This is a genomic window from Tolypothrix campylonemoides VB511288_2, assembly GCF_045999855.1.
GTDB classification, from domain to species: Bacteria; Cyanobacteriota; Cyanobacteriia; order Cyanobacteriales; family Nostocaceae; genus Scytonema; species Scytonema bouteillei_A.
On sequence record NZ_JBFPMW010000001.1, the window covers coordinates 692,057 to 922,742 of the forward strand.

Genomic DNA, 230,686 nt, shown 5'->3' on the forward strand with positions numbered 1-230,686 from the left:
CCGCCGCCATAATTTGGCTTTTTGGGTAGCAGATTGTCCTGCAGCATTGGCTTGCTCTGCACACAATTGGGCTAGTTGTTCTACCCGTTGAGATCTTTGCAGCAATTCTTGGAATTGGCGATCGAACACAGCTTGCTCATCACCTAGTTGCTGTTGGCGTAACTCTGCTGCCCGCAAGAACTCCCCGGCTTGTGCGTAAAGTGCGATCGCCCGCTCGGTTTCTCCCAACTGTTCATACAGGGATGCCGCCATAAAAAAGTCACCGCCTTCTTCTAGCAACTGTGCCTTTCTTCCGATATCAACTGCTTCCGGGGAAGCAGATTCTAGGGCAACTAAAGCTTGTCCAAATGCACTAGCTTTTTCAAATAACACAGAAGCAGCAAAATAATCTTGGGCTTTCTCAGCTTGCGATGCAGCTTCGAGATAGTTTCCCGCCGCCTCTTCCAGAAGACTCCAGCGTTTAAACAGGTCTGTGGTAGACTGTCCCGCACAGCCTGACAACTCAGCCGTTAAGGCAGCACGAGCGGTTCTGACTGCTTCTGATAAAAGACGTTGTGTCCGTTCAGCTTCAGGTACTTGAGATTTTTCCTGCCATGCTGTGGCTACAGACTTTAACAACTGCACAGCCGCTAAAAATTCCTGATGTTCGATGTGTAACCTAACTGTGTTCTCTAATAATTCTCGAATTGACTGCACCCACTCAGGGGTAATACTGGGACGGTATTGAATAGCTAGCCCTAATTTTCCAAGTTTCTGGTGACAATCGCTGACCCGTTCTAGATTACCTGCAGGTTGAAAATGTGTGATGGCTGTGGTGTAGTCCCCATCTTGCCAAAAAATCTCTGCTACTTTCTCATGCGCTTGAGCGATCGCTCTCTCATCTCCTAACCGATTAGCCAAATTCAACTGCCGCAAAGCATGTTCCTGACCAGCTAGAGGCATGAGGTAATGCACAGCACTGCGGTAATCTTGAGCAGTTTCCGCCAAATCCGCAGCTTCAATATAGCGATCGACAAGAGCGTAAACTTGATGTATTTTGGGAAGTTCATCTGGCTGCAACTGTGCAAAAAATGACTTCCAAGGAGCGGCCAGTTGAAAAGTGTGATTTTCTAAAAAAATATTGACAACTTCCAAAAGTTGTGATTTATCTAAAGTACCTTCCTGACGCCGCTTGAGTAACTTAGCTAACAGCAGGTTGCTATCACCAATTCTTGCTGCTTGCAAACATATCTGTTGCTGGATTTCCTGTATCGATGAAGGTTCGGGCAATCGTTGCGATAGTCGCCATGCAGCGTCCAGATTTTGAGCGGTTTGAGGTTTTGCTTCTAGCAGAAAAGAGAGTGCTTGTCCGATCGCCAAGCTAGGACTCGGAGTTTGTTCGCCTAAAAGCGGATCGAATTTAAGAATGACTTGAGTGAGTTCCTGGCGATCGCTGCATTTCCTGGCCAGAAATAAAGCTTGTGTATAAGTCTGCCAAGCTTTGTCCCTGTCTTGGGTCGTCTCTAATTGTCTTTGTAACTTTTCGCAAGTCTTGGCTAGCCGTTGACGAGAATTTTTCAATCCCTGTAGCGTTCTTAGCAGATTGACTAGAGGTCTGCATAAAGCTTGAAATAACCTCTTTAAGTGCAAGTGCCAATTAGACATTTTTCTTTTAGGAAACATAAATATATTTAAGGCAGACGCGTCAAAGGTTTTTTAATATTCATGTTGTCATCAATTGTCTGTAACATATCACATGGTGGATTGAATAATGCATCATGCTATATGCTATTTCCATAGTTTTAACAAAGTCATCCCACGGGATACACGGGGATTAGCTGAAATATCAATAAATGAAGTTCTGTAAAGAAAATCTTTTTCAAAAATTTATACGAACTGCACTGTGTAAATTTACTTCACAGACCATTAAGTGAAAGTGTCTGTACAGAAATTTTAAAGTCAGGAAGTTGCATGCAATCTTAGATAGCGAAATTATGTGATTTCTCTAACTCCCTAAGGGATTTGGGAGTTGGTTTAGGGATAAGGGCTGTTTGCTGATTTCATCTCATTTTCATTTCTCAGTGACAAACTGAAAGGTGCATGCACATTTTGTATTCTTTCTTCCCAGTAGTAAAAATTTATTAAAGCACCATGCCCAAGTCTTTGCCTCAGTTGTTTAAAGTAGTTCCTTGCATTTCCAGTGCAGCCCTAAGCTTTATGTTACTATCCAGCCCCACAGCCGTTTTAGCGCATGCCGGACACGGAAATGAATTTCAAGGTGGTGAAACCACTAGCGGTACCGCCTCGATTCAAGTGGAAACTGAAACTGCTAAACGCATGGGAATTCAAGTTGAGCCAGTGAAGCGTCAGCGATTAGCTGTTGGCATTAAAACTATCGGACAAATTGAAACTTTACCCAATCGACAAGTGGAAGTTACGACTCCAATTTCTGGGGCAAAAGTGGTTGAACTGTTGGTGGAACCTGGTGCATTGGTTCGCAAAGGTCAACCTGTTGCGGTTTTAACTAGTCCCGATTTGGTGACACTGCGCGTTGAGTCCCAAGAAAAACTTGCTCAAGGACAAGCCGATTTGCAACAAGCGATCGCAGACTTAAAGCTTGCCCAGCAAAACTACGAGAAATATCAGCAGATTGCAGCAGCAGAGATAGCAGAAGCACAAAGCGTGGTTGCTTTTTCTCGAGAAAAATACGAAAAAGACCAACAATTGACAGACTCTGGTGCCTTACCACGCCGCACCGCTTTGGAATCTCAAACCCAGCTAGCACGAGCAAAAGCAGAACTCACCAAAGCAAACAGCCGCCGCGATGTGATTGAGGCTGAAAATCAACTCAAACGCGCTCAAGCAGCCGTTGAAGTGGCAAAATCGCGTATTAAACTTAGCAATGCTGCTTATGAAACTCGGCTGCAACAACTGGGAAATCGAGCAAACGTAAAAGGATTGGTAACGGTAACTGCGCCAATATTCGGTAAAATTGCTGATAGGGAAGCAACTCTCGGTCAATCTTTTGAAGATGCCGGTGGTAAGCTCATGACCATTGTCAACGATCGCCGAGTTTTTGCAACAGCAAGTATTTATGAAAAGGATTTAAGTAAAGTTAGGACAGGTCAACAGGTCAACGTTAAAGTGACTTCTGTTCCCAATCTCACTTTCAACGGACGTATTGCTGTCGTTGGATCTGTGGTGGAAGGCGATACACGAGTTGTTTCTGTAAAAGCAGAAATAGATAATACAAGTGGAGTTCTCAAACCGGGAATGTTTGCAGAACTTGAAATTCTCACTAATGAAGCATTGTCAGAGAGCTTGGTAATTCCCAGTTCTGCCATAGTTGAGGCAAATGGCAAGAAACAAGTTTACGTGCAAAGCGGTAATACTTACCAACCTGTTGAGGTTACCTTAGGTCAAACTTCTGGAGATCTGGTTGAGGTCAAGACTGGTTTATTTCAAGGAGACGAGATCGTCACACAACGCGTACCTCAGCTTTATGCTCAATCCTTAAGAAGCAGTTCTCACAAAGGAAAAGAAATCCAACAAACTTCTTCCCATTCCCCTACTTCCCCATCCCCAACTCCTCTGTTTTGGCTGCTAGCAGCAGGGGGAGGAACTGCGATCGCAATTGTCGCTTTCATCGCTGGTGCTTTCTGGTCTGGTCGTCAAACCAACTCTCAACCACCGATAAAGTCCATCACTTTACCAGAAGAAACTCACACAGAAAAACCAGAATGGAGTGATGGCATTGCCCGATAAAGGTCAAAAATTTTACAAGTAATCTATCAAATATGCTAAGTAGTATTATTAAGTGGGCGATCGCACGTCGTTGGCTCGTCATTTTGGGAACAATTATTCTAACTCTGTGGATATTTCGTACAATTATCCAAATGCCCTTAGATGTGTTTCCCACCTTCGCACCTCCACAAGTCGAAATTCAAACAGAAGCACCGGGGCTAGCCCCTGAAGAAGTAGAATCCCTAGTCACTTTACCTATTGAAAGTTCTATCAACGGGACTCCAGGAATTACAGCAGTCCGTTCTGCAAGTGCGTCAGGGCTTTCCGTTGTTAAAATCATTTTTAATTGGGGAACAGATATCTATCAAGCCCGCCAATTAGTTACAGAACGGTTGCAACAAGCTCAAAGCAAACTTCCAGAAGGAGTAGAAACACCACAGATATCTCCCACCAGTTCTCCCATTGGAACAGTGTTGCAGTATGCCTTTTATATTGGGGACAAGGGAGACAAGGAAGAAAATTCTACCGTGTCTACCCCCTATCCCCCCTCTCCCGTGTCTCCCACTTCCTTGATGGAACTGCGACGTATAGTAGATTGGCTAGTCACCAATCGTCTATTAGCTGTCCCTGGGGTGAGTCAGGTTGTTGCTTATGGAGGAGATGTTCGTCAATATCAAGTTTTAGTCGAGCCAGAAAAGTTAAAAGCTTATAATGTTACCTTAGAAGACGTAGTAGAAGCTACATCTGCTGCTAATATCAATGCCCCTGGCGGTTATTTAATCACTTCGGATCGCGAAAAGTTAATTCGGGGTATCGGGCGCATTGAATCTCTTGAAGAATTACAGCAATCTGCGATTACGGCTCGCAATGGTACGCCTGTAAGAATATCCGATGTTGCTGACGTGCAAATTGGAGCAGCTATTAAGCGGGGAGATGGGAGTTTTAACGGTCAAAAGGCAATCATTGTGATGATTAACAAACAGCCTCAAGCCGATACTCCTACTGTAACTCGTGCTATTGAAGAAGCCATGAAAGAAGTTATGGCTAGCTTGCCAAAGAATGTGAAAGTACAAGCAACATTTCGGCAAGAAAGTTATATTGATTCTTCAATTGAAAATGTCAGAGAGGCTTTAGTTGAAGGTGCTATTATTGTCGCCATTATTTTAATACCCTTTCTTATGAATTGGCGCAATTTAGCTATTTGTTTAACAGCCCTTCCGTTATCTTTATTGGTAGGAGTGTTGTTACTCAATTGGATGGGACAGGGTTTAAATACAATGACGTTGGGTGGGTTAGCAGTTGCTATTGGTTCGGCTGTTGATGATGCAATTGTAGATGCAGAAAATGTTTATCGCTGTTTGAGAGAAAATAAACATTCTCCCAACCCATGTCCTGTTTTGGATGTTGTTTTTGAGGGCTGTCAGGAAGTCCGAGACTCGGTCTTTGGCGCTACCATCATTACTATAGTTGTTTTCTCTCCAGTTTTTGCTTTAACTGGTGTAGAGGGTAGTATTTTTATTCCTATGGGTTTGGGTTATATGGCAGCAGTAATTGCTTCGAGTATCACCGCCCTAACTGTCACTCCTGCTTTATGTGCAATTCTTTTACCTAACGGTTATTTACCAGAACGAGAGCCTTGGGTTGCCAGATGTTTTAAGCAACTTTATTATCCCTTATTGACGTTTTCTCTCCGACGTTCTGGAATTGTTTTAGCTATAGCAACTGCTAGTTTGCTAGCAGCAACTATTATTTTTCCTTCTTTTGGCAGAGTGTTTTTGCCAGAATTTCAGGAGCAAACTTTAGTCAATACCCTAACTCTTTATCCTGGAGTTTCTTTAGAAGCAACAAATGCTGCAGGTGAAGCAATTCAAGCAGCACTGAAAGGCGATCCGAGATTTCCTTACGTGCAATTGCGTTCTGGACGCGCTCCTGGTGATGCTGATGCGGCGGGTGTGAATTCAGCACACCTAGACATTGAATTGAGCCCCAAAGCTATGGAAGATAGGGAGGGAGCTATTGCTAAGTTGCGGGAAGAATTTGATAAGTTACCGGGAGTTGCACCAAATATTGGCGGTTTTATCTCTCACCGTATGGATGAGGTTTTATCAGGGGTAAGAAGTGCGATCGCAGTGAAAATTTTTGGTTCGGACTTAGAACAACTTCGCAATCTCGGAAGTCAAGTCAATGAGGTTATGAAAACGGTTGAGGGTATTGTTGATTTGCAACTAGAACCTCAAGTTCCTATAGAACAAGTACAAATTAAGTTTAATCGCCCTGCTGCTTCAAGATATGGATTGACCATCGGAAAGCTTTCTGAAACAATTGAAACTGCTTTAAATGGAAAAGTTGTATCACAAATTTTAGAGCAACAACAAACTTTTGATTTGGTGGTTTGGTTAAAAGCAGAAGCACGTCAAAATACAGAAACGATTCGCAATTTATTAGTTGATACTCCTAGTGGAAATAAAATTCCCCTCGCACAAGTAGCAACAATTGATAGTGGAACTGGACCAAACACGATTAACCGTGAAAATGTCTCCCGTCTCATTGTTGTTTCTGCTAATGCTAGCGGTAGAGATTTACGCTCCATTGTGAATGAAATTCGTAACAAAGTCAATCAACAGGTACATCCACCTTCTGGGTATTACATTGAATATGCAGGTCAATTTGAGGCACAAGAAAGAGCCAGTCAAAATATTTTAATTTTTAGTGCGATCGCTTTTATCATTATTACCATCATCATGTATCTTTCCGTCAAATCAATCTCTTCCACCGCCATGATTATGATTAACTTGCCTTTGGCATTGGTAGGAGGAGTTTTTTCAGTCGCTTTAACAGGTGGTGTAATTTCCATTGCTTCTTTAGTTGGTTTTATCACCCTGTTTGGAGTAGCAACACGCAATGGATTGTTATTAGTCGATAATTACAATACAAAATTGAAAGAAGGAATGCCTTTGAGAGAAGTTCTAATCGAAGGCTCGATGGAACGTCTCAATGCTATTTTGATGACAGCTTTTACCTCAGCTTTGGGATTAGCACCACTGGTTGTAGAAAGTGGTGCGGGTAAGGAAATTTTGCAACCACTTTCGATAGTCGTTTTAGGTGGCTTAGTCACTTCTACAGCTTTAACATTGGTAGTCTTACCTGCTTTATATGCTAAGTTTGGTAGATTTTTGGTATCTAAGCGATCGGTTGTAGAAAATAGGAAACCTATTTCCCCCCTTTTTAAGGGGGGTTAGGGGGGATCGAAACCGCTTTTAATGCACTTTAGAAGACTAGTGTGTACACCGTAAGATGCATTGGGGAGGGAATTGGATTTTCCATTTCCCCCCTTTCATGCGTGGGGATTAAGGGGGGTATAAGTTCTATTTTAAAGTCAGGAACGCCTTATTATTTTCAAGGCAGAACTGTACTGATTAACCCAAAATAAAGTCTGCACCAATAATAACGTTCTGAGTATTCTCGACATAGGCAATCAAATCACCTTTATAAAGGATATCTACTCCATTACCAAAGTTGCTGAGTGAGTAATCACTCAAACTTCCAGTGACTTGAATTTTGTCACCTTCTGCCCAATTAAAGTCTTTTATAGTGTCAAATCCCAATCCATTATCATAGACAGTTCCCCATTCACCCAGAATAAAAGTATCTGCGCCTGCACCCCCAGTTAAGGTATCGTAGCCATAGCCGCCAGTAAGCTTGTCATTACCAGCTTCACCATACAGCTTGTCATCGCCGCTACCGCCAGAAAGCTCGTCATTGCCAGCACCACCATAGAGGAGATCGTCACCGTATCCACCATAGAGTTTGTCATTACCAGAGTATGTTGGATTCAGACCGCCATAGAGAGTATCATTTCCGTCTCCACCGTAAAGGGTGTCATCTTCATTGCCACCATACAAGGTATCATTACCACCAAAGCCAAATAAAGTATCGTAGCCATCGTAATCATCGTAACCAGAGCCGTAACCAGAAGCGGGATACCCATAGATAACATCGTTACCTTCAGTACCGTAAAGTGTGTCGCTGAGGTAAGTTCCATTGATAGACATATTTAAGTTCCTTGTTTGTGTACTAAGGTTGTGTAAAACTGCGTTTTAGGTGCAGTTATAAAAGTTATCTGGGTTAAACCGAGAATTTACGCAACTCATTGATAAAATATTTTCCAAATTTTGAAGGTAAAACATCAGTTTTTTTAATAAAAAATAGAAGGGTGGTATTACCCACCCTTTACCTTCTATTGAGTTATCCAATCCACCTGTTGCGCTTCGATAATATTGGGAACTTCCAAACGGCTCCTCATTCGGTAAAGCACTTTTTCAGGTACCATGGCGTCGCGATTGCGATTTCTGTGCAACAACTCATCCCAAGGAACTTCCAAATAAACAATGCGAATCCTGGCTTGATAGCTGGAAAACAGGCGAATCAACATCCCGCGTAACTGACGGCTCAGGTTCGTTGCATTCCAAACAAACGATTGTCCCGATCGCAAATATTCTTTAGCCATCGCTTTTGCTTGATTGGTGACAACTCCTTGGTCATCATCTGGGTCAACACCCATTGTCTTTCGCAATTCATCTAAAGAAATAACTTCCCAGTCTGCCAGATTTTCCTGAATCCAGGTATCCTTACCAGAACCAGGCAATCCCGACATGAGAACAACCTGAAAGCGAGTGTCATCATAAGCATCATAATCTGGGTAGCTATTCTCTTTTTGAAAATAAACAAACCGACTGTGAGCCGATGGAAACAATCGCGGGTACTCCAAGCACATATTTTCCTGACAAAATTCGCGGAAAAACTCAATCCGCTCAAACAACTGGGCTTGGTCATTGCAATAACGCCCCCGAACATCAGCTTCAGCAAGCATTGCCAGCATATCGCAACGTATAATTTGGCTAGCTCTAATAACAGACTGTTCTGGATTGGGCTTATCCCAAAACCACAAAGGCAAACTGCCAAATTTTACCAAAGCAACAATTGCTTCCCGTTCTCTCAAAGGAACATCCAAATCCCAGAGAATCTCTTGTGCCATTTTTGCTCCTTGTAGGACATGACCTTTAGAGGAGATAGCGCCATCTTCTTCTATTTGAGTGGCGGCTGGTTTTGCAACATCGTGTAGCAAAGCAGCAGCAAATAAAACAGAACGCTCCTTTGGAGGTAGCGATCGCCATTGAGGTAAAGCAACCAATGCCTCGCATACCAAACGCGTGTGTATCAGAACATCACCCTCAGCATGGTAGCGGGGGTCTTGAGGACAGTCAGCCAAAGCACTGAGCCAGTCAAACTCAGATTCTAACGCCGACCAATCGAGCGACCAGTTCGTTTCGTCAGGACAGTGAGGAAACGACCAAGATATTGAAGAAACAGAAGTATTCATGGTTGGAACAAATCGACATCAGGACGCAGAATATTGGGTATGATGGGGCGGTTGAGCCAATGCCCATCTGATTGCTTGATAGTTGTTAAAAAGCTCGAACGAACGTACTTGTAGCGTGCAGTTACCGTATCTCCCACTTCAATCTTGATATACAAACCTTCCATAAGATTTGTTTGGTCGGTTTGCTTGAGAGAACGTTCTACATCCAGTCCCCGTTCCTGGCAAAGTTCCTGAAAGCGTTCTAAATGTTGGGGAGTTTGGTAATGGGAATTGCCCAGCAATCCTATCAGTTGTTTGTGAGATAGGAGTTCCCCAGCAAACAGCACGGGTACGGAAACCAATGGTAACCCCCCTAATAACTGCTTGCGGCTAGACGTACTCAGAAATTGTTGCTTTTCCAAATCCAGCACATCGTACTCAAGAAAGTAATGAGGTAAAGCGTCGTAAAACACAGTGTGCTTGGCGTAAAGCCATTCACCAAACAAAATATAACGAGTTCCCAACACCTGCCAAAAAGCAACAGCGTGGGTATTTGCCCACTGTTTGAACAGATTAAAATGCTTTTCCCTCTGTCCTCCCGTGAGATAGTGTCCCCGACTTTGCAATTGGAGTTGACCATCAACACCGAAACTAATAGCAGCATTTGCTCCATCTACTTTTTCTTCGACGACTGCATATTGCTGTTGTATGCTGCTAAAGGGAACGCTATCAAGATCTTCATCCCCAGGTTGCAGTCGCGAACCCTCAATATGATGGGTACGCGGATATTTGTATATTTGTGTTTCCATTGTTTTACCTTGGCAACTGCGATGCGATTTCACAGCGAACGGAAGCGAACTTGCACGGAGAAAGCCACTCGATTTCATTCGAGAAGTGCTGCCATTCGCCCATGAGGTGACTTGAAGTGAGATGTGAGATTACATACGCCGTAACCGTTGGTTTTCAAGAGTAAATATTTTTATATTGTCTACTTCACTAGCCCTGGGGAGTTTTTCTGATTTTAATACAATTATTTTGGGGCGGGCAAGATAGCCCACCCCACAAGATGCATTACTTCCCGTATTTATTTCAACATTCGTAACAATTAAACACTCACAACCCCTGCATCAACTGCAAGTTCTAACAGGTGAAAAGGTGGTTGGTCGGGAAGCGTTTTCTTCAGAAGCGGCATGGATACGTTATACACCGGAATGTTACTTATGGTTCGCCCCTCTATATGACCGTTATGAGCGTGACCGTGAAAAGCAGCAGTCACCGAATATCGGGTGAGTGGTTCCTCAAGACGACTCGACCCGAGAAATGGAAAAATTTCTGGCGGTTCACCCTCGACGGTAGCCTGGATTGGGGAATAGTGAAGTACAGCAATGCGCTGAGAAGTTTCCAATCTCGCTAATGCAGATTCTAGTTTTAAGGCTTCATTCACTGCCTCATGGACAAAATGCTTGATGGCTTCTTCACCCCAAGCTCCTAACGCCTTAGAACCAAAGCCGCCAGCAAATCCCTTCACCCCAGCAAAACCAATACCCTTAATCTCACAAGCATCCCCATCAAGCACCCGCACACCTGCTTCGGTAAGAATTTGTTTGACCTCATCTTGCTTTCCAGATTCATAATCGTGATTGCCAAACACAGCGATAGTTGGAATTTTGGCAGATGCTAGCTCTTTGACAAGAACTTGGGCTTCCTCAGGCTGCCCGTAGTCTGTTAAATCGCCGCATAGCAACAGTACGTCGGCAAGCTCGCTCGCTTGCTCAAACACGGGTTGTAAGGTTCCCTGAGATGTCTTGGTACAATGGATATCTCCTACTGCTGCTATACGCACTACATCCTTCGTTGTCGCCATCAGTTTTTCCCCATTCAACTTAACTCAATCATGGCGCAGTTACTGGGTAGATTTTCATGCATCAATAGGAGCATTTGTTTTTAAGATATATCAGTATTTTTACAGAGTACGGCTTCGCTCTCTGGATTGAAGATTTATTTTGAGTTTTCAAGGACGATCGAGTTCTTACGCAGTTACGCATTTGTCTCCCTCATTTTTAGGTAAAAGCCTGAAAACGAGGGTTTAAAAGGATCTGGGAAGTCAAATATAAAGAATATGCAAACTGAGATAATTACTCAAATTGAACTCGAACCGCAAACTCGCGCTTTCTACTGTCAAGCACTCCAACTCCTAAATGAGTCTAAAGTGCCATTTCTGGTTGCAGGAGCATTTGCTTTTGAGCGCCACACGGGTATTGCACGTCCGACAAAGGATTTGGATATTTTCGTTCGCCCAGAAGATAAAGAGCGAATTATGGAAGTTCTATCTGCGGCGAGTTGTCATACTGAAGTGCATTCACAACACTGGTTAGCGAAAGCCTTCTGTGGTGAAAACTTTGTTGATATTATCTTTAACTCTGCTAATGGTATTACTGAAGTTGATAATGGCTGGTTTCAGCGTGCTGTCAGCGTGGAAGTGCTGGGTATTCCCGTCCGAATTTGTTCGCCTGAAGACCTATTGTGGTCAAAGTCCTTCATCATGGCTCGCGATCGCTATGACGGAGCAGATGTTGCTCACGTAATTCTCACTTGTGCTGAACATTTAGATTGGTCATACCTGCTTCATTGCTTTGGCTCAGACTGGCGAGTCCTCTTCAGCCATTTAATTCTTTTTGGCTTTATCTACCCAGCAGAGCGATCGCGCATACCAAACTGGGTAATGCAAGAATTATCCAAGCGGTTGCAAGATGAAATCAACAATCCCCCCCCAAAGGAAAAACTCTGTCAGGGAACGCTACTCTCACCATTACAGTATCTTATTGATGTAGAAAAGTGGGGATATAAGGATGGAAGGCTTCAGCCTGCAGGGAATTTGACAGTAGAAGAAGTTTCTCAATGGACAACAACACTGACTGAAGAAATCAAAAGTAAATCTGATTGAGAAGGAAGACATTTGCGAACTACCCCGCCGCTCCCTGCGGACGGGGCTTCTGTACTCATAGGCGAGTGCCGTAAGAGCGATCGCTCACCTGCTTGCCATTAACTCAATTACGACAGCAAATTTGTAGCCATCTTATCGCTAAGAATACACCTTTTTTTTATCTGTACAGTACCCTACCTAACGCACCCACCCCTATGTTTCTAGCTAGGAGCAATAAGGCTTATTAGCTACTTCTCCTCCGATTGGAGAAAATTTCCCATCTCTGTCTTAAGAAGGTAAGCTGGGTTATACTACTTGTCCTATGATAATTTTATCTAAATCTAGAGAGTGATGACCCGATCGCTTGGCGAACCTGGGAAAGCTTTGTTGAAGAAATATTTCCCAGAGGAGAAATTGGATGTCTGAAACAGTTCCTTCTGTAAGTTTAGACGATATTTTGATGACAGCAGCGTTAGCTGAGCGATCGCCTAGAACCCCTAACTTACAGGCTGAAATTCAATCTCTTCACTTGCTGACTCGGCAACTGGCAGAGCAACCTCAAATGATGCTCCAAGCCTTAGTCTCTGCTGCGAAGGAGCTTTGTCTGGCGGGAACCGCTGGAGTGAGCTTACTGGAAGTGACTCATGATGGGGAAGAAATCTTTCGCTGGAGTGCGCTTGCTGGAGCGTTAGCAAGCTATGAGGGAGAGACAACCCCCAAAAACTTTAGTCCCTGCGGCATCTGTCTGGACCGCCAAGCTCCTCAACTTTATTCCTATCCCGAGCGGTACTTCCCCTACCTTAAGATAGCAAAACCTATCATTGTTGAAGGTTTAGTGATTCCGTTGATGAATGCTAATCAACCGTTGGGTACGATCTGGATTGTGTCCCATGACGAAGCACGGCGGTTTGATGCTGAAGACGTGCGGATTATGACCAGCCTTGCTGACTTTACCTCTGCTGCCCTACAGAGTATTCATCTGCGTCAAACGGCTATTGTTGCCTTGCAGCGCGAGCAAGTTGCCCGTGCTGAAGCTGAGGCAACCCGTCAAGCCTTGGATGAATCGGCGCAACGAGCCATTGATATTCTTGAAAGTATTACAGATGCCTTCGTGTGTGTCGATCGGGAATGGCGAATTACCTATGTCAATCAGGAAGCTGCCCGATTAACGAAACTGCAACCGGAGGAAATGACTGCTAAGACGTGGCAAGAAATGCAACCCTGGGCGATTGGTACAGTCATGGAGCAAACTTATCGTCGGATTGTGGCAGAACCGGGTGCAGCACATTTTGAGGTGTTCGATGAACCTTCTTCCATGTGGCTAGAAATTCATGCCTATCCCTGTAAGGCTGGTTTCAGTATTTATTTTCGAGACATTACCGGGCGCAAACAGGACAAAGCCAAACGCCAGCAAGCAGAATCCGCCTTGCGCGAAAGTGAATCCCGTTTTCGTCTAATTGTTGAAAGTGCGAAAGATTATGCCATCTTTACGCTCGACCTTAATGGACACATCACCAGTTGGAATTCTGGAGCCGAGCGGTTGTTAGGCTACAAAGAGGCAGAAATTATCGGTCATGACAGTCGCATTATCTTTACACCGGAGGATAAAGAAACCGGACAAGCCGAGCAGGAACTTCAGACCGTTCTGACCCAGGGACGGGCAGAAGATGAACGCTGGCACCTTCGTAAAGATGGCAGCCGTTTCTTTGCCAGTGGCTTGATGATGCAACTGCACAATGAAGCAGGCGACGTTCAGGGACTGGTCAAGATTTTGCGAGATAGAACGCGATCGCACCAGGCAGAGGAACGCGAGCGTTTTCTGGCAGATGCCAGTCAAGTTTTGGCAAAATCGATCGATTACAAAACCACAGTGTTTAATATTGCGCGGATCTCCGTGCCGTTTCTAGCTGACTTTTGTTTCTTCGATCTCCTCAATTCCAATCACCAGATCGAACGAGTTGGCTGGCATCACCGCGATCCGACAATGCTCAATTGGTTTGAGCAGTTACAGCGTTATGTGCCGCCGCAAGACTATGAAAGCCATCCCGTTATGAACGTCCTTGCCAGTGGCAAAGCTAACTTTGTGCCTTATGTCACTGAGGCATGGATGCAAACAGCAGCCACCAGTGCTGACCATCTGCAATTCATGCGAGACTGCCAGATGCGATCGCTAATCGCCGTCCCTCTGATTGCTCATGGTCGAAAACTCGGAGTATTAACCATTTGCTTAAGCGCAAACTCCAAGCGCTACTACCAAAAGTCAGATGTGGCAGTGGCAGAAGAATTAGGACATCGGGCAGCATTGGCGTTAGACAACGCCCGTCTTTACCAGCAGGCGCAGGAAGTCAACCGAATGAAAGACGAGTTTTTGGCAGTGCTATCGCACGAGTTGCGATCGCCCCTTAATCCAATTTTGGGTTGGCTTCAGATGATTAAAAGAGGCAATCTAGATAAAGCCCAAACAGCGAAAGCCTGGGCAACCATTGAGCGAAATGCCAGATTGCTTGCCCAACTGATTGAGGATTTGCTGGATATCTCCCACATTCTACGCGGTAAGCTCAGTCTAAATGTGGGGCAAGTTAATCTGGCGGCAACCATTCAAGCAGCCATTGAAACTGTACAGTTGGCAGCCCAAGCCAAATCGATTGAGATAGAGACAACGCTCGCTCCTCAAATTCCATCTATTTTGGGAGATGCCACCCGATTACAGCAAGTCGTTTGGAATCTCCTCTCCAATGCGGTTAAGTTCACACCGTCAGGAGGGCGGCTCGAAGTGTGTTTGTCAATGTCATCACTTAAAGGCAAAGAGCAAATGACAAATGACACAGACGCGTCAGCAGTTTCCTGCAGGGTAGGAAAAATGACAAAGTATGCCCAAATTACCGTCCGTGACACAGGCATTGGCATTCATCCCAACTTTTTGCCATTTGTATTTGACTACTTTCGGCAAGCTGATGGAGCGACTACCCGCCGATTTGGAGGATTGGGCTTGGGGTTGGCGATCGTGCGTCAATTGGTTGAGGCGCATGGTGGGACGGTGTGGGCAGAAAGTCCGGGTGAAGGACAGGGGGCAACCTTTACGGTGAGGCTGCCGCTTACACCTGCTCAACCCCAAGAGCATGAAGACAATCACCCCTCTGAGGGTGCTGGTAGTTTACAAGGCACGCAAATTTTAGTAGTTGACAATGAGATCGATTCGTTAGAGTTCATCGCTTTTGTATTGGAGCAAGCCGGAGCAAACGTCATGACAGCCACTTCCGCAGATGAAGCGTTAGCACTGTTAACCCAATTCCTGCCAGATGTGCTGCTTAGTGATATTGGGATGCCAAATCGGGATGGCTATAAGCTGATGCAGCAAGTGAGATCGCTCCTACCAGAACAGGGTGGACAAGTTTTGGCAATCGCCTTGACTGCTTATGCGGGGGATATTAATTATCAGCAGGCAATGGCAGCTGGCTTTCAACGGCATCTTGCCAAACCTGTTGAGCCAGAGGTATTAATCAGCGCAATTGCTGATTTAGAGAGCAAACCACTGTTATAGACCCGCGTCACTTGTTCTAGCTTGTATTTCTTTGAGAGTCTGTTGAATCTCGTTTAGAATTATCTGTTGCTGCTCTCGTTCATGCCGTGCTTGTTCAGCATACTCTCGTGCTTGTTCAGCATATTCTCGTGCTTGCTCAGCAGACTCTCGTGCTTTTTCGCTTTCAACTCGTACTTTTTCATTCTTCTGCCGTACTTCCTCCTCTAAGTGACGAACGTTTTCAGCAAACTGCCTATCTTGTTCAGCAGACTCTCGTGCTTGTTCAGCAGACTGCCTGACTTCCTCGGAAATTTCTTTTTGGTTATCATTAAAACTCTCAGTATTAGGCATCTGTTTGTTCAGTTTGTTTTTAGGAAGAGCGAGTCATATCAAGTTCGGCGGATAAACACTTAATTTTTCAGTTTGTAGTTGGAATGCATACGAAGACAGCGCAACTACAAACTAATAATTAACCAGACATGATACCATTTTTACAAAAAACTTCTTCTAAACATACTTCTGAAGCGTTTTTTCCAGCTGCTGCACCGTCGCTCTAGGAGAAGGGCGAGGTAAAGGCTGCTCTGTTCCCTCTTCCTCAGCGCCTCTACTGTTTACAAGACAAAGTACTGGAATCTCGTATTGATACGCCTGAAACCAATCGTCACGAGTCGTAATATCCCGAATTTCCAATTGTAGAGATGTAATACTTTGCTTCTCCACAATTTGTTCCAACTTTTCTTGTAAACCCTCACACAAATGACATCCCGGCTTGCTGTACAAAATTAATCGCATTGCCTCAAGTGAACTGATACGCTTTCATATCTTACACTGCACGGCAAGTCATGTAGAGAAATTCAGTATCACGAACAAGCAGGCAAAATTTTATATCACTGTGGAGTCAGTCGTCGCTTTGATAAGGAAAGCCGCGTCCTTCCAACCAATTGTGTTTATTCACTAGGTTTGTAATAGCTTGCCGAATCGATGAAGCGTTGAAATCTCGTACTACAAGATCTGGCAAAATGGCAACTTGTTCCTCTACCCATTCAAGATTTTTTACTCGATCGTAGAAGTATTTTTCACTCCAGATATTAAGACCAATTCGCGAACCATCCAAAAACTGTATTATTGCATTGCAAAACTCATCATCAAAATGCTGCTCCTCTGTTGTACTATACTCATCGATCTCAACCCATATATCAAATTTATTAGTTGAACTATTCATTCTTTCTGCTATCTTAGGTTGCAAAACTATTGACTCTATACCATCTGATTTGAGATAGGTATACAGCCATTCCATTTCAGATTGAGTACCACTATATAGAATGGAAGGGTTTTCCCTAAGAGTTTTAAGCTTTTGATGTAATTCTAATGCAGACAGTTCTAGTATTTTGCGTAATGATTTGGTAATATTTTGCTTTTGTTGGTTAAAATTTTCGATTATTATCTCCCATTCTCCCTCATCTTTCAAAATTTCTTGTCGTATCTCTTCTGGTGAGTAGCCAATCCCGTCAAATTCCATTGAAGAGCCACAAAAAGGACAACTATAGGAAATGTACCATCTTAGCTTATTATTGATTGCTGTTTGCCCAATTTTAAACGGAATCAAGTTATGACATTCATGACAGGAATTTTGAATCAAAACCATATATTATTTCACAACCATTTGAAGTAAATTGCAATTTTTAACGCGCCGCTTTGTCGCAAGCATAGGTAATTGTATCCCCATATTTGCTAGCAAAAAATATCTAATACCAATTTTCTATAAAGATAAAGATGCATCTAATTAGTCCGCGCAGGCGGACTTTGTTTGTATAGCCCCACATTTCTAATGTGAGGGAATTTTAAGCGCAACCTCATATAGAATTAGTATAAGAAAAACATCCCAACGTAGTAGAGTTGGGATGTTTTTCTTCAGAGAAATTTATTTTTTTGTGTTCCCTTACAGCGCTGCAATCAGTTGTTGCACCCTTTCTAAACCACTAGTGTCATTGCGCTGATTGTAGATTTTTGCAGCCTGCTCAAAAGCTTGCTTAGCTTCAGATACCTTTTTCAAAGCCAACAGGGAATTCCCCTTGTTTTCATAGGCTTCTGCGTACTTGGAATTGCGTTCAATCGCGCGATCGCAATCCTTAATCGCATCATCATACTTCTTACGAGCAAAGCGAGCAAGACTTCGTTGATAATACGCTTCAGTATAATCACTATCTAGCTCGATAGCCCTATCGAAATCTTTTGTTGAATTCTTGTAATCGTCTAGAGCTTGACGAGTCAGCCCCCGATTGAAATAAGCCCAAGCCCAATTGTTAGAATTATCAATGGCTTTGTCAAAATCTTTAAGTGCTGCGGTGTAGTTTTTCAGGGCATACTGAGCCACACCCCTGCTATTATATGCCTCAGATAATTTAGGATTTAGACGAATAGCTTCAGAAGCATCTGCAATGACAGCTGCATAATCTTTTTGAATGCGGTAAATTGTCGCCCGTCCGTTATACGCTTCGGCATATTTAGGATTTATAGCGATCGCCTTATTAAAATCAGCTAAGGCGGCTGGGTAGTCTTTTTGGTCGAGGCGCGTTAATCCCCGACTGTTGTATGCTCTGGCATAATTGGGGTCAACTTCTATGGCTTTATTGTAATCGGCGATCGCACCTTCATTATCTGCCAGTTGGCTCTTAGCAAGACCCCGACTCGTGTAAGCTTCCGCAAATTTGGAATTGACTTCAATTGCTCGATTGTAGTAGGCGATCGCATTCTTATAATCGCTCTTTTTATAACGATTATCCCCCCAGCGGGTATAATCGGGAGCCTCCGCAATAAAACCATCACTTGGTAACTGAGCGGTATCTATATTCGCACCCCTAAGATCTGCATCAAGCAGAGTTGCGCCCCTAAAATTCACACCCGCGAGTTGTGCGCCACTTAAGTCGGCGTTATCAAGATTGGCATATTGCAAATTACTTCCTTGCAAGTTGGTATTACTCAAATCCGCACGGCGCAAGTTAGCATAACTGAGATTGGCACTTTTCAACTGCACGCCTCTCAAGTTAAAGCTATCCAAGTTTGCCCTACTGAGGTTAACACCATTGAGAGAAACACCAATAAGATTCACATTTCTCAAATCTACGCCACTCAAGTTCACCCCATCAAAACTCACACCATTCAGGTTGACATTATTCAATCGCACGCCCCGAAGATCCGCATTAGTGAGAGTAACTCCACTGAGACTGACGCCACTGAGATCGGCATTACTTAAATTTGTATTGCTTAAATTAGCATTTCTGAGGTCTGCACCACTTAAATTAGCACCACTGAGATCGGCATTACTTAAATTAGCTCCACTCAAGTCAGTGCGAAATAGATTTGCACGGAATAACTTAGCACTTTTTAAATCAGTATCTCTAAGATCGGCACCACTTAAGTCTGTACCACTTAAGTCTGCATTTGTTAAATTAGCATCATACAAGTCAGCACGAACGAGATTTTTCCGGCTGAAGTTAGTGTAACTAAGATCGCATTTAGAACATCTGTTAGTTTCCGTTAGCTGTTTAACGTGTTCTGGTTTTTCAGCATAACTCGGAAGTGCTACTAATATTGGAGCAAAGAACGCGATAGTAGCGAAAAACTTTTGAATACTTCTTTTATAGGGAGTCGTTGATCTAAACATTACCATTACTTGCGCTTAACCAGGAAGATACCTGACCGACTTAGCTAGATACCGATGTATCTGAAAAGCTATTTCCCATAACAGATGCTTCTCTCGTTAAGTTTGTTCCTGGGGATTGAGGGGAGACAAGGGAGAGGGGGGAGATAAGAGAGATAAGGGAGATAAGGGAGATAAGGGAGAGGGGGGAGACAAGGGAGAAAATTCTACCTTCTTAAAACGTTGTTACTAAATGTAAAAACCCCTCTCATTTTTTGGAGGGGCTTTTGTAAAGTTTTTTATTAAATTTAAAATTTTTTGCCCTAGAAGAGGCTCATGATGGTAATGATTCCAGCACTTGTCAGCACAACTAAAGCTCCCATTGCAACTGATACACCGATTGGATTTGGAGTATTTGAACCGTTCATTTCTTAAACCTCTGCTTCTAAGGTATGTTTTTTAAAGATATCAGTACCTCTACATAGTTCAATCAAATCATCCTAAAACTTAAAAAAGCTTTACCTAACTTCATAAACACTCCAGTATTTGCTTATTTAAACACCAGAAAATTCCAAGTGGGGCTACAAGGTACGTTGTTTTCATTCCTTGGCTGAACCTAAGCCCCAAGCACTGTCTCAAGATTTCTGCTTTCCAAATACCCTCAGGGCGAACTTTTTTTCAAGAATGATTGTGAAAAACTACAAAATTTAGATTTTGAGCGGAATCCGTAGAATTTACAGTATAAAAATTTTAAGAATGGGTTAAATTGGCAATATACGGTTAATTTCTACCGATAAGTACAAATTTTCTTAATTAACGCTATACATTGTTGGTGATAGCGAAGACAGAGCAACTACAGCAATCTTATTTGATTGGTGAAACGAAGGGTATGCAATGCTAGCAAGTTAAATAACTTTTAAATTGAAGAGAGCTTACCAGAGCACGGAAAAAATCGTCTTATCGCTTTGATAATTAACCGGATTGATACTATCTCATCTACCAGTCATTTAAATTATGATACTTAAAAATATAAAAAATAATACCTTCTCTTGTATATGCTTTTGTTTCTTTTGGTACTGTTTAATGAGTTTGGCTGTTGGATTTCTCACGCGGAAATCTCTCACTAATTTGGTTGGTTGTGAATTTCTAGCACTTGCAATCAATTTAGTATTAGCCAGTTTAATACCTAAAAAACTTGCATATAACGGTATTCTGGCTGGCGCAGGTTTTCTTTCTGGAGTTGGGGGTATTTTAGGGACTTTTTCTATTTTTTCTGTTTTTGGGCTACCTTTCTTCCTTATAAACTTATCTACAAGTGTCTTTTGTTATATTTTTGCTCGTAATTTAATAGATTTCCATATCAAGAATAAAGTAAATTTTTTAGAAGATAAACATGACAAGCTTGGTCGTACATTTATAAGTGTACTGCTCGGTCTGGAAATTTTCATATCTTTTACTCTTTTAAAGAGTATGTTTAATTCATTGATCGTTGGAGCTTTTATGATTCTTGTCCTTAGTTTACCTATCTCTACAATCTTTCTTCTAAGAATTAGTTTTTTTAAAATCCCCCAAGACAAGATTATAGTTCTTTGTGGAATGCTAAATGGAATTTGGTTAATTAGTACAACTCAAGTAGAAATGGGAACATTAGATGCTACTAAAGCTCTCTTTTTCAGCTTCATAATTATGAGTTGGTCAATAGCGAGCAGCACTGCTCTCTTATTACAGAATTTCCAGTACAAGTATGGTAAATTACAAACACGTTTGGCGACGACTGTAACTGCTGTTTTAGGTATGGTAGCGGGAATAATTCCCTATTTTGTCTGGCAAGGATATTAAGTTTTATGTGCGATTTCAAACACGAATTCTATTATAAAGTTTGAATTTATGGGAATACTACCAGTACAATCCTCAAGAATGAAATAGAGGATGGAGTACACAGTTAACTTCCTGTGGGAGAGCGATCGTGAGTAGAACTGTATGGATTGTGCTGGGAATATCATCAATAGTAGCTGCTGTTTCTCTTCTGGTACAGGCTCCAGATGTATTTGCTACTCGACCACCCGACAAACAGCTAGAATTCATACTTTTTCTGGCAGGATTGGTAGGATTGTGTGGAACGTTTGCTGTTGCGTGTTTCTTTCCTAAAAGTCATCCCATTACCTTACGAATCATCGGTGCAATCGGTGTTGTCTCCTGTGTTTTCTCAATATATAGCAGTTTTCAAGATCGCAGCTTGAACTGGATAGGAGTCGCTTCGCGTTTATCCATAGTTTTGGGTTTTTGGTTACCTGGTTCTATTTATCTTTTGCTAAAAGGTAAAATGACAACCTAGTCAACAACACTCTTCATTAAGTTGCGATCGCTCATTTTTAAAGGGTGAGAGGAATTAATATCTAACTTTTCGTCGATCTGCACTGCTCTTGCTGCCATAAATCTGCTTCCGGTTTGAGATGAGCTTAGGAAACTTGAGGGCTTTACCAAACTAAGCGAGTTTAACTGACTCCATCTTAAGGATTATTTTACTAAACCGTGTGGTAAGTTTACTAAACAGTTTAGTAAAATTTAATGAGACGCATTAAAGAAGAATGGCAACACGATGACTCACTCTCAAGCACAAGCATTGATCGTCGGTGCTGGACCAACGGGTTTGACTATGGCGATCGCACTCACACAACAGGGCATTTCCTGTCGCATTGTCGATAAAGTTATGCCACGTCCCCTAATAGAATCGCGGGCACTAGGCACTCACTCCCGCACGATGGAAATTTTTGAACACATGGGAGTCTTACAACCCATGCTGGAGCAGGGACGGCAAGTGCATAGTTTCTCTTTCTATGCTGAGGGTAAATACCTTGGTCGCCTCACCTTTGACGAACTCGATGCTCCCTATCCCTTCTTGCTGATGCTGCCCCAAAGCGGGACAGAGCGAATTTTGCTTAGTCGCTTAGAAGAGCTTGGCGTAGTTGTAGAGCGTCCAGTAGAAATGACAGCACTCAAACAAACTACTGACAATGTTTGGGTAACTCTACGAGACGCCAATGGTAATGAAGAAGAGGTGGAAACATCCTACCTAGTTGCCTGTGACGGTGGACGCAGCACCGTCCGCAAGTTGCTCAATCTTGACTTTGAAGGGGTCAAGATGCAAGGACAGTATCTCGTTGATTGCCAGATTGACTGGGAACAGGAAAGACCCGGTGAGGATGGATATCTCTACATGAACTCAAAATCGATGTTGGTGTTTGGAGAAATGCCTGGAGGACTTTGGCGAGTCATCGTCTCCATGCAACAAGACGATCCACGCATGAAGCCCGAAAAACCAACACTGGAATTGATGCAAGCATTAATGGATGAACATCCTGGCATTAACGCACGGCTTCACGACATCACGTGGGCTTCTGCTTTTTACATTAGCAGTCGGATGGTGCAGCAATTCCGTCAAGGACGGGTATTCCTGGCTGGCGATGCGGCACACATTCACAGCCCGGTTGGAGGACAGGGGATGAATGCGGGAATTCAAGATGCTTACAACCTGTCGTGGAAACTCGCTCTATCTCTTAAAGGCTTTGGTAACGAGGCGTTGTTAGATAGTTACCACAGCGAACGCTATCCCATTATCAAACAGTTGTTACCTGCCACAGAAGTAGCAGAACACGCCCTCATGCTCCGCCAGCCGATCGCCACTGACCTGCGAAATCACCTACTCACCTTCGCTACCCATTTAGGATTTGTGCAATCGCTAGGTCGGCGGGCGATCGCTGGTTTTACCATTAACTATCGCCATAGCTCCATCGTAGATGAATATGAAATGCCGCTCTTAGAGCGATTGCAAACGTTGTTTCAAAGTGGTTCATCTCCTGGAATCCGCGACCATTTTGATTTTGATCGAGGTGCAACTGCGGGCGATCGCGCTCCTGATGCCATCGGTGTAGTTGCAAAAGGCAAGACCCAACGATTATTTGAAGTTTGGGCAAACGATCCACGTCATCAATTATTGATATTTACGGGCATTTCTGTCCAGCCGCAACGCATTCAACAGTTAAATCGATGGGTTCAACAGATAAAAGCTCAACATGGGGCATTGATTCAACCCTACCTCGTTACAACTCAATCCATCAGTGGTAATGACCTGGAATTGATTGATACTACTGGCGAAATGCACTGTCGCTATGGCGCACATTTCGAGTGCCTTTACCTTGTCCGTCCGGATGGTTACATCGGTTTTCGCAGTCAACCTGTTGACTTACAGCCATTTCAGGCATTTCTGACTAAATTGAATCTAGGAAAATTTCAATAATATCTCAAACTTCTAAGTCATTAAATTGCGATCGCCCTAAGAACAGCTTTTAAATCATTCTTGAGGTGGAAAATTAAACGATTGTCACTGTGGTATGAACCTAAAAGACAACGCAGCTTATGAGGTTTAAGCTCATGGTGTTCGTGCCTCTCAATTTCCTGCTCGTATGGTTCTTTCAACTGCTATCGATTGGGGTTCTCGGTGGGGGAATCTACATTCTTTATGAGTGGTATGAACGGGAATTGGTAGGGACTCCATATTTAGTAGGTGGGCTGGCGATGGTTTTGTGGTCTTTTGGCGGTCGTTTTATAAGTTTGCCCCTGCTACGTCGTCGTGGAGTAGAAGAACCAAAATTTATCCGCAGCCAAACCGTAAAGCGTCTGTCACGACCTGATGGTAGCGTATTGCAAGTAGAATTTTATGGAGATGAAGATGCACCACCAATTATTCTCTCACACGGTTGGGGACCCAACAGTACGGTGTGGTACTATGCTAAGCGACAACTGAGCGATCGCTTCCGCGTGATTGTTTGGGACTTACCAGGGCTGGGAAAATCCACTAGACCAAAAAATAACGATTACTCCCTTGAGAAATATGCCCGCGATTTAGAAGCCGTTGTTGCCATAGCAGGAGATAAGCCAGTTATTTTGCTCGGACACAGTATGGGCGGGATGATTAACCTGACATTCTGTAGGTTATTTCCAGAGCATTTGGGGCGAAGGGTCGCTGGCTTAATTCTTGTAGATACTACCTACACCAATCCAGTCAAGACTTGTATTTTTAGCAGTTTGATACGTAAATTGCAAAAGCCATTACTTGAACCCCTGTTGTACCTCACGATCGCGCTGTCACCGATTCTATGGTTGATGACTTGGCTTTCATATCTCAATGGTTTGCTGTATGTGAGCGTAGAATTATCCGGATTTACAGGTACAGAAACACGCGGTCAACTTAATTTTGCAGCGATATTATCAGCATTAGGTTCGCCTGGAGTTCTAGCTCGCGGTACATTGGCAATGTTTAAACATGAGGAAACAGAGACACTGGCAAAAATTAACGTTCCTGTTTTGGTTGTTTGTGGTGCAACAGATATAGCAACTAAACCCGTAGCGAGCGATCGCATGAAAGCAGAATTACCTCAAGCTGAAAGAGTCACTATCAAACCGGGCGGACACATGGCATTAATGGAGCAGAACCAGTACTTTGCCGAAGCTGTAAGTAGCTTTTGTACTGCCTGTTCCCTTAAACTGTAGTCAGCGCATTCACTTAATTGTAATCGGCATCCATAAAGCTGGTGGCTTGCTCAAGAACGTTTGCCATCAGCAATTTCTGTAGCACGCAAGTTATTGAGTATGGCTTTAGCAGGTTCAACCCAATCCGGTAACTCTGGCAGAAGTGCATATACCCAGACGACAGCGTGTAACTGCCGCATCTTATGGTATGGCTCTAGCTTTCCAAGGTCGGGAGCGTTAGGATAAGCTGAGATGCCTTCATCGTTAAGGTTGATTAAGTCCCAAGCGATAGAACCCTTACAAGTGTCCTCAAAATCGTTCCACAATATCCCTTCTGAAGTGTGGATTAAATTGAATGCATGAGAATCTCCATGCAGTGGTTGCAATGAACCAACAGAGTTATCTAATTCAGGAAGCAGGCGGTCGTATGTTTCTTGTAGCAGTGTCAGATCGCTTTCAGGAAGAATGTTACCAACCTGTTTCAGACGCTCAAGCCCGCGTGGAATATCGTTAAGAGGTGTCAAAAGCGGTAGTTCGCCAGGATAATCCCGCAGAACGGTATGCAAATCGGCAAGCATTCGCCCGACGATTGCAGGATCTGGTAAAGTGTCAGAGACAGGTGGAACGTAGCGCCAAAAGCTCATCATAAAACCATCGTGTTCGTGGGGGCTTGGCGGTAAGAGGTCGCTAGGTGCAACCACTGGAGCACCTTGCGCTGCCAAAAACTCAGTTACACAGAGTTCGCGTGCCAACCAAGACTCAATAGGCGATCGCAATATGGGAGCGATCGTACCGATCCGGGCGACCACTGGCGCGGGTCGCAGGTGGACTCTCACCGAATAAGTATTATGCAGTACATGGGGGTCTTCAACTCGAATGCCATGGGCAGAAGCGACAGCGATGGATGCAGCAACTGCACGAGCAGTAAGAACCGAACGGTCCGGTTTTTCAGAAAGCGACACCGGAGCTGTTTGCTCTGTAGAATCTTGATGCATAAAAAATCCACTCTTTGTATTATATTATAATACAAAATATCATACACAAAAAACTGGTTATCTCGCACAAGCGTAAATCCATCTGCGTCGAGGGTTCTATCTTTCCTTCGTGTTCTTTGCGACACTCTATGCTGTAACGGAGGTAATAATCCGCAATCACCTCAAGCTTTACAGTTATAATTTTTACTGAAACTCTCTTCAGTCATCAATTTAGAGATGGAAGACTTATTTGCCAAGTTGTTACTGGTGTTAAAAGATACTAATTTATACTCAATGTACTGAATTTATCTTTTCCAGAATTCCGACCAAGTTATGTGCCATTGTGGTGTAAAATTAAGTTACATTCAAGCTAGGAACAATTGGACTGGAAAATTATGACCACTGCGTTTAGACCCCAAAGTACCACTCTTGACTTAGACAAGTTAAATGAAAGATTCGAGACCGCTCATCCAAGAGAAATACTGGCGTGGTCTGTGCAAAATCACCAAACCGGACTGGTACAAACCAGCGCCTTCAACGTTGATGACATCATCATTACTGATATTCTGTATCGAGAACTCAAGCATCCAGTCCCCGTTATCTTCCTCGATACCCTTTACCACTTCCCACAAACACTAGAACTTGTTGCCAAAGCAAAAGACATCTACAACTTGGATTTGAAAGTTTACAAAACCCCTGACGTAGACAGTCGTGAAGCCTTTGTCGCTAAATATGGGGAAGCTCTTTGGGATACAGACATCGCTAAATTCCATGAAGTTACCAAGATAGAACCTTTGCAAAGAGGTCTTTTGGAACTGAACACCGTTGCGTGGATTACCGGACGTCGCCGCGATCAAGCTGTCACCCGTGCTAATATGCCCATCTTTGAATTAGATGGTAACAAGCGCCTCAAGATCAATCCTCTAGCAAATTGGACGCGCCAGCTATCTTGGGAATACGTTGCAGAACACGGTGTTATTTACAACCCATTACATGACCAAGGTTATCCAAGCATTGGTGATGAGCCAATTACAACTCCAGTAGCAGATGGTGAAGATGAGCGTGCTGGACGCTGGCGTGGAACTGGTAAAACAGAGTGTGGAATTCATATTTAATAAGATCCAAGAGAATCCCATCCCTTTGAAAGGGATGTGGAAATTTCCTCAGTCCTCAATCGGGTGGAAATTCCATCACTTGAGGGCTCATTTTTTGCTAGGTACAATAAATTATCTTGCAAATGAAACTCAAGCTATTAGCACCTATTTTTACTATCTTTTTGCTGACTAGCCCAATTTGGTTGCAAAACTCCGCAAACGCTCAGCAAAAAGATATCAAACTCATCCCCTTTTTTGACAGTGAAAACAATCCCGTACCCGTAGATTTCCCTGAAGGACAACAACTCGATATTTCCCCGCCACCACCACAACTGAATCCGTTTGACAAAGCTGTCTTGAATGTCTGCGGCTCTATAGGGACTAGAGTTAGCCCCAATAAATTCAAAAGGTTGCTGTCATATTATCCAGATGTCTTGCAAAAACTTCAGCAAGCAAGCAATGGGGAGTTGCGTCCGGGACGCAAGCAAAAATCACAATTTTTAGAAGATTTAACAGAAATTTGGTTTAAACGTCGCGGATTTGAACACATTTTTTGTGGAGAAATCTATAATGCTAATGATATTGGTGGCTTACATTTTTATGGCAGGTATTTAGAATTACAAAATCTGGGAATTGGAGGACGCTATGTCAGCGATACGACTCGCGAGGAAGTTGTTCCTGGAGTTATATATACATTAGGAGTTGTCATCAAGCAAGGTAACCAATTAGTGACAGATGTTATTAAAGGATACGGTTATCTTAGTAATGCTCAAGAAATGCTTTTAGATGTCACAAGAGTCTTTAAACTGCAAGGAGAAACTGACGGAGCTTGCATATATAATGCAAGCGATCGAGAAACTGGAAAAATTTTTCCTACAGTTTTTGTCAGGAAGGAAAAGGCAATAATTACCTACTACCCCGATGCGACGCCTAATGGTGAAAAATGTAAAGATTCGTACTTATAAAATTATTAACCGCAAAGACGAGTAAGCCCGCAGTCCCCCTTGTTAAAGGGGAGCATCCCAATTTGGCACATTGCCCTCAGAATAGAATTCTGGACGGCAGGCGCTTCAACGGGGGGAACCCTCCGCAGTTGCTCCTCTTGGGCAAAGCCCAAGACCGCACTGCTCTCCGCAACGCGCTGCCTCGGCTATACAAGCTAAGCCTGCGGAGGCAGGCTTAAGAGCAGTCCGCGCAGGCGGACTTTGTTTGTATAGCCGCGATTTCCAATCGCAGGTGTGTTTTTTCCAAATTGAGATGCTCCTTCTGAAAGTGGATTTGGGAGGATCTGTGAAACTTTGATAGATCGCCAAAAACTTTTCAGATATCCTCTAACCTAAAATTAACAGTATATTATGCGACTGCAAAAACCCGATCGCCTTCAACTTGGATTTTCAGGGACAATCATGTTTGGTATGCTGAAATTCTAGATTAACTTTTATTCAAAATGTCTATGCCCGCGCCTACCATTAACCCTCTCAGTACAGCCTTTCCCCTGACAGCCGTTGTCGGACAAGAAGCAATTAAGATAGCCCTGCTGTTAGCTGCAGTCGATCCGGGTTTGGGAGGTGTAGCGATCGCAGGTCGTCGCGGTACGGCAAAATCAGTTATGGCGCGTGCCATCCACGCCTTACTCCCACCGATTGAAGTTGTTAAAGGTTCTATTAGCAATTGCGACCCCAATCATCCAGAAGAATGGGATGACAAAATTTTAGAACACCTTGAAGCGCAGGATACCCAGTCCACAACAGTAGAAACAGAAATCATTCCCGCACCTTTTGTCCAAATTCCATTGGGCGTAACAGAGGACAGACTTTTGGGTTCTGTGGATGTAGAAGAATCGGTAAAACAAGGCGATACCGTTTTTCAACCCGGTTTGCTTGCTCAAGCAAATCGAGGTGTTCTTTATGTGGATGAAATTAACTTATTAGACGATCAAATTTCAAATCAGCTTCTCACAGTCTTATCAGAGGGACGCAACCAGATAGAACGGGAAGGGATTAGTTTTCAGCATCCCTGCAAGTCCTTATTCATCGCCACCTATAATCCAGAAGAAGGAACTCTGCGAGAACACTTACTCGATAGAATTGCGATCGCACTTTCTGCTGATGGTGTCCTTGGTTTAGACGATCGAGTCGCAGCAGTCGAAAAAGCAATTTCCTACTCCCGATCGCCGCAAGAATTTCTCAGACAGTACAGCGAAGATATAGACGCCCTCAAAACCCAAATTATCTTGGCACGGGAATGGTTAAAAGAAGTGACCATCACTCACGAACAAATTGGTTACTTGGTAGAAGAAGCAGTCCGTGGCGGAGTTCAGGGACATCGTGCTGAAATATTTGCCGTGCGAGTTGCCAAAGCATCTGCGGCTTTAGATGGACGCACGCAAGTCACTGCTGAAGATTTGCGGCGTGCGGTGGAACTCGTCATAGTTCCACGGACAACTATTATACAAACACCTCCGCCTGAAGAACCACCGCCACCACCTCCCCCACCTCAGAATCAAGAAGAACCTCAAGATAATTCCGAACAAGAACAAGAGGAGCAGGAGGAGCAAGAAGAAGAAAACCAAGAACAGCCAGAACAAGAACCACCAAGTGTCCCTGAAGAATTTATCTTCGATCCTGAAGGAGTCATTCTCGACTCCAGCGTGCTCTATTTTGCTCAAATGGCACAGCGACAAGGAAAATCTGGCAGTCGCAGCTTAATTTTTTCAGAAGATCGGGGACGATACATCAAACCGATGTTGCCCAAAGGAAAAGTACGGCGCATCGCTGTAGATGCGACTCTCCGAACTGCAGCCCCGTATCAGAAGGCGAGAAGGCAGAGGTATGAGAGTAAGGGACAAGGTAGCAACATTTCTCCGTTGTCTACCCCCTCTTCTCCAAAAAAGCGAGTCTTTGTAGAGCAAGGTGATATCCGCTCAAAGCGTTTGGTGAGAAAAGCAGGTGCTCTCGTTATTTTTATTGTGGATGCTTCGGGTTCTATGGCACTGAACAGAATGCAGTCAGCCAAAGGAGCAGTGATGCAACTACTGACAGAAGCTTATCAAAATCGGGATCAAGTTGCGCTGATTCCTTTTAGAGGAGAACAAGCAGAAGTTTTATTACCGCCAACTCGTTCTATTGCACTGGCGCGTAATCGTCTTGAAAGATTACCATGCGGTGGTGGTTCGCCACTCGCTCATGGTTTAACGCAAGCTGTACGTGTTGGTTTAAATGCTCAAATGAGTGGTGATATCGGTCAAGTCGTAATTGTAGCGATCACCGATGGACGTGGCAATATTCCTTTGTCGCGTTCTTTGGGTGAACCCCAAGAACCAGGGCAAAAACCAGACATAAAAGCAGAGTTGTTAGACATTGCTGCCAGAATACGAGCTGTGGGAATGCAGTTATTAGTAATAGATACTGAAAGCAAATTTGTTTCTACTGGGTTTGCTAAAGAGTTAGCCAAGAATGCTGGAGGTAAATACTATCATTTGCCTAAAGCTACCGATAAAGCTATTGCTGCTATGACAAAAGGAGCAATTTCCGATTTGAAAAATTTATAAATGGCTCGTGGAGGTTTGTACAATTAGCCATTAGCCATTAGCCATTAGCTTGCTATTCCTGTTGCAACTGTTTGTGGTTGTAACATGGTGACTAAGTCTTGGATTCCTTTTTGGAGATATCTGGTGACTGTCATGGGGCTGGTACCAATTTTCTTGGCTGCATCTTTCCGAGACAATTCTTTCAAGTACACCATTTCAACTGCCATGCGGGGCTTGTCTTCTAGCTTATTAATTGCTCCTTGAAGTTGTTGCTGTTCTTCTTCTAATTGTTGGATAACAGCAGAACGAGGACAGGGTAATGCTTCTCCTAAGGTGATTTGGCAGTCAACGTTTTGAACTACGGTAGCATCTAAACTTAAAGGCAATCTGTTTTGAGCAGCTAACTTGGTTTCTTGCCATTCTTGCACGGATACCTTAAGTTCTCTGGCAATTTCTGAATCTTTGGGAGGACGACCTAAAGTTAGCGATAATTCTTTACGGACTTTTTGTCCTTCATTATACAACTCTTGCCAGCGACGGGGAATTTTTAATAGGGTGCTGCGATCGCGTAAAAAGTGCAGCATCTCACCACGAATATAAGGAACAGCAAAGGAACTAAAAGCGTAGCCTTGGGTTGGGTCAAAACGCTCTATAGCTCTTATTAAACCAAAATAACCAATTTGTTCTAAATCTTCATATGGTTCGTTGCATTGATGGCTGAATTTATGAGCCATCTTGCGTACCAGCCCGGTGTGTAACTGTACGAGCTGATTGCGAAGTTTAATAGAAGGGTTCTGGTGGTACAACTGTAATAATTCTATGCCGTCAAACCGGGTAGAAGACTGATTAGTTGACATCATAATAAATTCCTCTTTAGTAACTACTGGTTTTTGGGAAAAATAAGAGTTGCGTATATGTTCTTCAAAGCTGTCATTATTTTCCTTAGGAAGCCCTTTAGGCACCATTCGTTGTTCCACTGAACTTGTAGGAGCCTCCCCCCTAAGAATCAGCATTTACACTGATTCTTTTTTCTGTGCCTCCGGATTCATAGAAAGCTAGCTGGTATGCGGAGAAATGTTAAATCGTGTAAAGATCGGGAGACCGGAAATAAAGAGTGTTTTGGCTCCTGCATCGGGAGCATTCCTCTTCTTTGTGGCTGTTAGGAGAAGCGATCGGTAAAAATAGAAGTAAACACAAACAACAATTCTTAACTAAAAAACCTCTTCCTTTTGAAATATGAGCAATACCAGCAACTTCCGAGAAGCGATTTCTAAGGCTAAAACGCAAGCCCTGTTAGGTCCCAACGTGATTGCCAATGCTCTGCCCTACTTGGGAGGTGGATTGGTTCTCACGGCTTTGGGGACTTATGGTGGACTCGGTATTATCCGTACTAACCCAGCGCTGTTCTTTCCCACTGTGATTGGGGCAGTGATTGTGGAATTGATTTTGTTCTTTGTTGCCCAGAATGTTGCAGAAAAAGGTAATAAAAAAGTTGCACTACCCTTGTTGGCAACTTACAGCCTTTTATCTGGTTACACTCTCAGTGGTTTGATTTTTCTTGCACTGCAAACTCAAGGTGTCGGCATACAAGGTATTGGGATTGCAGCCCTCGGCTGTGGTGTCACTTTTATCGCTGCCCGTCAAATTGGCTCAAATCTCTCTGAGTCAGACGGTATGTCTCTGAGCAGAACTGTTAACTTAGGAATAATTGCTCTACTAGTCGTCGTTGGAGTGCAATTTTTATTTAGCGTGTTTGGTGTTTATACACCGACTTGGCTGGAAATTGGGATTTCGGGTGTGGGAGTCTTTCTATTTATTGGCGCATCTGTCGTTGACTTCTACATCTTGCCCCGGACTTACCGCGATGACCAGTATCTACCTGCCGCTTTATCGATGTACCTAACTTACATCAACCTCTTTATTTTTATCTTGCGATTGCTGATTGCTTTTAACAGTCGCGATTAAGTCTTGAGAATTGGGGATCGGGGACTGGGGACTGGAAAATTAATCCCGATGCCAACCCCCAATTCCTATTTTCTTAGTGGCAAAAAATACCTACTGGTTCAAGTGTGGGTAGAATGAAAAAGTAAACAAGTTAATAGAGATCGCATATAATCCAAAGCGATCTTTCATCAGTCAACATTATGGAAGTCTTAGAACTCAAACGCGAAATCGAAACGTTGTCCGATCGCCTGGGTAAAACCCAGGACTATCTTTGACATACCCGCACTGACTGCTAAAATTCAAGACCTGGAAAAAATCTCAGCCCAGCCAGAATTTTGGGATGACCGCAACACAGCCCAAACCATACTGCAAGAACTTGATGAACTGAAATCGCACTTGCAGCAGTATCACCAGTGGAAATCCCATTTGGAAGATACAAAAGCTGTGGTAGAGCTTTTAGAGTTGGAAACGGATGAAGGGCTGCTTCAAGAAGCTGAATCTACTGTCAGCAAACTCAACCGCGAACTCGACCAATGGGAGTTACTCCAATTACTTTCTGGTCTGTATGACGAAAAAGGCGCTGTGTTGACAATCAATGCGGGTGCTGGTGGTACAGATGCTCAAGATTGGGCAGAAATGTTATTGCGAATGTATACCCGTTGGGGAGAAAACCACGGCTATAAAGTGGCAATTACTGAGGTGTCTGAAGGCGATGAAGCAGGTATTAAATCTGCAACTATAGAAATTACAGGGCGCTATGCCTATGGGTATCTCCGTTCGGAAACGGGTACTCACCGCCTGGTGCGAATCTCGCCTTTCAACGCCAATGGAAAGCGGCAAACAAGTTTTGCTGGGGTAGAAGTTATGCCTCAGCTAGACAACAGCGTACAACTGGAAATTCCAGAGAAAGATCTGGAAATTACAACCTCTAGATCTGGTGGTAAAGGCGGACAAAACGTCAACAAGGTAGAAACAGCGGTGCGCGTTGTTCACCTTCCTACAGGTATAGCGGTGCGCTGTACGGAAGAACGCAGCCAACTGCAAAACAAAGAAAAAGCCCTCGCTCGGTTGAAAGCGAAGTTGTTGGTGATCGCCCAAGAACAACACGCCAAGGAAATCGCAGAAATTCGGGGTGATATGGTGGAAGCTTCTTGGGGTAACCAAATCCGCAACTACGTGTTCCATCCTTACCAAATGGTCAAGGACTTGCGAACAAACGAAGAAACAACTGCGATCGCTGATATCATGAACGGCGAAATTGATTCATTTATCCAAGCCTATCTCAGGCAGGAAAATCAGTTGGTGGCAAATAGTTAGTGGTTAGTGGTTAGTTGATAGTGGTTTCTCGACTAACCACTAACCGATATACTATACAAACTGTTACATTATTATTAGAGTTTGTTATCAAGAGATTATGAGTGACTCTTCTTCGACGGAACCTCAACCTAGCTACGTAAAACTTGCCATGAGAAACATGGTGCAGAAGCGACTCACCTCCCTCAAACATTTTTTACTGACCGCTGTAGGTCTTTTAGCAGTTTTGGTAGGTCTTGCTTACTTAACTCGCTAGGCGTCATCAGTTTACTTGGGGGATTGATTGATAACTATTAACAATCCTAATTTGATATTTGAAATATAAGTGGGGTGGCAAATATCTACTACACAAAGTTGTCGCTCGGCATTAGCCACCCTGAAAAACTCAATAACTTAAGTACGGGAGATTTATAGCTGGTGAAAGTCGATCTGTACGTGCAGGACTGTTTTGCTGAATCGTCCCAAGCAGCAAATCTCGATTTTTGGGATACCGGGACTCGAATGACTGCTGAAACTTGGCAAAATTGGTTTGAGCAGTGGATGGAAAGACTTGATAATGAGTCTCCGCTAGCACCAACATATGAAATTGGGTTGCGCTTAACGGATAACAGCGAAATGTACCAGCTAAACTCTCAATACCGCCATCAGAATAAACCTACAGATGTTTTATCATTTGCTGCTCTTGAGGTAGATTTCCCTCAAGGGGAAGAAATAGACACCGAAGTCCCTTTGTATCTCGGTGATATTGTTATTTCTATTGAGACAGCGCAACAACAAGCCCAACAGCAAGGGCATTCTCTACAGACAGAGTTAGCCTGGTTGGCTGCTCATGGTTTGCTCCATCTTCTGGGTTGGGACCATCCAGATGAAGAGAGTTTGAACCAAATGCTGAGCCAGCAAGTAATATTACTGAAAGATATAGGTATTGATATTAACGTAGAATAGCTCTTGCTTAATAACTTCTTAGTGTTATTCTGGAATTGTCATCTCACAAAACTCTTGTAAAAAAATTGTTTATATACCTGTTACACAATTACAATATCCGAAAATTCTGATAACTACTTTAGTCCCTCGTGTGTACGCCTATGTCCCAACAAGTTTCATCGCCCCCGCAAGTCTCAGCACCACCAACTCCAAGTTGCCTGGAGCCAGTTGCTCCCAAACAACGGGAATTTTCCTGGAAAGTTGCTTCTAATTTATTTGTTAGTTTTAAATATGCTTGGTGCGGAATTACCTACGCTTTTCAAAGCCAGCGAAATTTTCGCATTCATGTTGGTGTATGCGCTATAGCGATCGCTCTGAGCCTTTTTTTACAACTGAAACCCGTGGAAATAGCAGTGATTGCAGTTACCAGTGGTTTAGTTTTAGCATTAGAGTTACTGAACACAGCTATAGAATCTATAGTAGACCTGACAGTTAAGCAAACATATCACGAGTTAGCAAAAATAGCTAAAGATTGTGCTGCAGGAGCCGTACTTGTATCCGCTCTGGTAGCGCTGCTTGTAGCGGCAATGCTGTTATTACCTCCGCTATACGTCTTAATTATCTCAGTTATTTAGCCGATGGCTCCTCCTGACAACTTCCCACATAATCTAAGCATCCAAAATGATATGATGATTGGCAGAAATCAGGAGCCATAACTTGTGATTATAGTTATTGATAATTACGATAGTTTTACCTATAACTTAGTACAGTACCTGGGAGAATTGGCAGCAGAATTCCCAGTTGCCTCCGATATCAAAGTTTTTCGGAACGATAAAATAACCGTAGATGAAATTATTGCTTTACAAGCAGATGGAATCGTGATTTCACCAGGACCGGGTCGTCCTGAAGATGCAGGGATTTCCCTAAATGTTATCGAACAACTTGGACCGAGCTTGCCAATTCTAGGAGTATGCTTGGGACATCAAAGCATCGGTCAGGTTTTTGGCGGTAAGATTATTTCCGCACCTGAATTAATGCACGGCAAAACTTCTCCGGTTCATCATACAGGAGTCGGTGTTTTTCGAGAATTAGAAAATCCAATGACCGCAACCCGGTATCATAGTCTAGTGATTGAGCGCGACACTTGCCCAGAAGTGCTGGAAATCACTGCTTGGGTTGAGGATGGAACAATTATGGGAGTACGACACCGGAACTATCCTCATATTGAAGGCGTCCAATTTCACCCAGAGAGTGTCCTGACAAATTCAGGAAAGCAATTATTGCGAAACTTTCTGGAACAATTGCAGTCTAGAGAGCGGAATTCTTCATGAAACGACGACAGTTCGTGGGCTATGCAGGGGCGGGAGTAGGGACAGCATTACTGAGTGGTTTTAGTTCTGAATTTCAAGCAAATGCTCAGTCTAAGCCTCGCTCAAATGCTCAGTCTAAGCCTCGCTCTAGTGGTTCATTATCAATTCAGTGGTTGGGTCATACCTCCTTTCTGTTTACTGGTGGTGGCGTAAGAATTCTGGCAAATCCCTTTCGGACAGTAGGTTGTACCGCAGGGTATCGTTCGCCCAAAGTTCAAGCAGATTTGGTATTGATTAGCAGTCAACTGTTAGATGAGGGTGCTGTAGAAGATATACCTGGAAACCCCAAACTCATTTACGAGCCAGGAGTGTACGAGTTTAACGACATTAAATTTCAAGGAATTGCTATAAATCACGATCGCAAAGGCGGCAAACAATTCGGGATCAATACCGCTTGGTTGTGGAAGCAAGGAGGTATTAGCATCCTTCATTTAGGAGGAGCGGCTGCACCTATTTCCATAGAGCAAAAGATTTTGATAGGGCGTCCCGATGTGGCGTTAGTTCCTGTGGGCGGAGGAGCAAAAGCTTATAATGCGGAGGAAGCCAAGCAAGCCATTCAAGTCATTAATCCCAAACTAGTGATTCCTACCCATTACCGTACACAAGCAGCTGATGCTTCTACGTGTGATATTTCCCCATTAGATACATTTTTGACATCAATGGATGGAGTAGCAGTGCGCCGCAGCCAGAGTGACACGATCTCTATTAGCCCTAGCAATCTCCCGGAAAATAGCGCCATACAAGTGTTAAGTTACAAATTTTAGGTTATGAGCTAGGAGCTTTTCGCGATCCGGTGGCAGAGAGAGCCACCGGATGCAGTCCGAGAGGCACTACCTCGCAAGAGCGGACAAATACAGGCGATCGCACTTTAAGGGGAATGCTGAGGGTGGGGGTACCACCAACCCTTCAAAGCATTCACAAGTGCTAAAATTTTTTTCCAACATCTGTGTTTAATCAACGCCTGTGTAATTAGACTTAAGAGATATTCGAATAAAAAATGCTCAATTCCACTTATTTTCAAATCAGCGCCACCGGAGCGAGATGAAGATTCTCTCCACTTAGGAACGAAGTGAAAGACATTCTTGTAAAGACGTGTTAAATGAAAGCGTCTTTTTTTTTCAGTATCTACCCGCACTCAGCAAGTTTTCTTTAATTATTTTCAATACACTTAGATTTCCAAATTCTATTTGGGAACTATAAACTTGACCTATTCTCTCAACATAAAGTATGAGAGCTACCTTGGAGGAATTTTACTTGTGCCATTATCTCATTGAAAAAAGTAGTTTTTTTAAACCAGTAATTTTACTTAAATATAGCGTTTTTTTGAAACTATACTTAGTAAGTAAAAATAACTATTCAAAGCGAAAGCTTAAAAAGCTTATGTTTTAACCTTTATTCTCCTCTACCTTTCTCACTGAGAAAAGCCAATTAAAATTTTCATCAGTTTTTTCAAAAAATTAAGGGTAATTTATCATGCAAGCTTGGCATCAACATGAAACCGAACTAAATTCTTTAGAAAGAAAAGAAACAATCTTAGTTATTGACGATAGCAAAGCTAATTTAGATTATTTAAATATCACTTTAAGTGATGCAGGTTATAACGTGTTGATTGCAATGGATGGAACCAATGGTATCGAACAAGCTTATAATGAACCAATAGATTTAATTTTGTTAGATATAATTATTCCAAAAATTGATGGATTTGAAACTTGCCGCATACTTAAATCAAATCCAATAACAAAAGATATTCCTATTATTTTTATGACTGCTCTTGCTGAAACAGGGCAAAAAGTCAAGGGGTTGAATTTAGGAGCAGTAGATTATATTACCAAACCATTTCAAGAAGAAGAAATATTAGCTAGGATACAAGTCCATTTAAAACTGAGACGATTGAATCTAGAATTAGACCAGCAAAAACAACAACTCGAACATCGAGTCAAAAGTAGAACTGCCGAACTTTCTGAAGCTCTTGAAGAACTCAAAAAAGCTCAATTGCAGCTAGTACATAGTGAAAAAATATCTTCCTTAGGACAACTTGTTGCAGGTGTCGCTCATGAAGTCAACAATCCTTTGGGCTTTATTTTTAGTAACTTACATTATGCCGATCAATACGTAGATAACCTTGTCCATCTCATGAAACTTTACCAACAACAGTTTCCCAATCCTGGAAGTGAGATAGAAGAAGAAATTGAAGCAATTGACCTAAATCACATATTAGAAGATTTGCCCAAAGTAATTTCCTCAATGAAACTAGGTACAGATCGGATTCAAGGGATTATGCAGTCCTTAAGAAACTTCTCACGTGCAGATGGAGATCAAAAGATAGCCGTCGATATCCACGATGGATTAGAAACAACTCTCATGATTTTGCAACACCGTCTCAAAGCTCGACCAAAGCGACCCATGATAGAAGTAATTAAAGAGTATGAAAACTTACCGCATGTGAAATGCTATCCCGGACAACTCAATCAAGTTTTTATGAATTTATTAACAAATGCCATAGACGCTTTAGAAGAAGGAATGACAAATGGAGCATGGGGTACAGAATCTATTCCTAACTCTCATTGTCCGAAAATTCGCATTACAACCGAACTTATTGACGACACAAAAGTTTTTATTCGGATTGCAGACAATGGACCGGGAATGGCTGAGCCAGTACAAAATCAGATATTTAATCCTTTTTTTACAACAAAAGCAGAAGGTAAAGGAACTGGATTAGGTCTTTCTATTAGTCACCAGATTATCACTCAAAAACACAATGGAATGTTGCAATGTATTTCATCCTGCGGTCAAGGAACAGAATTTATTATTGAAATTCCATTGGATGCAGATAATAGCTAATGGCTAATGGCTAATGGCTAATGGCTAATGGTTAATGGCTAATGGTTAATAGAAAAAACATTGGGCGATTAAAATCGCGTCTATACAAACAAAGTCCACCTACGTGGACTTTCTATTAAGAGCATCCCAATTAGAAAAAACATTGGGCGATTAAAATCGCGTCTATACAAACAAAGTCCACCTACGTGGACTTTCTATTAAGTCCGCGAAGGCGGTGAGTCCAGTCGCCAGGGCGTGGGAAACCCGCCTCCAGGGCTGGTCTCACCATTAGCCATTAGCCATTAGCCATTAGCAATTAGCAATTAGCAATTAGCCATTAGCCATTAGCAATTAGCCATTAGCAATTAGCAATTAGCCATTAGCCATTAGCCATTAGCAATTAGCAATTAAAATCTTTTCCGGTAACGAAGGGCTGCGAATCCTGCTAGTAAGATTGCACCGATCGCACTGGGTTCGGGGACTGTCGCAGGACGGCTCAGAATACTGTCAATCCAGTTTGCGTATGTTGAAACTCGAGTATCACCACTGATTTCTCCAAAGCTGGAATTTAAAGTGCTGTCAATATCAGAACCGGAACAGTTTGGATAACCATAACAAGTGCCAAATGATGTAACTCCAGCAATGAGTCCGTTGATAAATGTTGGTCCTCCAGAATCACCTGGTGCTGAATTAATTTCATCCAATCCTAACCCTGTGTCTGAAATACCGAAGTGAAAACCAAAAGCGTCATTGGCTGCTAACCCATTATCAAAATCATATGCTAAAACTGCACCGGGAAATGCGAAAGTGTCAAGTTGGGGTAACGTGGATAAAATTTCGCCTGGAGCATCGTAAATGTTTTTCCCCACACGTTTTAATCCATCCCATGAAACATTTCCTTCATTACCATTACCAGAATAACCATAGCCTACTTTAACGCCTATTTTTCCAACTTCATCTGTACCGCGATAAATATCGTAACGTTCGGCTGCTATAGGTGCTTCTGACACAAGTTCTATAATAGCGATATCGCCCTCGATCCTGCTAAAGTTATCAGTCCAGTCTGAGTGAATAAAGAGATTTGCGCTTTTTATGGATGTAGAACCTGTAGGTAAATCGAAAAAAGCTTGAATACTATTAGCAATAACATTTTGATAGCCGTCAGTAAAACAATGGGCGGCTGTAAGAATATGTCTCCCTGAGGTTAATAAAGAACCCGAACAACCGAAGGTCTCTGAATCAGTTTTGATGACTAAATCTACTACACCATCAAAGCCCGTTCCTACATTGACAACAGAATGTGCTGGATCGCCTGCTGTAATATAACGCTGGCGATTTTCATTTATACTTCTAACATTGCGAAAAGTAGCTGCTTCCGCATTTAATAAACAGCCCCCAATGGCAGTTGTTAAAGTGATAACTAACGACACAAGAGCTTTGTGAGAAATTTTCATAGTTTGTGAAAATTTTACTTGGAGAAGAAATTTGCTTGGATGTGATGTTTAAACAATTGTTTAAATTCCAATTAAGTAGAGAGGCGCAAAAAAACGAAGTATGTAATTAAAAGTAAATTTGCATAAAAACCTATTCCCTTATACCCTCAGCATAGCTGCCCTATCATGACAAAATTTTTAACACCAACTTACTTATTGCTGAATAATTATTATGCTTGTAATTGAACGAGAAGCTAACAGTAAATACTCGTAAGTCAAGAAAAATTCTTCTTTTATAAAATTGTAGTTTTACTACTCTCTTTTTTTTTTAAATACTCAGTATATTGAAAATAAATATCACTCTCTTCATAGAAAAAATATACTTAAATTGATTGAATATAATGAAAAAAATACCGTATGATGTCCGCGAGCGCGTTTGTACAAGCTAAGTCCCCCTAAGTTCACCAGGTTTATATGGTAGGAAACTCGCCTGTAGGACTTGATATGAATTCCATACAGGTGGGCTGTGTTTCTATCGCCGTAAAATTCTATTCTGGGGGCAATTTGCACTCATAGGGATGCTCTCAAAATTCTGTTAGATACAAAACTATATGGAAGAAACAAGAAAATGCTTTATTTTCTAAATCTCCTATTTACAAGTCAGGGAATTTACTGATGATCGGTCATGAGTTACAATTCACTGGTGGCTGTTGCAAGGATATGCATCAACGTAGTTTCCGAAATTGTAACCACTTGATAATTAAAAAAAATTTCATGCCATATTTGAAACACATTAAGTTTTATGGCTCCTATGACTTTCTCATCACGATTGCAATTCAAGTACCGGAAATCTTTTTTCATTTTGTTTTTAACTTTCGGCTTATCGGGTCTTGTTGCTTGTGGAACGACATCTTATGAAACCCGTAATTTGGCTTCTTTGCCCAGAACTTTAGTTGTTTCAGGTCGTGGAATGGTTAGTACTCCCAAAACAACCTCTCGCGTTCGTTTGGGGGTTGAGGTTCAAGATATAACTTCAACAAAGGTACAGCAAACAACCGCACAACGTTCATCAACAGTTGTGGCATTTTTAAAAGTAAATCAAGATGTTAAAAAACTAGCAACAACAGGTATTAGCCTAAATCCAACTTATAGTTACAAAGACAATCAGCAAAGAATTGTAGGCTACAAGGGTAGTAATATAGTGAGCTTTGAAATAGCACCAGAAAAACTTGGTACACTTTTAGATGAAGCAATTAAAGCTGGTGCAACACGTATTGATGGTGTGACTTTAGTAGCAACGGATGAAGCGATCGCATCAGCACAAAAAAAAGCCATTAGTCTAGCGTCCGAAGACGCCAGAAGTCAAGCCGAAGCAGCTTTGGGAGCTTTATCTCTCAAGCAACAGGAAATTGTGAGCGTGCAAATTAATGGAAGTCGGCCATCTCCAATGTATCAAACAGCGAATTTTTCTAGTATGGATACGGTAGCGATCGCGAAAACACCAGATACTCCAGTCGTTGCAGGTGAGCAAAGCGTGGAAGCTTCTGTGACTTTACAAATTAGATATTAAGTTGAGAAGCCAGTTGGGTGAATTTGTCATTGGTTATTCGTTCGCAAACCACAAACTACCTTGTCAAGTAGAGGGCAGAGCTCGTTAAATTTGATTAAGCTATTAGCTACGACTTTGTTAATAGTGAAGACAGATTGCTAATTTGGGAACGACGATGGAAGCGATAGAGACGGAAGCCAAGCAGCGTATTCAAGAACTGCGACAACTCTTACAAAAAGCTAGTTATGCTTATTATGTCCTCGATTCTCCTTTCATGGAGGATGCAGTTTATGACCGGTTGTATCGAGAGTTACAACAACTGGAAAATCAACACCCAGAATTGGTGTCACCGGACAGTCCCACGCAACGGGTTGGAGAAAAACCAGCGACTCAGTTTACCTCAGTGCGTCACAATATTCCCCTCTATAGTTTAGAGAACGCATTTAACACAGACGAGTTAAATACTTGGGAGCAGCGCTGGCGGAGACAATTACCCAATACAGGCGCAGTGGACTATGTCTGCGAGCTCAAAATAGATGGTTCTGCTATAGCGTTGACTTATGAAAATGGCATTCTTGTGAGGGGTGCAACTCGAGGAGATGGCGTAACGGGGGAAGATATTACCCAAAACGTGCGGACTATTCGCTCGATTCCCTTGCGCCTAAATCGAGAGACGTACCAAGACGCGTCTGAAACATCTGAGATATCGGGTATGTCTCTACCGGAAAGAATAGAAGTGCGGGGTGAAGCGTTTTTACCCCTAGAAGTCTTTCAAAAAATTAACCAAGAAAGGCAAAAAATAGGTGAAGCCGTGTTTGCCAATCCTCGGAATGCAGCAGCGGGAACACTCAGGCAATTGGATTCCAGGATTGTGGCACAACGACGTTTAGATTTCTTTGCTTACACCTTGCATATTCCCGGTAGAGATGATGCTAGTATTGCGAGTACTCAGTGGGAAGCATTGGAATTGTTGCAGAAATTGGGATTTCGGGTAAATCCTAACAAGCGCTTGTGTTCTTCTTTAAAAGAAGTTGCTGAGTATTACGGTCATTGGGATACCGAACGACTGAATTTACCCTACATGACTGATGGGGTCGTTGTAAAGCTAAATTCCTTCAAGCTTCAAGAACAGCTTGGGTTTACACAGAAGTTTCCCCGATGGGCTGTGGCGTTGAAGTACGCTGCAGAAGAAGCTCCAACTCGTGTGGAAAATATTGCTGTCAATGTGGGTAGAACGGGGGCGTTAACTCCGCTTGCAGAAATGCGTCCCGTACAATTGGCGGGAACTACTGTTTCTCGCGCTACCCTACATAATGCCGATCGCATAGCTCAATTAGATATCCGCATTGGCGATACTGCGATCGTGCGTAAAGCAGGAGAAATTATCCCGGAAGTTGTGCGAATTCTTCCAGAACTGCGTCCTGAAGGTACAAAACCCTTTATCATGCCTACTCATTGTCCTGTTTGCGGTCAACCCGTGGTGCGGGAAATGGATGAAGCGGTGACTCGCTGTGTCAATGCTTCGTGTCCGGCTATCTTAAAAGGAGCAATTGAGCATTGGGTCAGTCGGGATGCTTTGGATATTAAGGGTATGGGTGAAAAGCTGGTGTATCAACTTGTGGATAAGGAGGTTGTGCATTCTGTTGCCGATCTGTATGACTTGACAGAAGGTAATTTATATGAATTAGAGCGGATGGGTAAGAAGTCCGCACAGAAATTGGTGGAAGCTATAGCCCAATCAAAAAACCAATCTTGGTCTCGCGTGCTGTACGGTTTGGGTATTCGTCATGTTGGAAGTGTGACAGCACAGGTTTTGACGGAAAAGTTTCTCAGTGTAGAACAATTGGCTAACGCAACACAAGCGGATGTTGAAAAGATTCACGGTATTGGATCGGAAATTGCTCAGTCTGTTTATCAGTGGTTCCGTATTGAGGCAAATCAAACTTTGATTTCTCGGCTCAAAGATGCTGGGTTGCAATTAGAAATTTTAACGGATGCTATCGCACAAAACGATCGCAATCAAAAGTTGGCTGGGAAAACTTTTGTCATTACCGGGACTCTACCAACTTTAAAACGGGATGAGGTGAAGGCGTTAATCCAAAAAGCTGGTGGAAAAGTTACGGATTCTGTGAGTAAGAAAACTGATTATCTGGTTGTGGGGGAAGATGCGGGTTCTAAGTTGACCAAGGCGCAGGAGTTGGGTGTTGCTCGGTTAAGTGAGGAGCAGTTCTTGGAATTGTTGGAGAGTTAAGGATCTCAAAGGAAAAGAGGGGGGATTTTGCCTCCCTTTCTTATACGTTGAGGGCTGTTTGTGCTAACTGCGCAATCTGATGGAACTCAAAGTTTTGTGATAGTTCTCGCAGTTGTGTTGCCAAAAACTCGTGTTCGGGTGGAATTTGCTCGATAACAAGCAAAACTTCTTCCTCATTACACAATAATGCTGTCTGCTGTAATTGAGCAATCCAAGTTGCTGGCATGACAGCTAACTTTTCAGAAGTTAGTACAATGCTGACAGGTAGGTCGCTGCTTGTTGATGGCGGTTCGCTGTCAGCATAAATATAAGAAATCCCCAAATATTTTGCCATCATGTTCAACAAGGTTTCTTCCTGAAAGGGTTTGCTGATATAGTCATCACAGCCTGCAGCAAGGGCAAGGTCGCGATCGCTTTCAGACGCATGAGCGGTCAGAGCAATAATCTTCGAGGGTTGGTGTTGATTTTGAGCCGCATTTTCTTGTTCTCGAATCCATTTTGTTGCTTTGTAACCACTGAGAACGGGCATTCGGATGTCCATCCAAATGAGATGGGGATGCCATACTTCCCAAAGTGCGATCGCTTCTTGACCGTTCGTTGCTTCTTGCACATCTAATCCCAAGTTACTCAACAGTTTGACCAAGAGCAAACGATTTTCTGGCTGGTCATCAACTACAAGAATGCGGTATTGAGGTTGACCGGGAACCAGCCCGATCGCCTCCTGATGGTTAATTTGTTCCGGTTGTGTATCAGTGCTCGTAGCCAGCCAAACGGGAAGGGTCACTAGGAAAGTAGTGCCTTGCCCGACTGTGCTATTGACTGTAATGTTACCTCCCATCAAACGGGCAAGGTTGCGGCTAATGGTTAATCCCAACCCAGTTCCTTCTGTTGCTCCTTTTCCAGCTTCTGCTTGGACAAAGGCATTGAAGATGAGATCCAAATCCTTTGCTGGAATGCCGATCCCCGTGTCTTCTACTTCAAAGAGCAGGGAGACAGGAGAAGCCCGATTCTTCAGTTGTTGAAAGTTGAAAGTTTCACCTTCTTCATTCACTTTCACATGGAGCGTAATACTTCCTTGCTTGGTAAACTTAATCGCATTACCGAGCAGGTTGATGAGGACTTGACGGAGTTTGCTGGGGTCAGTGGTGATGTATTGCGGCAGAATTGGGTCAAGATCGATATTAAACTGTATGCCCTTAGCGACTGCTTTTTGCCGGAACATATTGCGAAGGGAATGTAAAAAAGCAACAAGATCGATATTGCTTTTGTCAAGGGAAGTATGCCCTGCTTCTATCTTGGACAAATCCAGTATATCGTTAATAAGATTGAGTAGATGATCTCCACTGCGACGAATGATTTTGAGGTTTTCTTGCTGTTCGGCGTTGAGAGAACGATCGCGGCTCATCACTTGAGTAAATCCCAGAATCACGTTTAGAGGAGTTCGTAATTCATGGCTCATGTTTGCGAGAAAAAGGCTTTTTGCCTGATTTGCCACTTCTGCGGTTTCTTTTGCCTGTTGCAGTGCTAATTCAGTTTGTTTGCGCTCTGTAATATCCTGTCCGATGCCAATTAGATAACCGTTGGAGAGGCGTACATTTGCCCAGGACGTGTACAAAGTTTTGCCAGAGGCTGTGTGAGTCCTAAAGTCTTTCCACTTCCCATTCGCTGCTAGTATGTGTTCCTTTGCGGTTTCGTGTTCTACGCGATCGGGATAACATTTTGCTAACACGTCGGATTGCTGCCAGTCTTGTAGCGACCACCCCAACACTTGCTGTAATTGGGGATTGAGAAACTCGATATCCATGTTTCGATCGAATAACGTGACCATGAGGGGGATGTGGTCAAACATTGTCTGGAGAATTTCTTTTTGGTGTTTCAGTTCCATTTCCGCACGTTTGCGATCGCTGATATCTCGCAAGAAAGCTGTGAAGATGATTTCATCTCCAAGTTCTAGCTTTGAGATAGACGCTTCCGCCGGAAATTCAGTGCCATCTTTGCGGCGACCAAATATCTCGCCCCATTCTCCTATTTGACGCAATTTTTTGCTACCCATGCGCCGTGCCTTACCGAGCGATTGACCAAAGTCATGCACGTACTGATGGTGAATGTCGGCAAACCGGAGAGGCAATAACCGATCCAAAGGCTGTCCCAATATCTCCTCTACGGTGTAACCAAAAACTTTTTCTGCACCTTGGTTAAAGAGGGTAATGCGCTGGTTGCTGTCTATAGAAATAATGGCATCTTGGGCAATTTCTAAGATTCCGGCAAAGCGCGATTGAGCTTTTTGTAGAGCTTCTTCAACTTGTTTGCGATCGGTAATATCTTTCATGAAACAGTGATGCCCGATAAACTGATGCTGCTCGTCGTAGATTGAAATCATCACTAGCTGTTTGTAGAAAATCGAGCCATCCCGGCGAATTCCTCTCGCTTCGGTTTCAACCTTACCTTCTTGCAACATCACATTGTAGACAGCGATCGTTGTCTCAAGATCGTCAGGATAGACGGTCTGTTGCCACGACATCCCAATCATCTCTTCGGGTGCGTAGCCTACTACACTAGCATAAGACTGGTTGACAAACACATACCGCCCCTCAACATCTAACTTGGCAATACCCGATACCGCATATTCTAGAGCTACGCTCATTTCTCGCAGTTCGACTTCCTTCCGCTTGCGTTCGGTAATATCGGTATGGGAACCTGTCATCCGAACAACATTACCTGCTTCGTCCCAAAGTGCTTGACCGCGATCGAGAATCCATTTGTAGGAGCCATCTTTGCACAAAACCCGATGTTCGGAAGTATAAAACGGTGTTTTCTTGGCGAAGTGGTTTTGAATCACCTGAGTTACCCAGCCCAGGTCATCGGGATGTACTCGTTTTGCCCATTCATCCAGGTGATTGTCAATTTCTTCATCTTTAAAGCCCAACATTTCTTTCCAACGGCTCGAAAAGAAAACTTCATTGGTTTGCACGTTCCAGTCCCAGATACCGTCGTTATTCCCGCGCAGTGCCAGATGCCAGCGTTCCTCGCTCTCCCTACAAGTGTTTTCTATCTGCTTGCGCTCTGTGATATCGGTTACAGTCCCTACGTATCCCTTCACGGTCCCAGTTGCATCTAGTTCGGCAACTCCTTGCCCCAACACCCAAGTTTCTTTGCCATTGCGATGGAGAAACCTGTACTCAGATTGAAATGGCAAATTGGATTGTGCGGCTTGCTGCCACTCGGCAAAAACTTGCTGGCGATCTTCCGGATGTAAAGCATCGATCCAACCGTCTCCCCGTGCTTCTGCAATTGTGATTCCAGCAACAGTACACCACCAGGGATTAACGTACAAGCATTTCCCATGAGCATCTGTGTAAAAGATACCAATGGGTGCAAGTTCTGCCAAAACTTGATAAAAGTTGGGTACACAACCCAGCGGACAATCAGGAGTGCTTTGCCCTAAGGGTAGAGTTATGCTCATCACGAATCACCAATCACTTACTCATTATACTGGCTTAGAAAAATAATTAAGTTCTTTTTAAGACAAGCCATTAGAGGTTGTTTGAAAAGTGATTTGCTGTGTTTTTAAGTACCTATCGATCCCCCCTGACCCCCTTAAAAGCCTCTTAAAGTCCCCCTTTTTAAGGGGGATTTAGGGGGATCTTAATATTTTGCTACCAACAAGAGGACTTTTAAAACATCCTCTTAATACTATAGAGTTGGAAAGAATAGCTGTCTATGCTTAAGATTCTATGTAGATTGTCCGCAAAGAGCTAAAATTGTGCAACTATCGACTGCAGCGTAATTTTTCAGGAATTTTCTAGGAACTTAGGTAAAAATTATGGCATTTGCAACCCGAATCATCTTTTTCCAAGATACACTTCTCAAGCAAGAGCCAGTTCAGTCCAGTCAGCTGCCCAGCTTTAAACTTGTAAGCATTCCAGCTTTTACTGTACTCGTTCTTCAATCCTACACGTTCCTTATTACTCAAGATCATCATAGAATCACACTTAAGAACCTTCAATTCAAAGGCTTTACTAGCTGGTATGTATTTGCACCACACGTAGATATATTTTCTAACGAATTTTTTCCCATTCAAACGGTGGGCGACATTGCTGCCGAACAACAAAACAAGAATGAAGTCAAAATTTTTGTAGATCGGGACTCTGTTGGCAACCAAAGGAATTTTTTAAAAATTGTTGCGAACACGCAAACTGTCTTCAAACGCGAACCTGTTGACTCATCTATTCTTAGAGATGAGCTCAAACAAACGATTCCAGCTGGTACCGAAGTTGTTCTTGCAACTAGCAGACCTGATGGCAGTGGTGCTGTGAGATTTCCTATTGTTAAGAATCATGTTAGGTTTTCTCTCCAAAGTCCAGATATTAAAGGCTTTTCCAGCAATTGGTACGCTTATGAAGAACATGTTGGTATCGATCGCCTTGGTTGAAAATAGGGGATGGGGGATCGGACATTGTTTTCAAACTCTGATATATCTTCCCCCTCCATCCCAACTTGTCAAAAGGAAATTTGCTGCCAAGAGTGCGTAAAAGGGTGTCTGACGGGACTTGAACCCGTTATGACTGGTTCCACAAACCAGCGCCGCGACCACTTTGGCTTCAGACACCATAGGGAACTAAGGGCATTTGAACCCTTAACCTTCCGCTTGCAAGGCGGATGCTAAGTGCCAGTTGAACTATGGTCCCATTTGGGAGCATTTTTAGGCTTAACTGACAAGTATTGGGTTGTGTATCCACTCTGCCTACGATTCAATTTGATACTCCCGACAGGATTTGTTCGCGAAGCGTCTCCGATAGCGAAGCGTGCCGACGAAGGAGGCATAGGAGATACCTGCAAAAATTCCGTCCCTCAAACGGAAGCGTTTACCAGTTTCGCCACGGGAGCATTAATACCCCTGATGGGAGTTGAACCCATAAAATCTGGTCTCTGAAGCCAGCACGTCTGCCAGTTCCGTCACAGGGGCAAATGGTCGGGATGGTAGGATTTGAACCTACGGCTCCTTGTCCCCAAAACAAGGCTTCTAGACCACTGAATTACATCCCGATATTGATACTGCTGGTGGGATTTGAACCCACAACATCTGGTTTCTAAGACCAGCTCCTCTTCCAGTTGGGCTACAGCAGCATAATTTGGTACTCAGGCTTGGGATTTGTTCGCGTATAGCCCTTACAGGCATAGCTTCGCATTGCATAGCGTGCGCTTTGCCCGAGAGCGTCTCTGTAAGGAGATATTCAAGTTCTTTCACACGAATACGGTGACTGCTTTTAATCGAACTACAGCAGATTTCAACTTGGTGAGGTACAAAAATTACCCGCCTCTGTCCCCCCTTACTAAGGGGGATGAAAGGGGAGTGTACCTCATTCAGATGCAAAGCGCTGTAACTACACCCCCCATATTGAGTGCCTATCTATTAAGTTTTCAAGGAACGGAAGTGCGAACGTTATGCCTTTTTCAGAGGCTGTTGTTATTTACTACATTTATACTACAAAAATACTACACAAGTGTCAAGGGCATACTACAAATTTTTTTTTGAAGTGAGAGGGCAGTGTTATGTCATTGCGCTCATTGCCCTCTCCGAGAGAAGTTTATGGGAGTGAATTACTCGTTTTCAGTCAGGCGTTGCACGTTCCAAAACTGTTCGGCAAATGTAACGGCTGGGTGAATTGGCGCTTTGGGCTTACTTTTGAGTACCATTCCTGCTTCATGTAGGAGGCGATCGCCTTTATTCTGGTTACACCGTTCGCACGCAGTTACCACGTTGTCCCAACTGTGCTGTCCGCCCTTCGAGCGGGGAATCACATGGTCGAGCGTTAAATGCTTGGTACTGCCGCAGTACTGGCAGGTGTAACTATCACGCTTTAGGACCTCACGCCGATTCACACCGGGTACTTTCCAGTGTCGTTCGGGATTGCCAACCATTAAGCGGATATGTTCGGGCACTTGTAGTACAACACTGGGTGAGCGGACTTCCCACTGCTTTGTAGTGCCAAAATTTAACGACTCTGCTTGACCTGTGACTAACAGCACGATTGCTCGTTTGATGTTGATACGTGCCAGTGGTAAGTAGTTCTTGGAGAAGACGACCACTGAGTTTTGTAGTACGTGTGATTGCTGACTTGGCGGTTGAGCTTCCATAAGTTAATTCACTCCTAAAAAAATAACCCCCGTCTCTGTTATCCAGGAGCGGGGGTCAGGTAGTTGATACTTTTTGACCTATATCGGTGCTATAAAACATTTGCACCTCCCGCTTTGGATGAATTGCTCGCGATTCAGGCATTCGGCTAACGCTCCAAATTTGCCCAATAACAGATACTTTCCCTCAAACGCAAATAGCACAACGAGCTTTGACCCGTCAGAAGCAATGTTCTTTTCGGGATCTGCCCAAAGGGCGATCGCATCTATCCAACCCAGACGGGGTCGGCGATGCATCACGCTACTAATGGTTGAAGAAAATCTGCCTATCATTGAACTTTGTGGTATTTGTAATAGAGAGTCTTTATTTATAATACACTTGTAGTATAGCTTTGTCTACTGTTTCAATAGTGCTTTGGTGAAAGGACTCGAATCAAATTATTTGACTTTTGGTTTTGGCTCAAGCCGGGTTCAGAAACCACTCAAAATAAGTAATTTCTGGAACTGCACCCATTCTCAGTGGTAAAACCGAAACTCCCAGTCCGCGCGATACGTACAGGGCTATCGCACCATCTCGATACCAACCACTGACATAACGTCCGCTACCATTCGGACGTATTGGAGCAAAGCCAAATAATGATAGCTGTCCGCCGTGAGTATGTCCCGATAACATATATTGTGGTTTGTATTGTGTTATCTTTGCTAACTCATTATCTGACAATGAATCTCGATATGCTGGTGAGTGAGCAAGCAATAAATGGTTTGGTTGAGGGGGAAAACCTTCGAGTGATTTGATTAAATCGGGTTGGCTGACTAAATCATCCAATCCAGTGATTAATATAGAGTCCTTGCCGTAGTTGTGTATAACGCTTTCATTTACTAATAGGCGGCAGTTATAAGTGGCATATATTTCTGTCAAACGTTTTAAATCAACACCAGCCCAGTATTCCCAATTCCCCATAATTGCATACTTAGCTGTTTGTTTGTGAAGAAGCGACAAAAAGCGCTCAAATCCATCAAGCTGTTCAACTTTATCAATTGAATCTCCGGTAAATAGTACAACATTTGGGTTAAGTTTATTAACTTGTTCGGCAATATGTTGTGCCCGACTGTTAAATTGTTTGAGATGAAGGTCGCTAATTTGAACCATCTTGAAGCTATTCTTGTGAGGAGCAAATTGTCGCTCGATCTGATAACGTGCGATAACAAAACGATTCGGCTCAATGACAAAAGCATACAGAATCAACAGACAAAAGCTAACAGCGATCGCAAGTATAATAAACAAGCACTTTTTTTTCTTCTTTCTTGTTAGCATAAGTTAAAATTTTTCGGGAATTATCTAATAATAGAGGAGCTAGTAGCACATCTGCTAGCAGACTACACAAACGTTGTCAATAGAAGCATGAAGAAAAAACACGTTAGCGATTGAAATCGCACGGCAGGTGCTACAACGGGGGGAACCCCCCTTCGGGTTCACCAGTCCCCAGGGCGCGGGAAACCCGCCTCCAGGGCAGGATTCACCGCAACGCACTGCCTCGGCTATACAGGCTAAGTCCGCCTGCGCGGACTTTATAAGAAGTCCGCGTAGGTGGTGCGTCCAGGAAAATTTAGAAAGTAGGTTGGGGAGCCACTCACGTGCGGAGAGAAGTTGCGGCTTGGGGGTTTCCCCCAATAGCAAACTTCGGAGGGTTCCACCCGTTGAGTGACGTGGCGTTTGAGGAACGAAACCCAACAATTCTTGTAGAAATGATTTAGAAAATTGAGGAACGAAACCCAACAATAAGGGTTCAATGTTAGATTTTTGTTTTTGCCAAATTGGCATTCTTTTATAAAATTAAGCCAAATTGGCGTTTTTTTATAAAATGAAAAAGATAGATTAATGAAAGAAATCGTCATGCACATCATCTTTGCAACACCAGATGCCCTAGATTATAAATCTAGGGTTTTGTTATGGGCAAAATAATGGAAATAAAAATTTGCTGTGAATGTGGCAAATTGGCAACTCTTGAAATTAGGAAAAGAATATATTTTATAACAAATAAGGTCTTGTTAAAAGACCCACAGCATAAGACAAAACCCAATTCCTCCAGCTTACCACTGGGGGTTTTATATTTATTTTTCAGTCGTTGGTAAAATTATCTAGTGACCGACGAGCGGTGACTGGCGATCGCGTTAGCAAATGTCCCATAAGTTGGGTTTTGGTTCGCAATCCAACCCAACCCAGGTTCTGTTTTTAATGCTAGTTGAAATGTAGAAAATTATAAAATTTTTAATAAAAAACAATTAAGAAAAAATAAGTATTAAATTTCTATGGCTTTGAGAGTGTACAGTGAACTAGGGTTAGAATTTACATGAGTAAATTCCTCACCGGAAAAAACATTGACAGGGTTGTATAATTAATGCATCTTATTTCAGAAAAATTGTACTTGAGACTGGTAGACCTTTGAATTTCGCTACCTTAACGTTGGGGCATATGTGGCAAAAAGAAAAAAAAGATAGTTCGACAATCAGTTTCTCTTTACTGCTGGCATTAATTCTGACCCCAGTAACAACTCTTTTCGTGTCGGGCTCTACACGGGCGCAATCTTCTCCTGAGGCTTCGTCTTCTCCCCTTCCAGAAACTCTACGTGGTTTTAAGGTACGGATTGATGGTACCGACAGAATGTTAGCAATTAACCAAACTTTGAAACAAGGTTTTGAGAAACGAATTTCTGGTACAGAAGTAGAGGTGGCTGCTAGGGGAACTGAGGCTGCACTCAAAGCTCTGCAAAAAGGAAATATTGACATAGCAGCAATTGGACGTGGTTTGACACCAGATGAAAAAGCTCAAGGTTTGGAATTAGTGCGCTTGCGGCGTGAAAAAATTGCCATTGTTGTAGGGAAAAATAATCCTTTTAAGGGTAGTCTGACAATCAAGCAATTTGCCAGAATTGTTCGAGGAAGAATGACAAACTGGTCGCGGTTGGGGCGCATTCCAGGTAAGATTCGTTTCATCGATCGCCCCGAATCTAGCGAGATACGCCAAGCTCTGGGCGGGTACTCTATCTTTAGATCGAAAGGCTTTACCACACGTTCCAACACAATTGAGATAACTGAAGAGGACACTGAAGAACTCGTAAAGCAATTGGGTATAGACGGTATTAGTTATATCAAAGCAGATCGGGCTTCGCAACTCAAAGGTGTACGAGTTGTTCCAGTACACGGGACTTTGCCAAAAGACTCCAAGTATCCTTTTTCACTGCCCTTAGTATACGTTTACAAGAAAAATCCGAGTTCACCTGCGAGTCGTTTTCTCGCTTTTGCCAAAACGCCTGAAGGAAAGCAAGCGATAGAAAATGCTAGGGACAGCGACACAGTGGCTGTTACCCAAAACTTAGCAGGTATGGTTATTGAAGAAAACACGAGTTTTTCAAACCTCAGTTCAGTCACAACGAACCCCACTCTTTCACCAAGCCCTGAGGCGACACCTACCCCAACGTCTGCAAATGCTGTTATTCCAACGGAGACTGGAGAATTGGTTTCTCCGAGCCATCGAGCGTTTGCACCTCCTCCGGATACGAGTGACAATACGCAACAGACCGCTTCTGTGTTTTGGTTGATGATACCTTTAAGTTTAGGTGGTTTAATTTTATGGCGTTCCTATAAAAGAAGATCGCGGCAAGACGGGAATTTTCAGTCGGGAGTCATATTGTCTCCCAATTCATCCCAAGGACAAACTTCTTCACAAAAGGCTGTGTACCCTCCTTTTCCTGATGTTTGGGATGAACTAGCAGCTGATGAACGATTAACTCAAGACACCACTTTGTCTGCACCTGTTGCGCTCCAAGAGGAAGAGTCGGAAGAAGTCGCAAAAGACGTGCAACCATCAACAGAAGTTATTAACGATACAGAGGTTCGTGTTTCCGATCGCACTGCGACTGAGTCGGCAATGACAAACAATGGTTTCCCAAGTGATGACAAAGCATTAGATTTAGATTGGGAAGCACCAGTGGCAGTTGTGTCTCCTTTGTATCCTAAATTCACAGATATTGCTGCAATGGTCTCAAACTCGCCCCAAGAGGAAACTACAGAACCAGATTTGTGTCCGGAATTGCTAGATGATTCAGTGACCAATGACCAATGAGCGGTGGAACAGAGAGAAGGTTGTGGAGTCAATTGATACATTAAGATATCTCGATTTCCAGAATGATACTGAAGTCAAATTGCAGGCTAGCGATCGCGGTGCTATCTCTCATGGGGGCGCAATACCTTGCACCCTTACAGATTTCGCGTGTTGCATCTTTTTTTCAAAATGGTATGACGCCTCTTTCTGCGACCCGTTTGTCTCCTATTATCCATGCTAGCTCTGTCTCAATTGGTCAAAACCCTGTTACTCCACTTCAGCAAAAAAACAGTCAATTGATTCGTACTTTGGTGGGACACACAGCTCCTGTTCGCGCTGTTGCAATAAGTCAAGATGGGCTAACTCTTGCTAGTGGTGGTGATGACGGAACGGTTAAGTTGTGGAATTTTCAAACAGGACAGTTACTGAGTTCTTTGTCGGGTCATTCAAAGGGAGTAAAGTCTATTGCGATCGCTCCGGATGGACAAACTGTAGTGAGTGGTGATAGGGATGGAATAGTTAAGCTGTGGGACTTGAAAAAAGGACAGCTGTTACGCACTTTGAACGGTCATAAAGGTGGAGTGACAGCAATTGTTATCACTCCAGATGGAAGAATTGTTACTGGGAGCTTAGATATAGTTAAGGTGTGGGATATGGCAAATGGAAAGCAACTTCGCACCGTGCAATCGGGGGCTTTTGCTCTTACTGTTAGTCGCGATGGTGAAACTTTGTTTGCGGGTCACAATGATGGCAAAATTACATTATGGAACTTAAGTACGGGTAAACTGTTGCGTAGTCTTGTTCCTCCTCAAAAATCATCTGGGGTCACTTCAGTCGCGATCGCACCCGATGGAAAAACTTTAGTAAATAGCGGTGGGGATGATAGTTTTCAGTCCCTTCCACAAACAGACGGCAAAAATATCAAAGTATGGGACGTGGAAACGGGAAAATTACTGCAAAATTTTTCTGCCCATCTCGGTACTGTAGAAAGTGTTGCGATCGCTCCCAACGGGCTGGTTTTTGCGAGTGGGGGTCAAGCCAAGAGAGTTCAACTGTGGAGTTTGAAGACAGGAAAGCTACTTCGGGCTTTTGAGGGTCATGGAGGGGGAGTTTATGCTGTTGCTTTCAGTCCCAACGGGCAAATCTTGGTCAGTGGTAGCGGCGATAAGACAATTAAAGTTTGGCGGTTGTTACCGTCTCCTTCACCTCGCGTTCCTCTCCAGCCTTCCAATTCTGTTGGAATTGCTTTTTAGTTGCGCTGTCTTGGCGTGCATCATGACTGGGAACAGAATTTATAAATCTTCCAAAGCCCGATCGGCAGTACTCATGACAGCGATCGGGCTTTTTTTTGTCAAGCTCTATTGACTTTTTGTAACAATATTGTTAAATTTAGTTACATAAGTTAATAAATAAAAAAACGAGCTATGTATACCACAGTTAATGAAAATGGGATTCTCAATAACTATGCAACAGAACCACAAATGTACTACAGTGGTTCCCCAAACACTCAGGAACAACGCCAATATGCATTGCAAGGTGCGTTTGCCAGTTTGCTGGTTGTTGCCTTAGTGTTGCTGGGCTTGGGTGTTAGCTAAAAAATATTGAATCTCGGTATCAGTTCTCATCGTCATTCGGACTTCTCCTACTTACCTCGGTTGGTTTCACCGAGGTTTTTTTTGTTATATGTGGGTTGGTAGGAGTTTCGCCCCTTGTGTGTTAACTGCACAAGAACTGCAAACAAAACTTGATATCAGCTGACTGCCTTCTTCAACGCTTTTTACTCTTCCGCCATAAAAATGGGTACTAATGCGTGTTTTCCAACTCTTATAGATCACCCCATCTCCCCCCAACCCCAGCTAGGGTGTACACAAATCTCTAGAAAAGAGATGAAACATAGTGAAAAGGGAGAATGGGAATTAAGTTCCCCCCTTTTTTAAGGGGGGTTAGGGGGGATCGAAACCGCTTTTAATGCACTTTAGAAGACTTGTGTACACCACCATAGCTTAGGAGGCTAAGATACTTAAAAGTCCCTCAATTCATAGGAGGATTTAGGGGGAGCTAGAAAATTAGGAGATTAAACAAATACGAGTGAAAACACGCCCTAATACCAATTCTATGTGAATTTGCACATTATTGCCCTCACTCTAGAAGAGTGGGGCTATACAAACAAAGCCTGCCTTCGCAGGCTAATTGTATGCATCTTCATAGAAAATTGGTATAAGCAGAATCCACTGATAAGCTTCACCAGATTCAATACGACAAAGCCATAGAACATATGGGAAGGTTCTTAGAAGAAGCTCAGTGTATGGCATTATTCATAATTACTTCCAACAACGTGTTTATATAGATTAAACATATCTTGGATCTCACGAGTCATTTCCTGACGTAAATTCCATGGTAATAAAACCTCAACTTTTGCTCCTAAAGCTCGTAACCATCTGATAACGTAATAGTCGGTAACTCGATAATTGACTTGGTAATATGCATCGCTACTCGGACGAGATTGGAGAATATTTAAAATGACCTCCCGATGTTCTTGGTCGAGTATATGCTGTTGAAGGAGAGTAAATGCTTGCTCGTAAGTAATTTTTACAAAAGTATCATGAATACTGATGCTATCGACATAGCGCTGATGGAAGTCTTGGTCAAACCGTAATACCATTAATGATTTTTCTTTGTAAAAATCACATCCCCAAGCTTCTTTTAATTTTGTGTTGATGGTTTTGGGAGTTGGTAATTGATGATTATCATTAATTTCTTTTAAAATTTGTGGAACCCGAATATCTTGCCAAGATAATTCTTCTATATGTTGAGAGAGAATTCGATCGAGACGATATTTGTACCAGTTAATATCATTGTGTGGAGTTGTTCCATAGGCACACAGATATTTAGCACGCTCCATAAAATAAATACAGACTGGATAAACAACGCACTCTTTAACTTGATTCCTATGTGCGCTATGGTATGTGAAAAGTAAAGGTGGAACGTTTTCATAGTTCCAAATTTCCTGCAATTGGCTTTGAATTTCATCTACAGCATCTTGTGTTGGACTAGAATCGGGAACGACATAATCAACATAGAGAAATACACGATGATTGTCCTCATCTATTTCCTCCTCGGAAAATTCTTCAGCTAATACGGGTAAATTAGGGTCGAGGAAGCTAAACAAACCTAAAGTCCCTGCTAAATAAGCTTGTTTCTTCATACTTAAGCTTGCTAGAGGGGTAATATTTTCTTTTGTTTTCCAACTTGGTAATGTTTGCGATCGCTGATAATATTTGCTTCTACCAGTATTATGTTGGCTTCTTTGTAGGTAATTACGACTGACTAATAATTCAAAATCACTTTGTAAAGATTTACGAACCTGGGCAAATAATCTTTCTTCGAGAATTTTTTCCAGTTCCGATGTAGCTATGGATATTTGTGCTAGTAAAGAATCCTGCCATTTGTCAACGGGTACTTCTAACTCTAATAACCATTGTCTGGTTGTTTTAGTGCAAGCACAATTCAAATCTTGATGGTTGAGAATATCTGCTTGCTTCTCATCCTTGTGAGTTTCGGTAAAAAAAGCTTCGCGCCAATCTGCGTAAGTAAAAGGCTCAGCAAGCTTTGTGTAGCCATTTTTGCTATATAACCACCGTAGTAATGCCCACAGTCTAATTGCACGGGTCAAATTTTGGCTTTGGTCGAGGGAACCCTTGACGAGTTTTTGTAAAAGGTTAAAATCTGGATAGTCTTTAAATATGGTAATCATAACAGTTTGAGCTATTTAGTTTATTGTTTATAGATTAGCAGCTATTCGGAAGGGGGTATTTCCGACCGTGTGCCATAATGAGCGTGGCAATTTTGAGAAGGATACATTTAGCGTATGGGTACATTTGAGTTTGATGAGTATAAAGTAGACCATTTGTTTTTGCTGATTGGTGAAAATCCTTTACCTAACTACGTTGCAGCAAATTTGTTGTTGAATGAAGGTGGAACTGCGTATTTGGTATATTCAACGGATACAGAAAAATCAGCGAAGCGACTGCAAGACATTCTAAAAAGCGAGTCAAACAGTTTTAAGGATATAGAATTGCGATCGCTCAATGATTATGAGTCTGATGCTTACTATATTCAGCAGCAAATAAAAGAGAAGCTTGGGAGTATTAAAAGCGGGAAAGTAGGCTTAAATTATACAGGTGGTACGAAAGCCATGTCCGCACACTCTTACAGAGCATTATTTTACGAAGAAATAAAAGACAAATCTAATACACTTTATAAGCGACGTGAAAATATTATTTTTAGCTATCTTGACCCTCGTCGATTAGAAATATGTATAGATAGGGAAGACAATGAACGTGTTCGCTTGAAAATTAAACCCGATACTTTACAAGTTGAACTGGTAAAGCTTTTTCAGTTACATGGATTGGAATTCAAAAAACAGCCAACACAAAATATTAAATTATCTAAATTAACTAAGGAACTTGTCAAAATATTTGGTGAGGATGAGAAGAAAAAACTCTGGTTTGATTGGTATTTCCAAATATTTTGTGAAGAAGCACGTATAAAGAAAAATGGTACTTGGGGTAATTGGAAAAGTAACACTGACTTAGCCAAGATATTTGTATCCTTAAATGACTTGCCATCAAGTTTTGTAGAAGTCTTGAAAAACGAAAAATTACTGAATGATGAAGGCAAACTTGCTTTATCGAATGTAAAATCTATCGATTTATTTCCAGAGATAAAGGATTTGTGTAAATGGCTAGATGGAATATGGCTAGAACATTATGTATTAGAACGAGTAAAAACTATTGCAAATGACCAATTTATACAATATTATGGAATGAATTTTCAGCTTAAACTCACCAGCACTGAAAAGTTTGAATTTGATGTTGCATTTACACGCGGTTATCAGCTTTTTGCTATATCCTGTACAACTATAAGCGACAGGAAATTATGTAAAAGTAAGCTGTTTGAAGCATATTTAAGGGCAAAGCAAATGGGAGGAGATGAAGCAAGAGTTGCTTTGATTTGCTGTTTTGATGAACCAGATTCTTTGAAAGCAGAAATATCTGGAACGCTACCAGACAAAAAAATTGCAGTTTTTGGTAGAGAACATTTAGAGAATTTAGCTACAGAACTTAATACTTGGATTAATCAAAACGATGTGGGGACAAAATGAAATATACTGTAACTGTTATTGATACAACTGGGAAACAGAATTACATATTCAAGAGTAATCGTTTGCGTGAGAATAGTGGGGCATCTTTTTTACTATTGCAAGCAACTCAATATTGGATTGAAGATATTTTAGACCAAAAATTCAATGTGCCAAAAGGTAGACAAGAAGATGCTATCGAAAAAAGCCAACTAAATGCAGAAAGAATCTATGCAAATGGTGGCAATGCTCTAATTGTATTCAAATCGCGGGAAATTGCAGTTAAATTTACCCAGATATTGAGTAGAAAAGTATTAGAAGAAGCACCAGGAATTCATTTACTAGTTGCTCATAAAGATTTTGATTGGAATGATGAAATTGACAATAACTTATATGCAGTCGTTGAGGATTTAAAGAAATCTGATATCGAGCGCCAAAAATATGAGCGAATGTCTTCTGCTCCACTATTAGGTTTGGGAGTCAGTGCTAGCTGTAATTCAACCTTACTCCCCGCAGTAGGTAAAAGTGAAAAATATGTTGACTATGGTGATGAGGAAGATGCGGATAGCTATTTAGTTTCTACCGAAACTAAGAAAAAGTTAGAAGTAGTCAGCCAAGCGAATACAAAACTACAAGAAATATTTGCAAACGAAGTAGATCGAAATATTTACAAGTTTCCCTATCGTACTGACCATTTAGGTCGCTCTAAAGGTGAATCAAGTTATGCAGCAGTGATTCATGTTGATGGTAATGGCATGGGAGAGAGATTTAAAAATCATGGTAAGGGAAAAACTAATCGGGATTACATTAATGCAATCCGAGATTTTTCTAAAAGTGTTGATATTGCTGGTATAAATGCTCTCAAAGCAGTTGCACGTGTTCTAGTTAAATCCATTCAACAAGGAAAAGTAGTCGGTAATCTTGGAGAATTTAACCTAAATGCTCAAGGTTATTTACCTTTTCGTCCTTTAGTTTACGCCGGAGATGATATTACATTTATTAGTGAGGCTCGAATTGGCATCGAATTAGCAGCTTTATTTCTCCAAGCATTTGAAAACCAAACAGTCAGTGATGGTAAAGCTTTAACAGCTTGTGCTGGTGTTTGTGTTGTCAAAACTCATTATCCCTTTGCACGAGCTTACGCCATTAGCGAAGAATTATGTAAATCAGCAAAGAAATTTGTCAAAGAGAGTAAATTTGAAGATGAATCTTTTTCTGCTTTGGATTGGCATTTAGCAGCAAGTGGTTTAATTGGTTCAATCTCGGAGATTCGCGATCGCGAGTATAAAATCTATAACGATCGCGGGATTTACGATTTGACAATGCGCCCGGTACGCTTGCGAAGCGATCGCAGCGATTGGCGTACTTGGAATGGTTTTACCCAAGTTGTTAGAGAATTTAAAATAGGGGAAAATTGGAAAGGGAAGCATAATAAAGTGATGGCTTTACGGGAGGTTTTGCGTCAAGCTTCTGACAAAGCTGTTGAAGAATTTTTATGGAACTATAGCAAATCATCGCAATTACAACTGCCATTCTTTCCAAAATCTAGCAGTCAAAATGAGCAGTTATCAAAAAATGGTTGGCTTAACAGACGTTGTGGATATTTTGATGCAATTGAAGCGATGGAATTTTATTTGGATCTGGAAGGTTAAATGATTAAATATTCTCTCAAAATTCAACTTTTAAGCGATACAACATTTGGTAGAGGTGATGGTGTTGCTGGACTAATAGACCAAGAAGTCGAACATGATTCCTCTGGGTTTCCATACTTACGCGGACGAAGTTTAAAGGGTTTGTTGAGTGAGGAATGCGATAATTTATTATTAACTTTACACCCAAATATTCGGACTCACTGGGAAAATATTGCTTGCACTTTATTTGGTTCATCTGGTAGCACTTTAGAAACCATGGGAGCGATGTATGTTAGTGATGCATATTTACCAGAGGATTTACGAGAAGTCGTAACTTGGCAAATACAAAAGAAGGAATTAACAGAAAAAGATGTTCTTAATTCTTTGACTGCTATTCGCCGTCAAACAGCTATTGATAATCAAACTTACGTTGCAGATAAAGGAAGTTTGCGTTCTTTTCGAGTCATTCTTCGCAAACTTGAATTTAAGGCAGATTTATTATTTGAGACTAAACCCAATGATGAAATATTATCACTTTTATGTGTAAGTACATTAGCATTGAGACGAGTAGGAAGCGGACGCAATCGAGGTAGGGGAAATGTTAGATGTACCCTTGATGGTATTTCCAAAGAAGATATGAATCGCTACATCAATATTTTTGGCCAAATTCCGGAGGTAGTTTAAGTGAAAGTAATTACTGTTTCGTTGTATACTCAACAACCTTTACTTGCAACTTCATTTCAAGGCGATCCAAATAGTGATATTTCCTATTCTTACATCCCTGGTAGCATGATTCGTGGTGGGGTTATTGGACGTTATCTGAAGCAACATGGTTTGCAGGAGCTTGATTTAGATAATGATGAAGTTAAACGTTTATTTTTTGATGCTAACAGTACCAAGTATCTCAATGCTTATTTACTAAGTAATGAATGTAACCGCACTTTACCTATTGTGCGTTCTTGGTTCAAAGAGAAGGATGCAGAGTTAAATGATGAATTGCCAGAAATCAGAATTTTCGATTTTGGAATCGAGCAAAGCGATGAATTGGATAACCCTAAATTTATTGGTGAAGGTTTTTGCATCAAAAAAAGTGATTCGATAACGCTATATAAAGAAAAGCGAAGAATTAATATTCACAATCAGCGAGATCGCAAACAAGGACGCTCGACTCAAATTAAACGCAATCCTCAAACGAATCAACTTCAAGGAGAGGGTGAAATCTTTCGTTACGAAGCAATCGATCGCCAGCAAACTTTTCAAGCTGTAATTATATGTAGTAACGATACTGATGCTAATTTCCTGATGGAATTACTGCAAAAATCAGAGGATATTTGGCTTGGTGGTTCTCGAACTGCCGGATACGGACATATTAAAATCAGTAATGTTAAACTTTCTACAAATTGGGATGAAGTTCATATTTCTCCTGACACTAGAATTGAAAGCGATTGTTTTACAGTTACACTGCTGAGTGACTTAATTTTGCGTGATGAATGGGGTCAATATGCTATTATTCCACCCTCTGCATGCAACAAAAATCCTGCACCACTCACACAAGAAATAGAGAAAATCTTGGGTATGGGTACAAAATTGCAATACATAAGAAGTTATGCAAGCAGCACCTTAGTTGGAGGATTTAACCGTAAATGGGGCTTACCTCTACCTCAAGTTGCAGCATTTGCAGCAGGTAGTGTGTTTGTATTTGAACAACTTGATATTACTCCAGATGCGATTAGAGACATTGAAGCAAGAGGTATTGGAGAAAGACGAAATGAAGGTTTTGGCAGAGTTGCGATTAACTGGTTAGATAAATCTAGGTATAGAGTTCATTTACCAAGTAAAAATTCTAAAGACAAACCGGAACTACAAGAAGATTTTTCACACACGTTAGCAGCACAGATGGCAGAAAGATTACTAGACCAAAAAATTGAAAGAGCGCTACAAAATTTTATTGCACGAAAGAAGATTGAAGGAGATATTAGTAACAGCCAGCTTTCCCGCATACAAATAATTGCAAGACAAGCTCTGTCTACTGGCGATTGCAATTTAGTACTATCACTATTGAATAATCTTCCTTCTTATGCACAAGGTCAGTTGGAAAGAGCAAAAATTTACCCTAGTGAGAAAAATTCTTCTCTTAAGCACCAACTTGATGAATGGTTAAAAAATGCAGAATCTTGGACTTGGGTAAGCAATAAGCAAGACCTAACAGTTAATGTTGCAAATATAGAGAGAAGTATTACTGATGAATTTGCCAAACAAAGTAAACTAGCTGAAAAATACACCCTACGTTTAATTATGGCTCTTGCAAAAAAAGCCATGAAGGAGATTAAATAATGAGTTGCGCTCGCATCCACATTAGAAATCAACGCCAGATTATCGAAAGAATAATAATAAAAGGGGTTTTGATATTAGATACTCCTACTTGTTTTGGAAGTGGGGATAATGATAGCGACATAGATATAGAAATTTTACGAGATAGTATTGAAGATAAAGCTTTATTAATGGGTTCTTCAATTGCGGGAGCTTTAAGAAACTATCTGGGAGAACATAACAATGCCTCCGATACTAAAAATGATTTGATTTTGTTTGGTGGAGAGCGTAGTGATGACGATGGAGAGCAAAGCCCTCTGCTTGTGAATGATGCTCTCAGTAACGACGCGATCGGCTTAGAATTACGTGATGGAGTAAAAATTAATAGCATCACGAAAACCGCAGACGATGGGGCAAAATACGATCTAGAATTTTTGGAATCAGGAACCCAATTTAACCTCTATTTTGAATTATTAATAGATGAAAAAAGTGAGAGAGAGCAGTTAATTAGAGAATTAATAATTAGCCTACAAGGATTAGAAACAGGTAAAATTCGTTTGGGAATCAAGAAAACTCGCGGTTTTGGTCGCTGTCATGTGGAAAAATGGCAAGTATTTCAGTTTGATTTGCGAGATTACAAACAGCGTATAAAATGGCTAAAATTTCCCCATTGGGAAACAGGGTTATTAGAAGGTTCTCCAACTCACGGCAATATTGCGGATGCTTTGGGTGTCACTACAGCAGAGGAAGATAAAAGACAACATCTAACTATCCAAGCTACATTTACCCTTGCAAGTCCTTTACTAATTCGTTCCGGACAAGCATCTACCGATAAAGCACCTGATGTTGTCCATCTGAAATCTCGACGGAATGGGGAAGCAAAAGCAATATTATCAGGTACGAGTTTAACTGGTGCGTTGCGACATCGTGCGGAAAGGATAGTTAATACTATTCAAAAACATACAAATATCATTAACGAGATATTTGGCTTCGTGGATGAGAAGACAAAAAAAGCAAGAGCAAGTCGTTTAGTTGTCGATGAAGTTGAAATTAATGACGCCACCGACTTAGTACAGAATCGAATTGCGATCGATAGATTTACTGGTGGTGCTTTAGATGGTGCTTTATTCAACGAGCAACCAGTTTTTGGCAATGATAAAACAAAACTCACAATTACACTGCAACTACGTCACCCAAAAGAACCAGAAATAGGATTATTACTTTTATTACTCAAAGATTTGTGGACTGGCGATCTAACTGTTGGAGGAACCAGTAGTATTGGACGGGGAAGGTTGAAAGGTGAAAATGCAACTATTCAATATGGCGATAAAAATTGGGCAATTGTACAAAATTCTAGTAATAAAGATTTGACTATCGATAACCCGGAAGAGTTAAATCAATTTGTTGCAGCTTTACATCTGGAGGTGACACCTTGAATAAACCTAAATGCGAAACTATAAAAGTACCAGTAGATTTTAATTTGCAAAACTGGTTGGAAGAACAAGGGAATAAATATAAATTGAAATATTTATTAGCCCATGCGGAAGATGGGGTTATTTGGGGAAAATTCCAAGATAAAAATTTAATAACAGCAGATAGCGTTTTTTCTGAATTTGCTAAATTGCGCTGTTCAACGTTACAACAGTGTCGGATTTTTGGCGAAAACTCTGAAGTGATGCTTTGGCAAACAGATGAGGGTTTTCAAGCGCGTGTTATTGAAGATGAAAAGAATACAGAGCTTATTCCTGAAAATCAGATTCTTTGGGGTACACAAGCAGAAAAAATTAGCAATGGTTTTACCTTAGTATCGGATGGTTCTCAAGGTTTGTGTCATGCTGTTCCGTTAATTAATATCTCTTTTGATAGCAATCAAAAATTATATCGTCCATTGCGTTTGTGTGTTCGTCACTATATTGATTATGACGTAGAAACAGGCGTAGCTCGTATTTATTTAAGCAGATTAGTTAATCTTACAACTGAGAAGGAATTGAAAAATGTTGCCTAGACATTTAACAAATGTACCAGATTCTAGAAAAGCTAGAGCACCTTATAATTTTGTTGAGTTACCCAATGATATAGTTGAGATTCAAGCAGATTCTTTACCTTCGCATAATGTTTACTATGCCCAATCCGAAAAACGTTATACAGGTAGAATCGATTGTACGCTTACAACTGAATCTCCTTTATATATTCGCTGTGGTTTAACTAAAGAAGAATTTGAATGTGGTGCAGAATCAAAAGATTTGCCAGATTTTTTCTACACGGAGATAGCATCTAAAGCCAGAAAGCCAGTGATTCCCGCTAGCAGCTTGCGTGGAATGCTCAGAAATTTAATCGAGATTATTAGTTTTAGTAAAATGGAACTGGTATCGGATAAAAAAAGGTTTTTCTTTCGTGCTGTTGCAGCAAAAAGAGACGATCCATTAGGGAGTGAGTATAAAAAGCTTCTCAAAAATGTTAAAGCTGGTTATTTAGTGAAGGAAGGGGATAACTGGTATATTCAACCTGCAAAAATGATTGAAAAGTCTTCTATTATCTGGGTTAAAGAGCGAGATTTAGTAGGGATTCAAACTTTGATTAGGATGAATCAAAAAAACTATATTCCACAGTATATAGATGTTAGCTTTGGCGATACACTTTTTAAAAGTCCAAGAAGGTTTACCGGACAAGTAAGCGCAAATCAAAAGCGTTATCGCGAACGAGGGGTTTTAGTCACCAGTGGTAATATGCTGGAATCTTCTGACGATCCAACAAATCTCCATCGTCGCAATCATTGTATTGTTCCAGAAATCAACCATAATATAGATCGCATCTCGATTAGTAGTGTTGCTGTTCAACACTATCGAAGTGCTTTAACCGAATTTCAAAAGCTAGAACCTTTTGATAAAGATTTTGGAGTTTTAAAAGAAGGAAAACCTATTTTTTATTGCGAACCTCAAAGCGGACAAACAGAAGTGACTTTATTTGGTCATTGTCCAAACTTTCGCATTCCTTATTCACCCTTACAAGATGGAAAAGCAGCTTCAGCAGTTGATTTTATTCCTAAAAACATTGGTAAATCTAATAGAATTGATTTAGCTGAGGCAATATTTGGATATGTGAGAAGTAAAGATAACGAGAATCAAAGTAATATTGAGCAAAGTACTGTTAATAACTTCCATTCTGCTTTAAAGGGAAGAATTTTTATCGGACATGCTATTTGTGAAAAAACAATTAATGATGATATTTGGCTAACAGGAAGTCCTGATAAAACAATTACACCCAAGATTCTTTCCAATCCCAAACCAACAACGTTTCAACATTACCTAGTCCAAACTAGTCCTGAAAAAATACAACTTAGGCATTATGCAAGCAAACCACCGAAAGATAACCAAGTAGGAGAAACCGTCATTCGTGGTCATAAATTATATTGGCATAAGGGGAAGAATCCTGATATCGAACATCCTGAAGGTGATAACGCTAAGGGAACTCAAATAACTAAAATCAAACCCATAAGAGCAGGTGTAAAATTCACTTTTGATATCCACTTTGAAAACCTCGCTGATATCGAGCTAGGTGCGATACTGTGGATATTACAAAAAGCAGCAGTACCTCAATATTGTTTATCTCTAGGTATGGGTAAGCCATTAGGAATGGGTGCTGTGAAAATAGAACACCAGCTTTTACTGAATAACCGTCAAAAGCGTTACTCGAAATTATTTGATAGTAGTAATAATCAATGGTTATCGGGAGAAGAAGACCAAAGCAATACAGATTCAATATCGACATATTGCATTAATGCTTTTGAACAATTTATCGTTAATAATATCCATCTTGATGACCATCCAGAAGGATACAATGCAGTCAAACTAGATGATATACCCCGCATTCAGATGCTTTTGTTGATGTTGCGGTGTGATAAGCCTCCATTACCTAATGACACTCGTTATATGACGATTGATGCGAAGGAGTATATAAACCGTCCAGTGCTTCCAACACCATTCCAGGTAATGGGTGAATCAAAAGAAGATAAGCGGAGATTTAGAAATACTTCTAACGCAAATTTACCAAAACCTAAAACAAATATTCCAACTAAAGCATCTCCCAAATTTACGATAGGTCAAATTTTGGATGCAACGGTTTCTAATATAAAGAGCATGAAAGTAACTTATCAATTACCAGATGGAACAAAAAAAACTACAGAAGAGCATAAAGCAGCAAAATTCTTGGAAGCAGGACAAAATGTCAAAGTCAAAATTACTGCTGTAAAAGATGACGGTAGTATCAAAAATGTAAAATATCATGAGTAACGCAATTCAAACAGATATTCACCAACTCTTTCATACCCTCACCACCCACCATCCCTACAACTTCCAAACCCAGACCATCAATCGCATTCTCAACCGTGAAGATACCCTGCTTCGCGCTCCTACAGGTTCGGGGAAAACCGAAACTGCGATCGCACCCTTTCTATTTGCGAAATCCCTCAAGCTCGATTTTCCCAATAAGTTAATCTATATCGTACCTTTACGTACCCTTGCAAACAGTCTGCGTCAACGGGTAGAGAAGCTGGTTGCAAATTGGGAAAGTGTTTATCCCCTGGAAAGAAAATTAGTGGTGACTTTACAGACGGGGGAAAACCCGGAAGATCCGCGTTTTGAGGGGGATATTATTTTTTGTACTATCGACCAAATGTTAAGCAGTTTTTTAAATATTCCCTATTCAGTTGGTCGTGGTTCGGGTAATGTCAATTGTGGAGCGATTTTTGCGTCTTATTTAGTGTTTGATGAACTGCATTTACTCGACCCTGACAGGTCTTTTACTACTGTTTTAAAGGTGTTGCAGCAAATTAAGGGGATTTCCCCAGTTTTATTGATGACGGCGACGTTAACGGATGAATTAGCGGTAAAAATTAAGGAAATAATCGAAGATTCATAATGGAAATTATTCGAGTTGAAGATGTTGATTTAAAAATCACTGAAGCCAATCGGTGTCGAACTTTTCGTACCGTTTCCCAACCTCTGACAGCGCAGCAGATTTGGAATGATATTCAACAGAAAAAACGTCAGCGAGTAATTGTCATTTGTAATACGGTTTCTCAAGCACAAGGAATTTACCGAGATTTGAAAGCCTTAAATCAAGATTTTGAGATAGAAATTACCCTGTTACATGCGAGGTTTTTACCAGAGCACCGTGCTGCGAAGGAAAGCTATTTGAAAGATGTATTTTCTCAAAATTGGCGAGAGAATAATTTTGCAGAAAATGATCCTTGTCAAGTTTTAATTTCTACTCAAGTCATAGAAGCAGGAATTAATATTACCTGCGAAGTTTTACATACTCAACTGAGTCCGATGAATTCGCTATTGCAACGTGCGGGACGCTGTGCAAGGTTTCCGGGAGAAAATGGGGAAGTTTTTATTTATCGAAAGGTGGAGGTAAACCGAGAGAATCGAGATTTAGCAGAAACAGATTTATTTGAAGTTGAAGAATCTCCAATCATAGAAAAAGATTTTATTAATGTCGATGTGATTGAGAAAGTAGAAACTGAGAAAGAAAGCTTTTTACCTTATCAAAAAGAAATTTGTGAGTTAACTTGGCAGGTTTTAGAAGCTCATATCAATTCCGAGCAAGCCCGCGAGCATGTGGGTTTTCGGATTGAGGAGGAATGGATTAATCGCGTTCATCGAGATGAAGATTTGCTCACTCTCAAACGTCGCGAAAATATCGAAATGGAGTTTGAGAATAATTTTTATGATACCGTTTTTAAAGGAGATGAATCAAAAGCAGTCGAGCTAATTAGAAAAGTCGATAATCGCAGTGTATTTACCTGGACAGAATCGAGTTTCTTCGATGATGACGATAAGGAGATTGACGATATTCAAAAATTACTGCCTTTCTCGGTACCGATTTCTACCTTATGTAAAGCTTGGCAAGATTTTCAAGAGAACATAGGTTTTGGGAATGATTGGATTTTTAAACGGATTGAAACGCCAAAAGATAAATCTCAATCTTACAGCCAACCTGTTTTGAGCCCGATTACTTCCCGTGATTTTTTAATTGGCTGCTATCGAATCTTTGTCAATCCTCGTTATATTAATTACGACGAGTATATTGGTCTAAGAATTGGTATTGATGTCAAAGGCAATAAATTTAAATCGCCGCCCAAACAAGACAAAACAATTATTTCTCAGTATTGCTATCGGATGGATAATTATGTTGGGCATTTGGTTTTGATGTGGAAATTATGGCGAGAAGATTTTTACTCAATTTTGTTGAAAAATGGGGAATCAGTAAAAGTCAAGTATGCTGCTGTCCGTGATGAATTGCTTGTAGCTGGTGGTAAATTTATTCAAACTAAAATCTTACCCAGTCTTTCAATCAACGAAGCCGAAGCTTTGTTTGAAGTTCTGGTCTTTTTGGCGATTTTTACCCACGATCTAGGAAAATTACAATCAAAATGGCAAGAAGTCATGCGGGGATGGCAGAAAATTGCTCATGCCAAGTATGGAGGGAAAAATCCAAGGGAATATTTGCTAGCCCATACCGATTATAATCCTGATGAGCCAGAACAAAAAACCGACTTAAAAGCCTATGAAAAGAAAAATAAGCGTCCCAATCATGCGGTGGAAAGTGCTTTTTTAGCACGGGAAGTTCTCAAACAGTCTTTGGTTCCATTATTGTGTCGGTATACTTCTGACAAGGATAAAATAACATACATTGTTTATACGGTAATGATGGCAGCAGGTCGCCACCATTCGGCTTGGACTGAGGGGTTTCAAAGTAAGGATGTGGCAAAGTTAAAGCAGATTGAATTGTGTGCGGGATATGAGAAGGCGATCGCAGACAGTTGGCGGTGTATGGTACGTTTTTTACCGAATGGCGATCGTTTGCCAGAGCCGAGTTTGAGCACACGTGTTTACAGCCTCAAAGAGTTCGATTTGAATAAATTCGATCGCGATGAAATTGAGTTTTTGCAGCTTTATTCTTTAGTTGTACGTGCTTTGCGATTGTGCGACCAGCGATCGGTTCAATTAAGATGAAGATATCTAACCGCTTCTGGACGTTGGGATGTAGTACGTCTATAATGTTACTAGATTGATGTTTGGCAAACCGAAGCGGAGTCTAAAACCTGGGGGGTTCTGCCAAAATCGCCAGAACCTAGACAAGTTAATAGTTGTAGCATTTTGATATTCGGCACTATTGATATTTTATGTCAATAAGCGAGGCTGAAATGAGGTCATTTTTTCGATCTGCCAAAACTGCTTGTAGAGTCCTTGCTCTGTAAGGGTTTTAGATGGCGGACTTGAAACTTAGCGATTCCCGGAAACGGGATTGAAACGCATAAACCCAATTTTTATTGTGAGGATGCCTACTTCTTGAAACTTAGCGATTCCCGGAAACGGGATTGAAACAATTGCTTCCTGAGTTAATGAAGCAAATTAGCAGAACTTGAAACTTAGCGATTCCCGGAAACGGGATTGAAACCTCTTGATTCCAAGTTTTTTGAAGATGCTCAATATTCTTGAAACTTAGCGATTCCCGGAAACGGGATTGAAACAAAGGATAATTGTAGACCCTATTTTAATATCTTCATCTTGAAACTTAGCGATTCCCGGAAACGGGATTGAAACCGGTTGACTGACCGCGATTTCATAAATGGTCGTTTCTTGAAACTTAGCGATTCCCGGAAACGGGATTGAAACATTTGATTAAAGTTGCCAAAAAAGCAGCCATTTGCTTGAAACTTAGCGATTCCCGGAAACGGGATTGAAACATGTGGTTGTGTGCCTTTCCTCCCTGTACTCCACAACTTGAAACTTAGCGATTCCCGGAAACGGGATTGAAACCTTGGTCTAATGCATTGAGTGTATTGATTGTTGCCTTGAAACTTAGCGATTCCCGGAAACGGGATTGAAACTTGCCAATCTATCGGAACGGGCGCTTGCAACTACAACTTGAAACTTAGCGATTCCCGGAAACGGGATTGAAACTTTCAGATAGATCTGAAAATTGACTTAAATCTGGATTGACTTGAAACTTAGCGATTCCCGGAAACGGGATTGAAACAAGAAGCAACATCGATTCATGACCAGACGTTCCACTTGAAACTTAGCGATTCCCGGAAACGGGATTGAAACCAATTGATTGAAGGTTGTATTGAATGGCAGGAACTGTCACTTTACCCAGGAGATGGCAGTAAAGTGGAAGCAGTGGATGGCAGTATACATGAGGAAATAGACTAATCTCCGGCGATAAAAACCGTCATTTTCCACTGCCCTTGCTTGTTCTCAAATCGAGCGCGATATCCCGCAGGATAATAGGCATAACGACTGGAAACATAGCCCCGTTGACCTGTAGGAGTAATAATTGGCTGCCAGCCTTCAAAGGTTTGCTGTTCCTGCCGTTGCTGTTGAGTCAGGCGAGAGAATCCACTCGGATCGGATTTAACAACCTCATCTGATAAAACTCCAATGACTTGACTATCATTGCGCGGTTGTGCGCGAACATTTATATTTTCACCCACGATGTAAACATCGGTAAAAGGATCGCCTAAGGAAGCTTGAGACACGTGCGGGCATTGATAGGCATCCAATTTAACTCCCGCAGGGGCTTCATAAGGGGTACAGCCAATGCTCATGATTCGCTCCAATCGTTTCCAAGAGAGTGAGTTGGAATCGTCAAATTTGAGCGAACTGAAAGGGATTGGAGATCCAAAGGTAATTTTGATATTTGGATCTGCCATTGCACGAATAAATTTAGCATTGCGCTCGCGAATGGCTTGCTTTAAACGTTCTCGAAATTGGTAGAAGGAACTGTTAGGAGGAACCCGATCGCGCAGTTTGAAGGGACGACGGGGGTAGGGCTTGGCTTTTGCGGGAGATTGTGTTCCAGAAGGCAACTGGGAGAGAGCGCGATAAGCCAAAGGCGATACGGCTGAAGCCGTATCGCCTGGAGGTAAGATAATTGCAATTGTCTGCCAGCTTATTAGTATGAGCACGATTCGCACAATACTTTTCAAGTTTAGATGAGGGAATTTCATATCGTTCTAGCTATAGAAATATATAGATGAATAATGACAATTTAGTATATGGCTCTAGTTCAAAATGATAATTTCTTTGACGTAAAATAATAATAAATGTTCCAGACTTTTATAATTTTTCTTTAGAAAACTTGAGAATAATAGCAAAAGAACAATGATTCAAAAGTAAGAAATAGAGAGTTGACATCAGCTACAGAATACTTGACATTCACTATACGAGCGAGCATCTTCTTCCAAGTTTCCACCACGTCGCCGCTTACCAGCCAACAGATTGGTAATCACAAATCCTCAATCGTCTATTTGCATTAATATTTTAGGACTAAAGCCTACAGCACGTAAATTTCCCATATTCAGACAAGATGAACGGGCAGAGTTTATTAACTTTCATTCCGGCTATATAATGACTTCTGCTGCTTAGAAACGACAATTAGATTTACAGATAATCTTTTCTTGCTTTTGATTGACACCATAAAATGTTATGCTGTGAACCGTACCACCAAGCCCAAAGAAACCGTTTCTAGTCAAGTCGATATGCACTTGCTGCAATTGAGTAACTTCGCCGTTGATTTGTGTAAAAGCTGATATTTGACACTCTTGACTTCCCGATCGGGTAGACCGAATCATAATAGGTTTTACAATTCCTCGTCCTTTGAAGCCGTTTACTTCTATAACTACTTCATCACCTGAAACTGATTAGCGGGCAATACCAAAGGCTGGAACTTCAATTGCTAGCAAACTCTCTAACCGACCATTTTGAAGTTTCCAATAAGGATACACAGGTTTAGCAGTTTTCAGCGAGCAATCTGGATTAGTCTGTATACCATAATGCACCTGATTACTGTTGTCACTCTTGGAGATGAAAAAAATACTATTCAAGTTGATAGCATAAGAAGGGATGGTAGGAATAAGTAACAGTGCGATCGCACCACCTATGAAAGATATATTTACTAGCTTTTTTCTGAGCTTAGACATAAATTATTGATTGCAAATGTTACTAATGTCGAGTTTCACAAAGCCTCAATCTAATATACATTTAACTGAATTAACAAGTATAGAAAATTGAAAAATCTATAGAAAAGATTATCCTCATCGTCAATTATTACAGATTAGTATTAATGAATTGAGTCCTCAAAGCAGGAATAAATTCCTTACTATGAACTAGATTACGATAATTCTAGTAACCTTGATTCTTAAACGCACTATAAGCAATAATGATGGACAAGTAAATATTTGAAGTTTCTTGTTTAGTTAAATGACTCGAAGCCAATGTAAAAGAGGAAATAAAATAATTATCCTTAGTTAACACCTCTCCCGCTTTTTTTAGATAAGCTTGAAACTGTAAATCATTTCTTAAATTCACACCAATGGGATTAAGTCTGGAGTTATCTAAAGCCGATACTCCGCTAACTGTTAACCGATTACAAGCTTGATATTTTTGTTGAAACGAAACATATTTTTGACAAATATTATTAGAAATTTGGGCTAAAACTTGCCGATTTAAAATCTTTTTTTGTGCATTTGCAGGAGGCAAATTAAGAGAAGGCAAATTAGGAGGAGGCAAAGCCACTGTTGAGGAGTTAGATCTTGATGACGCTCTTAAGTTCCCCGGATTCCTTGCTGCTTGTGATGTTTCAAGCATTCGATTACGCGAATTGTGAGTAATGTCAATGCCAAAATCAAGATACGCATATGCACCAATTGCTCCCAAGAGAATAGTCTCTATCACATTATCTCTAAATACCTCTCGTGCATATTTAATACTCTCAATAACGGAAGCATCCCTTTCAAGAATAGGAGAAGCTCCGTTGATAAAAACTGTCAAATCTCTATCTGATTGTAAATTCAAACCTGTCGGACGATATTTAGCTGCCCTAAGAGCTGCAACAACTTTGTGAACAATTTCTGAACAGCGAATACCCATAATCTTAATATGTGTGGGACGATCGCGCAAAAATGCAGGAGCATTCTTATGACAATAATCGGCTGCATTAAGAGCAGCATCGCCTACTGAGGTAATTCGCGATTGCGCTCTTACTTGAGAAGGAAGAAAAGTGGCGGATGTTACTAAAATTGGAGCTAAAACCAAACCAATTCTACTTAATTTCATAGTTCTTTTTTGTTTAAAGATACTCATGTTGTCATGGAAAAATATCAGTTATGGGGAAAGGGTGAGATGGAAAAGCTATTAGCCTCACTCCCTTACCACTCGTTTTACTCCCTTTCCGGTGTAAGATTACCAATGTAATTTCTTCACAAGGTGCTCCGGTTCTCCCGTGCTCCCGAGATCCCAAACGGTAATCTTCGGGTGGGAAAGGAGTAGTTATTTTCCCGATCTAATTGCCGTAGAATTTTCCTCCTGGACCTGTTCCGTAAAAGGGGTCAATTGGTGCAACAGGTGCAGGAGCAGGCTGGTACCCTGACGGGTTGTTATAGCGATCTTCTACAATCCATGTGTCTTGGTTAGCATTGGAACTTGGTGCTGTGCCTGAATTCTCATATATCATTCCGCCTCCAAATATTGTTAAGAGCAATTTTGCTGCTGCTTCTTGTCTGGCTCGTTTCTGAGCAAGATATGCTCTTTGTTGGTCTGGAGTAAGACTTTCAAAGTATTTTCGTTCTTGTTCGCGTCTTGCTGCGGCGGCAGCCTGTCTGGCTCTTGCAGCTTGTTGTGCGCGATAACGACGTTGTTGGAACCATTGTTCTCTATCGGCTAGCTGTGCTACTCGTTTTTGCTGGCGGTCTACTGTATTAATGACTTGGGTGAAGGAGTTACCTTCTTGGATTGTTTTTGTTGTACTGGGTAAAGATTGGCCTGCTGAGAGACTGACTAACTGATTAGCAGCTAAACATGGAGAAACGCTGGAGAGTGAAAATAAAGCCAGACTTGACAACCCAACAATGAATTTCATAAGAATATATGCTGATAGTGGTAGTTTTCGTGACTGGGATAATTGAAGGTTGCAAGTATAATTGCAGAATAAACACTGATAGTGCTAGACATTCTGACTTATCTTTGCAATTTCATTTCCTATCCTTCACAATCCATTTACGTTTCAGACTTATCCCATGCTGCAAACACTGAAAAAATTTTTTCGGGGCTGATATACCTGCGGTCTTCTACCCTCGTACTTCTGCCTTCTGAAAAAACTCAGGGATTTGAGCCAATTCATGCTGAATCCGCCTCTTGTACCCCCTTTATAAAATTAAAGTTTCTATTCTTGCTTGTACTTCTTCAATTAAATCCTGTTCCACTTTCTCTACAAACAACACTTTTCTGGCTTTCCAATCTAAAGATTTTACTTGGTCAGTTAAAATGACCCCTTTAGTTTTCATACCATCCATCAGCGCTACCTCAAAACTCAGCCCTTTCTTTTGAGAAGTGATGGGACAAACCAAAACCATAGAAGACATTTTGTTGTATTTAAAGGGAGACAATACTAAAACAGGGCGATAGCCTTGCTGCTCGAGCCCTTGACGTTCTAGGTCAGAATTCAGTGTCTTGGCAATTCCTTCAAAAGACATACCAGCATTTTTCAACGTAAATGCTCGTTTGATTAAATCTGCCGTAATTTCGACTAATCCGAATTCTAATTTAACGATATCACCACGCTCTGGAATATATGGACTGCTCACCAAGCCTCATTCCCCGCAGCGCTTCCTGTATCAATTTCAGGATGAAATTTATCTGGTGTCATGCCTTCTAGAAGTTGGTCAAGTGTATATTTTTTTCTCTTTTGAGGTGTAATCACAATGCTATCACCTGAAATACTGATACTTACAGGAGTACCTTCCTCAACTTGTATTTGGTCGGCTACTGCTTTGGGAATGCGAATGGCTAAGCTATTTCCCCATCTAGATATGACTGTGCTCATAGAATGCCTTAAAATTGTTTTCCTCAAAAAATTACAGATCTAAATGCAAACTTCATATAAATAGATTTTTGCAATTAACTCTCTTATAGTATATACATTGTAGATATATTTCCATGGACTTTAATGCTTAATTCGTGCCTTACAAGGTCTTCCCTGGTGGAACCACCGGATCGAGGTCAACGATCGCAGGTGCTCTTGTGGAGAGCAACGTCATGTGGTGAATCGAGAAAAAGCAGACAAGTCTTCTACCGTTCCTTGGAAAACTCTGCTTCCAATTGGCTTTATCCTAAGGAAAGTTACACCTACAGGAATTTGGCTAGTGTCCGAACAAGTTTTTCAAGATCCTCCCTATGTAGAATTATTACAGTGGTTGGCACGAGGTTCGCTCAAACAAAATCTGTCGCGTGCAATTCGCTTGTGGGTGTGGTTGCGATCGCTATACGGAAACAGCCAAAAGCGCTTGGTTTTAAATGACTCTTTCACTTATGCAGAATGGCGGGATGCATTCTTCAGTTGCACGCACCCTAAAGGAGATATTATCCCTAAACCCCATGACTCTCTTTGCCCTTGTTTCAAAACAACAACCGAGTGGTTGTTTGGCGAACAAACCAGCATGAGTGCTCGCCAGTGGAAGGAATTGATGCTTGCTCACACGGGTATGGATTTGTCTTATCTGGAACAGCAGCTACAACAGCGCTTATTTGGTGTCACCCGTCGTTCTCTCCAGGGCGATCTGCAAACTCTCGCCGAACTTGGTTGGCTGCAATACAAAGCCCAAAAATACCATCGCGTGCGGGAATTTCCACCACGTCCTGTAGGTTCTCAAGATGAATTCACATCCAGCCAACTGAGTGCTTATGAATTAAACTTTCTACAGGAAGATTTGGTAGCGATCGCAGAAACCCACGCCCAAAAAATCAACGGCGTGCAACGCCTTTTCCTGCAACTTGATTATGTGATTCCCCGCAGTACCATTGACATAGTAGAGGATTGGCAATACAAGTTAAGACAGCTTTGGGCACAAACTCCGGTACCACCCGTTAAACTCAGTTACAAAAGTGCTAGGGTAGGGAACACTGTAGATTGCATCGTTTACCCAGTCTGCATCTACTACGTCCAGAGAGCAGTCTATTTATGTGCTTGCGGTCAAAGCCCCGAAAGAAAAACGGATTGGTACAATTTTCGCCTCGATCGCATTCATAAAATGACCGCCTTAAAATGGACAAACTCAGCCATTCCCTCAAATTGACAGCAGTGCTATCAACAAGCATCTTTACCCAACCCAGATTACATTGCCTTAGAAATGTCCAAAGCATGGGGTTTCGATTTCTATTTACCCTCCCAAATGATGCTGTTGAGATTTGACCGCAATTTTCACGACCGCTATATTCACAATACCTTCCGACACGAAACTTTTGAGGCAATTAGCTACAAGCAAGCCCAGAATCTGATACAGCAAAAGACAAAGCAACCAGAACAACAGACATTGCTCAAAATTCTAGAAAATCGTTCCGATAAAGATGCGTACTATCGCCTCTACTACCGACACGGCGATAACAATGTCAGTATGCGAATCCGAGCATGGCGACCAAAAGCTGAAGTCATCATGCCTTGGGAATTGCGAAAAAATATAGCTGATGATGTTGCTACAGAATTTAACCTTTACCACAATCTATAAAACCATGAAATTAACAGAACGATTTGAATCAGCATTAATCTTTGCAACTCGTCTCCATGTCAATCAAACCCGTAAAGTGGGTGGTACTCCTTATATTGCTCATTTACTCAGTGTAACGGCATTGGTACTCGAGGCAGGAGGAAGCGAAGATGAAGCGATCGCAGCTTTGCTACACGATAGTATAGAAGACCAAGGTGGAAAACCCATGCGCGAGCAAATTCTCCAGAGTTTTGGCGCAACAGTTGTAGAAATTATTGATGGCTGTACGGAGTGGGATACACCACCCAAACCCCCATGGCAAGAGAGAAAAAATCGGTATCTAGAAAAACTCCGCCATGCTTCGCCTTCTGTCAAACTAGTCTCAATCGCTGATAAACTACACAATGCGAGATCCTTACTGGCAGATTGGCAAAAATTTGGAGATGCAATCTGGACTGAATTCAATGGCGGTAAAGAAAAAACTTTGTGGTTCTACCAATCCTTGGTACAGGTGTATAGAGAAACAGGTTCTAACTCGATGATAGAAGAACTCGAACGAGTGGTTCAACAACTCTCCACGCAAAGCTCCATCTAATTTTTCAAGATTGTTTGTTGATTTAAAAATTAAGGCAAATTATGAATTTTAATGACACTCTCAATAAATTATTTAATAAGTGGCAGCATTTACTTGTGTCTTTTCAAGTTAATTCCGATGTCGCTCATGTGACATTTACTCAAATAACCGCAGCTTACTCTAGCCCCAATCGCTACTATCATACTTTAGAACACGTAGAATATGTTCTCAATATATTAGAAAATCTTCCAGTCACAACTCAAGATTTGGCAAGCATTCAACTTGCTGCTTGGTTTCATGACTCGGTTTATGATGCTCAAGCAAATGATAATGAAGAAAGAAGTGCGGAATATGCAAGTGATTTGCTTACTTCTTTGGGTGTTTCCTCAAAGATTATTGCTACCGTAAGCCGTCTCATTTTGAGTACTAAATCCCATCAAGCTGCACCAAATGATTTTGATTGTCAGATTCTTCTAGATGCAGATTTAGCAATATTAGGCAGTTCTCCTATCGAATACAGTCATTATGCTGCGGCAATTCAGCAAGAATATGCGTGGTTGCCAGAAGCAGAATATTTTGCAGGAAGAAAGCGGGTTTTGCAGGGATTTTTGCAACGCGATCGCATTTACTATACCGAATCAATGTTTCAAGCTTTTGAATTATCCGCTCGTCATAACATTGTTAAAGAAATACAACAAATGAATAAGGCTTAGAGGATGTTTTAAAAGTAGTGGCTGAGGTATCCAAAACTTTAGATCCCCCCTAGCCCCCCTTAAAAAGGGGGGAAAATACTCTTAAAGTCGTAGATCTTGATACAATGATAGACTTTACAAACATCCTCTTATACAACTTCCACAGTATTTGGAGAATTTCACGCGTTGCAGATTTCCCAACTACCTAGTGATTGAGGAATTAGACATCCGTTTTATAAATTGTATAGAAATGAGATTTAAAACTTTAAATATGATTTACTGAAATTGGGGGTCAGGGAAAACAACGAATGTTGATGCCTACTTCTCGTGTACTCAGTTCGCGGCAACTATTTAATCATTGGGGGAGAATTTAGGTGCTAAACATTTGTTGTCACTCTTTAAAAAAGTTAGCGATCGCAATAGGTCTTATATCTATTTCTAGTACAAATTGTGCTTTTGCTCAAATTATCCCCGATTCCACATTACCCAATAATTCTCGCGTCACGATAGTTGATAATACTAGCCTTATTGAAGGTGGAACAACTGCAGGCAGTAACTTATTCCACAGCTTTGAAGCCTTTTCTGTCCCGACTGGTAGTATAGTCCAGTTTAATAATGCGTCAGAGATCCAGAATATTATCAGTCGCGTGACGGGTCAGTCAGTCTCAAATATTGATGGATTAATCCGCGCTCGCGGTCATGCAAATCTGTTTCTCCTGAATCCCAACGGCATTATTTTTGGTCGCAATGCCGAGCTCAATATTGGTGGTTCCTTTCTTGCAACCACAGCTTATGGCTTAATGTTTGCCGATGGTAGTTTCTTTAGTACCAACTCCGCCGGGTCGTCTCCTTTACTAACGATTAGCGTTCCTATCGGTTTACAACTTGCTAGCAATCAAGCAAGTATCACAAATAATGCTAGCAACTTAACAGTTAATACAGGGCAAAATTTGACTTTAATAGCTAGCAATGTAACCCACAATGGAAAAATATCTGCGCCTGGAGGACAGGTGACGGTGGCAGCTGCATCAAATATCCAGGCTGGGTTGGGACAAGCCGGAGAAATTCTGAGCTTGAAAGACCAACAGATAGGTAGTGACTCTCAAGAGAGTACTGCGATCGTCGTCGGTAAAATTGATGCTTCTAATACTGAGGTCGGACAAATTGGAGGCAAAGTCCAAGTTGTAGGTACGAAAGTTGCACTATTTGACAACTCTCACATAGATGTATCTGGAGATGCAGGTGGGGGTCAGGTGCTAGTGGGAGGTGACTATCTGGGTTTGGGGAGCCTTCCCCAAGCGAGTGCTACATATATCAGCCCTCAAGCCTCTATTAAGGCAGATGCTTTAATGAGAGGAAATGGGGGTCAAGTGACTGTTTGGGGCAAAGACTCAACCCGTGTCTATGGCAGTCTGAGTGCAAGAGGAGGAAAGTATGGCGGTAATGGCGGTTTAATAGAAACATCAGGTTATCATTTTCTTGATGTTGCTGGCATTCGTGTTGATGCGAGTGCTCTTAACGGCGCAGGCGGTACTTGGTTGCTAGATCCGCATGATGTCACTCTCAACTACTCTGGTACAACTACTGGTGGTTCTTTCAGTGATGGTAACCCTCAAATTTTTACGCCCAATGGTGATGGTGCAGTTATATTTATCCCGGATATTCAAGCACAACTTAATGCCGGAACAAATGTGACCATCGCGACTGGTACTACAGGGACTCAATCAGGCAATATTAAAGCAGAGGGCTTTGGCATCACCAAGACAACTTCAGGTACGGCAACTTTAACTTTGCAAGCTGCTAACGATATTTCCTTGAAAGCTTTCCGTATTGCAGCCGATAATGGTCGTCTTAACTTAGTCCTGCAAGCAGATAGTGATGCTTCTGGTTTTGGAAATATTAGCCTGAGTCAAGGTTTCATGGAGACTGGAGGTGGTGCTTTTACAGCAACAGCAGCAGGTTCTATCTCAATGGAAAGTTTTGCGATCGCTAGCAACAATAGGAGTGCGATCGCATCTGAACCCATTTCGATTTTTGCTTCTTCCATTTCAACTCAGAACGCTGGTATTATCAGCAATACTTTTGGCGATGGCGATGCAGCATTGCTCTCCATTAATTCTAATTCATTCATTTTAACAGGGGGAGGAATTAACAGTAACTCCTTTGGTAATGGGAATGCTAAAGATATTGATATTAACGTTAATTCTCTTTTCCTAAAGGCAGGAGCGATCTCCAGTAAGACCTTTGGAAAAGGTAATGCAGGTGGAGTCAAAATCAATGCCAATTCGATTGATTTAGAACAAGCAAACCTCAGCAGTAGAAGCTACGGAGATGGCAATGCAGGAGCATTAACAATGAATTCTAAATCAATTTCATTGTTAGATAAAGTGGGAATTTTCTCAACGGCTCAGGGGGACATCGATAGCAAAGGAAATGCTGGGATAATAACCATCACCACCGATCGGCTTTTCATGAGAAATAGTGGCTTGAATAGCGGGACAATAGGAGAGGGGAACGGCGGACAAATTTTCATTAAAACAGGCTCATTGCGGATGGAAAATAGTGGAATGGGCAACGATACGGGAATTGATAGAGATAATGACGGTAAAGTTATAAATAACAGGGGTGATGCCGGACGCCTTCAAATTTTTGCAGATGATTTTACCTTAGAAAACAGTTCTATTACCAGCGATACTGGGGGTCAGGGAAAAGCAGGGGAAATTATCTTAAAGGTTACCAATTCTCTGGCACTCAAGAATAACAGTAACATCACAACAAATACATTAGCGAACAGTACGGGTAATGCTGGAAGTATTGATGTTACAACTAAGTCATTGTTGTTGGAAAATGACTTACCCTATTTCAAAGATGATATCGTAACGGGTTTCGGCAGCTTAACGCGTGCTAAAGGTAATGCCGGACAAATCACGATCGATGCTGATTCTGTAGCAATCAGAAACAATTCGGGAATGGGCATTGATACAGAAGGAGAAGGACAAGCAGGTCAGCTCAACTTAACTGCTAACTCATTAGAAATGATAAATGCAGGCATCGGCAGTGATACCAAAGGAATAGGTAATGCTGGGGAAATAAACATTAATATTGTCGGTAACGCTTTTCTAAATGGGGCTGGTATTAACACGGAAACTTCTGGCTCCGGGCAAGCAGGACGCATCAATCTCAAAGCAGGCTCTTTAATTTTGAACAATGGTAGCAATATTAATAGCAGGACAACAGGGGAAGGAAATGCAGGAGTCATTAATATTGAAACAGGTTCATTTGTTATGGATAACAGTTCCATCGTGAGCGATACTGGTGCGCTCCGCGAAGAACCTTTACAGCCTATCAAAAACACGGGAAATGCCGGACGTATTAACATTACTGCAGATACTATTTCTTTGAACAATAGTGCCCGAATTAGTAGCGAAGCTGCAGGCACTGGGAATGCAGGAGAAATTAATATTGATGTGAATACGGCTTTGCTGAAAAATAGTACTATTGCGACTGCTACATCGGGTAGTGGCAAAGGTGGAGAAATTTTCTTCAGCGCAAATTCACTCGTGTTGGACAACAGCAGACTTAGCAGTGAAACTACAGGGAGTGGTGTAGGTGGTAGTTTGACTCTACTTCTTCAAGAAGCGCTAACGGCTCGCGATCGCTCGAGTATCTCTGTCTCTTCAACTTCCACAAGTCTTAACAATGCAGAATTAGGTGGAGCAGGTAGCATAAATGTGCAAGCTAATTCTATTTCTTTAGATAACCAAAGTTCTATTAAAAGTGAAGCCGGATCGGTAGATGGTGGTAACATCAACCTAACATTGCAAAAATTATTACTTCTACGTCGTAACAGTCAAATCTCAGCAAGTGCGGGGACTGCGCTCAAGGGTGGCAATGGTGGTAACATCAATATCAATGTTCGTAATGGCTTTATAGTTGCTCTCCCATTTGAAAATAGCGATATCACTGCCAACGCTTATCAAGGGCTCGGAGGAGTTGTCGATATTAAAGCAGCCAGCATATTTGGACTGTCACCCTTGAGTCGAGATCTGCTCTCAAAGCTTTTGGCAACAACGAATCCTGCTCTACTCGATCCTGGAAGATTGCGAACAAGTGACATTACTGCTATTTCCCAGACGAATCCTTCCTTAAATGGTGTTGTAGCTGTCAACACGCCGGATACAGATCCTTATGGGGAGCTAGTACCATTACCTGTCAATTTAGTTGATGCTTCACAACTCATTAGCACGGGGTGCAATCCTGAAGGAACCCATACAACGAGCTCGTTTATTTCTACAGGGCGTGGAGGAATATCCACTAGCCCCACAGACCCTCTTCTCAGTGATGCGCTACTTGCAGATTGGATTTCTCCTTCTAAAAATATTTCTCAATCAGAAGCAGAGGGAGAAAATATTTCCCTATCTTCCCCATCTCCTTCTACTCCAATTGTGGAAGCTCAGAATTGGGTGGTTGATAAAAGGGGCGTTATTGAATTAGTTGCCATTGCACCCAGTATTAACCTTCATCGTTCTCCATTTCACTCTACACTTTGTGTTGATAAAAGATAATTTCTAAGTTCAGAGTGAATAAGATTGCTTAAGTGGAATTTCAATCCAGAACTCGGTACCTTTGCCCGGTTCTGAAACACATTTTAAGGCTCCACCGTGTTTTTGTACAACAATCAGGTAACTCATTGATAGTTCCATACCTATGCTCTGTTCCAACAATTGAGTCGTACAAGCCGGATCGAAAATTGAGCTTTTGATGTCTTGTGTCATTCCTGAATCATTGTAAGCAATGCGAACGATCGCGTGAGAGCTATCTGATGACATTCCAGTAGAAATTTGGATGCGATAGGGTGAAGTAGAATTTGAATTTTCTTGCTCTCCCCATTTTTCTATTGCTGCTAATCTCCCAGAGGAGACTTCCAGTTCCCCTGTAGGTAACCTCTTGTCGTGTCTCGTTTCCTTTATCTGGTTTGTTAAAGCATCAATAGCATAGCTTATGAGATTGATAAATACCTGGTTTATTTGTGCGGCGTAGCATTCTACCATTGGCAAATTGCCGTAGTTTTTAATAACTTCAATACCAGGAGTTTTTATCTTTAATTGCAGACGGTGTTGCAAAATTGACAAAACCCGCTCAATAGCTTTATTGATGTCAACAGGTTTGATGGGAACGCGTTCCAGAGAAGAAAAATTTTGTAACGACTGGACTGTCGAGCGGACGCGATCGACCTGTACTTTTATCGATGACATGATTCTAGGTAAATTTTCTGCGATTGAGTCCAAATTCAGTACTTCTGCTTGATGAGTAATTTCACTATCTGGATAGGGATTGTACAATTGATAGAGATGCAAAAGTTCTAAGAGATTTTGGGTGTATTCACTGGCTTGAGACAGTTGAGTGGATATAAAGTTAACGGAATTGTTGATTTCTTGTGTTGCACCTAGCGATAATAACCCAAAACTGGATATTTTTTGACTTTGAATGAGTTTTGCTTGTGTTTGTTGTATCTCATGAAGAAGTTGCACCATCTTTTCAGCTTGCGATCTTGCTGTAGATTCTGCCGCACGGCTCCTTTCGTATAACTGTGCTTGTTGAATAGCAACGGCGGCGGCGTCTGCTAGCTGTTGGAGCAAATCAATTTCTGCATCTTCCCAATTTCGGGGCGCATAACACTGATGGGCAATCAATAACCCCCATAATTGCGTACCAATGTTAATCGGTACAATTACGTTGGCTTTTATCTGAAGACTGTGTAAAAACTCTCGATGGCAGGTATCCAAACTCGCTACTGCGGTGTTGTTGATTGCCCGTACCCTTCCCCGAAAATAAAGACGTGCGTATTCATCGGGAAAGCATTCTTGTGGCATTTTGTGGCCTAAAACTGAGGACCAGTTTTTATCTACATCTTCGACAATGACCTCACCCCCTCCCTCGCTTAAGAGCTTGTAAACTAACACGCGATCCGTTTTGAGCAGTCTTCTCACTTCCTCAACGATGGTTTGTAAAGTGATGTTGTAGTCGAGATTGCTACGCATTTGCTCCGTCACTTGCTTGATTAGCAAAGTCTGCTCTAATGACTTTTGCAACTCGGCTGTGCGCTCTTGTACCTGGTGTTCTTGCTTGGCATTCAGGGTTTGCACTTGCTGGTACATTTGCTGCTGCTGAATGGCTATGGAAAATTGAGTGGCTAGAGCTTGTCCGAGTGCAATGTCTTCGGGTTTCCACTCAGGGGGTTGTTCTTTTTTGCGTTCCAACCAAGTCTCAAAAGAAATCTGGGGTAGCTGATTCCGGGCTTCGCCCCCGCGCCATCCTCCCCACAAGATTTTTGTTTCCAATTCAGAGCGAAAAATACTTAAAATACCGATATAGCGTCCGTCGTAATTTAAAGGAATTGCCAAAACTCCTCTAATGTGAGTGCTTTGGAAAGCAGGAGCTAAAACACGCCAATAGGGTTCTTGATGGAGGTCTCCAACTTGAATGATGTTATCTTTTTGACATTGAGCGATCCAATCTTGAAACGATCTATGTTCCTCAAGAATAGTGTTTTCTAGTGCTTCAATTCTTAGGGGCTGTTCGCCTGTGGCGTATACTTCAGAACTTTTCTCTAAGTACAATCTTCCTCCTACCCCACCAAAGGCATCTGTGGTTGCTTCTAAGGCTGCTTGTAATTGATTTGTATCTGTGGAGGGTGGATGTAGTAGGGAGATAATTTTGTTAACTATTGCTTCTCGCTGTTGCTGCTCGCGAATTACGTTCTGTAAGTGGTTTTGAGCGATCGCCATTGATACAACATCGACAACTCTCTGTACTACCTGAACTTCTTGATGCAAAACCGTTCGCGGTTTGCTATGATGCGATACCAACAATCCCCACAGTTGAGGTTTTGCGGATGGCTCTGTGAGGGAGTAATGTAAAATCGGCACTACTAACGATGACTGTACACCCATTGCCTTCAAATATTCAATATGGCAGGGGTCTACCTCTCGATAGTAGATATTCTCACTTCCTAAAGATTTGCCAGTTTCTGGGCTTGCTAGTTGTGATAAACCAATAATTCCAGAAGCCACATCTACAATAGAACGCTGTCGCGCCCACAAAAACATATTTCGCACCCCTTGTGGGATATCCTCTGTAGGAAAGTGCAACCCCAATAGAGATGGCAATCGCTGCTCGTGTATGGATTCGGCAATGACTTCTCCGCTTTCATCGCTATCAAACCGATACACCATCACTCGCTCCATAGCCAGAAATGAACGCACTTCATCAGCCGCCACAGCTAAGATATCTTCGAGTTCTCGTGCTTGTCTGATCCGGGTTGTTATTCTGTGCAGCAAATTTTCTGCGTCAAATGTTTGCTCCCAACAATTTAGCTTCTCTGTTAATTCCATTGCTGATACTTTTTCTTTTGAGAGGAGAAAATTGGAGATGCAAAAATCACTAATCACTTAAGTTGTGGGTGTAGCTAATCGTACTACTACAACTAGCAATTTATGTCCTTAACCTATAGTTAGATTTTTTTTAACCTGATTCTTTGGTTATTTTACCTAATTTAAAAATTTTAATTAAAAAAATATCAAGACCATTTGTAAAAAAATTATAAAGCTGTTTCAAGATTCTGTTTGTTTTATTGCTTATTAAGATGATTTCAATAACCAAACCTTTAACATGATTCTTGTTTGCATGTTGAGTTCGCTCGCTAGGGGTTGCTGTAAAAGTCATACAAAAGTAACTACTCATTCAAGATGTTATTGCGATCGCAAAGCGCAAGCTGTACTCAGCTTATTGCCGAACAAATAAAAAAGGAGTAGGGTATTGCTCCCACTCCAGGTTAGTCCAAAAATTGTCTTGCGAAACTCGGTTTGGAAATGAATAACATTTTTCTTGAACTTTATTTTATTCTACCAGTACCTTCCCTATCGCAGACTCAATGTATGGTTAATGCAGGCACTACTATAGACCTGAAACCCTTACTAAATAAGAAAAGCGATGCCTGTGTAGCCCCTAGAAGAAAAACTTGTCAGGTGCGAGCGAGCATTGTTTTTCATGCGGTCATCAAAAAAAGCTTTTTTAGAAAATTTTAACGTGTTAGGTACAGTAGTATTGTTAAGATTCTTGTTCATCCCGACATCCCAATTTGAAAAAATATCGAGCGATGTTCGCAATCGCGACTGTACAAACAAAGTCCACCTATATGGACCTAATTTCAAGTCATGGGTCGTTGCATTCAAAGATATCACTTGTTGATGGGACAAGGGAGACTGGGGGACAAGGAAGACAGGGGAGAAAGTACAATGTATGAACGCAAGGTAGTATGACGTCACGGCTTCGCGTATGTCCTGTAAAGACGCGGCGCAAAGGAGTCGCGTGTGTATGGCTTATTTTTCAGATCCATACCACTCCATTTCTATTTCTGCTGAATAATTGTAATTGTCACAATAATGTGTCACTTTAGTAACTCTAAAATTCTGATTTCTCCAAACCAGAAATTCACCCACTACAGGAATTCTGGATAATCGAATTGTTTTAACTTGTACGGATTCCAAAACTGAGTCAGATTCTAATAAGTTTTGAGGAATGCCATAGGGAAGGACACGAATTTTATTCACGATCCACATACCGCCCCAAAAGTAGACAAAATCTTGAATTGTTGTGTACTTTTCAAGCGGGATAGAGAAAACTTTCAAAATCATACTAAGATTAAGCATTACAAGATTCTCCCCTAAGGTCAGCTAATATTCCTCTCTCCTGATAGATGATATTTGCTTTTTTTTTCAATTGTTTGGCAATTAGCATACAGGAGCACCTGTTTGAACGATCGCGCTTGGGTCGCCTTACTTGGCGTTCTGTCAGTTTTGGGGTCATAAACAATCTGCTTGCAGTCGGCAATGTAAGTATGATTATTTAGGGTTCCCAAATTTCATGCCCCAATACCATAGGTGAAAATCAGAAAAATATGTCCATCCCAATCAACAGTGGACTTAAAAGGCAGAATATTTAAGTATTTATACGCAGTTTAAGATACGTTATAACGGCATTGGTTGTCGCTTTAAAAACCAGGTTCTGTTGCAAGCAAGATGCCTGCGTCTTCTGCGTTCAAGGGCTTTGAAAACAAGTACCCTTGTGCAAAAGCACACTGCAACAGCTTAAGTTGTGTCCACTGCTCCATTGTTTCTACTCCTTCAGCAACCACACTTAACCCTAAATGAGAACCTAGAGTCACAATTGCGCGAACGATCGCCAATCGTTCGCGATCGCTATCAATTTGATTGATAAAGGAGCGGTCAATCTTCAAAACATCAATGGGAAAACGGTGTAAATACGCAAGGGATGAGTAACCCGTCCCAAAATCATCAATGCACAATTCTATTCCAAAAGCTTTCAATTGTTTAAGCACCGCAGCTGCGGTTTCAGGGCTTGCCATAATTGTACTTTCGGTGATTTCCAGCTTTAAGCTGCTAGGAGCAAGGTTAGTGTCTTCTAAAATTTGGCCGATTTGTTTAACAACATTGGGTTGGGAAAATTGTTTGGCAGAAAGGTTAACATTCATACTTAAGGACTCAAGAGCAGGAAATTGTTTCTGCCATTGCCTCAACTGGTGACAAGCTTCACGAAGGACCCATTGACCAATTGAGACAATCAGCCCCGTTTCTTCTGCTATGGGAATAAACTTGTCTGGCGAAATCATTCCCTGTTGGGGATGTTGCCAGCGAACCAGGGCTTCAAATCCTGTAATAGCTCCTGTGGAAACTGAGACAATTGGTTGGTAGTAAACGCGTAACTCTTGCCTTTCTATTGCCCAGCGCAATTGCGTCTCCAATTGCAAAAGTGCGACGGCTTGTTCGTACATTACGGTATCAAATACTACATGACCGCTTTTCCCTTGCTCTTTGGCATGGTACAGAGCGGTGTCAGCATCTCGCAGCACATTCGCAGGTTCGTCATACCGATTTGTACCTACAGCAATGCCAATGCTGGCACTTGTAAACACTTCAGATCCATTTAAGTTGAAGGGGGACTTTAGCACCTGATGAATGCGTTCCGCAACAAGAGTGGTATCTTCAATAGTTTGAATATGAGAAAGCAGGATAGTAAACTCATCTCCCCCCAAACGAGCAACAGTATCGTTCTGTCTCAAACAGCTTTGCAAACGTTGGGCGATGGCAATGAGAAGTTGGTCGCCTACTGCATGCCCCAAACTATCATTCACAACCTTAAAACGGTCGAGATCTAAAAACAGAACAGCAAATAAATTTTCTGGGTGATTTTTGACTTGTGCGATCGCTTGTCCGAGCCTTTCCATAAATAACACTCTGTTAGGCAATCCCGTGAGAGCGTCATAAAAAGCTTGGTAGACTAGCTTTTCCTCCATGTGCTTGCGTTCTGTAATATTAGTAACCATTCCCAAGGCACCAGCATAATTTTTCTGTTCGTCAAACAAAGGAGCACAAGAAACAATCGCCCATAAAGGAGAACCATCTTTACATTGGAATTTAAAATCGTGCATTTCGTGAATGCCTTGGTGACAGCGTTCTAAGTTAGCGTTCGTTATTGCCACTCCTTCTTCATCCATAAAGGAGAACAATGTTTTGCCAAGCATTTCTTCCGTTGTGTAGCCCAACATATTAGCCATTTGTTGGTTCACAAAAGTGGTTTGGTTGTCTTGATTGAGTAACCAAATTCCTTCAGCTGCTGTTTCTACAATTGAACGGTATTGTTCTTCCCGTTGTCGTAACGCAAGAAGAGCCTCCTGTTGTTGAGTCATATCAGTTTGAACGCCAATAAAGTGAGTTAAAAATCCAAGAGAATCAAATACGGGAGCTATATAAAGTTCGTTCCAAAACAGAGTGCCATCTTTGCGATAATTGCGTAAAGTTACGTGACAATCTCTTTGTTCTAGAATGGCATTACGCAGTTCGTTAAGGGCTGGCTGATCGCGTTCGCTTCCTTGTAAAAAACGGCAGTTCTTTCCGAGAATTTCACTAGCAGGGTAACCCGTTATTTCCTCAAACGCTGGATTGACATAAATGATGGGATTATCTGCTTGAAGGGCATCAGTTAAAACAATTCCGTTGCTGCTAGCGGCGATCGCGCGTTCCATCAAATGCAAGCGATCTTCAGATTGTTTGCGCTCAATTGCAAGTGCCAAGACATTGGCGACAGTCTGAAGGAAATAGCTATCATCGTTAGTGAATACCCTTTCTTGAGTCGCATACGCTCCTAGAATGCCAAAAGCTTTTCCTTGAGTTGCGATCGTAACGCTAATACCGCTGACAACTCGATGATTGTGCAGTAGTGGAGAACCATCAAATCGGGTTTCTACGCGCAAATCATTTACAATTACTGGTTTTGAAGTTAGCAGAGTATGACCCAATAGAGAACTTGGTTGAGTCCCCGACATGGCCGATCCTACTAACCCTTGATGCCAACCCACTCCTGCTTGTAGCAGTAAAATATGACCTCCAGGCAAAAGTTCTAAAATTCCGCCCAGTTTTACGTCTAGAACTTGAGCAACCAAACGAACAGTTTCGTCCATCAACACTGATAAATCGGTGTTAGCCAACGCCCTCTGTCCTAATTCCGCTACCGCTCTTTGTTGTCTTTCACGAATTTTGAGTTCTGTCTCTACCTGTCGCCATTTTGTTGTGTCTGAGAATTCCATAGCATTTGTCAATAAAGCATCCCTCTGCTGTATTTTCAATTGCTCGGTTTCATCCGTAAAAGTTAACAATGCGACTCGCTTACCTTCGTAGTTAACAGATTTAGCTGAAATGCCAGCTTCAAAAGAAGTTCCATTCGCTTTTTTGAGTTGTGCTGTCTGTAATGTTAAAGTTTTGCCTCTGTATAGTTGTTTAACCAAATCAAACCATAAAGCAGGTTGAGTACAAAAGCTAGTAGTAATTTTATCGAGTGTTTTGCCTGACTCCACTCCAAAAAAAGGTTCTATAAGCTGATTTTTCAATAGAATCTGACCGCTTTTTAAGCAGACGACCATAATAGGAAAAGGGCTAAGTTCTACCAAAGAATTAAGTAGTTCTTGCAAGCCTGTCTTTGACTGCTGACAAATTTTTAATTCCATTTGTAGCCCGTGATGGGTTTTCTGACACCCAGAACTACATTCTGTAGCTAGCTGTTGTGCCAACAGTTTGTTTGCCCTGTTTAGCCTATGCTGATTTGTGTATGCGTAGCGACGAGTCGAAACCATTGCCAGAGTTATATAAATCAAAGGTAACCGAAAGCAATACATTCAACCTTAATTGGCAAGCTTCGACAACCTACTTCACAGCACTCTCACACGAGTAGAAAAAGAATACGTAATTTTGCTGCTTTTTTGTATAATTGATTTTTATTTCCAATTTTAATTAAGCAATATCACTGAAAGGCGAAAACTCTAGCAATTTATGAAAAACGGCTAGAAACAAAATAAGTGTTTTGAATAGACTTTTCTATCTGGATTAGCGCTTTCATGTCGATTGCCAAAGCTATTTCTTAAGGTCTTCTTAACTCTACTCCAGTTACCAAGCAATGTTACGTTTTTTACAAAAAATTCACATCAAATTCTTGTTTCTTAACTTTGTACTCGGTAGTTACTAAAGATGTAAGGGTTTGTACTCCTGAATAGTCAGTGGAGATTTTAAAGGTAATAGAACAATAAATTCAGTTCCTGTGCCAAAACTAGAAAAACATTCCAATCTCCCACCATGTTTTTCAGTGATAATGTGATAACTGATTGCCATACCCATCCCCGTACCTTTACCGACAGGTTTAGTTGTGAAAAAAGGATCGAAGACTTGGTTTTTGACGATTTGAGACATTCCTATGCCATTGTCAGCAATGGCAATTTCTACCCACTGCGAATCTCTAATTGAGGTACGGACAGTAATGTAACTGGGATTTTTCTCTCTCTCCTCATATGTGCGTTTGGCATTAACCTCATCTAACGCATCTATCGCATTTACGAGAATATTCATGAAAACTTGATTCAGTTGTGCGGGATAACATTCTACCTGCGGTAAATTACCATAATTGCGAATGACTTGAATTCCCAGACGTTCTGATTTGTCTTTCAGGCGGTGTTGCAGAATCAACAGCGTACTTTCAATTCCCTCATGAATATCCACTGCTTTCCAATCAGCCTCATCCACCCGCGAAAAGTTTCGTAGCGACAACACGATATTGCGAATCCTATCAGTTCCAGTTTTCATGGAAGTAAGAATTTTTTGTAAATCCTCCATTAGAAACTCTAAATCGATTTCTTCAGCCAGAGCTTGAATCTCTGGATCGTTGCTGAGAGGGTGTTGCTGGTAAAGATGCAATATCCTCAATAAATCTTGAGTGTATTCGTGGAGATAAGTAATATTACCGTGGATAAAGCTGACTGGATTGTTAATTTCATGAGCGACACCCGCAACTAGTTGACCGAGACTAGCCATTTTTTCATTTTGCATGACTTGTGCTTGGGTACGTTGCAACTCACTTAAAGTAGTTTTGAGTTCAGCAGCACGGTCTTCTAATTGGACATTGCTTTTTTCTAACGCACTAAAAGATTGCCGGAGTTGACCTACCATGTCATTAAAGGAATGAGCGAGACTGTTCAGTTCTTGGATACTGCTGATTTCTACTGTTTGGTCTAAATTACCAGATGCCATTGCCTGACTTGCTTTATTAAGTCGTACAATAGGGCGTGTAATCCAATGAGAAGTCAGAAGACCCATAAGTGTTGCCACTACCAATGCAGCCATACAAAGCAAAATGCTAGTCTGGGTATTGGCGTTGACTTGCGTCATAAAAGCTTGTTCTGGGATGCTAACCACCACCAGCCAATCTAGCCCGTGTCGATCGCGCCAAGGAGTAACGTGTACAAAATATTGTTCTCCAAGCCAATGAAATGCCAGTTTTTTAGATTCCGTAATAGACTCAAACGCATTGAAGGTTTGCTGAATTTGTTGAGCAACTTCTTTAACCATTGGATCTGGGCTGTCGATCGCCTTCAATCTTAGAATTTTGTCTTTGAACTTGGTAAAGGGCTGCTGTACGCTAGAGTTGGCAATCATCATTCCGTTGCGCTCTACAATAAAAACCTGTCCGGAGTGACCGATATCCAAACGCCGTAAAAAATCGCTTAACTTTAATAAATGAATATCAGCCGCAGCCATCCCCAACAGTTGATTCTCCCTGTTATAGATCGGGCGACTCATTGAGGCAACAATGAAAGGATAATTGGGATAGTTCGCTGTGATAAATGGTGACCAAATGGGTCTACCTGCTTTTATGGGTTCCGTGTACCAGGGTTCTTTGAAGTTATTCCAATCCAATACATTAACCACCTTAGTACGATTTCCCCGGTTATCTGTAGCATAGATATACCAATTTTTTGGAGGTTTGGGACCCCAATCATCAATTACGAGGTTTTTGCCATCATAACGACCGGCACCAACTCCCTCTCCTGTCTTTAGCCCAATACCGATGTAACTCAAGTCATAAGCTTGGATCTGTTTCCAGAAATACTTTCCCGCAGTTTTGCGATCGCGTACATTGAGCAATCCCAATTCGATTGCATCAGAGTTTATCTGTAGGACTTTAGTCGGGACGGATAAATAAGAATTTAAATGTTGATCTACGATACTGCTGGTTCTTTCCATCAACCGGTCTGCGAGGTCATTGACCGCTTTTTGTCCATTCTTAAAAGACAAATACCCAACTAAACCTACTGCTCCAAATATTTGCAAGACAAATGGAACAATCAGAACAAACTGTAATGAGAATGCTTTTACGGTGCTGGAGTGACTCCTCTGCATTAGGCGGGTTGACCAAAGTAAGATAGGGGGAACTTTTGCGTACACCCATAGTATTCCCACAGAAGATTTACAAATGAACAATAATCCCAAGCTAAATTTCCGCAACTGGCTTCAAAATCAAATCTATTAACGCGTCAATAAATCGTTCGCTCTCCATGGGAATAATATTCTTACCGTGCATGGTCTCTTGAATCATGACAAATTGGCTCAATGAACCCACAAGAAGCATTGCTGTTGCTTCCGTATCGGCTATCTTCAGTTCTGGATAGGTTGCTAGATATTGACTGACTGTATCGATCGCAGGCTTTATCAAACTACCAACACAAAACTGAGCCAATTCGGGAAAACGCCCGGACTCTCCTATCAAGACTCGATAAAACGCACGGTACTCTTCGTCATCACGCATCTCATTCAATGCTTTTAATGCCAATCGACGCAGGGCTACTTTAGGATTTCCTTTTAACGGTGTTGTTCCAAAAACCGAATGAAATCGTTCTTGCGCTAGTTTTTCTATCAGTGCTTTAAATAAGCCTTGTTTATCTTGAAAGTGACTGTAAACCGTTGCCTTGGAAACACCCGCGCACGACGCTACTCTATCCATACTGGTTCCGGCATAGCCGTGGGAGAGAAACTCCTGCATCGCACCTTGCAAAATCTGTTCGACCTTATCTGCTGAATTATCCCGTTCAACTTCAGTTATTCTTGCTTTTACCATTTTTTACAGTCCTGGTGTGAGAATAGGAATTAGGGTCTCGAAAGTCGGGACGCAATGCATTGCACCCGCGCCCGTACAGAGAGTAAGAGGATAATTTTCACTACCTCATTACGAGCAATTGTCCGTAAATTTTTGGGTTCACATATTACTAAATTTGGATTTTTGCAACACATCTTAGGATAGAAATTATAAAAAAGCAACACTCGCTACTTATTATATCTATGTATTTTTTGTCACTAATAAAAAATAGAAAAATGCTACCTAAGATATATGGTTTCTACACCTGCTCTTGGATACGCTTCTTCTATGCTATATCTCGCAAAAGTTGGTTCTTTTGAGTTGTGTTGGAAAGCACAACCACCATAGGAGATTAGACTTTGGTGAGTATAAATAAAAACTGGTAGAAGCAAAACTCAATTTATTAGTTTAGTTAAGATATATTATAAGACTAAACGGTTTAGTTTTTACCTGATGGAAACATAACTATGCTGGAACACTCGTCCAAGTTTGAGGGTTCATCTCCTTTAAAGCCTTTTTTGCGTCCGCCTGCTCTTCTGGTGCTCTTAGCAACTTTTATAGCAGGAGGCTTAAGTCTTTATACAGTACAAAAATTTCAGAGCAATGCTGCGGCGAGCCAACAGCAACCGACGATTGTTCCAGAGATTAAAACAGTAACAGCATTGGGACGATTGGAGCCTAAAGGAGAGGTGGTAAAACTGTCTGCACCGGTATCAGCTGAAGGAAGTCGGGTAGAACAACTCCTAGTTCGAGAAGGAACTATGGTACAACAAGGGCAGTTAATCGCTATTTTAGATAATCGCGATCGCCTTGCGGCAGCATTATCAGAAGCACAAGAACAGGTGCGAGTGGCACAAGCAAATCTAGCCCAGGTAAAAGCAGGTGCCAAACAGGGCGAAATAAATGCACAAAAAGCGACTGTCGCCCGCATACAAGTAGAAAGAGAGACAGAAATAGAAGCACAAAAAGCGACTGTTGCTCGCTTACAGGCAGAGAAAGATACAGCAATTGAGGCACAAAAAGCTACCGTCGCCCGCCTCGAAGCAGAAAAAGAAACAGAAATAGAAGCACAAAAAGCCACAATTGCTCAGTTTCAAGCACAAGTGGACAATAGCCAAGCAGAATACCAACGCTATAAAAAATTGTACGAGCAGGGAGCGATCGCTATATCTTTACTAGATAACAAGCGCTTAACTCTAGCAACTGCACAGCAACAACAGGCACAAGCAAAAGCCAACCTCAAACGCATAGAAGCATCGCGAAACCAACAACTTACAGAAGCTAGAGCTAACCTCAAACGTATAGAAGCTACTGGAGAACAACAACTCGCAGAAGCCAGAGCAAACCTCAAGCGTATTGAAACATCGCGAGACCAGCAAATTAAAGAAAGCAGCTCGACGTTAGATAGAATTGCCGAAGTGCGTGCTGTGGATGTGGCAACAGCTCAAGCTGAAGTCAATCGAGCCATAGCAGCCGTGAAAAAAGCCGAAGCAAATCTCAGACAAGCTTTTGTGCGATCGCCTCAAGAAGGTCAAGTCTTAAAGATTTACAGCCGTCCTGGAGAAGTCGTATCTGATGAAGGCATTGCAGACATGGGGCAAACCAGCCAGATGTATGCAGTAGCAGAAGTTTATCAGAGCGATATCAAGAAAGTGCGAACGGGTCAGAGAGTACGCTTAACAAGCGAGTCTATGCCTGATGAATTACAAGGAGTCGTGGAGCGAGTTGGTTGGCAAGTCCAGAGGCAAAACGTCGTTAACAGCGATCCTACAAGCAACATCGATGCAAGAGTCGTGGAAGTCCACGTTCGGCTCGATGTTTCATCGAGCCGGAAAGCAGCACAATTCTCTAATTTGCAAATTACAGCAACGATCGCTCTGTAATTCATGAGTTGTTAGTCCTTAGTAGTTGCTAGAGGCGCAATGCCTTGCGGCTGTAAAGTAGTTAGTAAGTGGGTGATCGTATTATGATTGGGTTCATTGTTCAAGAAATAGGGCGACGAACGCCTTTGGGATGGCTGCAACTCACCCATCAAAAAGGGCGTTTTTTGGTAGCACTTTCAGGTATTGCCTTTGCTGATGTTCTGATGTTTATGCAGTTGGGTTTTCAGACTGCACTATTTGATAGTAACACTCGATTGCATCGCAGCATGAATGCTGACATTTTTTTAGTTAGCCCTCAAGCACGAAACTTGGCATACCTGTCTACATTTCCCCGAAGGAGATTGTTACAAGCAAGAGATATACCGGGGGTCAAGTCAGCGGATGGAATGTATCTTGGTTTTATTGATTGGAAAAATCCCCAAACACGCAAGGAAACTGGTGTATTGATTATGGGGTTCAATCCGGATCGACCAGCCTTTGATTTACCGGAAGTCAACAGTCAAATAAACGCTATCAAGCTTCCAGATACCGTACTGTTTGACAGTGGTTCTAGAGGAGAGTATGAAAAAGTTTATGCCCAAGTCAGTCAAAACAAACCTGCTACCACTGAAATAGAACGACGAACAATTACGATTCGCGGTTTATTTAAAGTTGGAGCTTCCTTTATTGCAGATGGCAGTCTGATAACTAGCGATCAAAACTTTTTACGCATCTTTAGCAAGCAAGATGCAGGAAGCGTAAATTTAGGTCTAGTTCAGTTGCAACCGGACTATAAGGAACCAGAAAAAGTTAAGCAAGTAGCAAATGCGTTAAAAGTTCATCTTAAAGGCAGTCATGATATTCAAGTTTTCACAAAAGAAGAATTTGTTGAATTTGAAAAAGGTTATTGGCAACAAAATACACCTATTGGTTTTATCTTCAGTTTAGGTGTAGCGATGGGTTTTATAGTGGGAGTGATTATTGTCTATCAAGTTCTTTCCACTGACGTCAATGCCCATATGAAAGAATATGCCACTTTCAAAGCAATGGGATATCGCAATGCCTACTTACTAGGAGTCGTGTTTGAAGAAGCCATAATAATGGCAGTATTGGGTTTTTTACCAGGTATAACAGTATCTTTTGGTCTCTACACCCTGACAAGAAATGCAACTAACTTGCCACTATATATGACATTGGCACGCGCACTGCAAGTACAAATTTTAACTATCGTTATGTGTATGATTTCTGGTGCGATCGCCACTCGTAAAGTTCAATCTGCCGATCCTGCGGATATGTTTTAAGTGCTAATAGCCATTAGCCATTAGCCATTAGCCATTAGCCATTAGCCATTATGAAACCTGTTATCATTGTCCAAAATCTAGAACACTACTTTGGGAAAGGTCAACTCCGCAAACAAGTCCTCTTTGACATCAACTTAGAAATCTACGCTGGTGAAATTATCATTATGACGGGTCCCTCTGGTTCGGGGAAAACGACTCTTTTGACCTTAGTTGGTGGATTGCGATCCGCGCAATATGGAAGTTTGAAAGTGTTAGGAAGAGAACTTTGCGGTGCAAGTGCAGAACAATTGACACTAGCTCGACGCAGTAATGGTTATATTTTTCAAGCTCACAATTTACACAATAGCTTAACAGCAATACAAAATGTAAGGATGGGTTTGGAACTGCATAAGGGTCTTTCTCCAAATGAGATGTTAAAACATTCAGCTGAAATGCTGGAGTTGGTAGGGTTGGGAAATCGCCTCAATTACTACCCGGATGACTTGTCAGGAGGACAAAAACAACGGGTTGCGATCGCCCGAGCTCTTGTGAGTCGTCCTAAAATTGTTCTAGCAGATGAACCAACCGCCGCTCTTGACAGTAAGTCAGGTCGAGATGTGGTTAACTTAATGCATGAACTTGCAAAAGAGCAAGGTTGTACTATCCTTTTGGTAACTCACGATAACCGTATTTTGGATATTGCCGATCGCATTGTTCGTATGGAAGATGGTAAGTTAGCAAGTGCTGCTGTTGCGGGGTAAGAATTGGCAGATAGGGTTGCTGAAATTCTGGAATGGTAGTAGTAAATTATCATCCAAACAGTATCGAGCTATCTTGTTGACAAATGACTGATGACATAAATAAGAGGGTGCTATTCCATATTAGGAATCACCCCCATATTATTATGCATCGCTGACTTGGGTTTGCGTAATATTTAGTACTAATATCGCATATTTTACCAACCCTGTAAGTTGAGTGAGTATTAGCTACAAATTAATGATTAATCAATCATAGCTAGTTTCTCTAGAAAGCTCCAACTCGACCTATAAGGATGATAAATGTCCGGGTAATCAAAAGTAAATCGTACAACGGATACCACTTCTTTTGATATTGCAAGTCTAGATCCACAACTTGCTCAAAATCTTTGATGTGAGAGCGACCGTTGACTTGCCATTCACCAGTTAACCCAGGTTTTACATTTAACCGTTGCCAGTGGCGTTGATTGTATTGGGCTACCTCATCTGCTGTAGGGGGACGAGTACCTACCAAACTCATTTCGCCTACAAGAACATTCCAAAACTGTGGTAACTCATCCAAGCTCGTACTTCTTAAAAACCGTCCTACTTTTGTCACTCTAAAATCATTTTTATTTTTAAAAATGAGACCGTTGGCTTCATTTTTTACTATTGATTTCAATTGTTCGGCATTTGAAACCATGGAGCGGAATTTCCACAGGCGGAAGGAGCGTCCGTGAAGCCCGTAACGTTCTTGAGAAAAGAAGATTGGTCCGGGGCTATCTAGTTTAATTGCTATTGCCACGGGTAGGAATACAATTGCAAGAATCAGTAGTCCTACTAAACTTCCTAGGATATCTAAGAGACGTTTAAATTTGGAGTTGACAGAAGCATGAGGTTTTAGTTGCAAATCCCAAGTATTAGCAGCTGCACCTTCAATAACAGTTGTGTAAGATATCTGGTACATTGTCAAGCCAGTTGAGCGAAAAACGTAGAATCACGCAATATTACTTTGACTATAAAAGAAGCTTCACAAAAGGGAATCAAGCTCAACAGTACTTTCACTGAATCTTCATCCATCTGCACGGGATCGTGTTTTTTTATAAATTTCGCATAAAGGAAAATAAATTGAACTTTTGTAAGATGAATTGTAAAGAGAAATATGACATCTTGCTGTACTGTGTGTTAGAATTTGCTACTATCTTAAGTACACAAGCGAGCGGCGATCGCTAATTGGTCACCGATCGCCCGCGATCGGTGATGGAGTTTCTACTTGTCACCTCTCTTAAGATTGGATTGCAAAATCCAAATGTTGGATTTATAACATAGCAGTTTTCGATTAGATGAATCGCACCCTTTGTAAGGGCGTAATGCATTGCGCTCCTAAGGTTGTAGTGTCTTTATCTGAAAATGCTTTTAAGTTATAAATTCTCGGTCTAGATGTCCAAACAAAAATCAGTTTTTTAGAATTTTTGGATTAAGGTTCTAGAAAGTGTGTAATGAACAAAATTTCAATTTGTTTTCTAAATCTCCGAGAAAATACTTTCATTACAAATCGTGAAACCTCTCTAAATTAAGGGTTTTCACCAGTGTGTTGGGAACACCAGCAGAATACTATTCAATCAGCAATGTTTATTTTGCATGGCTGACTATATATCTATTTCAAATTTTTTACGAGAAATTACCGACAACTCTCAAAATAAAGGTGCAAATATTATGGTACTGGCAGGGTCTCAAATCAAAGTAAGCAGATTGGAGTCCATCGTGGAACAAATTGGAGAAGCTGTACTTTCTACTACAGAGACTATAGAACGTCTCGCGGAAAGAGTGGATACTCTTAGCGTCCAAGTTGAAGCACAAGGACGACAACTCCAGCAGCAAGGGTATCAAATTTTTGCGCTGTGTGATGCCGTGCAAACTCTTGCGGACACTCAAGATGACTCATTACAAAAACTCACACAACTTACGCGAACCTTAGATCGTCTGATGACTTTAATTGAAGGACCATCGGAATGAAGGATCGAGTATGAACGGTCGAAGAACGTTACCTTACCCTGTTGTAGCTTCGATCCTTCATCCTTTAGCCTTTCTTCGTTAAATCTTTAACTGAGTCACGGCAATTTTACCTGAAAAACATATATCCACGTCACTACCAGGAGTGCGATCGCGTTTGGCATACTCTCCATAATAGTAAAAATTCTCACCTTCAATACGGTAGTTGATAGGCAACGGTTTTGTACAGGGTTGACAAAACACAACTTCTGGCTCGGGTTCTCCTGGCATAAGGTGGGGTAGGTTGACGTTCCAGAAGGTCTTTGATTCTAAAGGACGGTTGAGTAAATCAGCCAAAACACGAGATGTCCATCTTGCCAGAACATCCCAATCCACGACTACATTACGTTTGCGATAGTGAGACACCGCAATTCCGGGAATACCGTTCATTGTAGCTTCTCGCACGGCAGCAACAGTACCGGAAATGTAGGCATCAACTCCGAGATTTCCTCCAGCATTGATGCCAGATAGTACCCATTTGATATTTGGGCAAATATGTGACAGTGCGATTCTGACACAATCTGCAGGAGTGCCTGCAATGGCGTACTCATTGTCTGAGCGTCGGTTAACATGAATTGCTTGAGTGGTAGTGACTTGGTGTCCGCAGCCAGAGAGGTGATCTCTTGGGGCGACAATCAGAACTTCTTGACTATTGACGGCTTTTAGAAGTGCGCGAATCCCAGGAGCATCGATCCCGTCGTCATTTGTAAGAATAAAGGTCATAGTTGGCTGTATTTTACTGAAATAACTATCTTATTCTCTACGTTCTGCCATCTGCCCTTTCTCTGCTGTCCTTTCACGGAATTCCCTATCTGTTTCTATGTAGGGTCTCTATGTACGGGTTGTTAATGATAATATAACTACTAGTATAAGTTAGCGAAAATAAGGAAACCATTAGTAACAGGCAAAAAGTTTATATTCAGATCTTTTGCGCCTTCTGCCATCTGCGTCCGTATTTCTACCTTCATATACTAGTTTTATTTTTTAAATCTATCCCCAGGCATCATATTGCATACTATAAAGAGAATCAATTTTAAACTCTCTTAACAAAATTTACTTGGCAAGGGTGGTTGATACTGCTGGTATATTATTTATCAGCGATTTGTGACACGTAATATTGAGTCCGCATATATTAGGGTATAATTATATACGATTTCTTGTTCGAGACAAGTAAGAACTGGTGTGGTTGGCTACAAGCAGGAGTCAGACTTGGGGAGCATCTCAAATAACCGTGTAAAAGCATTACACAAGCAGGTTTTTTGATCGATTGCTATTTATAAAAGAAAACAATGTTACTAAAAAGCCTTCATTCTGTTAAAAGTTCCTCAGTTAACACCTTGCTCGACCTTTGGGCGCAGCGTTATGCACCTAACCTCTCCTCTCTGTTGTTGTTACAAGACTCTTCAAATTACGAATCTCTCATAATAGCTAATTCACTAGAGGGGCGTGCTCTAACTGTAACAAAGTTGACAGACAATATATTGGATATTAACAGTCAAATGGCTTGGATACAAACTAAGACCTTGCACAATTATATCCCTAATGTTTTAGATTTGAATGAAGCCAGACGAATAACGCAATTTGCCACACGGGTGTACAAAAAACTACTGCAAGTTTATCAACAGCGATCGCTCAGCCTTGCTCCAAACACAGCAAAATCATCAAATGCCAATTGGGCTTTTGAGATGCGATCGCTTTTATCGCTCGACCAGACAACATTGGCCCAGATATCATACGATCTAGAGCCAATATTACTAGTGTTTCAAGAGCAACTTTTGGCGTCTAAAGATTGGCGTGCCTTGGGGTTTATGACCACGCAGTTAAAATTTACAAATAAGTTAATACTAAGTTACTTAACACCTATAGAGATACTTCTGTTGAGTTCATACTTGAAGGTTGTTGAGGAACAAGTTGCTATGCCCTGGCAGCGAGTTTGTACAGCGGCGGCGACGCATGAACCGCGATCGCAAGCATTAACTGTCGTAGAGCAAATGATATCGGTTGCAGAGGAAATCGCACGCAGCGTTCATTATCGACTTGTTGAAATTTTTCCCAACTACCACAGTCGTAGTGGTTGGCTAGCAGATGCTGATGTAGCACATTCAAGCATTCGAGATCTTAATATGTTTCAATCCTACCTTTGGTTGTGTGTTTTAGAACAAAACTTAATTCCAGTAGAGCAAGAACTTATTAACTTATGCATCATGGTTTTAGGATGTATAGAAGTGAAATGGGAGATAGCAGAAGTATCGACTCAATTATTAATAGAAGAATTGCTCAAGCGTTTAAGCCCGGAACATAAATCGGTTTTACTACCTTACACTCGAGGACTGCTGCAAACATTTTTGGATGCCCGCGATCGCTCGCATAATTAATGGTATTGCAGGGGGCGTAATGCCAAATAAGATCCCCTCTAAGTTTGAGGGGATCTTATTTGTCTTGTTAAGATGCGCGGAAATCGGTATTACTTACTAATGGTGGTGCGATCGATCAAAGGAGAACCATTTCCGCCTTGAACTTGTCCCGTTCCGGCTGTAGGTGAGAGTTGAGTTCCATGGAGCCGTGGATCTGTTTGAGGTGGATTGGGTTCTGGTCCGAGAGGTTTGGGATTTTCAATATACTGGAATTCACCCTTGCCATCTGGAGAAGGACCTTTTGCCCAGCGACCTTCAGCACTTTCAGTACCTTCAGAGTGGTTCCAGAACTGATATGCAAACTCGCGCTTCTCCAAATCCAGTGGGAAGGAACTGGGAACAGGAGTTGTTTCCAATCCTGATTCTTCTAGTTCCTTAACAGCTGCAATCCATTGGTTCTGGTGCATGGTATCGCGAGCAATCATGAAACTCAAGGTATCTCTAACACCAGGGTCATTAGTCATTTCGTACATTCGCACGGCTTGCAAACGTCCTTGAGATTCAGCATGAAGATTGGAACGGAAATCTGCTAGCAGGTTACCACTGGCAACGATAAAGCGACCATTCCAAGGAAAACCAACACTGTCAGCAGGCATTGCGCCCAAACCTGAGACAATAGCGTGCTGGGGATTCATTGCTGCCCCTATAATATCCGTAATAGTATCGCGTGCTTTAGTACCACCCATAACTGAACCCACAACTGGGTCTTGTGCTCCCTCTTCTTGCAATTGAATAGGTGCTTTATCCAGCAAGTGAGCAATCATCGTAGCTAGCATTTCAACGTGACCGATTTCTTCGGTACCGATATCCAAAAGCATATCGCGGTATTTAGCAGGTCCGCGACAGTTCCAACCTTGGAACAGGTACTGCATCATTACGGTCATCTCACCAAAAGTACCGCCAATAAGTTCCTGAATTTTTTTTGCGTAAAGAGCGTCTGGTCTTTCTGGTGCTTTAAAGTACTGTAGTTTCTTGGTATGATAAAACATGATTCATTCCTCAATGAATACTTGGATTGGCACAAATTCAGGCTTCCCCAAAATCTGATATTTGTGCCAGCCACTCATGCTTACTAGGAAACCTAATCTGAAGGCTCTCTACATCATTCCACAGTTATACAAAACAATAGATGAAAAATAAGTAACTTGACCGAGGTTATTGTATTGCCAGACATATCCTGACAGCATTGACAGCCATTGGTCACTGTCAAACCCAACGTCTCAATTGGGTTGAGCCTGAAAAATAGTCAAAACCATCCTCATACCAATGTTCATCACGACGGTTGATATTAAAGCAACCTTCATGGATTGAGCCATTACCTCCATTGTTGTCGAAGCGATTGGACTCAAAAGCAGGTAGGCTGCGCTGGCGAGAAATGAAATCTGTATACACTTCTACCACTCCAGTATGGTACTTGACATTCCGGTCATATTCATTCCAATTATCCCCACGAAAACGTAACAGAAAAGAACTATTGGCAGTAGCTGCATAGTTGTTATCACCAGCAAAACCTCCGCTTTCGTCTGACACGACGACTGCTAACGATTCATAAGCCACATCTCCAAAAGGCTTGGGTTTTTGCTGACCAAAAGTATTGCCATCAATATCATAACTACTAGCTTCATTGGCAGGATCTAAAGCTGTAAGATGAGCAACTTTGCCCAAAAGAAAGCCAATTTCGGCAGCAACATATGCTCCGAGGCTAAAACCTACAACACTCAACTGCCGAGCTGTTATTTCCAAGTTATTAAGAGTTCTAGCAGCCCATTGAGCAACTGGGGCAACAGAGCCTGATGTATATTTAGGTTGCAGACCCTTGTCTTCGTCATGATTTGCTGGCTCTCGCCAATCTAGAGCTAAGACTTGTTTGGAAGGATTTTGTTTAGCCAGTTCTTGCTGTAAATTGCGAAAAATCTCATCGTCAGACGAGTTTTTCCAACCATGAATCACCAGGATTGTCTCTTTTGCGTACTCAATCCCTTGGTAGGTTCGTCCGTTAGCATCAAAACGGTAGAGATGAACGCCATCTTTATAGTATCTTGGTTTAGCTTCACTTCCATCTTCTGTTAATCCCCAATTAGCAATATCTCCTGCTATTTCACCAGGCAATTCCCTTTGAGTTTGCTCTTCAGCAATCTCTTGACTCACAAATTCTTGGGAAGTGACTGATGCAGTGCTATGAGTCAGAGCAGAGCAATAAGATGAAAAGGAATTTTGACTTAATACTAAAAGTGCTTCTTTGTTAGATAAAATTCCATTGTTAGTCTGCAAACTATTGGAAAGTGATAAGCTCTCAGTTGATAAGTCCCTGGTAACGTTCATAATTAACGCATTTTCCAAATTCTAAAACATATCCGCAGGATCGGTAGAGCGAAGTTTGCGAGTTGCGATCGCACCGGAAAGACTAGACATGATAATAGTTAGTATTAGCACCTGTAATCCACGCACGGCTGTCATATACATGGGCAAATTTGTCGCGGTGCGAGTGAGATGGTAAAGCCCTAAAGACACAACTGTTCCCGGAATAAAGCCCAGTATTGCCAAAATTAGAGCTTCTTCAAAGATGACACAGAGTAAATAGCGATCGCAATAGCCCATGGCTTTTAGAGTTGCATATTCTTTCACGTGACTGTTAACATCTGCAGATAAAACTTGATAGACAAGAATTACACCTACTACAAACCCCATAGAGACACCCAGACTAAAAATAAATCCTATCGGGGAATTTTTTCTCCAGAAATTGTTTTCAAACTCCACAAATTCTGCATGTGTTAGCACTCTGACATCATTTCTCAGGTAAGCTTGCAACATAGCTGCTACCTTTTTTGGCTCGTATCCTTGTTTGACCTCAATCAAACCCAAACTAATGCTGCTGGATTGTCTTCTGGGGAATAGACGTAAAAAGTTTCGATCGCTGGTAATTAAGTTACTTTCTGCTCCAAAAGAAGCCCCTACTTTATATAAACCAGTAATAGTAACGGTTCGCCCTTCTATTTCAGTTGTTAGGGTTTTACCTCGCGCTACTTGAGTAATGACCTTTTGATAATCACCTCTAGAACCGCGATCGAACAAAACCGTATCGGGAAATTTAACAGCTTGTAATTGTTGGTTAACATCAGGTAAGTCAAAAGCTGGCTTATCTGGATTAAATCCAATTGCTAACACCCCCATTTCTCGATGGGTTTGCGGGTTTTTCCAAATCATGTTGTAGAAATATATTGCTTCTGCTGACTTTACCCCCGGTATATCCATTGCTTGATACAATCGCCGACGAGAAAAGACAGACAAACTTTGTAAATTCCGAGCTTGTGGACTTATTAAAACAATATCTGCTCGTAAACTGCGATGCAATCTGGTATTGCTGTCATACAGTGCAGTATGAAAACCTAACTGCATGAACATGAGAACGTCAGCAAAGGTTATACCAGATAATGCCACAAGCAGACGGCTTTTTTCATGACTGAGTTGCAGCCATCCTAAAGGTGTTCGCCGGCACAATTGTTGGATTAGTTTTATCACAGTTTAATAACCGCCCTCACTTGCATATTAGTTAAGTTGGCAGCTTTCAGGCTGGAAGAAGGATCGAGTCGGATATAAACTTCTACCACTCGGTTGTCAATATTACTGAGAGGATCTGTGTTAATAACATTCTGTCGCCGTACTTGCAAACTTTTACGTTCCACCGTTCCTTGCAATTCAATAGGTAAAAAATCACCTACAACCTGGACTGACTGTCCTGGATGCACCTTATTAATATCGCTTTCGTAAACCTCAGCTATGGCATACATTTGGCTGGTTTGTCCGATATCAACAATGCCATTATTGGATATTAATTCTCCCGGACGGACGTGGATTTGAAAAACCTGACCATCTTGGGGTGATTTTACATAAGCCTGTTGCAAATTGACTTTTGCTCGATCTAGCGCTGCTATAGCACGATTGACTTCTGCTTTAGCGACTTCCACATCCTCTTTTGGCACGTTAACGATTCGATCTAGTTTTGCTTTTGCTTCTTCAATTTGTTGCAGACCGGTCAATTGAATACGTTTCAATTGCGCTTGTGCTTCTTGCAAATTTTTTTGTGTTGTTTCTAACGCTAAGCGCTTGCTATCCCATTGGGAAGCAGAAATTGCACCTTGTTTGTAGAGTGTTTGATATCGTTGGTTTTCGGCTACTGCATTGCGTACCTCAGCTTGCAATCTATCTGTGGTAGCAACTTGAGTGTTAATATCACCTTGGCGTTGTGCTTCTAAGCGAGCAACAGTGGCTTCTTGTTCGGCAATTTCTCCTCGTTGAGCACCTGCTTGTATGCGTTTTAGGTTTGCTTGTTCTACTTTTAGTTGTTCTTGGGCTTCTTTTAAAGCGCTTGCTAAGCGATCGCGACTATCTAGAATTGCAATGACCTGTCCTGCTTTGACTGTGTCACCCTCCTGTACTAGCAGTTGCTCTACTCGATTTCCTTCGGTAGATGTGGTAGCAGAGAGTTTAATGACTTTTCCTTTTGGCTCGATCCATCCTAAAGCTGTTACTGTTGTTAGCTTAGGGAGTTGTGTTGTTGATGTCTGTGGCTCTTGCTTTGTAGAATTTTGAAGGTGTTTTACTATATAAATACTTATTCCACCAGCTAATAAAAATGTAATGATACTTATAAAAACAAATAAATGTAGAACAGACTTAGAAGACAATCTGTACTTTAGCTTGGAGTTTTGCACCATAGATTACCTGTGAGAAATTGTTTGAAGAAACAGACTTTTAATGGGAGCATCCCAATGAGTGAAAAAACACGCTTGTGATTGGAAATCACGGCTACACAAACTAAGTGATTAGAAATCACGGCTACACAAACTAAGCCTGCCTCCGCAGGCTGTAATTCATAGATTCCAGAAATTCAATAGAACTTTTAGACACAAGAGACTGATTTTCTTTTGTGAAAACAGAATATTCGCTTTTTTAATATAAATTTGTAATCTATGCTAGAAATTTGAGTTTAGCGATCGCTGTGTGTGTAGCATTTTTAATTATTTAGCTTATTATTCTTTCATTTTTTATTTGTAATTATAATAACTGTTTTCAAGATTTCTTAGCGATAGTTTTAGAACGATAACTATCCGCTAATAATGCCCTAAAAGAAAATGAATTATAAGACACAAAAATTTATATCTACGTGTAAATTAAAAATTTTTAATAATCCAGAAGTGTTTATTGAAGGATGGTATTGGGTGATGCCATCTAACAATTTACGAATAGGTGAAGTCAAACCTGTAACAATCTTAGGCAAAGAGTTAACGATTTATCGTGGTGAAAATAAAAAAGTCACTATCGCAGATGCTTACTGTCCGCACATGGGTGCTCATTTGTCAGAAGGCAAAATTGAGGGGAATACGTTACGCTGTTTTTTTCATCACTGGAAGTTTGACGCTGAAGGGAACTGTGTTAGTATTCCGTGTTTGGATAAGCCACTTCCTGTGAAGTTAAAAATCTGGCCCACTGCTGAGAAGTACGGATTGATTTGGATCTGGACTGGAAAAACACCACAACAATCTATCCCTTTTACGCCAGAGTTAGAACAAAAAAAGTATGATATTGCTTTTGGACCTCGGATAATCGTGAACTGCCATCCTAATGTTGTGATGATTAATGCTATCGATCTTCAACATTTCAATACAGTTCATAAATTAGCAACAGAAATTATTTTTAAAAATCAAGAACTAAATCAAAATGCAATTCTCTTCAACAACACTAAATATGATGGCAGGGCTTCTTTTTATCTTAAGCTGATTCGTCCCTTCTATAAGGGTACTATTAAATACAGTATTTGTTATTGGTATGGTAGTACTGGAATAGCAACGATTAGTACTAGTTTTTTTCGTTTACACTTAATGTTTGCACTGCGCCTTCTTCAAGAAGGAAAAACGGAAGTTCAGCCTCTTTTGTTAATGAACAGACGCAAGGGAATAATTAGTTTGATATTTAGCAGAGCCATATTATGGCTAACTCATATTTTTGGAATTCATTTTATCAAAGGTGATACTAAAATTTTTCAAACGATTCAGTTTAATTTTAAAACACCTCTTAAAATAGACCGACCAATTATACAATTAATCGATCATGTTGAAAGACAAAAACCCTTACAATGGGGAACTTGGGAAGATATTTAGTTTGCAAAAAAATTCGCGTATAATGAAATTGTTATGTTGACTCATTTGAGCTTTACAGAGTTCTCTTAAGTTTTTATGTAAATTTTTGTATCAATGTTTAACATTTCTGACTACAAGCAGTATGTGTATGCAAGGTTTGTGATTTGCTTGAGCAAGTAGTTTCTTAGGTAGAAACTACAACTCAACTTACCGAGCTGTAGTCCTCTTTGTGTAATTCTATATTGAAGGCGCTAAAGCAAAGTTGAAGAGTCTTCCGATCTACACCACTCAAAAACCACAATCGACTGGATGTTTTATTGGAAACCTTCATGCGAGCGCTTAACTCATCTAGAGTAAAGCGTTCTCCATTATTCTGTGCGATCTCTACAGCCGAAATTGCTGCTTGCAACCGTTGTAAACCTGTAGAGGTCAGCAAAACACCCCGTCTTTTTGACTTTGGATTCTATCATATTGCTACGTATGGTATTTATCCTTATTTATCTTAACTGTCTTAACTGTCTTAACTGTCATAATTAGAATGTTTTAACTATCTTCTTAACTGTCTTAACTGTTATTGCATTATTTTGATAAAAGTAAGATGATTTTTTGTTGTACATTTGTTTGGAGAAAACCAATAAATAAATTGTTAATATCTACTTCAGACTAAACACAAGCATAAGGCTTCTCGCAAGTAAGTATACTCTGTTAACTGTGCATGATTCAGTATATTTTCTTCTAGAAAACATACAATTTTTCTATAGGATTTGCCAACACAATATTCATATAAATTCTGAATAAAAAAATGCATAAAGTTTTAACCCAAAAATATATTGAACCACGTAATTTAAGTTCTTTTCAAAGGATTTTACTTACAACTGATGGAACATTGACAGAAATTTTAGAAGCTTATCTATTAGAAAAAATTCAATTAGTCAAATTATCAGAAGAATTAATTGAAATTGCAAAACCTATTCCTGCTTTAGACATAGATGTAAATACTCAAGTAATTAGCAGAAAAGTTTTATTACGTGGTAAGATTAGTTTAAATAACTTTATTTATGCTGAATCTATAATTGTACCTGAAAGACTAGATAGTACATTTAAATCCAGATTAATTGAATCGCAAGAACCGATAGGTAGACTCTGGTTAGAGCATAAACTTGAAACTTTTAAAGAAATAATTGAGTCAGGTATAGAAACATCTAAAGAATTATTTCATTATTTTAATATTTCAGAAGAAGATAAAATGCTTTCTCGAACTTATCGAGTTTTTTCTAACCGACAACCGATAATGATGATTACGGAAAAGTTTCCAGAAAGCTATTTTATAAAGAAAATGAATAATTTATTTTCTAAATAAATTGAACTTAATCCCGTATACTTTTAAAAAGTAATGGAAGGATAAAAATGTTAAAACAAAGGCTTGTCGAAATTGTCAAAAAGTATCCGGAACGAACTGCGCTTTCCTGTAACCAGTTAAAGATTAGTTATCAAGAACTATATGCTTATATTACATACTTAAGTAACCATCTAAGCAAAATTGGTATTGCCAAAAGTGACTGTATAGCCTTAATTTTACCTAACAGTACGGAGTTTGCGATCGCTTTTTATGCGATCGCAGAATTGAATGCTATAGCTTTGCCCATTAATCCTCTTTTTAAAGAGGATGAACTTAAATACTACATTATTGACAGCAATGTTAATGCAATAATTACCAATAGCGATGGGGCAGAAATTAGTCGTAAAATTATATCAAAAATTGATAAAAAAATAGAGTTAATTGTTTTGGATGATATTGCTTTACTTACCAAAGAAGTAAATAACTCAACAATTGCAGAAAAAAACTCTAATCCCTCTACTTTTACAGGTAATGTACTTTATCAATATTCTTCTGGTTCTACAGGTAAACCTAAGAAAGTTTGTAGAAATCAAAATAATTTATATCACGAAGTTAAAAATTTTACTGAAACTATTAATATAACTCCAGCAGATAATATTTTATGCGTAGTGCCACTTTATCACGCGCATGGTTTAGGAAATTGCCTACTAGCAGCTACTTGTAATGGTGCTACTTTAGTGATTTTAGAACAAGTTTTACATCAGGGAAAAGCCATCGAAGTACCATTTGTTTTTAGACGTTCCAGAGTATTAGAAATTATAGAAAAAGAAAAAATTACTATCTTACCTGCTGTTCCTTATATATTTAATACTCTAGCAGAAACACCAGATGATACTCAATTTGATGTTTCCAGGCTGAGACTGTGCTTTTCTGCCGGTAACTTTTTATCAAAAGAGATTTTTGATAAATTTTTTCAAAGATTTGGCATTCCTGTGAGACAACTGTACGGTTGCACAGAAGCAGGTTCTGTGGCGATCAATCTAGATGAAGATCTAAAAAATACATACGATTCTGTAGGATGTCCTTTAAAAAATATTGAAATTAAAATTATTGATGATACAGGTAAAGAACTTCCAACTGGAAGTATTGGAGAAATAGTTATTAAAAGTCAAGCACTGACACAAGGATATAGTAATAAACCAGAATTAAATCAACAAGTATTTAAAAATGGTTCATTTTTTACGGGTGATTTAGGTAAGAAAGATGAAGCAGGACGCGTTTATATTACTGGTAGAAAGCAAATCTTCATTGATACAGGAGGTCACAAAGTCGATCCACTAGAAATAGAAAATATCTTGATAACTCATCATCAAGTTAAAGAAGCCGTTGTTGTTGGTATCAAAGGTTTGTATGCAGGAGAAATTATTAAGGCGGTTATTGTCCCTCAAAACCGAAATATTTGTGACGAAAATGATATCTTATCTTATTGCAAAGGCAAGTTAGCTGATTTTAAAGTTCCAAAACTTATCGAATTTCGTGAGGAAATTCCCAAAAGCCCATTAGGCAAAGTACTAAGAAAAAATTTAATCGATCACCTATCAGAACTGATAAAATCATGAGAAGTATTGATTTAATAGAACAAAAAACTAAAAACATTGTACTAAGTCTTTTACCAAATATAAATAGTGATGATTTGTCAGATTATAGCAATCTTTTTAGCATAGGTCTAGATTCTGTCAATGCCATGACACTTGTGCTTAAACTACAGAATACTTTTGGGATTCAATTTGTAGCTAGTGATATTAATGCAGAAAATTTTCAAAATGTAGCAAGTATTGTCAAGCTAATTAATGAAAAGCAAGGCTAAGCATTTTTAGAAACTCAATATATCCCTGCAAACCTGAAGCAAAAAGACTACAATGAGTAATTCTACGGAAAGAAATCCACTAGAACCAAGCAAGTCAGTAAAAACAGGAGAAGATATTTGGCAAGCGATCGCAAGCATTCTTGAAGTACAAAATCAAGCTCCAGCTTTAGTACCTGTATCTCGGAATGAAGACTTGCCTTTGTCTTTTTCTCAAGAAAGATTATGGTTCCTTTACCAGTTGCAGTCAGATAGCTCTACTTATAATGTTTCCTTTGCTTTTCGGCTTCAGGGTTTGTTAAACATTACGGCATTAGAAAATAGTCTAAATGAAATCATCCAACGCCATGAAACATTGCGAACTACATTTGTAGTTGCGGAAAACACACGTGTTCAGGCGATCGCTCCCAGCTTCAAATTGACCTTACCTATAGTAGATCTTCAAGAACTTCCTAAGAAAGAAAGAGAAACTCAAGTTTTACAACTGGTCAAAAAAGAAGTTCAACAACCCTTCGATCTAGCACGAGGATCGCTGTTGCGTTCTTCCTTGTTGCATCTGGGTGAGAATGAATATGTGTTACTCCTGAGCGTCCATCACATTGCCTTTGATGGTTGGTCTGAAGGTATTTTGTGGCGTGAACTGACAGCTTGCTACACAGCTTTTTCTATTGGCAAGTCCTCTCCCCTACCTAAACTGCCTATCCAGTACGCAGACTTTGCTGTTTGGCAGAAACAGTGGCTGCAAGGCCAAGTCATGGACGATCGGCTGAACTATTGGAAGCAACAATTAGCAGGATCGCCTCCCCTGCTAGAACTTCCTACCGACCGAATGCGCCCAGTCATGCAGACAAACCGTGGCGGTGTCAAGCACTTTCAGCTAGGCGATTGTCTGACTCAAAAACTCAAAAGCCTAAGCGAAAAGTCAGGCTCAACTTTATTTATGACTCTGCTGACTGGCTTTGTCATCTTACTATCACGCTACAGCAACCAACAAGATATTATCGTCGGTTCCCCAATAGCTAACCGCAACCGTAGTGAAATAGAATCTCTCATCGGCTTTTTTGTCAATATTTTAGTGTTGCGTACTGACGTTTCTGGAAATCCCAGCTTTTGGGAGTTGCTGCAAAGAGTGCGCCAAGTAGCAATGGAAGCGTACTCTCACCAAGATGTACCGTTTGAGAAAGTAGTAGAAGCTTTACAGCCAGAAAGAAACCTCAGCTACTCCCCATTATTTCAGGTGATGTTTATTTTACAAAATACGCCACCTGGAAAATTAGAATTACCTGGTTTATCTCTAACTCGCCTAGAAATAGAAAGCTCAACAGCTAAATATGATTTAACTTTGTCGATAACAGAGAGCGAGCAAGGACTGAGTGCAAGTTTAGAATATAACTCTGACTTATTTGAGCAAGCTACAATTACCCGCATGGCGGGGCATTTTGTGACCTTACTGGAAGGTATTGTTGCTAATCCACAGCAGTCTATTTTGGAATTACCTCTACTAACAACAATTGAACAACAACAGTTATTAGTGGAATGGAACAATACTCAAACAGAGTATCCAAAAGATAAATGTATCCATCATTTGTTTGAAGAGCAGGTTGAGCTTACACCCGATGCTGTAGCTGTAGTATTTGAAAATCAACAACTGACTTACCACCAATTAAATTCTCGTGCTAACCAATTAGCTCATTACTTACGCTCATTAGGTGTAAAACCAGATGTGCTGGTTGGTATTTGTGTAGAGCGCTCGCTAGAAATGGTGGTAGGAATTTTGGGCATTCTCAAGGCAGGCGGGGCTTATGTGCCACTTGACCCTGAATATCCCCAAGAGCGTTTAAGCTTCATGCTGCAAGATGCAGATGTTTCCATCCTGTTGACTCAACAAAAATTGCTTAAAAGGTTACAGAATCATCAAGCGGAGTTTATCTGTTTGGATACTGATTGGGAATCAATTTCTCGATCGGATCGAGATAGTCTAATTACCAATGTAAAAGCAACTAACTTAGCTTATGTAATTTACACCTCAGGTTCTACAGGTCAACCTAAAGGTGTAGCTATGAATCAACTTGCTCTTTGCAATCTGATTCTATGGCAACTGCAAAATAATACAATTTCTGGCGGAGCAAGAACACTGCAATTTGCTCCTATCAGCTTTGATGTCTCCTTCCAAGAAATATTCACTACCTGGTTTTCGGGAGGCACATTGCTTTTGATTAGGGAAGAATTGCGACTAGATGCTTTGGCTTTGTTAGATTTTCTGCAAGAAAAAGCTGTTGAGAGGCTGTTTGTTCCCTTTGTTGCGTTGCAGCAATTAGCTGAAGTCGCTGTTGATAGTGAATCAGTTACTAATAATCTAAGGGAAATTATTACTGCTGGGGAACAGTTGCAGATTACCCCCGCGATTTCTCAATGGTTAAGCAAATTAAATGATTGTACGTTGCACAATCATTATGGGCCATCGGAAAGCCATGTTGTAACCAATTTAACTTTGGCTAATCCAGTAGAGACTTGGCCGTTACTTCCTCCGATTGGCCGTCCTATTGCGAACACGCAGATTTACATCCTGGACAGGTTCTTACAGCCTGTACCCGTCGGTATACCAGGAGAATTGCACATTGGTGGTGTCTCTTTGGCACGAGGCTACCTCAACCGTCCTAAGTTGACACAAGAGAAATTTATTCCCAATCCCTTTAGTCAAAGCAAGGAAGCAGGGAAGCAGGGGAGCAGGGGAGCACATGATAACTTGCACTCGTCTTTCCCCTCTGCCTCTTCCGACCGCCTCTACAAAAGTGGGGATTTAGCACGTTATCTACCGGATGGCAACATTGAATACTTAGGACGTATTGACAATCAGGTAAAAATTCGCGGGTTCCGGATCGAATTGGGTGAAATTGAATCAGCACTGAGTCAACATGGCGATGTACAAGTATCTAGCGTCATTGTGCGTGAAGATATCCCAGGACAAAAGCAGTTAGTCGCCTACGTAGTGCCGCAAAAAGAGGTGATACCGACAAACAGAGAATTGCGGCAATTCCTGAAAGCTAAACTGCCAGATTACATGGTTCCTAGTGCTTTCGTTATTCTAGAAGCCCTACCCCTGACTCCCAACGGTAAGGTAAACCGCCGTGCCTTAAAAGCACCAGATTTACTTAGTGAGATAGCAGATAAATTTGTTGCACCCCGCAACTCCATTGAGGAAAAATTAGCACTGATTTGGTCTCAAGTACTGAGGTTAGAGAAAGTAGGCATTCACGATAATTTCTTTGAACTAGGAGGACATTCTCTAATAGCTACGCAGGTAATTTCCCGCTTGCCAGAAGCCTTTGGGATTTCGTTACCGTTGCGTTCTTTATTTGAGTCACCGGCGATCGCGCAGTTAAGTGAAGTCATCTTACGCGAACTGGAAACTGGTTCGAGCTTGACGCTTCCAGCAATTTTACCCGTTTCCACAAGAAAAAACATACCGCTATCTTGGGCGCAAGAACGTCTGTGGTTTCTCCATCATTTAGAAGGCGAAAGTGGTGCCTATACAATGCCTTTCGCCATGCGTTTGGTGGGGAATCTCAATATCAAAGCTTTGGAACAAGCGGTTGGAGAGATGGTACGGCGGCATGAAGTTCTGCGGACTCGTTTTGAAATCAAGCATGACAAGCCAATACAGGTAATAGCCCCCGATCTAGCCATAATATTACCAGTGGTGGATCTGCAAAATGTGGCAGATCCCTGGCAACAAGTAGAACAACTAGCGCTCGAAGAAGCTTACAAACCCTTCGATCTTGCGAAAGATCCCGTGTTGCGGGTCAAGATGTGGCAAGTTGCGACTGATGAGTATGTACTGCTAGTAGTCATTCATCATATTGCTGCTGATGGTTGGTCAATAGGCGTGCTGAACCGCGAACTCTCTGCCCATTATCGAGCCATTACCACGGATAGTGCGGTTGAATTACCAGAGTTATCCGTACAATATGCCGACTTTACCTTATGGCAGCGCCAATGGCTGACAACTCAGGTACTTGAACCTCAATTAAGTTATTGGAAACAACAGTTAGCCGCAGCGCCACCTTTGTTGGAATTACCTACGGATCGTCCCCGCCCAGCTATCCAAACTTTTCGAGGAGGAACAGAGCGATTTCAACTAAATGCTTTGCTAACTTCTCGGCTCAGACAACTGAGCCACAAGTCTGGAACAACTCTGTTTATGACACTATTGGCGGGATTTGTCGTGTTAATGTCTCGCTATAGCGGTCAAACAGATCTTGTCATTGGTTCTCCGATCGCAAATCGCAACCGCAAAGAAATTGAAGGGTTAATTGGCTTTTTTGTCAATACCTTAGCACTCAGATTCGATCTGTCTGCAGAACTGACTTTAAAAGCCTTGCTGGAGCAGGTACGACAAGTGACTCAAAACGCTTACGATCGTCAAGACTTGCCCTTCGAGATGTTAGTTGAAGAGTTGCAACTGGAGCGCAATTTAGATCGCAACCCACTGGTACAAGTGATGTTTGCCCTTCAGAATGCGCCCACAAACCCCTGGGATTTGCCCGGTTTAACAGTTGAGAAAATGCATTGGGGGCTTGAGGCGGTACGGTTTGACCTAGAAGTTCACCTCTGGGAAGTTGCTGAAGGTCTTGAGGGCTTTTGCTATTACAGCAGCGATTTATTTGATTCGGTAACGATCGCTCGGATGATGACACATTTCCAGAATTTGCTGGAAGCGATTGTTACTAATCTAGAACAACTAGTCAGTCAATTACCTCTACTGACAGCACAAGAGAAGCATCAATTGTTAGTAGAGTGGAACGCTACCCAAACGGATTATCCAAGAGAACAATGTATTCATGATTTGTTTGCAGTCCAAGCGGAACGGAACAGTAATGCAGTTGCGGTGGTTTTTGGACAACAAAAGCTTACTTATCAGGAGTTGAATGCACAGGCAAATAAACTAGCACATTACCTGCAAAAACTGGGGGTGAAACCAGGCGTGCTGGTGGGTATTTGTGTGGAACGTTCTGTATCTATGGTTGTTGGGTTATTGGCAATTCTTAAGGTAGGTGGGGCATATGTGCCTTTGGATACAGAATATCCTAAAGAGCGTTTGGCTTTTATCATAGAAGACACACAGATATCGGTACTGTTGACAACACAGAAATTAACTGATGCAATTCCCAAACACCAAGCGCGTGTTGTTTGCTTTGATACTGATGCAGGTGCGATCGCTCTTGAAAGCCAGCAAAACCCCACAGCAGCAGTAACATCGAGCAATCTCGCTTATGTCATTTACACTTCCGGTTCTACAGGGAAACCCAAAGGAGTAGCTGTCGATCACCGAGCTGTGAACCGCTTGGTAATTAACACAAACTATATCAACATAGAACCAACAGATGTTATTGCCCAAGCCTCAAATTATGCCTTTGATGCTGCAACCTTTGAAATCTGGGGTGCATTATTGAATGGGGCGCGGTTGGTAGGAGTCAGCAAAGAGTTAGCACTATCGCCAAGAGAATTCGCCGCTTTTCTGCGATCGCAAGGTGTCAGCGTGTTATTCTTAACAACTGCCTTGTTCAATCAAATCGCTCAGGAAGTCCCCTTTGCTTTCAATTCACTACGACATCTCCTATTTGGCGGCGAAGCCGTCGATCCTAAATGGGTGCAAGAAGTACTCAAGAATGGTGCGCCGCAGCGACTGCTCCATGTTTATGGACCGACAGAGAACACAACATTTAGTTCTTGGTACTTAGTAAAAGATATCCCCGAAGACGCTACAACCATTCCCGTCGGGCAAGCAATTGCCAACACACAAATCTATTTATTAGATCCCCAACTACAGCCTGTGGGCGTTGGTGTACCAGGAGAAATTTATATCGGCGGCGATGGTCTAGCAAAAGAATATCTCAATCGACCGGAGTTAACACAACAGAAATTTATTCCCAATCCCTTTAGTCGAAGCAAGGGAGCAAAAGATAAATTGCACCCGTCTTTCCCCTCTTCCGACCGCCTCTACAAAACCGGGGATAAAGCACGTTACTTAAGTGATGGGAATATTGAATTTCTCGGTCGAATTGATTATCAGGTGAAAATTCGCGGTTTCCGTATCGAATTAGGAGAAATTGAAACCGTTTTGAGTCAACACCCGTTGCTGCAAGAGAGTGTTGTAGTAGTAAGAGAAGACACCCCCGGCGATAAACGTCTGGTAGCTTACTTAGTTCCTGCGCTTCATCGTCCAACATTACCTCAGGAAGTTTCTCAATGGCAAAGTGAGTATGTTAGTGATTGGCAAATGCTTTACGAACAACTCTACAGCCAAAATCAAACATCCACAGATAACCTGACGTTTAATATTGCAGGTTGGAACAGCAGTTATACCAGACAGCCCATCCCAGACCGAGAAATGCAGGAGTGGGTTGAGAATACAGTCAACCGCATTCAAGCTAACTTTCCCCAGCGCGTATTAGAAATTGGTTGTGGAACGGGATTATTGTTATCTCGTCTTGCCAAGCACTGTCAACAGTATTGGGGAACAGATTATTCCATCGCCGCCATACAGCACGTTGAGCAAGTATGCAGCACAGTTGATGGTCTAGATCGCGTGCAGTTATTGCACCAACTTGCAGATAACTTTGACGGCATCCCACAAGGAGAATTTGACACTGTTATATTGAACTCAATCGTCCAATATTTCCCCAGCATTGAGTATCTGTTGCAAGTTCTAGAAGGAGCGATCGCCACAATTGCTCAACAGGGTACAATCTTCGTGGGCGATGTCCGCAGCTTGCCATTGCTAGAACCATACCATGCAGCCGTACAGTTGTCCCAAGCTGCTGGGGATAAAACTATTGAGCAATGGCAGCAACAGGTACATCAGAGTATGGCCACCGAGGAAGAATTGGTTATCGATCCGGGTTTCTTTATTGCCCTCCAGACACGTTTTCCGCAGATTGGTTCGGTAGAGATTCAGCCCAAACGCGGTTACGCTCAAAATGAGTTAACCCAATTCCGCTATGATGTTACCCTCCATATTGGTACTCACGTTCAAAATAGAGTCATTCCTTGGTTAAACTGGCAGCTAGACGGGCTCTCCTTTACGCAAATTCAAAATCGACTGCAAAAAGAGCAACCAAAACAGCTAGGAATCAGGCGTGTGCCGAATCAACGCGTGCAGCAAGCATTACAGATTTGGCAATGGTTGGAAAATCCCCCAGCTGTTGAAACAGTCAACCAACTGCGGCAAGTACTCGCACAACAGCCAACAGTTGGGATCGACCCAGAACAGTTCTACCAGTTGGGTCAGCAACTTGGCTATGATGTCCACCTAAGTTGGTGGGAGAGCAGTCAGGATGGTTGCTATGATGTGGTATTGTGCCGCAATAGTTCAACGCAGACATCTGACAGACAAAAGGGGATTGCTTTTTGGGATAGTTCAGCCGTCATTACCAAACCTTGGACTGACTGCACCAATAATCCTTTATACGGCAAGTTAGTTCAGAAACTAGTGCCACAGGTGCGTGAGTATATTCAACAGAAGCTACCCGATTATATGGTGCCTCAAGCTTTTGTTGTTCTCAATGACCTGCCCTTAACCCCCAATGGCAAAGTAGATCGTCGCGCTCTACCAACACCTGATGCCGCAACTAGAAATCTTTCTACTGGCTTTGTTTTACCTCGTACCTCCATTGAAGCTCAGGTCGCTCAAATTTGGAGTGAAGTTTTAGGCGTTGAACGTATTGGTGTTAATGATAACTTCTTTGAACTGGGAGGACATTCCTTACTCGCTACCCAAGTTTTGTCAGAGATTAACTCAGTTTTTGGACTCGATCTATCCATACAAATGATGTTTGAGTCTCCCACAGTAGCGGGGATAGCAGCTTACATAGAAGTAGTGGATTTGGTAACACAAAATTTATCAGTTAAAGAAGCCAGTAGCGAAGTAGTGGAGTTTTGAGCATGACTAACAGCATTGTTGAATTTGTTCGTCACCTGACAAACTTAAGTATAGAACTAGAGGTAGATGGCAATCGCTTGCGCTGTCATGCACCTGAAGGGGCGTTAACTCCTACACTACGTCAAGAAATAGCTGCACGTAAAACAGAAATTATCCTGTTTTTACAGCAAGCAAAGCAGGTCAAAACATCTCATCAATTACCCATTCAAAGAGTATCGCGGGATGGTAAGCTACCCCTGTCTTTTGCTCAACAGCGACTCTGGTTTTTGCACCATTTGTCACCAGACAGTCGTTCTTATAATTTGCTCGATGCTCAAAGACTAAATGGGTCGCTGAATATAGTTGCACTAGAGCAGAGCTTGAGCGAACTCATTCGCCGCCATGAAATCTTAAGAACAACTTTTCCTATAGCAGACGGGCAACCCGTACAGGTGATTGGTCCCTCTGCCTTAACTTTGCCCGTCCATGATTTACGGGAATTGTCAGCCCAGGAGCAAACTTACCAAATCGGGCAAATAGCACAATCTTTTGCGTCCCACCCCTTCGATCTAGCTGTTGGGCCATTAATACAATTCGCTCTACTCCAACTCAACGAGCAGGAGTCTGTACTGCTGTTGAAGATGCACCACATCATCTACGATGGCTGGTCTTTGAACATCTTCAAAAATGATTTATCCCAACTGTATGCAGCTTTTACTCAAGGATTGACCAACCCACTACCAGAATTACCCATTCAGTATGCTGACTTTGCAGTTTGGCAACGTCAGTGGTTGACAGGCGAAGTTCTGGAACGCCAGATGAATTACTGGCAGCAAAAGTTAGCTGATGCCCCTGTTACAGTAGAATTACCTACTGATAAACCACGTCCTCCAGTTCAGACCTTCCGAGGTGGCATTGAGCGGTTTAAACTGGATCGCCTTCTTACAGAACGTCTCAAGCAGTTGAGCCAAGAGTCAGATGTAACCTTATTTATGACTCTACTGGCAGCTTTTTTGGTCTTACTCTCTCGTTACAGCGGTCAGTTAGATATTATTGTTGGCTCTCCCATAGCTAACCGCAACAACAAGAGCGTCGAGCAGCTCATAGGTTTTTTTGCTAATACTATAGCATTAAGGGGCGATCTATCTGGCAACCCCAGCTTTGCTGACTTCTTAGCGCAAGTGCGGCAAACCACATTATCAGCTTATGCCAATCAGGACTTGCCCTTTGAAATGTTGGTGGAAAAGCTGCAACCAGAACGAGATTTAAGCCGCAATCCCCTAGTACAAGTGATGTTTTCCCTACAGAATGCCTCACAGTCTTTTTGGGATTTGCCCGGTTTAACCTTCCAGAAAATGTCCTTGCCACTTGATGAAATGGTCAGGTTCGATCTTGAAGTCAACTACTGGGAAGTTTCAGGAGGTTTAGAAGGCGTATGGTCTTACAGTGCAGACTTATTTGATGCGGCAACCATTGCCCGCATAGCTCAAAACTTTCAAACTTTATTACAAGCTATTGTTGCCAATCCCAAAGCGCGAGTTGCAGAATTACCACTTTTGACCATCGCAGAACGTCATCAATTATTGGTGGAGTGGAACAGCGCTCAAGTAAACTATTCCCAGGATAAGTGTATCCATCAGTTATTTGAGGAGCAGGTTCAACGTACACCTGATGCAGTAGCAGTTGTGTTTGGTAATCAACAACTCACTTATCAGCAGTTGAATACTCGCGCTAATCAATTAGCGCATTACTTGCGGTCTTTGGGTGTGAAAGCCGATGTGCTGGTCGGGTTGTGTGTAGAGCGATCGCCCTTAACGATTGTGGGCATACTGGGGATTCTCAAGGCAGGTGGTGCTTATGTACCACTTGATTCAGAGTACCCGACTGAGCGTTTGAGCTTTATGTTAGAAGACGCTCAACTTTCAGTGCTATTAACCCAACAGCAATTAGTAGAGTCTGTTCCCAAACACCAGGCGCGTGTAGTTTGTTTGGATACCGACTGGGAAAAGATAGCGCAAAACAGCAACTCGAATCCTGCAAACACTGTAACACCAGATAACCTAACATACGTCATCTACACTTCCGGTTCCACAGGTAAGCCCAAAGGTGTTTTAGTGAATCACTCTAATGTCACTCGTCTGTTTGCCGCTACAGAAGCTTGGTATAAATTTAATTGCGATGACGTGTGGACAATGTTCCACTCCTACGCCTTTGACTTCTCCGTATGGGAAATTTGGGGTGCATTACTGTATGGTGGACGACTCGTAGTCGTGCCTTACTTGGTGACGCGATCGCCTGAATCTTTCTACCAGTTATTGTCTCAAGAAAAAGTTACAGTTCTCAATCAAACACCTTCCGCCTTCCGCCAGTTAATTCAAGCCGAACAATCAATGACAACGACTCGCGAGTTGAACTTGCGCCTGGTTATTTTTGGTGGAGAAGCCCTAGAACTGTTGAGTTTGCAACCTTGGTTTGAGCGACACGGCGACACAAGACCCCAATTGGTAAATATGTACGGGATTACAGAAACGACCGTACACGTTACCTATCGCCCATTGAGCAAAGCCGATTTGCACAGTACAGCCAGTGTCATCGGTCGTCCGATCCCCGACTTACAAGTGTATGTCCTCGATGAACATCTTCAACCAGTACCAATTGGTGTCGGAGGCGAAATGTATGTTGGTGGGGAAGGAGTGACGTGTGGCTATCTCAATCGTCCCGAACTGACACAGCAAAGGTTTATCTCTCATCCGTTTAGCAAAAACCCGCAAGCAAGACTATACAAAACAGGAGATAAGGCGCGATATTTGCCGAATGGAGAGCTAGAGTATTTAGGACGCATCGACAATCAAGTGAAGGTGCGGGGCTTCCGCATTGAGTTGGGAGAAATTGAGGCATTACTGGCAACTCATCGAGATGTGTGGGAAAACGTAGTGGTAGTGCGAGAGGATGAACCGGGCGATAAACGTTTGGTTGCTTATGCAGTCGTGAGTGATGAATCGCTTACGACTAACCAATTGCGTCAGTTTCTCAAGGCAAAACTTCCAGAGTACATGGTGCCAAGTGCTTTCGTCATCTTGGAGTCTTTACCGCTAACTCCCAACGGCAAAGTAGATCGTCGCGCCCTTCCCAAACCAGAGTTAGACAGTACGCGACTGGAAAAATATGTCGCCCCACGCACACCTGTTGAGGAAATACTGGCACAAATTTGGGCGCAAGTTCTCAAAGTAGAACAAGTGAGCATTCACAATAACTTCTTTGAATTAGGCGGACATTCTCTATTAGCAACGCAACTGGTTTCACGCATCCGCAACATTTTTACAGTAGAACTACCATTGCGAGAGTTATTTGCTGCCGCTACAGTTGCTGAATTAGCTCAATCGATCGCGCAATTACAGCAACAGAATTTAGAACTTCATACACCACCTATTGTACCTAGGTCAGAAAATACTGAATTACCACTGTCGTTTGCTCAACAGCGTCTTTGGTTTTTAGACCAGTTACAACCAAATAGTTCTTTTTATAATATACCTATAGCGTTGCGTATTCTGGGAACGCTCAATCAAGTTGCTTTAGAACAAAGCTTACAAGAAATCATTGCTCGTCACGAAGCTTTACGCACCAACTTCATCGTCATTGATGGAAAACCAACTCAAATTATTCAACAACAGACGAATTGGACTGTTAATTTTGTCCAGTTGCAACATTTAACAAACAGTGAAAAAGAAATTGCCGCACAGCAATTAGCGCAACAACAAGCGATTCAAGCGTTTGACTTGGAACACGGAGCGTTAGTTAGGGCAACATTGGTAGTGCTGTCCGAGACAGAACATGTTTTATTGCTGTGTATGCACCACATTGTCTCTGATGGCTGGTCAATGAGCGTGTTGATCGAAGAACTAGCATCGCTCTACAATGCTTATTCAACAGGTCAGCCGTCACCCTTAGCACCGCTATCTGTACAGTATGCAGATTTCGCCTTATGGCAGAGACATTGGTTGCAAGGGAATGTATTGCAAAGTCAACTCTCGTACTGGCAGCAACAACTAGCAAATGCACCAACTTTATTGCCCCTACCCACAGATAGACCCAGACCTGCTGTGCAGACTTTCTCTGGGGCATATCAAGAATTTCCACTATCAGTTGAGTTAACTAATAGATTGGTAAAACTAAGTCAGGAGCAGGGAGCCACCTTGTTCATGACGTTGTTGGCAGCATTTGATACACTACTTTATCGTTACACGGGACAAGAAGATATATTGGTGGGGTCTCCCATCGCTAACCGCGATCGCTCTGAAATCGAAGGGTTAATTGGTTTTTTTGTCAATACCTTGGTCCTGCGTACTGACTTGGCAGGCGATCCGAGCTTTAGCGAATTATTGGATCGTGTTAGAAACATGGCAATGCAGGCATATACTCATCAGGACTTACCTTTTGAAATGCTACTCGAAGCATTGCAGCCAGGACGGGATCTGGGCCATACACCACTGTTCCAGGTGATGTTTTCACTCCAGAATAATTCTCTATCTGAATTGGAGTTAGCTGGATTAACTGTTAATCACCTAAAAGTAAAAGGTATAACTGCCAAGTTCGATTTAACTTTATTAATGCAGAAGACCTCCAATGGACTAGTAGGTGTGTGGGAGTACAACACTGATTTGTTTAATGCTAATACCATTGAGCGCATGACGGGTCATTTTTTGACATTACTTGAGGGTATTATCGCTAACCCACAACAGAAAATTTCCCAACTACCCCTACTGACACCATCTGAGCAACAGCAATTACTTGTCGAGTGGAACGATACAAGTGTTAATTATCCCCTAGATAAGTGCATTCATCAGTTGTTTGAGGAACAGGTTGACCGTATCCCTGATGCTGTAGCAGTTGTATTTGAAAAGCAACAACTTACCTATCACCAGTTAAATTGCCGTGCTAACCAGTTGGCACATTACCTCAAGTCTTTGGGAGTAGGAGCAGATGTACTGGTGGGTATTTGTGTGGAACGCTCAATAGAAATGGTCGTGGGACTATTAGGCATTCTCAAGGCGGGTGGAGCATATTTACCACTTGACCCCGAGTACCCAACCGAGCGTTTGCACTTTATGCTCGAAGATGCTCAAGCTCCAGTATTGTTGACCCAGCAGCGACTTGTTGATAGACTAGCTCAGCAGAAAACACAGATTGTCTGTTTGGATACTAAGGCTGAGATAATTTCTCAGTTCAGTCAGGACAATCCAATCCCTGAGACACAAGCAACTCATTTAGCTTATACAATTTATACCTCTGGTTCTACAGGTCAACCTAAGGGAGTGCTGATTGCTCATCAAGGGTTGTTAAATTTGGTGTTCTGGCACCAACGCGCCTTTGAAATCACTTCCTCAGACAAAGCTACTCAGCTAGCAGGAACAGCATTCGACGCTGCGGTTTGGGAATTATGGCCTTACCTCACCGCAGGAGCAACCATCTACTTAGTCAAATCTCAACTGCTTAGTTCCCTAGAAAATCTACGAGACTGGCTGATTTCCAACAAGATTACTATCAGTTTCCTGCCAACACCACTAGCTCAGGAATTCTTGTCTTTGGCATGGCCAACTGAAGGTTTGGCTTTACGAACTATCCTAACTGGTGGAGATAAGCTTCATCAATATCCATCAGAGTTAATTCCCTTCCAAGTCGTGAATAATTATGGTCCAACCGAGAATACTGTTGTTACAACTTCTGGGCTGGTAGTTGCCAAAGAACAAGAGCAGATATCACCAAGCATTGGGAAAGCGATCGCTAATACAAAAGTCTACATTCTAGATCGTAATTTACAACCAGTACCCGTGGGTGTGCCGGGAGAGTTGCATATTGGTGGCGTGGGGCTAGCAAGAGGCTACCTCAATCGTGACGAACTGACTCAGGAAAGATTTATTAACAACCCTTTTGACAATTCAAAATTATATAAAACAGGGGACTTGGCACGTTATTTACCAGATGGCAATATTGAATACTTAGGACGTATTGACAATCAAGTAAAAATACGCGGATTCCGCATTGAGCTGGGAGAAATTGAAGCCGCACTCAGTCAAAATAGCCATGTGCAAGCATCTTGTGTCATTCCCCGTGAAGATACCAGATCTGATAAATACCTAGTCGCCTACATAGTGCCACATCAAGACTCTACACCCACAATTAGCGAACTACGGCAGTACCTAAAAACAAAACTCCCAGAGTACATGGTGCCAAGTGCTTTCGTCATCTTGGAGTCCTTACCGCTAACTCCCAACGGCAAAGTAGACCGTCGCGCTTTGCCCAAACCAGAGTTAGACAGCACGCGACTAGAAAAGTATGTCGCCCCACGCACACCTGTGGAGGAAATACTGGTACAAATTTGGGCACAGGTGTTAAAAGTAGAGGCAGTGGGGATTTATGATAACTTCTTTGAACTTGGCGGACATTCGCTACTAGCAACGCAACTAGTTTCACGCATCCGCAACATTTTCAAAGTGGAACTACCATTACGAGAGTTGTTTGCAAAAGCAACAGTTGCCGAATTAGCACAATCGATCGGGCAATTACAACAACAAAACAAAGAACTGATTTCCCCACCGATTTTAAGACGGGCAAAAGATGCAGAATTACCACTATCATTTGCTCAAACACGGATGTGGTTTTTAGACCAGTTCGAGCCGAACACTGCCTTATACAATATCCCCATAGCTTTACGTATTGTTGGGACTCTCAATCAATCTGCCTTGGAACAAAGCTTACAAGAAATAATTGCTCGCCACGAAGCCTTACGCACCAACTTCATTGCAGTTGATGGACAGCTAACTCAAATTATTCAAACGCAAAGGAATTGGACAGTATCAGTTGTTGATTTACAGCATTTATCTACAGCCGAACAAGAAATAGCTGCACAACAATTAGCGCAACAACACGCTACTCAAACGTTTGAATTGGCAACACAAGCATTAGTTCGAGCAACATTAATAGTCCTATCCGAGACAGAACACGCCTTATTAGTGTGTATGCACCACATTGTCTCGGATGGCTGGTCAATGGGTGTATTTGTTCAAGAACTCGCATCGCTGTACACTGCTTATTCTCAAGGTCAGCTTTCACCCTTAACGCCACTACCAATTCAGTATGCAGACTTTGCGCTCTGGCAGCGACAGTGGTTGCAAGGTAATGTATTGCAAAGCCAATTGGATTATTGGCAAAAACAATTGGCAGATGCACCAACTTTATTAACACTGCCCGCAGACAGACCTAGACCTGCTGTGCAAACCTTTGCTGGCACATATCAAAAGTTTGCACTCTCTGTTGAGTTAACTCAAAAACTGAAAAAACTCAGCCAAGAGCAAGGAGTAACCTTGTTCATGACACTGTTGGCAGCATTTGATACTTTACTTTATCGCTATACAGGACAAGAAGATATTTTAGTTGGCTCACCGATTGCCAACCGAGATCGCTCTGAATTAGAAGGGTTAATTGGCTTTTTTGTCAATACACTAGTATTACGTACTCATGTCTCAGGCAATCCTAGCTTTAGCGAGTTACTAGCTCGTGTGCGGGAAATGGCTCTAGACGCCTATGCTCATCAGGATTTACCTTTTGAAATGCTAGTAGAGGCTTTGCAGCCAGAACGAGATCTCAGCCATGCGCCTCTGTTTCAGGTAATGTTTGTACTTAATAATAATTCTCAATATCAATTAGATTTGGCTGGGTTAACTGTCAGTCCATTGGCGGTAGAGAGTGGAACGGCCAAATTTGATTTAACTTTAGGAATGGAGAACACGCCTACCGGACTGGTCGGTGCGTGGGAATACAACACTGATTTATTTGATGCTTCCACCATTAAGCGATTGACCGATCGTTTTGTCACATTGCTCGAAGGTATTGTTGCTAACCCCCAAGAGCGAATTTCCCAATTACCTTTACTGACAACGACCGAGCAACAACAGTTATTAGTGGAGTGGAATAATACTCAGGCAGATTACCCTGAGAATAAGTGCATCCATCAGTTATTTGAGGAGCAGGTTGAACGTACTCCGGATGCAGTAGCAGTTGTGTTTGAAGGCGAACAATTGACCTACGAGCAGTTGAACACTCGTGCTAATCAATTGGCGCATGACTTGCGGTCTTTGGGTGTAAAACCAAATGTGCTTGTAGGTGTTTGTGTCGATCGCTCCATAGAAATGGTTGTAGGGTTACTGAGTATTCTCAAGGCGGGTGGGGCTTATGTGCCACTCGATCCTGAGTATCCTACTGAGCGTCTGCGCTTCATGTTAGAAGATGCTCAAGTTTCAGTGTTGCTTACGCAACAGCATCTAAGTAAGAAACTACTCGAGCATCAAGCTCGCATTGTCTATTTGGATACTGGAGCTTGCGAGTTTGCCCAGACCAGCGAAATTCCTAACGTCAGCGAAGTAACGTCATCAAACCTAGCTTATGTACTTTATACCTCCGGTTCTACAGGTAGACCAAAAGCAGTTGCTATCGAGCATCGCAGTCCTGTGGCTTTGGTGAGTTGGGCAAAAGAGATTTTTACAAAAGAAGAACTTGCTGGTGTCTTAGCTTCTACCTCTATTTGTTTTGACCTGTCGGTTTTTGAGTTGTTTGTGACTCTTAGCGTAGGTGGAAAAGTCATCTTAGCTCAAAATGCTTTGCACTTATCCACTCTAACTGCTGCCAACCAAGTCACTCTGATTAATACCGTTCCTTCTGCGATCGCACAGTTAATTCAAGATGATAATCTACCACAGCAAGTACGCACAGTTAATTTAGCTGGTGAACCTCTGCAAAATCAACTTGTGCAGCAAATTTATCAGCGCAGTCAAGTCAAGCGTGTATTCAATCTCTATGGTCCCTCAGAAGACACCACTTACTCAACATATAGCTTGGTAGAACAAGGCGCAACCACTTCACCAACCATCGGTCGCCCAATTTCTAACACGCAAATCTATATTCTTGACCAATATCTACAGCCAGTTCCCATAGGTATTCCAGGAGAGTTACACATTGGTGGTGCGGGATTGGCACGCGGCTACCTCAATCGGCCAGAATTAACACAAGAAAAATTCATTCCTAACCTCTTTAATACTGACCGCCTCTACAAAACTGGAGATTTAGCACGTTATTTACCAGATGGTAACATTGAATACCTAGGACGTATCGATAATCAAGTAAAAATTCGTGGCTTCCGCATCGAGTTGGGAGAAGTTGAAGCAGTATTGAGCCAACATAGCGATGTGCAAGCATCTTGTATCATCGCCCGTGAAGACACTCCTGGCGATAAACGCCTAGTTGCTTATGTAGTACCGAAGCAAGGCTTTGCACCCTCTATAAGCCAGTTGCGCTCCTTTCTCTCTGAGCAACTGCCGCAGTATATGGTGCCACATACTTTCGTCATCCTAGAGTTTTTACCCTTAACTCCCAACGGCAAGATAGACCGTCGCGCTTTGCCTGAACCAAACTCACACGGGTTAGTAGAACAAAGTTTTGTAGCCCCACGCAATCATATTGAAGAAATACTAACGCAGATTTGGGCAGAAGTTCTGAGAGTCAAACAAGTAGGTATTCATGATAACTTCTTTGAACTCGGTGGAGATTCCATCCTCAGTATTCAAATTCTTGCCAAAGCAAAGCAAGCAGGGTTGCAACTGACCCTCAAGCAACTGTTTGGAAATCAAACGATCGCGCAGTTGGCAGCAGTAGCAGGTACAGTGAAAGCGATCGAGGTAGAACAAGGATTAATCACAGGTACATTACCTCTTACACCAATTCAACACTGGTTCTTTGAGCAAAATCTCTCCCAACCGCACCACTTTAATCAAGCATTTCTGCTCTCAGTACCATCTGACCTCAAGCCAGAGCTATTAAAGCAAGCCTTGCAACAATTGCTCGTACATCATGATGCTCTACGCTTGTGTTTTACACAGTCTGAGTTTACTTGGCAACAAATTCACTCTACTCCGAATGATAACGTTGCTTTCTCTCAGATAGACTTATCGGCACTTCCAGAGAGCGAACAACAAGCAGCAATTGAAGCTAACGCCGCTTCCCTTCAAGCAAGTTTAAATCTATCAGAAAATTTAGTGCAGGTTGCCTTTTTCGCTCTGGGTATTGACAAAAGGGCGCGATTATTCATAGCAATTCACCACTTGGTGATTGATGGTGTTTCTTGGCGGATTTTATTAGAAGATTTGCAAACAGCTTACCAGCAACTTGCTCAAGGTCAAGCAATTGTGCTTCCTGCGAAGACAACATCTTTCAAGGATTGGTCTTACAAATTAACAGAATATGCACAGTCAGAAACTCTCAAATCTGAGGTTGTTTATTGGCTAAACGAATCTCGTTCCTCAGTTCCTTCTATTCCAATTGACTGTATGCGAGGAATAAACACTGTTGCATCTACCAGCACGGTATTAGTGTCGTTAAATGAGATTGAAACTCTTGCTTTACTGCAAGATGTGCCAAAAGCTTACAACACTCAAATTAACGATGTCCTCCTAACTGCTTTGGTACTGGTTTTAAGAAGATGGACAAATTCTAACCGTGCGCTGTTCAACCTAGAAGGTCATGGGCGGGAAGATATTATTGATGGTGTGGATTTGTCACGTACTGTCGGTTGGTTTACAACCATCTTCCCCGTGCTTGTGGAACTAGAAGCAACAGAAAATCCGGTGGATGCTTTAAAATCTGTCAAAGAACAACTGCGTGCTATTCCTAACAAAGGCATTGGCTACGGGTTATTGCGTTATCTGAGCCAAGATTCAGAAATCGTTACTAAACTACAGGCGTTCCCACCAGCCCAAATTAGCTTCAATTATTTGGGTCAATTCGATAGAGTTCTGAACACATCTACTTGGATGCAGTTAGCTAATGAATCTGCTGGAGTTGAGCATAGTTTAAACAATAACCGCGCTCATTTAATAGACATCAGCAGTATCATTTCCGAAGAACGACTCCAAATAAATTGGATTTACAGCAAAAATGTCCATCAACACGCGACAATTGAGAATTTAGCACGAGAATTTGTCAAAACATTACAAGAACTCATTGCCTATTGTTTAGATCCCCAAAATGGCGGTTACACACCTTCTGATTTCCCACTCATTAAGCTTAACCAACGAAAACTAGACCAACTGTTAGTAAGCCCAGCATTGAAACAAGGACTGGAACAAACTCACTGGCAAAACATTGAGGATATTTATCCGCTCTCTCCCATGCAACAGGGTATGTTGTTTGAGAGTTTGTATGCTCCAGACTCAGGAGTCTATTTCGAGCAGGTCATTTGCACTCTGACAGGGAATTTGGATGTCAAAGCATTTGAAAAAGCTTGGCAGCAGTTGGTAGCGAGGCATTCAATTTTGCGGACTGGTTTTGTTTGGGAGCAATTGTCCCAGCCACTGCAAGTTGTGTATCGGCAAGTCAAAGTTACTGTAGAGGTTTATAACTGGCAAGAGCTATCTGCACGAGAACAGCAACAGCAATTAGAGCTTTTCTTAAAGTCACAGCGACAACAAGGTTTTCAACTGTCTGTTGCACCACTTATGCGCTTGTATCTGATTCAGTTGAGTACTGATAGCTATCAATTCGTTTGGAGTCATCATCATCTATTGCTTGATGGTTGGTCGTTACCTTTGGTTTTCAAAGACTTGCTGTATTTTTATCAAGCAATTTCTCAGGGTGAAAGTTTACACTATCAATCAACTCCAAACTACCGCAACTATATTGCTTGGCTACAGAAACAAGATTTAACTCTAGCTGAAAAATTCTGGAGGCAAAAACTTCAAGGTTTTACCGCCCCCACTCCTTTAGCGGTGGATAAACTATTGCCAAACCGGGAAAATGGCAACATTGGCTACAGCGAACAGCAAATTCATTTAACAGTACCAGCAACAGCCGCAGTTGGGTCTTTTGCACGACAGCATCAATTGACAATTAGTAATTTAATACAGGCAGTTTGGGCAATACTACTGTGTCGTTACAGCCAAGAAACAGATGTCGTGTTTGGCGCGACTGTGTCTGGGCGTCCGCCATCGCTTATGGGTATTGAGTCGATGGTAGGGCTATTTATCAACACGTTACCAGTGCGAGTTCAAGTTTCAGCAAATACTCAATTACTAGATTTGCTAAAGGATTTACAGGCGCAACAAGTTGAGTCTGAGCAATACTCATACAGTTCGCTAGCAGATATTCAAGGTCTTAGCGAAGTTCCCAGAGAAATGTCTTTGTTCGAGAGTCTTGTTGTTTTCGAGAACTATCCTGTTGATGCAACAATGCGATCGCACAATTACGGTTTCGACCTAGAGAATATTCACGGCATTGAACAAACTAATTATCCCCTAACTTTAGTTGCGATCGCCCGCGAACAATTGTTGGTAAAAATTAGCTACGATACCAGTCGCTTTGATGATGCAACGATTGCTCGAATGTTGGGTCATTTTCAAACATTGCTTGAAGGTATTATTGCTAACCCAGAGCAGCACTTAGCACAATTGCCCTTGCTGACACCATCCGAGCAACAGCAGTTAATTTTCGAGTGGAACGATACCAGCCTTGCTTATTCTGTAGATAAGTGCATTCATCAGTTATTTGAGGAGCAGGTAAGGCGTACACCAAATGCTGTAGCGGTTGTATATGAAAATCAACAACTTACATATTGGGAATTAAACTGTCGTGCTAACCAGTTAGCTCACTACTTACGCTCCTTGGGCGTGGGAGCCGATGCACTTGTTGGTTTGTGTGTGGAACGCTCAATAGAAATGGTCGTGGGACTACTAGGCATTCTCAAAGCGGGTGGGGCTTATGTACCTTTAGACCCAACATATCCCCAAGAACGCTTGGCTTATATGCTAAATGATTCACAAGTGCGGGTATTGTTGAGTCAAGAGAAATTACTCGCTGAGCTACCAGAACATGGGGCGTGTGTAGTCTGCTTGGATACAGATTGGGAAAGTATATCTACTAGAAGTAAAGATAATCCCACTAGTGATTCGATCGCTAATAACTTAGCTTATGTTATATACACATCAGGCTCTACAGGTAAGCCCAAAGGCGTATTAGTGAATCACTCTAATGTCACTCGTCTGTTTGCCGCTACAGAAGCTTGGTATAAATTTAATTGCGATGACGTGTGGACAATGTTCCACTCCTACGCCTTTGACTTCTCCGTATGGGAAATTTGGGGTGCATTGCTCTATGGTGGACGACTGGTAGTCGTGCCTTATTTGGTGACGCGATCGCCTGAATCTTTCTACCAGTTATTGTGTCAAGAAAAAGTTACAGTTCTCAATCAAACACCTTCCGCTTTCCGCCAGTTAATCCAAGCCGAACAATCAATGATAACGACTCGCGAGTTAAACTTGCGCCTGGTTATTTTTGGTGGAGAAGCTTTAGAACTGTTGAGTTTGCAACCTTGGTTTGAGCGACACGGCGACACAAGACCCCAATTGGTAAATATGTACGGGATTACAGAAACAACCGTACACGTTACCTATCGCCCATTGAGCAAAGCCGATTTGCAGGGTACAGCCAGTGTTATCGGTCGTCCGATCCCCGACTTACAAGTATATGTCCTAGATGAAAATCTTCAACCAGTACCAATTGGTGTTGGGGGCGAAATGTACGTTGGTGGGGAAGGGGTAGCGCGTGGCTATCTCAATCGTCCCGAACTCACACAACAAAGGTTTATTTCTCATCCGTTTAGCAAAAACCCGCAAGCAAGACTATACAAAACAGGAGATAAGGCGCGATATTTGCCGAATGGAGAGCTAGAGTATTTAGGACGCATCGACAATCAAGTGAAGGTGCGGGGCTTCCGCATTGAGTTGGGAGAAATTGAGGCATTACTGGCAACTCATCGAGATGTATGGGAAAACGTAGTAGTAGTGCGAGAGGACGAACCGGGCGATAAACGTTTGGTTGCTTATGTAGTATCACAGCAGGAACAATCTCTTACAACCCCAGAATTGCGTCGCTTCCTTAGCAACCAACTGCCAAGCTACATGGTGCCAAGTGCTTTTGTACAGTTAGCATCTCTACCACTGACAGCAAATGGTAAAATAGATCGTCGCGCTTTAAGAGCACCTGATAATGCCAGACCAGAACTAGAAGATGTGTTTGTCGCGCCCAGCACGAGAGAAGAAAAAATATTAGCTGCTATTTGGGCTAAAGTTCTCGGTGTCGGGCAAGTCGGTATTCATGATAACTACTTTGCTTTAGGTGGAGATTCTATTCGTAGCATTCAAGTGCTGTCTGAAGCTAAAGAACAAGGTTTGGGTATCTCTCTTGCACAGCTATTCCAACATCAAACAATTCATGCGCTAGTTCAAGAACTCAAAACCCAAGCGCAGAACCTTACACAATTATCATCAACTCAACCATTTAGCTTAATTGCGATCGCTGATAAAGAACACTTACCTGATGGTGTAGAAGATGCCTATCCCCTTGCGATGCTGCAAATGGGAATGCTCTACCACAGTGAGTACAACAAAGATAGCGCATTATATCACGAAATTAGCAGCTTTTATCTCAAAACTCGTCTTGATGTTCGACTTTTGCAGGTCGCTGTCCGAGATTTAGTCAGTCATCATGCTTTACTGCGGACTTCATTCGACCTAAGTAACTTCAGTATTCCGTTGCAATTAGTTCACCAGCAAGTTGAGCTTCCCTTGCAGGTAGAGGATTGGTGTCACTTGAATCATTCCCAGCAAGAAGAAGCCCTAACTGCTTGGTTTGAAGCCGAAAAGAAACGGCATTTTGATTGGACTCAACCTCCTCTATTACGCTTTGTTGTTCATCGTCGTACACGGGAGACATTTAATCTCACGTTGAGTTGCCACCACGCTATTTTAGACGGGTGGAGTGTTTCCTCAATGATGACTGAGTTGTTTAGTCGTTATTTATCACTTTTAGGCGAACAAGCCGATCGTGTATCGCCACCATTAAGTATTGCATACCGAGATTTTGTCGCTTTAGAGCAACAAGCGATCGTTTCATCGTCAACTCAGCAATACTGGAATGAGAAGCTACAAAACAGCACTTTCACTAAAATACTTCGCTGGTCTTCTGTACCAACAAATACTAATGTTATAGAAGTTGGCGTACAAGACGTAACTTTATCTCCACAAATTTCTGAAAGCTTAAAACAACTGGCTCAATCCGCAGAAGTTCCACTTAAGAGTGTGCTGTTGGCTGCTCATCTGCGAGTGTTAAGTCTTCTGGGCGGTCAGTCAGACGTACTAACAGGTTTAGTCGCAAACGGGCGACCCGAACAAAGTGATGGCGAGCGAGTCCTGGGACTATTCCTCAATACTTTGCCATTCCGCCTGGAATTGACTGGAGGGAGATGGATAGAGTTAGTACAGCAAGTGTTTGCCGCCGAACGAGAAATGTTACCGCACCGCCGCTATCCACTAGCAGAAATCCAAAGGAATTTGGGTGATGAGCCTTTATTTGAGACGGCGTTTAACTTTGTGCATTTTCATGTCTACCAACAGGTGTTGGAACTGGATAATTTGCAACTACTGGGTGTGAAATTTTTTGAACAAACCAATTTCACGTTTGCTGCTCAATTTAGTGTGAATCCAAAGTCATCTGAGGTAGAACTACGACTTCAGTACGATGCGTTAAAGTTATGCCCCGAACAAATCAATAGAATTGGCGAATACTATCTCAACGCTTTAGTAGCAATGGCAAACCAGCCACAAGGGCGCTACGAGTTGCAATCTCTTATTTCCGAACACGAGCAACACCAGTTATTAGTTGAATGGAACCACACTCAAGCAGATGACTCTCAAGATAAGTGTATCCATGAGTTATTTGCAGCGCAGGTTGAGCGTACCCCGGATGCAGTAGCAGTGGTCTGTAACGATCGCCAATTGACCTACCAGCAGTTGAACACTCGTGCCAATCAATTAGCACATTACTTGCGCTCATTGGGTGTGGGGGCAAATGTACTGGTTGGGTTGTGTATAGAACGTTCGTTAGAGATGTTGGTGGGACTGCTTGGCATTCTTAAAGCAGGTGGAGCTTGTGTACCCCTTGACCCAGACTATCCCCAAGACCGCTTGAGTTTTATATTAGAAGATACTCAAGTTGCGGTGCTAGTAACCCAGCAGCACCTTGTAGAAAGACTGCCTGAGTATCAAACGCAACTTGTTCGTTTGGATACCAATAAGCATCTCATCTCCAAGCAGAGCCAGGAAAATCCCATTAGTGTTGTACAAGCAGCTAACTTGGCTTATGTAATTTATACCTCTGGTTCTACAGGCAGACCTAAAGGAGTTATGGTTTCACATGGTGCGATCGCCAACCACTGCTGTATTATGCAAGAGGTTTTTGCACTTAGGCCAAGCGATCGCGTGCTCCAGTTTGCCTCAATCAACTTCGATCCCTCATGGGAGCAGATATTTCCTACACTGATGGTTGGCGCGACCTTGTTGGTTCGAGGTGCGGATGTATGGACTCCAACAAAGTTACATCAAATAATTTCCGATTTTGGACTTACTGTCGTTAATCTTCCAACGGCTTATTGGCAACAATTAGCTCAAGAGTGGGCGACAACACAAGTGCGAGATGGGAGCAGTCAACTGAGACTTGTAATTGTTGGTGGAGAAGCGATGTTGCCTAAATACGTTGCTGTTTGGCAACAGATCCCAATGTCTGATGTTCGTTTGGTCAATGCTTATGGTCCCACAGAAGCAACTATCACAGCAACCCTGTTTGAAATTCCCCCTCACTTCGGTGAAGACACCAATCTCACCACAGTTCCTGTTGGTCGTCCTTTAATTAACAAAACTGTATACATTCTCGATCCTCACCTACAACCAGTACCTGTGGGTGTGCCAGGAGAGTTGTATATTGGTGGTAACTGTTTGGCACAAGGCTACCTTAACCTTCCAGAATTGACCAAAGAGAAATTCATTCCCAACCCGTTTAGCACCGATCAAAATTCCCGCTTGTACAAAACAGGGGATTTAGCACGCTATTTACCAAATGGCAACATTGAATACCTGGGACGCATTGATAATCAAGTCAAAATTCGGGGCTTTCGGATCGAGTTAGGTGAGATCGAAGCAGTACTAAGCCAACATGACGGTGTGCAACTATGCTGTGTCATCATCCGTGAAGATACCCCAGGCGATAAAAGCTTAGTCGCTTACATTGTGCCACAACAAGAGGTGACACTGACAAACAGAGAACTGCGACAATACCTGAAAACAAAGGTGCCAGAGTACATGATACCTAATGCTTTTGTTTTCCTAAAAGAACTGCCATTAACTACTCACAGCAAAATAGACCGCCGTGCTTTACCTGTACCTTCTAGCACCAGTAATTCTGATAGATTCGTTGCACCTCGCAACCACTTAGAACTGCAACTCACTCAACTCTGGTTAAAGATTCTTAAAATTGACAAGGTAGGAGTACAAGATAACTTTTTTGACCTCGGTGGTCATTCGCTTGTAGCTCTCCACTTAATGGCGCAAATTAAACAGCAGCTTGGTAAAGATATTCCCTTAGCAACCTTCTTGCAGAATCCCACTATCGAACAGTTGGCGACAATTGTCCAAAAAGATTTGAATGACTCTAGTGAATCTTGTTTGGTAGCAATTCAACCAAATGGTTCTCAGCCACCTTTGTTTTGCCTTCCAGGAGCTGGTGGAACTCCTTTCTACTTGTATAATTTAGCTCGTTGTCTGGGACAAGACCAACCATTTTACAGTTTCCAAGCCAATAGCTTTGCAGTTCTCACTAAAGTTGAGGATATAGCCACCCATTACGTTCAAGCACTACAAGATATTCAACCACAAGGACCATATTTTTTAGCAGGTCATTCTTTTGGAGGGAAAATAGCCTTTGAAATGGCTCAACAGTTACTTCACAAGGGACATGAAGTTGCTCTAGTTGCCATTCTTGACAGTACAGCACCGTTTTACCAAGAAAAGCCAATAGGTTTTGATTGGGATGATGCTAGATGGCTGGCTGAGTTTGCCAGATCGATAGAACGTTTCTTAGCGAAGAACTTGGAGATTTCTGACGATACTTTTCAATCTTTGGTTTGGGAGGAGCAACTAAAATACGTTCTACAGCGTTTAAAAATGGTTGATATTCTGCCTCCCGATGCTGATATTATACAGCTTAACAATCTAGTGCAAGTTCTGAAAACTAACTCTCTCATGAATTATGTACCACAACAGGTTTATCCAACACAAATTGCTTTGTTACGCTCCAGCGAAACTTCTGTTGAAGAACCTATAGGTGAATTACCTTCCGATCTCTTGCAAGATTCGGCATGGGGCTGGAATAAGTTTTCTGTTGCACCAGTGGATGTCCAGTTTGTCCCTGGCAACCATACCACGATGATGACTCAACCTTACGTTCGGGTTTTAGCCGAACGGTTAAAAGCTTTTATTGAGCAAGCCAAAATCTAATTGCCAATATGCTTACTAAGAGATTGTTTGAAAAGTGCTTGGCTGTGATTTTAGGTACTCAGCGATCCCCCCTAGCCCCCCTTAAAAAGGGGGGAAAATACTCTTAAAGTCCCCCTTGAAAAGGGGGATTTAGGGGGATCTACGATGATTTTGGCTTTGTTCCAGAGATGTGTACACTACCGTAGCCGATAAATTGGGGGGGGGAAATACTCTTAAATTCTCCATGAATTAGGGAATTTAGTGGAAGCTTGAATGTTTTGCTTCTGATGAAAGGACTTTTAAAACATCCTCTAATTACTGGAGGTTCGGTAAAATTTTGAATTTTGCTCTCAGGACTTAATTGTTTATCGCAAAAAATCTGATTTTGTTTCTAAGATATGGCAACTCAAGTTATTCAAAGTCAAGCATCAACAAATGCTTTATCAGCTTTTATTCAATTTTGGAACGATGTAAAAGCGATCGCGGGAAATTACTGGTATCCAACAAAGCCAGGTGAAAGAGCATTTACAGATGTAATTAAAGCATGGGGAATGCTTATTCTCCTAATCTTATTAATCATCACTCTCGTAGGTGTAACTGTTTTTAATAGTTTTGTTAGTCGTTATTTAATCGATATCATCACTAAAGAAAAGGATTTTACTAAATTTTTTAATACATTATGGATTTACGGCATAGCCCTTGTCTTAGTAACGCTCTTGGTAGGATTTACTAAATTTGTTAGAAAACAAATTGCTCTAGATTGGTATCAATGGCTAAATAATTACGTCTTATCAAAATATTTCAGCAACCGAGCTTATTATAAAATTAACTTTACATCCGATATAGATAATCCCGATCAACGTCTAGCTCAAGAAATCGAACCTATTGCTAACAATGCTCTCAACTTTTCAGCAACTCTCCTAGAGAAAGTACTGGAAATGACAGCTTTTTTAATAATTCTTTGGTCAATTTCTCAACAAGTTGCAATTATTTTAATTGCTTATACGGTAATAGGAAATTTGATTGCAGTTTACATAACTCAAGAATTTAATAAAATTAATCAAGAAGAACTCGAATTAAAAGCTGACTACAGTTATGCACTAACTCATGTTCGTACTCATGCTGAATCAATAGCTTTCTTTCAAGGAGAACACCAAGAATCAAATATCATTCAACGCCGATTTAGTAATTTGATGAAAGTTGTCAAACGTAAGGTGACATGGGAAAGAAATAAAGACATTTTTAATAGAGGATATCAAGCAGTAATTCAAATATTTCCAATTATCATATTTGGTCCTTTAGATATTAGAGGTGAAATGGGGTTTGGCGAAATTAGCCAAGCTTCTTTAGCTTGTAGCTTATTTGCTAATGCTTTGGCAGAATTGATTAATGAATTTGGGACTTCTGGGCGGTTTTCTAGTTACGTTCAACGTTTATCTGATTTTTCTGACGCTTTAGAAGAAGTCACTAAACAACCAGAAAATGCCAGTACAATTAAGACAATAGAAGAAAACCATCTTGCTTTTGAGCATGTCACTCTACAAACACCTAACTATGAACAGGTCATTGTCGAAGATCTGTCACTTGCTGTTCAGCCAGGGGAAGGTTTATTAATTGTTGGACCGAGTGGTCGCGGTAAAAGCTCTTTATTGAGAGCGATTGCAGGTTTGTGGAATGCAGGAACCGGTCGTTTGGTGCGACCTCCTTTAGAAGAAGTATTGTTTTTACCCCAACGTCCTTACATCATCTTAGGAACTTTGCGCGAACAGTTGCTTTATCCCAAGACAAATCGTCACATGACCGACGCACAGCTTAAAGAAGTTTTGCAACAAGTTAACCTGCAAAATTTGCTCAGTCGAATTGAAAGCTTTGATACAGAAGTTCCTTGGGAAAATATATTGTCCTTAGGAGAACAACAACGCCTTGCTTTCGCACGACTATTAGTTACTCATCCCAGGTTCACAATATTAGATGAGGCAACAAGTGCCTTGGATTTGAAAAATGAAGGAAGTTTATATCAACAATTACAAACAACGAAAACAACATTTATTAGTGTAGGGCATAGAGAAAGTCTGTTTGATTATCATCAATGGGTTTTAGAACTTTCACAAGATTCCAGGTGGCAACTTGTGACTGTGCAGGAATATCGAAATCAAAAAACAATAAATATTCAAAGCACGCCCAATAATGAGTCGCAAAGTCAATCACAAATATTGACGGAAGCAATCACAAGTGAAGGGCTTTCTCATAAGGAAATAAGTGAATTAACTAACTATTCCATTAGCACTATCAGAAGTAAGGCAAGCAAAGGAAATTCTATCACTACTAGGGACGGCTTGACGTACTGCTATAACAAGAACCCAAGTGTGTTGAAATGGGTGAGAGTTTAGGTGAATTATCGCCTATGAAAAAATAATTTTCTATTTTAGGGAGGTAAACCTAAGTTGTGTGTAGATCGTAGTTTCTAACAAGAGACGCAGAGAGTGAGATATCGTCGAACTTATGTTAAATCATTCATCTTGTGGAACGGGAGAGGACGCCCGCCCTACAAGAAATTTTGAGTTCTTTTTTAACAAAAGGCAGCCCCGATCGCGGGCAGAGGGCAGCTATGTAATGCCCTTGTACTTCTCGTGACCGCAAGGGAGCAAGGGTAACGGTCCCTGCACCATAATCTATTGATTTGGTGAGTCCAGCCACACGTGCGGGTTTCCCGCCGGGTGGGCTGGCGAACCCGGAGGGTGGCAAACAATTGGTGAGTCCAGAGAAAGTAGGCGGGTCTCCCGCGACCACCGGGACTGGCGAACCCGTATAGCCCTGCGGGCATAGCTTCGCAACGCGTATAGCCCTTACGGGCATAGCAGAAGGCATCGCGGAGCGTGCGCTTTGCGCTTAGCGTGTGCCTTGCACATTGCGTCTCCGCTCCTGAGATAGGGCGAACAAGGGAGAGTAGTGGGTTGAAGCCTTTACCATATTGCACGCCATCTGCCAGCTGCCATCTGCCTTCTTCACAAGTTCCTTAATTCTCTTCCCTTCCATGGACTTGAGCCGGTGGGCTAGTTGCTTCAACAGCTGTAAATGACTCTAGGATTTTGTAAGTGTGAGACGCTCCTTTTGGTACGACCCATGAAGTCCCAGGCTCTAGCAAAACCATTTGTCCTTCAATATGCAACTCAGCACGACCGCTAATGACATAACCAACAGTTTCGTATTCCCGTGAAGTTGGTTCTTTAGGTTCATTGGGTTGTTCATTTTCCCAAAGGCGCATTGAAACAGTCTTACCGGAAGCAAGATACTTTTGACCCTGTTCGCCTTTAGGGGAATGAGCTGAATCTATTTTCTTAACAGTTGTATCTGGCATATGTGTTTCCTCAAGATCGTTAGTGGTTAATGGTTAGTTGTTGGTGGTTATGAGAATAACAACTAACAACTAAACTATTGTTCAAACTTTTACCTTTTCGCCTGTACGAGCTGCTTGGTAAATTAAGTTCATGAGTTTGACATCTTGCAAGCCTTCTTCACCAGGAGTCTTGGGCTGCTTGTTTGTCATAATGGACTCAGAAAGGTGATCTATTTCTAGAGCAAACTGGTTTTTCTCTTCAATGTTTTGCTCTTCCCTTCGATTATTTCGGCTAATATACAGACGGTGTTGATAGTAGTCTGTAGCTGGGTCTAATTCTAAAACTGCGTCAGACCCAAAAACTTGAATGCGTTTCGTATTGGAGTAACCATAACTGGAAGTACAGTTAGCAAGCACACCACTGGGAAAACGTAACGTGAAGTTAACATTTTCTTCAACCTGACGGAAGCGGGTGTCTCCTGGAGTGCTGTAGGTAAAGGCAGTAATTTCTGTGGGTTCTTCACCTGTAATGTATCTTGCCGCTTGCAAGCTGTAAATACCAATATCGTAAAGAGAACCTCCACCTGCTAGTTTTTTGTCCATGCGCCAAACGTCTGCAGGGTCTTTGGGGTCAAGAATACGTCCGTGGTCAGAAGTTACAACTTTTAATTTTCCCAGTTTGCCACTTTGAGCAAGTTGAATCGCGGCTAGGTTGTAGGGTTCATACTGAGCGCGATAAGCAATCATTAACTTACGGTTTGCTTTTTTGGCTGCGTCAATCATTGCTTGGCATTCTGCGACAGTGTTTGCCATTGGCTTTTCACACATAACGTGCTTACCAGCCTGTGCGCCACGAATAGTATATTCGGCGTGCATCCCGTTAGGTAAGATAATATAGACTACATCTACCTCTGGGTTATTGCGAAGATTATCGTAGCTTTGATAGTCGTAAATATTTTTTGAGTTGATACCGTACTGTCGTGCATACTTTTCTGCTTTGGCGCGATCGCCACTCACCAAGGCGACCAGTTTTGACCTTTTGCACTCAGCAAATGAAGGCATGATTTGTTCGGTAGCAAACTTACCCAACCCTACAACTGCCCATCCCAGCTTTTTCTCAGGAGGCAAAGAAGGTTCTTTAGATGGTGCAGGTCCAGCTTGGGCTAGAGTCCGAGCGGGTTTAATAATATACCCCATAGCTCCAGTGACACCAAGGGCCATAAAGCCAAAACCTGCTTTATTTAAAAGATTGCGGCGAGAAAGTTCTTTTCTGAAGGAATCAAACATAATTTATTGCTAATTGCTAATTGCTAATTGCTAATTGCGATTGACAATTAGCCCTCCCTTGTATCTCAGAAGCGGAGACACTATGTGCAAGGCACACGCTCCGCGTTGCCTTCTGCTATGCCCGTAAGGGCTATACGCCAGTCCCGGTGGTCGCGGGAAACCCGCTTATGGCACTGGTCTCATCGCCTACAGCGCTGGACTCACCATTAGCTATTAGCCATTAGCTATTAGCCATTAGCCATTAGCCATTACGGTTTAAGTACAATCTTGATACAGTTGTCTTTTTTGTGCTTGAAAATTTCGTATCCATGGGGTGCCTGTTCTAAAGGCAAACGATGGGTAATGATAAAGGTGGGATCGATGTCACCATTTTGAATGTGCTCAAGTAAAGGACGCAAGTACTTGTGTACGTGTGTTTGTCCCGATTTGAAGGTCAAGCCTTTGTTCATGGCTGCACCCATGGGGATTTTGTCTAAGAAGCCACCATAAGCACCGGGAATGGAGACATGACCGCCTTTACCGCAACTTAGAATAACCTGTCTTAATGCGCTTGGTCTGTCTGTTTCCAGGCGTACCACTTGTTTAACTCGATCGTGGAACGCTATAAAATCTGTTCCATGGGCTTCGAGTCCTACAGCATCAATAACTGCATCGGGACCGCGCCCGCCTGTCATTTCTTTGAGAACATCACCGACGTTCACTTCTTCGTAATTCAAGACTTCTGCTTTGGCTTGTTGTTGTGCCATTTGCAAGCGTTCGGGAATGCGATCGATGGCAATAACTCGCTCAGCACCTAGCATATAAGCACTTTTGATAGCAAATTGTCCAACGGGTCCGCAACCCCAAACGGCGACAATATCACCGGGTTTGATGTTGCAGTTCTCTGCTGCCATGTAACCTGTTGGAAAAATATCAGTTAAAAATAAGACTTGCTCGTCCGTTAATCCATCAGGAATTTTGAATAATCCAACATCTGCAAATGGCACTCTCGCGTACTCTGCTTGACCGCCTGCATAACCACCAAATAAATGGGAGTAGCCAAATAGACCCGATGGTGAATAACCCATAACTTTTTCTATCATCCAGCCATTGGGGTTGGAGTTATCGCACAACGACCATAAATCTCGTTGGCAGAAAAAGCAGTTACCACAGGATATAGTAAAAGGAACAACAACGCGATCGCCTACCTTTACTCTCTTGACTTCACTGCCAATTTCAACAACTTCTCCCATAAATTCGTGACCGAGGATGTCACCCTTTTCCATAGTCGGGATAAAGCCGTCGTACAGGTGTAGGTCAGATCCGCAGATTGCTGTTGAGGTAATTTTGATAATGGCGTCACGCGGATTCAAAATTTTTGGATCGGGTACTGTATCAACTTGTACTTTGTTAGCACCTTGCCAGCAAACTGCTTTCATGTCAATAGTCCTTTGTGATTAGGAAATGAGGAGGTAGGAAAGGGAAACTTGAGGTTACCCCCTGAGGATAAGCTACGGCGGTGTACAGATCTCTAAAAAAGAGATGAAACATCGTGAAAAGGGAGAATTGGAATTCAGTTCCCCCCTTTTTTAAGGGGGGTTAGGGGGGATCGAAACCGCTTTTAATGCACTCTATAAGACTTGTGTACACCACCGCAGCTGAGGATAAGGGGGAACTAGGAAACCCCAGTCCCCTTTCCCTAATCTCGATTTATCGAGCCCGAGGAGGTACTTGATAATAACCTTCTGGTGTTTGAGTCACAGGTCTAACTGTCTTTTCAGTTCTCTGTTGAGTTGAATTTAAAAACTCTTTTGTGCTGCGAGGAAGAGACTCATCTAAATTGAGCTTTTCACGAACATTATCAGCAGCATCTTTCAAAGGATTTCCAGAATTCTGGGAGTAGCGATCGCTATTGCTATAGTTACGGCTATAGTTATCTGCGTTGGGTGTTGATTTGTAATAAGTCCCTTCTGGGGTTGTCACGTTGTCACCCAGATTGCGGGTAGCATCGTTAACATTGCGAGATACCGTGCTGCGGACGTTATCAGCAGTTTGTTTCAGATTTTGTCTGGCATTTTCAATCAGATCGTTGCCATTTCTGTTGTTATTTGTATTACCCGCATTGTTGTTATCAATAGTTCTGAGCCTGTCAGTACCGTTAACATTGCGTGCTTCTCCGGGTACTGCTTTATAGTAAATACCCTCTGGACTGGTTACGGTTTGATCGGCTTGTGCTTGCAGTGTACCGTAACCAAAAGCTTGCATGACAAAAAAGGTCAATGCTACTAAAAAAACTGTCAAAATTTGATGTAAGCGTTTCATCAATTTCCTCCTATACAATCAGAACTTGGTTGGTAGTTAGCGGTCAGTTGTTAGTTGTTATGAGAACGATTAACGACTAACCATTAACCACTAACAAACTTTATGGTTTCAGCAGAACTTTGACACAGTTATCTTTCTTATGCTTAAACAGTTCAAAGCCCTGCTTGGCTTCCTCTAGGGGTAAGCGATGACTGAAAACAAGGGATGGATCGACTTCGTTATTAAGAACTCGGTCCACCAACATGGGCATATATTTCTGACCGAACATTTGCCCCATTTTCCAAGTTAGGGCTTTGTTCATTGCTGCACCCATGGGAATTTTGTCTACAAATCCCGCATAAACACCCATAATTGACAAAATTCCACCTTTTCGACAAGCCAAAATCATTTCACGCAACACGTGGGGGCGATCGGTCTCTAACCTGATTGCTTGTTTGGCTTCATCGTAAAATCCTTCTAAACCCATACCGTGTGCTTCAAGCCCAACAGCATCAATACAAGCATCAGCACCGCGTCCGCCAGTCATTTCTTTGAGAGCATCGCCTGCACTGATTTCTTCATAGTTAATAGTTTCTGCATTGGCAAATTCTTGAGCCATGTGGAGCCGTTCGGGAACTCGATCGATAGCAATCACTCTTTCTGCACCCAACATATAGGCGCTTTTCATAGCGAATAAACCTACAGGACCAGCACCCCAAACGGCTACGGTGTCTCCCGGAGAAATATTGCACATTTCTGCTCCCATATAACCTGTGGGAAAAGCATCAGAAATAGGCAGTATTTTCTCATCAGGAATCCCTTCCGGAACTTTTACAGCACCGTAGTCAGCAAACGGGACTCTTATGTATTCGGCGAAAGCTCCTGCATAACCACCGAAAGCGTGAGAATAGCCAAAAATTCCAGCCGTACCAAAACCAAATAACTTATCATTGATCCAACCGTTGGGGTTGGAATTATCACACAGCGACCACTTCTGTTGTTGACAGTAGTGACACTGACCGCACCCGATGATTGAAGAGACTACAACGCGATCGCCCTTTTTCAACTTCTTAACTTCACGACCGACATCAACGACTTCTCCCATAAACTCGTGACCGATGATGTCACCTGCTTTCATCGTTGGGATGTATCCGTCATATATATGCAGATCGGAACCGCATATAGTTGCTGATGTAATTTTGAGAATCGCATCACGGGGGTTAAGAATTGTTGGATCTGGTACATTCTCTACCCGGACATCATTAGCACCGTACCAACAGACTGCTTTCATAGGAATTATGAATTATGAATTGGGAATTGATAAATTATGAATGATAAATTCTGAATTATTTTTTCTTTTCAGCATTCATCATTCATCATTCATAATTTTTCTAGCCTTTTCCTCGAGGTTGTCCCTCTGTGGTAGCAATTTCGCCTGCTTCCATCAACATTTTGAAACGACGCAAATCATCGCCAATTTGTTGTTCTGGTTCTTCACCAAAGAGTTTAGCAAAAGTTGCTGTTAGCGCTCCACCCGGTGGAAAATATTCAATCACAACCTTGACTTCAGTCCCCCGGTTACCAGGTGCTTGTGTAAAGCGGACAAAACCAGAGTTATCGATATCTGCTCCTTCTACCGAAGCCCAAGAAATAAATGAATTTTCCCGGTCTTCTAAAATTTCTGCATCCCATTCCACGCTTCCACCTAAAGGTGCAGTGGCTATCCAATGAGAACGTTTTGCATCGTACACCTTTACGGATTTGAGATGCTTCATAAATCTGGGCAGATTTTCAAAGTCATGCCAGAAACGATAAAGTTCATCTACTGGCTTATCAATAGTCACAGTCTTTTCAACTTTAATCGCTTGTTGAGTCATGCCTATTGCTTGTTGTGCTTGTTGAAGCGTACTTTGCTTTGTAGCACCCTGATAAATCAGACCGCCACCTGCTACAGCCATCAATACCCCTCTCAAGGAACGCTGACTTAAACCCATTAATACCATTGCACCACCGCCAAGCAACGAAGCCCAGCGTTCGGTTTCACTAGCTTCTGCTTTACTTTGATTTTGCTTATTTTCTGATATAGACGCCATGTTATTACTCTCCTTAACAAAATGTATAGACGTGTTATGACCCGTCTGTACAAACGAACCATCCAGGCGCAAAGCTCCCCTCCTAAACCATTTACGCTATCTTTGCGCCTATGGTTCGTTCCACAAAAACCTACATCGACACGGCTGCTCCTGTAGTCGGCTTCGCTGGCTTAACTCCTGCACCCATCCGCGCCCGATACAAGTCTACTAGCCGTTGCTCGTATGTCCGTAAGTCATTGTGGATTTGTGTAAAAATGGCAGTTGAAACAGGATCGGTCGTTGCTGCCATTAAAGCTCCAATATCACCTATACCAGTTTGTACGTCACCTAAAGCGCTACGCAATTGGTATATATCATCGCTTCCCGTAAGGGCAGTTTTTACTTTTGCATATTGGTTAGCGATGTTTGCAGTCAAGGAAGGCTTTTCACCCAAGCGATCCAGACGTGCTTCTAAGATGCTAATATTACGCTGTTTGCTACCTGCCATTTCTTGAAAGACAGACTTCACTTGTGGATCTGATTCTTTCTGGGTGTAATTTTCCAGCGCTTCTAAAGAGTAACGCTCACCAGCAAGAGCTGTATTCAAAGCTTTGACAATATCACCTTTAGTAGAACCGCCCCAAGCATCAGCAAGTTTCCACCATTCAGCTGTTGTGTCCCTTTCATTTGGCAATGCGGCATCTTTACCACCATATCCCAAACGGCTTAAAACAGCTGTGGTAAAAATAGCTAAGTCCCCAGGTTGGCGTGAAGTAATTAAGTTACCATCTACGACTAACGGGTCATCTACGTATTTAGCACCCGCATTAATCATGTCTCTGCTAATTGCCAAAAAGCCAGTAGCTTGCTTACCTCGAAGCAAATCCCCTTCAATCAAAACTTGAGGACCGTGACAAACAGCTGCTACGATTTTTCCTTGCTGCACAGCTTCTTGCACAAACCTAACAGTGTTAGGATTGCGACGCATTTTATCAGGAGCCATACCTCCAGGGATCACCACAGCATCAAATTCAGATGCGATCGCCTCTGCTGTGGTACCATCAGGCTGCTTGGAAAGCTTACCTTGCTTGCCTTTGTAACTTTCATTCATACGAGCACCAAGGACAACAACCTCCATTCCAGCTTGTTTCAGAGCGTTGTATGGAACTTGGAACTCCGAATCCTCTACATAGTTTTCAATGAGAATAGCTACTCTTTTTTTTCCAGAATGATTGTTATGTTGTACCATGAGATTTCCTTAGTAAATTTATAAAAGAGCCAATAGCCGATCGTTAATTGCAAATTGCAAATTGTAATTTTTCCTTAGCCCTTCCTTGTATCTCCTCACGCAGACGCTCTCGCTACAGGCGGGACTCACCATTAGCCATTAGCCATTAGCCATTAGCCGCACTCATTGGTGAAGAGGGAAACAGTTCTGCATAGTCATTTGAGAAATTAGCCTGAAAATCCTCAAACTCGCCAGGTGTGACAGCGTTTTGCAATACTGTGAATACAGCACGAGTGTGTGTTACCGCAGCAACTGGATCTACACCTTCTTTCTGACTCACTCGGGAAATAAACTCCTGCATTGAAAAAGTTTGACCGTTTTCACCTTCACGTCCGTGCAAGTACTCCCCTAGTTCCTTTGGTAACTGAGATGCTAAATCTTTTGCCTCGTCTCCAACTATACGCTCTTTGATAGTTTCTAGTGTTGCACGAGTTGCACGTTCTGCGTCCTCACGAGAACTTAGTTGAGCAACACTCTGAACGTGTTTGATAAATTCACCATATTTCATTGTTTACCTCCAATACTGACTGCAATTACTGATACAAGCAGGCTCTAATTCTATACCAAGTAACTTAAACTGTATTTTTAAAATCTTTTAATGAATATAAGAGTCATTTTAGAAAATGGTTAGGAATCATGAGTTGGGGATGAGTATTGTAAGCATACCCCAAGTCATAAATCCTAACTCCCTTATCACTCGACCATGAATTCATTGCTTTCATTATTACGCTGAAATTGCTGGGTTTTCTTCGTTCTTTTGGGATATATGCTTTTTATCTCTAAAGTGATACATTTATTTTTTGCAATTTTCTCTCTATACTGCTTAGATTCTTTCTTGCTTGCCTGAAGATTAATATTTGAATGAATTACAAAGGCGAGCGAGTGCGTTACAAAGAGCAGTTGTCGTCAGGGTTCTCCCCACTGTTCGCGTACAGCCCTTGCGGACAAATGCAAAACGTGTGTATTGTACATAGCGTCTCAGTTCTTGAGATAGCGCAAAGGACACGAAGAATCTTTGGATTTTGTGTAAATAAATATACTTTTTTTTCTTTATTCAAAGGAAGGAGTTATGAGTTAAAACTTGGAATCAATTGAAAGAAGTTATTGAATCCCAACTTTTTACCCATAACTTTTGTGAAGTGACCATATCATATATAAAAACTATGTTTATCTCCTCAGATTTGCTTCATACCAAAGGATGATATTTTGAAGTTTTTATTACCTCTAAAGTAGTAAATCTTTTGGCTGACAATTCCAGATAGAGAACGCGTTATCGTGAAAATGCACCAAAAAATAGGAAAGTTATGGTAGAAGAAAATTCAAATCAAAACTTTGACACAGATGATTTGCCACAAGTCGTCACTGAATCCTACGGAACTGGTGTCAAAGACTTACCGGGGTATAATATTGGCATTGGCGATCGCAACGACGGGTATGATGATATAGGTAACGTAGAAGCGAGCCCAGAAATAACAGGGGGAGATATAGATGCTCGTTGGGATTTGGAAGCAACAGTAGGGGATGAGGCTGTTGGTGGTACAGTTCCCACACCCGACCAAGATATTGTAGATGACCTTGGCGCTGCTGTAGGCATGGAAATGGACGATAGAGCCTATCTCCGGACAGTAGATATTTTCGAGCAACGCGATGACAGTCGTTGGGAGCTAGATCCCATGTCTTCAGAAGATTATCGGCAAAGGGGAGTAGAGGGAGAAGAAGGACAGATGAGAACACCAGATAGTGTTCGAGATGACGATTTACAAAGTTCTCGTTCCCTTTCCGACCCTGCAACTTTCCATCAGGAAATACCAACTCTTAATAATGAAGTCTAAAAATATAGAATTCATTATTAAATTGGTCATTAGGGAATTGCAAAAAATAAATTATTAGAAAGGCTACGGTTTGCAAATTCAATGCTTTCCCCTAAAAGAATGTCCGAAAAGTTTTTGGGGAGGTATCAAAGTTTGACACAGCCCCTTAAATCCACGCCATGTGCTACAAGTTGGGAAAGCATACGCGGCAATAATCGCTCATGGGGGAACTTCCCAAGACTGCGTTGCCTTACTACTACAGTAGCGCCCTTTAAAAAGGGGGACTTTGAGTATCCTAGCCCTGGCTTTTTAAGCTACGGTGGTGTACAGATCTCTATAAAAGAGATGAAACATCGTGAAAAGGGAGAATTGGTATTAAGTGCCCCCCTTTTTTAAGGGGGGTTAGGGGGGATCGAAACCGCTTTTAATGCATTTTAGAAGACTTGTGTACACCACCGTAGCCTTTTTCAGGAGGGCTAGGGGTCTCACAGGGCTTCATCTGTATAACCGCGATTTCTCATTGCCAAAACAAGTATTAAATAGGGCCTATCAGGCATCCTCTTAGAGAATCTAAATAAAATCTGATATTTTAAAAAACATCCTCTTAGGAATTAAAAATTACGGATTTTAGATGAGAGTTTATGTTTGCTTATTATCTAATCCTTAAGCATTAATTGCTGTCTGAACGCAATTTTGAGCGTGGAATTCTTGAGAAACATCTCCAGCATAGGCTATAGCTTTACCAATGTAGTGCTTGATGGAATTAACGACATCCTCAATCGGATCGTCAATAAGTCCGTTGACAACCACTGATGCACCTTCTTTAGCAAATTTATGAGCAATAGCTTCTCCAATACCAGTGCCAGCACCCGTAATAATTGCTACTTTACCCTCTAAGCCTCTATCCATGATAAAACCTCCTTAATTAATTTAATTGATTGTTAGTGGTTAGTAGTTACGAAAACCACTAACCTTTAACAACCAATTGTTCTTCTCTTTGATTTACATACATCTGTCTTCAGTGGGGTTAAACATCAAATTTAACTTTGATAGCGTGAAGCATGAAAGTTTTTTGCAATCGGAGAAGATTATGACCTTTACTCAAACTAACGATCCTAATGTTCGCGAACACGTTCAAGCTTTTCGGAGTTTACCTGTAGATGAACAATTAGCTTTGTTCTGGTTTGTTTATAAAGAAATGGGCAAATCTATAACTCCAGCCGCTCCAGGAGCAAGTACAGTTTCTGATAGTGTTGCTGAAGGGTTATTCAATCAAATTAAAGCGCTACCTCACGACGAACAGCTACAGTTTCAGCGCGATTTGATTAATAATGCAGATAATCAATACAGCCGGATGTATGGCTCTATGAGCGATACTACAAAGTTACTATTTTGGTATCGCTTAGCTCAAGGCATGGAAAATGCAACTATTGTGCCCATGCCTTCTGATTACAAGCTTTCTTCACAATCACAAGACTTGCTGAATAGACTGAAGCAAGTTGAATTTGAGCAGCAAATGAACATTTTCCGCGATTACGTCTCCCCCATGGGAGCTGAACCAAAAGCAGGTGCTGAAGTTTAGTGTCTAGCTGAATAAAACAGAGATAAGCACAGAGTAGAAATTGAATCTTCTATTCTGTGCTTATCTCTATTGAAAATCACTTAAGTAGTTGCACCCAAATTATAGCCGTCACGCCTTTAACTTGATTTTTTCTATTTTTTTAATTTTATCAACTTATTTGCATCTCTCTTTAGGTAGGTATCAAAATTGAATTTTTCAGATCATTATCTATCTTTTAACAGTGATTTTGTAACAAATTGAATCTTTAACCTTAAAGGAGCTAAGGCAAAGAAAAGTAAACACTTTTAGTCAATTTGACACAGTATTCTCAGCAGAAAGCTCTGTACAAGTGAAATTTTGTCAAAATTGCATCTTCACACCCATTGAAAAACTGGGTTTCTGGCAACTCGGAAAATAAGGATTGGGGATGAAGGAATAGAGACTAGAGACTAAGAACTAGAAACTAAGAAATTAATTCCCAATTCCCAAGTGCCAATCCCCACACCCGTTCCACATTTCCATACCACTTAGGAACCCATTAGGAGATTCTTGATATGACATCTACAAACATCAGACCAGTACAAGAAGCTGCATCTGCGTTCAAAAGTTTGATTGTTGACGATCAACTTGCAGTATTAGCGTCTTTTTACAAACAAATTGCTGATGCAGTTCCTGCTGATGCAGCAAGTGCTTTACCAACACAAGATGCTAATAGCTTAATATCCCGAATTCAGCAACTGTCACCAGAAAATCAGCTATCAGCTTTACGCGAATTCTTATCTACAGAAAGAGGAGATAAGGATGCTAGCGTACTCGACCCCCATCCCAGCAAAGCATTGGCTGAACTTGTAACTGGCAATGACACAAAAATTCCCGCTCATACTTATGACTCATTAGGTGCTGAAGGTAAGATTGCTTTCTGGTATTTGCTAGCAGGAAAACTAGGAAATGGTTTTGTTGGTATTCCTAATGGTACTCAACTCACTCAAGATGCTACAGAAGTATTAACTGCACTTCAGTCTCTTAAAACGGATGAAATAGTTTCTTTCCTGAAGCTGGTTGTGTAATGACTGCAATTTTGCACTGTTAACGGCTGTTATAGGGTGGGGACTGCTTACCCTATAACAGTCTTTTGAGTTTAAGGTATAAGGAGGCTTTATGGTAACACAAAGTACTTCAACCAGAAGTAATGCCATTAAAAGGAAACACCTTGTTTACAGTCTAATTACTGGTTTGTTCATTGGAGCGATCGCAGGTGCGCCTTTCGGCTGGATTGCCTATCGATATTACTATCAACAGCGTCTGGCTCAGTTTTTACTTTGTCGGGAACAAAATAGAAACCAGCCAGCCGCCTATGTAGATTCTATTTGCGGGCGCTCTTTTTAAGGATTCTAACTTTATTCAAATACCATCATTCACCTTTCTTGTTGTTATAGCAGATTATTGGAAAAACTATATCAGGTCTTATGTTATCACCCCCAGAAACTACCGAACGCCAAACCAGTCAACCATCTGCACCGAAATCCAAACAAATCCCACTTTTTAGGCAGATACGGGGAGCGATTGTATTATTTGCCCTCTTTATTTTTATTGGGTTCTTCGCATACCAAATTGACCTTGTACTTCCGGGAACACCCAGTATCAACAATACATACACGCCTCTGAGCCACCCTACAGAGCAGGAAATAGGTTCTTATGATGTACTGGGTAAAGTTGTTAGTAAAGCTGAAGCAGACAGTTTACTAAAAACAGAAGAAGGGAAACAGCAACTTGCAGCAGATAATGGTGCTGTTGCGATTACAGAAGATTTAATTGCTCTTGGACGAAAATCTTTTTATAAAGAAACTTTTGGAAACGAAATTTTCTTTACTGATGTCACTGGTATTCTAAATGGTCCCTTAAATCTCGTCAATTTGACAAAAGCCATATTATCTCTTAAAGGTCAACCTACAACGAATCTTCAAGTGACCCTGGACAGAGATATGAAAGTCGGCGATCGCAATTTCAAAAAGGGCGATATTCTCAATACCGGGCTTGATATACCTGCCAACTCTCTCATTCCTCTAGGAATGATTACTCATATTAATAAGGGTAAAATTCGAGTTGGTATTACTTGTGCGGCATGTCATGCCACTGTAGATAAAAAGACCGGACGTATCCTTGAAGGCGCACCCAATAACGACTTAGATACAGGCTTAATGCTGGCATTAGCCAGTAATTCAGCATCATGGTTCCGGCAAACAGGTGTGAATCCTTTGACGATTTCTCGTGGCGAACACACATACATTAAATCTGACGGTAAAGAAGGGCGTTTACCAGATGCTAAAGCTTTAGAATACGCGGTTGACAAGCAATTACTAACTTGGGCTCCAGGGAACTTTGATTCAACGCCTGACAATCACAACAATCCCTCCCAAAATCCATCTTCCTACACCTTCGGTGCGTATCCCTACGGCTGGAGTGGTAATGCTGCCATTGGTTGGTTCCACGGGTTGACAACACTCAACAGCAACGTTCATGGAACAAACTCAGATCAGACCTCAATTGCTGATGCAAGTCAGCAACTTCTGGGCATTGATAAAGAAACTTTCTTGGGTGTTATGCTGCAAAATGCTGCCAATCCAATGTTTAAGTTGCCACAAGGTGCTAAACCATCAGAATTTTTCCAGAAAAATGACCCCACTCCCGGTACACCTAATATTAATGAAGTGATTAAAATGCCGGGTTACCCCAAGGGCTCGCCTTTCATCCTTGATGGATTGATGGCAAATTCACCTGGATTTCCGGTAGCAGCACAACTCAACGGCATGTCAGCCTATCAAAACTCCTTAGTACCACCTCCTGTAGAAACCAGAGATATCAATGCCGTACAGCATGGAGCGGCGATCTTCACACGGGCTGGATGCGTTGAATGCCATAGCGGACGGTATTTTACAAACAATCACGTAATTGCAGAGCAAGAAATCAAAACACAGCCTTCACGGGCTATGGCGCAAGCACCTGTTGCTCGCAATTTCATAGCCCCACAAACCTATCCCAGCAACGTGCAGGTTCCCCTCCCAGAGAATCCACCCGTACTGAACGTTCCTACAGACATTACCTCAGAGAAAGACTTTAAACTTGCCTTTGCGATCGGCAATTCTGGCGGTTATAAAGTTCCCAGCTTAATTGGATTGAACGTTACCGCGCCCTATTTACACGATGGTGGTGTTGCTGCAGGACCGGAAGCCCTCAAGGTAGATAAAAATGGTTACGACATTGTCAATCAAAACCAGTTAGGTATACCGGGGACATTATTGAGTAACATACTACCAGAACCGAGAGCAAGTTTGCGAGTCCTGATAGATCGCAACTTACGCAGGCAAACCGTTTTAGCCAACCGTGCCAATTCCGACTTGCAAGAATCTAATGCAGATGGTAGCGGTCACAACTACTGGGTAGACAAACAAGCTGGTTTTTCTACTCAAGATCAAACCGATCTTATAGAGTTTCTTCTGTCATTAGATGACGCTCCTGACGTTGTGCCAACGCAAAAAGCTAACTAAGTGGTAACCGAACACTAATAAGTGGTTACGCTTCAGTGTCATTTGGAACAAGTGAAGAGTCAGAAAAACACTCCTGTGATTGGAAATCACGGCTACACAAACTAAGCCTGCCTCCGCAGGCTATACATTATAGTCCACGTAGGTGGTGAGTCCAGCGCTGCAGGTGGGAAACCCACCTGCAGCTGTTGCAAGCGTGCGAACTTGCATTACTCATCGCCATATAAAAGCCACTTTGAACGCGATTGCGTGGCAAACAAATGTCAACCAAGTCACCCACCATAGCAGATTGGTGTTCCGAGCGCAGATGGCGTTCTCGCTCAATATGCAGGGTTAAATTATCCTTGATTACTGCCAGAGTGCCATCCGCCTCTTGTCTGAGCACTCTCCAGCCTGGGTCAAAGTAACCCGATCCCCGATTACTATTATGCAATTGCTCGTAGAATTTCAGATCGACTCCCTGGAATTGGTTGTTCTCCAAGTTTTGCTCGGGTCTTAACTGACTTGAATCAGCTTCTGCTACTAAAGCTTTTCGGAGGGAGCCATTATAGTAAATCCCATATAAAAAACTCCGTAATTGCAAACTACGATACTTGGTTTGAAGCTGTAATAGCAGATGCTGAAAGCGAGCAACAACATCGGGTGGAAGCTCTAAGGGTTTGTAGTCGGGATGCCGAATACAGAAGTTAGACTCGAGCTGCACTTTACTAGCAATATCTTGAAGTGAGTTTAACACCCGATTGCCCGATGAATTGAGTGATTAAGTTAGCTGAGAATCTAGCAATTGCATCACGATCTTCCCCTAAAAGCATTTAAGTAAGAGCAGGCTGCAAGCCCGTAATTTCAGATGTGGCAGCCCCAAACACTGTCGGCATAAATTGCTCTGGACTGCAAAGTAAACCTTTTGCCACTTGAAGCATACAAATTCCTGTATTTCCAAAGGTTTTGCGGTGCTGAAGTGTTGCTTGAATGTGCAAAATCAAGGCGAGACCGGAAAACTGCATCACTCTCTTTAAAAACGTAGGACAATACTTTACGATTTCTGGAAAATTAACGAAGTAAGTACTCACAAGAGCAGCGATCGAAGGTTGGAGGTATTCAAGCGGTATAACTGCCATGCGTAAAGAGTCTTCAATATCAATGGATTTACTCACTACTAAGCTTTTTAACCAAAGTAGCAGATAACTGCCGACAGTTATAACCGCCACTCTTAAAATCACGAAACATTTCTTCTATATCGAATCTTCTTTTATAAGCTGCGATACGCCTTTAGGCGTTAAGCTTTGCTTATCGCCACTGACAAAGTCACTAAATTTGTAACGAGAAACCACCCTTCTTTTGGAGCCATTCCTTGAATTTTACGTTTCCATTTACCAGCCACATTGAAATGGCTAAATCCTTTTTGTTTAGTCACCCTAACTCCTTGTAAAAACAAAGAAATTCCTGGACATAAGCCTAAATCATTTAATTCTTTCCAAATATTATGTTGAACTTCAATAAATTCATTCTTTTTCAAACGAAGACAAAAAGATAGACCCTGCTCTCTGAGCCAAGTTGCTAGTTTAATTGAACAAAATTCTCGGTCTCCTAATACGCAAATTTTATAACCTTTAAACAAGGGTAAGACTTGAGATATCAACGTTTTTTGTTCATCAATGTTGCTACTTCCTAACTTGGATAAGAGATCGAAGTATATAGGAAAGGCTCTTTTATCCCAAACGATGCTAATTACAAATAAATTAATGCAACCCCATGCAGTGCGATCGATGACTACATAAATTATTTCGTCCGGTTGAAAATATGCTGACAACCATGTAGTAACAATTGGAAACCAGATCTTTTCAATCGTTAGGAAGGGTAATGACAAAAATCTTTGTAGTTTCTTTCTTCTGCTTTCAAATAGAATGGGAATTGGTAGAGCCGTTGCTATAGCTTCTAAACTCACTTTTTTAATTGACTGTAAAACATTAATTAAAATAGTGAACAACAAGTATTCCGTTGGGCTAAATTGATTTTTTAAATGTGTTTGATAGAATGGAGGTAACATTGTCATTAGATAGGTATTGTTGACAAAAGTAGACCTATCTTTTTTTACCACGAATTGCTACACACTTTACCTCATAAGCTTTTCATGCTACTTTGTCGCCCCGTCAGCTTTTTTTCGGTTAACAGAGTGTTTATCGCTTTAACAAATTAATGTCGTCCTATCAGAAACTCCTAAAGTCAAGTCGGCTCAGAATCGCCAGGACAGCGTAGAGCTAGGTAGCTGACACTAGAGGCGATCGCTATGCTTCAATACGCAATCTCCGAGTTTTCCTTAATAATTATAATCGTTTAGGGAGATAGGAGATGGTATGCGATCGACGCTTGCATAGTGCTCAAAGAAGTCGTCGATCTAGATGTGCAACTCGCACAATGCAGCCCAATCAGTTAATAATGTATCCAGGCTCAAGATATAACGAATAGCTTGAACCATCGTAAGTCAAAGCTTTCCACTCGGGAAATCCTGGAATATCTAAATATAAGGATATGAGCCGATCGCGCTCTGTTGCTTTACATAATTTTGCTGTACCCATGTTACCCAATAGGTTTCTAACTAAAGAAATCAGTTGTTTTGTCTGCTCTTTACAGTCACCTTTGTCAGAAGCAATGACTGTATTCTCACAGAGATCGGGCGGGTTCCATAAATCACCAAGAACGCGCCCTGGTGCTTCTAATTGAAAAATCTTTAATGCTTCCCAAACAGTCATTTGGGGTAGCTGCCAAAACTCTGGAAAAGGCGCTATTGTACTGAGCTTTTCCACATAAGTTTCTTGAGCTATACAAATAACTCCTTTTTCCTTGATGTAGTCAGGAGGTAAGTATTTCTCCTTCATATCTTCTGCTTCTTCAATGATTGTGAATGCGGGCATTATCATAGCGATGGAGTCGCATCGTTTTAGTTCAACCCAACCCCGATCTTGGCATCCCACGAACCCGCACGCTTCACACACAACGAATTGAAGGGGTAACTCTCCCCAATTTACAAACTCAATTGCATTAATCAGTTGAACATTACCATCCCACAGTTGTGTAACGGAAACTACAGACTGACCGGAAGATACAAAGTTCAATCCTGCTTTTCTAGTTGTAGGGTCTGTTAATTGCCACATATCAATAGCGAACTCTAATTTGCAGACTTTTTCTACATATACTCCCATACTCGGCAACGAGTACACGAAGGCAGAAGTTCGCCCGCTACTAGGGCAGAAGGCACAAAAGCTTTGAACGTAAGCTTTTTGTTTATTATTAATGGTTGCTTTATTTATGTTGTACTGTACTAGAAGGTTGAAAGGTATGTAGTATCCACATCTTCTCAAACTTTAACAAACAAGTTTTAAATCCAATTCCGTGCGATCGCTAGTCGTATTCACCGAGCTCTTCCTCAAATAAAGCCCATTTATGACGGTTTGCATTGTTTTGGTAATGACGCAGATTTTTGGGGTAGTGAATGCAATGCCCTACATAGAGCCACTTATCCCAACAGCGATTAATTTCGGATACCTTAATCACTACCCCGTTGTAGATAAGATCTTCTCGCAATACCTTTAGTAATTGCCCTCGTCGGTATCGAGGTTTTGTTTGAAGTGCAGTCATATTTTATTTGTACCTCCTGTGAGCGATGCACAATTCCACACCTGTGTTTGCGTAAGTTGGACAGACCTCACCCTCCTTCCTAAAAGGAGGTTTGGGGTCAGGTTTGTTTTGACTTCATCCAACTCACGTTGTGTGTATTCCCATGAAGAAAAATCCCACCTATGGAGGTGGGGTAAATTCTCAGGCTTCATGGTACAAATGTACCATGAATATTTTGAATTGGCATCATGCTTTGCGCTCGGATATCGCCCGAAGAAATTCGATATTCAGCTCTAGTTTTTCTCCCAGCCATAGAGCGTGCTCTGTATGGTCTTTCACATCATCACCCGTCTCAGGATGAACGAGAATATCCAATCCTTCGCGGTTAAGCATTAACCAAGGAACAACTTTGGCAAATTGCTCTGGTGCAAACGCAACTTGGTACATTCCTTTTGGATGGGGACCGATAGGATTTTCATGCCACCGTCCAAGTCGTACATCAAATCGAGCATCCAGTCCTTCACGTATCCGTGAAGCTGCATCATAACTAGCCGTATCGAAGTAAACATGAGCATGAAAACCAACAATTTTGATAGAATCTTCTGTCATTGCATTATTCTCAAGTCGATTTTTAATCTTTAAAACCCAGTTGTTGAAATAAAGATTGGCGCATCACATCTACAGGTACAGATTCACGCTGTAACCAAATTTTTAATGCAGCAGCGCCTTGTTGGACTAACATCTCCAATCCGTCAATGGTTGTCATACCCAGTTGTTGCGCTTGTTGCAAGAATTTGGTAGGTTTGGGCTTGTATATGAGATCGTATGCGATCGCACTCTCTGGCAAATGTGCCATTTCCCCTATCTCAAGCGGTGATTCTTCTACCTTAGGGTACATTCCAATAGGAGTTGTATTTACCAGTAAGTTGGCTTGTGAAAGAAGCTTTGATAAGGAACTCCATTCACGGATCTGTAAATTCACAGCAATGGGAGAATTGCTCCAACTGTTACGGAATTCATCTAACTTCCCAGCATTGCGACCAACCACATAAATTTCCGCACAACCTAGTTTGGCACAGCCTGCTACCACTGCTCTTGCTGCACCACCATTGCCTAAAACAACTGCTACTGTCTGACGCCAATCTCGGTGATATGTTGTTTCTAAAGGAGCGAGAAACCCTTCCACATCAGTATTGGTTCCTATCCATTTGTTATCTTTGCGAATAACAGTGTTCACTGCTCCCACAGCTTCGGCGATGGGTGAAATTTCTGACAGCAGAGGTAGTATAGCCTCTTTATGTGGAATAGTCGCATTAAAGCCAAGAACTCCAATGGAAGCAAAGCCTTGAAGAGCTACTTTTAAATTCTGCGGTTCTACCGAAAAGGGGATGTAAACATAATCTAATTTCATATGGGCAATTGCTGCATTTTGCATCACTGGGGACAGTGAATGCTCTACGGGATGCCCAATTATTCCCAGTAGCTTGGTTTTCCCTGTAATCATTAGGTTAGTGAGTGGTTGCATAAGTCATTGGTTATTATTTTCCGATAATAAGGACAAAGAAAAAACAAGCTAGAAGATTCTATTAAAATTAATAAAGTTACATTAAATAACATTGTTCTCATTATGCAGGTGACGACAGCCCCCTCTTCAACTCCAAGACCCGGACAATTTTGGCAATGGCGAGGACACAACATCTACTATGTAAAAGCAGGAGAAAAGCATCCCCAACGTCCCGCCATACTCCTGGTACATGGATTTGGTGCGTCTACAGACCATTGGCGTAAAAACATAACAGGGCTGTGTGACGATTTTGAAGTTTTTGCAATAGACCTTTTAGGGTTTGGACGTTCAGCCAAACCTAAACTGGAGTATAGCGGCAATTTGTGGCGCGACCAACTCCATGACTTTATTACTGAAGTCATCGGTCAAAAAGCTGTGTTGGTGGGAAATTCTCTTGGTGGTTACGCAAGTTTGTGTGTAGCAGCCCAATGTCCCGATGCTGCAGCAGGTTTGGTATTGCTCAATAGTGCTGGTCCATTTAGTGAAAATCAACCTTCACCGGAACCAGAAGCTCTGCAAACTCAAATTGAACCTCCTAACGCGAACGAACAATTGCAAAAACTGCTAGGTGACGTTGTTAAGTGGTTCTTTCAACAACCTTTAGCTCAGTTTCTTTTATTCCAGTACATCAAGCAAAAATGGGTGATTCGTCAGACGTTGGAGAAAGTTTATCTTGATAAAACTGCAATTACAGACCAATTAGTCGAAGAAATTTACCGTCCTGCTTGCGATACAGGTGCTTTTGATGTGTTTTCATCTGTATTCAGTACCCCTCAAGGAGAAAAAGTTGATGTGCTGTTAAAACAGTTAACCTGTCCTCTCTTGATGCTGTGGGGAGAAGCAGATCCTTGGGTTCATGCAAGAGAACGTTCTCAAAAGTTTCGACAATATTACCCCGAACTGACAGAACATTTTCTCAATGCGGGTCATTGTCCTCATGATGAAGTTCCCGATCGAGTCAATTCGTTGTTGCGTGATTGGGTTTTATCTGACGTTGGCGATGCGAGAATCGGGATTGGTAATTAAAAACTTGAAAACCTGGTCAAAGGGACCAGGTTTCTAAAACTTGCAACTAATCAAATCGATTGTTTTGGATATTCAACAACTAAGGGTGGACAGTAACGTTCAGCAAACTCGGCATTTCTTTGTTTTTCCGCTTTAGGATTTGGCGTTGCCGCTCGATTTTGGCAGTTGCCACTTAGCATCATCAATATGCCAATCGCTTGCTTGGGCTTATGACCGGAGACACCTTGTCAATTGCCCTTTTGATTTATGTTTCCTTTTGGTGTCTTATCTATTAAGATATCACCCTATTATGACTTCGCAAGTGTTTGTTAAGTGAAGTTCACAAGTTGTTGAATTTCGCAAAATTACCAGTCCCACATAATAGGATTTTTATCCAAAGGATCGGTCACAATACGTCCTATAGCATCTATTTCTTGCAATTCTTGGGGGGAAAGTTCCACAGAAGCAGCTTTTGCGTTGGCTTGAGCTTGCTCTGCGTATCTTGCGCCTGCGATCGCATTCGCTTGCGGTTGAGCGATTAACCAAGCCAAGGCGAGTTGAGCGAGGGTACACTGGTGGCGTTCTGCAATGGGACGCAATTTATCTAAAGCTTGTTGGGCGCGTTCAAAGTTTTCGCCTTGAAACAACTTATTTTTAGCGCGGTTGTCTTGAGGGTCGAATCGATGACCTCGTTCAAATTTTCCTGACAACAGCCCTTGAGCTAAAGGTGAATAAGCAAGGATGGAAATATTGTTTTCTACACAGTAGGGAGCAGCATCCTGCTCTACATATCTCCAAAATAAAGAGTAAGGAGGTTGCAAGCTATCAATACGTCCGTACTGGGAGGCTTCTTCTAGTTGGGCGCGAGAAAAGTTAGAAACGCCAATTGCCCGAATTTTACCTTGCTCTTTCAACTGATTAAGAGCACTCATTGTTTCTTCTATAGGAACGACCTCAGAATTAAATGACCCAGAAGGCCAGTGAATTTGATATAAGTCAATATAATCGGTGTTGAGGTTTTTTAGGGAGCGATCGCAAGCCTCAATGACTTGTTCGTACTTCAGACGGTTGGCAAAAACTTTGGTAGCATACTCAACGCGATCGCGAACATCAGATAAAGCTTCAGCTACAATTCGTTCTGAATGCCCTTCACCATAAACTTCTGCAGTGTCAATAGTCGTAATCCCAGCTTCAAAAGCTGCTCTTAGGGCTTTAATGGAGTCAGCATCTTCAATTCCGACCCACATTTTTTTCCCAGCTTGCCAAGTTCCCATCAAAATGGGTGTTATTTGCACATCTGATGTGCCCAAGCGTCGCTTTTCCATATTTGTATTCTGATAGGTCTACCTTAGTCAATATTAGAGACATTTCCTACGGAAGGATCGCAAAATAACCATAACCTATCGTTGAACGGTGACAGGTGTTCCAACACTCACCAACTGGAATAATTCCTCAATATCTTGGTTGTACATCCGGATACAACCGTGGGAAGCAGCAGTACCCACAGTCTCGGGATTTGGAGTTCCGTGAAAGCCAACCCAGTCCTTACCGTTTGTCCAAAATCCAATCCAATAATTACCAAGCGGATTTTGTGCATCTCCCCCTGGGATAGCTTTACCCGTCTTAGGGTGAATCCAAGTTGGATTCACCAACATATCACGAACTCGAAAACTACCGACAGGAGTTTCCCAACCTCGTCGTCCTACAGCAATTGGATAACTTTTGATTAAATTTTTTCCTTGATAAACTGTTACTTGACGTTTGCGAAGATTTATTTTTAAGCGAACAGGCTGAGTGATTAGATCGTTGATTTGAGTATCAACTGGTTCATTGACCGAGTTTTGTAAAACATTTCGGCTCTTATCCTCACTAGCTAGTACAGTTTGAGAACTCGAATATATATAAACTACACAAAGTAAGAAAAATATCTTGAATAATTGCTTAAACATCTGAGCTAACAAAAAAGTATGAAGGATGAAAAAAATCTCGTTGATTACTCATAAGATTCCCGACTTCTTAAAGAAGCCGGGAATCTAACTCACTTCGGGTAAAATAGGTCATTCATTACCTAAAGAACTTACCAAAGAGCTCTTACACCACCATTAGTATTTTGTCCGCCTGTTGAATTGTCGTTGTTAAGATTTTGCTGCGAACCAGAAGGTGTGTTGTACTGATTTTGCTGCGAACCAGAAGGTGTATTGTACTGATTTTGCTGCGAACCAGAAGGTGTGTTGTACTGATTTTGCTGCGAACCAGAAGGCGTGTTATATTGAGAGTCTTGTCTATCAGTATTGCTACCACCTTGATAGCGTTGGTCTTGGTTCGTGTTGCTGTTGGGATATTCTGATGTCCCACCATTGTTGCTACCACCTAGATAGCGCTGGTCTTGGTTCGTGGTGTTATTGGGATCTCCCGATGTTTGGGTATTGATACCGTCTTGCGAGCCCTGGCTACCAGTATTGGTGTTATTTGTATTTCTGTTATTATTTAGATTTTCACCTTGTCGCATCCGTTCCATGGTATTACCACCCGTTGGTTCGGGTACTGGGCTTTGACTGTTGACACCGTTTTGAGAGCCCTGGCTACCAGTATTGGTGTTATTTGTATTTCTGTTATTATTTAGATTTTCACCTTGTCGCATCCGCTCCATGGTATTACCACCCGTTGGTTCGGGTACCTGGCTTTGACTGTATAAGGTATCTACAGGAGCTTCACTAACTTTGACACCACGAGAGTTAGAATTAGGCATTGCAAATGCTGGCAGACTTAGTAAAAAACTAGCACCAAAAATACCTACTGTACTAGTTAAGACTTTGAATAATTTCTTCTCGCTGTTTCCGTTCATTGGAGTCTCCTTACATTCATTAAAAACTTTCAGCAAATGTTGGTTGCTGGATCTTAAACTCTTCCCATAACTTACACTGAAGTTTTTGGTAAGTTCAGCAAAAAGTCTTGCATGAGATATTAATGTTTACCTCTATAAGTTAACTCTGTGACTGAACTGACTCGTCTATCTAAAGCATGGTCTAAGGTTGTACTATGATATGAGATTAAAGAAGTTTTTTTCTATTGAGTGGGGTAAAAAAATTTATAACTAATTGCAGATGCTACTTTGTAAGGATATGCTTGATTGAAGTATTAAATTTAGATTTCAATGTAGTTCTTTATGCAAGACATAACTATCACTTCTCACGCACTTAAAGAATGGGCTACTGCTATCAATGCCTTGGAAAGCGGTAAAACAATTATGCTTCTACGTAAAGGGGGTATTCAAGAACAAGGCGGGCGCTTCCAAGTAGCCCACGAGCAAATTTTACTCTACCCAACTTACGAGCATCAACAGCCTTTCTTATTAAAACCAGACTATGCCAATTTGGTTACTCCTGTTACACCAGGTTGGCATCCAGAAACACTACGTATTGGCAGTTGGGCAGAAATTACTGATATTTTTCAGGTCAGTGATGAATCAATTGTAAAAGCTTTAGAAGCATTCCATATTTGGAGCGAGTCTTTTATCAGCGATCGCCTCAAATGGAAACAGCATCAGCCTTTATATGTTCTCCTCTTAAGGGTTTACAAACTACCTCAAGAGTGGGAGATTCCATACCGCCAAGAATATGGGGGTTGTAAATCGTGGATCGATTTGGAGGAAGTGATATCGCGACAAGGAGCACAACCCGTTTTACCTGACTCCAAGTATAACGAGATCGTGGAGGAAATTAGAAATATTATCGGTAACAAGTTCTATGCTTCACAAAGTGGTTAAGTAGTTTCTCTTCAGTACCACATACTCAGTCACAAGAGAGTAAAAGTGTCTGGGTAGTTAAAAAATTTTCAGTGATACCATGATATTGATTTTGGGAATACTAACTGAAGTGGGGATGCGAAGCATCTACCTATTGACTTGATTTGGTCTTCCCATGCACTCTAGATTTCTTTGGTTTAGCTTGGTTTTAGCATCTTTACTTCTGGCTGTTTTATCTCCACAGGTAAGACATTCTTCCAATGTCTTACCTTTTGCAAGGAACAGTTACGCGATTGAACTAGATCGACGGGGAAATGAACTTTACAATCAAGGGAAATTTCAAGAATCTCTAGAGGTGTTTGAGCAGGCGTTAGATGTTTGGAAAAAATCTGGCTCTCGTGAGGGTGAAGGAATCGCCCTCACTGCTATTGGATTGATCTACTGTGAATTACAACAGTATGCAAAGGCGATGGAGTACACCAAGCAAGCACTAGCTATTGCAAAGGAAACGAGCGATCGCAAGGGAGAAGGGGTACTTCTTAATAATATTGGTCTTATTTATAACAAGCAAGGGAAATATAACCAAGCTTTCAATTACTACGAGCAAGCGTTATCGATCGCGAAAGAGGGGAGAGACTTAGAAGCGCAAGCACTGGCTCTCAATAACATCGGTTTAAACTATAGCGATCTAGGAAACTACGAACAAGCACTGAAATACTATCAATTGTCTTTATTACTAACACGCTCGTTTGGGCAAAGTTATTGGGAAGAAAAGAATCTTAGGAATATTGGATTGGTCTATTACAAACTCAAACAATACGACCAAGCACTGTATTATTATCAGCAAGCATTATCTCTTTTGAGAAAACTGGATAATCGACCAAATGAAGCTAAAGCTCTTAACTCTATTGGAATTATCTACTATATTTTAGGTGACTATTCTCTAGCTCTAAAATTTTTTGAAGAAGCATTAACCATAAATCGGAAGATTGGCGATTTTGCAGGCGCTAGAGCTACTAGGAGAAATATTGAGAAGGCTCGCCGTGCTTTAAAAGTACCGAGAAATATTTCACCTGTTGAGATTTAGCAAAATTGCGCTATCAATAACCTATCTTAAGGAGCTAGAACAGCATTTTGGGAATTTTGTACTGTACGTTCGCTCCTGAATAAATGTTGCATAGAATGCCTTGTCGATTTACTAAATGGCCCAAAAATGATAATGAACAAATCAAAATTTTGCACGATAAAACCACGCTTTTGTTGTTGTCGTTTACTTTGTATAACGAAGAAATAAACCCCTATTTAATGATCCTTTTAGGAAATGTCTTCATTTAAATAGTCAAGTTGAGGTTGAGGCTGAAACAACGGCAAATCAAGGTTTTTGACGATTAGCTGCACAAAACTTTACAACGTGTCTTTTTTTGCACGTATCTCGGTGGCTACCCAATAAGACAAATGAGATTTATAAGGCTGTTTTGGCTGTCAAAACCCTACCAATTTTTGTAACCTGAAACCCTGATGGTTACGTGACAAAATGTTGTGCTGTAAAAAACCGTTTGAACAACCAAAATCTTCTGGTGTTTTCACTGAAAACAGTCTCTCGACTGCGATCGCGGTCAGAATTAGGTATGTAAACTCCTATTTTCAGTATTCCGGTAATTTGCTGAAGACAGTGTTTTCTAGTAGAGGTTAGATTGTTCCAAAGCAATATTTGGCATCTAAGTATGACCGATCGTTTATTGGTTGGAGTTGTAGGACACAGTAATGCAGGCAAGAGTTCAACTTGGGAAGATTTATTTGGAGCAACTGTAAAAACTAGCCATTATGGAAACGAGCGTCGATTATATCTCTCCAAAAATCAGAAAGATTGGGTAAACGTCTTCCCGATCAATGGTTCACCTGGAGAACGTGGCAAGGATGTGAAAGAAATTCTTAACCCCAAAAGTCTTATTAATTTTGAGAATCCACGTATCGTTCTTTGCTCAATGGAGTACCCAAATGATGCTGTAGGAGCAACAATTCAATATTTTATAGAACACAAATATGAGCTATTTATTCATTGGCTAAACCCAGGCTATAAAGACCCTGAAGAATATGATGATTTGTCTGGATTTATCCCCTATATTCTTAAACAGCATAATTCTCTTTTAGGCATCAGAGATGGCAAGACAGATCGGACATCCCGCGTTAATGAAATCCGAAACTTTATCCGTGGGTGGGCTAGTGCCAGGGGTCTAATTAATACAGACAAACCAATTTGTGTTTAATATAAGTCAAAAAACACTTTAGTATATTTAAAAACAGATAATTGTTGGCGGTTAGTTGTTGGCTGTCAACTACAAACCATCTAGATATTTCTATGCTTCCGTCAGTATTCAAAACTTGCATTCCCAGAGATGAAATTTTAGCAGGGGAACAGTTTCGTCCTAGCGATGAGTACGAAACAAAGAATTCATTCCCCATAAATATACGTGACCAATGGGATATAGATTATTCTAATTTTCATAATGCAATTGATGTTACAGAAAATGCTTTAAAAAAATTAATTAAGTTTATTAAAGAAAAATATTTGGAAATAGATATTGAAGATTCTAATAAAATAGCAATTCAATCGTATAATTCAGTTCACTAATGTTAATTTAATTTTTAATAAAAATATAGACTTGAAGCATATCATGGCAACTTTGAACTATAATCTTGCAAAAATTAGGATACAAAATGGGTAAAAGCACATCATTATACGCACTGGCTACTCACATCTACTGAATAAGGAGTGCTAATTATGGGTCAGACGCCTCGCCTCGTAGGTACAAGAGGCTCCGCCTAACCTGATGGGTAGAGGTGGAGCCTCCCTCAAAGCATTCCCAGGCGGAGCCTGGGAACGAGGAACTAAAGAGGCTTAAATGAGGGAAGGATGTCACCCGAATGCTCTGTTGTTTTAGGAGAGAGCTTGAGTGTGAGGTCTGTCAAACTCACATTCAAATTAGCGTCTAGTCAAGGTAGTCAGCATGAACCCAACCGCGTCGCCCAGCAAGCTTTACCCAATCTCCAGAAGAATAGCTCACTCTGACATACTCTCCATGACGTATGCTACCGATTCTTGTATAGTCAGAACCAGGACCGGAACGAATAACCACTCCAACAGGTGCATTAACTCGTGCAGTATAAACGCGATCGCGACGACCGCCAGTACCAGCAATGTAATCAGAACTAATCCAACCAGGACCGCCAACAAGCTTTGACCAGTTCCCTGAAGAATAGCTGACTCTGACGTAATGTCCGTTAGGGATTCTGCCGATTCTTTCATAATTCAAACCCGGACCGGAACGAATAATGACTGCAGTCGGTGCAGTGACTTGCACTGTGCGAACGGGAGCACGCCGACCACCATAAGCTTGAGAGTAGTATGTAGATTGGTCATTATAATCATCATAACCAGCTCGAGCAGGAGCCATACCAGTTGCAAATGCCGAGCTTAATGTTGTTACAAACAATAGACCAGCGACTGCTGCACTTTTCTTAAGAGAAGATACGCCAAATTTAGAATTTTGGTTACGAGTTTCCATGTTATTTAATCTCCGTTATTGTGAGTTTGGAAATAGTAATTTGTTTGTGTAGAATAGCCGTATTTTCATCAACTATCCTGTTGTTTTAATGTCGGTTTCTACTATCGTCTACTAATGGAGGATACAAAGTAAGTCGGTGAAATTCCGGAAAAGTTTCTTGATTTTCTTCTACTGATAGATTGTATCCATTTTCACGAACTTTTAGCAGATTTAACGCCTTTTTAAAAAGGTAATACCAAGTTGTGTTCATACATCGTACTTTCTCCCTTGTCTCCCTTGTCCCATCAACAAGTGATATCTTTGATGCAACTCCGTATAAGTTAAGGAATCATTTGTAGCCCCGGTTGATATTTGGTATTATTCTCGCAAGCGCATAAACGCCACGCTTTGCCCTTAGGCAATCGCTGTAGCACTAATGCATCATAAAGATTGTCTGCTTTGGGACGGTGAAATACAGTTCTTGGTTCCAGTTATATTTCTGCAATCATCAAGCCCAATCGCTTTGCATAACGCTGATATTAAGCTACTGCTTATAAATTTAAGCCAGACACTACTTGTGCTTAATAACATAACAATCCTCAATCATTCGAGAAAAATTTTAAGTACTGTAGGGTGGGCATTGCCAAGCACGAAAGCTTTCTGTACGGCATAGCCCTACCTACTTGTATTTCATAAATCAAATAGGATTGACATATCAGCTAGCTCATACTTATAAGTTTTTTCTAAAATGGATCTTAAGTTTGTGTTCAAACAGCAAGGCGGATAATATGACCCAAGCAAGTTTGGACTCTAAAGAGCTAAGGTTTAACAAGCAATATTTTATGGCTGTCAATCAAGTACCATCTAGCACGTCTCCTGCCTCATTTACTGAAATTGCCGCTCGATGCTACGATACCTTTATTCAAATGCTGATTCAACATCGCCTTCCTGATGTGACACAAGAAATTCAAAATCGCTTGTCACTTTTGCCAAATATGACACTTTCAGATAAATTTCAGCAGGTGAATCAACTTAAAGCTTGGTTGGATAGCTTTCGTCCACTCCCGACAACAGTGGTTGCAGAACTTAAGAAACTCTATGATGTGCGCTTTACCTATAACTCAAACGCGATTGAAGGCAACACTTTGACACAAAGTGAAACTGCTTTAGTATTAGAAACCGGAATCACAATTGGTGGGAAAACGCTACGCGAACATTTAGAAGTCATCGGTCATAAAGATGCGATCGATTATATTGAGCAACTTGCCCAAAACTCAACCCCTATTGGAGAATGGGAAATCAAACAAATTCATAATTTAATTCTACAGGCAATTTCTCCTGAAGAAGCAGGACGCTACCGTCAACTTGATGTTAAAGCGGTTGGAACTGAGTATCTCTATCCTCCACACTATTTACTCAACGAGTTAATAACTGAGTTTGTCACTTGGTTGAATTCGTCAGAAACTGCGGTTCAGCACCCAATTGAGTTTGCAGCAGAAGCTCATTTGCGATTTGTTTCAATTCATCCGTTTCGCGATGGGAACGGACGCACGGGAAGATTGTTAATGAATTTGCTGTTATTAAGATCTGGCTATCCAATCGTGGTAATTTCCAATCAGGTGCGTAAAGCGTATATTGATGCGATTGTGGAGGGTCAACAACAGAACAACCTTTCCCCATTATTGGAGTTGTTTGTGGATGCTGCTCAACAATCGTTGATTGAAATGCCGCACATTTTATCGACTGCTCGGGAAAGCCGGGGTCGCGGCTTTCCATTGTACGAAGAGATGTTAGCATTTTTAAGAGAACGCTATTAGATTTATCTAAAAAACTCGTGTATTATCTTAGTTTGTTTATTGACTATCGACCTTTTCTAATTAAGACAATAGATGAATTTCTCAAAAAAACATCTTCTAATGTTTTTATCTGCGATACGCAAGGAGACAACCACTTAACTTCAGTCGAAGATATACCATCTCATCAAGGCTATTCTTACTCTCAGCCTTGGTATATTCATGGCGATCGCATAATTCAAGAAAAGTCCCATTTATCCTTTCATGGTTCTATCCCTGCATATAACAGTCCCAAGTATAAAACTTCTTTTAACGAAATAGATGAATTCCTAAATTTTCTCTCAACTAATTATTTCTGGTCTATTTTTCCCTTTGCCGGATCAAAAAGATTTTTATGTTTTGGCTTTATATCAAGAGAACAAAATTTTCGCAATGTCTTTCTTAATGTAGCATCCACCAATTTATGTCTTAGAAGTTATGATGTAACTAGTAAAATGAGTTCATTGGCAAAAGCTATATTGCTAAGCGGTTACCATGAACCTGCAGGTCGTCTTTGGAATGTATGTGATTGTGATATTACTCCACCTTGGCTAGTGACTGACTTATTCGATGATGATTCATTCTTAATGTTAGAGCGAGAGCCAACGAAATATAAATTTATTCAGCAATTGACCGTGACTGCTGCTAGCAAACGACCTTTAGGTATTTATGAGCCACTTAATGAATATTCTTTTGAATCAATGTGTCTGTTATCTTTTTATGAACCAGATACATTGGTTTTTGTTCCTCAAGGTACAGATTTAGAAAAATTGCAAAGGTTGTTGGTAGAAACTGAAGGTTGTAACAGCTATTCGGACTTAATATATCTTCAGGAGATTCTTTCAACGACTCAATGGTTTTATGGTCTAGCTCGGGATAGAGTAGATTACGGAGATTCACTATTTGTTTCTCAAAATAATGGTTTGCTGCAAAAATTCGATCGGCTTAATCGAGATGATGGCTATCGTTTACTTGCTTGCTTTTAATAGTTTGTAGTTGCGATGCATGGTTTGCCGTTCAACAAGCTATAGGCTAGACAGCACAAAGACAAATGGAATGCAGAAATTTTACTTGCTCCCACAAAACACTTGGATACTTTTGAATTGGGAAGTTCCCCCGCTCAACTGGCAATTTTTGCATAAAGATATCTCTTCAGTAATTTACCCAAAACAGAGACACCTTGCTCAATCTCTTCTGGAGAAGGAGTGAAAGTCAACCGCATAGCAGGATATCCTTTCCTATCTGGGAAAAAGACTGAATGACACGGAACTAAAACGTTTTGAGATAAAGCTTCAATGCGTATTGTTTGAATGGGAGTGTGTTCTGGCAATTGTACCCAGAGAAATAACCCACCTTTCGGTACCGTCCACTTAGCTTCTTGGGGAAAGTAACGCTCTAGTGCTGCTAGCATAACATCGCGAGTGTGAAGGTTTTCCGTCCGCAATCGATTGAGGTGACGGCGCAGATGTCCTGAAGCCAAGTATTCGCTTACAATTGCTTGAGAAATAGTAGAGGTGTGAAGGTCATGAAGTAATTTTCGCTCAAGTATCTTATGAAAATGTTTACCTGTCACAACCATGTAACCGACTCTTAAACCGGGCATTAAAGTTTTAGAAAATGTCCCTAAGTATATAACTAAATCTTGTTTGTCAAAAGCTTTGATTGGCGCAGGAGCGGGTTCAAAAGTTAATCCTTCGTAAGCGTTATCTTCTAAAATCGGACATTCATATTTCTCTGCTAATGCTAGCAATGCTTGTCGGTGTGCTTGTGTTGTTGTAATTCCAGTAGGATTGTGTAAGGCACTAATTGTGTATATGAGTTTTGGACGATGGCTCTTGAGATACTTCTCCAGTAAATCTAAATTCATGCCTTGAGCAGTCATGGGAATACCAATAATTTTAGCTCCCAAGTTTTCCAAACTCGCAAGCGCACCAAAATAAGTGGGCGTTTCTACGATCGCCCAATCTCCCGGCTGTAAATAATACTGCAATGCCAAGGACAGCCCTTGCTCGGAACCACTGGTAACAATTAAATTTTCTGCTGTCACCTCCATCCCTTGCTGTATCAGCATTTGAGCAATTTGTCTGCGAAGAGTTAGCTGTCCTTGAGGTAAGTCATATTTAAATAAGCCATCGGGAGCCTGTCTGAGTGCTCGTCTTGCAATTAAATCAATATCTTTTGGTGGATGAGGAAAACCACAACCAAAATTAACCATTCCTGGCTGGGTTTGTGCTTCTACCGTAGCCGTATACATATCAAAAAAACTGCTTCTACCCTGCTCTGGAATGATGACATTTTGCACGGGAGCAAATGTTGATTTTAATTTAGCAGAGAAACGATTGATACTATTCACAAAGTATCCCGCTCCCTGACGGGCGGAAATAATTCCATCTGCTTCTAAAACGTTGTAAGCCTCAACAATTGTGAGTTTATTAACTTGCAAACTTTCCGCTAGCGAGCGGATGGAAGGAAGACGATCGCCTGGTTGCAGTACACCAGAGTCGATCAGACGACTGATGCGATCGCGTATTTGCAAGTAAATAGGTTTAGCTGATTCCCGTTCCAACCAAATCTTCATAATGGTGCATTGTTGAAAGACTACAACATTACTATTACTTGTAATATAAGTGATTTTTTCTTTCTCGTTCTAGTACAGTTTCATCAATTTTTACCAGAACAGTTCTGCATCTTGACAACTGTTCTAGTACAAATCGTTAAAAGTGTACCTTCTCTGTTAAAAATTTCTGAGAGAAAGTAGAAGTAACAGCTTTTATACCAATTTTCCAAATCTTTGAGCCAAATGCGATTCCCCCACCTAAGGTACGCGGGGGAATCGCGTGTAGCGATCGTTGGGTGAAATGGTATGACTTTTCCCAGGATGTAAATATGAAAAGCATGAATTTCAATACAAAAATCTTGCCAGCCATTCAGAAAACTTGGCAACAATTTGTAACGTTTTTGATGAGAGCTTCTGAATTGCAAGTCTGGCAGGAATTAGATCGGAAAGGACAAGTTTTTTCCTGGCATGCTTACGATCCAATAACAGGACGTTCGGCTTGTTTTGGTTCTGAAGAAGAAATGCGGCTCTGGATTGAGCAGTGCTATTACAAGTCTTAGCGCTTTGTGGACTTGGGGAACAACTACAATCTCTCAAACGTGCCCTGCCAACACAGTAAGTCTCCTGTCTCAGCATCGTAGATGAGAGTTTGTACCACATTGATGGGAAGCTTGTTTTGTATGCCAAAGTTTTTATAATATAAAACTTTGACATACCATATCATTTCCCTTGGTAACACACTATGAAAAATTAAATTTTTATCTACGGCCACTTGAAAGGGAACTAGATCGGCTGAGAGCAAACGGGCGCTTTCTGGTAATTTTGAGATGATGTGTTCCCTAGAAATGAACCGCTCTATTGATAAAGATCTTTCTCCATTCGCTTGCATAATAGGTCAATTTAAAACTGGCTTTCCTACTTTTTTGATGTTTTAAAATACAACATTTTATATTAATTTTTGTAATAAAATGCCTTATAATGAATATAGCTTTTTGTCTAAATCAAATCCTCTCTCTTAGGTAAGATTTTTTATAAGTAATTAGAGGGAAATTTAGTAGGTTGGTTTGAAAACCGAACGCAACTGGAATGCTTGTTGATATCAACCTCTTTAAAATCATACTTTTGTATCTTGACAGGGTTGCTCTTTGCTTGTAATGCTTTCTCAAGGTTCTACCTTGAAAAAGACACGGGCATACGACAAAAGAAAAAATACTTTTTTACGCTGGATGGTGAAATTTGTTCATTAGAACTGCCTCCAACTTTTAACTGCTTCCATTTGGGTGGGACAGGAGTTCAATATGATAATAAAAATTATAACAAAAATTCTGTAAAGACGGGCTTGTAAGTGTTAACGGTGACTGAGTCACTCGTGCTCCCTTATTTGATGTGCAAGTAGGTAGCTTAAACGCTTTTTTAGGCGAGAAGAAGCTTTCTTAAGTTGAGTGCGAGTTGACCTTGAATGCGATCGCACTGAACTCCATGGCAAGACAAATAAACCTGTATCTCCCAAACACTGGGTTTCTTAGGCTAAGTTAGCATTATATTAATAAGTGGTTCAAACTAAAAAACATAAAATGTTCAGTTATGATTCGCCTCACTCAGTACTCTCATGGTGGTGGCTGTGGCTGCAAAATTGCTCCTGCCCAATTGCAGGAAATTTTACGCCAAGTTCCCTTAAATCAAGGGTTAGAGCAACTGCTAGTAGGGACTCAAACGAGTGATGATGCAGCAGTTTATCAACTAAACGATGACCAAGCCCTAGTGCTGACAACAGATTTTTTCATGCCTATTGTTGATGAACCAGTAGATTTTGGACGAATTGCAGCGACAAACGCTTTGTCTGATGTCTACGCCATGGGTGGAAGACCAATTTTAGCCTTAGCAGTGTTAGGTATGCCAATCAACACCCTACCGATGGAAGCAATTCGAGGCATTATGCTAGGTGGGGCTGCAGTTTGTCAGGAAGCGGGGATTCCTCTTGCAGGCGGGCATTCTATTGATTCCCCGGAACCCATTTTTGGCTTGGTTGCAGCCGGATTAGTGCATCCAACGTCTGTGCGACGGAACGCCACTGCAAAACCAAAAGACAAGCTGATTCTGACGAAGCCTTTAGGGATTGGAGTTATGACGACAGCCCTGAAGAAAGGTCAATTGACACCAGACGCTTACGAATCAGTTCTTAAGGTCATGACACAGTTAAATAAAGTAGGAGCTGCTTTAGCTACTCATCCTGATGTTCATGCCATGACTGATGTCACGGGATTCGGGCTGCTCGGTCATTTACTGGAGATTTGCCGAGGGAGTGAAATTAGAGCTAAAATCTCATTTTCTCAGATTCCCATTTTACCAGAAGCTAAAGCTTTAGCATCGCAAGGCATTTTTCCGGGTGCTGCAAAACGCAACTGGGACAGTTATCGATCTGAAATTAAGCAAGCAGGGTTAACGGATTCCTTTGCTCAATGGGAAACTTTACTGCTAGCAGATCCTCAAACCAGTGGCGGTTTGTTGCTTGCTGTAGCACCAGAAAGCGCTCCCGCCATTTTAGAACAACTCTTAGCAGAGGGATATAGCTTTTCTTCTGTCATTGGTGAATGTACGGTGGGGGAGGTAGGAATTGAAGTCAGCGATCGCTGACCGCTCCACTCGTTCCCAGGTAGAAACTGGGAATGCACATCGAGGGGCTCCACCTCGCGTGTCACTCCAAAATCAGAGGCAGAGCCCCCTATCCCCTATCTTCAAACAAACGATCGCCCTTGTGCAACCGATAAGCCATTTGATAAGTTTGAGCTTGCGATCGCATGGTAGGTGAGTGTGCAGCTAAATACCTACTTGCAGCTATGAGTACGTGAATGCCTGCATCCGTGTGTCCTAATAAAGAATACTGCCGGAAGGCTGCTTCTATTTCCTGAATCACATGGAAATCTCGATTTTCTCGCAACATTAATTTACCAAGAACTGCCATCAATTGTTCTGGTTTGCCACCACCATACAAGTAATAACCAACCACCCGACCGACTTCGTTGACTTGCTGTTGTCGATCCAACAACTCTGGTAGTTGCTGGAGTAATGCCTGTGGATTTTCTCCTGAGTCCTTGGCTTCTGGAAGTCGGGCTGGTGGAACATTCAAAAAACGGTTGAGATAAACGCTCATTGCTGCATCAAACACGCCTCGCAGTAACTCCATTGAAGATACGCGACGCAAACCTTGATGAACGGCATTAGCAAAGGTAAAGGGATGGTGGGCTGTATCCCAGTCCCCAAAATCGTTATTGGTATTAAAGCGAGCAACACGAAGGGCTGCAGCATAAGTGACAACCCCTGCTAGTTGCTCTTCAGTACAACCTTCTCGCAAAGCTGTTAACAGTATATTAGCTATTGCTTGAGGATTTTCACCCAAAAGAATAGGAATCAACTGTTCTCGATTAGACCAACTTCCCTGTCGGGCTTGTCCTTCCTTTAAAGCAGCAGGCAACTCGTCAAATGCAGATTCCAAAATGGCTACCAGATCCACTGGATAACGCCAGGAATTTGACTCTTCCATGCGTGAGGCATTTGCTAAGCCGGGAATCAAACTCGCTAAAACTTGCTCTGCTTGTTGCCAATCGACAGCATCTAGCGCTTCTAATGCTTTATTAATAAAGTCAAAGGTGTGACCCACATCAATATAACGATGGTCTGTTGCTGCTGCAAACAACATATCTGCAATTTGCTTTTTCTCTGCACCCATACGGATGGCAGAGATAAGACACCGTTCTGCTGCTTCACTATCCCGCCTTTCAATAAATTGGCGGAACCAGTTTTTTAGGGTAGTCAAGTCAACACTAGAATTAGGCAATGGGTGAACCACAAAGTGAGGCGGCGCACTTCCACTGTCACGGGCTACGGCTGAGAGTCCTTGGTAAAGAGCGAGGGATCGATCTTCTGGATCTAAATAAGGTAACAAGTTCATCATGCAGGTGTGCATGGTTAAGCCCGTACTCCAACCTTCTTTGTTGTAACGAGTGCCAAATTCCAATCCTACTCGGAATGGTTCGGTAGAATCTACTCCCATATCTAGCAAAGCTATGACGGATTTGGCAATGACAAGGGAAATACCTTGTTCCAATCCATCTTGAAGCCGTTGGCGTTGATGAACTGCGCGATCGACTTGGGAAGCTAAATTTACCCACACTTCACCATCCCGAATTTCTACAGGAAAGGCACGGACATCATCAGCCCAAGAATCAAATGTTCCACCACTAGCCAGGTCGAAGCGAGCATAGTGCCAGGGACAAGTCACAATTCCATCTTTGCAAGTACTCCCATGGAGGGGAAAACCCATATGGGGACATCGGTTGTCGATCGCATAAATCTTGTTATCTAAGTAGAAAAGTGCGATGGCGTGCTTATCTGTATGAATTAGCAGGCTACCTGCTGCTTGAACATCTGCAACAGAAGCAGCACGAACGTAACGCTCTTGACTGGTTGTAGTATCAAAACTTTTTGTCATAGTTATTTTATGATAACAACAACTCATTTTCTGAGTTTACAGATATTTACTTTTTAGCCGCAGCAACCAAAGACACTCCAACGATGACAAACATGATACCCGCAATCCGTAATGGATTAGCTGGATACCTAGTCAAGCCAATTGCACCATAATGATCTAGAACAAGCGCTGCTATCATCTGTCCGGCAATTGTTAGCCCCAACGTCAGTGCTGCTCCAATTTTAGGTGTGGCAAAAATCGTTGACCAAACATAGAGAGTTCCCAAACAACCACCTACCCACATCCACCAAGAACTTTGGGATAGTAAAGCCAAACTAGGACTTGGATAGCGAGCCAAGAAACAAATAGCAAGCGATGCAAGAGTACCAGCAAGATATGAAATAAAGGTGACTTGCATGGGCTGACCGACATAACGTCGCAAAAGAGTGTTAAGAGCAACCTGAATAGGTAACACCGCGCCACCAATAAGTGCTGCTACTAGGTAAAAGCTTCTTTCATTCATAACACTGGTATAACTTTACAATAAAGGATCTGGGAAATTGCACGCGCTACTTTCAATAGACCGTTTGCGAAACAGAATTAACCCACTAGTGGTCTACCACATAAGTTTTAATGGCCACTCACCTCGTTCCTTGGCTGAGCCTAGGAATGCTGTCTTTGGAGGCTCCGCCTCCTGTGGAGAGCGAGGCTGAGGCTCGCCGACTGGTTCCTAGCTTCTACCTGGGAACGAGAGTGGGTAGTGCGTTCACTTACCCAGCAAAGTTGATGTGGCGGACCACTAGTACAGCATCAAGGAAATAAAGCAACCATTAGACAAAAAGCTTTTATTGTAAGCTTTTGTGCCTTCTGCCCCATAACACAAGGTATTTCTGCTTTTTTGTACTGGAAGTTTTTTTCTAAAACTTTTTTTATAAAATTCAGTTTAAACAACCGTATAAACTTTGTAAACTCAAATATTGCACTAAGAAAATTTGATATATTCTAACATACACTCCTATTCCTAAAGCTCTTATTGTACGTATAAAAGTCTGGAACAACGCTGTAGTTTTATTACGCTGCTTTTGATTCAGCACAGAATTACACGAATTAGGGGCAAAATCTGAATCAAGAGTTTTCTTTTCCTCTTATTGACGGGAAATCTGACTAATTTTGCAAAAATAAATAATGAATTGAGGCGATGTCGTGTAAAATACAAAAAAAAGCCCGCTGTGTGGGCGGGGATATCTTAAGAAAATCACACTTGAAAAGTAGCAAAAGAAAATAAGGATTTTCTGAGGTTTGAGTAATATATTGACTCGCTTGCTGCGGTAGTATGTACTACGCTGTTCATACGTTGCTATTATGAGTAGAATTTTCAGATATACAAAGAGTCTTTAAACAGCACGTCCCTTTTTCTCAAGATACTGCTGGTGCTCTGGAGTGGCTAGGTAATATTCACTAGCAGGAACAATCTCCGTCACAATATCTTTATCGAATTTCCCTAACTGCTGTTGCTTTACCTTAGAGGATCGTGCAATTTCTTCTTGTTGGGGATTGTGAAAAAAGATAACAGATCTATACTGTTCGCCTCGATCTGGTCCCTGACGATTGAGCGTTGTCGGGTCGTGGATATTCCAAAATACCTCTAGCAACTCGTCGTAACTTACCTGTTGTGGGTTATACTCCACCTGTACGACCTCAGCATGACCTGTTATTCTTGACAACACATCAAGATAAGAAGGGTTGGGAAAATGACCACCCATGTAGCCAACTGAGGTTGAGACAACACCTTTGACTTTACGAAATGCTGCTTCTACACCCCAAAAACAACCAGCACCAAACGTCGCCAAATCCATTGTATTCTAAATTGGTATTGAGTTCTGTAAATATTTTAACGGTTATTAACCATGCCTAAATACCAGGCGCACTACCCCCAATACTGCTCGGTTAAAGAAATTATCGCGGGAGACAAGCAGGGGATGTAGGGGGTGCAAGGGGGTGCAGGGGAGGAAAAAACGGCAAAACCCGACAAGTATTAGCACTACCCCCACAGTCAGCACATAACAGAACTGAGCTTCAACTTCGTTTATTATCGCTTCACTGATAGAACATAAAAGCCATGACTACAGGAAAGAGAACGCCTGTTGAAAATGTGTTGTTATTGTTGGTAACTCTCGTAACTGTGGCAGCAATATTTACCCAATTGCAGAAACAGACCAAATGTTATATTGGCGATCCAAATTGCGATCCCAAGGCTTATGAGTGGTATAGACCTTTGAACAAGGGAGTCAGATCCCCCTAAATCCTCCCTTTTTAAGGATGACTTTCAGAGTATCTGGAAAATTAGGACGCTAAACGAGTTGTTTGAAAACACGCCTTAGGGGGGATCGAGTCTTCTCTGAACCATATTGCACTATAAGCGAGTTTTTTCGCAGTCAGCAGGGGCTTATCTGTTTTGCTATTTTCTGTAATTCTACTCTGTTCTTAGATATAAACGCGTGCCATATTATATATATAATATACTGGACTAATTAACAATGAAAGTTTTTATTAGAAACATAGCAACGGTTGTACTTGCTTAGTGACGATTTTTTATATGTATAATTTGTTTGCAATTGGCCTTAACAGCAGTTGTTTGCCAAACAGTTACAGCAAGCTATCATTCCAATAGCTTGCTTGCAGGATGTATTTTATGTAGAAATGCAGAAATACGACTTAATAACAGCTACTTGATTTTGCCAAGAAGCAGAGCCTATTTATTTTACCGCGAAGGGTATTTTTAGGCGGTCGTGTATAAACTCTTCAAATGGTGCATCTCTAGCAAGAAACTGGTTTTTAAAATTACTATACCGATCTCTTGCTACATATAGTATAAAAAACATTTGTTTTTGCAAAAAATACGATGAGGAAATTATGAATATTTTAGATGCTTGCAAGCTCAGTCGAGAAATTAGTCAAGATGTTGAGAAATTGTTTAATAATAGTCGGCACCAAATCAAGCAGTATTTGGGTGAAGTTATTATATATGACTTGAACTATGTTACTTGGAGAGTAAAAATTTGTTCTCCAGAAACACGCGGATATTACCTAAAAACTTCACGTTTGCACATTCAAGATATTAAAGTATCTATCCCAGGTAATAAAACATATTTAAAAGTGACGCCTGATGAATGGGAAGTTTTTTATCAGTTAGCCCATGGTGTTGAAAATGTTCGCGATCGCGCCCAGGATATTTTAAACAAATTGGTTGGATAATATCTGAACCGTATGGGCTTATAAACTGTCTCACTCAATTCCCGTAGGATTGGGATAGGTCTCAACTCAATCGCCTCCACCCACAGTTCTTGAATAAGAGAACAATGGGTTTTATCTTTTAGTAAGAATGCGGCTACCTTATGCTCCTGTGATAGATTACTGATTGATTCCTTTGTAATTTATTTTCAATCGTCTTACCTCAGCGATCGCCATCGCCCTATTTGGCTTACACGATGATTATCTTAGAGACAGTCGCAAGAAACAGAAATCGAGATCGCCTAAAGCAAGTATTAATTTTTCATTTTTCAAGATTTGTTCGGAATAGGCAATCGCACTTGTGTAGAACAAACTGGGTGTGAAAAAAGCTTATAGGGCAAACCGTACAATAATAGTAAAAAAATATACTAAAAATATCCGGGAAACAATAAAGCTATCATTGAAATTAATATTAGTCAACATTCAATGATATTTATCTTACAGGCATCTGTTTATGGAGCCAGGATTAAAGTTACTCATCCAACTTGTACTAGAGTTTGCACCTGTTATTGCAAATTTTATAGAAAAAAGAAGTGAAGCCAGTTCCTCTATAACAAAATTTATTCCTACAGAGGAAATCAAGCAAGTTCTTGAGACTGTCAGTAGCGCCAGTCAAAGCATGAGTTATGTGAAAGAAGCAGACCAAGAAAAAATTCAACAACAGCAGTTAGCAGTTTATTATCATAAAGCACAATTACAGATAGCAACGTATCAGCGTGAAACAGCTCTTAAGCTACCTGAAGTTAATAAAATTTTTGACAGCTGGCCTTTGCGCTTATCACCTTCACAGATTTTAGAATCTCATCCTAAGAATGGACGCACCCCGCTAAAAATTTTCCTTGCTCCTCCCAAGATCGAGTTTGATAAGTACGATCGCCGTGAAGAAGATATTTCCACTATAGAGTTAAAATTAGCAGAAGGATTGCGAGATTTTCTTAACAACTATTACTCACTTCACGATCCTGTCAGACCAACAGAGTTTTTAGCAGGAGCTTGGGATAGCAAACGTTTTCACAGCGAATCTAGTATTAAAGCTCTGTATGGAATGTTGAAAACAGAGCCTGTTTTGATTTTAGAGTCTGAGGCGAGTGGCGATTACCTCAATTTCCGCATTGGTTATTGGGGGATTGGACAAGAAAACTATTATTATAAAACCATTGCTCAATTACCATTAAAAGAAATTGTTTATCAATCAGCTAAAAACCGTGCTTTGGAGTGGAGAAACATTAGAGATGAACTGATAACGTTGGGCGAAGATTTAGAGGAAATTCGCATTCTCGGTCAAGATAATGCTGCTAACTTAGAAATTTTGGAAAAGGAGGAAAGATGGAAAGCTAAAGGAATTGATGTCAGTAAATTATCGTTAAAATATCACGTCAATCATCAAGATCTTGAAAAACTTTGCCAGATTTTAGTAACTTGCCATATTCTAGCAGCCAGTTGGGTAACCGATTCTTACCACTTAATTTATCATGATGTGCCCCCTAGATTACCAGAATTGCTGCCCAGTTTGTTAGAAGATAATCTTGATGTGACAACACTACAAGCGATCGCAACAGGTTACAAGCAACTTTACCAAGCACTACAGATAGAACGCGATTACTGGATTCCTGAATTAGCTTTGCAACTCGCTCACAGTTTGTCTCATTTAAGCGATCGCAGTTGGGCACAGCAACAACTTGACTATTCTATCAACGCTTGGTTGAGATTGCGTCAAGTTACCCATCAACCAGGAAACCACCTTTTAGAAGAAATGCGATCCGCCGTGAGAGTAGAAGATGAAGAATATCTAGAAAAGTTAAAACAATGTTTTGCTATGGTTGGCGACAATCAAAGCATGATTTATGTGAAAGGGCTTTTGAATATAATAGCTAACCTCAAAGCACAAAGAAAACAAGAATCTGCTTATTATCTGAGCTATACTTTAACCGGGCATTCTGACAAAATTACATCAGTTGCCATTAGTTCTGATGGGTTGACTGCAGTCAGCGGTTCGGCAGATAAAACTATTAAGGTATGGAATCTTTCAACTGGAAAAGTGATTCGCACGTTAACAGGAAATATTGGAGAAGTCTCATCTGTTGCGGTTAGTGCTGATGGAAATTTTCTGGCTGTTGGGAGTTGCGAACATCCTAAAAGTAACGTTAAAGTTTGGTATCTTCCAACAGGTAAACTAGTACACACGCTCCTAGGTCATCAAAAACCAGTTAACTGTATAACTATTAGCCCTGACGGACAAATTTTGGCTACAGGTAGTAATAAAATTAAAATCTGGAACCTGCAAACAGGCGATCGCATTTGTACCCTTTGGCATTCATCTGTAGTTTATGATGCTGTTATCAGTTCCGATGGCACAACTTTAGCCAGCGGTAGCAGCGACCATAAAATTAGGTTGTGGAATCCACGCACAGGCGATCCATTACATACCTTTAGCGGACATTCAGGTGCTGTGAATTCAGTCGCTATGAGTTCAGATGGTTTACTTCTAGTTAGTGGTAGTGCTGATGCAACTGTTAAAGTTTGGCATCTAGACGGCGGTCAAGTCCTCCATACTTTAACTGGACATTCAGATGAAGTAAAATCGGTAGCCATCAGTCCAGATGGGCTAAGTATCTTCAGCGCCAGTGCAGACACAACAATTAATATGTGGTGTTTGCAGACGGGAGAATTGCTACAAACTTTCTCTGGACATTCAGCAGTCGTGAATTCTATTGCTATAAGTCCAAATGGTAAATTTATCGTCAGTGGTAGCTCCGACAAGACAATCAAAATTTGGCAGTTAAATAGTCAGCCATAAGCAGTGCTTACTTCTCCTCTCGTTCCCAGGCGGAGCCTGGGAACAAGGGTGAGTACGGCTGCAAGATCTGCGATTTATTGAAGAAGTCGAGAATCTGATAGTATATTGAGTGGAGAATCATTGTGTAACGCAAAAGTAGCGATATATACAAATATTTGTTGCGATATACTGATAGACCAAATGATTTGTGTAGCAAAGCAAGATTAATGGCAGAAAGTATTGAAAATAAAGGTATGAAGGAATTTTTATTAGAAGTTGGTACAGAGGAGCTACCTGCGGGATTTTTGAGTAATGCTCTGACCCAATGGCGATCGCACATTCCAAAAACACTCTCAACCAACAGTCTGTCCTACGATGCTGTAGAAGTTTACGGAACGCCCCGCCGATTGGCTGTTCTTATCAAAGGTTTACCATCTCAGCAACCAGATAGAGAGGAAGAAATTAAAGGTCCGCCAGCCCAAGCAGCATTTAAAGATGGCAAACCAACACCTGCAGCCCAAGGTTTTGCCAAAAAACAAGGTGTGGAACTAGATGCGTTGGAAGTCCGCGCTACAGATAAGGGAGACTTTGTTTTTGTACAGAAAGTGACTCCCGGTCGCCCAATTACAGAAATTTTAACAGAACTTGTACCGGAATGGATTTGGAGTTTAGAGGGTAAGCGGTTGATGCGCTGGGGTGATGGAGAGCAAAAGTTCTCTCGACCTATTCGCTGGTTAATTGCTTTGTTAGATGAGACGGTTTTACCGATTAAGTTAGAGAATGGTTCTGAGTCAATAACAAGCGATCGCATTTCACAAGGTCATCGCATTTTGCATCCGCAACCCGTAACAGTGACAAAAGCAACTGACTACGTTAACGTATTGCGTTCTGCTTGTGTTGTTGTAGATACCGAAGAACGGAAAAATACCATTACACAGCAAGTCAAAGAGTCAGCACAAAAGTTAGATGGTTACGCAGAAATCTACCCTGATTTGTTAGAGGAAGTCACAAATCTTGTGGAATTTCCCTCATCTGTTGTTGGCAAATTTGAATCTGAATTTTTGAACCTACCTACTGAGGTGATTACCACTGTTATGGTAAGTCACCAACGCTATTTTCCCGTGTTCAAGTCGAGCGATGCGAAGGAACTGTTGCCATATTTTGTAACGGTTTCCAATGGCAATCCTGAAAAGTCAGAAATTATTGCTGTCGGAAATGAAAGAGTTATCCGGGCTCGCTTGTATGACGGTCGATTTTTCTACGACTCGGATTTACAAAAGCCCTTGGAAAGCTTTTTGCCTCAATTGGAAAAAGTAACATTTCAAGAAGATTTAGGTTCTTTACGTGCAAAAGTAGACCGGATTTGTAAAATTGCCCAACAAATTACAGAACAACTACAATTGGGTGAAACCGAAGGAGAAAAAATTCTAAAAGCTGCGTTACTTTGCAAAGCAGACCTAGTGAGTCAAATGGTATATGAATTCCCTGAGTTACAGGGAATTATGGGACAAAAGTATGCTGCGGCTAGTGGAGAATCAGAGGAAGTATCAGCAGCTATTTTTGAACATTATTTACCCAGAGGAGCAAATGATATTCTACCCCAAACTTTAACAGGTCAAATTGTGGGGTTGGCAGACAGACTGGATACTCTAGTTAGTATCTTTGGATTGGGTATGATTCCTACAGGTTCTTCCGATCCCTTTGCCCTACGACGAGCGGCAAATGCTGTTATTAACATTACCTGGGCTGCTAACTTACCAATTAATTTACAACAGTTACTAGAACAAATTGCTGTGGATTTTGTCAAAGCACATAACAAAGACAAACAGCAGTTAGTGACGGTTTTAGAGGAGTTCTTCTTGCAACGGCTCAAGACTTTACTACAAGAAGAAAAGCAAATTGATTATGACTTGGTAAATGCTGTTTTGGGGGAAAATGACCCAGAATACGCGGAAAGGTCATTAAAGGATTTATTGGATGTTCGCGATCGCGCCTTATTCCTCCAACAAATTCGCAATGATGGTACGTTAGATAACATTTATGAAACAGTCAACCGCTCGGCTCGTTTAGCAACACAGGGAGATTTGGATACACAACAGCTCGATCCAACAGATGTAATTCGCACTTCCCTTTTCCAAAAACCTTCAGAAGAAGCATTCTACAATAGCATTGTAGGTTTAGTACCTCAAACACAAGCCGCTAAGGAGTCACGAAATTACAGACAGTTAGTCACAGCCCTAGAGAAGATTGCGACCACAGTTAGCACCTTTTTTGACGGTCCCGACAGCGTATTGGTTATGGACCCCGATCCCCAAATCAAACAAAATCGGTTAAATTTGCTGGGGTTACTCCGCAATCATGCTCGTGTATTAGCAGACTTTGGTTCCGTTGTCAAAAACTTGTAGCACAATTTGATAAAAAAATTGTGTAAAGATTGCCGATTAACGCTAGTATATGAGAGCTTGACCAGGGATACCTGCCACAGTCTATGCCAAGAGCTCATGTAATTGGATTAGGAAAGTCCGGTGTTGCTGCGGCGAGATTGTTGAAACGGGAGGGTTGGGAGGTAGAGCTAAGCGATCGCAATACTTCCCCCAACCTTCTCCAACAACAACAAGAACTTGCCGCAGAACAAATCGCTGTGAAACTGGGCTATTCTCTAGAACTCGCTCCATCAGATTTACCCCAATTAATCGTTGTTAGTCCCGGCGTGCCTTGGGATATATCACCATTACTTAAAGCACGAGAAATGGGGATAGAAACCATTGGCGAAATGGAACTTGCTTGGAGAGAGTTGCGATCGATTCCCTGGGTTGCAGTTACGGGTACGAATGGAAAAACGACGACAACATCCTTAATTGCTGCCATTTTTCAAAAAGCAGGCTTAAATGCTCCCGCATGCGGTAACATTGGCTACGCAGCTTGTGAAGTTGCCTTGTCCCTTGAGAGGAATGGAGGACGGGGAGAGGGGGAAAGTGGGGGAGAAACCTCAATCCAAAATCAAATTGATTGGGTGATAGCGGAACTCAGCAGTTATCAAATAGAATCATCACCTTCAGTCGCACCTAGAATTGGTATTTGGACAACTTTTACGCCCGATCACCTCAGTCGTCATAAAACTTTAGAAAACTACTACAACATAAAAGCTCATTTGCTGCAACAATCGCAGTTGCAAGTGTTTAATGGTGACGACCCCTACCTAAGACAAGTGGGAGAAAAAGAGTGGTCGAGTGCTTACTGGACAAGTATCAAGGGGAAAGAGAGTTTATTAAACTCCAAAGGTTACTACATTGAAGATGGTTGGGTTGTAGAGACAAAAGGTGGTGCATCTTCAGAAGATGAACGCATTGTAGAAGCATCGACGTTGCGAATGGTAGGAGAACACAACCTGCAAAATTTGTTAATGTCCGTTGCTGCAGCAAGGCTAGCAGGAATTCACAAAGATGCTATTGCTCGATCTGTCCGTGAATTTCCTGGTGTTCCCCATCGTCTCGAACATATCTGTACTTGGGAAGGCATCAATTTTATTAACGACAGCAAAGCCACGAACTATGATGCGGCTGAAGTGGGTTTAGCTTCCGTGAAAAGCCCACTTATTTTAATTGCAGGTGGAGAAGCTAAAGCTGGTGATGACACGGGATTTTTGGCAAAGATAAAAGCTAAAGCAGCCTTTGTATTGCTGATAGGGAACGCCGCTCCTGCATTTGCCCAACGTTTGCAACAACAAGGGTATGAAAGCTACGAAGTTGTAGAAACAATGGATAGGGCTGTTTCGAGATCGGCAGAATTGGCAAAACAGTATCAAGCACCAGTCGTACTGTTATCTCCTGCTTGTGCGAGTTTCGACCAATACGCCAATTTTGAACAACGGGGCGATCATTTCAGGCGATTGTGTTTGGAAATTTCTCACAAGTAATTAACCCAAATGCGATACGGCTGTACTCCGCGATCGCTGAATAAGAGTTTTCTTAAACAGCATTCTGTAAACTTTTGTAAAATGCTCGGAAATGTTGCGTAATTACTCTGTAATTTGCCGATAACTCATTAAATGCTGCAACAACAATCAAATTTAAACCCTGTGTTGTCAAACACTTTTGTCAAACAGGGTTTTTACTTGTTAACTAATATTGAGTATATGGAGAAAGTATGAATTTTTTGTAAAGGAAGAGTATCGCTAAGATAGCAGTCCATTGACGATCGTAGTAAAATCACGGATTTTCGATATACTGCCGTACAGGGATTGTAAAATCTTAGCAAAGTTCAGCAATCAACTTGATAATCCTTACTGTAAGGTGGTAAAAATTTACCAGGGTGTATCAATCTAAAAACAAAAAAAGTAAACTTAGAAAAAATAAGGTAACTTTGTGTTTACCGTTTGATACATATTTTTTAATAAATATATTTTTGGGGCAGGGAAAATTGCAGTATGAAAACTGAATTAAAGGATATATATATACCGTTAGAAAATGGGAAGGGTGAAGATTTTAACCAAGAAATACAGACTTTATTGTTGCAGTCTTCAGAAAATTACAGTGTTTTAATGAGCGCGTTTAACAAGTACAGATTAGCGGTTAAACAAAACTTAGATCCCAGTCTTAGTGGTGAAGAAAGTATTTTGCTTTTAGCAAGTTTAATTGAGAAAATAGCTGATTCTTTGCCCGGTTACTTGAATGATGAACCTAAAGTGAGAGTCAATTTATTTCAGAAGACAAGAGAAAAAATATTTCAGTTGAAGTATTTCTTCGGGAAGCCACCAGTTCAGTAAAATTGTTAAGTCTTTTTTAAGAAGGCAGAAACTAGATAAGGAAAGGGCATAAAGTAAAGGGCAGAAGGCAAGGGCTATCCATAGTTTTTGTATAAAAGCAATTCCTCTCTACACAGGCTTATAGGGTAATATAACAGCAGTTGATTCCCATAAATAAATGTATGGCGATCGACAAAAGCATAGCAGCCTCGCAAAATCTCTTGATTATAAGTGTGGGGATGTCTTTTAACATTGGTGCCTTCTGCTTTTCGACATTAAACTCTCCAAGAAGAAAAAATGTTCGTGCAAATTCTATAAAGATTCGTTAAAATTTTCGTAAAACAGCCCGTCTGCTCGTGAGAAATACTTAGAGCAACGCATCGGCTCTGGGCATGGTTGTTTTTAAACCCATTGGTGTGTGTATGATATTGATTCGCGATCTGGTTAGACAAGTTATGATGACTGGTTTTCTTAGTGTTGCGACAGAAGAACAACTACGGCAACTTCTAAGAACAAAATATGATACAGAAGATTTAAACGCTTTTATGAGTTTACAAGAAGCCGCAATGGCTGGTTTGATTCGACAAGAGTCACGTGAAAGTATTATGGCAACCAACGGGGATGAAAACCCACTAGAGGAAGCTGTTCTGGCTTAATCTCTGCAGAGGCTGAGGGGTCAGAGATAGGTAGCAAAGGCATCAACCACAAACTGCTAGTAGATATTGCTTGACCGTCATCAGTTGTCAATAGATTTGCAGGCGAGGAACCCGTAGGAGTTGATTGTGGCACAATTTGGTCAAACAGCAAACCCAAACCGTCAGGTGCTAAACTCATTTCTACATTCCGTTGTTCGGCAGGAAGTACCATCAGAGGTTTCTGTTGCCCGCTTTTTAGATCTAGCGCGACTAAGTAGGGTTGCTCTTGATACAATCCTCCTGGTAGTATTTGTGTCAGCAGACAATATAGAGTCGGTGAAGCAGTATCAAACTGGCAGCTAAGAATCGATCCCGGCGTGCGTAGCAGTTGTCTCTGAATTCCTTGGTTAGTCACCAAGAACAAATCTTTTGTGTAGTCCGTATTAAACTTAACCATTGCTGCTTGAGAACCATCTTTAGAAAAAGCTTGCACCAGACCAAACTGTGGTAAAAAATCTAGGGGTTTGCTAGCATCCGATTGTAATGGTAATATTGCTGCACCCTGTCCTTGTGCAACCGCCACAGCTTTACTATCTGGTGTAATCACAAAGTCTCCTACGGGTTGACTTTGCAAGCGTTTCAGAACTGGTCCGTCAGAATCGTTGCCATCATTGTTTTGATTTGCAGGCAGAAACCACAACCCAAAGTCACTGGGGTCATCTTTTTTACCTCGTTGCACAACAATAGTTTGACCGTCTGGAGATAAGTCAAATTTCAGATTTTGATATTCTTTGTTATCTAAAATCAGCTCGATTTTACTAGCTGGTTCTGCTTTTTTATCGGAAATTGCAGAAATCCCCGTGGTTGTAGTGTATAGTTGAGATGAAGTTAAATCCTGAGTATTAGTAGAACGAGCTGAAAATAAAATTTTCTCTCCATTTGGAAATGGCTTATAGTCCATCACAACTAAATCTTTAGGTGTCAGAACTTTTTTTTGCTCTTGAGTTAAGTTGTAAAGAACTAATTGCCCTTTATCTTCTTTGTCAGCCCCTACATAAAGAATCACTCGATCTCTCGTGCGGAAAGTTCCTGTAAAAGGTTTTATTAACCTGTTTTTTCCCTCTTTTTCCGAGAATTTATCTCTTGCACCTTGTAACTTGACATTATAATTGGTTCCGTAAGGCGCTGGTGTGAGCAAAGTATAAACCATTCGCCGCCCCGCCCAACTGACTTTACCTGCTAGAGGTGGATCGATTCTCAAATTTTCCTCTACAGTTTTTGTGTCCATAGGACGACTAAAAGTGAGGGCAAAAGAAGAATCATCTGCGCCAATTTTTTGATTTTCCCAACTAAAATTCCTGACACCTGGTTTAACCGCATCACCTTGTAAGATCAACAGCCCTGTCAGCAGGCTAAGGATAAGCAAAAATGATATTGCAACACGATCTATAGGATGGAAAAAAGCTTTGGTACTCATTTGTCGATGGTTAGTTGTTAGTTGTTAGTTGTTAGTTGTTAGTTGTTAATTATTATCGATCTCTAACCACTAACGACTAACCTTAATAACTATAAGGATTTTTGGGTTGAGCGATTTTTCTTAAAGAGGAAGCTGCGATGGTAAGTTGACGCTTATCTTTTATAGTTTCCGTTACCATTTGCCCTTCAATTTCCAACCAGGTATCGGGTGGATATTTATCGCGAGGTTCTTTTAATTTTACAGGTAATCCTATGGGATAAGCATCTGCAGCACAGCAAGTCAGCACGAATCGTGCTACGAACAAGTATTCTTTTCCAAGTTCCGGTGGGTGAATAACAAACCCCTGTACTTTAGCCCTTTGTCCGGTGTAAGTATCGGGCTCTGGATAAACAGTAAGCGTGCGTACCCAATCTACTAAAGTTCTTTCCTCCGGACGAACAGAAGCACGAAAAGCCTGAGGTTGGACGCGTGATGTTCCGACAAAATCCGTCACACCTCGTTGAAGAGCTGTTTGACTGGCAAAGACACGGGGTGTTATAACTAATCCCAGAATCGCTACAACAGACAGTAAAACACTACCGAATCCAGGCGGAAAAATAGTAAAGTGTTGCATATCGGGAAGAACCTCACCTCGTCGCCGTTGTAAAAGTTGCCCCGCTTTTAAAAAACTGAGAACGAGCAGTCCTACGGCACCCGTTACTGCCAACCAAAAGTAATCAGGGTGAATTAATAAGACGAGTTTGTTAGTCAACCAATATTTTAGAATTAAAACTCCCCAGGCTGTCAGCGCTAAAACGTCTAACCAGGGTAGTAGTGCATTTTTGATTTTTGCTTTTCGATTTTGGGAAGCCATTGGTCAAGTGGTCAGGTGGTCACTATTTTTAAAAGACGTGTAAGTTAACAAAAAGGGTGAATAAAAATGTAAGTTGTGCTGCAAGAGCAAATAAGTATAGAACAGCCTTCGGTTTAAAGACCGATAACATTAAACCAACACCTTTGATATCAATCATTGGTCCAAATACCAGAAAAGCCACTAACGAACCACTGGTAAAGGTCGAGGCAAAAGACAAGGCAAAAAATGAATCAACAGTTGAACAAATCGATACGACTCCCGCTAGGATAAGCATGGCAGCAATTGAACTAATCGGACCGGAACCCAAGCTGATAATCAGATCGCGGGGCGCTAGTACTTGAACCGCAGCTGCAATAGCGCTTCCCATAATCAAAACTGCCCCTAGCTCGCGCAGTTCCTGTACGCAATTGTCTACCAATAACCGCAACTTATCCATCAGGGGTTTACTCGGACCAGAAGCTGCCATAGCTGCTTGCAAAGTAGTTGCATCCATCCGTATGGTTTGTCCTGCTTGCCCTCCTAACATATAAGTTCCTGATTGTAATAGAGTGGGAACTCCCAATCCTTGCTGCAATGCGTTGTTCTGTTTGTCTTTTGTGCTGCGTTTGGATTTGGAGGATTTAGGTGGATTAAATTTTAGATAACGAGCTATTGAAGGTTGCACTATCGCAGTTAGGTCTTTTTGAACACTAAAAACTGTCCCAACGATAACTGCAATTAATAAGGAGAAGAAAACTCTTAACACCACTATTTCCGGTTGGTCTCGAAATGCAGTCCAAGTTGCCCAGATCACGACAGGGTTAATAGTTGGTGCTGCTAGCAAAAAACCAATTGCCACTGGTGTAGGGACTCCCTGCATCAGCAATCGCCGCGCCACCGGTACATTGCCACACTCACAAACAGGGAACAGAAATCCCACTAAGCTTCCCAATAAAGCACCCAGTACTGGGTTTTTAGGCATTTTCTCCGCCAATTTACGTTCATCTACAAAAAACAGCAACAAACTGGAGAACAAAACTCCCAGTAACAAAAAAGGAATCGCCTCGACTAGCAGACTAAGAAATAGAGTGAAACCATTGTTCAATTGATTCATGGGTGTCGCTTATCAAAGCGGTGTTGAGTTCTAGGGGTGTGAAAAGTCATTTTAGCGTTCGGAAGAGCAAATAGGTGGTTGTTGACAAAAAACAAGATAGTTAAATGCTAACTATACTGTTATCACTCGTGTAAGAACCTCAATTGTCTAAGCCTTTAGTGCTACATATTTTATCATAGGAATTTATACTTAACTTTATCGAATAAAGACAAGGATACTTCCAGATGATTGTTAAGTTCAATAAATGGTTCCAATTCTCGATTGCTACCTCCTGAAGTAGTATAGCTTTGATTATTTATTCTCATAACTTAAGGAATTTCCTTGATGTTATATTATCTTTCAAAAACTTTTATAGAGAGTTTACAGTTTCTCAACATAAAGAAAACGTGGTTCGCCACTATCAACAGGAAACCATGACTGGTTTTGGCAACTTATTTCAAAATATATACGTATAATTACTTACTACAAAAAATAGAAAACATCAAGACCAAAATGGAAGAAGTTTATAGAGTTTTTTCTTCCAACAACCAGCAATTAACCAAGTACGGACGCAAGCTACCGCGCCCAGTTAACTAATTTAAATGAACTCGTGGTCTTAATTTAAAAAAAAATGTAAGATAAATTAATGAGAAGCATTGAAACAATTGCCAACATTAGTCCTGATGGCAAACTTACGGTACAGTTACCGTATCATGTACCTTCAGGAGATTATAGAGTTGTAGTCGAGATCGATGAAGCTCCCATTATTGATGAATTCCCCTTGGAGTCACAATCACTGGCGGCGGCTACAACAACAGATGATGCATGGGAATTTTTTAATACCCTTATAGGAATGGTTGAAGCTCCTGATGACTAATCCCTAAGGTGCAGTCATATAGCGACTGGTACGAAGAAATTAATCGCCCATCACCAAAGGCTTTTTGTTAAGTATTGGTATACACAGTTCAAGATAGCTACTTAAGTACAAACGTTTAATTTTAAAAAATATAAAGTCATAAATTTAATAATAATTTATCCAAATTCGACTGTTTTTAACTTCTTTTTAAGAAGACTGTATTAGAGTATATACCAGCAGCTATTTTAATAGAAAATGGTGAGTTAATAGGTGTAATTTCACGATAGCAATTTTTTGAGTGTATCAGTCGCACCTTTGGACTTGATATATTTGGAAATAAAGTACTGGGTTTCAGATTTTGCTACCTATGGGTTAATGGTTGGAGATGAGTCAGTGAATTGAAAATAGGATTCAATACTTTTTTATAGAAATATTACAGAGCGCATATTGAAAATTGACAAAAATCAAATATTATGTGTTAATGAATACTTCAGCTTCCCAAGCCACTCTACTTTATTGTGGGTGAGAAGAAATGAATATGCTAGTTTATTGTCGAGCTTTTCAGATCAGGGTTTCTAGTGTCACAAGAATCCAGTTTGCAAATATTACCACCATTTTTATCTGGTAGCAGTAATAGTGACTTAGGTTTAGAGTCAACCCTCAGAGAACTACCAGCATACAACTTTTGTGTGGAGACAAATTTCACTGGTGCTGAAGTTGCTGTCTATTTCGATAAATTTCCTCTTCTACCGGGAGTCATTTTAGTAGAGAAAGGAAAGTATATGGGAATGGTTTCACGGCGGCGACTGCTAGAATTTTTGATTCGCCCATACGGACAGGAGTTATTTTTTCAGCAACCACTGAGTGTTCTTTACAGTTATGCTCGCACAGAGGTTTTGTTACTTACAGAAAATACCCCCATATTAGCAGCAATACAACTGGCGTTAAGACGCTCTGCCGAACTCTTAGGAGAACCTGTAGTTGTACATACAGCACCCGATATCTATAGGTTGTTGGATGTACAAGAATTAAATGTTGCCTCTTGGCAAATTCGGGGAATAGAAACTCAAGTGCGGTATGAGCGCAGTCAAGCCCTGATGGTTAAAAATGATAAAATGGCGAATCTAGGTCGTTTAGTAGATGGGGTGGCGCACGAAATTCTTGACCCTTTAAATTTTATTTGGGGTAATTTAGCTCATGTTGATAATTACAGCCAAGACTTAATGAAGTTGGTTGCAGCTTATGAACAAGAAAATTTTCCTCTATCTGAAGAAACCAATCAGATTAAACAAGAAATTGAATTAGATTTTTTACAACAAGATTTATCAAGAGCGATCGCTAGTATTCGTGCTGGAGCAGAAAGATTAAAAAAGTTGGTAACTGGATTGCAAAATTTCTGTCATATTGATGAAGTCTACCCAAAACCAGCAGATATACACGCCAATATAGACAGCATTATATTATTAATTAATAGCAGAATAACAGGAGAAATCGAAATAGTTAAAAATTACGGTCATCTCCCACCAGTCTCTTGCTTTATTGGTCAATTAAATCAAGTCTTCATGAATATTTTGAGCCAAGCCGTAGATACACTGCTTAATGAAGCAGTGAGACAGCAAATGCATCTAGAGACTGTAGCCACAGATCAAAAACCAAGAATTGAGATTACGACGCAAGTCATTTCGCGAAAAGTTAATATACCAAATGTACCAGACTCTCGGTGGATCTCAATTTGTATTGCTGATAACGGACCGGGAATATCTCAAGAATTGCAAAAGCAAATTATTGATTCTTTTTCCATAGAAAAACGTGCTGATAAAGAAACCAATTTATCAGTTAGTTATCGAATTATAAAAGCCAGACATGGTGGTGAGTTAAACTTGTATTCCGAACTTGGCAAAGGCACAGAGTTTCAAATTCTCTTACCTCTCGTCTAAAATGTATATAACAAAACCCCAACCACTAACCATACAATTTCTTAACGTACACTCGATCGCACCGGGCTGTTTCTACACCTGATGCTTTTTCATACCCATTTTTTTCATAAAGCTGAACAGCCTCTACTAAAACACTAGCAGTTTCAATCCAAATTTCTTGAAAGCCTCGAGTCACAATTGCAGCCTCTAACTGTCGTAACAAATATTTCCCCAGACCAAAACCCCGAGCTTTAGGTAAAACATACATCTTACGAATTTCTACGGCTTTTTCCCCTCGCTCAATAGGGTAATACGCTGCAGTTCCTACAAGTTGGTTTTGATGTTCAACAACCCAAAACTCTCCCCCAACTGCTAAATAACATTCTTCTACCTGCAACACATCTCGATCTGCTCCATTTGGTTCCCAGTTTAAACCGTATTCTGCTAGTACGGCTTTGATAATATTTGCCGCAGAGGTGCGATCGCTCTGTTCCCAGTTACGAATTAAAAAATCTTGATAGTAACTTTTCATTCCCCTTGCTAAGAATCTCTTTAACTATGAATTCGCGGTTCTCGGTGTAAAGTTGCCAATAACTCACTTTCCACCAATGCTAGTTCATCTAGTCTTTGCCTAACAAGTTCGCGATCGAAATAAGTATCCGCAAGAACCCAGTAAGTACCATAGTGACGAGCTTCAGATGCCATGAGGCTGCGGTAAAATTTTGCTAAGTCCGGTTCAGAGCAGTGAAGAGCTAGCAATCCCAGACGTTCGTGGCTGCGAGCTTCAATTAAACCACTAATTAACAGAGAGTCTAAAAACCTCTCTGGTTCTTTTGACCGAATTTGCGATTTTAAACCCGCACCATAGGGGGGTGGCTGCAATGGACGCAGAGGAATACCCCGTTTTTCCAGCCATTGATTGACGAGTTCAAAATGCTCTAGTTCTTCACGGGCAATTTTGGTTAGTTCTCGCACCATTTTAGCATTGGAAGGATAGCGAAATATCATGTTCAAGGCGACTCCCGCTGCTTTTCGTTCGCATTGGGAGTGATCCAGGAGAATGATGTCTAGATTTGCAACAGCTTGTTCTACCCATGCAGAACTAGTTGGTTGCTTGAGAGCGTTAATTGTAGATAGTTCAGATGAAAGCACGATAAAAGGTCAAAAACTCTACATATACAATATATAGTTACAAGTTTTTTTAAGAACTGCACCAATCACACCAGGACGCAGAGGAAAGAAAAGAGACCTTGCATAAATAAATCACCAGGGCGGCGGAAATGACTCGATGTGTCTGTTCAACCTGAAGCCGTTACACTCAATCAATTCAATGACACTAACAAAGCAGAGGATTTCCGCCGCTCCAGTGGTTCTTTAGCGGATATAGCCGCCGTTTATACAAAAGTAAAGGGTTTAGTTAACATAGAACATTTCCCAACTGCCTTGTTGTATGAACGGTCACCTTTTGAGTTGAGTACCTAAATATGAAGTATTAAAAACAAAAATCAAGAATTATCAGATGCCAAATATCAAGCTGTGATGTTAGTCTGTCCTCACTGCTCTCTCTCAGGATAGATACGTAAGTATTTATTTTGACTACCTAAGTGTATATTTAGAGAGTTGACAAATAAGAAATAGCAGAAACGACATTTAAGCGTATCATCACACAATGGTGCAAAAACTATGAATACAGAACGCTATCATCTTGCTCAAGTAAATACTGCTACCTTACGTGCGCCACTAGATTCTCCAGAAATGGCAGAGTTCGTCGCACAAATTGAAAGTATTAATGCGATCGCAGATACCGATCCCGGTTTCGTATGGCGTTTGCGAAGTGAAGGTGCAAACGATGCTACCAGTATTCGTGCTTTTGACGACGAGCGAATTTTAATTACTCTCACAGTTTGGAAATCTTTAGAAGCCCTTTCAAACTACGTATATCGCGGTGCTCATGCAAACATAATGCGCGATCGCCGTCGTTGGTTTGAAAAAACCGAGCAGCCAATCCTAGCGTTATGGTGGGTTCCTGCAGGACATACTCCCACAATTGCTGAAGCTAAGGAACGGCTGGAGCATTTGCGACTTTATGGTTCAACGTCTACAGCCTTCTCCTTTGGCAAGCCATTTCCCCATCCTGAAATCGAAACGATGACCTTATGCAGTACCGCATCCACAAGCTAATTGCCACTGGTTACTCTTCAGGGCTACCTAGCTCATCCAAGTAAATGCGTCAAATTTGGAACAAACTGACTGTTATTTGCTTTTGAGTTGTTCTACTAATGCCTTACCTCTAGCTAAATCTGTAGCGTTTAATTCGACAACTTGCCAAGGAGAATTGGCATTACGCAAGCGATCGCGAATAAATTTATCTCGCAATCTGTTTCCTCCTTTATGAAAGGCAGTTCCATCAATATATATTGCTAGTCTCCGTTCTGGTATGGCAAAATCAGCAACGGAAATTGGCGTATTTGTTGGTACTGGTATTTGTTTTTGGGGATGGAACCCATGTTTTTCAAATAGCTGTAGAAACTTGAGTTCTAAAGGAGAACCTACACCTGCATCGTAAGCTTCTAACCAGGGAAGCGGATCGTCAAGATCGCCTGTTTCTAAAGAACGTGGTGTTGGTGGCGTTTGTGCGAGTTGTTCTAGGGCGGGGATAACTTGCGGCCAATTGAGTAATTCGTGATAGCGTTGATTTTGATATGATTTGAGACAACGGTAACAGGCAGTTACACAGTTTGGATGGTCTAAATGCGCGATCGCTGTTTTTGCCACTTGATGAAATTCGCTAGCAATCCGATGCAAATACCCGCTTCCACCTAAACTAGGGTCAATAAACGTCAGCGAAATTGTGTTATATTTTTTTCCTTCATAACTCACCTGCCAAATTCCCTCAAACTCAAAATCAATCTCGGAACCATCCAACATATACAATTGCTGCATACCAGCTTTCAGACTGTATCCAAGAGATAATCCCCAAGATTGTAAATCCTCTTCCTCCGTAGAAATAGGGATAGGAACTATTAATCGCAATACCTCTGCTTTACTTGCTGTTACAATTGCCAGAGGTTGCGGTGCGCCTTTTTTAGGACAATTTTCTGCATGACCGTAAGGGTCATCTTGACCGGATTTGTGAGTTTTGCGTCGTCCTTGAGTTGTCGATCGCGCTACATCTGGGTTTTGCAATATTCGCCCGCACTCGCTACACAACGGATACCCTTTTGCTTCATTATGTAGTAAGGGAGTATTCTGTTCCCTATCTTTATCTTTAGGCGGAACCCCCTCATTAACCCAACGTACCTCCTCATCCCGACTCCAACGCAATCCCCAACCAGTACTTAATGTCCACCGTCCTACAACTTGTCCGTCCCACTGAGGGTAAGTTTTGACAAGATTGCGGGTAACGTAACGTTCTTCTTCATCGAGAATTGGACTTTCATCCCTTCGCGCCAAAAAACCAGCAAATTCTCCACCAACGTAATCTTTTCCTGGTGCATTATTCCCACAACGAGGACAAGCAGGTTCGGATGCATCGTACCGTAACTGACAAGTATTGCATATCCGGTAAGACCAAGTTGCGCTTTCAGTTCTGGAGTTCCATGGAGAGGCGTTATCTAAACCAATAACTTTCCAGCGTTTGGTACGAGCAAAGACTTGAGCATCGGGTTGAAATTGACCAATTCCAAAACGTCTTGCTACACTTACGGGGTCTTCTTCGCGATCGTCACCTAAAAGTCGCAATGATGCTGGTTGGGTGGGAAATTCGTAACCAGGAAGAATACCAAATTCAGCAAATCTACGTAAAGGATAACCGACGGAAAGGTCATCAGCTTCATTATTCTTATTTTGTTTGTCTGTTTGAATACCTAGTATTCGAGCAATGAGTTGAGCCGCACGAGTTCCAGCACGTTCGCCTTGGAGTTGGAGGGAGTATGTATCAAGAGCGCTTCTTAATTCCTTAACTTGCAGGGCGGTACGATTGATAACATCCCGGATTTGTTCGGGTAATCCCTTTAAGTGTTGGCGCAGGGCTGTTTCATCTAATCCTGCTTCGTATAATACATTACCTTGCCAAGCTTGTAAAGCGACAGCCACCGCTCGATCTATCTGCGCTTCTACTCCTGTCACCAGTTCTTCTACGGCTTCTTGATGGATTTCCCCTAAAGGAGAGATATAATTTACCATCTTACTGGCTAAACCAGGTTTGGCACTCCCAAATGCGATCGCATTTAAATGACGGAATATTGCATCTCGATTCCCCAATGCGAGTGCGGGGGTTGGTACTTCTCCGGCTATCATCTCTCCCGGTTTATCGTAAAAATACTGGTCATGAGGTGTATTTCGAGCATAACCAACGACTAAACCAATACGGGTACGCCTTCCCGCACGTCCTCCCCTTTGTGCGTAGTTATCTGGACGTGGTGGTATATTGCGTAAAATGACTGCATCCAATCCACCGACATCAATACCCATTTCCAAAGTCGGCGAACAGGCTAATAAATTAACTTTTGATTCCCCCGCCTTAGCTTTAAAGTTGTCTTCTAATTCAACTCGTACATCGTTAGGAATTTGGGCGGTATGTTCTCCTGCGACTAGGGGTATATATTCTGGTGAGAGGATTTTTTTCACATATCTGTTTTCTGCGCTCTCTGAATCAGTCCACCGGATTAAATTCCCGTGACAATACGGACAAGGATAATTCTTTTGCCATCCCAAGACAGGGGTGGAGCAAACTTCACAACGGTAACGCTGTTTTTCTGTAGCAGCTTCTAACTGCAAGACTTCAGAATTGACTTGTAATAAGCTAATGCGATCGCTCTGGAATTTCTTGTTTAACTTTCTTGACAATTTGGGAAATGGAAAGGGGAGAACGAATCAGCCATCGGTTTAAATCCCATAATATGTAAGGGATTGAGGGAGAAACTGCTTGTGGTGGTGTTTGAAGTTCTGCAAGTTCTTCGCCAATGACTCGGATGCTGGATTTGTTGACACCGGAGATTTTACTAAAAAATTCTTGAACGGCTTCATCTCTGAGACGAATTCTTTCTTGTGGGGAGTGTTCTCCTTCCGCTACACTTTTAATCGTGGCAGAAGTTGCAACCGGGAGAAATTCGGGATAGCGTTTTCTTTGTAATTCTGGGGGAACTTGAGAACACCAATCCTGTTTTGCGTCCTTTAAGTGAGTTTGCAAGCGTCTGACTAACAAGGCGATGTTACTTCCCAACGTTCCGCGATAGGTGTGGACTTCATCCAGAACAAGGAAACGACAGCGATGGTTGGCAAAGATATCTTCTCTATCTGCTGGACGTACTAAGAGATACTCCAGCATCATATAGTTAGTGAGTAATATATGGGGTGGATTTTGGCGTAAAGCTTGACGTTCTTTTAACTTAGTGCCGCGATCGTATTTTGCCACACTAATTGCCCCTTCCCAACCAGATTCTTTGAGGTAATTTTGGATACGTAGGAACTGGTCGTTAGCGAGGGCGTTCATTGGATAGACGAGAATAGCTGTCAGTCCGGATTGTCTTCGGAATTGGGCTGCATCTGCGATCGCATTTTGAATGACTGGTAAAAGAAAGGTTTCCGTTTTTCCACTCCCCGTACCCGTTGTCACAACGAGGGGAGAGGCGTTTTGTCCTAATAAATGGTCAATTGCTTGACTTTGATGGAGGTATGCAAACTCGCTACCGGAACGTTGTTGCATGACTCTGGCGAGTTTCGCGTCTATGGATAAATTCTGCCATTTTTCCCCACTTTTAAAAGGACGATGGGCTTGATAAAATGGTTCTTGAGCTAAAAATAAAGGTTGGTCAATAGCTTTTTCTAAAGCAGCTTTTAATTGTGGGTCTTTGGCTCTAAATTCTGTTAATAAATAATCGCGATACTCCGCAATGACTTTATCGAGAACTTTAATAGGATTTAAAGGAGAAGGTGCGGTAGAGAGAGGAATAGAAGGGGAAGTAAAGTATATTGAAATGGGAGTGACATCTTGAACGGCTTTTTTTGGTGTTTGAGTTCCATAGGAGATTTTGTTAGTCTGAGCAACCAGAGGCTGTGAAGAACCGCGATTGTTGACGAACTCAAAAAACGCTATTCCTAAAGTCTCGCTCATACTTTCAGCAATAAGCACCTTCCCCAATTCCTCAAACTCCCAACTTGGAGGAATCTTAGAAAAAAGTAGAGAGAGTTGTTCTCCAGAAATAGTCTCCACATCCGAACAATCTAGCTGCGCCATTTTCAAACCGAGAAAAGTGCTAGCAGCTGCGATCGCATCATCCCCTTGTTGTAAAATATCCTTCAAATAAATCGTATTCATAAAACTTCTCAAAAAACATAAACTTCGTCAGCCTGCATCTGCGTTCATCTGCGGTTAATTAAACTTGAATCTTTTGCCAACGAGAAGAGGAAAGAGAATCTAGAAATTGAGAAGGAGACACTTTAGAACCGCACACCATCAAAGCCCGCATAGCGCGAGTGCAACCCACATAAAACAAGCGACGTTGCTCGTTCAGCGTAGCAGGTATTTCCTCTTGAGGAATTGTCTCATCAATCCGAGGTAAAATTCCTGCTTGCAAACCAACAACAGCTACAAAAGGAAATTCCAAACCTTTCGCTGAGTGGAGAGTTAACACCTTAATATAACGAGCGTTGAGATCGATTTCCTTACCAGAAACAAACTGAGCTTTCCAACCTCGTTGGCTGAGACGACGGGCGATATCTTGTCCGAGTTGGGAGTTGGGACAAAGTACCCCTCCACCATGAATAGGAAGGCGAAACTGTTTGGCGGCGGTGGTAAAAAATTCCCCTATGGCTTGTACTTGTTTGTCGATGTTCTCTATCAACAGCAAGGTGGGTGAATTTCCTTGATAGGGAGAAGATAATTGTTGCAGACATTCTTCATCTCCCGCATTTGTTCCTTCTAAAATGGTGGCACAAGCTGAGGAGATTTGTTGGGTGTTGCGGTAATTGCGACGTAGCATTAAAGTCCTCCCACTGACTTTTAAATCTACATGAATCTGTTTCCAACTAAAGCCACGTTGATAGAGAGATTGGGAAGCATCAGCAGTTAAGTAAACTCCCTTGAAGGAAGGAATCAAGGCGAGTAAGAAGCGCAAGGCGGTTGGAGATAAATCTTGTGCTTCATCAATAAGGATTGCTTGATAAGGTTTTTGAGGTAATTGTGAAACGTATTCCAGTGCTTGACGGCGCATTTGTTCCCAGGTAATTAAGCGATTTTGCTCCATGAGTTGCAGCCAAGTTTGGTATACTGCCCAAATAGCTTCCCGTGTTTGATTGCGGAGGGGAACAACTCGTCCTTGGCGGTTTGCGGCTAGGTATTCCTCTAAACTGGAGATACCCCAGGTTTCAATGACATCCAAGATTTCTTGCAGTAAGTAGGGAGTTCCCAAACGTTGCAGACTTTGTAAGCGTACTTGGCGGTCAAAAATGTTTTTGGAAGGAATTTCTGTTGTTTGCAGCGCTGTTTCTAAATAGTGGAGTGCTTGTTCTGGTTTCGCAAAATGAGGTTCGCCATAGCGTTGTTTGTAGTAAGAACGCGTTAGGGAATCAACAGTGACAACATCAACACCGCAATCTTTAGGGGATTTACCCAGTAATTGAGTTAAGAGTTGTTCGGAGTAAGAAACTAGGGCGTTGGTGTAGGTTGTAAAGAGGATAGATTGATAACCCAATGTATGAAGTTTTTGCACCTGGTATAGGGCTAGTGTTGATTTTCCCGTACCGGGACCGCCTTTGACTAAGGTAGGACCTTCAGTTATACCATCCCGCAACTTTTCTTGTTCGGGATCGAGTTTTAATAAAAAAGCTGCTAGTTCGCCTTCGACATAACGTTCCAAATCTTCCGGGTTTTGCAGTAAGTATTCTGGCTGGGTATCAATGTCTTCAAGGGAACGAGGGAAGAGATTATCTAAAATGCGATCGATAAATTGGTGAGGAATTGGTAAGTTGAGTAAGTCATCTTCCGTGCGAACTTTTTGCAAATCTTGCCAATATTCTTCGGGAATGCGCCACTTTGTAAGGAGGGTGGGAGTGAGGTTTTGGGGAAGGAGATTTTTGGGTGGTGGGGATACGGGTTTGATTTGTTGTCCTGTTGTGTCTTCTTCTAAGATGGGGTCGCAATGGGTGATTTCGACGACTTCGGTATCTGATGGAGAAAATTCTAGTTCGTAGGTTCTTTCGTTGCGCTTGCGGAGGCTGAGGAGTTTGACGCTGTTTTGACCGATACTGTAGATTAATCGATAATCACCAATACGAACGCGGTAAACATTTTTATAGTTCTTTAGCTTTTTAGCATCACCTTGGGCGGAAATCGGGTCTTTTTCCAGGATTTTAACGGTTTTGGGCAAACGCTGGCTGATTTTTTTCGGTATATTCAGGGCTTCGTTGAGAAAGGTGTGGGCGAAGGATACCGTCCAAGTAGATGTAGCTAAAGTTGACATGAGGTATGGAATATGCCGAATTGGTTTTGATTATGGTAATCGCTAACGAGAGGTATAGCATATGACCGTATAATTTGCCAATACGCAACTTATAATGTCAAGAAAAATTATTAAGAAGTTTCTTTATAGGGTAAATTTAGGAAGAATATTTATTTTTTGACTAAAAAAGTTTATTTTTAACAATTAAGATAAAAAATGCTAAGAAACACGCTTTAATGCTTAAGGCGATCGCAAATAACAATGATTCGACAGCCTCACGACCAATTTGCAAAACAATATTTAGAAGAGTTACTGTCACCTTTCGGTAAGGTGGAAGTCAGCCGAGAAATCACTGATGAGGTTCGTCAGGCAGATATTTTGTTTTCCCCCTTACCTTCACCCCAGGCGAATCTGGAATCTCTAGGACTGCTTGGGAAAATAACAGCCAGTACTTGTTTGTTAGAACCTTTTCGCAATCAACCTAGCAGAACAGAAGTACGTAATTGCTTACTCAAGCTACTTGCTTACTTCGGGGAATTGCAACGTAAAGCAAAGCGAGAAAAAACTTCTTTGCCAGAGAATAATTTACCGCGTTTGTGGATTTTAGCGACTTCGGCTTCGGATACGTTGTTGGAGAGTTTTGGCGCTAAACTAGAGCTACAAAAATGGCCTCAAGGAGTGTATTTTTTCCCTGAGTCTTTCCGAACAGCGATAGTGGCAATTAACGAGTTGCCAGTTACGAATGAAACACTCATGTGTAGAGTTTTAGGGAGGGGATCTGTTCAGCAAAATGCAGCAAGGGAGGTGGCTGCACTTTCACCAAACAATCCGTTGCGTCAAAACCTGATAGAACTACTTTTTAGCTGGCGCATTAGTGTAGCCAGAAATCCAGAAGACATGACTGAAGAAGATCGGGAGATCGTTATGAACTTTAAAGAGGTTTACGAGCGAGAAAGGACTAATATATTACAACAGGGACTACAACAAGGACTACAACAAGGACAACGCCAAGTTGTGGAAAATTTGCTCAGAGTCCGTTTTGGTTCTTTAGATGAGGAACTATCGGCCATAGTTGAACCCATGCTACAGTTACCGTTAGAGGAATATACTCGTCTTTGTATAGAATTATCTCGCGAGGAACTGTTAGCTAGGTTTTCGGGCATCCGTTAAGTCAACTTTTATTAACTTCAAATGAATGCACCAAAGCGGGTTTTTTAAACAAACCCGCACATTTTTTCATTCCCCATTCTCGAAGTACCTCACTCCCAACCCATCTCCCATCATGCTAAATCCGCTTTTATAACCCTTTTTTGCCCTAACGATTAGAAATCGCGACTGTACAAACGTTCCTCCGGGTATCTCCTTACCGAGACGCTATGTGCAAGGCACACACTAAGCGCAAAGCGCACGCTCCGCGATGCCGCAGGCTATGCCCGCCAGGGCTATACGCGATGCGGCAGGCTATACGCCAGTTGGCAGGGAGCAGGAAACCCTCCTGCAGCGCTGGACTCACCGCCTACGCGGACTAAGCAGTCAGGGGGGTATAGCACTGAGGTCTAGTATTACTTCTTCTTTCTCCGCTTTGGTTTCCCCTCTGGAGGTGGAGTCAGTTGGAAGCTACCATCATCTGTAGAAACCACATTCTCATTACTTTGATTGGGAATGGGCAAATCTATGACGGGTTTTGGTAAGTTTTCATTGAGGGGAATATCCCAGTAAGGATCGTATTTCTTTGTAAAAGTTTCAAGTCCAATAGTTTGGAGTTCGTCAAAGCAAGCGAGACAAAGTTGTGGTGCTTTGGGATAACTTTTGTGACTGAAAGTTGAGAGGATGTGGGCGTATTGTTCTCGGTTGAGTCCGTAAGCATCAGCGACAACTGCATCTATAGCAGCACGAACTAACCAGCGATCGTCTTCTGAGGGGAGAACTGGGAAGGTGAAAGGGGATTGGCTTTCTCTCCAAATTTCGCTTAGTTGTTCCCGCCACAGGGGTTCGTATCCGGTGTGATTGCAGGTTAGGCGTAGGGCGGAGTGGGAAAGGAAAGCATGGGAAAAAGAAGGAACCGGGATCATGTTAAGTAGAAATTTTGTAACATGAGAAGCAGCACTTAAACGTATTACCCAGTCAACAGAGTAAGAATTTAGAAATGAGATCGTTGCACAAGCTATTGCTATACTACGTTCAGCAGCTAATTTTTCATGTGTTACGGTGTGACCTGAAGTAGTACCATATGACAAGAGCGCTGCTATTAATGTTCTCTCATTCGTGCTTGAAGAAACTTCTCGAATTCCAATTCTATAAAATTTCACTAATTTTAAAATTTCCTGTTTATCTTGTAGTTTTAAAAGAGAAACTAAATATCTAGAGCGTTCTTCCCATCTATCAGTATACTGATGAAAAGTTTTCCCCTCATGAAGCACAAGATAACCCATTTCCAACAGTTGCTTTGCCACCTCTGGATTGCGTGGGTCTTTACCATCTGGTAAAATTTCAGAAGTAGGTGTAAAGCGCCAAGCATCATCAGTCATATTAAGTTCGCGACCTAGTTTAACACCTAAGCGATCGCACACCTTACCAAAAGGTTCGCCATTGGCAAAGCAAGTCTTAGCAACCTCTAAATCTTTCTCAGAACGCAACTCTAGCAAACTCAAATATTCGCCACCTGTTTTTTGGACAAAATCTAGAGTGTAATCAAGTGCTTGACGTTCGCTATTTTCTTGAAATAACCATTCATCTGACGAAGATTCTGTGCAAAGACATCATCGACTCGATCTTGCTTTCCACCGGGATACGTCAACAAATGCTCAAAAAACGGACCCGTCAAAGAATCTCCCAACACCAAACGGTGGTCTAAAAAAGTCAAAGGTAAACCCTCAGCGTGAGACTCCAACCATAAAGATAACTTCGCTAACTCCACCGCCAAAGGATTCTTATCCACCCCATACAAACAATGTACCGCAACCAAACGCCGACATAATGCGATCGCTTCTGCTTGAGAAAATCCCGTTTCTTCACCTTCTGGTGCAGCCGAAGGTAAATACTTCATTAATTTATCATCTGGATCGGGTAGATCGATCGCTCGTTGACGGAATATTTTTGCTCTTTGAAAAGCCAACTTTCGCGTTTCTTCATCCTCAGAACTTTCTGCTTGTTGTTCGGCTTTCAAAGCCAATTCATCACATAACCGACAAGCCTCATATAATTTCTCACCCAAAAAACGACAAGCTTCCACTAAAAAGTGACCGCTTCCCATAGCTGGATCTAAAACCTTTAATTTCAATATCTCCCCCGGTTTTGGATCTTCTTTTGGACTGAGTTCGTTGATTTGGGGTTCCAATGTTTCCTTCACCAAGAACCTAACAAAAGAACGAGGAGTGTAATAGGAACCACTTGCTTTTCTTCCCAAACCAACCCGTAAATAAAACCGTCCCGGCGGAATTTCTTCTATCCATTCCACCTTAGTTTTCTTACCCCGCTTTGTCGTCTCCTCCTCTTCTATTTCCTCCTCATCCTCTTCCCCTATCTCCTCTTCTCCTTGTTCTACTCTCCCCTTGTCTTCAAAAGCGGGACGATATTTCTCCCCCTGGGCTATAGGAACAACCACCTCTAATTTTTGTCGCCGCAAACGACACATAGGTTCAGTTGTAATTCCCGGTTCTAATTCCAACAAAGCTTCGTAAACTCGCCCCAAATCTTCCATATCCAAAGGACCATAATGAACTCTTTCCCGCCCTTTCCCCTTTTGCGGCGTAGTCCATAACAATTGATCCAACAAATGAGCAACAGCCCTCTCTCCCCAAGTTAAATAAGACAATACAGGCGTTGCATTCTCCCCAAACAACGCACCACCGAGGGGTTTTACCGACATTTCCGTACACTCAATACCAGAGACGAACATTTTAAATAACGCACGCATTCCCGACTCTAAGAAACTCCCCGTCTCCCAACCATCATCCAAAATCTTGCGCCCATAATCTGCTAAAGCCAAACTCGGTGAAAAAGTATTGCGCCACAAACTTGCAGAAGCAAAGCTAAACGCCTGTGCGGGGTTATCGTTTGTCTCCGACTTCAGGATAAACAACAAACGATAAACAATAATTAACCCTTCCTTCCAAAGTGCTTTTGCAAATTCTGCACTCTGTTGAGACTTGGTACGTAAGATTTCAGCATTCCGGGGATGGTCTAAAATTTCCTGTATAAACCTTTCAACTGCACGTCGCGCTTGTAGCCGTAACTCCTTCGTGACTCGCGCCTGTTGTAACCTCGCCTTCTCTACCAAGTCAGGTAAAGCTTTGACTCCATCGGGACAAGCTAGGGCTAGAAAAAACAAGAAAGAATCGGGAAGATTGCGATCGCGTTTCCAATATGGGTCAATAGCAATATTAACTTGAGAATCCGGACGTGCAGGGTCAGAAATTAACAACCGCAATTCTACCCCGTTTGTTAACAAACCCAACCGTTCCCCACTCGTCAGTAATACCCGTTGAGCAATGCGTAAATGGCTGTAACGATAAGCACTTCCGCGTCGAGCAGGTGCATCCAAATCCGTCTCAAAATCTACACACCACACCCGCAATTTTGCTTTACCATCCGCACTTACCAACAACTCTCCGCCCGATTCCAACCCCTCGCGAGTTGCAACATCTCCTGCTGATTCAATACGGTCATATCATAGTAACTTTAATAACGGTAATATAATATGATTTCTGACACGTACCGCACCCCCTCGCGTTGCCAATTCCCTCAATTTACGTCGGTAGACAGTCCAAGCCTCTTGTAATTCCTTCCCCTCATTTCCCGTAATTTTATGGATAAGCTTTGCTTTTGTAAGTTTTTTTTCTAACTCAAAGCGAACAAAAGGTTTGGGTAAAGCAGGACCTGTAAAAGTGCAGTGTTGGAGAAGTGCGAGAGGCATATGTGAGAATTGAGATTTATGTGGCTGTGCAAAAACGACTTACACGGTATTGATTTTAGCCTTACTCCTCACGTACCTGCTAGAATTGTGTCAGAATTTGGTTAACAAAAGTTTTCCCGTCGATAGGTGGAGTTTGTTTGCTTGTTGCGATCGCAACATCTATTTTTTCTCTGGCAGAATTTATCCAGTCAGCATCAGCCTGCTCATATTCATCAAGCAGTCTGAAAACAATCTCTAACAATTCTTCAGCATTACGATATTTACCTGTTTGCAACTTGGCTTGGATAAATTTTTCTTGCTTTGGTGTAAGTATAATATTCATATTTATTTCATCAAATCATCTCGCAAAGAACGTCTATTATCTCTAACGTTTCTTAAGCTTGTGTGCGAGCAATTTGTCCAACTTGTTCAAGAGTTAACCCAAGTAACTCTGCTATCTCATGCTGTGTCATCCCACGCTGTAACATTCGGAGTACAAGCTCCAATTGTAATGCTTCTCGACCTTCTTGGCGACCTTCTTGACGACCTTCTTCTTTAGCTTCTTGATAAACTCTGGTTTTCTCTAAATCAATTCCTAACATGGCTTCCACTTCAACTTGGCTCGAATCAATGAATTTATTAACGGCGAACGAGCACCCAATTTGTTAAGTATCAATCCTTCCTCATTTTGATTTTCTCAAATTATCTGCTCGCGAAGAACGTCTATTATCTCTAACATTTGTTAAGCTTGCACGCGAGCAATTTGTCAAAGGCGAATGAGCACCTAATTTGTTAAATATCAATCCTTCATCATATTTATGTCATCAAATCATCTTCTTGCGAAGAAAGCTTTTTGTCTCTGTCGTTTCTTAAGCTTGTGTGCGAGCAATTTGTCTGACTTGTTCAAGAGTTAATCCAAGTAACTCTGCTATCTCTTGCTGTGTCATTCCACGCTGTGACATTCGGAGTACAAGCTCCAATTGTAATGCTTCTCGACCTTCTTGGCGACCTTCTTGACGACCTTCTTGACGACCTTCTTGACGACCTTCTAGACGACCTTCTTGACGACCTTCTTCTTTCGCTTCTTGATAAACTCTGGTTTGCTCTAAATCAATTCCTAACATGGCTTCCACCTCAACTCGGCTCAAATTAATAAACTTGTAAACAGCGATGGTTGTAATTACATCTATTATGTCATCCTTTGGGAGGGGGCTTGTTTCTTCAGCTTTGACCCGCTCAATTAACTGCTTTGCTTGTGCTACCATTTGTGCTTCCGACGCGATGGTTAGTTGCAGCAAGCTAATTGCAACTGGTTGTTCTTCAGGGTTACCCAACTCATCTAAATAGATGCGTCGCACTTGCGAACTGTTGATGAGCGAGCGATGGAGATTTGTCTTTTGTGGTTCTAAACTCCTTGAGGGAAAAATCACTACTCCATACCAATCATCATACACCCATGGATTGCGATGCAGATACAGTAACGATTCTGAAAAAAAGCGATGGTACAGCAACTCGGGTAGAGTCGAGGGAGAGTATTACCTCTCGCCCCTCTCTTTTAAATCTGGACGTGCGTATTTTTACGCATCCAGCTTCCGATATTCTTAGGGTTAAGGTTTTTGTCGTCGTAAGACCGGGTTGTCCTTCACCGAGGATTATTTTCTAGGTATTCTTCGGTGACTTCCAGACCTACTTGCGTGATTAACGTAGTCTCCTTCCCCTTTTGCTTCATGTGGAGATAATCGTGACAGCTTTCGTGTACTGCTGTCAGGTTTGAGTCCTTCCAGTTTCCATGATTGCCGTCAAAATGATGTAGATTTACCTTTTCTTCTGAGGTCAGTTTGTGACCGCAGTATCCACACGTATGGCTTTGCTTCCTTAATAATCTTGAGGTCATACCGTCATATAGCTTACTGTTGCGTTCACTCCAGTAAACTAAGTCTCCATCAAAAGGTGATTTATTTCTTTTGACTTTAATGTGGCGGTTTTCGGAGTAAGGAACCGATGGGAAAGCTTTATCCAGCAGTTTCTTGCTAGATAGGCAATCTTGTTTGGTTTCTTTGTTGAATACCTTGTAGGTTCTGTATTGTACGTAGTAAAGGCTAAATTTAGAGCCGTCCATTTTACAGAACTTGTGGTATTGTCTCCATCCTCGGACTATCGGGGCTAATTTCTTAGCTTTTTCGTTAGCACCATAATTCGAGTTATTGACAATTTTCTTGACTTTCTTACGGAATGCTTTGAAGTTTTCCTCTGAGGGAGAGCTTCTAAACTTGCCGTTTTGCTGTACTTTGAAGTGCCAGCCTAAAAAGTCAAATCCTGAAGTCGAGGCGGTTAGCTTTGTCTTTTTCTCACTTACCTTTAGTCCTCTTTTTGCTAGGAATTGGCTAATACTGTCAAGTATTTGTTTTTCATCGTCTTCTGGTCGTAGGAAGAATACCGCGTCATCGGCATATCGAACACAGGCGTTCACAATGTCCTTTTCGAGGGTAGTTGCTGTTATTTTGCGTCCTCTGTTGACGTGGTATTTATGTATTTCTTCGATTCCATTCAGGGCGATGTTAGCTAGTAGTGGACTCACCACCCCACCTTGACAGGTACCTTGTTCAGGGAATTCGGGGTTGATTCCGGCTTTGAGGCATCGGAATATCCCTAATTTTAGCCCTAGGGGGGCGATAAGGTTCGACATGATGGATGAGTGATTAATCCGGTCGAAGCACTTTTCTACATCTAGCTCAAGGATTCTCTTGTTGATGCCGTTGGACTTTGATTTGAGATGATCGAACACCTGCTTCTGGGCATCATGGGCGGAGCGCCCTGTTCTAAATCCGTAGCTATTTGCGTGGAAGGTGGCTTCGTGTGCTGGTTCTAGGGCGAATTTTGCTAGGCATTGCCAAGCTCTATCCGCGATAGTGGGGATTTTTAGGTATCTGATAGAGCCGTCTTTCTTGGGTATTGGTATCTGCCTAAGCTTTTTGTGATACCAATTTAGCTGCCTTAATAGCAGTTCGAGGCTGAATCTTTCCTCATGAGTTAAGGCGGTTTTACCATCAATACCCGGTGTCTTTTTACCAGCGTTTAGCTGTGTTACTTGACGAATTGCCAGAAACCTAGCCGCACGAGATTTTAGGATCAGCTTTTGTAATTGACGGGCTTTGCGCTTGTCGCCAACTCGAACCGCTTTAAACACTCTTCTTTGTAAGCGGAAAAGGTTTGCCCGGAATTTCTTCCACGCTAACGTCTTCCAAGATTCACTAGTATTGCTACTGTGCCTAATCATGCTCTACTCCAAATTGCGTCTTCTAAATACCTCAAAGCAGTTACGCTCTGTCCTACCCGATGCAGAGGGATTCCGTATCTCGTCTTACCTACCAGGGTTTTCGACCTTTCCCCAGACCTTTGCACCGCATTTTCCACGTTCCCTGTAATTTCTTGACTGCGCTGTTGCAACCACTCAGTTTGTCGGGCTTTTTCTATCTCTAACTCGCGCTTGCGTTCTTTGATAAATGCTTCCGCCACAGATAACCAATTCGTTTGGGCGACATCTTGCGCTTGCTGAGTTGCAGTTTCCCAACATGACTCAAAGTAATTTTTCCACACATTTTTTGTACTTATCGCCTGTTTCGGATCTGCTAAACTAAGCCAATCTTGGGCTTGGTCGTAAAACTCTGTTTCCCCATCCGACCCAACTTTTACCGCCAACACTTTCTCGAATTCCGATCCCGCATTGCTAGCAACTCTACCTAAAAAAGTAAATAGCAAGGTTGGTTTCTCTACATCAGCTTTCACCACACTAACACGGCTATCTTGAGTGTTGCGATCGCCACCGCCAAAGGATAAATTCCTTACTCTATCCACAGCACGCCTTACCAAAGGATGGGCGCGACCTAAAAAACCCACAGGGCGATTTTGTTCGTCGCGAGTCACATCCATATTAGTCGTCAACCGCAAACAATGACTATTGCGATCGTATCCCGGTAACTCATCAAGCCCATAATTCCAAGCTGAGGGAAGACGCATGATGTAAATTTCTGGGTGTTTGGTTGGTTGAAAATCTCCCCCATCTAGCAAAATCCCATCGCGGACAAAACTAAATAAATCTACAGCAGAACTGCGGTTTCCTTTTTCTCTGGCTTCTGTTGCTTCTGTTAGTAACCGTTGTTCTGCATTCAATCCCGCATCTCCCAACCAGGTGTGAGTTCTTGCTGCTTGTTGAAAACTTTTGAGAGAACTGCCAAAACATCACTGTAACGCTTCTTCTGAAAAGCCCTCCGCAACTCAGGTGCTAAAAATTCCAACAACCCATGTTGCAATGCTATATAATCGGGATGTTCCTGATTATTAGCAACAACTGATTTTGGTTCGACAATGCGATTTTTAAACCGATTGGGAATATGAGATTTCAGACGACGAACAACACAATCGCGATAGCCAACGCCCCTTAAATTTCCTCTCCCATCCACTAAGGATAAATCTAACAATTCACACAAAGAAGCAAAAGAACGGTCATTCCCATCATGAGGAGTTGCAGTCAGTAACAACAAAGAATCGCAACGCCGCGCTAAAACCTCCGCCAACCGTCGTCGTTGAGAATCCTCTTTTTCCCCAATAGCGCCCAAGTCCATACAGTGATGGGCTTCATCCAACACCACCATGTCGTAACTAGCTCTTTCCAAGGATTCCAGAATTTTTTCCTGCTTGAGAAAATCAATGGACGCGATCGCCAAAGGAATATAATCAAAAGGATTTGCACCCAACTCCGTACTGCGACGAATTTCTTCCAACCTTCCTCGGTTTACCTCATCCAAACGCAAACCAAAGCGTTCAGACATTTCTAGCTTCCACTGTTCCAACAATGGACCAGCAGGACAAACAATTAGAATGCGATGCACTACCCGTCGCGCCATCAATTCGGTAATAATCAATCCAGCTTGAATAGTTTTTCCCAACCCAACCCCATCCGCTAAAAGCAACCGTACCCGACTCATGCGAATTGCTCGTAATACAGGAACCAATTGATACGCTTCTACACGTAAGCGACCGGGTTGTACGGCGAGGAGAGCATTACCCGACAAAGATTGCTCCAAGAGAAAAGCTTGATGATCAACTAACCAATTAGGTAAAGGCGCAGCGCGATCGGGACGCAAATCGCGAATAACTGCCTCTACAGATTCAAAAGGATGGAGAATATCAAATTCTGTACCTCGCAGTTCTCCTTGCAAGCAACGCAACCTGTAAAGAGTTTGTTGTCCTAACTGAGTAGCACTCACTACTTCCCAACGCAAAGAGCGTGCTTCTACTTCTGTACCAGCTAACAAGTTTGTCATCCTACCATCCACAATCAACACAAAAACAATGAATACAGAACGCTATCATCTTGCCCAAGTTAACACCGCAAACCCCAGGTGCGCCGCTAGAATCGCAACGCCACGCTAAAATTAGCCAATCACTTCAACGCATACTCAGGGCGGTATTCAACCAATTCAATTTCATTGCCATCTGGATCGTTAACATAAATTCTATGCTTGGTTTCGGCTGCTGTTAGCGTGTAATATTCAATCCCTTCTTTCTCAAGCAAATTTTTCATACCTTCTCCATCTTGAATCACAAAACCAACATGATTGATACCAATATTTTGGTAAGGTAAGTTTACGCGATCTTGATTGGCCTCATGATTAAGAGCCAGATAAAATTGATTGTTACCTAAATGTATCCAGTGCCTACCATTAAATACACCTTCGGCACGCACATACCAATCGGGGAATAGAGTTTGATAGAACTTTTGAGTTGCTTGTAGATCTTTACAAGAAATATTTATGTGCTCAAAACGAAGAAGATTCATAATTTTGCTCCTTTTTCAATCAGTTAGTACACTTAAAGTTAATGAGTCAATGCTGTCATTAGTAATTAGTAAGACTTTCAGACATATTTCAATGTTGTAATTCAACAACTAACTACCCCAAAGCAATATCCAAAAACATCATGATGATAAAGCCCAGCATCACACCAATAGTTCCTTCTTTCTCCAATCCTTTACGATGAGATTCAGGAATGATTTCATCACTAATTACAAACAACATTGCACCTGCTGCAAATGCCATTGCCCAAGGCAAGATAAAATTAGCGATACTCACCACGCCGGCACCAATTACACCACCAATTGGTTCAACTAAACCCGTCAGCAGTGAAATCCATAAAGCATAACCTGCTGAATATTTCTCAGCAACTAAAGATAATGCGACTACCAAGCCTTCCGGAATATTTTGCAACCCAATGCCTAAGGCAACAGGAATACCATCTTTAATATTATTATTACCAAAATTAACTCCCACTGCTAATCCTTCAGGAAAGTTATGAATGGTAATTGCAGCAATAAACAACCAAATTCGTTTCAGGTTATTGGAACGAACATTTTCTTGCCCTTTAAAAAAATGTTCGTGGGGCAATAATTTGTGTGTTAATTGCAGAAACACGCCTCCGAGCAAAATACCCGTCGCCATAATCAAAGCTGCACCTGCTTGGGGATAACCTTGAGCAACCGCAGACTCAGTACCCGGTAGGATTAGTGAAAAGGATGTTGCTGCCAACATTACTCCGCCTCCAAACCCCAGCATGATTCCTTGCACTCTTTGCGTAAAATTTATTGGTAGTAAAATTGGTAAGGCACCAATAACAGTGGCGAGTCCCGCGCCTAAACTCGCGATCGCACCTATAACAAGGGGTTCCATAGCTGGTTGTATTCCTACTTAATCCTTGAGCAAGTGGTTTGCAGTCTTTAACTGCTCTTCTTAAATCATACTCGTAATGACTTCGACTTGCAAGAGATTTGGCAAATCTTTTACACCTGCAAGACAATCTTGCCAAAATGCGCTCCACTCTCCATATACGCCAAAGCTTCCCGTGCTTGTTCAAAGGGGAGCTCTCGGTCAATTATCGGTTGGATATTATGTAAGGAGATAGCTCGATTCATCGCCTCAAACATCTCGCGACTACCTACATAAATGCCTTGCACGCAAATACCTTTGTGCAAAATCGAGACTGTACTGACATCAGCATTTAACCCGGAAAGCACTCCAATCAAACTAATATGTCCTCCATAACGGACAGCACGGAGGGATTTATTGAAAGTTCCCGCACCACCCACTTCAATAATGCGATCAACTCCAAGTTTACCCGTGATTTCCCAAACTCTTTCATCCCAGTCTGGTACAGTCTGATAATTCACGACTTCTGCAGCGCCCAATTGCCGCAACTTTTCTAACTTCCAATCGCTGCTTGAAGTCGCAATAACTTTGACCCCCATTGCTTTAGCAAACTGAAGCGCAAATATTGAAACTCCCCCAGTTCCTTGTATCAAAATCGTATCGCTAGCTTTTAACTTGCCATCCGTGACAAGAGCATTCCAAGCAGTTACCGCAGCACAGGGTAGCGTTGCTGCTTCCTCATAAGACAGAAAATCTGGAACACGAACGACACCATTTTGGTCTAGTACAACATACTCAGCTAAGATACCATCAATCGCACCACCTAATGCTGAACGGGATTTTTCTGCTGAATATTCCCCATCTATCCAAGTTTGCATGAAAATGCTGGCAACCCTGTCGCCAACTTTAACTCTAGTTACCCCCTCACCAACAGCAACCACCTCTCCCGCACCATCAGAAAACGGAACAAGCGGTAGTTTTTGTTTAGAGCCATACGCCCCTTTAACGGTTAACAAATCGCGATAATTGAGTGAAGCAGCGTGTATTTTGAGAAGAATCTGTCCCGCTTGAGGCTGGGGTTCCGGTCTATCAACCAATGTCAATGCATCAAGACCTTCCCGAGATTGAACTTCCCACACTTTCATCGTTAGATGCTCCTAGTTGTGCCAGGACTATTCTACAGGAACAGTAGCAATGGTTACTCAGTTGCAGTTGCTGAGTCAAGCAGCTCGAAAGGCCAAGCTAAAGCTTCCAAAAAACAACCAGTTGTTAAGACAACTTTGGCGATCCAAACTATGGGAAAATTAGTGTATTCGTCAAGTTCCTGAAACTGCTGCTTGAGAGCAGTCCATTGAATCAAGGCTCCCAAAAGGTAAGAAATTAGAGCTACCAATACCCAGATAGACATAAAACTTTCTCTCCGTCATTTTATTAAGAATGAGATTAGCTGTTTTAATTTATATTCATTGTTACCTACTGACTGGGCTAGTGGGATTACGCAAAGGTATAGAAAAGTTGATAGCAAGACAACAGATCGGATGTTTACCTGAAACTCCTTGAACAAACGCAAACTTAGAGGGAAATCGATTTGTAGAGTGTGTAAGTCCTACTAAGGTCAACACACCCTTTTCCCAGTAATAATGGTTTTAGAGACGATAGTCATGTTTTGCGGGATAGCAGAAATTAATATGTCATTATCATCTTCTGAAGAACAACGGTTTTCACCCCTTTTGCGTCAAGTAACCAGCTATGTTCTAGTAGCAATCTTGAGTGTTGGCTTAACTTTGACAACTTTGTGGGCATTTCCTAACCTGCCAATTCCAGGGCGGTCGTCTCTTGTCAGTAATACCATACCAAGTACTACTGAAGTAGAAGCCGCACCAGAAAACGCACCTCCTGTAGAATCTCAAAAAGCAGCCATTCGCAGTTTTGTGAGTACTGCTGTCAATAAAGTCGGACCTGCAGTTGTACGGATTGATACAGAGCGTACTATCACTATGCGTGCTCCCGACCCCTTTTTTGGGGACCCTTTCTTCCGGGAATTTTTTGGTGACGATTTTTCCAGAGCGCCTCAAGAATACCGACAAAGAGGTGAAGGTTCTGGTTTTATCATTGATTCTAATGGTATAATTCTTACCAACGCTCACGTGGTGAGTGGTGCTGATTCTGTCACCGTCACCCTAAAAGACGGGCGCAAACTCAAAGGAGAAGTGCGTGGGGTAGATGAACCCTCAGATTTGGCAGTTGTAAAAATTAAAGGGACAAATCTCCCCGTAGCAACTTTAGGTAACTCTCAAGATTTGCAAGTAGGGGATTGGGCAATAGCGGTCGGTAACCCATTGGGCTTAGATAATACTGTAACATTAGGTATTATTAGCACGCTTAACCGCTCTAGCGCTCAAGTTGGTATCCCCGATAAGCGGTTAGACTTTATACAAACAGATGCCGCTATCAATCCCGGTAACTCTGGCGGTCCCTTAGTTAACGAGCAAGGAGAAGTTATCGGCATCAATACTGCCATTCGTGCTGATGCTCAAGGAATTGGGTTTGCCATTCCCATTGACAAAGCTAAGTTAATTAAAGATGCTTTGACCCGTGGTGAAAAAATCTCCCATCCATACATCGGTGTTCGCATGGTGAGTTTGACACCAGAACAGGCACAACAATTTAATCGCGACCCCAATTCCACTATGACTGTACCGGAAGTCAATGGTGTATTAGTCATGCAAGTCATACCCAACAGCCCTGCTGCATCTGCGGGTTTGCGTCGGGGTGATGTAATAACTCAGATTGGCGAACAAAACGTGACCACCGCCGAACAGTTACAAAGCTTGGTGGAAAAAAGCCGAGTCAACCAACCCTTGCAATTGACTGTCATCCGGGGTGACCAAATGCAGCAGTTCACCGTCCGTCCGGGCGAACTAAGAGACGCAAATAATTCGTAAGTGGTTAGTGGTGGTTAGTGGTTAGTGGTTTTTCTACATCAGCCTCGCGCTCTTTATCATTCACTAACCACTAACTACTGGTGGTATCCAAACAGTAAAAATTGAACCAACACCTACGGTAGATTCTACTTCAATTCGACCTCGATGAAGTTCTACAAGCTGTTTGGTTAATGCTAAGCCCAATCCAGTACCGCCATAACGACGCCGATAGGGTGTGTCAAGTTGGTGGAATTTCTCAAACAGGAGTGATAATTGATCTTCTGGGATACCAATACCTGTATCCTCTACTTGAAAGACAGCATTTTCGTCTTCTACCCAAAGGCGTAATGTAACGTTGCCTCCTTCATGGGTAAATTTTACAGCATTAGTTAGCAGATTCCACAGAATTTGTTGTATTCTTCTGGCATCAGCTGTAAAGCGATCGCATTCTGCATTGATTTGTAAATCGAGTTTAAGATTGACTCTTTTAATAGTTGCTTTTTCTTTTAATCCATTAATTGTAGATTCAGCTGCATCACTTAAGGAAAAGCTTGTTATATTTAATACTGCTTTGCCTGCTTCTATCTGAGAGAGTTCGAGAATATCGTTAATCATCTCTAATAAATGCTCGCCGCTATCATGGATCGTTTGTAAATAATCCCGTTGGCGCTTTGTTAACTCGCCAAAAGACCAACGTAGTAAAGTGGAAGACATCCCAATAACGTAAGTTAAAGGTGTCAGTAATTCGTGACTGATGGTAGCGAGGAATTCGCTTCTTAAACGGCTAGCAGCTTCTGCAGCGACGAGAGCATCGTGTAAAGCAACAGTGCGCTCAATAACACGTTCTTCCAAATTTTGTTTTTCTTTTGTCAGAGAACGCATTAACTCGGATTGATGGATTGCGATCGCTAATTGTTCCGCTACGGATGTCAACAAAATCTTTTCACTTTCTGTCCAAGCACGGGGACTATCGCATTGATGGGCAATAAGCAATCCCCAAAGTTTCTCTTCAAAAATAATTGGTGAGGCTAATTTGGCACGGACTTTAGTATCCCGTAAAAAATTTAACAAACACTCTTCTAGAGCATAAACTTTTTCCACATCATCTACAGATAACGTATACCCTTGTTTGTACTTTTCCCAACATTGCTCCGTTTGAGTTAAACAATTATTTTCCGTATAATGCAAAACTGATGGAATAGCATCATGAGCGCGAATTTCGTAAACAACATAGCCTGCTTTGTCTTGTAAATCTTGTTCTAAGGAATGAGGCGTCAAAAAAGGGGCATAGTTTGGGAGGGATAAAGGAGAGTCTTGTTGGTTAGTTATTGTAAACTCTTGATTCTTAGCAATGGAATGCTTAAATTTATATATCACCAGTCTATCTAATTCCAAAAATTCTCTGACTTGTGCAACAGCTGTAGACATGATGACTGGTAAGTCTAAACTTTTTCGGATTTGAGTGGTTACCTGATTTAATAACTTCTCTTGAGCTATTTGTTTTTGCAGGGCTTTTTCCACGGGTTGACAGACAGAAACATAAGGGTAATTTACAGGGAATTCTGTTTCCGATTGATTGGGCTCTGGCAAAAGCTCTTTCAACAATAAAAACGTAAATTTACTTTGCAATGTAGCATCATTGGTGATGGGAATTTGACAGGAATCTTCCAGGGTTTGATATGTTTGAGAATTTTGGTCAAACAAACCTTTCAAATTAGAAAGAAAAGAGACAATTTCTGATAAATCAAATGTCAAATAACAATTGAGGAAAACATCATTGGGATAAGATAAGGAAGAGGCTGTGGAAGAAAGAGGCTGTGACGCGGAAAGTGAAGCGTTTGCCAAATTTTCCTTATCCCCCACGTCCTGTAAATGAGTTCCAATTAAAAGCGCACTAAACTGTTGGGACACCAATACGGTAAAGCGTTGCGCCTGCCATTCTAGGGGTAAGTTAACCATCACAAGCACCGATTCTGTAAGAACGAGAGATGGCCTTCCCACTGATTGAGCCATTTGCAACAGCAATTCTCCAAGGCGAGCAAATGTACTATTACGTAGGGTTCGAGAGAAGCTCAAATCAGAAGAACTAGACATTGTTGACAATCTGGCGCGAAAGGGGTTATTGGCAGTTGCTTGAAAATTGGCTACTGTAGCCTAGCCAACAGTTTAAAACGATAATTAGGGATTCTGCATCGTAATTAATGCCAAATTATGAGGATGGAACCCTCAGTCAGAAGGGATAATTTTTCTAGAACAGACTCCATCTCTCATAGTTTCCGATTGGGCTTATGGTTTAGAAGTCGTGCCGGAAATTGTGCGACGTAATAATAGTACTACTCTAATTGTAATGCCAGGAGATGACGCTCTAGATCCTGACATCATTTCTCAATGCCCTACCTCTAAATAAGAAGAGCAAAATTTACTAGCAGCGCAAGTCTGCCATGAAACGGATTTTTGGACAAAATTTAGTTTAACTTAATCGAAGGCTAGAGTGCGATAAGCGAAGCATAAGGGCTAAAACTGTATCGTATTACTGAACTTTACAAGCGTATCAGCAAGGTTTATGGCAAGATGTAAGTATATCAACACTGGAAAATTTAACACACTTAGTCCATCAAGCCGAAGCAGCCATAAAAGAAAAATAGGTGGTTTAGAAAGAAATTATGGAGAATCTTGCGTATCTGCATGCAGCTTCTGCCTACGAAGATCTGACGAACAGTGAAATTATCTCTGTCAGCAGTTTGTTTGACAAAGCAACAGTCCCTGAATGGAGCCGTCTCTCTGGTAAGGCATGGAAGTATATGTTACCTCTTGCCCTTATTTTGTCTGTACTAAATGTTTACAGCAGCGCTCTAGCATTGGAACAAGGTGATAAGGGTCCTTCTGTCAGAAATTTACAACGCGAATTAAAAAGAGCAGGTTTTTATCAAGCTCCTATCACGCAAGTGTATGATGTTTCTACAGAGCAGGCTGTCCGTCGCTTCCAAAAAGCTGCTGGTCTAGAAGTGACTGGTGTTGCTGGACCTGTAACTATACAAAAGTTAGATGGTTGGGAAGTCACTCAAGAGAATTCCCAAAATCAAAAACCTAGCGTTGAGAGTACTACAGCGAAAAAACCCAGCAGCCAGAATACCCAAGCCAAAAAACCCAGTGTTGAGAACGATAGCACGAAAAAACCCAGCAGTCAGAATACTCAAGCCAAAAAACCCAGTGTTCAAAACTCTCAAGTAGAACAAACTTCTAGTGAGACAACGGTTGCTAACAAGCGTCGCGATCCGAACCTCTTGCAAAGAGGTGATGAAGGTGAAGATGTGAAAAGCTTGCAAGAAAGATTGCGTGTAGCTGGTTTTTATTACGGTAACTCAACGGGAATTTACGGTCCTATTACTGAAGATGCTGTCAAACGTTTTCAAGAAGCTTACAAGTTAACTGTTGACGGTGTTGTAGGACCAGCTACGCAAAGAAGACTACCGCCAACAGGTGTTGGTTACGGAGAAGACACTACCAAGCAAGGTATAAGTCAAGACAAACTACGCTTGGGCCATAGCGGAGAAGCTGTCAGAGTGCTACAAGAGCAGTTAATCAAGGCTGGCTATTTGCAGGGAGAGCCAAACGGTTACTTTGGACCTTATACCGCAGACGCTGTTAAGAGATTTCAAGCCAATAATTACTTAGCAGCTAGTGGTATTGCAGGTCCTACGACTCGATCTAAATTGCACGATTTGGTTAGCCCTAGTTCCAAGAGTGACTTTGATACTTTGGAAATACAGAGACGATTGCAATCTCGGGGTTTCTACAAAGGCGATCTCAATGGTGTCATGGGAAACGAGACAAAGGAAGCGATTAAACGCGCTCAAGAATTCTACGGTGTTAGCTTGAGTGATGTGAGAAGCGGACGTTTTTAACATCCGCTACGGGTGTTTGCCGATCTTCATGCTTGTGCCTGTCATTTAGAATTCCGGAACGTATTCGATCTCCTGAGTGCTAAAGGGGCATTAATGACCTTTGGCACTTGGGACAGATCGCATGAATTGTCAATTGACAGTCGAGCAAGTGAAAGCCTTCTTTTTGGGCAGTTTTTGCTCCCACTTTTAAAATTGCATCGTTCTTGAACTCTATAGTCGTGTTACACCTCACACAAATAAGGTGATGGTGGTGGTGGGGATACGGCTGGTTCAGTTCGTAATGTTTGTGTCCTTCTCCAAGTTCTAACTCTCGCAGGATACCCATACGCGCCATTAACTTGAGAGTGCGATAAATGGTCGATAGACTAATCCCTTCTCCTTTGATTTCCAATCTTTCATAGAGATCTTCAGCACTGAGATGTTCTCCTTGCGGAAGGTCTTGAAAAATGTGTAGAATTGTTTCACGTTGGGGTGTCAAACGCCAACCGCGTTCATTTAATTCTGCCTTGAGTGAGGTCGCTGAGTAGACAGTCATAACTATTTTTCTCAATAAAACCCATTAATTGAGAATATAGCAAATGTTCGGAGTAATTTGCAATAAAACTTGCTTATTGAGAACATTTATTAAATGGTCTCATATAGGTAATTTAACTCCAATGAGCATTTAACTAATTGCCGATCCCCGTTAGAAAGACATCTAGAAGAGTTATAAAAAGTTTAAATTGGCTTAAATGAGAATGATGTGCTACAACCTATTAAGAAATGTAGAAACAGTCATTTGTCCTTCGTTCATTTAAGGAGGCAGAAGTGCCCGTTAGAGGGCAGAAGAAGCTTCTGCCTTTATGTATTACTATTGTAACCATTGATATTACGAATGACTCAGGACTAATGACCAACCACTAAGTTAAGGATTCGAGGTAGTCGCGGATCATGTTACGTCTCTTGGGTTGACGCAGTTTCTGCAAGGCTTTGGATTCAATTTGGCGAACTCGTTCGCGTGATAGATCGAGCGCACGTCCAATTTCTGCTAGTGAGTAGGGATGACCGTCTGACAAACCAAAGCGCATCAAAATTACATCACGTTCGCGACTGGTGAGATCGGCTAGAAGATGTTGCAAATCTTTTTGTAAAGATTCTCGCATTAACATCTGTTCTGGAGTAACGCCGTCAGTTTCGAGTAATTCTCCCAACTCTGTGTCTTTGTCCTTACCAACTTTGGTTTCTAAAGAGACGGAACGAGGAACTCGCAGTAAAACTTCTCTAACTTGGGTAGGTGTCATTTCTAGCTCTTGCGCCAAATCTTCTAAGGTTGGGGTACGACCTTTCTCTTGAGCAATTTTGCGCTGAGCTTTTTTGATTTTGTTCAGTTTTTCTGTAATGTGGACCGGTAAGCGGATAGTGCGGCTAGAAGTTGCGATCGCCCGAGTAATACCCTGACGAATCCACCAGTAAGCATAGGTGCTGAAGCGGTAACCCTTAGTTGGGTCAAACTTCTCAACTGCCCTTTCCAAGCCAAGAGTTCCTTCTTGGACTAAATCAAGTAATTCCAAACCGCGATTTTGATATTTTTTAGCAACGGATACGACCAAGCGAAGGTTTGCCTTGATCATGTGTTCTTTGGCTTGGAGACCCTGTAACTGAATTTGCTCGAGTTCTTCGACTGTGATTTTGGCAACTTCAGCCCAACGGCGTTTTCCTAGCCCTAGCGTTTGCTTGAGTTCAAACACATCTACACCAGCCTCACGCGCCCACCGTTCCAAAGAAGGACGATGTCCCAGTGCTGATACCAATCGCTCTTGAACTTCAATAATCCGAAGATAAGGAGTAATAATCGCGTCTCCTTCCTTCGCAACTTTGCCAAGGAGTATTCGCATCCGCAAGTAGCGCTGGACTTTTTGAGCTTCCGAAACTTCTTCATCGCGCCCTAACAAGCGAACCCGACCAATTTCTTGAAGATACAAACGGACTAAGTCTGTACTGCGGCGGTTCGGGTTAGTACCAAGACTTGCAGAGTCAGAAACAGCCAATTCCAATTCTTCGAGTTCCTCTATCGGCAATTCACTCTCGTCAACCGTGAGATCGGCGTCAAACTCTGGGCTGGACTGTTTTGACTCGTAGGTGGCATCTGCGTAAGAAAATGTTGCTGGCATAAAGTTCGTCTCAATGGCTCCAGGTAACAACAGATTTAGGTCAGCTAATTAACTGTTGCTATTGTTCCCGTGATTTTTGAAGAAATAACACGGTTGAGGGTGACCTTTAGGTTTTTTTTCAAAAAACCTGTACTGGTTTTTTTTGACACAGTGCCTCCGAAGGCTCGGTTACTGAGCTTCTCCCTTCGATCAATAGCTATGAAAATTCAGAACAGGACTAGAGAAAGCAAGTTCCTTGTTTAGGATTTCAACCTTAATATTTTGGTTTTTTTACTTTGGGTGCTAAGTATAGCCATATATCGGTATAAAGTCCTAAGGGTTGTTTTCATAGTCATATCTACATGAGTGCTTAAGTAGTTTCCTGAAGATTTGCTAATTTCCTCTTCACAAAAAATTAGTTATGTGGTTTAGAAGTTAAACTATTCCGGTTTTGCATTCCGCAACATTAACTCTTCCAATGCTTGTCGGGGTGTGAGTTCTTGAGCAAGCAAACGATAAACTTGTTCGGTAATTGGGATAGGGATATTTTGCTGCTTAGCTCGTTCCACCAAAACGTTAGTCGTGTTAATTCCTTCTGCGGTTCCTTCTAAATGGGCAAGAATTTCTGGAAGTGTTTTATTGCCAGCTAATTGATACCCTACTTGATAATTTCTACTTAAATGACTGTTACAAGTTGCTAGCAGATCGCCCAAACCCGACAAACCATAAAAAGTTTCCATTTTTGCACCCCAGTGGGTACCAATACGAACCATTTCTGTGAGTCCTCGGGTGACTAAAGCAGCTTTGGCATTGGTTCCTAATTGCAAACCATCACAAACTCCGGCTGCGATCGCCATCACATTTTTCAGAGTTCCCCCCAATTCCACACCCAAAGGATCGGAATTGGTATAAACCCGGAAACGGTTAGAAGAGAAAATAGATTGCACGGATTCAGCCGCCTCCATATTTTGACTGGCGACAACCGTTGCAGCTGGCAATGCTTGTTCGATTTCTTTAGATAAGTTGGGACCAGAGAGAACAACAACAGGATTGTGAGGGAAAGTTTCTTGCCAAATTTGCGAAGGTGTGCAGGTAGTTTTTGGGTCTAAGCCCTTCGTCGCCGTGACAAAAATAGTGTTTGGTGAAACAAGAGAAGACTGGAGTGAAGAGGTCACATCTCTCACACCCTTCATAGAAACAGCAGAAACAATAATATCGGCATCTTGGACGGTCCGTGCTAAGGTCTCACCACCCTGTCGCGACCACAGGCGTACCTCATGAACGTTTGCTTTGGCCAGAGTAGCAAGGACTGTCCCCCAAGCACCCGCACCCAAAATGGCAACAGACTTTGTCATTTGTTAATGGCTAATTGCTAATGGCTAATTGCTAATGGCTAATTGCTAATGGCTAATTGCTAATGGTGAGACCAGTGCTGGAGGAGGGTTTCCCACGCCCTGGGGACTGGCGAATCCAAAGGGTTGATTGCTGGTTAGGTGGGCATTGCCCACCATATACTCTACCCCCTACTCCCTACTCCCTACTTCCTTTCCCTTGGATACTGCGCCATAAGTTCTCTTACCTGTTCAGCATGGTAAGAACTTCTTGTCAATGGTGAAGAAACTACTTGTAAAAATCCCAGTTCTTCACCAAAAGTTTTCCAAGAATCAAATTGCTCTGGGGTGATAAATTGAGACACTTGTAGGTGTTTTTGAGAAGGTTGGAGATATTGCCCAATTGTTAAAATATCGCAATCCACAGCCCGTAAATCCTGCATCACTTGGCGAATCTCTTCATCTGTTTCACCCAAACCCACCATAATCCCGGATTTGGTGTAAACCCAAGGTGCATAAGTGCGAGAACGTTGTAGCAATTCTACTGTCCGTTCGTAGTTTCCTTGGGGACGCACGCGACGATACAAACGAGGAACTGTTTCTGTGTTGTGATTGAGAACTTCCGGTTGTGCTTGAAGAATTAACTCTAGTGCTTCCCAATGTCCGCACAAGTCTGGGATTAAGACTTCAATGGTCGTGTGGGGAGAAACAGTGCGGATGGCTTCAATACAACGGACAAACTGCGAAGCGCCACCATCAGGGAGATCGTCTCTGTTAACAGAGGTGATGACCACATGATTGAGTTTCATCCGCCGTACTGCTTCCGCCAGTCGAGCTGATTCTGTAGGGTCTAGAGGTTTGGGTTTTTTCTCAAAGTCAATATCGCAATAGGGACAGGCACGGGTGCAAGCTGGTCCCATAATTAAAAATGTGGCTGTACCAGCATTAAAGCACTCCCCAATGTTCGGACAGGACGCTTCCTCACAAACCGTATTGAGGGCTAAATCCCGCAAAATTTCTTTAACGTTACCAACGCGCTCCCATTGAGGCGCTTTTACCCGCAACCAGTCTGGCTTTACAGTCACAGTCGTTTCTACCACTCTAGATATACACAACTTATGGTAGCAAGGTTTATGAGTTGCGATACGGCTGTCCTCCGTTAAGCTTCGCTTATCGCTTCGGCGCAAGCTGTACCGAGCTTATCGCTCTTAGCGCAAACTGTACCCAGCTTATCGCTCATCATAGCGGGTCGTCATGCTATGAACCCTCCCTCCAGACCCCTAACCCCATGCACGTAATTTTTCAATCTGGTTTTGTCATTTCTTCAGTTGCTGTGATATACTTAAAGTGGCATTTTATTGCCGGGATGTAGCGCAGCTTGGTAGCGCACTTCGTTCGGGACGAAGGGGTCGCTGGTTCGAATCCAGTCATCCCGATTTTTAGGTGTCGATTGCCAAATTATTTGTCCGCGTTGACAAATTGGTGTCCGTCTTGCCAAATTAATGTCCGTGTTGACAAATCAGTTAATGATGAGAATCAATCGGCATTAGGAACTATTAAAATCATAGTCCTTATTTATTGCCAGTGCTTTCGTTCGGGATTTCCCGAACGAAGTGCGCCTTTCAACCCACCTTTTTTTAAATATAAATTATTTTGCTTATCAACAACTTCTTCTGGTTGGTGTGTAGTTTTCAACCCGCCTCTAACTGGGCTACGGTGTACACACAAGTCCTAAAATCCTTGCCTGGTCAGATAAAAACCTTAGTAGGTAAGGTTTTGAGTTGAGCCTCTTGATTCTCAATAGTGTTAGCTTATTGGCAGAAATTGAACGAAAATCAAGGATTTCAAAAAATCATTTTCCGTTCTTTTCCGTCCATTTAATTCTCAACTCGACTTGTGTGTACACCGTAGCTCTAACTGGGAGGGATGTTGAAACAAGGTTATTACTACATTTATGTCAGCAAGAGAGAATCTTTCAACCCGCCTCTAGCTGGGAGGGGTGTTGAAACCGCAGAACGTACCCCTGTAAATTGCAGTGATATTTCTTTCAACCCACCTGTCGATTGCCAAATTATTTGACCACTTGACAAATTGGCGTTGCATAAATACGGGATGAATCAGCTAAGTATAGGTATTCATCTATACTTTAAATAGTGTAGTAGCAGTTTGACTGAGTATTGAAGCATATCTACAGATTTGGAGTAGCATAATGTTTTTCAATGTAGACGCACCAGATTAATAACGTAAACGTGTATTTTCTCCAGTTTTGGTCATATATGTTTTACTAATAATTAATATGGTTTCCTGGATCGATAAAACTGTTCGCAAACTAGTACATTTGCTCGTACCCAACTACGGCAAGCTGTTTAAGTGCTTTATATCTGCTGATTGGCCTGATTGGGAGGAAAGGAGATAAAGTTACAAGTGTTTGTGGGGTAGAACCACAAATACTTATAAAGGTTTGATGTAGTATACAGCTATGATACGGAAAATAACGTTAAAGTCATGTAGACTATATTATGGCTACTAAAATTTTAGCCATACGTTTTTAACGGTTTCTAAATTAATGAAACATGAGATTTCCTAATCCACCCATAACTGAAGCTATTTTTGATATAACAGTCAATCTTCGTGATGATTTTCATTATGAAGAGCTTTTGATTTTTCAAGAAGATATAAAAGAATCTTTCCCGAATATTCAAAAGAAAATAGCGCTTCAAGGAGGTTTTGAATTAAATTTAGAAAAGCCGGAAGAAATAAATCCTCGGTTATTTTCAATGTCCAATCAACCGGAAGGATATATTTTTATTTCTAATGACAAAGAAAAAATAATTCAAGCTAAGTTACAGGGATTTACGTTTAGTAAATTGAAACCTTATCAAAGCTGGCAAGATTTTTATGGAGAAGCATATCAACTATGGCAAAAATATGTTGAAATTACGTCCCCTTTAAAAGTAGTGCGTCTTGGTTTACGCTATGTAAATCAAATAAATATACCCCTAACGGGAGAAGGAGGAATAGAATTAAAACAATATATAAAAACATTACCAGAAATGCCAAGTGATTTATCAGTAGTAATTGAAGGCTACTTTATGCAATTGGTTTTAAGTCATACGCAATATCAGCCATCTAGAGCAATTATTAATCAAACAATTGGTCAGATGCTTGAAAATCAAGAAAGTAAGAAAGCTTATCCTTTAATATTTGATATTGATGTTTTTCAAGAAGTTAATCTCGATCCTGATGATGAAGAAATAGGAAAAATCTTTGAAGTGAATCTAAAAGGTTTTAGAGAAGATATATTTTTTAAGAGTATTACAGAAAAAACAAAGGAGCTTTTTCAATGAGTACATTACTTGCTCCCAAGAGTGGTCAGTATTTAAATCCTACATCCAGTAGTGGTAGTAGTCCTGAACACTATAAAATAGTAAAGACAGCAAGAACTGCTACTCTACATAGATTAGAGTCAATAATGTGGAAATACAGTACGTTTATGTATCTGTTTTCCAGTACAGATACTTGTGACTTTGAAGACAGAGTTGAAGAAATTCGAGATGCACTAATTGAAGGTCATGCAGCTTTGTCAAAAGAAGACATTAAAATACTGCATCAAGTGATAGCAAGGCTAGATTTGTTTCGTCTACAAGCGATCGCACGGCTTCTTGCCGCTCTTTTAGAAAGTAAGTTATATTCGCAAGATGCGGCTTCAATGATTAAGATTTTATTAAAACATCCAGAAGCCGAAGTCAGATATTCAGCATTAGAGGCGATAAGTTTTGCTTTGGGTGAAGTGCCAATAGCAGAAGAAATACTTGCAGAAGCCAAAAATTTGCTTAAAAATGAAGAGAGTATATTTGTACGTGAATACTTGGAGTCATTATAAGGTGTGAGTGAAATATTGTATTACAGGGGTGTGAAAAGCCTTGCCATGTGGAAAGCAGGAACACAACAGCAGGCAATTCCATCTCCAGAACATGCTAGTAGATATTTAAGAGATATCAAGGAGGGGAAGGGATTCCCCTCCTTATGGTTAGCATCATGTCCTGAAGATTTAGAGAAAATCGCATTGGGAATGCTACTGCTGAAAGGGCATCTTGATACTGTAAACTTGATAGGATTTAAAGAGTTTTGTTTTAGTAATGTAGGGGTAATGGTAAATCAAGTTGAAGATACTAATTTTCCAATACCAACAGTTGCTTACTTACACTATGAGCTGTGTACATTAGATGATGTTCAATTAAGATCTGCAATTGAATTATTTTTGAAAGGGAATGGTTCTTTTAAAGAATTCGTTAAATCCGCTCCGGATAAGAACAATATGCGTAAAATTGCCGCAAGATACATTAATGAGGTAAATCAGCAGTATCAAGCAAAGGCTAAAGAATGGGCTAAACAATACTTGGAGTATGAAAGTTAATATCACTCTTAGTTTTAAGAAATTACTAGTATTACTAAATTTTTACAATTATATTTATACAGATTTTTGCCACTGCACCATCTCCCCAAATCTCATAAAACATCTCTGACACCACCCGTCAACCCACAACGTCGGAATCTTAAACCTTGCCCATAAATCTGACTCCTCGGTTTAAAAGGGCTCTTCGAGAACTGGCTAAACGTTATCGTTCAATTCGTAGCAATCTCCAACCGTGAATTGAGC

168 protein-coding genes, 5 tRNA genes, 6 pseudogenes and 1 CRISPR repeat array (2 of these 180 cut by a window edge) are annotated in these 230,686 nt (G+C 41.7%); of the genes and pseudogenes, 85 read left to right on the forward strand and 94 right to left on the reverse strand.

Annotated features, from left to right (window positions below; genetic code table 11):
• On the reverse strand, positions 1 to 1,644 hold the 5' end (the start) of the coding sequence (locus tag AB0756_RS03010; protein WP_038082607.1) for an Hsp70 family protein. 3,030 nt of this gene lie to the left of the window's left edge; 1,644 of the gene's 4,674 nt are visible here — the first part of the coding sequence; it begins with the start codon at positions 1,642 to 1,644; its stop codon lies beyond the left edge, outside the window.
• A 486-nt stretch (positions 1,645 to 2,130) separates the two neighbouring features.
• Here AB0756_RS03010 and AB0756_RS03015 point away from each other — a divergent pair, with 486 nt between their 5' ends.
• Complete coding sequence (locus AB0756_RS03015) at positions 2,131 to 3,744, forward strand: efflux RND transporter periplasmic adaptor subunit (protein WP_038082585.1); 1,614 nt, start codon at positions 2,131 to 2,133, stop codon at positions 3,742 to 3,744.
• 32 nt (positions 3,745 to 3,776) lie between these two features.
• Complete coding sequence (locus AB0756_RS03020) at positions 3,777 to 6,962, forward strand: efflux RND transporter permease subunit (RefSeq protein ID WP_038082586.1); 3,186 nt, start codon at positions 3,777 to 3,779, stop codon at positions 6,960 to 6,962.
• Between the two features lie 177 nt (positions 6,963 to 7,139).
• On the opposite strand, the gene AB0756_RS03025 is transcribed toward AB0756_RS03020, so the two are convergent.
• From AB0756_RS03025 to AB0756_RS03040, 4 genes are all read right to left on the reverse strand, one after another.
• The gene (locus tag AB0756_RS03025; protein WP_050046497.1) at positions 7,140 to 7,775 is read right to left on the reverse strand and encodes a calcium-binding protein; all 636 of its coding nucleotides are present in this window, start codon (positions 7,773 to 7,775) and stop codon (positions 7,140 to 7,142) included.
• Between the two features lie 185 nt (positions 7,776 to 7,960).
• Entirely contained in the window at positions 7,961 to 9,103 is a 1,143-nt protein-coding gene (locus tag AB0756_RS03030) for an AAA family ATPase (protein ID WP_038082587.1), read from the reverse strand.
• Positions 9,100 to 9,891 (reverse strand): RNA ligase family protein, encoded by a 792-nt coding sequence (locus tag AB0756_RS03035; RefSeq protein ID WP_038082588.1) that lies wholly within the window; start codon positions 9,889 to 9,891, stop codon positions 9,100 to 9,102. The genes AB0756_RS03030 and AB0756_RS03035 overlap by 4 nt, the downstream gene beginning before the upstream one ends.
• Positions 9,892 to 10,187: 296 nt before the next feature.
• A complete protein-coding gene (locus AB0756_RS03040; RefSeq protein WP_038082589.1) occupies positions 10,188 to 10,946 on the reverse strand; it encodes a metallophosphoesterase family protein in 759 nt (252 codons plus the stop codon).
• Between the two features lie 255 nt (positions 10,947 to 11,201).
• Here AB0756_RS03040 and AB0756_RS03045 point away from each other — a divergent pair, with 255 nt between their 5' ends.
• Positions 11,202 to 12,026 (forward strand): nucleotidyltransferase, encoded by an 825-nt coding sequence (locus tag AB0756_RS03045; protein WP_038082591.1) that lies wholly within the window; start codon positions 11,202 to 11,204, stop codon positions 12,024 to 12,026.
• A gap of 397 nt (positions 12,027 to 12,423) precedes the next feature.
• Entirely contained in the window at positions 12,424 to 15,546 is a 3,123-nt protein-coding gene (locus AB0756_RS03050) for a PAS domain S-box protein (protein WP_050046498.1), read from the forward strand.
• Here AB0756_RS03050 and AB0756_RS03055 read toward each other — a convergent pair.
• From AB0756_RS03055 to AB0756_RS03070, 4 genes are all read right to left on the reverse strand, one after another.
• Complete coding sequence (locus AB0756_RS03055) at positions 15,541 to 15,876, reverse strand: hypothetical protein (RefSeq protein ID WP_038082592.1); 336 nt, start codon at positions 15,874 to 15,876, stop codon at positions 15,541 to 15,543. The genes AB0756_RS03050 and AB0756_RS03055 overlap by 6 nt on opposite strands.
• Positions 15,877 to 16,032: 156 nt before the next feature.
• Positions 16,033 to 16,317 (reverse strand): glutaredoxin family protein, encoded by a 285-nt coding sequence (locus AB0756_RS03060; protein WP_038082593.1) that lies wholly within the window; start codon positions 16,315 to 16,317, stop codon positions 16,033 to 16,035.
• A gap of 106 nt (positions 16,318 to 16,423) precedes the next feature.
• Positions 16,424 to 17,170, reverse strand: a complete 747-nt coding sequence (locus AB0756_RS03065) for a hypothetical protein (protein WP_038082594.1) — start codon at positions 17,168 to 17,170, stop codon at positions 16,424 to 16,426.
• A 294-nt stretch (positions 17,171 to 17,464) separates the two neighbouring features.
• Positions 17,465 to 19,189, reverse strand: a complete 1,725-nt coding sequence (locus AB0756_RS03070; protein ID WP_038082595.1) for a pentapeptide repeat-containing protein — start codon at positions 19,187 to 19,189, stop codon at positions 17,465 to 17,467.
• 1,059 nt (positions 19,190 to 20,248) lie between these two features.
• Between AB0756_RS03070 and AB0756_RS03075 the strand changes: the two genes are divergently transcribed.
• The 4 genes from AB0756_RS03075 (at position 20,249) to AB0756_RS03090 (ending at position 24,715) form a co-directional block, all read left to right on the forward strand.
• The gene (locus tag AB0756_RS03075) at positions 20,249 to 21,004 is read left to right on the forward strand and encodes a hypothetical protein (RefSeq protein ID WP_050046500.1); all 756 of its coding nucleotides are present in this window, start codon (positions 20,249 to 20,251) and stop codon (positions 21,002 to 21,004) included.
• Positions 21,005 to 21,131: 127 nt separating this feature from the next.
• Positions 21,132 to 21,500 (forward strand): hypothetical protein, encoded by a 369-nt coding sequence (locus AB0756_RS03080; RefSeq protein WP_050046501.1) that lies wholly within the window; start codon positions 21,132 to 21,134, stop codon positions 21,498 to 21,500.
• 264 nt (positions 21,501 to 21,764) lie between these two features.
• On the forward strand, positions 21,765 to 23,462 hold the full coding sequence (locus tag AB0756_RS03085) for an FAD-dependent monooxygenase (protein WP_038082597.1): 1,698 nt from the start codon (positions 21,765 to 21,767) through the stop codon (positions 23,460 to 23,462).
• A gap of 134 nt (positions 23,463 to 23,596) precedes the next feature.
• A complete protein-coding gene (locus AB0756_RS03090) occupies positions 23,597 to 24,715 on the forward strand; it encodes an alpha/beta fold hydrolase (RefSeq protein ID WP_038082598.1) in 1,119 nt (372 codons plus the stop codon).
• Positions 24,716 to 24,765: 50 nt separating this feature from the next.
• Here AB0756_RS03090 and AB0756_RS03095 read toward each other — a convergent pair whose 3' ends face one another.
• Positions 24,766 to 25,689, reverse strand: a complete 924-nt coding sequence (locus AB0756_RS03095; RefSeq protein WP_082051850.1) for a phosphotransferase — start codon at positions 25,687 to 25,689, stop codon at positions 24,766 to 24,768.
• A gap of 374 nt (positions 25,690 to 26,063) precedes the next feature.
• Between AB0756_RS03095 and cysH the strand changes: the two genes are divergently transcribed.
• The 3 genes from cysH (at position 26,064) to bchD (ending at position 30,312) form a co-directional block, all read left to right on the forward strand.
• Positions 26,064 to 26,783, forward strand: coding sequence for a phosphoadenosine phosphosulfate reductase (gene cysH / locus AB0756_RS03100; RefSeq protein ID WP_038082599.1), 720 nt, complete (start codon positions 26,064 to 26,066; stop codon positions 26,781 to 26,783).
• A 122-nt stretch (positions 26,784 to 26,905) separates the two neighbouring features.
• Positions 26,906 to 27,727: an EndoU domain-containing protein gene (locus AB0756_RS03105; RefSeq protein WP_038082600.1), complete on the forward strand. Its 822-nt coding sequence runs from the start codon at positions 26,906 to 26,908 to the stop codon at positions 27,725 to 27,727.
• A gap of 488 nt (positions 27,728 to 28,215) precedes the next feature.
• On the forward strand, positions 28,216 to 30,312 hold the full coding sequence (gene bchD / locus AB0756_RS03110; RefSeq protein ID WP_038082601.1) for a magnesium chelatase ATPase subunit D: 2,097 nt from the start codon (positions 28,216 to 28,218) through the stop codon (positions 30,310 to 30,312).
• 44 nt (positions 30,313 to 30,356) lie between these two features.
• Here the strand turns inward: bchD and AB0756_RS03115 are convergent, their stop codons facing one another.
• Entirely contained in the window at positions 30,357 to 31,148 is a 792-nt protein-coding gene (locus AB0756_RS03115) for an RNA polymerase sigma factor SigF (protein ID WP_038082611.1), read from the reverse strand.
• Between the two features lie 379 nt (positions 31,149 to 31,527).
• Here AB0756_RS03115 and AB0756_RS03120 point away from each other — a divergent pair, with 379 nt between their 5' ends.
• From AB0756_RS03120 to AB0756_RS03160, 9 genes and pseudogenes are all read left to right on the forward strand, one after another.
• Entirely contained in the window at positions 31,528 to 32,256 is a 729-nt protein-coding gene (locus AB0756_RS03120) for a Bax inhibitor-1/YccA family protein (protein WP_038082602.1), read from the forward strand.
• A 179-nt stretch (positions 32,257 to 32,435) separates the two neighbouring features.
• A protein-coding gene (gene prfB / locus AB0756_RS03125; RefSeq protein WP_137986540.1) for a peptide chain release factor 2 occupies positions 32,436 to 33,552 on the forward strand; the annotation gives its coding sequence in 2 pieces (ribosomal slippage) (positions 32,436 to 32,507 and positions 32,509 to 33,552; 1,116 coding nt in all).
• 97 nt (positions 33,553 to 33,649) lie between these two features.
• Positions 33,650 to 33,805 carry a DUF3285 domain-containing protein gene (locus AB0756_RS03130; RefSeq protein ID WP_072040810.1) on the forward strand — a complete coding sequence of 52 codons (156 nt, stop codon included), beginning with the start codon at positions 33,650 to 33,652 and terminating at the stop codon, positions 33,803 to 33,805.
• 161 nt (positions 33,806 to 33,966) lie between these two features.
• Positions 33,967 to 34,494 (forward strand): rRNA maturation RNase YbeY, encoded by a 528-nt coding sequence (gene ybeY, locus AB0756_RS03135; protein ID WP_038082603.1) that lies wholly within the window; start codon positions 33,967 to 33,969, stop codon positions 34,492 to 34,494.
• A gap of 140 nt (positions 34,495 to 34,634) precedes the next feature.
• Positions 34,635 to 35,108 carry a diacylglycerol kinase family protein gene (locus AB0756_RS03140; RefSeq protein ID WP_038095038.1) on the forward strand — a complete coding sequence of 158 codons (474 nt, stop codon included), beginning with the start codon at positions 34,635 to 34,637 and terminating at the stop codon, positions 35,106 to 35,108.
• A gap of 84 nt (positions 35,109 to 35,192) precedes the next feature.
• Positions 35,193 to 35,804, forward strand: a complete 612-nt coding sequence (locus tag AB0756_RS03145; RefSeq protein WP_038095039.1) for an anthranilate synthase component II — start codon at positions 35,193 to 35,195, stop codon at positions 35,802 to 35,804.
• Complete coding sequence (locus tag AB0756_RS03150) at positions 35,801 to 36,607, forward strand: MBL fold metallo-hydrolase (RefSeq protein WP_038095040.1); 807 nt, start codon at positions 35,801 to 35,803, stop codon at positions 36,605 to 36,607. Before AB0756_RS03145 ends, AB0756_RS03150 begins: the two co-directional genes overlap by 4 nt.
• Positions 36,608 to 37,316: 709 nt before the next feature.
• Positions 37,317 to 37,700 (forward strand): annotated as a pseudogene (locus AB0756_RS03155) (response regulator); the annotation flags it as partial.
• A gap of 663 nt (positions 37,701 to 38,363) precedes the next feature.
• A complete protein-coding gene (locus AB0756_RS03160; RefSeq protein WP_408103985.1) occupies positions 38,364 to 38,684 on the forward strand; it encodes a sensor histidine kinase in 321 nt (106 codons plus the stop codon).
• Between the two features lie 386 nt (positions 38,685 to 39,070).
• Here the strand turns inward: AB0756_RS03160 and AB0756_RS03165 are convergent, their stop codons facing one another.
• Positions 39,071 to 40,117: a trypsin-like serine protease gene (locus AB0756_RS03165; protein WP_050046503.1), complete on the reverse strand. Its 1,047-nt coding sequence runs from the start codon at positions 40,115 to 40,117 to the stop codon at positions 39,071 to 39,073.
• 781 nt (positions 40,118 to 40,898) lie between these two features.
• Here AB0756_RS03165 and AB0756_RS03170 point away from each other — a divergent pair.
• Positions 40,899 to 41,666: an SIMPL domain-containing protein gene (locus AB0756_RS03170; protein ID WP_050046504.1), complete on the forward strand. Its 768-nt coding sequence runs from the start codon at positions 40,899 to 40,901 to the stop codon at positions 41,664 to 41,666.
• 154 nt (positions 41,667 to 41,820) lie between these two features.
• On the forward strand, positions 41,821 to 43,896 hold the full coding sequence (gene ligA / locus AB0756_RS03175) for an NAD-dependent DNA ligase LigA (protein WP_038071743.1): 2,076 nt from the start codon (positions 41,821 to 41,823) through the stop codon (positions 43,894 to 43,896).
• 40 nt (positions 43,897 to 43,936) lie between these two features.
• On the opposite strand, the gene AB0756_RS03180 is transcribed toward ligA, so the two are convergent.
• Positions 43,937 to 47,359 (reverse strand): PAS domain S-box protein, encoded by a 3,423-nt coding sequence (locus AB0756_RS03180; protein WP_050046505.1) that lies wholly within the window; start codon positions 47,357 to 47,359, stop codon positions 43,937 to 43,939.
• Between the two features lie 360 nt (positions 47,360 to 47,719).
• On the opposite strand from AB0756_RS03180, the gene AB0756_RS03185 reads away from it, so the two are divergent.
• Positions 47,720 to 48,328: a hypothetical protein gene (locus tag AB0756_RS03185; protein ID WP_038071740.1), complete on the forward strand. Its 609-nt coding sequence runs from the start codon at positions 47,720 to 47,722 to the stop codon at positions 48,326 to 48,328.
• Between the two features lie 103 nt (positions 48,329 to 48,431).
• Here the strand turns inward: AB0756_RS03185 and AB0756_RS03190 are convergent.
• The 7 genes from AB0756_RS03190 to AB0756_RS03220 all read right to left on the reverse strand — a co-directional run bounded on the left by AB0756_RS03190 (position 48,432) and on the right by AB0756_RS03220 (position 51,316).
• Positions 48,432 to 48,505 (reverse strand) — tRNA-His (locus tag AB0756_RS03190).
• A gap of 283 nt (positions 48,506 to 48,788) precedes the next feature.
• A tRNA-Leu gene (locus AB0756_RS03195) sits at positions 48,789 to 48,862 on the reverse strand.
• 3 nt (positions 48,863 to 48,865) lie between these two features.
• Positions 48,866 to 48,942: transfer RNA gene (locus AB0756_RS03200), tRNA-Pro, on the reverse strand.
• Between the two features lie 7 nt (positions 48,943 to 48,949).
• A tRNA-Leu gene (locus tag AB0756_RS03205) sits at positions 48,950 to 49,023 on the reverse strand.
• A gap of 474 nt (positions 49,024 to 49,497) precedes the next feature.
• Positions 49,498 to 50,034 (reverse strand): HNH endonuclease, encoded by a 537-nt coding sequence (locus AB0756_RS03210; protein WP_038071737.1) that lies wholly within the window; start codon positions 50,032 to 50,034, stop codon positions 49,498 to 49,500.
• A 78-nt stretch (positions 50,035 to 50,112) separates the two neighbouring features.
• Positions 50,113 to 50,364 (reverse strand): hypothetical protein, encoded by a 252-nt coding sequence (locus AB0756_RS03215; RefSeq protein WP_137986541.1) that lies wholly within the window; start codon positions 50,362 to 50,364, stop codon positions 50,113 to 50,115.
• A gap of 127 nt (positions 50,365 to 50,491) precedes the next feature.
• Positions 50,492 to 51,316, reverse strand: coding sequence for a metallophosphoesterase (locus AB0756_RS03220; protein WP_050046506.1), 825 nt, complete (start codon positions 51,314 to 51,316; stop codon positions 50,492 to 50,494).
• Positions 51,317 to 52,504: 1,188 nt separating this feature from the next.
• On the opposite strand from AB0756_RS03220, the gene AB0756_RS03225 reads away from it, so the two are divergent.
• The 3 genes from AB0756_RS03225 (at position 52,505) to psb34 (ending at position 55,728) form a co-directional block, all read left to right on the forward strand.
• Complete coding sequence (locus AB0756_RS03225) at positions 52,505 to 54,154, forward strand: substrate-binding domain-containing protein (RefSeq protein WP_050046507.1); 1,650 nt, start codon at positions 52,505 to 52,507, stop codon at positions 54,152 to 54,154.
• A gap of 62 nt (positions 54,155 to 54,216) precedes the next feature.
• On the forward strand, positions 54,217 to 55,386 hold the full coding sequence (locus AB0756_RS03230; protein ID WP_082051853.1) for a WD40 repeat domain-containing protein: 1,170 nt from the start codon (positions 54,217 to 54,219) through the stop codon (positions 55,384 to 55,386).
• A 171-nt stretch (positions 55,387 to 55,557) separates the two neighbouring features.
• Positions 55,558 to 55,728 (forward strand): photosystem II assembly protein Psb34, encoded by a 171-nt coding sequence (gene psb34 / locus AB0756_RS03235; RefSeq protein ID WP_038071733.1) that lies wholly within the window; start codon positions 55,558 to 55,560, stop codon positions 55,726 to 55,728.
• 716 nt (positions 55,729 to 56,444) lie between these two features.
• Here the strand turns inward: psb34 and AB0756_RS03240 are convergent.
• Positions 56,445 to 57,887 (reverse strand): TIGR03985 family CRISPR-associated protein, encoded by a 1,443-nt coding sequence (locus AB0756_RS03240; RefSeq protein ID WP_038071730.1) that lies wholly within the window; start codon positions 57,885 to 57,887, stop codon positions 56,445 to 56,447.
• Positions 57,888 to 58,001: 114 nt separating this feature from the next.
• On the opposite strand from AB0756_RS03240, the gene AB0756_RS03245 reads away from it, so the two are divergent.
• Genes AB0756_RS03245 through cas3 form a run of 9 tightly spaced genes read left to right on the forward strand, consistent with a single transcriptional unit; the run spans position 58,002 to position 70,233 of the window.
• Positions 58,002 to 59,297 (forward strand): Card1-like endonuclease domain-containing protein, encoded by a 1,296-nt coding sequence (locus AB0756_RS03245; protein ID WP_038071728.1) that lies wholly within the window; start codon positions 58,002 to 58,004, stop codon positions 59,295 to 59,297.
• Positions 59,294 to 60,925 carry a Cas10/Cmr2 second palm domain-containing protein gene (locus tag AB0756_RS03250; protein WP_038071727.1) on the forward strand — a complete coding sequence of 544 codons (1,632 nt, stop codon included), beginning with the start codon at positions 59,294 to 59,296 and terminating at the stop codon, positions 60,923 to 60,925. The genes AB0756_RS03245 and AB0756_RS03250 overlap by 4 nt, the downstream gene beginning before the upstream one ends.
• Positions 60,926 to 61,588 (forward strand): RAMP superfamily CRISPR-associated protein, encoded by a 663-nt coding sequence (locus AB0756_RS03255; RefSeq protein ID WP_038071726.1) that lies wholly within the window; start codon positions 60,926 to 60,928, stop codon positions 61,586 to 61,588.
• Positions 61,589 to 63,238 carry an RAMP superfamily CRISPR-associated protein gene (locus AB0756_RS03260; RefSeq protein ID WP_038071723.1) on the forward strand — a complete coding sequence of 550 codons (1,650 nt, stop codon included), beginning with the start codon at positions 61,589 to 61,591 and terminating at the stop codon, positions 63,236 to 63,238.
• On the forward strand, positions 63,238 to 64,650 hold the full coding sequence (locus tag AB0756_RS03265) for an RAMP superfamily CRISPR-associated protein (RefSeq protein ID WP_038071720.1): 1,413 nt from the start codon (positions 63,238 to 63,240) through the stop codon (positions 64,648 to 64,650). Before AB0756_RS03260 ends, AB0756_RS03265 begins: the two co-directional genes overlap by 1 nt.
• Positions 64,647 to 65,219, forward strand: coding sequence for a type III-D CRISPR-associated protein Csx19 (gene csx19, locus AB0756_RS03270; protein ID WP_038071718.1), 573 nt, complete (start codon positions 64,647 to 64,649; stop codon positions 65,217 to 65,219). The genes AB0756_RS03265 and csx19 overlap by 4 nt, the downstream gene beginning before the upstream one ends.
• Positions 65,209 to 67,503 (forward strand): TIGR03986 family type III CRISPR-associated RAMP protein, encoded by a 2,295-nt coding sequence (locus AB0756_RS03275; RefSeq protein WP_038071716.1) that lies wholly within the window; start codon positions 65,209 to 65,211, stop codon positions 67,501 to 67,503. The genes csx19 and AB0756_RS03275 overlap by 11 nt, the downstream gene beginning before the upstream one ends.
• Complete coding sequence (locus tag AB0756_RS03280; RefSeq protein WP_167844817.1) at positions 67,496 to 68,131, forward strand: DEAD/DEAH box helicase; 636 nt, start codon at positions 67,496 to 67,498, stop codon at positions 68,129 to 68,131. Before AB0756_RS03275 ends, AB0756_RS03280 begins: the two co-directional genes overlap by 8 nt.
• Entirely contained in the window at positions 68,131 to 70,233 is a 2,103-nt protein-coding gene (gene cas3 / locus AB0756_RS03285; protein WP_038071715.1) for a CRISPR-associated helicase Cas3', read from the forward strand. The genes AB0756_RS03280 and cas3 overlap by 1 nt, the downstream gene beginning before the upstream one ends.
• A 262-nt stretch (positions 70,234 to 70,495) precedes the next feature.
• Positions 70,496 to 71,331: a CRISPR direct-repeat array (repeat unit 37 nt; unit sequence CTTGAAACTTAGCGATTCCCGGAAACGGGATTGAAAC).
• A gap of 101 nt (positions 71,332 to 71,432) precedes the next feature.
• Here the strand turns inward: cas3 and AB0756_RS03290 are convergent.
• The 7 genes from AB0756_RS03290 to AB0756_RS03320 all read right to left on the reverse strand — a co-directional run bounded on the left by AB0756_RS03290 (position 71,433) and on the right by AB0756_RS03320 (position 76,105).
• Positions 71,433 to 72,191, reverse strand: coding sequence for an SH3 domain-containing protein (locus tag AB0756_RS03290; protein WP_167844816.1), 759 nt, complete (start codon positions 72,189 to 72,191; stop codon positions 71,433 to 71,435).
• Positions 72,192 to 72,647: 456 nt separating this feature from the next.
• Entirely contained in the window at positions 72,648 to 72,857 is a 210-nt protein-coding gene (locus AB0756_RS03295) for a hypothetical protein (RefSeq protein ID WP_050046510.1), read from the reverse strand.
• 69 nt (positions 72,858 to 72,926) lie between these two features.
• Positions 72,927 to 73,205, reverse strand: a complete 279-nt coding sequence (locus AB0756_RS03300) for a DUF4833 domain-containing protein (protein ID WP_038078317.1) — start codon at positions 73,203 to 73,205, stop codon at positions 72,927 to 72,929.
• Between the two features lie 202 nt (positions 73,206 to 73,407).
• Positions 73,408 to 74,340 carry a hypothetical protein gene (locus AB0756_RS03305; RefSeq protein ID WP_038078314.1) on the reverse strand — a complete coding sequence of 311 codons (933 nt, stop codon included), beginning with the start codon at positions 74,338 to 74,340 and terminating at the stop codon, positions 73,408 to 73,410.
• Between the two features lie 226 nt (positions 74,341 to 74,566).
• Positions 74,567 to 75,142: a hypothetical protein gene (locus AB0756_RS03310; protein ID WP_038078311.1), complete on the reverse strand. Its 576-nt coding sequence runs from the start codon at positions 75,140 to 75,142 to the stop codon at positions 74,567 to 74,569.
• Between the two features lie 286 nt (positions 75,143 to 75,428).
• Positions 75,429 to 75,866: a type II toxin-antitoxin system PemK/MazF family toxin gene (locus tag AB0756_RS03315; protein WP_050046513.1), complete on the reverse strand. Its 438-nt coding sequence runs from the start codon at positions 75,864 to 75,866 to the stop codon at positions 75,429 to 75,431.
• Entirely contained in the window at positions 75,863 to 76,105 is a 243-nt protein-coding gene (locus AB0756_RS03320) for an AbrB/MazE/SpoVT family DNA-binding domain-containing protein (RefSeq protein WP_038078305.1), read from the reverse strand. Before AB0756_RS03320 ends, AB0756_RS03315 begins: the two co-directional genes overlap by 4 nt.
• Positions 76,106 to 76,763: 658 nt before the next feature.
• On the opposite strand from AB0756_RS03320, the pseudogene AB0756_RS03325 reads away from it, so the two are divergent.
• The 4 genes and pseudogenes from AB0756_RS03325 to AB0756_RS03340 all read left to right on the forward strand — a co-directional run bounded on the left by AB0756_RS03325 (position 76,764) and on the right by AB0756_RS03340 (position 83,593).
• Positions 76,764 to 77,783 (forward strand): annotated as a pseudogene (locus AB0756_RS03325) (TIGR03985 family CRISPR-associated protein).
• A 4-nt stretch (positions 77,784 to 77,787) separates the two neighbouring features.
• The gene (locus AB0756_RS03330; RefSeq protein ID WP_038078366.1) at positions 77,788 to 78,357 is read left to right on the forward strand and encodes an HD domain-containing protein; all 570 of its coding nucleotides are present in this window, start codon (positions 77,788 to 77,790) and stop codon (positions 78,355 to 78,357) included.
• A gap of 41 nt (positions 78,358 to 78,398) precedes the next feature.
• Positions 78,399 to 79,049, forward strand: coding sequence for an HD domain-containing protein (locus AB0756_RS03335; RefSeq protein WP_038078302.1), 651 nt, complete (start codon positions 78,399 to 78,401; stop codon positions 79,047 to 79,049).
• 353 nt (positions 79,050 to 79,402) lie between these two features.
• A complete protein-coding gene (locus AB0756_RS03340; protein ID WP_050046515.1) occupies positions 79,403 to 83,593 on the forward strand; it encodes a two-partner secretion domain-containing protein in 4,191 nt (1,396 codons plus the stop codon).
• A 9-nt stretch (positions 83,594 to 83,602) separates the two neighbouring features.
• Here the strand turns inward: AB0756_RS03340 and AB0756_RS03345 are convergent, their stop codons facing one another.
• From AB0756_RS03345 to AB0756_RS03370, 6 genes are all read right to left on the reverse strand, one after another.
• Complete coding sequence (locus tag AB0756_RS03345; RefSeq protein WP_038078296.1) at positions 83,603 to 86,422, reverse strand: GAF domain-containing protein; 2,820 nt, start codon at positions 86,420 to 86,422, stop codon at positions 83,603 to 83,605.
• Between the two features lie 130 nt (positions 86,423 to 86,552).
• Positions 86,553 to 86,753 (reverse strand): hypothetical protein, encoded by a 201-nt coding sequence (locus AB0756_RS03350; protein ID WP_038078292.1) that lies wholly within the window; start codon positions 86,751 to 86,753, stop codon positions 86,553 to 86,555.
• Between the two features lie 656 nt (positions 86,754 to 87,409).
• On the reverse strand, positions 87,410 to 87,739 hold the full coding sequence (locus AB0756_RS03355; protein WP_050046516.1) for a hypothetical protein: 330 nt from the start codon (positions 87,737 to 87,739) through the stop codon (positions 87,410 to 87,412).
• A gap of 341 nt (positions 87,740 to 88,080) precedes the next feature.
• Entirely contained in the window at positions 88,081 to 90,693 is a 2,613-nt protein-coding gene (locus AB0756_RS03360; protein WP_050046883.1) for an EAL domain-containing protein, read from the reverse strand.
• Positions 90,694 to 91,621: 928 nt separating this feature from the next.
• Complete coding sequence (locus tag AB0756_RS03365; protein WP_038078284.1) at positions 91,622 to 93,829, reverse strand: ATP-binding protein; 2,208 nt, start codon at positions 93,827 to 93,829, stop codon at positions 91,622 to 91,624.
• Between the two features lie 91 nt (positions 93,830 to 93,920).
• A complete protein-coding gene (locus AB0756_RS03370; RefSeq protein ID WP_038078282.1) occupies positions 93,921 to 94,544 on the reverse strand; it encodes a TetR/AcrR family transcriptional regulator in 624 nt (207 codons plus the stop codon).
• Positions 94,545 to 95,029: 485 nt separating this feature from the next.
• Between AB0756_RS03370 and AB0756_RS03375 the strand changes: the two genes are divergently transcribed.
• From AB0756_RS03375 to AB0756_RS03385, 3 genes are all read left to right on the forward strand, one after another.
• The gene (locus tag AB0756_RS03375) at positions 95,030 to 96,445 is read left to right on the forward strand and encodes an HlyD family efflux transporter periplasmic adaptor subunit (protein WP_038078280.1); all 1,416 of its coding nucleotides are present in this window, start codon (positions 95,030 to 95,032) and stop codon (positions 96,443 to 96,445) included.
• A gap of 83 nt (positions 96,446 to 96,528) precedes the next feature.
• Positions 96,529 to 97,725: an ABC transporter permease DevC gene (gene devC / locus AB0756_RS03380; protein ID WP_038078277.1), complete on the forward strand. Its 1,197-nt coding sequence runs from the start codon at positions 96,529 to 96,531 to the stop codon at positions 97,723 to 97,725.
• Between the two features lie 50 nt (positions 97,726 to 97,775).
• Positions 97,776 to 98,465 (forward strand): DevA family ABC transporter ATP-binding protein, encoded by a 690-nt coding sequence (locus AB0756_RS03385; RefSeq protein ID WP_038078475.1) that lies wholly within the window; start codon positions 97,776 to 97,778, stop codon positions 98,463 to 98,465.
• Positions 98,466 to 98,727: 262 nt separating this feature from the next.
• Here AB0756_RS03385 and AB0756_RS03390 read toward each other — a convergent pair whose 3' ends face one another.
• Entirely contained in the window at positions 98,728 to 99,405 is a 678-nt protein-coding gene (locus AB0756_RS03390) for a sugar transferase (protein ID WP_038078478.1), read from the reverse strand.
• Between the two features lie 749 nt (positions 99,406 to 100,154).
• On the opposite strand from AB0756_RS03390, the gene AB0756_RS03395 reads away from it, so the two are divergent.
• Positions 100,155 to 100,454, forward strand: coding sequence for a hypothetical protein (locus AB0756_RS03395; protein WP_038078502.1), 300 nt, complete (start codon positions 100,155 to 100,157; stop codon positions 100,452 to 100,454).
• 78 nt (positions 100,455 to 100,532) lie between these two features.
• Here AB0756_RS03395 and surE read toward each other — a convergent pair whose 3' ends face one another.
• Positions 100,533 to 101,213 carry a 5'/3'-nucleotidase SurE gene (surE, locus tag AB0756_RS03400; protein WP_038078480.1) on the reverse strand — a complete coding sequence of 227 codons (681 nt, stop codon included), beginning with the start codon at positions 101,211 to 101,213 and terminating at the stop codon, positions 100,533 to 100,535.
• 566 nt (positions 101,214 to 101,779) lie between these two features.
• On the opposite strand from surE, the gene AB0756_RS03405 reads away from it, so the two are divergent.
• Entirely contained in the window at positions 101,780 to 102,865 is a 1,086-nt protein-coding gene (locus tag AB0756_RS03405) for a hypothetical protein (RefSeq protein ID WP_038078483.1), read from the forward strand.
• A gap of 89 nt (positions 102,866 to 102,954) precedes the next feature.
• On the opposite strand, the gene AB0756_RS03410 is transcribed toward AB0756_RS03405, so the two are convergent.
• From AB0756_RS03410 to AB0756_RS03425, 4 genes are all read right to left on the reverse strand, one after another.
• Positions 102,955 to 103,893, reverse strand: a complete 939-nt coding sequence (locus AB0756_RS03410; protein WP_038078487.1) for a manganese catalase — start codon at positions 103,891 to 103,893, stop codon at positions 102,955 to 102,957.
• 217 nt (positions 103,894 to 104,110) lie between these two features.
• Entirely contained in the window at positions 104,111 to 105,226 is a 1,116-nt protein-coding gene (locus tag AB0756_RS03415) for an alpha/beta fold hydrolase (RefSeq protein ID WP_038078489.1), read from the reverse strand.
• 21 nt (positions 105,227 to 105,247) lie between these two features.
• The gene (gene devC, locus AB0756_RS03420; RefSeq protein ID WP_038078491.1) at positions 105,248 to 106,423 is read right to left on the reverse strand and encodes an ABC transporter permease DevC; all 1,176 of its coding nucleotides are present in this window, start codon (positions 106,421 to 106,423) and stop codon (positions 105,248 to 105,250) included.
• Complete coding sequence (locus tag AB0756_RS03425; protein ID WP_038078504.1) at positions 106,420 to 107,616, reverse strand: ABC exporter membrane fusion protein; 1,197 nt, start codon at positions 107,614 to 107,616, stop codon at positions 106,420 to 106,422. The genes devC (AB0756_RS03420) and AB0756_RS03425 overlap by 4 nt, the downstream gene beginning before the upstream one ends.
• Positions 107,617 to 108,036: 420 nt before the next feature.
• Here AB0756_RS03425 and AB0756_RS03430 point away from each other — a divergent pair, with 420 nt between their 5' ends.
• Complete coding sequence (locus tag AB0756_RS03430) at positions 108,037 to 109,062, forward strand: aromatic ring-hydroxylating dioxygenase subunit alpha (RefSeq protein ID WP_167844815.1); 1,026 nt, start codon at positions 108,037 to 108,039, stop codon at positions 109,060 to 109,062.
• Positions 109,063 to 109,243: 181 nt separating this feature from the next.
• Here AB0756_RS03430 and AB0756_RS03435 read toward each other — a convergent pair whose 3' ends face one another.
• Entirely contained in the window at positions 109,244 to 109,477 is a 234-nt protein-coding gene (locus AB0756_RS03435) for a hypothetical protein (protein WP_038078493.1), read from the reverse strand.
• A gap of 366 nt (positions 109,478 to 109,843) precedes the next feature.
• Between AB0756_RS03435 and AB0756_RS03440 the strand changes: the two genes are divergently transcribed.
• From AB0756_RS03440 to AB0756_RS03470, 7 genes are all read left to right on the forward strand, one after another.
• Complete coding sequence (locus tag AB0756_RS03440) at positions 109,844 to 110,401, forward strand: chorismate--pyruvate lyase family protein (RefSeq protein WP_167844814.1); 558 nt, start codon at positions 109,844 to 109,846, stop codon at positions 110,399 to 110,401.
• Positions 110,402 to 110,448: 47 nt separating this feature from the next.
• Complete coding sequence (locus AB0756_RS03445; RefSeq protein ID WP_038078497.1) at positions 110,449 to 111,999, forward strand: class I adenylate-forming enzyme family protein; 1,551 nt, start codon at positions 110,449 to 110,451, stop codon at positions 111,997 to 111,999.
• The gene (locus AB0756_RS03450; protein WP_038078499.1) at positions 111,996 to 112,247 is read left to right on the forward strand and encodes an acyl carrier protein; all 252 of its coding nucleotides are present in this window, start codon (positions 111,996 to 111,998) and stop codon (positions 112,245 to 112,247) included. Before AB0756_RS03445 ends, AB0756_RS03450 begins: the two co-directional genes overlap by 4 nt.
• A gap of 52 nt (positions 112,248 to 112,299) precedes the next feature.
• Positions 112,300 to 120,186: a non-ribosomal peptide synthetase gene (locus tag AB0756_RS03455; RefSeq protein WP_167844813.1), complete on the forward strand. Its 7,887-nt coding sequence runs from the start codon at positions 112,300 to 112,302 to the stop codon at positions 120,184 to 120,186.
• A gap of 2 nt (positions 120,187 to 120,188) precedes the next feature.
• Positions 120,189 to 138,593, forward strand: coding sequence for a non-ribosomal peptide synthase/polyketide synthase (locus AB0756_RS03460; RefSeq protein WP_408103978.1), 18,405 nt, complete (start codon positions 120,189 to 120,191; stop codon positions 138,591 to 138,593).
• A gap of 377 nt (positions 138,594 to 138,970) precedes the next feature.
• Complete coding sequence (locus AB0756_RS03465) at positions 138,971 to 140,962, forward strand: ABC transporter ATP-binding protein/permease (protein ID WP_038083013.1); 1,992 nt, start codon at positions 138,971 to 138,973, stop codon at positions 140,960 to 140,962.
• Positions 140,963 to 141,255: 293 nt separating this feature from the next.
• Entirely contained in the window at positions 141,256 to 141,384 is a 129-nt protein-coding gene (locus AB0756_RS03470; RefSeq protein ID WP_408103979.1) for a hypothetical protein, read from the forward strand.
• A gap of 204 nt (positions 141,385 to 141,588) precedes the next feature.
• On the opposite strand, the gene AB0756_RS03475 is transcribed toward AB0756_RS03470, so the two are convergent.
• The 8 genes from AB0756_RS03475 to AB0756_RS03510 form a co-directional block, all read right to left on the reverse strand.
• A complete protein-coding gene (locus AB0756_RS03475; RefSeq protein ID WP_038083014.1) occupies positions 141,589 to 141,930 on the reverse strand; it encodes a cupin domain-containing protein in 342 nt (113 codons plus the stop codon).
• 81 nt (positions 141,931 to 142,011) lie between these two features.
• Positions 142,012 to 143,196 carry a Gfo/Idh/MocA family protein gene (locus AB0756_RS03480; protein WP_038083015.1) on the reverse strand — a complete coding sequence of 395 codons (1,185 nt, stop codon included), beginning with the start codon at positions 143,194 to 143,196 and terminating at the stop codon, positions 142,012 to 142,014.
• A gap of 248 nt (positions 143,197 to 143,444) precedes the next feature.
• Positions 143,445 to 144,614 (reverse strand): zinc-dependent alcohol dehydrogenase, encoded by a 1,170-nt coding sequence (locus AB0756_RS03485; RefSeq protein WP_038083016.1) that lies wholly within the window; start codon positions 144,612 to 144,614, stop codon positions 143,445 to 143,447.
• A 271-nt stretch (positions 144,615 to 144,885) separates the two neighbouring features.
• A complete protein-coding gene (locus tag AB0756_RS03490; protein ID WP_038083017.1) occupies positions 144,886 to 145,497 on the reverse strand; it encodes a hypothetical protein in 612 nt (203 codons plus the stop codon).
• A gap of 100 nt (positions 145,498 to 145,597) precedes the next feature.
• The gene (locus AB0756_RS03495) at positions 145,598 to 146,767 is read right to left on the reverse strand and encodes a zinc-dependent alcohol dehydrogenase (protein ID WP_038083018.1); all 1,170 of its coding nucleotides are present in this window, start codon (positions 146,765 to 146,767) and stop codon (positions 145,598 to 145,600) included.
• A 100-nt stretch (positions 146,768 to 146,867) separates the two neighbouring features.
• A complete protein-coding gene (locus AB0756_RS03500) occupies positions 146,868 to 147,569 on the reverse strand; it encodes an SRPBCC family protein (protein ID WP_038083019.1) in 702 nt (233 codons plus the stop codon).
• 130 nt (positions 147,570 to 147,699) lie between these two features.
• Positions 147,700 to 148,797 (reverse strand): DJ-1/PfpI/YhbO family deglycase/protease, encoded by a 1,098-nt coding sequence (locus AB0756_RS03505; protein WP_038083020.1) that lies wholly within the window; start codon positions 148,795 to 148,797, stop codon positions 147,700 to 147,702.
• 145 nt (positions 148,798 to 148,942) lie between these two features.
• Positions 148,943 to 149,344: a DUF2267 domain-containing protein gene (locus AB0756_RS03510; RefSeq protein WP_038086936.1), complete on the reverse strand. Its 402-nt coding sequence runs from the start codon at positions 149,342 to 149,344 to the stop codon at positions 148,943 to 148,945.
• Positions 149,345 to 150,140: 796 nt separating this feature from the next.
• Between AB0756_RS03510 and AB0756_RS03515 the strand changes: the two are divergent.
• A pseudogene (locus tag AB0756_RS03515) lies at positions 150,141 to 150,539 on the forward strand (DUF6335 family protein); the annotation flags it as partial.
• Between the two features lie 771 nt (positions 150,540 to 151,310).
• On the opposite strand, the gene AB0756_RS03520 reads toward AB0756_RS03515, so the two are convergent.
• Positions 151,311 to 151,556 carry an SDR family NAD(P)-dependent oxidoreductase gene (locus AB0756_RS03520; RefSeq protein WP_038086930.1) on the reverse strand — a complete coding sequence of 82 codons (246 nt, stop codon included), beginning with the start codon at positions 151,554 to 151,556 and terminating at the stop codon, positions 151,311 to 151,313.
• Positions 151,557 to 151,737: 181 nt separating this feature from the next.
• On the opposite strand from AB0756_RS03520, the gene AB0756_RS03525 reads away from it, so the two are divergent.
• The 4 genes from AB0756_RS03525 (at position 151,738) to AB0756_RS03540 (ending at position 155,753) form a co-directional block, all read left to right on the forward strand.
• Positions 151,738 to 152,229 (forward strand): orange carotenoid protein N-terminal domain-containing protein, encoded by a 492-nt coding sequence (locus tag AB0756_RS03525; protein ID WP_038086958.1) that lies wholly within the window; start codon positions 151,738 to 151,740, stop codon positions 152,227 to 152,229.
• Positions 152,230 to 152,762: 533 nt separating this feature from the next.
• The gene (locus AB0756_RS03530) at positions 152,763 to 153,275 is read left to right on the forward strand and encodes an orange carotenoid protein N-terminal domain-containing protein (RefSeq protein WP_038086927.1); all 513 of its coding nucleotides are present in this window, start codon (positions 152,763 to 152,765) and stop codon (positions 153,273 to 153,275) included.
• A 91-nt stretch (positions 153,276 to 153,366) separates the two neighbouring features.
• Positions 153,367 to 153,594: a hypothetical protein gene (locus AB0756_RS03535; RefSeq protein ID WP_038086925.1), complete on the forward strand. Its 228-nt coding sequence runs from the start codon at positions 153,367 to 153,369 to the stop codon at positions 153,592 to 153,594.
• Positions 153,595 to 153,674: 80 nt separating this feature from the next.
• Positions 153,675 to 155,753: a hypothetical protein gene (locus AB0756_RS03540; RefSeq protein ID WP_202048682.1), complete on the forward strand. Its 2,079-nt coding sequence runs from the start codon at positions 153,675 to 153,677 to the stop codon at positions 155,751 to 155,753.
• Between the two features lie 127 nt (positions 155,754 to 155,880).
• Here AB0756_RS03540 and AB0756_RS03545 read toward each other — a convergent pair whose 3' ends face one another.
• The 7 genes and pseudogenes from AB0756_RS03545 to AB0756_RS03575 form a co-directional block, all read right to left on the reverse strand.
• A complete protein-coding gene (locus tag AB0756_RS03545; protein ID WP_050046523.1) occupies positions 155,881 to 156,486 on the reverse strand; it encodes a hypothetical protein in 606 nt (201 codons plus the stop codon).
• A 76-nt stretch (positions 156,487 to 156,562) separates the two neighbouring features.
• Positions 156,563 to 156,904: a hypothetical protein gene (locus AB0756_RS03550; RefSeq protein WP_038086922.1), complete on the reverse strand. Its 342-nt coding sequence runs from the start codon at positions 156,902 to 156,904 to the stop codon at positions 156,563 to 156,565.
• Between the two features lie 19 nt (positions 156,905 to 156,923).
• Positions 156,924 to 157,797, reverse strand: a pseudogene (locus AB0756_RS03555) (IS4 family transposase); the annotation flags it as partial.
• Positions 157,798 to 158,176: 379 nt separating this feature from the next.
• Positions 158,177 to 158,950, reverse strand: a complete 774-nt coding sequence (locus tag AB0756_RS03560; protein ID WP_038086919.1) for a hypothetical protein — start codon at positions 158,948 to 158,950, stop codon at positions 158,177 to 158,179.
• A 199-nt stretch (positions 158,951 to 159,149) separates the two neighbouring features.
• Entirely contained in the window at positions 159,150 to 159,386 is a 237-nt protein-coding gene (locus AB0756_RS03565; RefSeq protein WP_050046525.1) for a hypothetical protein, read from the reverse strand.
• A gap of 225 nt (positions 159,387 to 159,611) precedes the next feature.
• Complete coding sequence (locus AB0756_RS03570) at positions 159,612 to 159,974, reverse strand: DOPA 4,5-dioxygenase family protein (protein WP_038086917.1); 363 nt, start codon at positions 159,972 to 159,974, stop codon at positions 159,612 to 159,614.
• 22 nt (positions 159,975 to 159,996) lie between these two features.
• The gene (locus AB0756_RS03575; RefSeq protein WP_038086915.1) at positions 159,997 to 160,869 is read right to left on the reverse strand and encodes a shikimate dehydrogenase; all 873 of its coding nucleotides are present in this window, start codon (positions 160,867 to 160,869) and stop codon (positions 159,997 to 159,999) included.
• 123 nt (positions 160,870 to 160,992) lie between these two features.
• Between AB0756_RS03575 and AB0756_RS03580 the strand changes: the two genes are divergently transcribed.
• Positions 160,993 to 161,955, forward strand: coding sequence for an alpha/beta fold hydrolase (locus AB0756_RS03580; RefSeq protein WP_038086912.1), 963 nt, complete (start codon positions 160,993 to 160,995; stop codon positions 161,953 to 161,955).
• 344 nt (positions 161,956 to 162,299) lie between these two features.
• Here AB0756_RS03580 and AB0756_RS03585 read toward each other — a convergent pair whose 3' ends face one another.
• From AB0756_RS03585 to AB0756_RS03595, 3 genes are all read right to left on the reverse strand, one after another.
• Positions 162,300 to 163,259 carry an aldo/keto reductase gene (locus AB0756_RS03585; protein WP_038086909.1) on the reverse strand — a complete coding sequence of 320 codons (960 nt, stop codon included), beginning with the start codon at positions 163,257 to 163,259 and terminating at the stop codon, positions 162,300 to 162,302.
• 75 nt (positions 163,260 to 163,334) lie between these two features.
• Entirely contained in the window at positions 163,335 to 163,883 is a 549-nt protein-coding gene (locus tag AB0756_RS03590) for a L,D-transpeptidase (RefSeq protein ID WP_050046526.1), read from the reverse strand.
• A 128-nt stretch (positions 163,884 to 164,011) separates the two neighbouring features.
• Complete coding sequence (locus tag AB0756_RS03595) at positions 164,012 to 164,779, reverse strand: hypothetical protein (protein ID WP_050046527.1); 768 nt, start codon at positions 164,777 to 164,779, stop codon at positions 164,012 to 164,014.
• Positions 164,780 to 165,100: 321 nt separating this feature from the next.
• On the opposite strand from AB0756_RS03595, the gene AB0756_RS03600 reads away from it, so the two are divergent.
• The 4 genes from AB0756_RS03600 to AB0756_RS03615 all read left to right on the forward strand — a co-directional run bounded on the left by AB0756_RS03600 (position 165,101) and on the right by AB0756_RS03615 (position 168,311).
• The gene (locus tag AB0756_RS03600) at positions 165,101 to 165,700 is read left to right on the forward strand and encodes a DUF1802 family protein (protein ID WP_038086903.1); all 600 of its coding nucleotides are present in this window, start codon (positions 165,101 to 165,103) and stop codon (positions 165,698 to 165,700) included.
• A gap of 154 nt (positions 165,701 to 165,854) precedes the next feature.
• Positions 165,855 to 166,766 (forward strand): tetratricopeptide repeat protein, encoded by a 912-nt coding sequence (locus tag AB0756_RS03605; RefSeq protein ID WP_050046528.1) that lies wholly within the window; start codon positions 165,855 to 165,857, stop codon positions 166,764 to 166,766.
• 637 nt (positions 166,767 to 167,403) lie between these two features.
• Complete coding sequence (locus AB0756_RS03610) at positions 167,404 to 167,946, forward strand: hypothetical protein (RefSeq protein WP_038086900.1); 543 nt, start codon at positions 167,404 to 167,406, stop codon at positions 167,944 to 167,946.
• Positions 167,947 to 168,038: 92 nt separating this feature from the next.
• The gene (locus AB0756_RS03615; RefSeq protein WP_038086899.1) at positions 168,039 to 168,311 is read left to right on the forward strand and encodes a hypothetical protein; all 273 of its coding nucleotides are present in this window, start codon (positions 168,039 to 168,041) and stop codon (positions 168,309 to 168,311) included.
• 358 nt (positions 168,312 to 168,669) lie between these two features.
• On the opposite strand, the gene AB0756_RS03620 is transcribed toward AB0756_RS03615, so the two are convergent.
• Positions 168,670 to 169,245 carry an SH3 domain-containing protein gene (locus tag AB0756_RS03620; RefSeq protein ID WP_050046530.1) on the reverse strand — a complete coding sequence of 192 codons (576 nt, stop codon included), beginning with the start codon at positions 169,243 to 169,245 and terminating at the stop codon, positions 168,670 to 168,672.
• An 85-nt stretch (positions 169,246 to 169,330) separates the two neighbouring features.
• Positions 169,331 to 169,495 carry a hypothetical protein gene (locus AB0756_RS03625; RefSeq protein WP_153021417.1) on the reverse strand — a complete coding sequence of 55 codons (165 nt, stop codon included), beginning with the start codon at positions 169,493 to 169,495 and terminating at the stop codon, positions 169,331 to 169,333.
• Between the two features lie 517 nt (positions 169,496 to 170,012).
• Here AB0756_RS03625 and AB0756_RS03630 point away from each other — a divergent pair.
• Together AB0756_RS03630 and AB0756_RS03635 are read left to right on the forward strand one after the other, a co-directional pair.
• Positions 170,013 to 171,041, forward strand: coding sequence for a Fic family protein (locus AB0756_RS03630; protein ID WP_050046531.1), 1,029 nt, complete (start codon positions 170,013 to 170,015; stop codon positions 171,039 to 171,041).
• Positions 171,042 to 171,058: 17 nt separating this feature from the next.
• Positions 171,059 to 172,042, forward strand: coding sequence for a hypothetical protein (locus tag AB0756_RS03635; protein WP_167844809.1), 984 nt, complete (start codon positions 171,059 to 171,061; stop codon positions 172,040 to 172,042).
• A gap of 134 nt (positions 172,043 to 172,176) precedes the next feature.
• Here AB0756_RS03635 and AB0756_RS03640 read toward each other — a convergent pair whose 3' ends face one another.
• Positions 172,177 to 173,634 (reverse strand): aminotransferase-like domain-containing protein, encoded by a 1,458-nt coding sequence (locus AB0756_RS03640; RefSeq protein ID WP_038086890.1) that lies wholly within the window; start codon positions 173,632 to 173,634, stop codon positions 172,177 to 172,179.
• A 308-nt stretch (positions 173,635 to 173,942) separates the two neighbouring features.
• Between AB0756_RS03640 and AB0756_RS03645 the strand changes: the two genes are divergently transcribed.
• On the forward strand, positions 173,943 to 174,173 hold the full coding sequence (locus AB0756_RS03645) for a hypothetical protein (protein ID WP_038086888.1): 231 nt from the start codon (positions 173,943 to 173,945) through the stop codon (positions 174,171 to 174,173).
• A gap of 23 nt (positions 174,174 to 174,196) precedes the next feature.
• On the opposite strand, the gene AB0756_RS03650 is transcribed toward AB0756_RS03645, so the two are convergent.
• Positions 174,197 to 174,502 carry a hypothetical protein gene (locus tag AB0756_RS03650; RefSeq protein WP_038086886.1) on the reverse strand — a complete coding sequence of 102 codons (306 nt, stop codon included), beginning with the start codon at positions 174,500 to 174,502 and terminating at the stop codon, positions 174,197 to 174,199.
• A gap of 695 nt (positions 174,503 to 175,197) precedes the next feature.
• Here AB0756_RS03650 and selD point away from each other — a divergent pair.
• A complete protein-coding gene (gene selD, locus AB0756_RS03655) occupies positions 175,198 to 176,247 on the forward strand; it encodes a selenide, water dikinase SelD (protein WP_038086877.1) in 1,050 nt (349 codons plus the stop codon).
• An 88-nt stretch (positions 176,248 to 176,335) separates the two neighbouring features.
• On the opposite strand, the gene AB0756_RS03660 is transcribed toward selD, so the two are convergent.
• The 3 genes from AB0756_RS03660 to msrA form a co-directional block, all read right to left on the reverse strand.
• The gene (locus AB0756_RS03660; protein WP_038086874.1) at positions 176,336 to 178,102 is read right to left on the reverse strand and encodes a Rieske (2Fe-2S) protein; all 1,767 of its coding nucleotides are present in this window, start codon (positions 178,100 to 178,102) and stop codon (positions 176,336 to 176,338) included.
• Between the two features lie 46 nt (positions 178,103 to 178,148).
• On the reverse strand, positions 178,149 to 178,604 hold the full coding sequence (locus tag AB0756_RS03665; RefSeq protein WP_038086872.1) for a DMT family transporter: 456 nt from the start codon (positions 178,602 to 178,604) through the stop codon (positions 178,149 to 178,151).
• A gap of 871 nt (positions 178,605 to 179,475) precedes the next feature.
• The gene (msrA, locus tag AB0756_RS03670) at positions 179,476 to 179,937 is read right to left on the reverse strand and encodes a peptide-methionine (S)-S-oxide reductase MsrA (RefSeq protein WP_038086870.1); all 462 of its coding nucleotides are present in this window, start codon (positions 179,935 to 179,937) and stop codon (positions 179,476 to 179,478) included.
• Positions 179,938 to 180,200: 263 nt separating this feature from the next.
• Here msrA and AB0756_RS03675 point away from each other — a divergent pair, with 263 nt between their 5' ends.
• The 7 genes from AB0756_RS03675 (at position 180,201) to AB0756_RS03705 (ending at position 189,548) form a co-directional block, all read left to right on the forward strand.
• The gene (locus AB0756_RS03675; protein WP_137986545.1) at positions 180,201 to 180,383 is read left to right on the forward strand and encodes a hypothetical protein; all 183 of its coding nucleotides are present in this window, start codon (positions 180,201 to 180,203) and stop codon (positions 180,381 to 180,383) included.
• A gap of 611 nt (positions 180,384 to 180,994) precedes the next feature.
• Positions 180,995 to 181,336: a hypothetical protein gene (locus AB0756_RS03680; RefSeq protein ID WP_038086867.1), complete on the forward strand. Its 342-nt coding sequence runs from the start codon at positions 180,995 to 180,997 to the stop codon at positions 181,334 to 181,336.
• 490 nt (positions 181,337 to 181,826) lie between these two features.
• On the forward strand, positions 181,827 to 184,169 hold the full coding sequence (locus AB0756_RS03685) for a WD40 repeat domain-containing protein (protein ID WP_050046533.1): 2,343 nt from the start codon (positions 181,827 to 181,829) through the stop codon (positions 184,167 to 184,169).
• A 233-nt stretch (positions 184,170 to 184,402) separates the two neighbouring features.
• Positions 184,403 to 186,553, forward strand: coding sequence for a glycine--tRNA ligase subunit beta (glyS, locus tag AB0756_RS03690; RefSeq protein WP_038086942.1), 2,151 nt, complete (start codon positions 184,403 to 184,405; stop codon positions 186,551 to 186,553).
• A gap of 83 nt (positions 186,554 to 186,636) precedes the next feature.
• Positions 186,637 to 188,064, forward strand: coding sequence for a UDP-N-acetylmuramoyl-L-alanine--D-glutamate ligase (gene murD, locus AB0756_RS03695; protein WP_038086864.1), 1,428 nt, complete (start codon positions 186,637 to 186,639; stop codon positions 188,062 to 188,064).
• A 510-nt stretch (positions 188,065 to 188,574) separates the two neighbouring features.
• Complete coding sequence (locus tag AB0756_RS03700; protein WP_038086862.1) at positions 188,575 to 188,913, forward strand: hypothetical protein; 339 nt, start codon at positions 188,575 to 188,577, stop codon at positions 188,911 to 188,913.
• A 401-nt stretch (positions 188,914 to 189,314) separates the two neighbouring features.
• A complete protein-coding gene (locus AB0756_RS03705; RefSeq protein WP_072040844.1) occupies positions 189,315 to 189,548 on the forward strand; it encodes a hypothetical protein in 234 nt (77 codons plus the stop codon).
• On the opposite strand, the gene AB0756_RS03710 is transcribed toward AB0756_RS03705, so the two are convergent.
• The 3 genes from AB0756_RS03710 to AB0756_RS03720 all read right to left on the reverse strand — a co-directional run bounded on the left by AB0756_RS03710 (position 189,496) and on the right by AB0756_RS03720 (position 192,950).
• Positions 189,496 to 191,004, reverse strand: coding sequence for an Ig-like domain-containing protein (locus AB0756_RS03710; RefSeq protein WP_038086861.1), 1,509 nt, complete (start codon positions 191,002 to 191,004; stop codon positions 189,496 to 189,498). The two genes, AB0756_RS03705 and AB0756_RS03710, sit on opposite strands and share 53 nt — an antisense overlap.
• An 82-nt stretch (positions 191,005 to 191,086) precedes the next feature.
• On the reverse strand, positions 191,087 to 191,857 hold the full coding sequence (locus tag AB0756_RS03715; RefSeq protein ID WP_038086860.1) for a TIGR03943 family putative permease subunit: 771 nt from the start codon (positions 191,855 to 191,857) through the stop codon (positions 191,087 to 191,089).
• A 28-nt stretch (positions 191,858 to 191,885) separates the two neighbouring features.
• Complete coding sequence (locus tag AB0756_RS03720) at positions 191,886 to 192,950, reverse strand: permease (protein ID WP_038086859.1); 1,065 nt, start codon at positions 192,948 to 192,950, stop codon at positions 191,886 to 191,888.
• Between the two features lie 625 nt (positions 192,951 to 193,575).
• Between AB0756_RS03720 and AB0756_RS03725 the strand changes: the two genes are divergently transcribed.
• Positions 193,576 to 193,806 (forward strand): hypothetical protein, encoded by a 231-nt coding sequence (locus AB0756_RS03725; RefSeq protein ID WP_038086857.1) that lies wholly within the window; start codon positions 193,576 to 193,578, stop codon positions 193,804 to 193,806.
• Between the two features lie 557 nt (positions 193,807 to 194,363).
• Positions 194,364 to 195,722 carry a sensor histidine kinase gene (locus AB0756_RS03730; protein ID WP_038086850.1) on the forward strand — a complete coding sequence of 453 codons (1,359 nt, stop codon included), beginning with the start codon at positions 194,364 to 194,366 and terminating at the stop codon, positions 195,720 to 195,722.
• A gap of 25 nt (positions 195,723 to 195,747) precedes the next feature.
• On the opposite strand, the gene AB0756_RS03735 is transcribed toward AB0756_RS03730, so the two are convergent.
• Both AB0756_RS03735 and miaE read right to left on the reverse strand, forming a co-directional pair.
• Positions 195,748 to 196,233 carry a GNAT family N-acetyltransferase gene (locus tag AB0756_RS03735; RefSeq protein ID WP_038086847.1) on the reverse strand — a complete coding sequence of 162 codons (486 nt, stop codon included), beginning with the start codon at positions 196,231 to 196,233 and terminating at the stop codon, positions 195,748 to 195,750.
• A 20-nt stretch (positions 196,234 to 196,253) separates the two neighbouring features.
• Positions 196,254 to 196,853: a tRNA-(ms[2]io[6]A)-hydroxylase gene (gene miaE / locus AB0756_RS03740; RefSeq protein WP_038086844.1), complete on the reverse strand. Its 600-nt coding sequence runs from the start codon at positions 196,851 to 196,853 to the stop codon at positions 196,254 to 196,256.
• 138 nt (positions 196,854 to 196,991) lie between these two features.
• Here miaE and AB0756_RS03745 point away from each other — a divergent pair, with 138 nt between their 5' ends.
• Positions 196,992 to 197,183: a hypothetical protein gene (locus AB0756_RS03745; RefSeq protein WP_038086841.1), complete on the forward strand. Its 192-nt coding sequence runs from the start codon at positions 196,992 to 196,994 to the stop codon at positions 197,181 to 197,183.
• 201 nt (positions 197,184 to 197,384) lie between these two features.
• Positions 197,385 to 197,882, forward strand: coding sequence for a DUF3291 domain-containing protein (locus tag AB0756_RS03750; protein ID WP_038086838.1), 498 nt, complete (start codon positions 197,385 to 197,387; stop codon positions 197,880 to 197,882).
• 72 nt (positions 197,883 to 197,954) lie between these two features.
• Here the strand turns inward: AB0756_RS03750 and AB0756_RS03755 are convergent, their stop codons facing one another.
• The 3 genes from AB0756_RS03755 to AB0756_RS03765 are packed head-to-tail and all read right to left on the reverse strand — an operon-like array spanning position 197,955 to position 204,163.
• A complete protein-coding gene (locus tag AB0756_RS03755) occupies positions 197,955 to 200,549 on the reverse strand; it encodes a helicase-related protein (protein ID WP_050046535.1) in 2,595 nt (864 codons plus the stop codon).
• On the reverse strand, positions 200,506 to 202,020 hold the full coding sequence (locus AB0756_RS03760) for a DEAD/DEAH box helicase (RefSeq protein WP_038086832.1): 1,515 nt from the start codon (positions 202,018 to 202,020) through the stop codon (positions 200,506 to 200,508). Before AB0756_RS03760 ends, AB0756_RS03755 begins: the two co-directional genes overlap by 44 nt.
• A 58-nt stretch (positions 202,021 to 202,078) precedes the next feature.
• Entirely contained in the window at positions 202,079 to 204,163 is a 2,085-nt protein-coding gene (locus AB0756_RS03765) for a 3'-5' exonuclease (protein WP_038086825.1), read from the reverse strand.
• Between the two features lie 240 nt (positions 204,164 to 204,403).
• Between AB0756_RS03765 and AB0756_RS03770 the strand changes: the two genes are divergently transcribed.
• Positions 204,404 to 205,312, forward strand: coding sequence for a hypothetical protein (locus AB0756_RS03770; protein WP_038086822.1), 909 nt, complete (start codon positions 204,404 to 204,406; stop codon positions 205,310 to 205,312).
• Between the two features lie 392 nt (positions 205,313 to 205,704).
• Here the strand turns inward: AB0756_RS03770 and AB0756_RS03775 are convergent, their stop codons facing one another.
• The 13 genes from AB0756_RS03775 to AB0756_RS03835 all read right to left on the reverse strand — a co-directional run bounded on the left by AB0756_RS03775 (position 205,705) and on the right by AB0756_RS03835 (position 217,145).
• A complete protein-coding gene (locus AB0756_RS03775; RefSeq protein WP_050046536.1) occupies positions 205,705 to 206,793 on the reverse strand; it encodes a hypothetical protein in 1,089 nt (362 codons plus the stop codon).
• Between the two features lie 29 nt (positions 206,794 to 206,822).
• On the reverse strand, positions 206,823 to 208,748 hold the full coding sequence (locus AB0756_RS03780; protein WP_408037186.1) for an N-6 DNA methylase: 1,926 nt from the start codon (positions 208,746 to 208,748) through the stop codon (positions 206,823 to 206,825).
• Between the two features lie 63 nt (positions 208,749 to 208,811).
• Positions 208,812 to 209,057 carry a hypothetical protein gene (locus AB0756_RS03785; RefSeq protein ID WP_050046539.1) on the reverse strand — a complete coding sequence of 82 codons (246 nt, stop codon included), beginning with the start codon at positions 209,055 to 209,057 and terminating at the stop codon, positions 208,812 to 208,814.
• A gap of 79 nt (positions 209,058 to 209,136) precedes the next feature.
• Complete coding sequence (locus AB0756_RS03790) at positions 209,137 to 209,379, reverse strand: ribbon-helix-helix domain-containing protein (RefSeq protein WP_038086819.1); 243 nt, start codon at positions 209,377 to 209,379, stop codon at positions 209,137 to 209,139.
• A gap of 52 nt (positions 209,380 to 209,431) precedes the next feature.
• Positions 209,432 to 209,638, reverse strand: coding sequence for a hypothetical protein (locus AB0756_RS03795; protein WP_038086816.1), 207 nt, complete (start codon positions 209,636 to 209,638; stop codon positions 209,432 to 209,434).
• Positions 209,639 to 209,905: 267 nt separating this feature from the next.
• The gene (locus AB0756_RS03800; protein ID WP_237266011.1) at positions 209,906 to 210,547 is read right to left on the reverse strand and encodes an Rpn family recombination-promoting nuclease/putative transposase; all 642 of its coding nucleotides are present in this window, start codon (positions 210,545 to 210,547) and stop codon (positions 209,906 to 209,908) included.
• Between the two features lie 131 nt (positions 210,548 to 210,678).
• Positions 210,679 to 212,313 carry a reverse transcriptase domain-containing protein gene (locus AB0756_RS03805; RefSeq protein WP_082051857.1) on the reverse strand — a complete coding sequence of 545 codons (1,635 nt, stop codon included), beginning with the start codon at positions 212,311 to 212,313 and terminating at the stop codon, positions 210,679 to 210,681.
• Entirely contained in the window at positions 212,310 to 213,206 is an 897-nt protein-coding gene (locus AB0756_RS03810) for a hypothetical protein (protein ID WP_050046540.1), read from the reverse strand. Before AB0756_RS03810 ends, AB0756_RS03805 begins: the two co-directional genes overlap by 4 nt.
• Positions 213,203 to 214,360: a DEAD/DEAH box helicase family protein gene (locus AB0756_RS03815; protein WP_050046541.1), complete on the reverse strand. Its 1,158-nt coding sequence runs from the start codon at positions 214,358 to 214,360 to the stop codon at positions 213,203 to 213,205. Before AB0756_RS03815 ends, AB0756_RS03810 begins: the two co-directional genes overlap by 4 nt.
• A 119-nt stretch (positions 214,361 to 214,479) precedes the next feature.
• Positions 214,480 to 214,875 carry a VOC family protein gene (locus AB0756_RS03820; protein ID WP_038089304.1) on the reverse strand — a complete coding sequence of 132 codons (396 nt, stop codon included), beginning with the start codon at positions 214,873 to 214,875 and terminating at the stop codon, positions 214,480 to 214,482.
• A gap of 112 nt (positions 214,876 to 214,987) precedes the next feature.
• The gene (locus tag AB0756_RS03825) at positions 214,988 to 215,761 is read right to left on the reverse strand and encodes a ZIP family metal transporter (RefSeq protein ID WP_038089301.1); all 774 of its coding nucleotides are present in this window, start codon (positions 215,759 to 215,761) and stop codon (positions 214,988 to 214,990) included.
• Between the two features lie 110 nt (positions 215,762 to 215,871).
• The gene (locus AB0756_RS03830) at positions 215,872 to 216,882 is read right to left on the reverse strand and encodes a zinc-dependent alcohol dehydrogenase family protein (RefSeq protein ID WP_038089298.1); all 1,011 of its coding nucleotides are present in this window, start codon (positions 216,880 to 216,882) and stop codon (positions 215,872 to 215,874) included.
• Between the two features lie 53 nt (positions 216,883 to 216,935).
• Positions 216,936 to 217,145 (reverse strand): hypothetical protein, encoded by a 210-nt coding sequence (locus AB0756_RS03835; RefSeq protein ID WP_038089295.1) that lies wholly within the window; start codon positions 217,143 to 217,145, stop codon positions 216,936 to 216,938.
• 280 nt (positions 217,146 to 217,425) lie between these two features.
• On the opposite strand from AB0756_RS03835, the gene AB0756_RS03840 reads away from it, so the two are divergent.
• The gene (locus tag AB0756_RS03840; RefSeq protein ID WP_050046542.1) at positions 217,426 to 218,682 is read left to right on the forward strand and encodes an HhoA/HhoB/HtrA family serine endopeptidase; all 1,257 of its coding nucleotides are present in this window, start codon (positions 217,426 to 217,428) and stop codon (positions 218,680 to 218,682) included.
• A 63-nt stretch (positions 218,683 to 218,745) separates the two neighbouring features.
• Here the strand turns inward: AB0756_RS03840 and AB0756_RS03845 are convergent, their stop codons facing one another.
• Positions 218,746 to 220,755, reverse strand: a complete 2,010-nt coding sequence (locus AB0756_RS03845) for a GAF domain-containing sensor histidine kinase (RefSeq protein WP_038089293.1) — start codon at positions 220,753 to 220,755, stop codon at positions 218,746 to 218,748.
• A gap of 569 nt (positions 220,756 to 221,324) precedes the next feature.
• Here AB0756_RS03845 and AB0756_RS03850 point away from each other — a divergent pair.
• Positions 221,325 to 222,566: a peptidoglycan-binding protein gene (locus AB0756_RS03850; RefSeq protein ID WP_038089291.1), complete on the forward strand. Its 1,242-nt coding sequence runs from the start codon at positions 221,325 to 221,327 to the stop codon at positions 222,564 to 222,566.
• 79 nt (positions 222,567 to 222,645) lie between these two features.
• On the opposite strand, the gene AB0756_RS03855 is transcribed toward AB0756_RS03850, so the two are convergent.
• The 4 genes from AB0756_RS03855 to lipA form a co-directional block, all read right to left on the reverse strand.
• On the reverse strand, positions 222,646 to 223,101 hold the full coding sequence (locus AB0756_RS03855) for a Fur family transcriptional regulator (protein ID WP_038089289.1): 456 nt from the start codon (positions 223,099 to 223,101) through the stop codon (positions 222,646 to 222,648).
• Between the two features lie 364 nt (positions 223,102 to 223,465).
• Positions 223,466 to 224,716, reverse strand: coding sequence for an RNA polymerase sigma factor SigC (sigC, locus tag AB0756_RS03860; RefSeq protein ID WP_038089287.1), 1,251 nt, complete (start codon positions 224,714 to 224,716; stop codon positions 223,466 to 223,468).
• A gap of 419 nt (positions 224,717 to 225,135) precedes the next feature.
• Positions 225,136 to 226,050, reverse strand: coding sequence for an NAD(P)H-dependent glycerol-3-phosphate dehydrogenase (locus AB0756_RS03865; protein WP_038089285.1), 915 nt, complete (start codon positions 226,048 to 226,050; stop codon positions 225,136 to 225,138).
• 182 nt (positions 226,051 to 226,232) lie between these two features.
• The gene (lipA, locus tag AB0756_RS03870; RefSeq protein ID WP_272900040.1) at positions 226,233 to 227,126 is read right to left on the reverse strand and encodes a lipoyl synthase; all 894 of its coding nucleotides are present in this window, start codon (positions 227,124 to 227,126) and stop codon (positions 226,233 to 226,235) included.
• Between the two features lie 262 nt (positions 227,127 to 227,388).
• Here lipA and AB0756_RS03875 point away from each other — a divergent pair.
• Positions 227,389 to 227,462 (forward strand) — tRNA-Pro (locus AB0756_RS03875).
• 699 nt (positions 227,463 to 228,161) lie between these two features.
• On the opposite strand, the pseudogene AB0756_RS03880 reads toward AB0756_RS03875, so the two are convergent.
• A pseudogene (locus AB0756_RS03880) lies at positions 228,162 to 228,318 on the reverse strand (IS1 family transposase); the annotation flags it as partial.
• Between the two features lie 281 nt (positions 228,319 to 228,599).
• On the opposite strand from AB0756_RS03880, the gene AB0756_RS03885 reads away from it, so the two are divergent.
• The 4 genes and pseudogenes from AB0756_RS03885 to AB0756_RS03900 form a co-directional block, all read left to right on the forward strand.
• Positions 228,600 to 229,373 carry a TIGR04255 family protein gene (locus AB0756_RS03885; protein ID WP_038089283.1) on the forward strand — a complete coding sequence of 258 codons (774 nt, stop codon included), beginning with the start codon at positions 228,600 to 228,602 and terminating at the stop codon, positions 229,371 to 229,373.
• Positions 229,370 to 229,909: a hypothetical protein gene (locus AB0756_RS03890; RefSeq protein WP_038089281.1), complete on the forward strand. Its 540-nt coding sequence runs from the start codon at positions 229,370 to 229,372 to the stop codon at positions 229,907 to 229,909. Before AB0756_RS03885 ends, AB0756_RS03890 begins: the two co-directional genes overlap by 4 nt.
• A 30-nt stretch (positions 229,910 to 229,939) precedes the next feature.
• On the forward strand, positions 229,940 to 230,443 hold the full coding sequence (locus AB0756_RS03895) for a hypothetical protein (RefSeq protein WP_408103980.1): 504 nt from the start codon (positions 229,940 to 229,942) through the stop codon (positions 230,441 to 230,443).
• Between the two features lie 146 nt (positions 230,444 to 230,589).
• Positions 230,590 to 230,686: pseudogene (locus AB0756_RS03900) on the forward strand (type II toxin-antitoxin system RelE/ParE family toxin) (it continues 254 nt past the right edge of the window).

What these genes read in the sequence shown, in the direction of transcription:
- AB0756_RS03120 (WP_038082602.1), top strand. Translation starts at nt 31,528, where the DNA reads ATGAGCAATACCAGCAACTTCCGAGAAGCGATTTCTAAGGCTAAAACG.
- AB0756_RS03845 (WP_038089293.1), bottom strand. Translation starts at nt 220,755, where the DNA reads ATGTCTAGTTCTTCTGATTTGAGCTTCTCTCGAACCCTACGTAATAGT.
- AB0756_RS03615 (WP_038086899.1), top strand. Translation starts at nt 168,039, where the DNA reads ATGCTTCCGTCAGTATTCAAAACTTGCATTCCCAGAGATGAAATTTTA.
- AB0756_RS03785 (WP_050046539.1), bottom strand. Translation starts at nt 209,057, where the DNA reads ATGCCTCTCGCACTTCTCCAACACTGCACTTTTACAGGTCCTGCTTTA.
- AB0756_RS03625 (WP_153021417.1), bottom strand. Translation starts at nt 169,495, where the DNA reads ATGAACACAACTTGGTATTACCTTTTTAAAAAGGCGTTAAATCTGCTA.
- AB0756_RS03645 (WP_038086888.1), top strand. Translation starts at nt 173,943, where the DNA reads ATGAAAAGCATGAATTTCAATACAAAAATCTTGCCAGCCATTCAGAAA.
- AB0756_RS03865 (WP_038089285.1), bottom strand. Translation starts at nt 226,050, where the DNA reads ATGACAAAGTCTGTTGCCATTTTGGGTGCGGGTGCTTGGGGGACAGTC.
- AB0756_RS03465 (WP_038083013.1), top strand. Translation starts at nt 138,971, where the DNA reads ATGGCAACTCAAGTTATTCAAAGTCAAGCATCAACAAATGCTTTATCA.
- AB0756_RS03070 (WP_038082595.1), bottom strand. Translation starts at nt 19,189, where the DNA reads ATGTTTAGATCAACGACTCCCTATAAAAGAAGTATTCAAAAGTTTTTC.
- cas3 (WP_038071715.1), top strand. Translation starts at nt 68,131, where the DNA reads ATGGAAATTATTCGAGTTGAAGATGTTGATTTAAAAATCACTGAAGCC.
- AB0756_RS03180 (WP_050046505.1), bottom strand. Translation starts at nt 47,359, where the DNA reads ATGAGCATAACTCTACCCTTAGGGCAAAGCACTCCTGATTGTCCGCTG.
- AB0756_RS03280 (WP_167844817.1), top strand. Translation starts at nt 67,496, where the DNA reads ATGAGTAACGCAATTCAAACAGATATTCACCAACTCTTTCATACCCTC.
- AB0756_RS03890 (WP_038089281.1), top strand. Translation starts at nt 229,370, where the DNA reads ATGAGTACATTACTTGCTCCCAAGAGTGGTCAGTATTTAAATCCTACA.
- AB0756_RS03310 (WP_038078311.1), bottom strand. Translation starts at nt 75,142, where the DNA reads ATGAAATTCATTGTTGGGTTGTCAAGTCTGGCTTTATTTTCACTCTCC.
- AB0756_RS03455 (WP_167844813.1), top strand. Translation starts at nt 112,300, where the DNA reads ATGAGTAATTCTACGGAAAGAAATCCACTAGAACCAAGCAAGTCAGTA.
- AB0756_RS03065 (WP_038082594.1), bottom strand. Translation starts at nt 17,170, where the DNA reads ATGGTTTTGATTCAAAATTCCTGTCATGAATGTCATAACTTGATTCCG.
- murD (WP_038086864.1), top strand. Translation starts at nt 186,637, where the DNA reads ATGCCAAGAGCTCATGTAATTGGATTAGGAAAGTCCGGTGTTGCTGCG.
- AB0756_RS03665 (WP_038086872.1), bottom strand. Translation starts at nt 178,604, where the DNA reads ATGAATGAAAGAAGCTTTTACCTAGTAGCAGCACTTATTGGTGGCGCG.
- AB0756_RS03085 (WP_038082597.1), top strand. Translation starts at nt 21,765, where the DNA reads ATGACTCACTCTCAAGCACAAGCATTGATCGTCGGTGCTGGACCAACG.
- AB0756_RS03575 (WP_038086915.1), bottom strand. Translation starts at nt 160,869, where the DNA reads ATGATTACAGGGAAAACCAAGCTACTGGGAATAATTGGGCATCCCGTA.
- AB0756_RS03115 (WP_038082611.1), bottom strand. Translation starts at nt 31,148, where the DNA reads ATGTCAACTAATCAGTCTTCTACCCGGTTTGACGGCATAGAATTATTA.
- AB0756_RS03855 (WP_038089289.1), bottom strand. Translation starts at nt 223,101, where the DNA reads ATGACTGTCTACTCAGCGACCTCACTCAAGGCAGAATTAAATGAACGC.
- AB0756_RS03440 (WP_167844814.1), top strand. Translation starts at nt 109,844, where the DNA reads ATGCATAAAGTTTTAACCCAAAAATATATTGAACCACGTAATTTAAGT.
- AB0756_RS03170 (WP_050046504.1), top strand. Translation starts at nt 40,899, where the DNA reads ATGGCTCCTATGACTTTCTCATCACGATTGCAATTCAAGTACCGGAAA.
- devC (WP_038078277.1), top strand. Translation starts at nt 96,529, where the DNA reads ATGATTGGGTTCATTGTTCAAGAAATAGGGCGACGAACGCCTTTGGGA.
- AB0756_RS03680 (WP_038086867.1), top strand. Translation starts at nt 180,995, where the DNA reads ATGAATATTTTAGATGCTTGCAAGCTCAGTCGAGAAATTAGTCAAGAT.
- AB0756_RS03750 (WP_038086838.1), top strand. Translation starts at nt 197,385, where the DNA reads ATGAATACAGAACGCTATCATCTTGCTCAAGTAAATACTGCTACCTTA.
- AB0756_RS03835 (WP_038089295.1), bottom strand. Translation starts at nt 217,145, where the DNA reads ATGTCTATCTGGGTATTGGTAGCTCTAATTTCTTACCTTTTGGGAGCC.
- surE (WP_038078480.1), bottom strand. Translation starts at nt 101,213, where the DNA reads ATGACCTTTATTCTTACAAATGACGACGGGATCGATGCTCCTGGGATT.
- AB0756_RS03355 (WP_050046516.1), bottom strand. Translation starts at nt 87,739, where the DNA reads ATGCTTAATCTTAGTATGATTTTGAAAGTTTTCTCTATCCCGCTTGAA.
- AB0756_RS03225 (WP_050046507.1), top strand. Translation starts at nt 52,505, where the DNA reads ATGTGGCAAAAAGAAAAAAAAGATAGTTCGACAATCAGTTTCTCTTTA.
- AB0756_RS03735 (WP_038086847.1), bottom strand. Translation starts at nt 196,233, where the DNA reads ATGAAAAGTTACTATCAAGATTTTTTAATTCGTAACTGGGAACAGAGC.
- AB0756_RS03045 (WP_038082591.1), top strand. Translation starts at nt 11,202, where the DNA reads ATGCAAACTGAGATAATTACTCAAATTGAACTCGAACCGCAAACTCGC.
- AB0756_RS03650 (WP_038086886.1), bottom strand. Translation starts at nt 174,502, where the DNA reads ATGCAAGCGAATGGAGAAAGATCTTTATCAATAGAGCGGTTCATTTCT.
- AB0756_RS03020 (WP_038082586.1), top strand. Translation starts at nt 3,777, where the DNA reads ATGCTAAGTAGTATTATTAAGTGGGCGATCGCACGTCGTTGGCTCGTC.
- AB0756_RS03560 (WP_038086919.1), bottom strand. Translation starts at nt 158,950, where the DNA reads ATGGGAGTATATGTAGAAAAAGTCTGCAAATTAGAGTTCGCTATTGAT.
- AB0756_RS03265 (WP_038071720.1), top strand. Translation starts at nt 63,238, where the DNA reads ATGAGTTGCGCTCGCATCCACATTAGAAATCAACGCCAGATTATCGAA.
- AB0756_RS03415 (WP_038078489.1), bottom strand. Translation starts at nt 105,226, where the DNA reads ATGAACGTTACCAGGGACTTATCAACTGAGAGCTTATCACTTTCCAAT.
- AB0756_RS03530 (WP_038086927.1), top strand. Translation starts at nt 152,763, where the DNA reads ATGACATCTACAAACATCAGACCAGTACAAGAAGCTGCATCTGCGTTC.
- AB0756_RS03450 (WP_038078499.1), top strand. Translation starts at nt 111,996, where the DNA reads ATGAGAAGTATTGATTTAATAGAACAAAAAACTAAAAACATTGTACTA.
- AB0756_RS03640 (WP_038086890.1), bottom strand. Translation starts at nt 173,634, where the DNA reads ATGAAGATTTGGTTGGAACGGGAATCAGCTAAACCTATTTACTTGCAA.
- AB0756_RS03075 (WP_050046500.1), top strand. Translation starts at nt 20,249, where the DNA reads ATGAGTTTGGCTGTTGGATTTCTCACGCGGAAATCTCTCACTAATTTG.
- AB0756_RS03710 (WP_038086861.1), bottom strand. Translation starts at nt 191,004, where the DNA reads ATGAGTACCAAAGCTTTTTTCCATCCTATAGATCGTGTTGCAATATCA.
- AB0756_RS03620 (WP_050046530.1), bottom strand. Translation starts at nt 169,245, where the DNA reads ATGGAAACTCGTAACCAAAATTCTAAATTTGGCGTATCTTCTCTTAAG.
- AB0756_RS03520 (WP_038086930.1), bottom strand. Translation starts at nt 151,556, where the DNA reads ATGGATAGAGGCTTAGAGGGTAAAGTAGCAATTATTACGGGTGCTGGC.
- AB0756_RS03850 (WP_038089291.1), top strand. Translation starts at nt 221,325, where the DNA reads ATGGAGAATCTTGCGTATCTGCATGCAGCTTCTGCCTACGAAGATCTG.
- AB0756_RS03685 (WP_050046533.1), top strand. Translation starts at nt 181,827, where the DNA reads ATGGAGCCAGGATTAAAGTTACTCATCCAACTTGTACTAGAGTTTGCA.
- AB0756_RS03385 (WP_038078475.1), top strand. Translation starts at nt 97,776, where the DNA reads ATGAAACCTGTTATCATTGTCCAAAATCTAGAACACTACTTTGGGAAA.
- AB0756_RS03475 (WP_038083014.1), bottom strand. Translation starts at nt 141,930, where the DNA reads ATGCCAGATACAACTGTTAAGAAAATAGATTCAGCTCATTCCCCTAAA.
- AB0756_RS03365 (WP_038078284.1), bottom strand. Translation starts at nt 93,829, where the DNA reads ATGCAGAGGAGTCACTCCAGCACCGTAAAAGCATTCTCATTACAGTTT.
- AB0756_RS03660 (WP_038086874.1), bottom strand. Translation starts at nt 178,102, where the DNA reads ATGACAAAAAGTTTTGATACTACAACCAGTCAAGAGCGTTACGTTCGT.
- psb34 (WP_038071733.1), top strand. Translation starts at nt 55,558, where the DNA reads ATGTATACCACAGTTAATGAAAATGGGATTCTCAATAACTATGCAACA.
- AB0756_RS03540 (WP_202048682.1), top strand. Translation starts at nt 153,675, where the DNA reads ATGTTATCACCCCCAGAAACTACCGAACGCCAAACCAGTCAACCATCT.
- AB0756_RS03375 (WP_038078280.1), top strand. Translation starts at nt 95,030, where the DNA reads ATGCTGGAACACTCGTCCAAGTTTGAGGGTTCATCTCCTTTAAAGCCT.
- bchD (WP_038082601.1), top strand. Translation starts at nt 28,216, where the DNA reads ATGCCCGCGCCTACCATTAACCCTCTCAGTACAGCCTTTCCCCTGACA.
- AB0756_RS03095 (WP_082051850.1), bottom strand. Translation starts at nt 25,689, where the DNA reads ATGCATCAAGATTCTACAGAGCAAACAGCTCCGGTGTCGCTTTCTGAA.
- AB0756_RS03610 (WP_038086900.1), top strand. Translation starts at nt 167,404, where the DNA reads ATGACCGATCGTTTATTGGTTGGAGTTGTAGGACACAGTAATGCAGGC.
- AB0756_RS03050 (WP_050046498.1), top strand. Translation starts at nt 12,424, where the DNA reads ATGTCTGAAACAGTTCCTTCTGTAAGTTTAGACGATATTTTGATGACA.
- glyS (WP_038086942.1), top strand. Translation starts at nt 184,403, where the DNA reads ATGAAGGAATTTTTATTAGAAGTTGGTACAGAGGAGCTACCTGCGGGA.
- AB0756_RS03535 (WP_038086925.1), top strand. Translation starts at nt 153,367, where the DNA reads ATGGTAACACAAAGTACTTCAACCAGAAGTAATGCCATTAAAAGGAAA.
- AB0756_RS03015 (WP_038082585.1), top strand. Translation starts at nt 2,131, where the DNA reads ATGCCCAAGTCTTTGCCTCAGTTGTTTAAAGTAGTTCCTTGCATTTCC.
- AB0756_RS03705 (WP_072040844.1), top strand. Translation starts at nt 189,315, where the DNA reads ATGATATTGATTCGCGATCTGGTTAGACAAGTTATGATGACTGGTTTT.
- AB0756_RS03715 (WP_038086860.1), bottom strand. Translation starts at nt 191,857, where the DNA reads ATGGCTTCCCAAAATCGAAAAGCAAAAATCAAAAATGCACTACTACCC.
- AB0756_RS03725 (WP_038086857.1), top strand. Translation starts at nt 193,576, where the DNA reads ATGAGAAGCATTGAAACAATTGCCAACATTAGTCCTGATGGCAAACTT.
- AB0756_RS03675 (WP_137986545.1), top strand. Translation starts at nt 180,201, where the DNA reads ATGACTACAGGAAAGAGAACGCCTGTTGAAAATGTGTTGTTATTGTTG.
- AB0756_RS03405 (WP_038078483.1), top strand. Translation starts at nt 101,780, where the DNA reads ATGTTACTAAAAAGCCTTCATTCTGTTAAAAGTTCCTCAGTTAACACC.
- AB0756_RS03805 (WP_082051857.1), bottom strand. Translation starts at nt 212,313, where the DNA reads ATGATTAGGCACAGTAGCAATACTAGTGAATCTTGGAAGACGTTAGCG.
- AB0756_RS03795 (WP_038086816.1), bottom strand. Translation starts at nt 209,638, where the DNA reads ATGTTAGGAATTGATTTAGAGAAAACCAGAGTTTATCAAGAAGCTAAA.
- AB0756_RS03510 (WP_038086936.1), bottom strand. Translation starts at nt 149,344, where the DNA reads ATGAAATATGGTGAATTTATCAAACACGTTCAGAGTGTTGCTCAACTA.
- AB0756_RS03345 (WP_038078296.1), bottom strand. Translation starts at nt 86,422, where the DNA reads ATGGAATTAACAGAGAAGCTAAATTGTTGGGAGCAAACATTTGACGCA.
- AB0756_RS03600 (WP_038086903.1), top strand. Translation starts at nt 165,101, where the DNA reads ATGCAAGACATAACTATCACTTCTCACGCACTTAAAGAATGGGCTACT.
- AB0756_RS03460 (WP_408103978.1), top strand. Translation starts at nt 120,189, where the DNA reads ATGACTAACAGCATTGTTGAATTTGTTCGTCACCTGACAAACTTAAGT.
- AB0756_RS03485 (WP_038083016.1), bottom strand. Translation starts at nt 144,614, where the DNA reads ATGAAAGCAGTTTGCTGGCAAGGTGCTAACAAAGTACAAGTTGATACA.
- sigC (WP_038089287.1), bottom strand. Translation starts at nt 224,716, where the DNA reads ATGCCAGCAACATTTTCTTACGCAGATGCCACCTACGAGTCAAAACAG.
- AB0756_RS03165 (WP_050046503.1), bottom strand. Translation starts at nt 40,117, where the DNA reads ATGAAAATTTCTCACAAAGCTCTTGTGTCGTTAGTTATCACTTTAACA.
- AB0756_RS03825 (WP_038089301.1), bottom strand. Translation starts at nt 215,761, where the DNA reads ATGGAACCCCTTGTTATAGGTGCGATCGCGAGTTTAGGCGCGGGACTC.
- AB0756_RS03565 (WP_050046525.1), bottom strand. Translation starts at nt 159,386, where the DNA reads ATGACTGCACTTCAAACAAAACCTCGATACCGACGAGGGCAATTACTA.
- AB0756_RS03060 (WP_038082593.1), bottom strand. Translation starts at nt 16,317, where the DNA reads ATGCGATTAATTTTGTACAGCAAGCCGGGATGTCATTTGTGTGAGGGT.
- AB0756_RS03335 (WP_038078302.1), top strand. Translation starts at nt 78,399, where the DNA reads ATGAATTTTAATGACACTCTCAATAAATTATTTAATAAGTGGCAGCAT.
- AB0756_RS03585 (WP_038086909.1), bottom strand. Translation starts at nt 163,259, where the DNA reads ATGGAAAAGCGACGCTTGGGCACATCAGATGTGCAAATAACACCCATT.
- AB0756_RS03370 (WP_038078282.1), bottom strand. Translation starts at nt 94,544, where the DNA reads ATGGTAAAAGCAAGAATAACTGAAGTTGAACGGGATAATTCAGCAGAT.
- AB0756_RS03185 (WP_038071740.1), top strand. Translation starts at nt 47,720, where the DNA reads ATGGCATTTGCAACCCGAATCATCTTTTTCCAAGATACACTTCTCAAG.
- AB0756_RS03245 (WP_038071728.1), top strand. Translation starts at nt 58,002, where the DNA reads ATGGGTACATTTGAGTTTGATGAGTATAAAGTAGACCATTTGTTTTTG.
- AB0756_RS03305 (WP_038078314.1), bottom strand. Translation starts at nt 74,340, where the DNA reads ATGAAATTAAGTAGAATTGGTTTGGTTTTAGCTCCAATTTTAGTAACA.
- AB0756_RS03160 (WP_408103985.1), top strand. Translation starts at nt 38,364, where the DNA reads ATGACAAATGGAGCATGGGGTACAGAATCTATTCCTAACTCTCATTGT.
- AB0756_RS03230 (WP_082051853.1), top strand. Translation starts at nt 54,217, where the DNA reads ATGATACTGAAGTCAAATTGCAGGCTAGCGATCGCGGTGCTATCTCTC.
- AB0756_RS03505 (WP_038083020.1), bottom strand. Translation starts at nt 148,797, where the DNA reads ATGGTACAACATAACAATCATTCTGGAAAAAAAAGAGTAGCTATTCTC.
- AB0756_RS03490 (WP_038083017.1), bottom strand. Translation starts at nt 145,497, where the DNA reads ATGAAACGCTTACATCAAATTTTGACAGTTTTTTTAGTAGCATTGACC.
- AB0756_RS03240 (WP_038071730.1), bottom strand. Translation starts at nt 57,887, where the DNA reads ATGATTACCATATTTAAAGACTATCCAGATTTTAACCTTTTACAAAAA.
- AB0756_RS03300 (WP_038078317.1), bottom strand. Translation starts at nt 73,205, where the DNA reads ATGTCTAAGCTCAGAAAAAAGCTAGTAAATATATCTTTCATAGGTGGT.
- AB0756_RS03630 (WP_050046531.1), top strand. Translation starts at nt 170,013, where the DNA reads ATGACCCAAGCAAGTTTGGACTCTAAAGAGCTAAGGTTTAACAAGCAA.
- AB0756_RS03480 (WP_038083015.1), bottom strand. Translation starts at nt 143,196, where the DNA reads ATGTTTGATTCCTTCAGAAAAGAACTTTCTCGCCGCAATCTTTTAAAT.
- AB0756_RS03130 (WP_072040810.1), top strand. Translation starts at nt 33,650, where the DNA reads ATGAGTGACTCTTCTTCGACGGAACCTCAACCTAGCTACGTAAAACTT.
- AB0756_RS03700 (WP_038086862.1), top strand. Translation starts at nt 188,575, where the DNA reads ATGAAAACTGAATTAAAGGATATATATATACCGTTAGAAAATGGGAAG.
- AB0756_RS03275 (WP_038071716.1), top strand. Translation starts at nt 65,209, where the DNA reads ATGTTGCCTAGACATTTAACAAATGTACCAGATTCTAGAAAAGCTAGA.
- AB0756_RS03250 (WP_038071727.1), top strand. Translation starts at nt 59,294, where the DNA reads ATGAAATATACTGTAACTGTTATTGATACAACTGGGAAACAGAATTAC.
- AB0756_RS03760 (WP_038086832.1), bottom strand. Translation starts at nt 202,020, where the DNA reads ATGAATACGATTTATTTGAAGGATATTTTACAACAAGGGGATGATGCG.
- AB0756_RS03500 (WP_038083019.1), bottom strand. Translation starts at nt 147,569, where the DNA reads ATGGCGTCTATATCAGAAAATAAGCAAAATCAAAGTAAAGCAGAAGCT.
- AB0756_RS03040 (WP_038082589.1), bottom strand. Translation starts at nt 10,946, where the DNA reads ATGGCGACAACGAAGGATGTAGTGCGTATAGCAGCAGTAGGAGATATC.
- AB0756_RS03830 (WP_038089298.1), bottom strand. Translation starts at nt 216,882, where the DNA reads ATGAAAGTGTGGGAAGTTCAATCTCGGGAAGGTCTTGATGCATTGACA.
- AB0756_RS03320 (WP_038078305.1), bottom strand. Translation starts at nt 76,105, where the DNA reads ATGAGCACAGTCATATCTAGATGGGGAAATAGCTTAGCCATTCGCATT.
- AB0756_RS03590 (WP_050046526.1), bottom strand. Translation starts at nt 163,883, where the DNA reads ATGTTTAAGCAATTATTCAAGATATTTTTCTTACTTTGTGTAGTTTAT.
- AB0756_RS03820 (WP_038089304.1), bottom strand. Translation starts at nt 214,875, where the DNA reads ATGAATCTTCTTCGTTTTGAGCACATAAATATTTCTTGTAAAGATCTA.
- AB0756_RS03815 (WP_050046541.1), bottom strand. Translation starts at nt 214,360, where the DNA reads ATGACAAACTTGTTAGCTGGTACAGAAGTAGAAGCACGCTCTTTGCGT.
- AB0756_RS03495 (WP_038083018.1), bottom strand. Translation starts at nt 146,767, where the DNA reads ATGAAAGCAGTCTGTTGGTACGGTGCTAATGATGTCCGGGTAGAGAAT.
- AB0756_RS03030 (WP_038082587.1), bottom strand. Translation starts at nt 9,103, where the DNA reads ATGAATACTTCTGTTTCTTCAATATCTTGGTCGTTTCCTCACTGTCCT.
- AB0756_RS03770 (WP_038086822.1), top strand. Translation starts at nt 204,404, where the DNA reads ATGATTCGACAGCCTCACGACCAATTTGCAAAACAATATTTAGAAGAG.
- AB0756_RS03295 (WP_050046510.1), bottom strand. Translation starts at nt 72,857, where the DNA reads ATGATTCGGTCTACCCGATCGGGAAGTCAAGAGTGTCAAATATCAGCT.
- AB0756_RS03790 (WP_038086819.1), bottom strand. Translation starts at nt 209,379, where the DNA reads ATGAATATTATACTTACACCAAAGCAAGAAAAATTTATCCAAGCCAAG.
- cysH (WP_038082599.1), top strand. Translation starts at nt 26,064, where the DNA reads ATGACCACTGCGTTTAGACCCCAAAGTACCACTCTTGACTTAGACAAG.
- AB0756_RS03395 (WP_038078502.1), top strand. Translation starts at nt 100,155, where the DNA reads ATGGTACTGGCAGGGTCTCAAATCAAAGTAAGCAGATTGGAGTCCATC.
- AB0756_RS03720 (WP_038086859.1), bottom strand. Translation starts at nt 192,950, where the DNA reads ATGAATCAATTGAACAATGGTTTCACTCTATTTCTTAGTCTGCTAGTC.
- AB0756_RS03350 (WP_038078292.1), bottom strand. Translation starts at nt 86,753, where the DNA reads ATGACTTTTACAGCAACCCCTAGCGAGCGAACTCAACATGCAAACAAG.
- AB0756_RS03430 (WP_167844815.1), top strand. Translation starts at nt 108,037, where the DNA reads ATGAATTATAAGACACAAAAATTTATATCTACGTGTAAATTAAAAATT.
- AB0756_RS03330 (WP_038078366.1), top strand. Translation starts at nt 77,788, where the DNA reads ATGAAATTAACAGAACGATTTGAATCAGCATTAATCTTTGCAACTCGT.
- AB0756_RS03605 (WP_050046528.1), top strand. Translation starts at nt 165,855, where the DNA reads ATGCACTCTAGATTTCTTTGGTTTAGCTTGGTTTTAGCATCTTTACTT.
- AB0756_RS03025 (WP_050046497.1), bottom strand. Translation starts at nt 7,775, where the DNA reads ATGTCTATCAATGGAACTTACCTCAGCGACACACTTTACGGTACTGAA.
- AB0756_RS03255 (WP_038071726.1), top strand. Translation starts at nt 60,926, where the DNA reads ATGATTAAATATTCTCTCAAAATTCAACTTTTAAGCGATACAACATTT.
- AB0756_RS03055 (WP_038082592.1), bottom strand. Translation starts at nt 15,876, where the DNA reads ATGCCTAATACTGAGAGTTTTAATGATAACCAAAAAGAAATTTCCGAG.
- AB0756_RS03215 (WP_137986541.1), bottom strand. Translation starts at nt 50,364, where the DNA reads ATGATAGGCAGATTTTCTTCAACCATTAGTAGCGTGATGCATCGCCGA.
- AB0756_RS03885 (WP_038089283.1), top strand. Translation starts at nt 228,600, where the DNA reads ATGAGATTTCCTAATCCACCCATAACTGAAGCTATTTTTGATATAACA.
- AB0756_RS03765 (WP_038086825.1), bottom strand. Translation starts at nt 204,163, where the DNA reads ATGTCAACTTTAGCTACATCTACTTGGACGGTATCCTTCGCCCACACC.
- AB0756_RS03140 (WP_038095038.1), top strand. Translation starts at nt 34,635, where the DNA reads ATGTCCCAACAAGTTTCATCGCCCCCGCAAGTCTCAGCACCACCAACT.
- AB0756_RS03580 (WP_038086912.1), top strand. Translation starts at nt 160,993, where the DNA reads ATGCAGGTGACGACAGCCCCCTCTTCAACTCCAAGACCCGGACAATTT.
- AB0756_RS03210 (WP_038071737.1), bottom strand. Translation starts at nt 50,034, where the DNA reads ATGGAAGCTCAACCGCCAAGTCAGCAATCACACGTACTACAAAACTCA.
- AB0756_RS03525 (WP_038086958.1), top strand. Translation starts at nt 151,738, where the DNA reads ATGACCTTTACTCAAACTAACGATCCTAATGTTCGCGAACACGTTCAA.
- ligA (WP_038071743.1), top strand. Translation starts at nt 41,821, where the DNA reads ATGGAAGCGATAGAGACGGAAGCCAAGCAGCGTATTCAAGAACTGCGA.
- AB0756_RS03840 (WP_050046542.1), top strand. Translation starts at nt 217,426, where the DNA reads ATGTCATTATCATCTTCTGAAGAACAACGGTTTTCACCCCTTTTGCGT.
- selD (WP_038086877.1), top strand. Translation starts at nt 175,198, where the DNA reads ATGATTCGCCTCACTCAGTACTCTCATGGTGGTGGCTGTGGCTGCAAA.
- AB0756_RS03150 (WP_038095040.1), top strand. Translation starts at nt 35,801, where the DNA reads ATGAAACGACGACAGTTCGTGGGCTATGCAGGGGCGGGAGTAGGGACA.
- AB0756_RS03390 (WP_038078478.1), bottom strand. Translation starts at nt 99,405, where the DNA reads ATGTACCAGATATCTTACACAACTGTTATTGAAGGTGCAGCTGCTAAT.
- AB0756_RS03035 (WP_038082588.1), bottom strand. Translation starts at nt 9,891, where the DNA reads ATGGAAACACAAATATACAAATATCCGCGTACCCATCATATTGAGGGT.
- AB0756_RS03445 (WP_038078497.1), top strand. Translation starts at nt 110,449, where the DNA reads ATGTTAAAACAAAGGCTTGTCGAAATTGTCAAAAAGTATCCGGAACGA.
- msrA (WP_038086870.1), bottom strand. Translation starts at nt 179,937, where the DNA reads ATGGATTTGGCGACGTTTGGTGCTGGTTGTTTTTGGGGTGTAGAAGCA.
- AB0756_RS03410 (WP_038078487.1), bottom strand. Translation starts at nt 103,893, where the DNA reads ATGTTTTATCATACCAAGAAACTACAGTACTTTAAAGCACCAGAAAGA.
- AB0756_RS03090 (WP_038082598.1), top strand. Translation starts at nt 23,597, where the DNA reads ATGGTGTTCGTGCCTCTCAATTTCCTGCTCGTATGGTTCTTTCAACTG.
- AB0756_RS03360 (WP_050046883.1), bottom strand. Translation starts at nt 90,693, where the DNA reads ATGGAATTCTCAGACACAACAAAATGGCGACAGGTAGAGACAGAACTC.
- AB0756_RS03570 (WP_038086917.1), bottom strand. Translation starts at nt 159,974, where the DNA reads ATGACAGAAGATTCTATCAAAATTGTTGGTTTTCATGCTCATGTTTAC.
- AB0756_RS03105 (WP_038082600.1), top strand. Translation starts at nt 26,906, where the DNA reads ATGAAACTCAAGCTATTAGCACCTATTTTTACTATCTTTTTGCTGACT.
- AB0756_RS03595 (WP_050046527.1), bottom strand. Translation starts at nt 164,779, where the DNA reads ATGAACGGAAACAGCGAGAAGAAATTATTCAAAGTCTTAACTAGTACA.